Below are 230,686 nucleotides of genomic sequence, written 5' to 3'. Positions count from 1 at the left end.
CTGATAATTTTATCGGTATCTTAGAATCGAGATTAAGTTCTGTTTTATACCACTCTGGTCTTGTTCCAACAATTTACTCAGCAAAGCAGCTCATATCTCATAAGCACGTTACAGTTAATGATAAGGTGGTTAACATATCGAGTTATCGAGTGAAGCCAGGTGATATAATAAAAATAAGAGAAAGGGCAGCAAAAATCCCTGTAGTAGTAGAGGCTGAACAAAAACAAGAGCGCAAGGCTCCGGATTATTTAGAAGCAGATAGTAAAGAGCATTCAGTGAAGTATTTGAGGTCACCTCAATATTCTGAGGTTCCTTATTCAGCAGACATGGAAGTCAATTTAGTAGTAGAGTTTTACTCTAGATAGATAAAAAAAGCCCGTGTGGCGGAATCGGTAGACGCAGCGGACTTAAAATCCGTGGGTTTTGCGACCTTGGGAGTTCAAGTCTCCCCATGGGCACCAATTTAACTTAGCAGATAAATACAAAAAAGTATGAAATGGCTTGATATAGAAGATATTGTGGAAGCTCTGGAGGAAAAATTTCCAAATGAGAATATAATTAGTATCAGATTCACTGAGCTTAAAAAAAAGGTCTTGAGTTTAGAGGAATTTGATGATGATGAAAAACGCTGTAACGAAAAAATACTCGAAGCTATTCAAGCAGCTTGGATTGAGGAAAGATTAACCGCATAGCAATAAACCATACGCAAACGTGATTTCTATTACAATTTGCATATTGATTATGCTATTTTTTGGATCTAGCCTGGCAAGTTAATAATAATTTAACTAATTACAATTAAAACAGCTATAAGGTTAATTATGAGGCAAAGATGACAGCACAAAATTTGGTAAATGGAACGATCTTGGCAAGTGCTACGTTAAGGTAGATTGTTACATAGAAATACTGCTTTTTACGGTGTGAGGCTAGAGGTTTGTAAAGCAGTTAGAAGGTTGTCATCCCAGTGTTAGCTACTTGGATTTGGCACTGAGGAAATCCAATGTAGTAGTAAACCTTACTTATTTAGTTATACTAGAAACAAAACAGAAAAATGCTCAAACACAGCGGTCCAAAAAAATTAAAGTCTATAATTGAAAACTATGCATTAAAATGCATGAAAAATAAGATTAGTAAAAATGAAATACGTCTGATTTTAAACTGGCGAAATATAGTAGGGAAAGAAATAGCAGAGTGTACAAAACCGAAAAAGATCTCATATGCACAGAATATAAATTCGGGTGTGTTGCATCTGGTAGTAACAAATGGCAGTAAAGCATTGGAAATTCAGCATATGATTTCTCTTATAATAGAAAAAATTACGATATTTTTTGGCTACAAAGCAGTATATGGTATAAAAATTAAGCAAGAGAGTATTGACTATTTGACTATATAAGGTAATCTAAGTACATAGAATAATTTGGTATATTGAAGTGAGTAGAGTTTGTGAATTAACAAATAGAAAAAAATCTTTTGGTAATAAGGTATCACATTCGAATCGTAAAACAAAGCGTACCTTTCTTTTAAATTTACATAAGGTTACGTTGACAAGTGATATATTGAATAAAAAGTTTAGATTTCGTGTGGCAACAAGAACTTTGAGAACTATAGATTACAAAGGTGATTTAGATGCTTTTTTGCTCAACACAAGAACGATTAAACTAAGTGAGAAAGCGCAGAAGATAAAAAGAAGGTTGAAAAAAGTTCTAGCAAAGCAAGAGGTAGAGTTAGCCGTTTCAGATGCATAGTAAGCCTCCATGGCTCAGAGCAAAAGCTCCAACTGGTAAAGTATTCAATGAAACCTTAAACATCGTTAAATTGCATAACTTACATACGGTATGTGAAGAAGCTGCATGTCCAAATATTGGTGAATGTTGGAATAAACGTCATGCTACTGTGATGATTCTTGGTTCTGTTTGCACTCGTGCTTGTGCATTTTGCAACGTTGCAACTGGCATTCCTGATAAACTAGACCCTCATGAGCCAGAAAATTTAGCAAAAGCGATAAAAAAGTTAAACTTAAAACATGTTGTCATTACTTCTGTTGATCGTGATGATTTACCAGATGGTGGAGCAAATCAGTTTATACAGTGCATAGAAGAAATTAGAAAAATAACTTCAGAAACAACAATAGAGATTTTAACTCCTGATTTTTTAAATAAGAAAGGAGCATTTGAAGCAATTGCTGTTGCATCACCTGATGTCTATAACCACAATATTGAAACAGTGCCGAGATTGTATGCAAAAATAAGACCACGAGCTCGCTATTTTCATTCACTATATTTGCTGAAGATGGTAAAGCAGATTAATCCTAAAGTTTTCACAAAGTCAGGGCTCATGGTTGGTCTTGGAGAAACAAAAGAGGAAATAATTCAGGTTATGGACGATTTGCGCAGTGCTGAGGTTGATTTTATTACAATTGGTCAATATCTACAACCAACTCCAAAACATGCAAAACTTGATAGGTATGTTACCCCAGAGGAATTTGAGCATTATAAATATATCGCTTACTCCAAAGGTTTCCTAGTGGTTGCATCAAGCCCACTCACTCGGTCATCATACCACGCTGAAGAAGATTTTAACAGGCTCAAGGCCTGTCGTTGACATTTGTGTTAATTCAAATTAATTTTTACTAATTATAAAGGAGTTTTTACGTAATGTCTACTATAAAAATCAAGAAGAAATCGCAATTAGTTAAAGAGGTATTCGATTCCGTGGCAAGTCGCTACGACACCATGAATGATATAATGAGCCTCGGAATGCACAGATTATGGAAAGATAAGATGGTAAATAGCATACATTTTACAAAAAACTCTAAGGTTTTAGATGTTGCTGGAGGAACTGGAGATATAGCAATAAGAATAGTAAGAAAAGAGCCAAGTGCTAAGGTTACAGTATGTGACATAAATCAAAATATGCTAAGCAGAGGACGTGATAAAGCTATAAATTCAAACCAAATTAATTTTGATTGGGTATGTGCGAATGCAGAAAGTTTACCATTTGAAGGCTTCGAATTTGATTATTGCACAATAGCTTTTGGCATTCGAAATGTTTCTGACCGCAAGAAGGCTTTAAATGAGGCGTACAGAGTGTTAAAACCACATGGGAAATTTATCTGCTTAGAATTTGCCCCTATGCACTATCAAAATGAGATATTTACCAAACTTTATGACTTATATTCATTTAAAGTAATTCCTAAAATTGGCAGCATAGTTGCTAAAGACAAGAGTTCTTATGAATATTTAGTGAAGAGCATCAGAGAATTTCCAACTCAGGCTGATTTTAAAATGGAAATTGAAGAGGTAGGCTTTAAGAATGTTGAGTTTCATAATATGAGCTATGGAATAGTGGCATTACACATTGGAACAAAATGAATATTAAACTCTGGTATAGAACGCTGGATTATTATCTCATCTTTCCAGTGTTTTTTTTGCTCACTATAAGTTTCATTCTTGTTTATTCAGCAAGCCCTGTAATTGCGCAGCGTCTTTCTTTACCACAAGATTATTTTATACGGCGCCATACAATTTATATAGTCCTGTCACTAATTACCTTGGTGACATTTTCTTTTCTCAACACAAAAACCATACTTAACCTCTCATTCGCAGGTTTCATTTTATTTACTATTCTAGTAGCAATTGCGATAATACTTGGTATAGAGGTAAAAGGTGCGAAACGATGGTTACATATTGTCAAAATTTCAGTTCAACCATCTGAGTTCGTAAGGCCATTTTTTTCTGTTGTTATAGCTAGTATCTTGGCCAGCGAAATGAAGTTTAAAATGCACATATCAATCATAATATTTCTGTTAGTTTTTGTGTTGTTACTTTTGCAACCTGATTTCAGTATGTCCATGCTTTTAACATATTCTTTTATTGGTCAAATGTTTATTGCATGTATACCATTTTTATACTTTCTATGTATAGTAGGAATGGCCACAACTGGAACTACAATAGCTTACTTATGTCTCCCACATATAAAGCAAAGGATTTACAATTTTGTCTTTTTTACGCAGCGCGATAACTTTCAAGTCACAAAATCATTAGAAGCATTCAAAAGAGGTCAATTAACTGGAGTTGGACCTGGTGAAGGTAGCGTAAAAGCCTCTCTTCCTGATTGTCATACAGATTTTGTGTTTTCTGTTTTAGCAGAAGAATTTGGTTTGATTACGTGCTTAGCCACATTGATGTTATTTGGCATCATTTCCGCCCGCTTGCTTTACGTTGCATATAGAGAAAATGAATTATTCAATCTATTGGTGATTCTTGGTATCTCAATTCAATTCATCACACAATTCATAATAAACATAGGGGTAACATTGAGTGTTTTTCCTACCACCGGCATAACCCTGCCACTACTTAGCTATGGTGGTTCTTCTCTTTTATCTTCGAGCATCGCACTTGGCATAATGCTCTCTTTCAGTAGAAATCAAGCTATGGCATTAAATCTTCGTGAGCGTTGGAAGGTATATCAATGATGTATACTAACCAATGATAAGGGGGCTCTTGTAAAGTATTTCTATGGCCAACATCACTTAAAATCTACACAAAAAAGTTTACAACCAACGTTCAACATGGTACATTGAAAGTAACTTATTCCTCGGTAGCTCAGTGGTAGAGCAATTGGCTGTTAACCAATTGGTCGCTGGTTCGAATCCGGCCCGGGGAGCATCTATAGTAACTTCATACAACCCTTCACAATTTAGTCTGTATCCGTTCAGGGGAGTGGTAGAATAAGGTAGACAAAGCAAAATAGGGCTTGAGATTCAATTTAATAGCAGACTTTGAGCTGTCTATATGAGTTTCGAAAGAGGTCTAATAAGTTGCTTTCTTTATCGTATTGGAAATTAAAACTTATTTTTTTCTAAAACAGACCTGATGCACCGCTTCAACTATATCTTCCACTTGTGGTAATGCTTTTTTTTCTAGATTTGCAGCGTAAGGTAAGGGGATGTCCTTGCCAGTTACGCGCATAACTGGAGCATCAAGGTAGTCAAATCCTTGTTCCATAACAACAGCCGAAAGCTCTGCTCCCATTCCTGCAAATGGCCATCCTTCTTCTACACTAACTAACCTATTAGTCTTCTGAATAGAGTTAATAACGGTTTGAGTGTCAAGTGGTCTTAAGGTTCTGAGGTCAATAACTTCAGCTTCTATACCTCCACCTGAAAGTAAATCTGCTGCATCTAAAGCGTCCATTAATTTTAATGAGAAAGCAGTGATAGTTACATCCTTTCCTTCCCGTATAACAGCAGCCTTGCCTATCTCAAGTAGATAATCTTTATTTGACAGCTCAGAGTCAGAAACTTCATGCTCATGTCCATAAGCTATCTCGTTTTCTAGAAATATTACCGGATTAGGGTCACGAATTGCAGCTTTAAGCAGACCTCTGCAATCGGAGGCAAAGTAAGGTGCTATCACTTTTAATCCCGGTATATGCGAATACCAAGATGCAAAGCATTGAGAGTGTTGTGCAGCAACTCTTGCTGCAGCGCCATTTGGTCCACGAAATACTATAGGACATCCAAGTTGTCCGCCTGACATATAATTTGTTTTTGCTGCGGAATTCACAATTTGGTCAATAGCCTGCATAGAAAAATTAAAAGTCATAAACTCAACGATTGGCTTTAACCCAGCAAATGCCGCTCCAACAGCAAGGCCAGCAAATCCATGTTCGGTAATAGGTGTATCAACTACCCTATTTTCTCCAAATTCTTTCAGTAATCCTTTCGTTACTTTATAAGCACCATCATACTCTGCAACTTCTTCACCCATGATAAGCACATCAGGGTCGTTTCGCATTTCTTCTCTGATTGCTGTGCATAAAGCTTCTCTTACACTTAAGGTTGCCATTTGTAAACTTTTATAGACTTTAACTAAAGTAACTATATCAGAATTACTAGGAAGCGTACAAATTAAGTTTTACAAACACCATTTTAGCGTAATAACAAATTCATTTATTTACTTTTCTCAAAACTATAAAAAAACGCCCCTACCCTTTTGAGAAAAATATTAGAAAGTCAACAGATTATGAAAGAAAATATGAATTTTTGGGCAAATAATTAGACAAAAAGGCCATATATATAGGTGGTTATACTAAACTACTATAGAGAAAAGTTTGAACGGGTGGGACTAGTGCGATTCGAACGCACGACCTTCGGATTAGGAGTCCAACGCTCTATCCTGCTGAGCTATAGTCCCGTGTTTCCTACCATTTATGTAAAGTTATAGCAAAAAATCCTTCTCTTTTCTAGATTTCTTGCATAACCAATTTACAGCGACAAAAAAACATTTCTGTACTTCTTGAGTATAATGCTATTATATTTGATAACATGGTTTAAGTAAGATTAATGCTAGTTAACAACATTGGTTATTTCTATAACAATCAAAACGACTTTGCTTTAAGCAATATAAACATTAAAGTAAAGAAAGGAAATGTTGCATGTTTATTGGGGCATTCTGGCTGTGGCAAGTCAACAATTTTGAAATTAATTGCGGGGATAGAAAATCCAAAATCTGGAACTATTTTTATAAATGATAGGTTAGTTGCAAGCAATAAGGCATCAGTCGCTATAGAGCATAGAAATATCGGATTGATTTTTCAGCATTCTGCATTATTTCCTCATAAAACAGTAGTAGAAAATATAACCTTTGCTATCCGCAGCTCTTCCAAGAGAGAAAAGCACCTAATTGCATTGGAAATCTTGAAGTTACTCAATATAGAAAAATACGAAAATATGTACCCTAACGCCTTATCTGGAGGACAGCAACAATTAGTTGCAATAGCAAGAGTGATGGCACAAAACCCTGATGTTGTGTTGTTAGATGAACCATTTTCTAATTTAGATATACTGCTCAAGTGCCGAATAAGACAACATATATTGTCCCTTTTCAGAAGTAAAAATATCCCTGTGCTAATGGTAACTCATGACCCGCAAGAAGCATTGAAAGTTGCAGATTTTATCTACGTAATGAAAAATGGTAAAATTATTCAATCAGGAGTTTCTAGCGATATATACCATAGGCCTAAAGATGATACGCTAGCAAAGTTTTTTAGTGAGCTTTCTTCTACTCCACAGTTAGGTGAAGCTTGACCGCTACAAGAAAATAATCTAGTCTGGCAAGAAAAACCTTGATTTATAATTAAATAAAGGTGATATAATTTATACGTTACTTGACTTCAGTCAGGTTTTAATATCTAAAAGTTAATATTTTAAATGGAGGTGGAAATGAGTTTAGGACCATGGCAATTGTTTCTAGTCTTAATAATAATTTTAGTTCTGTTTGGTGCAGGTAGATTACCGCAAGTTATGGGTGATCTAGGAAAAGGCATCAAAAACCTTAAACAGGAGCTTAAGGACTCAGAAAAATTATCGCCTAACGAACCAGATCGTTAGCGTCTTCATACTTCGTGACATGCACTAAGGTGCATGTCATCTGTTTAAAAACTTAAGTCAGATTAAAGAATAAAAGTATCTGTTCAGCAGAGTGGCAAAATAAGGTAGACGAGAAAAGACAACTATAGGAACAAATGGGTGTCATGCAAGTAGCTGACACTGGCATCCAGTTCTTTCGCGCAGTTCAATCAAAAACGTTGTAAAGCGCTTTCGTGTTTACCAACTTAGTGCCCAATCTGGATCCCAGACTGGGATGACAAGAAAGGGAGCACTGGAATTTTTGTTTCAATATTTGTATCCGTTCAGGATAGCGGCAAGACCATAGAGTAAAAGTGAGTTTACAACAAATGGTGTCATCCCAGTCTGGGATCCAGGTTACTATATATGAAAAGTTATTATGTTTATATACTTGCAAGTGAACAAAATGGGACCCTGTATATAGGTATAACGTCAAATTTAATTAAACGAATTTGGAAGCATAAAAGCAAAGCCATTTCCAGTTTCACGTCAAAGTACAATGTTAGTAAATTAGTCTACTTTGAGGAGTTTCAAGACATAAATTTAGCAATTAGTAAAGAAAAGCTTCTAAAAAGCTGGCAGAGAAAATGGAAAATAAACTTAATTGAAAAAACAAATCAAGAATGGAAAGATTTATATGATGAAATCGTATCTGGATTCCAGACTGGAATGACACCATTTGTTGTGCAAATTACCTTTGCAAACAAATGTGTATCCGTTCAGGATAGCGGCAAGACCATAGAGTAAAAGTGAGTTTACAACAAAGTGAGTTTACAACAAATGGTGTCATCCCAGTGCTTGACACTGGGATGGCTTTGTTGCATAGCAACCGAAAAAATCTGGCAGTTACTGACAAAATTGTATCCGTTCAGCAGAGTGGTTTAAGAAACAATAGATAGGAGATTTTGGAAAGCCCTTTTGTTTCCATGTTAAGTATAATGAAATTATCCGTTCGAGGAATGTGTTTCCTCGCTGTGATTGTGTAAAATATGAGTTTTTACGGTAAACGACATAATGCCGTATCTGCTGTTCAGCATGTCAATGGAATGTTTTCTGAATCATTCAAAAAATTCCACATCATTCTTTCAGATTTCAAAATATTTTTTGCAACTCGAGAAGCTCCTATTGCTTCAGGTAGGTAAAATATCTCCTTCAAGTAATACCTTGTACGTTTTCGCAATTTTCTGGCACGTCTGGCAAATCTAAAAACATCTATCTCATTTTTTAACAGAGCTTTTTTCAGTGCAAACAACTCAGCAGCAACATTTCTTAACCAGAACTTTGACTTCAACTATGTTTCAAAATCTCTTGATCCAACAGATTTGCCTGTTTTTATCAGCAAAGTAATTGTATGCTGCATACCTGTCAGTTACTATCAAACTATTACGATTGCAAAACGCACTATTTTTTAAAACTTTCATTCCTCTTGAATTTTATAAAACTAGCTTCATTGCTAGCAAACATCCAACACCAACCGAGTTTACCTTTATTATAGTGACTGGTTTCGTCAATATGTAGAACCTTACTCCTACTTATCTCTTGTTCGATCTGCTCATACATTTTTTTGCATTTTGAAGCAACTCTATGTTCACTATTTGATATGCTACCGACGCTTATGTTCAAATTGAAGATATCATTTACGACACTCGCTATTTCGCGTTTTGAATTTTTGTAAAACCCGCTGAACGCTGCAATTATTGACTTAACCCTTGGTCCAAATGTATCTGATGTAACACCTTCTGGTAACTTACTGCTTCTTCTTTTCCCGCATCTCCGGCAACGACCATTGATATTCCACTACATAAGCCTAATTTCCGGAAGATCAACTTTTTGATGAATGTACGGTCCCTTGCATATTGCAATCTCTCCTCCGCATTCACAAGTAGATGACAACTTTACTTTTATCACCTCATCTGCATCCATTTTGGCGCGAAAACTTCCTTTATGACCAACCTGACCACCGACGTTTCTGTCGCTCTTTGGCTTGTCCTTTTTTATTTTGTACAACTCTCTAGAGCTTGGTAGAGATGAATTTTTCGAGTTTAAACCGAGCCTCTCCTTTAATTCAGCGTTCTCTATCTTTAAAGCCTTGTTCTCTGCTTTTAAACTTTCATTCTCTCTTTCCAGCCTTTCTATTTTTGCTTCTAACTTTTCTATTTTTTGCTGTAAATTTTTGCAGAGCTCTTCTAGATCAATCATATTACCTCACGTTTACCCTATGATTATCTTTTTGGTTTATCTTGTCTACCTATTTTGCCACTCTGCTGAACGGATACACAAAATTCATTATAAAATAGCCATTTAACCTTTGAAGAAAAAATATGCCACAAAAAATGAGAGTCAGTAACCAAAACGAATATAACAAATTTCTCCAGGAAAGAGGAAATATTTTTCGTTACATCGATGAAGCTATCGAAAATTGGTATGAAAATAGTCCAAAAATGCAAGGCGGCAACTATATTTACAGTGATAAAGTCGTAATTTTGGTGCATATAATCGTCAATCTTTTTAGAGTTGGTTTAAGACAAACGGTAGGGTTTATAAAAGGATATTTGCAACAAATAGGAAGAAATTTGCAGCTATTCACAAGCATCAAAAGAAACTTAATATTAAGATAAATGATTGCAGAAAATAACATGGAAGATATCGAAATTGCTATAGACAGTACAGATATACAACAATACTCCTGAAGGAAAATAGCAAAGATAGAAAGTATTGCAGCTATAGAAAATTGCATGTAATGTTGAATATATAGCTGTAAAATACAGTAATGGTCTGATCACTATGGAGCTTGTGATTTGCTAAAAGAAGTCGATTTTCAGTATGTCATAAAAGCACTATATGCAGATAGGGCATATGATAGGCACAAGTTTTATAAATTGTGTAACGAATATGATATAAAGGCAAAAATTCCACCAATAAACAATGCGGCAGAACATCCAGAAATAGATTATATGTCTAACAGAAATGCTGCTATTAGATTAATAAAATTATACGGTGAAGATGGCGTGAAAGAATGGAAAAAGAAAGTAAATTATGGGAAAAGATCTTATGTAGAAGGTTTTTTCTCGCGACTGAAACAAACATACTGCAGACTACTTTCTAGAACAAAAACATCACATCACATCATAAACTTTTGCTGAAGCTTTCTTTATATCTTCACTTGAAAGTAGGATTAGACCAAGCCTAGATAGATACCCATCTTCAATGCTGATCGAATCTATAATTTCTTTTATGAATTCTCTTAATCCATCAACAGTATCCAGGTGTTCCCTCTTTATGTAAAGGTATAGAGGTCTTGCTAATATATATTTTCCCGATGATATATTTTCGTAAGTTGGCTCAATTCCTGCAATTGTGCTTCCTTGTATTTTATCTTGGTTCCTCATTAAAAAGCTGAAACTAAATATCCCTAAGGCGTTCTTGTTACTTTTCAATTTTTGTATTATTACGTTTTCATTAATTCCAACTTCTATATACCTTCCATCATCCCTTATACTACTACATGCTTTCTTTCTTTCTTCCTGGTCTTTATAATTCTGCTTGAAAATGCTTGAGTTCATGCATGAGTATTGATCAAGCATAATAGAATTAACCAAAGTTTCGTATGTACCTGTATTTTGATGTGGACCATAAATTTCAATTTCTGTTTTTGGTAAGGCTTGATTTACATTAGACCAAAACTTCTTATTATTTTTTACTAATTTATCATTTTCTTGAGAATATGCAGATAAAGTTTCAAATAAGTCCTTCTTTGTGAAATCAAATCTATGGCTTTGATTTGAATTTGCAATGACAATTCCATCATAGCCAATGATGATCTCTATCACTTCATTAATTTTATTCCTTTTACATAGTTCTCTTTCTACTTCCTTCATAGGGCGAGATGAAGTGGTGATGTCTGGCGTTTCTTCCCCTATTCCTGAGCAAAACATTTTGAACCCTGATCCACTTCCTATTGATTCTACAACTGGAGTCTTAAAGGAGAATACACGATTGAACTCCTCGGCTATAAATGAAATAAAAGGAAAAACAGTTGAAGACCCAACAATTCTGATGTATTTCCTGGCATCAGCATTTGACAGCGGCGTGAATAATACGAATACAAAAATCAGGAGAAAGTTTCTAAGCATTATTTTTAGTTAAGAACATAAATCTAATTATTGTAATAAAAAATCAAACTGAAAAGCTTTAATTTTCTCTTGTGATTGACCTATAGCTAATCTAATTGACCGCTATTTCAATTGCATGAACATTGTAACAATGGTGTCTGCAAGCAGCTTACTGTACGAACATTGTGATTTGAGAGCAATTTTCACTAGGAGGATGTCATCTCAGTGCCCCTATAATGTCATCCCAGTCTGGGATGGCTTTGTTGCATAGCAACCGAAAAAATCTGGCAGTTACTGACAAAATTCATTATAAAATAGCCATTTAACCTTTGAAGAAAAAATATGCCACAAAAAATGAGAGTCAGTAACTGCCATGAATATAACAAATTTCTCCAAGAAAGAGGAAGCATTTTTTGTTATATCAATGAAGCTATCGAAAATTGGTATGAAAATAGTCCAAAAATGCAAGGCGGCAACTATATTTACAGTGATAAAGTCGTAATTTTGGTGCATATAATCGTCAATCTTTTTAGAATTGGTTTAAGACAAACGGTAGGGTTTATAAAAGGATATTTGCAACAAATAGGAAGAAATTTGCAGCTATTCACAAGCATCAAAAGAAACTTAATATTAAGATAAATGATTGCAGAAAATAATATGGAAGATATCGAAATTGCTATAGACAGTACAGATATACAACAATACTCCTGAAGGAAAATAGCAAAGATAGAAAGTATTGCAGCTATAGAAAATTGCATGTAATGTTGAATATATAGCTGTAAAATACAGTAACGGTCTGATCACTATGGAGCTTGTGATTTGCTTAAAGAAGTTCATGCCATAAAAGCACTATATGTAGATAGGGCATATGATAGGCACAAGTTTTATAAATTGTGTAACGAATATGATATAAAGGCAAAAATTCCACCAATAAACAATGCGGCAGAACATCCAGAAATAGATTATATGTCTGACAGAAATGCTGCTATTAGATTAATAAAATTATACGGTGAAGATGGCGTGAAAGAATGGAAAAAGAAAGTAAATTATGGGAAAAGATCTTATGTAGAAGGTTTTTTCTCGCGACTGAAACAAACATTCTGGTTTAGTTTTCGGAACAAATCTGAGGTTAATCGTGAGAAGGAACTGCGACTCAAGTGTTATTTGCTCAATAAATTCACTGACATTGGTATGCGAAATGGCTACATGAATTTATCGTAAATTACTACCAGTATAAGGTGCGATGCAACAAAGCCATGCCAGACTGGGATGACAAGAAAGGGAGCACTGGAATTTTTGTTTCAGCATTAGCCATGCATCTGAACAGACAATGGCGTCAACTTAAGGAAAAATATCGGTGATAGTGTATAAAAATTCTCTCTAAAATTTTTACCATTAAATTACCCAAAAGCTGCAATAAATAGCACTTTTGTTGCTGTTTTATTTCAACAAAGAAGTCTAAAATGTGTCCTTTTTAGGTAAAACATGCAAAAAGGAAAAAATTTTATTCTACAAATTAAAAATATAATATACTCGAAAGCTTTTCAGAGAATCCATTGTGTTGGAAAGAACAGTTTCACGCGAACAAGAAAACTCCCTTTTACGACAGTATTTTCTATGATTTTAAAGTTAGTTAAAAAAAGTTTGGGAATAGAATGTGAACTTATGGAGCCATTGACATGTACCCTCAAAGCAAGCTTTTTCTAAAGCAAGGTATAAATACAGGTTTTAAAGAATTTAAGCATCCAAACAGCCTATCAAGATGAATCTGAGCTGGAGAGGCTATAGACTTATTGCAGCAGATGGTTCTGGTATGAGATTACCCAGCTCTGAGGAAATTGTATCCGAGTTTGGCCGCTTTAAACCAAATGGAACAACAGGCACAATGCCACCATTGGCAAGAGTTTCTTTGTTTGTTGATTTATGTACTTCACTGATTTGCAGTGCTCGCCTTGCGGCTTGGGAACAAACGTTGGCGGAAGAGCAATTACCCGAAGTTATCACTCAAATGCGTTCATTAAATCAAAAGAAATTATTATTTATCTATGATCGTGGTTATCCTTCAGTAAAATTCATTCAGCAGCATGATGATTTGGAAGTAGATTTTATTTTTCGCTTGCAAAAAAGAAATTATAGCAAGCTATGGGAACGAATTGCATCTGGCGAATCAGATTTTGATTTTATATTAGAAAATGAAAAGCTAAAAAATAAAATGAAAGGACAGAAAGTAAGAGCTGACATTAGCTAACGGAGAAACAGAGGTATTAGTTACTTCACTTTTTGATCGAGAAAAATTTACTTTGGAAGATATCAGTAAAGCTTATGTATTAAGGTGGCACATAGAAGAGTGCTACAAACGACTCAAAGTAGGAGCAGAGTTAGAGAATTTTTCTGGGGTAAATTTAGAGGCTGTATTACAAGAATTTTGGGCAAACTTGGTCATGTGCAATATATTATCGCTTCATATGTGTGATGCACAAGGGCCTTGGAACCCAGATCAAATTGCCGAGTACCGTTTAAATTTTTCAGTTTTATTTGGTGTGATGAGACAGAAACTTTATCAAGTGCTCGTTGCGCCAAAAGATTTTCAAGCCCTTTTTAAGTATACGCGCCAAAGTTAAGATCCGACCGGGAAGATTGTATAGCCGCAATAAAGTAGATAAGCCCAAACGCCATCATGTCTTTAGGAGAGTTTGCTAATGTATGCTCTTAGAACCTGTTCATAATCTCAAAAAAGTGATAAACTATGAGATGATGTATATGAATAAGGATATATGAGAAATTTATACCCAAGTGACATAAGTCGAGAACAATTTGAAAAAATCAGATCAATTCTGGAGAGTAGTAGGAAGAAAACAAAACCAAGAAAACTTGATTTGTATGATGTATTTTGTGCAGTGCTGTACGTCCTAAAAAGTGCCTGTCAGTGGAGAATGCTGCCAAAAGATTTTCCAAAATGGCGAAGTTGTTACGAATATTTTAAAAAATGGAGTGAAAAACCAAGCGAAGATACAGAAAGTACTTTGGAGCGTGTATTAAAAAAAATTAGTTGGAGAGACACGTATCAGCAATGGTCGGAAAGAAAGAACTAGTTTTTGTATAATTGATGCTCAGAGCGTAAAAAATGCAGATACTGCTGAAAATAAGGGCTACGATGCAGGTAAAAAAATTTCAGGAATAAAGCGCCATATTGCAGTAGATACACAAGGTTTACCACACGCGATTTATGTAACAACGGCAGAAGCAACCGACCGCAGCAGTGCCATGAAAATGGTCGAAAATGCTAAAGAAAAACTCTCTGAAGTTAAAAATATACTTGTTGATGCAGGCTACACTGGAGAAAATTTTGCAACACAAATAAAAGCAACTATTGGTTCGACGGTCGAAGTAATAAAGCGAAGTGAATTACACACCTTTGTTGTACTGCCAAAGAGATGGGTTGTTGAGCGTTCTTTTGCTTGGTTGGAAAAATGTAGGCGTTTGTGGAAAAATTGCGAGCGGAAACTCAACACTAGCTTACAGATGGTTGTTCTCTCCTTCATTTCTCTCTTATTACGAAGATTTTAAACAGGTTCTTAAGTTGACGCCATTGTCTGAACAGATACATTGCTTCAGGTAGGTAAAATATCTCCTTCAAGTAATACCTTGTACGTTTTCGCAATTTTCTGGCACGTCTGGCAAATCTAAAAACATCTATCTCATTTTTTAACAGAGCTTTTTTCAGTGCAAACAACTCAGCAGCAACATTTCTTAACCAGAACTTTGACTTCAACTATGCGCTTCTAAGAAACTCCCTCAACTAGTTCATCTTTTTGAACTAAGATGTAGCCAAATTCCTGTGCTTTTTTGATCAAGTTTTTTTTAACTCTCTCTTTGTAACGTGTTTCATAATAGTTCATTCCTTTTTCAATATATTCTTGCCCATACTTTAGCTGTAATAGTTTAGACTTGATCTGACAGGCGTGAATTAACTGACAGAAGAATTGACAAAGTCAAAACCAAAATCAGCATCCTGTTTAATGCTATCAATATTTTTCTGATAAGCAATATGCATACTATCAAAAAAGGTTTGCATAGGATAGCAATATTTACCTGAATGCGGTCTAGATCTATTGTAATACCAATTCTCATTATTAGGAGGACAAATAGGAGACATTGCAGAGTTGTTTAATTATGGAGTGGGTAAGAGAGGTAACAAATTTACACAAAGTGCGCTCAAGCAGGGTAATTGTATCGTATATTTTATTGCACAAAATGTTCTGTTTTATATATAACCAAAACCTCTCAACAGGATTGAGCTCAGGTGAGTATGGAGGTAGGTATATAATATCGATATTTTTAGGTACCTTTAAATTTTTTGACCTATGCCAACTAGCACAGTCCATAACGAGAAAAGTCTCTCGTATTCCTAGATATTGCGACATCTGCTCAAGAAATATATTCATGCAATCAGTGTTGACATTTGGTGCAAACAAGCTAGAACTCTCTCCATTTCTAGGATTAACCGCACTATAGAGATAGAAATTTTGCCTACCTAATTTTATTTTAACCTGTGTCCTAATGCCTTTTTTAAACCACCCATGTCCAATTTTTGAATGTGTGCCAAACCGAGACTCATCAAAGAAAAATAGCTCTTTTTCTGGATATTTGCCAATAGTTTCGTTGAGATTTTTTTTTAAACTCCTCTTGTTTGCTTTTATCTTGACCATTATGAACTGGTCTTGGAGTAATATATGAGAATTTCATTCTTTGCATATTACGGTGTACTGTGGACTTACTGATATCCAAACCAAATCTTTCCTGGATTTTTATTCTCATTTCTTTAATGGTGATATTAGGATTGTCTTGTATCCATGCTTCAACTTGTTCACGCTGACTTTGATCCAATCTAGTTTTTCTACGACGTTGAGGTGGAGCAAACAATTTTTCCTCTCTGTTAAATTTTAGGTGCTTTATCCACTCAGTCAGTGCAGTTCTTGAAATGCAACATATCTTTGCTACCGCTGTTATGCTGTGCTTTTTTGCTGCAATTACAGCATTTAGTTTTTTTGTAACGTATGCGTTATTTCTTACTTTCTTCAGCATTGCTTTTGCCGATTCCACTACTTTTTCATCCAATAATTTTGATCTTAATGCCATTTATACCTCGCTATTACACTTAGTTTAGTATGGCTTTTTTTCCATTGTTGTCTATCTGTTTGTTCTGCAGTGAGAATTGGTATAAGAATGCACCCAATGGTCTACATCTAACTGAAGTTCTGCCAAAGAGGTGTAAATTTTCTTTCTAAAGATAATATTGATCTTGCATAGTTCTGTGGAACCTTTCACATATGCCATGCTTCGGAGTTGTTGGTAAGTGCACTTACAGTTTTACTTGTAATCATCTGCTTTCCTACCTTAAGTGGTTGACAAAGTTTCTTGTCACGAAGGACCAAATGGAAGTCTGCTCGTTTTCACGCGAATTAATGTCTATCCATTTCATTACAAACTGGCATTCGCTTTCTCCATTATCCTTTACCTGCACCTTCATCAGCATTCCTTGCGGTTTGCTTGCCATATAGGCGAAATACAGGCTTACCCTGTTCCTTCTATCATACAACAGTGGGTTAGGTGGCTTCTCTATACCGGTGATTTGCGTACATCCAGAAATGAAAAATGTCACATTACCTTTTGGTCAGAGCTTGTCAGCATCTTTAGCTCTTTCGTAATTACGATACTTATGAAACTTCACTTGCGTTCACCATACCACTAAGCCTAGCCCTCCAACCACATGATGCTTGTAGTTTATGCTTTCTCTCACGATTGAGCATCTTCTTTTTCAAGAGGAGGTTCATTGTCCGCATCGCTCGGCACCAACTGGTTGCCCGATTCGCACTGATGCATAGACTCAGATGGCAAAACATCTGGTTTAATAAGTTTTAGAATCCTTTCAGTTTCTTTCTGAATGAATTCCTCTCCTTTTAAACAATATGACCGAAGACTTTCAGGTCGCACCATTTCAATTATTAGCTGAGTTCCAGTGGAATCAGTACAGAGAACATCAACAATACTTTGTTTATCAGAGGCAACTTCGGGATCCATAATAGTGCTAAGAAACTCAACTTCTTGTATTGGATTTATCTCAGTAAACCCTAAAATATCGTTCAAAAAATGTATGAGAATATTCTTATTTTTTTCCGTTCCAAATATTTTTTTGAAGGTCAAATCCAGCTTAGGGTCGAGAAACTTAGATAAAGCCATAGCCAAAATGCTTAAAAATATTAATAATTATACACACAATTATTCAACCATATTTTTGAAGATAGCTAGTTTCTGTATTTATTTTAAATTGAAGAAAGCTCAAATGTGTTTTTCACAGAATGCAGTCTGGTTACACCTTATCTTTGTTAGCTATAGCAAGTAATTGTATTTGTAATATGACAAATCACCTGCTGAAAAATCATTTTATGATCTAAATCAGTTTTTTTACAGGTAACTTCTAAGCTTATCAATTTTTCCAAGATCTTCTTAAGTTCTGAAAGTTGCAAACTTTTCAAATGAGATTTAAAGCTCTGCAATTGTTTAAAAAACAATGGAGGGCTTAGCTGATCAATCGCAGCCTGCTCACTCATTCCACCTTGCACTGACAGCAAAACGGTTTCAAGGCGTAGGAAATAATTTGATATAATGCGAATTAGCGCTATCGGTGAAAAATTTTCTTGCGATATCAATGCATCAGAAATTCTAATGAAGCGCGACATATCTTTACTTGCTATGGCAGAGCATAGATCATCAAGTGTAGCATAGTCGTTGCCGGAAGTTGAAAAGCATAATTCTATATCAGTAAGTTTTAGGTCTTTTCTCTCCCCTAAGTACAAAACTAACTTCTCAAGTTCTGAACATATAGGCAGCTTGCTATGATTAAAGTAAGATTGCAAATGGTAGATTATCTCATTTGTGCATTTTATATCATTTTGTTTCAAGTAACTTGATATAATGTCATAAAGATTGCTGTTGCTGTCCTTATAGCAAGCAATTACACCAAAAATTTTTGAACTCTCCATATAACTTTTAGTCGCAGAATTATATGGAAGATCACTTGCTACCATCATTACATAGTGACCACTTGCGTTATAATCCAATACGTTTTTTAACTCTTTGGATATACCTCCACTCACATTTATCAGCTTAATTAATTTTTTGCTGGTAAACATCGAAATGTTTGCCAATTCAGAAAACAGTAAACCGGGTGACTTATTCACTATTGCAAAATCCATCACCTGAACTGAATACTCATCCAAATTAGCAATTATTTCTTGTACATAAAAACCAACCCTACTGTTATCACTTCCATGAATTAACACACCACTTAAAGCATCAGGTTTCTCTAGGAATCTTTTAACTTTGGATGGTGTAACCCTCATGCTATCTATATGATATCATTCTCATTTGACTGTACATGAGTATCCAAAGACTCTGAGTCTCCTTGTGCAATATTATGCACATCACCTGCTACATCATCTGACTCTTCTGTTTTTCCTGTAATATAATTATAAAATTTTTTCACAGGTTGAGATATATATTTGGAAAAAAATCCTTCTTCGCTCATATTGCTTACTCCATAAAATTAACAACTTATCATTAGCATATAAATAATAGTATAGCAAAAACTATTTTGTGCTAAGATAGTGATGTTTTATAATGAGTATATTACAAAATTATTAATACTAGAGACTAAAATTAAGCCAACCTACTTAATACTAGCCTTATAAAATAAGCGACAATTAAATACACGGCTGCAACAAGTATAATTGCAGGTCCAGTTAACAAATCAAAACTTGCAGATAACATCAGACCTGATATCCCAGAAATCACAGAAAAAACTGTTGCAACAATAATCATCTGCATTGGAGTTTTCGAAATGAGCCTTGCAGATGCTGCTGGTATTAGCAAAAATGCAGCAATGAGTAATATTCCTATTAATTGGGCAGCAATTGCTATAAATATAGCAAGAGTGATTAAAAATTCTAGTCTAACAAAATTAACATTAATCTTCTCAACTACTGCTAAATCTTGATTAATTGAAATCATTAACCAATAACGCCATCTAAATATTAATATCAAAGTAACTATTAGAGAGGTTAAAAAAATCGATATTATATCACTTTGATCGAGCGTTAATATATCACCAAACAGTGAGCTAATAATACTATTATTGCCAGATGGAAGAAAAGACATAAGTATTAAACTCGATGATAAAACTACATTGGTAACAATGTTCAATATCGTATCAGCAGAATATAATCTGTTAAAATTAAGAGAAAGTAGTATAGCAAATGTAATTGCAATGAGCATTATGCTAAGCGATGGGCTAATCTTAAAGATTAAAGCAAGTGCAATACCAAGCAATGAAGAATGGGACAAACTATCACCAAGATAAGATAACCTTTGCCATATCATAAACGATCCTAAAGCGCCTGTTACTAGGCTAATTACGACTACTGCAACTAGACTGTTGATGAAAAAATCCTGGGTAAACATTTCAAGCATGCTATATGGCTATGAGATAACTGACAACAAATCTATCTTCGGATATTAAAACGTTATGGGTTCTGCATGCTGCACCGGTTGTCATAAATTCAAAATTTAAACCTTTTTGTTCCATAAGATAGGACTTCACTGAAGAACTTAGTATATTGCGTATTTTACCAGTACCTATTATCAAAATTTCTATTTCCTCTGTTAAAAAAGATTCAAAATGTTCCTTGCTATTTATATCACTTTCTTTCAATTTAATTACCTTTTCAGGAAAAACTATAATTGAGCCGCAATATTCTCTATTATTCACCAAAAATTTTCCTTCCCTGTAACCATTTATAAGATTTTTATTCTCGGAAATTAAGGGCATAAGTCAAACTATTAATTGAGTGTCACATACCCACCACTCTGGTTGCTTTTTTCTGATATTAACTGCAGCAGCTTTTGCATTTTCCTCACTATCGAATATTCCAAAGCATGATACACCACTGCCTGACATGCGAGAAAGTATAGAGCCTTCTTGTGACTCAAGTGTTGATATCACATCCTTAATTTCAGGAACAAGGCTTATTGCTATTTCTTGAAGATCGTTTCTCGTCTCTTTAAGAAGCTTCAACAAATCCTTTTCAGCGTCATCGCACCAGTTAATTGGCTCAGAAAAATTTCCTTCATGTTTGGAAAATACCTCTGGTGTAATCAAAAACTTTTTTTTCGGTTTCACAAGCACCACATTCGTAGGTAAAGAGAATTTTTTAATGTGGCATAATTCTTCGCCAATACCTCTAACAAAAACAGGCTTGCTATCTACGCTTGCTGGAACATCAGCACCGACGTTTAAGGCTATTTCATTTAAAATCGTCCTATCAACCTCCCACAGCTTTCCTAGCGTGCGTATCACAGCTCCAGCATCTGAGGATCCGCTACCTAGTCCTGCAGCAATTGGTATGTTTTTTACAACCCTTACAGTGACTTTAGTGCGTACAGGAGCATGTCTAAGCAGCAGATTAACCGCTTTCGTTACAGTGTTATACTGGTTATTTATTCTAGACTCGGAGTTTATAAATTCAACTGTAGAGTTATCATATCTAGAATCCTTCTCACCTACTTTTATCTCCAAAAAATTAGAGAGATTAGCAAAGACAAACAAACCTTCAATCAAGTGATATCCTGTTTCCTTCTTATTTACAACATGCAAAAAAAGATTGATTTTTGCAGGCGCCTTTACACAAAAACTTTTCATTATATATCTTCACTAAGACTATTTTTACATTATATGTATAATGCTATTCTAGTCAACTTTTATAAGGTTTTCGCACTTCTGATGAGATCAAATGCCATAAATCCTAATTTCTCTGTGTGGGTAAATGCGTCCGCTGGTACAGGCAAAACAAAAATCTTAATAGACAGAGTATTGAGACTTTTATTAGAAAACAAAAGAAATATTCTTTGCTTAACATTCACCAATGCTGCAGCAAACGAAATGGAGAATCGCATTCACAGCATACTCAGTAAGTGGGCAATATGTTCAGATAGTGTGTTGGCAGCAGATCTAGAACAACTAGATTTCTTTCCAATGTCATCCCAGTGCGTGACACTGGGATCCAGAAAAAATAAAGATTATTTAACAAGAGCAAGAAGGCTTTTCTCTGAACTGGAAAATCTTGGTCTAACTATACAAACCATACACGCTTTCTGTTACAAATTAATCTCCAGCTTTCCTATAGAAGCTGGCATCGCCCCAAATTGTACACTGAGTGAATGTAAAGAATTACATTCACTCATATTCAATAAAGTGCTTCATAACGAAACTGTGCAGGATGATATCAACCTTATTGCAACTGAAATTGATGAAAATAAACTACGTGATTTGCTTTATACTTTATGTGTAAAAAGATCGATGTCAGCAAATGATTCGAAATATATCAAAGATAAACTCAATGCTCCAGATGGAATTCATGACTTACAGAGTGAAACAATTGAGCACGTGGAAAGACTAGCCGAGATATTAAGTGAAGGCAGTAAAAGAGATCAGAGTTATAGTGCAATGCTCTCTGATTGGTTTAATAGCACAAAACCGTCCGTACCAAATGGTGTCATTCCAGTGCTTGACACTGGAATCCAGAAAAAAAGAACCAGTGTCAGCTACTCGGATGACACCGGAATGGAGCGGAAAGACACCAGAATAGAAGATTTAGCCAAGGTATTTCTCAAATTGGAATCAAACGAAAAAAAGAGCATATCATCCATTGCAACAAAAAGTATTTTGGAGAAATTCAAAGATGCAGAGCAAATAATAGAGAGCGTTCAGAATGTAGTATTTACCCATATAAGAGACATGAACTCTTATCAAATATTCAAGAGAACCAGCAGCTTACTTAGTATATTTAAAGTATATGTTGATCTATATAATAGCGAAAAATCAAAAAATGCACTGCTTGACTACAATGATATAATTGATTTAGCAACAAATCTTCTCAGCGACCCAGATCATAAAGATTGGATATTGTTTAACTTGGATCAAAAAATAGATCACATTCTTGTTGATGAGGCGCAAGACAATAGCATCAGTCAATGGAAAATTATAACAAATCTCTGCGATGAATTTTTTGCCGGCAATGATGAAAAGCGAACCTTATTTGTAGTTGGTGACGTAAAACAATCCATATACAGATTTCAAGGAGCAAATTCCCATCTATTCAACTATATGCAACAATACTTTCATACGAAAACTGGTTGGATATCATGCCAACTTGAAAAGTCATTTCGTTCAACTCCAGAAGTTTTGATGCTTGTAGATAGAATATTTAATAACTTCCGCGCAGAAATATCTTTTAATGATAATGAAATAAAACATGTTCCACATAGAGAAAATGATCAAGGGTATATTGAAATTTGGCCAGCGTTACCAAAGTGTAAAGAGAAAGAACAGCGAGCTTTACAAATTCCTCTGACATGCAGGAAAAATCATATAATAGCGGACCGATTACTTGCTCAAACAATAGCCAACAGAATTCACAATTGGTTAAACGAAGGGCGGATTTTAGTCGCTAAAGATCGCCATATAGAACCAAGAGACATTATGGTTCTGGTACGACAACGAAACGTGTTAGTTGATTACATAATAAGCGAACTTAAAAAAGCAAACGTGCCAGTTGTAGGCCGAGATTATTTTAGAATTATGGACTATATAGCTGTGCAGGACTTAATAGCTTTGGCTGAATTTTTACTCCTCCAGACAAATGATCTAGCTCTTGCAAATGCTTTAAAATCACCGTTATTCAATTTTACTGAGGATGATTTATTTAACATTGCATATGATCGTAAAGAGCATTCACTATGGGAAAGAATTCAGGATTATTCTGTGGTTATCTATAGTGAATTAAGCTATCTCATTAACTTATCTCGCATAGAGTCTCCTCTTGCACTATTTACACATATATTGCGTACAGGTAAGAAGAAATTTGCTGCAAGGCTAGGTCTTGAGTGCTTCGAGGTTCTAGACGAATTTATGAACCTCGTGTTGCAATTTGAAAACCCATCTCTTCAAGCGTTTGTTCAGTGGATCAAGGAGAATAATCCGGAGATTAAGAATGATATGCAATCAGAACGCAATGCTGTGCGAATAATGACAATTCACAAATCAAAAGGTCTGCAAGCTCCCATAGTATTTTTGGTTGATACAAACACAGTGCCAAGAAACAGTGAAAGCATTATCTTTGATGGAACGGAAGTGCCATTTTGGTGTGGAAAAAACAACAATGCTTATTGTGATCAAGTAAAAAGAGAGAAAAAACTAGAGGATTATAATGAATATTTGCGTTTATTATACGTAGCACTCACGCGTGCTGAAGATGAGTTATACATCTTAAGTAAAGAGCCAGTGCAAAAGTGCTCTTGGTATGACCTAATCACTCAGTATGGAGAACCATATAAAAAGAAACAAAGGAGTTTACAGCCAATATTTAAAGAAAAAGTTGAAGTGCTATGTGTGAATGCAAACTACCCTTACATTTATAAAAAACGTGATTATTTTGATATTCCGGTCATTTCCCTTCCACCAGCTTTAGCCCACTCTTCGGTGTCATCCCAGCGTCCTCCCCTGTCATCCCAGTGCTTGACACTGGAAAAAGAAGAAAAGCCAGCATCAGCTACTCACTCTTCGATATCATTTCAGCACGTGACGCTGGAATCCAGTGAAAAAGAAGCCTGGATCCCAGTGTCAAGCACTGGGATGACAGATGGTTATACAAGAGGCTTAATAATCCACAGCATATTGCAGTATATGCCCAAGATAGAAAAAGAAAGGAGAAAAAACTGGGTCAGAAAATATCTTGACAAGATAAACACCAGCGAAGATAAGGATGAAATTTACAGTAAAATATTAGCCTTTAATGAAAAATATAGCTATTTGTTTGACTTAGAGGGCAAATCAGAGATTACACTGAGTGGAACAATTGATGGCGAGTCAGTATTAGTACGACTAGATAGGCTATGCATAACGCAAGATAAAGCAATCATAATTGACTACAAATCACACCGTAACGTTTCTGTTTCCTCATTAAATGAAATAAAAAAACAGATGTTGATCTATAAAACCTTAGTACAAGAGATATATCCAAACAAGCAAATAGAGTGCGTGGTTATTTATATGGAGGATTTAACTCTGCAATCTGACTTTTGATGAAACTTGATTGCAAGAGTGCGGTAAAAAGTATTTCAAAGTCTATAGCTCCTACGTCATACCGCCGCGCCGCTAACAAGTAGCGGGATGACGTAGGGGTTGCCGAGATTCCAGTCTGGAATAACGTCCTCCTTTGTCATCCCAGTACTGGGATGACAGGAACGGAGATGGTTACTGGAATGACGCCTCACCATGTCATTCCAGTGCGTGACACACAACTGTACGAACATTCCCGTATTCATTATGCAATTACTAGGCTACCATAGTTTTCCGGGTCCCAGTGTCCGCTACTTAGATGGCACCCTGCCTACTATCAAAAGCTATAACAACTTACCTATTATGCTGCTCCTGGCACCTTCCCATTCACGTTTTGTTGTTCTTTCGTTTCATCCACTTTAGTACTAGGCTTTGACAGCATGTATGTAACACCACCAACTGCCAGTGTCGCTGTTGCGATTGCAGCAACGGCTATTACCACAGGCATTAGTTCAACCGCAATTGTTCCAGTTGCTAAAAAATGTCACTGCTATTGCAGCGCCTAATACCGCAACTGAACCACCGACAAAAAACCCTTTCATGGCCGCTGATGTAGGTTGTTTTTTCTCTGTTTTTCCTAGAAGACGTGTTGTACCTTTATTATCATCCTTATCTTGTGGTAATTTGTTTTTTTCTTCTACTTTTTTCAGAAACTTCCCTGTGTAGTCACATGGAGGTTTTCCATACTTATCTTTTGCATCAACATCAATTCTCTTTGCTTTGCATAGAAATTTCAATACGTCTTTTTTGTTCTGTGAGCCAGCCATAAATAATAATGTCCGTTTATAACCTCCACATTCAAACCTGTAATTTATATCAAAATCAACTCTTTCCCACTTTTCATACTCATCTTTATCTTTTACTTTTAATCTCTCTTTTATTTTTTCAATTACATTATTTTCATTTAGGTTTCCCCCCTCATTGTTAACTGCACTTAATATTTCTTCCCACTGCTTGTATTTCATTGTCATAACTTTACCTATTGCTTTAAATGATATTTTTAATTACCACATTATAGCAAGAAAGTCAATCTCATTACTTAAGTAATACCTGGTATCAGAAAAAAACAGCATTAATTACTTGCTATTAGACTTCTTACATTACCTCCTGTCATCCAAACTGCCAAAGGTTACTCAAAAGGTGGTTATACAAGAAATCTATTATAAATTATTTAGGCAGAGCCTAGAGTTTTCTACCTATAACTCACTTTCACGCAATATTGATCGTTCTTAAAAAGCAATCTAACATTTTTTATTCCTTGATTGCGAAGCTTCGATGCAGCTGACTTAGCAGCCTGAGCACTTTTAAAAAATGCAACATATCCCTTACTTTCTGCACTGTCTTGTTTTGGGTGACGTTTCTGCATTTCTTTTTCATACTGCTTTCTATAATGAGGAGTATTTTGTATCAATTGTTCTGACATCTTTCTTAGGTATTGGACTTTTACCTTTGCAAGCCCTACTTTATGAAATCCTAAGACTTGAGCTGCTTTTTCTGATAAATCTATTATTCTGCCTTCAATAAAAGGCCCTCTATCATTAACCCTTATAACAAGCTTTCTTCCATTTTCTAAATTAGTGACAAGAACAAAGCAGGGTAGAGGCAGAGTCTTATGCGCTGCAGAGATCAAGTGACGGTTAAACACTTCACCATTTGCTGTAAGCGTGCCATGATCTTCTATTCCATACCACGATGCTATCCCTATCTCTTCATATTGTTTACAGTTTTTTGGATAATAAGTTATACCATTTATTGTGTAGCTGCTGCCAATTTTATAATGACCTGCAGTGCAATTAAACCTGTTGCTAACACTGCAACTACTCATCAAAACGAATATTAGACATAGGAAGGCTAGGTTTTTTATCATTGTATTTAGTGAAAGGGTTCGATACCATGAGGATTTTAAATTATACTATAATAAATTTAGTAATAAGTAAACGTTTACTGCTCAATATGAACAAAGCTCAAATACATATAATTGGTATAGGTGGAATTGGAATGAGTGCCATTGCTGAAATTCTTCACAATTCCAATTACAAAGTTCAAGGTAGTGATGCACAATCAAACAACAATATAGATAGATTACGAGAGCTGGGTATAGAAGTTTACATTGGTCACAATGCTAATAATATAAGCAAAGCTGAAATAGTCGTACATTCTTCTGCAATAGAATCTGATAATGTGGAGTTAGTTGCAGCAAGAAATAACAATAAAACCATTTTGCATAGATCAGACATGCTTGCTGAACTTTTAAGAGATAAATATGTAATAGCAGTTTCAGGTTCGAGCGGTAAGACAACGACAACGGCAATGATTGCTTCCATTTTTGATCATTCTAATATTGATGCAACTGTAATTGTGGGAGGAATACTGAATTCATATCAAAGTAATTCAAGACTTGGAAGGGGTGACATTTTTTTAATCGAAGCTGATGAGTCTGATGGAACCATGCTAAAAATTCCTGCAAATATTGCTGTTATAACGAGTATTAACGACGATCATATGGATCATTACGGTACATTTGACGATATCAAAAATGCATTCTCTCAATTTATAAATAAGTCAGACTGTGCGATTCTACCTGATTCTATAGACATTAATGATGATGCAAGTAACTCTATAACGTTTGGGTTTGAAGATACTGATAAACCTTTTTCTGTCACCCAAATTGGGATCCAGAAAAAAAAATCAGTGTTACACGCTGCTAAAATGAGTAATGTCAGAGCAAGTAACATTAAGCAACACAATAACAGTATAGAATTTGATGTGTTGATTGATATAGTCGAAAGACAAGATTTATAATGGAATTTTCTGCTTATCAGAAAGCAGCAATTTTTTGTCTTTACTTTAAATTGAAGAAAACTCAAATGTGTTTTTCACAGAATGCAGTCTAACAGTATAATTATTTATCACTAGCCCCTACTAAAGTGATCTCCTTTATTCTCTCATCTGCTAATATTTTTAATTTCTCCCCATATCTATAATAATTTCGCTTTATAACGTATAACTCATCAGCAGCATCATCATCTAATTTAGGGTAATATGCGTAATCGCAATTTTCTTCAATGCCCTCAATGCTTATAGATGATGCTAAAAGTGGAAATAGAATTAATAGTAAAGTTAGTAGGATTCTTGTACACCACGTCCTGGGTAGCGCGTGACCAGTTTTTATTACCTGTAAGTTTTCTGGACCCCAGACTGGGATGACAAGAAAGGAGTACTGGGATGACAGAAGATAGTGTAAGAAATTTCGTAAAAAGCTTTTCATACCAACTATTTAAACTCAATTGTGTTATAAATGTATTAATAACGAAAAAAGAAAAACTAGATTTAATTTTTATTTGCGATTTATCTATTAATTAACCGTGAAAGGTTACGTGTAATGCTCCTTCACATAATTATCAATAATTGCCTTAAATTCTTCAGAGACATTATCACCTTGTAAAGTTTTGAAATACTTGCCGTCTTTGTAGACTGCTGAAACAGGTTTTTCTCCATATCCAGGCAAGCTGATTCCCAAATTTGCGTGTTTGCTTTCTCCAGGACCGTTTACTATGCATCCCATAACAGCGATGCTCATATGCTCTACACCTGGATTCTTTTTCTTCCATATCGGCATATGAGTTTTTATATAGCCATTCACCTCTTCAGTTAATATACGAAAACGATCGCTACTTGTGCGCCCACAACCAGGACATGAATTAACTTGAGGGTTAAAGTGTCGCAAGCCTATAGACTGCAATATTTCCTGACACACTATCACTTCATTAGTACGCGATTCACCAGGGCGTTGAGTTAAAGAAGCACGTATTGTGTCTCCAATACCATTTTGCAATAAATAAGTAAGCCCTGCTGTGGTATTTATCACGCCTTTATTGCCCATACCAGCTTCAGTTAAGCCCAAGTGCAAAGCATAATTAGAAAATTTTACAAGCGCTGTGTAGACCGAAATTAAATCTTGTACTCTACTGACTTTACACGAAATGATTATTTTATCTGCACTGAGGCCAATTTCTTCAGCTTTCCGTGCGCTATTAAGAGAAGACATTACAAGTGCCTTGCGTAATACAACGTCAGAAGGTTTTGGATCACTGAACAAGGAGTTTTCATCCATTAGTTTTTGTGAAAGGTACTTATCAAGACTACCCCAATTTACTCCAATTCTGACAGGAAGATCATGTGTTATTGCATACTCTATAACTCTTTCAAATTTTTCATCACGTTTGTCGCCAAAGCCTACATTGCCTGGATTCATCCTAATTTTACCCAGCATTTTGATGTTGTCTGGATAATCTTGAACTAATTTATCTAGCTCATATTGACCGCAGCCTACCAATATTTTACCGTCAAAACCTTCTTTATTTATCTCTTCTACTATATAAGGTATTGCCCTTGCTACTTCCTCTGAATTCAAAGCAATCCGTACTAACTCTGAACCTGCGCGCGCTAGTTCTGTTATTTCTTTTGCATAATGTTTTGCGCTACTTTTTATATTATCAGAATCTATATGCACACCAAGCGCCATAGATTGTACAACTACAGGATTATTTCCGCCTATCTTTACTTTTCCAACTTCTACAACATGAGTTTTGTGCCTGGAAATTGGCGATAATTCATATGCATCGTCATTCAATATCAGATCTTTATCTAGCATACTTATTAATTGTGATACTATTTTACTGTGTCAGCTACGCTGCCAAATGAACTCGAACCATTCAAACTATAAGCATCTACGTTATCCAAATTAGCAATAGAATCATGTGAGCACGTTCTTCTTGAAGGAGTTTCTTTTATAGTGATATTTATAGGAGAAACTTTCTTTTCTCGTGTTGAAGTAACTTTCTTCTCTTCTTGTTCATGCTGCTCGCTTTCATACTGGGAAACTGGCTCTTGATCTATAAATACAGCACCCTTTAAACGTGCGATATTAATACCATGCTGATTTATCATAGCGCTCTCTTCATCGTCAACTATGCACGCTTCCATGTCATTTGGCTCATTATCAAGACTAGCAATTTTTTTCTCTTTTAATTTTTTGATTAGATCTTCTTTATTTATAGCTCGATCTTGTGACTTTTTTTTCTTGAGCAATTCCCTACGCTTCTCATACAGTTTATATGACTCAGCAAAATCCTCATCTGTATGAAAGTTTGCACCACCAGGGTTACCAGGAGGTATGTATTTCTTACTGAGCTTAGATTTAGCTCCAGCACTATGCACAGTAAAAAAGCTAGAAACCAAAAATATTAATATAAACAAAACTTTAGAAAAAATCCTAAGCATATGGTGCTATAGTAAATATCGTGTTTTAAAAGATAGCAATTAACAAACTTTAAGTAAACCAGAATCTTTACTAACTTTACAATACAAATATTTTTCTAAAAAGTGATATGTTTGCTATCAAAAAACCTACATAGGCTAAGAGAAGAGTAAGGTGTTACAAGCTATGTAACACCTTCTTAAGAAGAGTGTTATGCAGCTAAGTTAACTTTTATAGTTATTCGGCTTTTCAGAAATATCTACACCTGCATTAAGTTCTGTGTTTGGTGTATCTTGATCAAGCGAGTTCTTTTCTTTCTCCCTCTCAAGCTTAACTCCCTGATAGATACAGAATGCAACAAAAGAAGCGACCGCTATTGCGGCAACAGCAGTGGCTATGGTACAAATTAGTAGTGTTTTTTCTTGTTCTCCTACTGCCTCTGTAAGTGTTTCCACTTTTTCTTCCACGTCTGCAAGTCTTTCCTGCAAACCGTCTAAATACTTTTGTATACTTTCGAACCGTTCAGCATCGATCTTTTGAGTTGCCTGCAATTCCTCTAACCTGCTAAATGCAATTTGAAGTTGATCAGCGTTGATCTGTTGACCTTTTTGCAATTTTTCTAATGCACTGAATGCCTTTTGAAACTGCTCAGCATCCATCTGTTGAAGTTTTTCTAGTGCTTTTATTGTCGATTCATTAGAACCGAAAAAAAAATCATGAAGCCAATTTGTTGACATTTTTACCCCCTAGTTAATTAATATATTATAATTATACGTTCTCAGTACTTAAATTAGTATTAAATCAATTGTCATTATGTATTGACTTTTTAATAATTTTGTTTAACTTGCTTTTTGAAAGTGCGGAAACTTAAATTAAGGTATTACAAGATTGTTATTCAACCAATATCTCTCTCTTCCCTGAGTAACTTGGTGCGCTGACAATACCTTCCTTTTCCATTCTTTCAACAATATTTGCAGCTCTGTTATAGCCTATTCTAAGCTGCCTTTGAATGTAACTGGTTGAAACTTTTTGATCCCTTTGAATAATGGCCACTGCTTGATTGTAGAGGTCATTTTCTTCATCCTCTGCTTCACCTTCTGATTCCACAGAAGAATTTTCATCTTCTTTGGTAATTTCCTCCATGTAATTTGGCTCACCTTGCATTTTCAAATGATCAACTATATCTTGCACCTCATCATCACTCACAAATGGACCGTGAACTCGAATAATCTTACCACCAGAAGCCATGTAAAGCATATCACCCATACCGAGTAATTGTTCAGCCCCTTGTTCGCCAAGTATTGTGCGGCTATCTATCTTAGAAGTAACAGCAAAACTGATTCTTGTTGGAAAGTTTGCTTTTATCACACCTGTTATCACATCCACAGATGGGCGTTGTGTTGCCATTATGATATGTATTCCTGCAGCTCTGGCCATTTGCGCCAAACGCTGAATGGAGCACTCTATTTCTTTGCCGGCAACAAGCATCAAATCTGCCATTTCATCCACGATCACTACAATATACGGAAATGTTTCCATTTTGATTGGCATTTTTTCAAACAGAGGTTTGCCTGTTGTTGAGTTAAAGCCAATCTGTACAACACGTTCTAATTCTATCCCACTATTCATCGCTTCTGTGATTTTTTGGTTATAGTTTATTACGTTGCGCACATTCAAATACGACATCATGCGATAGCGATTTTCCATCTCTTTTACTATCCACTTAAGAGCGACTACAGCCTTTTTTGGCTCTGTTACCACTGGCGTTATTAGATGTGGTATTGCATCATATATTGAAAGCTCAAGCATTTTTGGGTCGATCATTATCATCTTGCATTCATCAGGATTTAATCGATAAACGAGTGAAAGAATCATAGTGTTAATTGCAACTGATTTACCAGACCCTGTGGTTCCAGCAACGAGCAAGTGGGGCATTTTAGTTAGATCTGCAATCACTGGTTTTCCACTTATTTCTTTGCCAAGTGCAATTGGAAGATTTAAGTTCGCATTTTGGTATTCTGGTGATTCAAGCAAATCACGCAGCATTACAATTTCCCGTTCCTTGCTCGGCAACTCTATTCCCATAGCATTTTGCCCACGAATTATTGAAATACGTGCAGAGAGTGCACTCATCGAACGTGCAATGTCATCTGCAAGGCCAATTACTCTTGCAGATTTTGTACCAGCTTGTGGTTCAAGTTTGTATAAAGTCACAACCGGCCCATAGCATACACTGATAATTTTTCCTTGCACGCCAAAATCACTCAGGACTTGTTCCAGCAGAGATAAATTTTTATTGCTCTCCATTTCATTCAGCTGCTTTCTCTGCAAAGACTCCTCTGCTTTAGAAAGTAAATGAATGCTTGGAAACTCGAACTCACTGAAAATTTCTTTGGTAGCTTTTTTCTGTCTTTCTTTTGGTTGTTGTTTAGTAGTGATTTTAGTTCTATGTTTTTCTTCTACTACTAATGGTGCAATTGAATACTCAGTAGTTTTATGTGATCTGAAGAATGGAACATTTACAAATAAGCAAACTATTTTTTTACATAAGAAGAATAGAAAGTAAGTTATTTTCTTCCAACCAACCAATCCTACAAGACCTATTGATGTTACTATCACAAATATATAAAACGGACAGTTATTAATTAGTGTATTCCCTATTATTCCACTGTGTCTGTACCTTGCAGTGATGCCTAGCGAAAGTTGTGGTAGTATAGCACATATCCCTAAATTGATTAATATTAAATAGAGAATTTTCAGCGACCTTTTTGATATCAACAAGTAAACTATGGTTGTAGCTATTGTAACACTAGTTAATCCAAGAAATTGAACCAATATATCAGCTAAATATGAACCTACTATTCCACCTAAATTTGTCACTTCCTTATTTGTAGCCGTGTTTAAGGAAGGATCTTTATAGTTGTAGCTAAAAACTGATATATATACATATATTAAAAGGGATAGATATATTGCTGATTTTAGATATTTTTTTAACATCTACCTAAAATAGTAAGCTACTGTATATTTTACAAAGTGAATTGTTATTAGCAATATCATTATAGATAAATCTAATCCATTGAACGGTGGTATATATCTTCTAATAATCTTTAGTGGTGGATATGTCAATTGGTTCAAGATGTGCATTATGCTACTGACAATTTCATTATATATGTTCACCATATTAAGCTTAACCAGCCAGTTTAAGACAACCCAACATATTAGAATGAAGCTATAAAGATCAAGTAACGTGTTGAGTAGATATATGATTGGATGCATACATATCTATTACACGAAAGATATATAAAAGACAAGTATTTAGACTTTTTAAACTCAAAATGTTATTTTTGCTGAACCAAAAAAAACTTCATTTTTTGAGCTGCACCTAAGGTAGGAGGAAGGAGTGCTGTATAAAAATATATATTGTTTATAGCAGTAAGTCTAAAGGCATTTTATTATAGACGTCTTTTCTGTGTCCTGCTGTGGCAACAAACACCTTATGTTTTGCAATATTTACAGTATAAATAACTCGGTAATCACTAACTCTTATTCTTCTATATCCTTTTAGTCTGCCACGTAATGGTTTACCAAATTTAATTGGATCAGTTGCAAGCCGCTCATTTATCGTTTTTGGAAGATTTGGAAAATCTCTTTCAGTAAAGTTTTTTGAGTAGACAATATCGTATTCCAGTTTATGTCCTCGCCCTTTCAGATAGCACTGTGCTCCAGTCTACATCCTCACATTCCTTAACAGTTTTATATAACGCAATATCTTCTACTTCGCACTCAATTCCTTCTATGACTAACCTTTTTGCTAGTTCTTGAACGGATTCCTTGGTGATTTCAGCTAACTTAGCAAGGTTATGTGAAGTTTTTGGATCGAAGGTTATACTAATTCCTGAATCTGCCATATGTTTTACCAAAGTCTACTAACAATTATACAACATTTTTCTGAATTTTTCAATAAAGAAAGTTGATGATATGTAAGAAAAATTTTGCCATCTGCGTTAATAAACAATTAAAGATTTAGCATATTTGTCTACGATAGTATTCCTCTATTCTATTACTTAAGTTAGACCACTTTTTTCTATTAATATTTTTTGTTTACAAAAATTACTCATCACGTAGTTGATCTATGGATATAATACTGCCGTTTGATAATTTTTCAGCACATTTTTCACTTTTGTATTCTTTATCAGAATCGATACTAAATATTAAAACATCTCCTGAAATTTTATCACGAAACTCACTAATAGCAAAAAACGGTATAGTAATTCGCTCTTGTTTTCCTTGAAAACTCAAACTGACGCTAAATTTATCCTCAGAAACTTTTAAATCATAGAATTGATGCTGTAATATAACAAGCATTTGAGTAGGGTATGACTTTTTCAAATGACCTGGTATGGTCACACCATTAAAATATGTGAAAAATAATATTTCTAAGTGAGGAGTAAAAACATTGCCTGATATAACATCTAAAGTCTTTTTGATAACTTGAAACTTGGCAGAATTAAGCAGTTTTTTGTAATCTGTTTGTTCCATATAACTTTCACATACGTAAATTTTGAGGGAACTTCTGTTACCCGGCGTTCCCTGAACCGTGCTTATAGCAATGAAGTTATAGTGCTTAAATTAAGCAGCTATTGCAACATCGCCTTTCAGCAGCAAATTATTATCGTTTGCATTTAAATTATGAACTCTTAGCGGTGGTGTCTAACCGAGCAAAGCTACCATCTTTACTATGCATGTCGATCCTTATTCGCCCCCATATAAATTAAAAAACATGGTGGAGGCGCCGAGTACTGCCCTCGGGTCCAATACACCTATTACAAGGTAATTTTATTGCTATAGTACACAAAATGTACATAGCTATTATATAGCAACATTAAATAAATGTCAAGATATTTAACTCCAAGTTGATTGGTAGCTAAAATAAAATTAAGATTTCCAGTATTTGGTAGAAACTTATAACTTTGGCATTAACATCCTGAAATTAATTGTATTACTGAATTATTAATAATCTAGTAATAGTGCCTGCTATGTAGCTAAATTTTCCTTTAACTTAAGCTATATGTAGCTAAAATAACTTGGGTTTGCCGACAACCGTCATCCCGCTGCTTGTTAGCTGGATCTAGAGATACCGGGGCGGTATGACCCTGACTTGCATTAGCTATGTATAATAAAGGGAATCTATGACGAAAGAATCATTGATAAAAACTGATGTAGTGAAAGTTGAAGACAAAAAAGCGGTAAGGAGCTTTTTTAAAATACTAGGTGGAGTGGCAGATGCTGTAAGATCGTGGATTGGTAACATCAGTCCTGATTTAAGCAACAGTCGCGATATCGATAGTTTAGTCTTGAAGATGAACGAGTGCTTAAACCCAAAGGGAGGGGAGGTTTCAGCACGTAAGAACGCTGTATCTCTTGGTAATTTGTACTTAAGCTTGTCAGAGAAAGGTAAAATAAAATTTCTACAAACCCTGGCAGAAAAATTTAATCCGAATAAAGCGGAAATAGATGAGAAAATAAAGGAGTACAAGGAAAATCCCGAGTTAAACTATAAATTTGAACAGGATTTAATAAAAATTCTTGAATCACCACGTTCTAAAATATTAAAGCAATTTATTTCTTTACCAGAGGGCCTGAAGTTTATTGTTGACATGCGTTCTGATGTGCTTAAGCTAAAGAACCAATATAGAAGCTTGAATCCACTAGAGAGCGAATTAAAAAATATACTCTATACTTGGGTTGATGTTGATCTACTCGATCTTCGCCAAATTACTTGGGATTCACCTGCATCATTGTTAGAAAAACTTATAAAATATGAAGCTGTGCATAAAATTTCCTCTTGGGGCGACCTAAAAAACAGACTAGACTCTGATCGTCTCTGTTTTGCTTTTTTTCATTACAAGATACCGAACGAACCTCTAATTTTTGTAGAGGTTGCATTGGTGGATAAGATTGCAGATAGCATTCAACATCTTTTAGATGAGTCGGTACCTTCAAATGATCCAAGTAGTGCAAGCACTGCTATATTCTACTCAATATCAAATACTCAAGCAGGATTGTCTGGAATTAGTCTTGGTAATTTCTTAATCAAAAGGGTTGTAGAAAAGCTATCACAGGAGTTTAAAAGTATAAAAACATACGCAACTCTTTCTCCAATACCTGGCTTTACGAAATGGCTAAAAAACCAAGATGTCACTTTATTACCCCAGTTATGGATTAACCAACGAAGTAAAGCTGAGAAATACAGGGCTTTTTCGATTGCATTGAATAAGAAATGAGGGTAGAAAAAATATGTACCAAGAAATTTACTGTGGATCTATGCCGAGTGTGCTCAAGTTCAAATTTGTTTTTTAGGCAGCCAAAAACCGTTTCAACAATCGATCTTTTCCCTAGTAAAATCTTCTCTTTCAGCGAAATCAGTGCATTTTTCATACCTTTTTTCACTTTAGTGACGAGTTTTAGACCTCTATCGAATAGTTTCTCAAAGAGCTCTTTCTTTATATAGCCCTTATCTCCAAACAAAAGTCCAGTTAGTTTTTTGGTTAGAGTTGGTACAGGTTTTCTGTCATCGACGTTACCTCTGGTTAGCGTAACACCTTGAATTTCACCTATTTCATTGATTACTACATGTAATTTAAAACCAAAAAACCAGCCGTAAGTATTCTTTCCTAACTCTGCTAATCCTTTGAAAACCTTATTTCTTGAGATTCTTTTTCGATGGCATACTGCTATTGAAGTAGAATCTATGTAGGAAATCCCGGTCATTTTTGCTTGTTCACAAAACCATTGCAAAAGTAATGCTAAATACCACAAAACTCGCGGCTTTAAGGCAATAAATCTGTGATATGAAGGCAGCTTTGAAAACTCTGATCTATAGAATAACTGAAGATAACAAAGATAAAAAGCCTTGAAGTTTTTACATGGTGATTTATGGTATAATAGGATTATGGTTAGAATTTCTGAGTGCGCTATTTCTGGTACTCTGGTTGGTTTTTTGCCGTTTGATAAGAACCTATTTGCAAAATTATCATCTACCGCACGACAAAAATCCTCGACGCAACAGTACAGTTCTGTAATATCTTTCTTCATGGGTAACCTCTTATTATTACTAAAATACTCGAGTTTACCCTGTTTCCCTCTTCTTAGTTATACTTTTATCTATTTTCTAATCCATAACTGAGGTTTATTGGGCAAACTAAATATAAAACAATCTAGTGCAGAAATTTTAGAAAGTGCAGAGCAATTAAAAACTAATGTTGAATGTACAAATGAAACTAAACAATGCATGCTTAAACTTTGTGCACATTATTTGCTAAAAGTTAAGAACAATAGTGGCGGTGCTTATGATCCGGTGGCGCATTTTCATTTAAGCAATGGTGCATCGATAAAACAATTAAACTGGATGGCGGATACTTCTAAAAATGGTATTAGTCAGTCGGCTGGAATGATGGTAAATTATCTGTATGAGTTGCCTAAAATAGATAATAATCATGAAAACTACATGGTTAATAAAGTGATTTCCTGCTCGAAAAAAGTGTCGTCTATGTTGAAGGAGTGATAGATAATATTCAAGTTTATATTATAGTTCTACATGCAAACGTGTTAAAATAAGTGTAGCGAAAAATTAGACAAATCGATACAGGATAAGTCAGTAATAAAATCGCCTATGTATGATAACCTGGTTGAAGATATTAAAGAAAGTCTGGAGCTAATTAAAAAAGATTATGTCAAAAAGAAGAAATAATAAAAGAGCTTGAAAATATCTACAAAAGGCTTATAGGAGCATATGGAATTATTCAAACAAATTGTTGCTATAAACATTCTTCAGGTAACAGTGAACCTTTGAGTGACAAGTATAATATTGAAGTAGCTTATAAAAACTTAAACACAGTGGTAGAAGCTTTAAAGCTACTTGATAATGGTAACGATGGTAGAAGAGACACACTTAATCGAGTTATATCACTTCAGAAAAAAATGAAAGAAGCGCTAGAAAAAATGCAACAGCAGCAACCGCCACAAAGTGCAACGAATCAAGGTAATGATGTAAACGAATATCCTGACGATGCTAATGAAAACGAATACTGTGAATTAGAGAAAAAAGCCAATGCAGAATTCGGTAAATATATAGAAAATGGCGCTATTGATTCAGTATCAATAGAGAAAACTTCCAGTGGTAATCTTTGTGCAACAGTAAAACTACAAGATAATAAGAATGAAAACACAGACATTAAAATAAGTGAGTTTTTAAATAGTAAATTCTGTATAGACAACAAAATTGTTGGTTTCTCAATATTAAATAGTAGTCAGGAAGAAGTTATAAAAGGCTACAGAGATGATAAAAGAGAGTAAGGTACTATGATTTAGGTACCACAGCTCAATATGGAATGAAGTTTAATTGGTATGTAGGTGAAAGAGAATGTAGCATTACATTAAGTGCTAATAGCAATGGCAGTATTAAAATAGTGGGTGATAAACCAGCCGATGAAGATTTGGAAAAAAATAAAGATGTAAGGATTAAAGTTGGTGATCGTGATCTAAGCCTTGTTAACCCCAGTTATGGATTAACCAACGAAGTAAAGCTGAGAAATACAGGGCTTTTTCGATTGCATTGAATAAGAAATGAGGGGAATGTTCAAAAAAGTGTGTCAAACCGCATTTTTAATTCAACTCAATTTTCAATCTACCAGGAAAGAAAATATCAAGTTGAGATATAGTTAAAGCCCAATTAGGTATAGCCATAATCCAATTTTGCTCTGCCTTTTTTATAGCACAATATACCTGTTTGTACAAGGCATTTGTACTAGTAAATGAGCCCTTAGTTTTAGTGAATTTTCTAATCTGTCTATGCAACCCCTCAATAGGATTGGTGGTATAAATCAGCTTTCTAACTGGCCCAGAATACTTAAAATAACCAGATAAATTTTCCCAATTATTTTGCCACGATTTTATAACCAAAGGATATTTTTCACCCCATTTTTCTTCCAGCTCAAGCAAATAATTCTCAGCGATTTCTTTACTTGAAGCACGATATATTTTCTTCAAATCGTTCATGAAAACTTTCACATCTTTGCTGGATACATATTTCAATGAATTCCTTATCTGATGCACTATACATAGCTGTACTTCTGCTTTAGGAAACACACTATTTATTGCTGCAGGAAAACTTTTTAGACCATCGACGCAGGCAATCAGAATATCCTCTACTCCTCTCTCTTTTAGGTCATTTAATACCCCTAACCAGAAGTTGGCTCCCTCACTTTCGGCTAAATAAAAGCCTAGTACCTCTTTTCTGCCATTTTGATCTACGCCTAATATATTATACATGCATTTACTTACGCAATGCCCGTCCTCCTTAACTTTGAAAAACATGCCATCCATGAACACTATTGGGTACACAGACTGCAATGGGCGACTACGCCATTCGTTGATTACCGGTAGCAATTTGTCGGTAATACTTGATATCTCTGCCGCCGATATTTTGTGATCATAAATTTCCTCAACGTGTGACGCTATATCTCTATAACTCATACCACTGGCAAATGTGCTCAAGATCTTCGTTTCAAGCTCTGGATGTAAGTTTGTTTGCCTTTTTTTGACTATTTGCGGCTCAAAACTTCCTTCTCTATCCCTTGGCGTCAAAAGTTCAAATGAACCGGCACTTGTCCTTAAAGTCTTTCCATTTCTCCCATTTCTTCGATTATTTTCTTCGCTTTCAGCCAACAAGTGATTTTCTATTTCACCTTCCAAACTTGCCTCCAGCAGCTTTTTTATCAATGGTGTTAATACTCCGTCCCTTCCCGTCAGCGGCCTTCCTTCTCGTATAGACGACAGGATATTTGTTTCTAATTCTTTATAATCTACCAATCCAGTAGTTTTATTTGCTATTCTTTGATTCATATGTGAAACCTCCATTTTTTTTATATCAATTTATTACTTTTTTTTCGGTTTGACACACTTTTTTGAACATTCCCGAAATGAGGGTAGAAAAAATATGTACCAAGAAATTTACTGTGGATCTATGCCGAGTGTGCTCAAGTTCAAATTTGTTTTTTAGGCAGCCAAAAACCGTTTCAACAATCGATCTTTTCCCTAGTAAAATCTTCTCTTTCAGCGAAATCAGTGCATTTTTCATACCTTTTTTCACTTTAGTGACGAGTTTTAGACCTCTATCGAATAGTTTCTCAAAGAGCTCTTTCTTTATATAGCCCTTATCTCCAAACAAAAGTCCAGTTAGTTTTTTGGTTAGAGTTGGTACAGGTTTTCTGTCATCGACGTTACCTCTGGTTAGCGTAACACCTTGAATTTCACCTATTTCATTGATTACTACATGTAATTTAAAACCAAAAAACCAGCCGTAAGTATTCTTTCCTAACTCTGCTAATCCTTTGAAAACCTTATTTCTTGAGATTCTTTTTCGATGGCATACTGCTATTGAAGTAGAATCTATGTAGGAAATCCCGGTCATTTTTGCTTGTTCACAAAACCATTGCAAAAGTAATGCTAAATACCACAAAACTCGCGGCTTTAAGGCAATAAATCTGTGATATGAAGGCAGCTTTGAAAACTCTGATCTATAGAATAACTGAAGATAACAAAGATAAAAAGCCTTGAAGTTTTTACATGGTGATTTATGGTATAATAGGATTATGGTTAGAATTTCTGAGTGCGCTATTTCTGGTACTCTGGTTGGTTTTTTGCCGTTTGATAAGAACCTATTTGCAAAATTATCATCTACCGCACGACAAAAATCCTCGACGCAACAGTACAGTTCTGTAATATCTTTCTTCATGGGTAACCTCTTATTATTACTAAAATACTCGAGTTTACCCTGTTTCCCTCTTCTTAGTTATACTTTTATCTATTTTCTAATCCATAACTGAGGTTGTTAGTGCAGTAAAAACATGCAAACAGAATAATGATCGGCAAAAGCATGAAGATTCGAGTAAAGTGAGTAGCAAACTTGATCAGTCATTAGTTAGTCAGGGTGGGGAACGCATCAGTAGGTGTGGGTAAAAAACCTAATGCGCTATTTTCGTATCCGTTCAGGCAATGGCGTCAACTTAAGAACCTGTTTAAAATCTTCGTAATAAGAGAGAAATGAAGGAGAGAACAACCATCTGTAAGCTAGTGTTGAGTTTCCGCTCGCAATTTTTCCACAAACGCCTACATTTTTCCAACCAAGCAAAAGAACGCTCAACAACCCATCTCTTTGGCAATACAACGAAAGAGTGTAATTCACTTCGCTTTATTACCTCAACAGTTGCACCAATAGTAGCTTTTATTTGAGTTGCAAAATTTTCTCCTGTATAGCCAGCATCAACCAGTATATTTTTAACTTCAGAGAGGTTTTCTTCAGCCTTTTCCACCATTTCCACAGCACTGCTACGATCAGTTACTTCTGCCGTTGTTATATGAATTGCATGTGGCAAGCCTTGCGTATCAACTGCAATATGACGCTTTATGCCTGAAATCTTTTTACCTGCATCATAGCCCTTTTTTTCAGCAGTATCTGTGTTTTTAACACTTTGTGCATCAATTATACAGAAACTGGTTTTCTCTTTCCGACCATTGCTGATACGAACCTCTCCAACTAATTTTTTTTAAGACTACTTCCAGCAAGCTTGGTTCTGCTCCATTCTTTTTATTCCACATTTGAAAATAGTAATACACGTTCTCCCACCTTGGAAAATCTTTTGGCAGCATTCTCCACTGGCAGGCGCTTTTTAGGATATATAGCACTGCACAAAATACATCATACAAATCAAGTTTCCTTGGTTTTGTTTTCTTTCTGCTACTCTCCAGTATTGGTCTGATTTTTTCAAATTGTTCTTGACTTATATCGCTTGGATAGCTTTTTTGCATAGATATACCTCTTTCTTAACTATGCCTACTTTACCTCATATTTTCGAGATCCTTAACAGGTTCTAAGAGCATACATTAGCAAACTCTCCTAAAGACATGATGGCGTTTGGGCTTATCTACTTTATTGCGGCTATACAATCTTCCCGGTCGGATCTTAACTTTGGCGCGTATACTTAAAAAGGGCTTGAAAATCTTTTGGCGCAACGAGCACTTGATAAAGTTTCTGTCTCATCACACCAAATAAAACTGAAAAATTTAAACGGTACTCGGCAATTTGATCTGGGTTCCAAGGCCCTTGTGCATCACACATATGAAGCGATAATATATTGCACATGACCAAGTTTGCCCAAAATTCTTGTAATACAGCCTCTAAATTTACCCCAGAAAAATTCTCTAACTCTGCTCCTACTTTGAGTCGTTTGTAGCACTCTTCTATGTGCCACCTTAATACATAAGCTTTACTGATATCTTCCAAAGTAAATTTTTCTCGATCAAAAAGTGAAGTAACTAATACCTCTGTTTCTCCGTTAGCTAATGTCAGCTCTTACTTTCTGTCCTTTCATTTTATTTTTTAGCTTTTCATTTTCTAATATAAAATCAAAATCTGATTCGCCAGATGCAATTCGTTCCCATAGCTTGCTATAATTTCTTTTTTGCAAGCGAAAAATAAAATCTACTTCCAAATCATCATGCTGCTGAATGAATTTTACTGAAGGATAACCACGATCATAGATAAATAATAATTTCTTTTGATTTAATGAACGCATTTGAGTGATAACTTCGGGTAATTGCTCTTCCGCCAACGTTTGTTCCCAAGCCGCAAGGCGAGCACTGCAAATCAGTGAAGTACATAAATCAACAAACAAAGAAACTCTTGCCAATGGTGGCATTGTGCCTGTTGTTCCATTTGGTTTAAAGCGGCCAAACTCGGATACAATTTCCTCAGAGCTGGGTAATCTCATACCAGAACCATCTGCTGCAATAAGTCTATAGCCTCTCCAGCTCAGATTCATCTTGATAGGCTGTTTGGATGCTTAAATTCTTTAAAACCTGTATTTATACCTTGCTTTAGAAAAAGCTTGCTTTGAGGGTACATGTCAATGGCTCCATAAGTTCACATTCTATTCCCAAACTTTTTTTAACTAACTTTAAAATCATAGAAAATACTGTCGTAAAAGGGAGTTTTCTTGTTCGCGTGAAACTGTTCTTTCCAACACAATGGATTCTCTGAAAAGCTTTCGAGTATATTATATTTTTAATTTGTAGAATAAAATTTTTTCCTTTTTGCATGTTTTACCTAAAAAGGACACATTTTAGACTTCTTTGTTGAAATAAAACAGCAACAAAAGTGCTATTTATTGCAGCTTTTGGGTAATTTAATGGTAAAAATTTTAGAGAGAATTTTTATACACTATCACCGATATTTTTCCTTAAGTTGACGCCATTGTCCGTTCAGGATAGCGGCAAGACCATAGAGTAAAAGTGAGTTTACAACAAATGGTGTCATCCCAGTGCTTGACACTGGGATCCAGCTTTCTTTACAAATTCACCAAAAGTGCTTCATTTTATAACGCAAAACCCATATTCACCAAACCCAATGCATTACTTGCAATTAAGTTTCCTGGATCCCAGTGGGCTTTGTTGCATCGCACCTTATACTGGTAATAATTTACGATAAATTCATGTAGCCATTTCGCATACCAATGTCAGTGAATTTATTGAGCAAAAAATATGAAGAGGCGCTACTAAAGGGAATAATAAAGTGCAAGAGCTGTAATGCAAATATGACGCTGACGTACGCAAAAAAAGAGAATAAAAGGTATCGATACTACGTATGCAATAATCATTTAAGAGGAAAAGGTTGCGAATCAATAAACCGAACAATAGTCGCCGGAGAAGTGGAAAAAGAAGTAATGAAGAAAGCTAAACAGTTGTATGAAAATTGGGAAGAAAAAGAGGCAAAAAAAGAAAAATGGGAAAATTTAAGCCCTGGAAAACAGAAAGAAGTAGTGAAAAAATTAATAAAGGGAGTAATGGTAAAAGAAAATGGAATAGAGGTACATTCTGAGTCAGAGAAGACATTTGTAGCAATGAATTTAAAGAAGAAAGGAAATAAATGCACAGTAGTAGAACCAGAAGGTAAAACAAACAATGCGCTACTGAAAGCAGTGGTGAGAGCCCATCTGTGGAAACGGCAGCTAGAAGAAGGAAAATATAGAAATGTGAAAGAGCTGAGCGTTAAAATTAATATAGGTACAAGACGTATACAACAAATTTTAAGATTTAGCTCCAAAAATTAAGGAAGACATAGTAAATGGGAGACAACCAAGTAATTTGCGGTTAGTTGATTTAAGGGAAATACCGATGCTGTGGAGTGAGCAATTTGAAAAGTTTTACAAGTTAGCGTCTTAAATTACACACATTAAATACAACAAATTTTAATAGAGAAAAACATTATGAAAAAGATAGGGAAAGCTATTACTAAAAAATTCAAAAATTGGAAGACCACTATTTCCAAAGAAACTGCGACACAAGAACCAAAAATTTCTAGCAGAGAAGAAGCCAACAAACCTTTAGAAATAACTATAGAGCAGCAGCCCACTGTTGTAACAGCAAAAACTACTATAGCTAAAGATGAAAATAGTAAGGAAATATGTAAATATAGTGTAACAAATAAAGGTACTACTCACGCAATTGATAAAGCTACAGAAACTGACACCAAATTATGTAATATAAATAGTGAAGATCTTCAACCGTTGATAGAGCTGACAGCCCATCTTCCGCTGAACCATGTTTTGATGCTACAGACAAAAAAGACAAACCGTTAACGCAACAAAGGCAAGCAATTCTGGCTGGTGTTGTTGGTGCAGTGTTGTTGGTAAATTGTGTTGCATATGAAAATGCCTGTAGTAGCAGCGGTTGTGGGAATAGTTGGATTAATGTGTATAGGTTTTGCGCTGTATAATATCATAAATCCCAACACAAAGCTCGAAAAAGTAGAAAGTGTCGAGCAACCTATTCAGTCTTCTTTGAATCTAACATAAAAGACTATGTCCAAAAAACCATAAGCATCAAGAAAGTTTTTAAATAAGATAACTTTTTAGAAGAATCTCTAAATTATTAACACAACATTTATCTTGTACCCCTGCTGCTCCTCCTTACCTTGAGCTTATGGTTCTAAGTCCTTAAATGCACTTATCAGCTACAGTTTTGGCACTGATATTTTCAAGTGAATTTGAAGGACCACTACAACAGTATATGATTGCAGCAGCAACAAGACAACAAGCTCCAACTGCTATCCCCACTGCTAGCATTTCCAAGTAAACTGCAATAGCTACTCCTGAAACAATTCCAGCTATTGCTAGTGTAAAAGCAGCTATAACAGGCAGCTTATTCTTTTGCGAGCTCTTTGGAGTAATACTAGACTGCTGACTATTGTCCTGAATATCACCATATTCTGGTTGGCTGCTAAATCCAGAGCTACCCAAACCATTTGTTGTATCTACTGAAGGCTTTATTTGCTGTTGCTTAACATTATTAGGCACTGTTTCTGATTTGCCAGTGGTGTCTTTTTTAATAGTTGGCACTTTAATGTCTGAATCCACTACTTTATTTGGCCAAAGTAGTTTATTAACTTCTCGATTAAATAACTTCACATTATCTGGATTGTCAATGAAAAACGACCTTATTTTTTCTACCTTTTGTTTTTCTGCCTGAGGGATTTCTTTAACAATAGGACCTTCCCACGTGAAAAGCATGGGTGACATAAGCACATAAAAATAAGATTCATTCGCAGTTAAGTTACACATGAGATGAGCTGTCCTATAATCAGCCCCTTTCAACTTCACCTGACTTTTACTATAGTCTATGGTTATTTCTTCTGAAAAAGACTTACGTAATTGATTAAGCTCTTCTCTAGGCAAAAAACCATCAAGGCTAACTGGATCACAATTTGAAACTGGATTAGATAGATAATTTTCAACTACTTCATGGTTAGAGTATAACATTCTAGCTATTTCAGATGCTATAGGCCCGCATGAATAGCCATCTTTTTGAATTTCGGTATTCGAAACGCGTAAGGTGTAACCTTCATTTTTTAGATCAGGTTTTCCTGTTGCACCCATAGGATTTATGAATAATATTTTCTTCTCCTTCTGGAAAAGATAGAGAACAGTAAAATGGCATCCACTGTTACGAATGTAGATTATACTTTTATCACAGCAACCATAACTTTTCATCTTTTCATTCATCTTTTTAAGTTCATCGGACAAGTCTGGAGTATCTGAAATAAGCATTATTGGCTTATTAGGTGACTTTTCTCCTAATAGAGGATACAAAGATCCATAAAATTGGGTCTGATCATACCAATGACTCTCAAGGCCAGAGTAAAACGTACGACAAGTTTTCCTAATTGAGTCCTCTGAGGCAGACTGTAGTAAATTGAGTATTTCGTTTTTTTTCTCATTTGAGCTTTCTGGCATATTTGCTTTTTAATTCGTTAAGATAAGAAATTAATTATTACATATATTTATAAATAAATCAAGCATATCATAATTAACCTTACCCAGTAGCAGCATAATGTAAAGGTGTCTCTCCTCTATCGCTATATTAAGTGTGCAAGCAATCCATGTACATACTACGCCATGAAATGACAGCTTACTATCCATCAAAAGACAAGAATCAAGTGAAAAAAGATGTTTTTTTATAAGCTCATACTGATCATCCCTCTCCTCTTTCTCTAGCTTTTTTGGTAATCCTTCCAATGTTTCATTTATTTCTGGATTTATTTTCGTATTAGAAACCTACTCAGATTCAAAAATATTTCCAACCACCATACTTCCCCCCAATCTATAAAGATATTATGTATAATACATAGCACGAATAAAAACTAATGCAAGAATAAATTTTCTAACTTTAGTGTTTTTTTAGAGAGCTGTGTTTTCTCTCCTTCTATACCCACCTTTCCTCAAATAGTTCACATGTTTACACAATGCTGTTTACTTCGTCCTTAAGAATGTTTCCACCTTTACGGATTCCATTCAAATTCTTGAGCAGCAAACCTTTTCCTTATACAAAGCCTCAAGCAGAGTGGAGCCAAAACCCACCATAATACTTGATACTTTCTATTTTTCTTCAACTTTACAGCACTTTTCCTTGCATATGGGTTTTTCCACCATACTGGCTGCTATCGGATAATTCATACCTGCTAGATTAAGTCTAGATTACTACATTTAATATTTAAAATAGCCCTTCTTCCTAATGCTACTTCTCCTTAACTTGACTGCGTATGGAACAGTTAGGTACGAAAAGAAACACAGAAAATATGTTATTTACAAAAATTAACTATCAATTTTATCGGGTAAGTTAATATCGATACTGCTAATAAACCGCCAACCCATAAAACAATAAACCAGAACAACTGCTTGATTTGAGGGTAACGTTTTAACCATAAGATCACTAACTCCTTAATATGTGTCATAATTTGATTTTCCACGAAAGACATAATAGCAATAACCAGTATAAGTTAAAATGATTGGTAAAAGCGGTATTATAACAATGAGCATTAAAGATAAACTTGGTCCAGAAGCAGCTGCATCCAGAATGGTATATTGAAAAGGTATAATCCATGGGTAGATACTAATTCCTAAACCTAAATATCCCATAAAAAAAATAGCAATACTGAGAAAGAATGGACGGTACTCCCGTTTAGCATTCTGGAGATCAAACCACAGCATGAAAAATAGCCAAGATGTGAGTAATGGAATAGAAAATAGATAATAAAAATTTGGCATACTAAACCAAAAGTTTTTAATACGTTCATTTAAAAATGGTGTTATTATACTCACTAGTCCCATGAAAATACCTACAAAACCAAGCGTATAAGAAGCAACCTTACGTGCCCACTCTTGTGTTATATTTTCTGTCTTCATTATGAGCCATGTAGAACCTAAAAGTGCATATCCAAATATTACAGCAATGCCTGTCATTACACTAAAAGCACTTGCCCAATCAAATTGGCCACCAGAAAAGTTGCGTCCGTTTACTTCTACACCATGTATAAATGCACCTAAAATCATGCCTTGGCAAAATGCAGCACCAAGTGACCCAAAATGAAAGGCATAATCCCATAATTGCTTGTATTTTCCTTCTGCCTTAAAACGAAACTCAAAGGATACTCCGCGCACTATAAGGCCAAGCAGCATAATAATGATTGGAATATAAAAAGCAGGCATTAATATTGAATATGCAAGAGGAAAAGCAGCAAACAACCCTCCACCACCTAGTACCAACCATGTTTCGTTTCCATCCCAAAATGGTGCAATTGAATTTATCATGTGATCACGACATTTATCTGAAGGTGCAAAAGGAAGTAAAATACCAACACCTAAATCAAATCCATCCATTAAAACATACAGTAAAACAGCTATGGCAATTAGTAATCCCCAGATTAGGGGTAAATTAATTAAGGAAGAAAAATCAAACATGATCGTTGCCCTTTCCAGATTCAATCACTGAAGCTCCAATACCGTGTTTATAAAATTGCTCTTCTTCTTTAATGACAGGAATTCCTTTGTATATAAGTTTCAGGATATAGTAACTGCCTGCTCCAAATATAAGGGTGTACATAACGATAAATGCAATCAAAGACCATGCAACCTGAGGACCGGTAATCGCAGGTGAAAATGATTCAATTGTGCGGATAATTCCATATACAGTGTAAGGTTGACGGCCAATTTCAGTAGTAAACCAACCTGCAAGTAATGCTATGAACCCAGACGGCATCATTAACATCCACCATCCATGCAAGAAACAACTTTGGAATAACTTGCCACGAAAGTATTGTATAACACTAACTAATCCAATTATAATCATTAAAATTCCGATTCCAACCATTACACGGAAGGACCAAAATACCCATACTACAGGCGGTCTATCTTCTTTTTTCCATTCCTTTAATCCTTTTACTTCTCCTAAAAAATCATGTGTTAAGATCAAGCTGGCAAGATTAGGAATTTTTATTTCGTAATGATTAATTTCATTTTGCTGATCCGGATAAGCAAACAAAAGTAAGCTAGCCCCTTTTTCGGTTTCCCATATACCTTCCATTGCAGCAATCTTAGCAGGTTGATGCTTTAGAGTATTTAATCCATGCTTATCCCCCACAAACAACTGAAATGGTGCAGCTAAAGCTACCATAATGGTTGCCATACCAAGCATAATTCTTGCTTGAGGAGCATGTCGCGTTTTCCAAAGATAAAACGCCCCTACACCGCCCACCACGAACGCTGTTGTAAGATAGGCTGCTGTTACCATATGAATAAAGCGATAAGGGAAAGAAGGATTAAAAATAATCTCTAACCAATTGGTTGGATATAAGAGACCGTTCTCACCAATTGAGAATCCAGCGGGTGTTTGCATCCAACTGTTGGCTGCAATAATCCAAAAAGCTGAAATAAGCGTTCCTACTGCAACAATACAAGTAGAAGCAAAGTGCATACGAGGACTTACTCTATTCCATCCAAATAGCATAATACTCAAAAAAGATGCCTCCAGAAAAAAGGCTGTTAAAACCTCAAAGGAAAATAGAGGGCCGAGAACATTGGCTATGCGGTCAGAAAAAATCGACCAATTGGTACCAAGTTGATATGACATTACAACTCCAGATACCACTCCCATGCCAAAAGCAACGGCAAAAATCTTGATCCAGAATTTATAAACATCAAGGAAACGTGTATCACCAGTCTTAAGCCAACACCATTCCAAAAAGGCTAAAAAACTTGCAAGCCCGATCGTGAAAGCGGGAAATATAATGTGAAAGCCTATTGTGAAGGCAAACTGAATTCGAGCTAGCAACAGAGGATCAAACTCAAACATTTTACTTATACCCGTTTATATTATAAAAGTAGCCAAATTTATCTATAGGTCAAGCTATTTATTTTTCATAAAGCATTTTAGCAAAAACTCCATACCAATTAGTGACCTTGCCCAGAAAAAGTAGAGAGAAAGTTAAGACGTTTTTGTCATGAAAATGATGCATCAAATTGTTCAGGGATGCAATAGTTAATAGTAGAATGACGTCGTTGTTTATTATAAAAAATTTCAATGTATTCAAATATGACAGTTCTAGCTTGTTGAGCAGAGTGTTGTGAAGGATCAATAAGTAGCTCTCTTTTGAGTGAGCTGAAAAAGCTTTCTGCAGGTGAGTTATCATAACAACAACCCTTATGACTCATGCTAGAGATAATATTTTTTTTATTTAATAAGAATTGGTAATTTTTAGAAGTATATTGTGACCCTTGATCACTATGAAACAGTAGATCTTTGGAGGGTTTGCGTTTATTAACAGCCATAAATAAAGCATCTATAATTAATTGTTTATCCATTGAACTACTCATTAACTACCATACGTGAATATAAGTCAATTATTGCTGCCAAATATAGCCAGCCTTCTTTGGTTTTTATATAAGTAATATCAGTTACCCATACCTTATTGGGCTGGTCCGTAGTAAAATTTTGATCCAGGATATTTGGAGCTATAATCCTACTGTCTGTTTGCTGTTTTTTAGTTTTGAATCTTCTTCTAAGCTTAGCTTGAATGCCATTTTTTTGCATTACATCTTGCACTGTTTTGATGTTATAATTTTTGCCTAAAGCTTTTAGTTCAGCATGGATTTTAGGAGCTCCGTACCTGCATTGTGATGCTTGATATATTTTTTGAATATCTGCTAGAAGCTCCTCTCTTGCTAATTCTTTATTACTTTTCTCCTGAGCAACCCATTTATAATAACCACAAGCAGATACATTTAAAAACCTACATAACTCCTGTATTTTATAGCTGCTTCTATGCTCTTTTATAAAAGAATATTTTACTCTTTTTGGCTGGCAAAATATCCCAGGGCTTTTTTTAAAATGTCTCTTTCCCTAGTTATTCTTGCTAACTCTTTCTTCAAGTCAAACCTTTCTTTGTCATAAGGAGCTAACTTTCCTTTGCCTGGAAATGCATCTACTCCGGACATTTTTTCATTATATTTTCTTACCCATCTGCTTAATAAATCTCCACTCATACCTAAATCTCTTGCTATTTTTGCTGACGGTTGACCTGTTTCTCTTACTAGTTTTATTGCTTCCAATTTAAACTCTATTGTATATTCCCTTCTGTTTCCCATATTACACCTCTTTGAAAAAACGTTCTATTTTACTTCAAAAACGTCTTAACTTCCTCTCTACTTTTTCTGGGTAAGGTCAATACTCTATTTGCATATAATGGCTTGCTTTTCGCTCTTCTCCTCCTGTTTCATACAGTTCTTTGAAGCGGTAAAATGTATCCCTTGAATATCCCATTACCTTACACGCCTGTGATACATTTCCTAATTGCTTTGCAAGTTCTAGCAATCCCAACTTTGGTTTTAGTATTTTTTCTTGTGTTGCCTGACACTCCTTTAAAATTTGTTCATATTTTTATCTTACTTTGTTTGCCTGTCAGATCAAGTCTAAACTATTACACAATTATAGGGGCTACTTGCATGACACCCTGACAATCGTCATCCCGCTACATGTTAGCGGCTGAGATACCGCGGCGGTATGACGGTTAAGTAGGCCAGTGTCCCTATGATGTCATCCCAGTGCCCAGACACTGGGATCCAGGATTTTGATTAGCACTAAGTTGGTGAGCATATAAAGTGTTATGTTAAAATATAACGTTTTTACGGAAAGTCTAGATCCCAGTGTCAAGCACTGGGATGACACCATTCTTTTTTCTGGATCCCAGTGTCTGGGCACTGGAATGACACCCCCCTGATAGGCTCAAATCATAATGTTTGTACAGTTGTGGGTTTAGGCTACCTATAAATTCTAAACTGTTGTTACGCACCAAATACATCCCCAGGAGTAGGTGTTAGTTTAGCTATATCAGAAAACAGGTTATGTGGAAATCTTAAAATATTTCTTGCTTGTCAAGCAAAATAAATACACCCCTACAAACAAGCAGATGCTCAATACTGATGCATAAGAAAACTTAAAAATTAAGTCTCTAGTATATATTGATAGGCATTTATCTGCAGAAAATTTGTATAGTAATCCAACACATACAACGGCACTATCAATCACTGATGCCATAATTAAAGTAATGAAATTTGCCATATGAAAATTCAACTTGGACCTTGATTTTTCAAAAATAATTATGCTTGAGAGAAGAGACACTAAAATTGCAGTATATGAAATCAATATCATCAAACTAAAACTTTGCAATTTAAAAACACAACATAGCGCTGTACACACTATTAAGCTGTACGTAGCTTTGCTTTTGCCATAAAATTCAACCATTGAATTTACAACTAAAGCAGCTCCTATAAATAAAGCAGCACATATCATCAATTTATTTGAAGTGTTGAGTAAAGAAAGACTGATAAACAGGAGTATCGATAAAATAGACATAACTACCTACCAAAATTTAATAACATACATTTATTTTAAGTAAACATTATATATAGTGAAAGAGTATAATCAAAAAAAATATTTATAACTATTTCTCAAATCTTTCAGATCTACTTTTAAAACATCCTTTATATTTAGCACCTTTTTCTCTGTTACTTCACCAATATATGAATAAACTACGCCTTTAAACAATTCTTCAAACCTCTTCTGATTTTGCGGTGCAATAGTAATCAAAATTCTACTTTGTGATTCGGAAAACATTATTATCTTGTTCATTGTATCTGTATTTTGTATTTTTCCTATTGGTACTAGTGAAAGATCGATTTCAGCACCAAGGTCTCCTGCAATTAGCGATTTTGCCAGAGCAATAATTAAGCCGCCTAAGTTTGGTGCAATTGCAGAGGCAATTATGCCATCTTTTATTGCCTGGTTGTAACGCTCATACAACTTCCTAGCGCTCTTTGCATCAACTTTTGGTACGTTGTTATTATCTATTCCACTGTATAATTGATATTCAGATCTACCAAGTTCATCAAGTGTTTCTCCAAGTACATATATCAAGTCTCCTGGCATTTTTACATCAAGCGATACCGTATTTTCAATATTTTCTATAACTCCAATTGCTGAAATGAGTAATGAAGGTGGTGCAGATATCATCACTTTCTCGCCATTTTCGTCATATCCCTTAAAGTCGTTAAACATACTATCTTTTCCGGATATGAATGGTGTTTTAAATGCAGTTGCAAAGTCGTAACAAGCCTCTGCGGCTCTCTTTAGCTGCCATAGCCTTTCTGGATTATAAGCATCGCACCAGCAAAAATTGTCGAGCAACGCTAAGTGATTTATATTTCCTCCTGCAGCTACGTAGTTGCGTATTGCAGTGTCAATCGCACATGCTGCCATGTGATAAGTGTCAATTTCTCCATAACTTGAGCCAAATCCCTGCGATTTTACAACACCTTTGTTTGAGGAAAGAACAGGCCTTGAGACAATGACTTCACTGCACACTCTTCCCCTGCCCTGCAATGGTTTTAGCACTGATGATCCTTGAACTTCATGATCGTATTGCACCACTATGAACTCTTTGCTGCATATGTTTGGTCTGCTCAGCATTTCTTTTAGATAATGTTTCTCAAAAATAGGTAAAGCCTGTTCAAGCAACTCTTTTGCTTTCTGAGGATTATCTAAGGCATAATAAGTGTTACCGAGATTTGTCAGCGTTCTAGCAACTTCGAAATGGTCAGAGCCATAGTACTTCTTTTGAATTGCTAAAGCCCGTTTGAGCAACTCCTTATATTTCTTATGGTCACCTAGAACACCATAGGCATCGCCTAGGTTTACTAGTAGTTTAGCAACTTCAGGATGATCAGAGCCGTAATGTTTCTCTTGAATTGCTAAAGCTATCTCAGTGTCAGCTACTTGGGTGACAGGAGAGGGTTCCGGAATGACAGCAGATCGATTAGGTTCTCCAGACCACGGCTTTGTCTGTAAATGCATTTTAGGATTACCGTCATGCAGAAACTCGGTTTCCATATCCATTATTACTGCCCCTTCAGGACATTTAACAACGGCTTTACCACTCTCATTAAACTCTCCAATTACACAAACCTCCACATCATGTTTTTTCATGATTTGCTTAAACATAGGAAGATTTTCTTCTGGCACTGCTAAGGTCATTCTCTCTTGTGATTCTGATATCCATATTTCCCACGGAGCCATACCATCGTTTTTAAGGAGAACCTTGCTCAAATCAACTTCAAATCCGTCTTTTCCCATTTCACCAATAGACGACGACAGCCCACCTGCTCCGTTATCCGTTATTGCATTATAAAGACCAAGATCTCTTGCTTCCAAGACGGCGTTGGATAATTTTTTTTGTGTTATAGGGTCACCAATTTGCACAATTGTTGAAGGGCTGTTTCCCGACAAAGCCTCTGAGGAAAACGTTGCACCGTGAATTCCGTCCCTTCCAACTCTTCCGCCAATAATTACAATCTTATCACCATTCTTGGGCCCTTTGATGTGTGAAGGTACATTATTTATACTGCGCGGAATAATTCCGACACTTCCAACAAAGACCAGCGGCTTGCCACAAAATCTATCGTCAAAATATACCGATCCAAGTTGCGTTGGAATGCCAGAACAATTGCCAGCAACATTAACACCATGAATCACTTCTTTCATTATATATTTTGGCGGTAAGATCTCATCAGTACGCTCTTTATCCCTATAGAATTTGCCTTTTGCTTCTTTGGCAAAGCAAAAGTAATAGGTATTCATTATAGGCTCTGCACCTTTGCCGAAACCCACTATATCACGATTAACTCCAAGCACTCCGGTCATTGCTCCACCAAACGGATCAAGAGCTGAAGGGCTATTGTGAGTTTCAACTTTATCTACAATTAAGTAATCGTCATCAAAAATTATTCCTCCGGCATTATCGGAGAAAACTGACACACATATGTCAGAATTTATCTCACGCGTTGCACGCTTTATATAATGCGCATATAGACCGTCTTTTATTTCATCAATAGGAGAGGAGAAAATGTTGTGCTTACAATGTTCAGACCAAGTTTGTGCTAGGGATTCAAGTTCAATATCATATGGATTTCTACCAAGTTTTTTGAAGTAATCCTTTATAGCTTTCATTGCTGCCAGCGAGAGCCCTAAAGTGCCGTTACCATCGATTCCATCTCTGCTGATTTTCTCAAGTTCTTGGTCACTTACATTGAGGTCAACAGACTTAGCCCCATTACTACTTGATGTCATCCCAGTGCTCTCTTTTGTCATCCCAGTGCTTGACACTGGGATGACACCTTTTAATTTACCGTAATGCCTCCAATAGCAATTGCCGTTTTCTTTATAAACAAGCGTGCAATACTCAGTGATAGGGTTGAATTCTTGTTTTATATCATCTTCAGTTGCTTGCCCTAGAATCAATTTTGAACTTCTTGCTTTTATACAAACATTTTCATCAATGTAGTTCTTGTTTATTAAATACTCTCTAACAATTTGTTTCGCTGTGTTGCCTACATTATCGGTCATGCCAGGTAAGAAGCTTATTTCCAAGCCCCACTTTGCTTGTGGTTCTATAAAGTTATATTGAACTTCTTCAAGGTTTTTATTGTAGGAATAATAACGGCAGTCTTGTATGACTTTATTATAAAATAGCCCACAAATTTCTTCATGTAATTTTGATGGTAATTCTTTGCTTATGTAAATCAAGTAAACATTAACTACCCTTCTGCGGCCAACTTGCTCACATTTATTTAAAACTTCTATTCTGATGTTTGTCATACGAAAGATTTTAATATATAATAACATACAAGCACATTTATATTTTAAATAATTTCTATACAATAAAAGCATTGTATTAATTGTTACTGTTAGTGGGAAGAGTTTTTACCGTTAATGTGGATGAATCCCTTTTTGATGTGCTGGTTCAGCACATATTTTCTGAATATGAAAGAGAAAAAATTCCTGAAATAAAGATCATACTTCCTTGCAAGAGAGATGTGATAGCGCTGCTGAGTGCATTCAAGAATTATAACGCTAAAAAATGCATAATTTTGCCAGAGATAGTTTCGCTAGAGAACATCGATGAGGAGGATTTAATATTAAATCTTGATAGAGTCAAAGTTATCAAGCCAACAAAAAGGACGCTGCTACTCATTCAATTCATATTAGAGTGGAATAGAAAAAATAATGATAATTTTCCCATTGATTTAGCTTATAGCCTGCCATCATTACTTGATAAAATTCAATCTACCCAAACAACGGATTATGATCAATTTGATGATCATTCAAAAAAAATAGAGAATTTCATAAGCTTACTCACTGAGACTTGGAGTCAAACTTTAAAAGATTTAGGAGTAGTAGATATATTAGAACATAAGAGTGATTACATAAACAATATGATAACCTCTTTACAAAAAGACCAATATATAATCTTTGTTGGAATTGGAAAGGATAAGTCGTTAATTAAGGCTATATATGATCTGCCATTTGGAAAAATAATTTTGCCTAACCTGAATTTGAAAATTAAAGAGAAAGACTGGAAATTGCTTGATAAAAAACACTATCAATATTGTCTGAAAGATCTGCTCGATTATTTAAATGTAGATAGAAGAGATGTTAGTTTTCTGCCAGAAGCGTGTTCTGGTGTCATTCCAGCGCGTGACCAGGAAAAAAAAGAATGGATCCCAGTGTCAAGCACTGGGATGACAAGAGAGGGCACTGGGATGACAAGAGAGGGCACTGGGATGACAGAAGAAAGGGCTGGGATAACAGGAAGTCCTGAACTAGATTGCGTCTTTGATACAACTGCTGATCTAAGCAAAGTTAGTAATGGACATATTGGCAATATTGAAGTCGTCACTTGTGATTCGAGGGAGGAAGAAGCACAAGTGACATCATTAATTATAGAAAATGAAGGTTATGAAAACGTTTCTTTGGTTGTCTTTGATAAATTACTTGCAGCTCGTATAGCATGTTTATCAAGGCAACACAGTGCCATATCGGAAAATTATCCTTATATAACGCTTCTACTTTACAGTATCGAAGTTTTGACCTCAAATTGGAGCAGTGTGGCATTACTTTCGCTCCTTAAACATAGGCTAGTTACTTTTGGTTACGCACAAGAGGAGTACAGTAAAATTCTATCTGAATTTGAAATAGAGGTATTGCGTAGCTTTAGTACAAACGGTTTTGATGACATTATAAAAGCTATTAATACTCATAAAAAGCTAAAGCATGAAGAGGATATATTGCTTATTATCAGTAAGTTAGAGGTCGTATTTAATCTTTTACTTGATTCTATAAATTACCCTATTTCTGATGTGGTGGCAACTCATTTGCAGTGTATTAATATGCTATCTGGTATAAATTTTTCAGAGCTAAATAATGAAATGGGTAATTTTACCTGTAATTTCTTGAATGCATGTGAGGGTGTAGAAATTAAGTGCTCCTTAGAGTTATATAGCCAAATTCTAACGTTATTTTTAAAGAGAAAGTTTTTTCCTGTAGCAAGTGACTTAAGTAGATTCAGTTTATATCACAATAAAGTTGTAATACTTGCTGGATTTAACGAAACGCCAAGTTTTCAAGGGTCATTTTTGAATGCGCTTACGAGAAACCTTCCTTCTGTGCAAGAAGAGCAGGGGTATTTTTTGTATATTCTGCGCAATTTGTTTTGTGCAAGTAAGGTTTATATTACAAGATCGCTAAGCCATAGAAAGCCAATTCTATTGCAGCGTTTGGAAATTCTGTTGCAGGGGTCAAAATATCCTTATCGCGATTGGCTGAGAATATTAAATACACCTGAATGCATTGTTCCATGTACTCAGCCTATGCCAAAACCTCAAACCGAAGTTAGAAAAGAAAAAATGCAGGTGATGTCTTGCAGTGCAATAGAAAAGCTAATTCGTAATCCTTATTCATTTTACGTTGAATATATACTGGGCCTTAAACAATTAAGAGACTTGAATTTTAAGCCATCGATATTGGAATTTGGCACTATGGTACACAACATTCTTGCAAGATATTTACGCAACAAAAAGTCGCTGATGAGCATCACGCGGGAAGCATTCTCGACTAGTCAGTTTAATTTTTCAAATATGTGGTGGGTAAGACTGCAAAGGATTTTTGTCGAACTTGATGAAACTCGAAGCAACCATATTGAGCTAGAAAAGAGCTTTTCCTGTCCGATATTCCATATTCCAGCGCGTGACGCTGGTTCTTGTGATCAGTATGAAACTGCTTGGATGACAAATAGAGATCTTATCCCTCAAGAAATCTTACTGACAGCAAGGTGTGATAGAGTTGAGTATCTACCAAGTGGGCAAGTAGCAATTATAGACTATAAGCTTGGTTCACCACCTTCCAATGAAGAAGTGATGTCGGGATTTTTTCCACAGTTAATTTTGCAAGCCTTAGCGGTAGAACATATAACAAAAAGAGAAGTTTCAGAACTTGCTTATTGGAAACTTGACTATGATAAAATAAAGGTTATTGCTTTGAAGGATTATAGACAAAAAATGCAGGAATTTCAGAATGATCTACCAGATTTTTTATCTAATTATTTAAGAGATACCACACCCTTTATTGCCTCTCCATATTTTGATAAATTCTTGAGATTTAACAGCTATAAACAGCTAGAAAGGGTAGGAGAGTGGTTGTAAAAGTCCCATTGTTTTACCTAGTTAAATTGAGTTTTAACGCTCCACCAAACAATTGTTCAACGCTATCAATTTTAATTTGTAAAGTGTCCTTTATAAACTTATCAGCCTGGTCTGTACTCATAAAAACTGTATGTTTATTGGGCATTAATTTTTCTATAGTGGCTCTATCTTTTTCGTCATATGTATATTTAAGAAGCTCATCAATTTCTTTGTCCTTCAGATGAGATATGCAATTATAGCTATGCTTTTTGAGATCCTGCAATTTAGCAAAGCTATTACAATCGTTCTCATGGTGAAAGGTTACATTTATACCTACTATTTCGTCCGTTTCTTGCAACTTTCCATCTTTAGCTATCTGTGCCTTAGCAAGCGCAACTGTAGGTTTATGGCCATAATTTGCTCCAATAATCCTTCTTATTGAGTGTTCTATTGCCATTGTTTGCACTTTGGGATTTTCATCGAACTCTTTCAAAAAATTAAGGTGTAAGTTAATATATTCAGAGTATTTCAACCTGTGTTTTTTATGTATAGTTGGTTTGCAGGGCAGTTCATTTGTAGGTGATTTATAGCTTGCAAGAAGCAACTTTTGTTCATACTGTTCATTACATTCTTTTACCCCTTTAAAATGTCTTTCATATTGAGTCAATCCATCTTTTCCTTTTTTCTCCATCCTTTGCAAAAATTTCTCTACTGGCTCTTGTTTAGCTGGAATAATTTTGCGTATAAAAGGAATTTGTTTTTGCAAGCTAACCCAATATGGTAAGCAGACAACTTTTGCATCTTTCGAAAATAGACCTTCTAATTTTTTCACTGCATTGTATAAATTTGCTGATTCTGGTTTATAATGCCCACTATTATTGTCTATATAAGTTATTTTACCATTTACCACTTTTATTAAACCAGAACATAAAACTGGCCTACCACCTGCAAGAGTTGAATGACGATAAGCCCATTCGCTTTTATTAACATTAATATGTTCATGAGTGACTAGCTTTCCATCAAGCGTGATCACATAAGCTACACAACCTTTTTCTCCCTTACTAATTTTATCAGTTGTATCATATAGTTTGCCTTTAAAGCCTTTTAACTTATTACCTTCTATTTCTGGCATTAAGTCTACGCATAATTTTCCTTTATAAGTAATTTTAGTATGTTCTACTTGATCATCTGGAGTAAAATACTTAACCCTTGTATTAGTTCTAGGGATTTTTCTTCCTTCGACTCCAACTTCTGGAAATAAATTATAGCGTGGAAAAAAATATGTAAATTTACTTTCTATCCAGTATAAAATTCTGTTTATAATACCAAAAACTTTTTTGTTACCTAAATCAATAGAGAGTTGCTGTTCTTTTGGTACTGTTTTATGATCGGACTTTGTACTAGATTTGCCAAATTCTTTGGCAGCATATTTAAACTTTTCTAGTAAATATTCCTTACGCTCTTTTGATACTAACACTTTTACCTCACCAACTATTATTTTATTTTATATTATTTTAGACAAAAAGTCAACTTTTTCCTTAATATATTAATAAATAGCTATTTCATTTGCAGCATTGAGCACAATACTATTTGTTTGTGGAGCAGAAGAACTTCCATGTTAGCGCACTATGGTCTGATGTAAGAAGTCTAATCTACTTTCAGTTCTTCAGTATGTAAGCTGCGTGGTAAAGACTCTAATTCCTTTGCAGCACTTAAGTTTTTATTTTTTGCATGTATACCAAGCTTATTGAATTCTCGAGCAGCAGGAAACACCCTTGCTTCAAGCGAACCAGCAGTTTTATTATAATGATCGACAGCACTTTTCAAGCTCCTGCGCAAATTATCAAAGTTTTCGCCCATTGTGCAAATGCGCTCATACAAAATATGACCTAGTTCGCTGATCTTTTTTGCGCTTTCAGCTATCATCTCTTGCTTCCATCCATACGCTATTGCTCTTAGCAACGCAATGAGAGTGATCGGTGTTGCAATGATCACTTTTTTTTCTACTCCAATTTCTATCAAAGCAGGCTCATATTCTAGTGCTGCGCTAAAAACCCCCTCCCCTGTTAAGAAAAGCACCACAAGTTCTGGCGTATTTTCAAATTGATTCCAATACTCTTTTTTACCCAAGTCATTTATGTGTTTTTTTATTGCCAGGGAATGATTCTTTAATTTCTCCTTTTGTATTTGCAAATCATTTTGTGATATAGCATCCATGTAAGAATCAAGCGGCACTTTAGCATCTATTATTATTTGCTTTCCAGATGGCATTTTAATTATTAAATCAGGACGCAATAAATTATCCTCGTTTTTATCAACCACTGACGGCTGAGTAAAAAAATCGCAATATTCAATCATTCCCGCCATTTCTACCACTCTCTTTAACTGCATTTCACCCCACTTTCCTCTGATGTGGGGCTTTCTCAGGGCATTAGCAAGGTTGGAAGTTTGGTTCATCAGTGCTCCAATTTGCTCCTTTAAACCTTCATAGGCCCCTACCCTCTCCTTTTCTAGCTCACGTATTTCGTTATCGAATTTTTCTAATTTTTCTTTTATTGGCGTTACAACTTCGTTAATCGTTGCTTGTCTTTTTTTAAAATCGCTTTCCGTTTCTTTTAATTTACTATCGATTACTTCCTTCGCTAAGTTCAGAAAATTATTGTTATTTGTCTGCAAAGCATCAAGAGAGAGCGCTTTAAAAGTGTTTGTTAATCTCTCCTCTGCTTTTGTTAGTAATTCTATTTCCTTTTTCTTTTCCTCACGTTCTTTTTGCAGAGTTACTTCAAGTTCTGCTCTTTTGATCTTTAAATCAACTATTTCTTCATTCTTCGTAAGCAAACTTTGCTTTGTTTCTTGCTCTAATTTACATAAATTAACTTCAAGGTTTGCTTTCTCTTTACTCAGTTTTCTATTCTTTTTTATGATAATACAGAGAAATAATAGTAAAGAGAGGCTAAGAACTATAGAATTGAAAAGCATCAGAATAAAAAAGCTGCATTTACAATTCTATATGATTTCTGTGTGTATAAGAAAGAAAAGCGGCTGGTGGTGGTGTTGCAGAACTAGCAATTTCTGAACTTGGTACATTTGTGGGCACTTTAAGTTTAAGGCTTTCAACAGATTGATATTTACATATAAAATCTATTTCAACAGATGTCACCTGTTTCTTCAAGCCTAAGGACTTTTTAATTTTACTTGTATCACTAAGTAGTTGGTTATTACCTATTTTTTGCAACGTGTTAATAGTTAAAGAACCATCCGCATTATCCATCTTAAAAAAGTTAATGTTAAACTTACCTTCCTTGCAGTGTATTTCCATACGATATTTACCATTATTTCTTGGGTGTTTATAATCTTCTAGCTTTTGTTGAATATCATCTGCAAGGAGTAGTTCTAAGTTTCCGTTAAAAACGTTGATAGTAGAAGATTCTCTCTTAGATTTCTCAGAGTTTGGTATTTCTTCAACTTTAAGGTAGTTTTCATTTGATGCTCCTTTTAGTACATTACTATCAGCATTTTTGGGATTAGATGTCGGAAAATTTTCTGGTAGCTCCTTAGCATCTGTTTCAGATGTATTAATTACAGGTCTTTGAGGTTCATCTGGCGCTGCTGGTGGTATTGATTGATCAGAAGTATCTATTTTAACAGGCTCATTATTAGGAGTTGATAATTCTTGAGTTGAATTAACTTCAGGTAATTGTTCTGTTAGACCAGTAGTTGTTGAACTTGATGCATGTTCTTCAGCAGCAATCTCCTTGTTGCTGTCATTGTTAACCACTTGTTGTGTCGTAGTAGTATTGAGCTTAGGTTGTTCCAACGTTGGAGCTTCGAATGCCCTGTTAGATATACTATCTACTTTTTTAACCATTGCATTACCTAGAATTTCTTTTGCGCTGATTTTTTTAAATTGACCATTTTCATTTTTCTTCTGTATTGATTCTATCGATATAATTTTCTCATCAACACTATTGCCAGTAATGCGATATTCATTTGCATCACATTTTATATATATAAGCAGTGCATTTAATCTTGTAGCTTCACTATTCTCCTTACATTTTGCTAACTGTTCTGGAGTTAGAGTTAATAACAACTTTCCACCATCTCCAACTTTGAGATTAGGTGTCGGAAAATTTTCTGGTAGCTCCTTAGCATCTGTTTCAGATGTATTAATTACAGGTCCTTGAGGTTTATCTGGCGCTGCTGGTTTATCAGGATTAACTTCATCATCTAGAGTTTTTGGTGTTGTGTGATCTTTTGATTGATCATTTGCTTGAGCAGGTTCCTGTTTCTCATTATCTGAACGCTCCTCATGCTGTGATGTATTTTGTTGAGTAGTATTTGCTTTACCACCAAATAACCACTTCCAGCCTGATGAAATTTTTCTTGCAATCCATGAAATTCCTGTGTGATCAGCAATCCATTTAAAAAAGTTTTTTATTTTTTCCCACATATTTTACTCCTATAATTAATAGTAAATTAACTCAATTATTTCATAAACAGTATAACATGTCAACTATTTTTTACTTTAAAGAGGAAATAGACTTCTCACATTATAAAAAACCATTAGCCCACTCTTTGATGTCATTCCAGCGCGTGACGCTGGAATCCAAATTTTTTAGACTGGATCTTATGGTCAAGCCCACAGCTGTATGAACATTGTCTACCAGGAGAGTGTCATCCCAGTGCTTGACACTGGGATGACAAGAAGAGAGCATGGGATGACAGGAGTGGAGCTATACAAAAAGAAGTAAAAAGGTTTTGAAGGCGGTGCTGCGGAAGTTTTTAGTACTTGCTCGCAACTTTCAACAATTTAATAGCACTGGTGTTTACAACCTCTCCGCCAACACGCTTAGTGACAAAAAACCTCACATAAGGTTTATTCGTATAAGGGTCTCTTAATATTCTCATTCCTCTGTTATCTACAATCTTATAAGCTTGTTTGAAATCTGCCATCGCAATTACTGGTAGCTGATTGTTTGGCGCTGGTGGCATATCGGCAGATTGATATACTGGTATTCCCATTAAGGTATCTGGAGCTTCAAGCGACAAACTTGGTTGCCAGAGATATTGGCCTGTTTGAGCTTTTAGTAGCCTAACATTCTTCAACGTACTCCTGTTCATCAAAAATGATGCATTTTTGGAATAATATTCGTCCAGAGAGTAATACAACATCATTATTGAATCACTATCTAATTTTTCAGTTTTAACTTGCTCTATTTTATTATAACTGTTTCCATTTTCATAAGTTAAAATTCCTTTGGGTTGAAAAGTACCCTCACCCTTAATGAAGGCTTCGCTTTCTTCCTTGCTAAAAGTCTCGGCAATCTTTTCCACCAGCCAACTCTCAACATCGACAAACGCATCATCGAGTAACTTTTGTGATATCTGTGGTTGAGCATATAACTCGTAAGTTGTTATGGAAATTTTTTGGATTTTAGGTGTGTCCGTATCTTTTGCAAAATCATACTTAGATTTATTGCCACCGTCATCATCATCTACTGTTTCACTGCTCCAACCTGCACCGGCACGGTCAAAATCTTCTATAATGTAATCCAATGTTTCAGTAGAGATTCTTTGATTGGAGCATATTTGTCGCATTGGGGACGAATCAGTTACGCGCTTGTTTATGCGTTTTATAATATGCGGAGTAACTAGATACCCTCCGATATCATTATCATCTCCACTGAGGGTTTTGTGTGATAAACCGCTTTCCATTCCCTTGCGGATATAATCAGAAAAATATTTATCGCTTGTGCTAAAATCTGTATTTACTTCTGGACGTTGAGCTGCAGTTTCGATCAAGTCTAAACGCCCTTTGCAACTATCAATGGCATTATTTACCTTGCATAGCTGCTCAATTGTTGCAGAATCAGCACGCCCTTTGCTTTCAATTTCTTTTAGTTTGCGATCATTTATTAATTTAAATTGCTCCCATGATGAAGCAAGTTCATTGATACGGTGAGCGATATCGGTAAGTGACATAATAGCCTCCTTTGAAAATGAAATGAAAAATTAGTTAGCATTAGACTTCTTTTGAATTTTGCAGGCAACTGTGTTGTAATTTGAAGACAGCAAATGGTATAACTGTACGAACATTGTAGTTTGGGCCACCAGTGGGCAGTGCCCAGACACTGGTTCTATGCAACTTAATTAAAAACGTTTGTTTTAGCGTAAGACAACTACCTTTAGCTCATCAGCTCAGTTATAAGCAAAATTTCTGGATTCCAGACTGGAATGACATCATCTGTTGTGCAATTTACCTTTAAAAATGAATATTCGTACAGTTATGTGCTTGGCACTGAAATGGCATCATTTGTTTATCTGTTGAAAATGTAAATCGGAAGATAGCGTGGCACTTTGTTCCACGCCTAGTACTGTAGACTTAATTCAGTAATTGAATTAAGCGAGACAAAATAAAGAGTAACAATACTATATAATGTTTGTTTTTTTATGTCAAGCACTTTTTTTATCTGCTTCAATTAGATAAGGGATTTCAATATTAATTCTGCGCTACTTGCAGTTTTTGTAATGGGTCTGCCAATAACGATATAATCGGCTCCTGAATTTATTGCTTCTCTTGGTGTTACTGTCCTTTTTTGGTCGTCATGACCTGGATCTATACGAATTCCTGGAGTAATAATTTTCAAGTCTTCACCGCATTCTCGGCGCACTTCTTGAGCTTCTAGTGCAGAACAGACTATTCCATGGAGTCCAATCTTTTTTGCAAGCTTTGCAAGCAAAATTACCTGTGATTTTACTTCTCTTGCTACTCCAAGCTCGTTTAAATCCTCATTGCTCATACTAGTTAGCACTGTCACTCCAATCAGCTTTATTTTTGTGCCTTGCACTACACTTAGTGCTTCTTCAAGCATTTTTGTCCCACCGCTGATGTGCAGAGTTAACATTTCAACGTTCAGAACTTTTATTACTTCAACTGTTTTAGCTACAGTGTTTGGAATGTCATGCAATTTCAGATCTAAAAAAATTGGTACATTGCATTTTGCAACTTCTTGCACTCCAGAAAGACCATGAGCAGCAAAAAATTCTAATCCCAGCTTTACCATGCCAACTTTACCACGCAGAGCATTAGCCAAAGATAAGGCCTTATTTAAGTCTTGTGTATCCAGTGCACATATTATTGGGTTCATTATCTTGCATAATTTTTTTTATAATAAGACTAATTATCGCACTTTACAAGTCCTACATTCTGGGATTGACTGTGTTTACAACGTTCTGTCCACGGTAAATCTGGCAATTTGATCGGAGTGGATGAGCGACTGTTATATCCAGAATCTTCCTCGGGTCCATATCCACGATCTCCTGCATGTAAAGGAATGGATGTTTCGTCTGGCGATGATGCATATACAAGATCTTCCAGCGAAGAAGCAGGCGTTTTGTTTCGCAAATCTTGTATAACTTCTTCTAACATAAACCTTATTACTGGAATCTCCTGTAATATTACTGCCTTATCATCATCTTTGATCACTTTACTTCTTTTTATTGATCCTTCTAACTTGCGTATCATATATTCTTTCATATTTTCTATATAAGACACTTTTTCTTTTCTCTCTCTCAACAAATCTTCTTCAAGTTGTTCTATTTGAGTGTCTTGCTTCAAAAGTAAATTTTTTACCTCATTGTTACAATCTTTTCTTATTCCCTCTAACTCAAAAGACTGACTTTCAATGAAATCATTTGCTTTATCTAACTCTTCAGATTTCTCTTTTAATTCTTGAGATAAGTTTTTATTTTTCTGATTAATTTCTTTAAATCTACATTGTAACTCATCTAATTCTACATAAAGTTCTTCTTGTCTTTGATACAATTCTTCTTTTTTATTATATAATATATTTTTTTCTTTACATAATTTTTCTATTTCCTTACATAATTCCTCTTTTTCTTTAGATAATTTTTCTATTTCTTTATGGAATTCTTCATTTTTTAATTCTGCATGTTTATTATTATCTATTTTCCTTTTCAATTCCGTTATACGTTCTTCTTTTTTAGCTATATCATTTTCTTTTTTTTGTAACTGTTCACATAAACACGAGATTTTACAAAGTAATTCTTCTGCTTGCTCACCAAGCTCATCTTTTTCCTTCATTATTTTTTTTAATTTGCCTGTTATTTCAAATACACGGTTTATTTTAGCTTCTAATTTTTGCTCTAAAGATTTTTTTTCTTCAAGAAGAGATTCTCTCTCAACTTCTGACTCATTTACTTTCTGAGCCAATTTTTTTGCTCTCTTGTCTAAATTTTGCTTTTCTCGAGTTAATTCACGCGATTGATTCTTTAATTTTTCCACTTCTTTGTTTGCAGCTTCTTCAGCTTCTTTGCCTAGAGTTATTTTATTTTCTAACTCTTGCTCTTTCTGAGCGAATTTACTTCTCTCAATCTCTATTTTTTTATTATTACTAATTATTTTATACGAAAGTGCAAGCACCAAAACAGATAATGCAGCTAAAGCGAGAGTTAGAGGAAGAGGTACATTAGAAGTTACAATAAGCGCTAAAGATGTAAGTAACGTTAAGGAACTAGCTATAAAATAAAATGCATTAGCTTTTTTAAACAAATTACTCATTACTCCCCTCCCCCATGAACAAAACTTTAGCAGTCTTGTACTGTATTTATTAAAATTCTCTTATCTGTGGGAGAATACGCACTTACATCTTAAGATGCGCAGGAATTATTTATTGAATTTCTCAAAGGCGATGAATTAGGGATGACGAGACTTGAATTAGGACTGTTTTGATTTTGTGGCCCTGAGTTTTCTTTATTCTCATCGTTCTCTTCCTTTTCAGGAGATTTTCTTGGAGGATTTTTTTTACCTTGTAGATTATTAGGTGAATTATTGTCCACAATTGGAAATTTAGACAAATTGGGAAATGTTTCGTTGGTAGAAGTTTCTCTTGTTGTTGGTGTGGACATATAATTTGAGGAAGGTAGCTCATTAACGAACTTACCTTTATTTATTTTTTCCAATTCTGGTGAATGTTCACTGCTTAGATCCTTTATCATTTTCAGTGAATTAACTGTTTCTTGTAATGAACTTTGTTCCAGCTTGTTTAGCTTTTTCTCTTTAGTAAGCTGCTTATTCAACACATTATCTATACCATGAGTCTCCTTAAAATGTTGACAGAATTCCCCAAGCCTAGACGTGCTAGTGAATCTTTTTTCTTCCAATTCACGTAATAAAATAATTAGATTTGCGTGTGAAAAACCTTTAGTCTCGTCTAAAACTCTTTTAAGCAAGTTAGGTATTGTTCCTTTCAGATGCTCATTTATTATTTTGTTACGTGTGTTTGTGTCTAATGTAGAAATCTTAATGTGTGTAGACAAACGACCACCCCTAGTAAGTGCTTCATCTAAATCACTTATACGATTAGTTGCAGCAATCACCGTCACACCTTTTATAGAGTCAAAGCCATCAATTTTAGTTAAGAAATGATTTAAATGTTCTACATTATTACCATTAAGATCACGTATTTTGCCAAAGCCTTCAATTTCATCTATAAAAACTATACAAGAAGCGTTTTCTTCTGCTTTTTTAAAAAGATCATTTATATTTTTTATATTAAACAAACTAGAAACAGAAACACTTATAAATGCAGATGTATCTTTAGTTTCACTCGCAATTGCCTTAGCAATCATAGTCTTACCAGTTCCTGGTGGACCATGCAAAATGTATCCTTCTTCTTTTTTTAGAGCCGCACCTGATTCTTTTTGTGGTTCACAAATCTTTTTCAGCTCTTGTTTCTTATCATGTGGAAGTATAATATCCTCAAATGTTATCTTTTCTCTTTCTTTACCTTTTTCATAAAACTTCATCTGCAGCTCTTCTTTTACTTCAACTTCCTTTATGAGACTACCAAGCCTTTCTTCTAATTCCTCTTTTGTTGCAGCACCATTAAGCCCTGCCTTTAGCTCTCCAATTTTTGTTGCAGCACCATTAGTCTGCTTTGAAATTTCATCCAATTTTGTTTCGAGATCACTAACTTTCTTATTTAGCCCTTCTTTTGTTGCAGCGCTTGTCCCTAGCTTTTTTATTTCATCGCTAAGCTTATTTAGCTCTTCTTTTTTTGCAGTACCATTAAGCCCTGCCTTTAGCTCTTCTTTTGTTGCAGCACTAGCAATATTTGTCACTAGCTCTTCCATTTCACCTTTTGTTGTAGCACCATTAGCTTGCTTTGAAATTTCATCTAATTTTGTTTCGAGATCACTAACTTTCTTATTTAGCCCTTCTTTTGTTGCAGCGCTTGTCCCTAGCTCTTTCACTTCATTGTTAAGCTTATTTAGCTCCTCTTTTGTTGCAACACTAGCAATCTTTACCTTTAGCTCTTCCACTTCATCTTTTGTTGCAGCACTAGCAATCTTTGCCTTTAGCTCTTCCACTTCATCTTTTGTTGCAGCACCATTAGCTTGCCTTGAAATTTCATCTAATTTTGTTTCGAGATCACTAACTTTCTTATTTAGCCCTTCTTTTGTTGCAGCGCTTGTCCCTAGCTCTTTCACTTCATTACTAAGCTTATTTATCTCTTCTTGTGTTGCAGCACTAGCAATCTTTGCCTTTAGCTCTTCCACTTCATCTTTTGTTGCAGCACCATTAAGCCCTGCCTTTAGCTCTCCAATTTTTGTTGCAGCACCATTAGTCTGCTTTGAAATTTCATCCAATTTTGTTTCGAGATCACTAACTTTCTTATTTAGCCCTTCTTTTGTTGCAGCGCTTGTCCCTAGCTTTTTTATTTCATCGCTAAGCTTATTTAGCTCTTCTTTTTTTGCAGTACCATTAAGCCCTGCCTTTAGCTCTTCTTTTGTTGCAGCACTAGCAATATTTGTCACTAGCTCTTCCATTTCACCTTTTGTTGTAGCACCATTAGCTTGCTTTGAAATTTCATCTAATTTTGTTTCGAGATCACTAACTTTCTTATTTAGCCCTTCTTTTGTTGCAGCGCTTGTCCCTAGCTCTTTCACTTCATTGTTAAGCTTATTTAGCTCCTCTTTTGTTGCAACACTAGCAATCTTTACCTTTAGCTCTTCCACTTCATCTTTTGTTGCAGCACTAGCAATCTTTGCCTTTAGCTCTTCCACTTCATCTTTTGTTGCAGCACCATTAGCTTGCCTTGAAATTTCATCTAATTTTGTTTCGAGATCACTAACTTTCTTATTTAGCCCTTTGATTTGAGGCTCTAAGCTTTGTATTGTATTTTCTTGCTCTTTAGCTAATCCATTTTTTTCATTAAGTTCTGCTTCTTTTTCATCAAGCTTTTTATTCTGGCTAATCATTCTACATGAAATTGCAATTACTACTGCAGAAAGCACAAATAAAGTCAAAATAACAGGAAGAGCTACATTAAAGGCTGCAATTGGAGATAAGAATGCAACATAAGGGGCAACAGCAAGTGTCCCAGATGCAAGCAATACCAAAGTAGCAAGAGTACCAGCTATAAGATATGGCGCATTAGTTTTATTATATAGATTTCCCACTATCGTTCCCTCATAAGTAAAGCTATCGTTATGGTAACGCTCACATTAAAGGAAGTCAAGCTAATTTAACATATAAAATCAATATAAATCTATATTCACTATGTATTTCTCGTCTTCAGTTTCAAGCTCAAACTGCATCCACTCTATCGTTTCCGCATTGCAAACTGCCTGCAAATCATCCTGTGCGGATTGATTCAATTTGTCCTCTCGTAGATCTGCTTTTATCACTAATTTCTTTATCAAATGCTTAACTGAAACATTATTATCTGCTTTTATCTTTCTGATAATGTTTAATATCTGCACGCAATTGTCTCCCATTTCCTCTGAATATTTATCGTAGATAAGCTCTTCTTTGCTCGGCCAATTACTTTGATTGTGCACAGAATTATAACTATAAAACTGGTGGTATATCTCTTCCGTAATGTAAGGCAAAAAGGGTGCAAATAACCGCAAAATAATATTCAGTACATATGCCAAACTTTGCTTTGCACTTAAGTTTGCTCCGCTGTCTACTTTATCTCCATATGCGCGCTTTTTTGCTAGTTCCAAGTAGTTATCACAAAAATCCTTCCAAAAAAATTCCTCTATTACGCCCAAAGCTTCGCAGTATTCAAACTGTAATAGGTTGTTTGTTGCTCTATCTATTACTTTGTACAGCTTAGACAATATCCACTTATCTATTGTCTCGTGAGCAGAATTTATGCTTACTGTTTGATGCTTTTCCATGAACATGGAAACAAACTTGCTAGCGTTCCAAAGTTTTGTAACTAGGCGCTTGCCAATTTTGAATATATTTTCAGAGTAGACTGTATCAACTCCAAGCCTTGAGTTTGCTGCCCAATAGCGCACTACATCAGCTCCATAAGTTTCAAGTATTACATGAGGAGTGATGATGTTACCTTTTGATTTACTCATCTTTTTCTTATCATCGGCTAAACACCAACCGCTGATCATAATGTTTTTCCAAGGTAAAGAATTTGCATGATAATGCGCTTTCAAAATCGTATAAAAAGCCCAAGTTCTTATTATCTCATGGCTCTGGCTGCGCAGATCTGCAGGAAATATTGTATCATAGCGATGATTTGGCAAGCTAAACTCACTATTTACTGCAAGTGCACTTAGTTGAGGAGTAATTGAACTTGTGGCCCAGGTATCCATTACATCTTGATCTGGGATAACCTCTTCTTTGCTATACCCTTTTGGCAAATCTTTGAGTGGATCTATAGGTAGGTCCTTTACTTCAGCTAGAATAATTTTACCTTCTTCTCCCTTACGGTTGGAATACCACGTTGGAAATGGCACACCAAAATAGCGCTGCCTTGAAATGCACCAGTCCCAATTTAGCCCTTCTATCCACACTTCCATACGTTTACGCATAGTAGCTGGATGCCAATTGCATCCTTTTACTTTATCTAATACTTGAGCTTTTTGCTCTAAGGTCTTGATAAACCATTGATAAGTAGGCAATATCTCAAGTGGTGCACCAGATCTTTCTGCACACTTAACAGAATGAGAAATGTTAGTGCTTTCTATCAAAAGTCCTTTTTTAGTTAGGATTTCGATCATCCTCTTTCTTGCCTCTTTAACCTTTAGTCCATTTATTTCGTTTAGTATATCGTCTGTCATCCGAGTAGCTGATACTGGTTCTTTTTTCTGACCATACGCTGACATGATATCTTCCTCTGTCATCGCTGGCATTGGCTCTTTTTCCTGGATTCCAATGTCAGCTACTTGAATGACATCATTCAGGTTCATCCTCCCATCCTGATCGATGATAATTTTCATCGGTAGATTATGCTTTTGCTGCCAATATATGTCGAGCTCATCACCGAATGTACAACACATAACAAGCCCCGTGCCTTTATCTATTTTAACCTTATCATCTGCTATTATTGGAACTTTCTCCTCTGTTATTGGCACTACCGCTGTTTTTCCGATCAGATGAGTGTAGCGCGTATCCTCTGGATGACAAAAAACTGCAACGCATGCTGGAAGTAGTTCAGGTCGCGTAGTTGCAATATTGATCTGCTCATTTTCTTGAGTAGAGAAAACTATCGTGTTTAAGGATGACTCAAAAACTTTATCTTCTATTTCTGCTTGCGCAATTGCTGTTTTATCAACCGGGTCCCAAAGGATAGGTTGCATTTTTCTATATGCATATCCCTTATTATATAGATCGATGAATGACATTTGTGAAAGCGTCACATTTTCCTTGCTGATCGTGTGATATTCCAAACCCCAGTCATAACTAATGCCGACCGATTTAAATAGTTCCTTGAATTCTTGCTTTGATTTCTCAATAACTTCATGGCACATCTCTATAAATTTTTCTCTGCCAACTTCTTTTGCACGGGTTTTATAGGTTTGCTCAACCAATCTTTCAGTGGGAAGCCCGTTATCATCAAACCCAATTGGGTAAAACACATCTTTGCCCAGCATGCGTTGAAACCTTGCAATAAAGTCCGTGTGGCAATAGCTAAATATATGGCCAATATGGAGTTTTCCCGATATTGTCGGCGGAGGTGTGTCTATAGTGAAAGTGTTATCCTTTTCACCATTCCACTTATAAACTTTACTGCCTTCCCACAATATGTTGCATTTGTCTTCAATTTCTTTAAAGCCGTATTTTTCTTTTAACATAAATATTTCTTAAGTTTTAAGCTCTAAGTTAGCACAATTAAGCAAATACGGCTACGCCAAAATTTTACGAGCATAACACACTATGGAAAATATTACTTTACGTTAAGTTTTAAAAGCATTATACTGTTAAATAATATTTATATGAGATTTAATATGCTTACAGAGATTAATGGTACAATAAAGTTAGTTGGTGAAGAAAATGATCAAGAAATACAGCTTACCATTCCAGGAAGCGATTATGAAAAATTTAAAGAGTATAAAAATATAAATCAGAATGGCGAAGTAATTGAGGGAGAGTTTTATGCGGAATTTATGCTAGGTGGTGAAAAACTATATATTACTGGTCATTATGGAGAAGAAGATGCTGTTACTTTTTCTATAAATTCAGTTAACGGCGAAAATGACACAACGAAAGATCCGTTAAAGCTTAACGGAAAGGACGAGGTTGCGGTAGAAGGACTGCTTAAACATCCCAGAAAGCAAGTAGAAGAATTAAGTGCTGAAATAACAGCATTAAAAGCTCAAAACAATACAAAAGAAGTTGCGGACTTAAAGCAACTGTTAACAGATAAAGAGACTGAAATAACAGCATTAAAAGCTAAACAGGCAGAACTAGAAGCTAAACAGAATGAAGTTCAGCAGTTAACGCAGAAAAATAAAGAACTAGAAACTGAAAAGAATGAAGCTGAGCGGGAAAAACAAAACTTAGAAGATGCAAAGAAAGAAGCTGAGGAGAAACAGCAAGAATTACAAACTCAATTGACTGAAGCTAACACGGAAAAAACAGCATTACAAACTAAATTGACTCAAGCTGAAAAGGAAAAAACAACATTAGAAGAGCAGTTAAAGAAGAAAGGCGAAGAATTAGAAACTGCAAATGAACAAGCTGAGAAGAAAATAAATGAACTAAATGCTGAAGTTGCGCAGTTAAGGGCAGTACCAAATGATACTGCTGCTCAGTTAAAAGATAAAGAGGATAAGATAAAAGAATTAGAAGCTAAAATAAACCAACCAAATGCTGAAGTTGAAAGCCTAAAGAAAGACTTACAAGCTCGAAATGCTCGAGTTCATCAGTTAGAGAAGGAAAATAAAGAACTAGAAGCTAAAAACGAAACAACTGAGCAACCAAAACAAAGCAATGGAGCGAAGTACACCGCTACCGTTGGTATGGGTCTTGCTGCTGGGTTGGTAGCATTTACTGCACTTGAACGTACAGTTAGATTAGAGATGTTAGTAATGATTGGTATAGCAGTAGCATCTGCACTCGTAGTTGGTGGTATTACATATGCAGCATTACCTAGTACTCAAGTAAATGGAGCGGAAGCACAAGAAGTAAATGAGAATGGGCCAAAGAAGTAAGTAAATAAAGGTGGCTTGACACACATAAACTGTGTCAAGCCAAATGGTTATGTATTAATCTTTTTTCGGCATTTTTACTATCTAAATTTCAAAAAAAAATATTGAGAAAAGTAACTCATCCACTTTTTAAATTATATCTCAGAGTTTACAGTGAGAAATGTTTCTCGCTTAATGTTTCAAACGTGATATTTTTATTCATTAATTAAAAATCTCAAATGTTACTACCATTTCTGTTAATCCTGTCTCTAATTGCCAAGTTCATTGAAATTGATATTTCCGTACCTAGTTTTCCTGATATGGTGCGCTATTTTAACGTATCAGAAGGCACAATTCAATTAACTATCGCTTATAATTTCCTAGGCTTGTGCATGGGAGGGTTGTTTTTTGGTCCATTGTCTGAATGCTATGGCAGAAGAAGGATGATGATCATAGGTAACACTTTGTTATTAATTGGCGCTGTTGGTTGTGTTTTTGCACCGTCGATTTTTTGGCTTTTAATTTCTCGCTTTGTTCAGGGCATTGGTGTCAGCACGTCTGTAGTTGTGTTTGCAATCGTTGCAGACAGCTATAAAGGCGACGAAGCGGTGAAATTTATTGGAATCATGAATTCTGTTCTTACAGTTGTCATGGCAATTGCACCTGTTTTAGGAAGTTTTATCAATGGTGCTGTAGGGTGGCGTGGTAATTATGCAAGTGTTGCAACAATTTGTTTGATCTCTTGGATTTTGCTGCTCTTATGGATTTTGCTGCTCTTAGCGTTACCAGAAACAAAAAAGGACCGCGATATTTTTAGTTTGAAAAAGATGATGAAAGACTATGGAAAGCTATTATTGAGTTCAAGGTTTATGGCGCCATCTTTGGTAATAAGCCTCTTTTCTGCTGCTTATATGTCATTTATCACTTGTGGACCTTTCTTGTATATGGAAACTTTTGGTTTATCTAGCACTATTTATGCACTACATCAAGGTGCAATAGTTGGATCCTTCTCACTCATCAGTCTATTCACTGGTAAAATTTTACAGAAACTTGGGGCAATAAGGTGTGTAGCTTATGGCGCGGGTGTGATCATGATTGGATCTATATTGCTTTTGATATTCAGTATGGTTACACCCTATTCTTTCTACTTAGTGACACTATCTATGGTCATTTTCGCTATTGGTTGTGCAATGTGCCAGGCAGTGCTTTTTAACGCATCACTGAATGTTTTTCCTGAAATTAAGGGCACAGCTTCTTCTGCAGTTGCATTCATCAGGTCTTTTATCATGGCTGTCTTTATCGGCTTAACAAGCTACGTTTACAATGGTCAAACAATCAGTGCAGCTATTCTTGTTTTTTCTGCAGTGGTACTAGAACTTATTTTTACTGCATATTTATTGCGTTTAAAAGATGCAGTATAGTTGATGCAAATGATTAGTTTTCTCCCGCTAACCTTTCTGCTTCATTACGTGAGATTAATGCCTCAATAAATTCATCTAGTTCACCTTCTTTTATAATCTGCTCTAGCCGATGTGAAGTTAGATTAATTCTATGATCTGTGATTCTTGATTGTGGGAAATTATATGTTCTTATGCGCTCGGAACGATCACCAGAGCCTATCTGACTTTTTCTCATTGTTGACCTTTCCATTTCTTTTTTGTGTCTTTCAATTTCGTATAGCCTTGCCCTCAATACTTTGAGCGCTTTAGCTTTATTTTTGTGTTGCGATTTTTCATCTTGCTGTATTACAACTATCCCTGTTGGCAAGTGGGTGACCCTTACTGCGCTGTCAGTTGTATTCACTGACTGCCCTCCAGGACCACTGGATCTATAAACATCTATGCGTAAGTCTTTTTCTTCTATTTTAAAGTCAACTTCTTCTACTTCAGGTAATATCGCAACAGTAGCGGCAGAGGTATGCAACCTTCCTGAGGATTCAGTTTCTGGCACTCTCTGTACTCTGTGTACCCCTGATTCAAATTTCAACCTTGCAAAAACTTCTGTTCCATTAATGAGTGCAGAAGCTTCCTTATAGCCACCTATACCTGTGTTAGAAATGCTTATTGGCTCGAACTTCCAATTTCTTCTTTCTGCATATTTTTGATACATACGAAATAACATCGCTGCAAATAATGCTGCTTCTTCTCCGCCTGTGCCCGCTCTGATTTCTAATATTGCATTTCTTGAGTCATCTTCATCTTTGGGCAATAATGCTAACTTTAGTTTTGCTTTTACTTTTGGTAATAATACCTTGTGCTTTTCGAAAAATTCTTCTTTTGCTAACTCTTTTATATCACCTTCACTGTTTTCATCCTTCATTATTTCTTCTAAATCTGAAATTTCCTCTTTCAGCGTGTTGTATTCATCAATTATCTTGATTATTGGCCTGAGCTCAGAGTATTCCTTTGAAAGGGTAATGAATTCTTTTTGACTTAAATTGGCAGGGTTTTCCAAGTTCCTCTCTATATCATTAAATTTTTTCTTCAAGTCTTGTAAATTATTCTCTATATTCATATAGCACAGATCTAGTATTTTAACTGTTTAAGTAATATATACTGAAATAAAAAATTTTTTACATCAAGCAATAACATTATAATATACCTTCTACTTGAATATAATGGCAAAACAGATAACATCAAGCTGCAATTTCATATTTGGAGCTTTAGACATAAAATCATTACCAGATGAGTCAGCTCCAGAGATTGCGTTTGCTGGTAGATCAAATGTAGGAAAATCCAGTCTGATCAACTTACTGATAAACAGCAAAAAAGCTGCTAGAGTTTCCTCTAAACCTGGATGCACTAGACAAATAAATTTTTATTCTATGTACAATGATAAGTTCAGGCTTGTTGACCTACCAGGGTATGGCTACTCTCATGCAGGCAAGGAGGAAATTATACAATATTTAAACTTAATTGAGTATTATCTAATTCAAAGAAGAAATCTAAGAAGAGTGTTTGTGTTGATAGATAGCAAGGTAGGATTAAAAGAAATGGACAAAGACTTCATTTATTGGTTAATATATAATAATATTAACTTTAACGTTGTGCTAACAAAAATAGATAAAGTAAGTCAAAAAAGCTTAGTTGCTGTTATAGAAGATATTCAAAAATGGATTAATAATGAGAATGTGTCAATTCATCAAATAAGCACCCGTGTCAAGTGTAAAATAACCAAGGTAAGAGATGAGTTTTTCAAGTTTACAAGATAAAAGAATGAAGAGTAGTGAATTTTTAAGGGATGAGGTATTATTTAAACAAAAAGCAGAAATATTAATTGAAGTGTTATCTAATATACCTAGCTTTGTGGGCGAAACTTTTATTATCAAATGTGGCGGCATAACGATCTCAGATGAAACACTATTTAATACTTTTGTGCATAATGTTGTCTTATTGAAACAGCTTGGTATAAATCCGGTGATAGTTCATGACGGAGAATATGAAATTAACTCGGTGTTAAAAATGCTGGGTATGGACAGTAAGTTTGTGAATGATACCAGGCTCACGGACAAAGATACTATGAAAATCATTGAAATGGCGCTATGTGGTTCAGTTAATAAAAAAATTGTTCAGCATATAAATTCTGTTGGTGGTTTAGCTATTGGATTATGTGGAAAAGATGGTAACTTAATTAAAGCCGAAAAAATAACCGCTACGCTTAGAGAAGATAGATCAAATAATATTGAAAAGATATTAGACATGGGATTCATCGGTAGACCAACTGAAATCAATCCTGATATATTATTTTTTATTGAAGAATCAGATTTTATACCAGTTATTGCACCCATTGGTCATGGAAAAAATGGGGAAACATATCATATTGATGCCGATAGCACTGCAAGCGCAATTGCAATTGCAGTTTCTGCATCTAAAATGATAACCTTTAGCGATACAGGTGAAGAAATAGATAAAATTGGTGGCAGGAAGATATCTGTTAAAAATTTAAATGCATCGATTGATTGTGGCAAAATTCAAGGAGAAAAATTTATTCAAAGGCTTATGGCATATACTAAAATGGTAGAGGAATGTGCTGGAGTTGTTCACATATTTGATGGTAGAATACCTAACATTATGCTTGATTTATTTACTGAAAATAATTCGAGCATATCAATTGTGGGTGATTTATAACTACACGAATACCAAGAGGGTGTCATCCGAGTGCCCAGACACTGGGATCTCATTTTACTTTATGATAATGTCATGAAGGTAGCCTCCTTCTCCTGTCATCCTAGTGCTCCTTTTTTGTCATCCCAGTGCGTGACACTGGGATCCATTTTCTTTTTTCTAGATTCCAGCGTCACGCGCTACCTTCCATATAAATATTAAGAAATTTACCAAACGAAAAAAAAAAGGCAAAAGAAGCCCTGGTCATTGTTTATTTTCAGTATTTGGCGTTTTTTAAGTCTTAAACACTGCAATTTAGCTGCTTTTAAGTGCAACTCACCTTAGCTAAAATGTTTAAGAAATTTACTAAGCAGAAAAAAAGGCAAAAGAAACCCCGTAGTAATTAGTGTTCACTCTCTAATCCTGCAAATTGGCGTACTATACTGTCTTAAACAGCGCGTTTCAGCTTATGTAGGTAAAAACCCAGAATGTTATGAAGACATAAGGTGCACATAGTGCAAAAAATTAAAAATAAGACGCCAACTACGTTGTTTTCTTGCTGTTTAATCTGCACAGATGAAGATAACTGAATACCTTCAGTTTTATGACGTGTATAACAATGTGGCAAAAAATATTATAGAATTCAATAGGATAATCCCTAGAGAATTACTCATCTACAAAAAGCCAAATCGTGTTAATGCTGTTTAGATGTAAAAGATAAGCTAAATTTTTACGAGGAAAAAATAGCAAGACACCTTTGATTGAACCAAGTTTATGTGGTAGGCAACTGAGCCAGGTTGTTATTTTAACTACCACAATTAAGTCAGCAAATTTTAACAGTAAGGAGAAACATCGTGAAAACACCGAAAAAAATATGGAAAAGTATTGCTAAAAAATTCAAAAATAGCACTGCCGCAAAAGCAAAAGTTTCTAGCAGAGAAGAAGCCAACAAACCTTTAGAAACCTCAGTTATGGATTAGAAAATAGATAAAAGTATAACTAAGAAGAGGGAAACAGGGTAAACTCGAGTATTTTAGTAATAATAAGAGGTTACCCATGAAGAAAGATATTACAGAACTGTACTGTTGCGTCGAGGATTTTTGTCGTGCGGTAGATGATAATTTTGCAAATAGGTTCTTATCAAACGGCAAAAAACCAACCAGAGTACCAGAAATAGCGCACTCAGAAATTCTAACCATAATCCTATTATACCATAAATCACCATGTAAAAACTTCAAGGCTTTTTATCTTTGTTATCTTCAGTTATTCTATAGATCAGAGTTTTCAAAGCTGCCTTCATATCACAGATTTATTGCCTTAAAGCCGCGAGTTTTGTGGTATTTAGCATTACTTTTGCAATGGTTTTGTGAACAAGCAAAAATGACCGGGATTTCCTACATAGATTCTACTTCAATAGCAGTATGCCATCGAAAAAGAATCTCAAGAAATAAGGTTTTCAAAGGATTAGCAGAGTTAGGAAAGAATACTTACGGCTGGTTTTTTGGTTTTAAATTACATGTAGTAATCAATGAAATAGGTGAAATTCAAGGTGTTACGCTAACCAGAGGTAACGTCGATGACAGAAAACCTGTACCAACTCTAACCAAAAAACTAACTGGACTTTTGTTTGGAGATAAGGGCTATATAAAGAAAGAGCTCTTTGAGAAACTATTCGATAGAGGTCTAAAACTCGTCACTAAAGTGAAAAAAGGTATGAAAAATGCACTGATTTCGCTGAAAGAGAAGATTTTACTAGGGAAAAGATCGATTGTTGAAACGGTTTTTGGCTGCCTAAAAAACAAATTTGAACTTGAGCACACTCGGCATAGATCCACAGTAAATTTCTTGGTACATATTTTTTCTACCCTCATTTCTTATTCAATGCAATCGAAAAAGCCCTGTATTTCTCAGCTTTACTTCGTTGGTTAATCCATAACTGGGGTTTAGAAATAACTATAGAGCAGCAGCCCACTGTTGTAACAGCAAAAACTACTACAGCTAAAGATGAAAATAGTAAGGAAATATGTAAATATAGTGTAATAAATATAAAGCATAAAGATGCTACCCACGCAATTAATAAAGCTACAGAAACTGACACCAAATTATGTGAAAGTGAAGACCTTCAACCTATATGGCTACCACATCAAATAGTAAAACCGTCCTTTGGACCATCAGAGACTGTTATCAAATCTTTTGAAGATGTAAAAGGATATTTACATACCCTAGCTAAAAATGTTGACAATCATGGGATATATGAAGGTAGCAAAGAATATTTACAGAGAGTAGTAAATCACCTAGATGGCTTTTGTATTATGGAGAGCGATAAATTACAGAAGCTAGAAACAAATCTCGATAAGTCAGATTTAACGAAAAAGGAGTTTATTCAAATAACTACATCCTTAGTAAGTGCAATAGATAGCTCAAACATTGGTAAATTTAACAAAAGAGAGCAAAAAATTGTAGGTGATCATACTCAGAAGCTTATAGAAGAAAGAGAGAACAATGAAGGAAAGAAACAAATTGATCTATAGACCACAAGATTCCAAGGAAAACTAATTCTCAACGTGGCTCATTAATTTAGCAAAATTGGCCGTATTCTTTACGTTTTTTATAATATTTATTTACATAAAAATATATAATTAAGGAAGTAGGTATAAGAAATTAAAATCTACGAGCAAACACTAGTGTCCTGATAAAGCTGTTGCATTTTTGTTAAATACTTGTATGGTCTAGACGTGTGTCTTTAATTTTGAGGTGTGGGTATGATAGACTTTATAGACAATCAATCTGAAATAATATTGCAGAGGATAGAGGAAAATCCAAGTATACACAGCAGTAACATTGCTACAAGAATAGCGAATGAATTGCAAGAATATAATTCAAGAAGGTCAAGCGAAATTAATGAATCTATTCACCACAAAATGCAGTTATTGGATGAAAACTATAACATGGAGCAGGGTATGGAATTAGCAGTAGGAAATAGTGCAGCCGATTTTAGCTTGCCAGCAGATTCTGGTGAAAATTTGTCACTGAGTGGATTTTTTGGTAAAAAAAATGTAGTTCTTTATTTTTATCCTAAAGATGGTACTCCTATTTGTACGATGGAAGCAAAAGGCTTTAGAGATAAAATAGATGATTTTTCTTCCCTTGACACAGTGATAATTGGTGTATCAAAAGATAGTGTTGAGCGCCATGCTAACTTCAAAGCAAAATATTCTCTGCCATTTTATTTGGTTTCTGATGAGAATGGTGAAATGTTGGAAAAATACGGTGTTTGGGTAGAAAAAAGCATGTTTTTTAAAAAGTATATAGGAATAGAGCGCACTACTTTTTTAATAGATAAACAAGGTAAAATAATGAAGATCTGGAAAAATGTAAAAATTAGTGGACATGTTGATGAGGTTCTAGAAGAAATAAAGAAGAATATAGATTAAAGAATGGAAACGAAAGGAAAAGATGGTTTAACGATGCCAGAGAGATATTTTGGAGCATTACGTAATTACAATGCAGCATATAAGGAAAAGTTAGATAAATCAAGCCATGCCGAAAAAATTATCAATGAAAGAAAAAATAGTAATGAAAGAATAAACTCACTATAGATGCACAATTAACTTTACCTAGAAAAAGTGGAAAGAAAGTTAAGTCTAAACATACCATAGTTGTGATTGAACGATGGAGAACTAATCGATTCTAAGATAATATCTCTACTTTTGAGAATTTTGCTATGTTAATGGCTCTATAACTCCCATAATCCCAGTTTTAATGATCTTCTTCTACCACAATTTATAGATGCGATAGAACCGTTAAGGGTAGCTCAATTTTGAGTAAAAATCTCATCTTTTTTCTTTTCAAAAGGACGAGCATCGTAGAACAATTCTATGCGAGAAATGAGACCATCACTAAATGATAAAAATGAAGCACCTCGAAGAGTACCGACAGGATCAGAACAATCAAAATCCAACACTAGCATAACCTTATTGCCAGAAATAAATCTTTCTCGGATTGTAAGCCTCCTGAAAAACATCGAAAAATTTTTGGCAGCTTCAACTACTGATTCTTTACCATTAAAATTTGCAAGAGGACCTATAAAACAGACATGGGGATGAATATATGAAGCCATCTCATCAAAACTTTTTGTATACATAGCCATGTAATAAGACTCTGCTTTATTTAGATTTTGATTCACCATATTACAACTTCACGTACGTTCACATGTGCTTAAATTATACATAGATGTTAAGGCTTTGCAAATAAAAAGAGCTACTCAAAGCTTTCACAAATTGATGTTATTTATTGACAATGCATCTCATGAAGGTACTATGCTTTGAATAATGTATTTAATGATCTTTTGTGATCCTTATGTCTTATGAGTGAGTCTGGGGTATTGGTATGACTATTAAGGTATACCCAGATCCAAATGCATTATACCCTATTGAAGGTGTTACAAGAACATGCTTTCTCAAAAACATTATCACCAATACGCAAATTATTGTTGGTGACTATACATATTATGATGATCCAGAAGACATATATAATTTTGAGAAGAACGTACTGTATCTATTTGATTTCATTAAAGATAAACTTATTATCGGTAAATTCTGTCAAATAGCAACAGGTGTTCGATTTATAATGAATGGCTCGAATCATGCAATGGATAGTATTTCAACTTACCCTTTTAAGATATTTGGAAAGTCTTGGAATTTTGCTTCAATGAACGTAGCAAGTAAAGGTGATACAATAATAGAGAATGATGTCTGGATTGGAAACTCTGTCACAATTATGCCTGGTGTTAAGATTAGTAATGGTACCATTATTGGTACGAGCGCTCTTGTTACAAAAGACGTTGAACCCTATGCGATTGTTGGTGGTAACCCTGCGAAGTGTATTCGGAAAAGATTTGATGATAAAACCATTGATTTTCTATTGCAGCTAGAATGGTGGAATTGGCCAATCGAAAAAATTACAGAGAATTTAGGAGCCATTACAACAGGAGATTTAGAAACTTTGAAAAAAATTTATGAGGAGGAAAAATTAGACTAAAATTTGCGTATGTTTTCCTGGTACTTTCAATCTTAAAAAGAACATTTGTCAACTCAAAAGTTATCCAAGTCAAATGTTAATAATGTATCATTTCACGGCCTTTCACATAGGTAAGGGGATTTAGAGATTTGAAACCAAGGTTAAACGTTAATTTCTTAACTTTTGAATTTCATCAAGGGAAAGACCTGTGATTTGAGCTATAACATCAATAGAGACACCGGCCTTAAGTGAGTTTTTAGCCACTGCTATTTTAGCCTGTTTTTCGCCCTCTTCTCTGCCTTTCTCCGCGCCAATTTGAATACCTTCCGCTCTGCCTTTTTCATGTCCGATTTGGATGCCTTCTTCTCTGCCTTCTTCTCTACCTTCTTCTCTACCTTTTTCAGTAGCATCATCAAGTTTTTGAGCGAGGATGCCTTCTTCTTTGCGGAGATCCATTATCCTTTCTTCGTACGCTATCAGATCTTTCTCATTCCAGCGAAACTTGTCTAACTCATCGTAGGCTAACTTTATTATTGGTGCTTTTTCTGCTATTCTCATTAAATCTTCATCTGTCGTTTCTTCAGCATATTTAAAGAAAAATAGCCAACGATCTACTATGCTTTCTAGCTGTTCTACTCTGCTTTTTGTAAATTTAGGTAATTCAATAAAGACGAATTGAAAATCTTTTAAGTAATGTCCATTGGTTTTTACATCACGTATATTATGAGTAGAAAGATAATCAACTTCGTTAGGAAGTAAGTTACAATTGGAAATAGCAATAAAGAAAACTTTCTGTAGATCAATGTAATTACCAGATTTATCTAATTGCCTTGAGTAAGCTTTAGCGGCATATAATTGGGCACGTTTTTCAAAGCCTTTATCACGAGCGAGCTGCATTTCGATGACAAATCTATGACCAATAGAGTCTTTGCAAAGAACATCAACAATACTTTGTTTATCAGAGGCAATTTCAGGATCCATGATAGTACTGAGAAATTCTATTTCTTTTATCTCATTATCACCAGAAAAGCCTAAGATATCGTTTAAAAAGTGTATAAGAATATTTTTGTTCTTCTCAGAGCCAAAGATTTTCTTAAAACTTAGATCATTTTTTGGATCGAGAAACTTTGAAAGAGCCATGAGAAAAAAACCTAGAAAACATTAATAATTATACACAATTCTGAAGAAATATTCAACTAAAATTCAAACATGTTAGTCAGAAAATGATCTACTCAGAAGGACTAGCATTTTAGGCTTTCTATACATCTTTATTACAATTATTTCTGTTTTGAAATTAGTGAAGATGCCTAATAGAGATTGATTTTTATTAACATCAAAGCTATATCTTCATCAGACTGAGAGTTGGAAATATGGCAATAATTCTTTTAGACACAAAAACTATAAACCGTATAGCAGCGGGGGAGGTAATAGAGAGGCCAGCAAGTGTAGTAAAGGAATTAGTGGAAAACGCAATAGATGCTGGAAGTTTAGAAATAGAGATCAAAATAGAAAGTGGTGGGCGTAATCTTATTACTGTGATAGATAATGGTAACGGAGTAGAAAAAAACGATTTAGAACTTGCGTTTATGCGCCATGCTACTTCAAAATTGAGCGATAGTGAGTTGATAGAAATCAAGCATCTTGGCTTTAGAGGAGAAGCTCTGCCTTCAATTGCAGCAGTAAGTAGGATAAAATTATTGTCTAAGGCAAGAGAAGCAAGTGAAGCATGGTCTATAAGTTATGAGGGTGGAGAGAAAATAGGTGAGCTAACTCCTTATCCTTTATCACAAGGGACACATATTGAAGTACGAGACTTGTTTTTTGCTACCCCAAATAGACTAAAATTTCTAAAAACCGAAAGAGCAGAAACTCAAAGCATTGTTGATATTGTAAATAACCTAGCAATGATAAATTATAGAATAGGGTTTACTTTCAATTCAGGTAATAAAAAGCTCTTAAAATACGCTAAGCAAACTTCGTTATTTAGCAGATTATGTGAAATAGAAGAGGAATTTCAGGGTAATGCGCTGGAAGTTAATGAAGAAGAAGACGGCATTAAACTTACGGGACACATCTGTAAACCGACCGTCAACCGTGGTAAGTCAACTCAGATCTATACGTTTGTTAATGGGAGGCCAATCAAGGATAATCTACTCGTTGGCGCGATTCGTTATGCGTACCATGATTTTATTCCAAGTGACAGATATCCGTTTGCGGCATTGCACTTAGAAATACCATACGATCAAGTAGATGTAAACGTGCATCCAAATAAATCAGAAGTAAGATTTCAGAATAAAAGGCTAATATATGAAATAGTGAGAAGAGAAAGCATTATCGACGAGGTTCGCAGCAAGTGATCAAAGTATTGAAGAGTTTGATGCTAGTAAAAGTCAAGAGCAAGTCAATAGTAAAGAGAAAAAAAATCAAAAAGAGTTTTACGAGAAGAGACCAAGTCTTTTAGAAAATCGTCTAATGAAAGAATTCAATGCACCAGATGAAAAAGCAAAAGGCTTATCAGAACAGTCAAAATCGTTTACCGGCATAGAGAAATTTCCATCACAAGCGGAGACTATGGTCCTGGAAAAAAAGGTGTTAGAGCAAGTTGATTTGATAGAGAGCCACCCGCTCGGATTTGCACGCTGTCAGGTCTACAATACTTATATTATTGCCGAGGCTAAAGACAAATTAATTATAGTTGATCAACATGCAGCCCATGAGAGGTTAGTGTATGAATGTTTAAAACAAAAATCAAATATAAAAAGACAAAAATTGCTTATGCCTGAGACGGTTGAAATCAAAAACCAAGCTGGGATAGAGATGGTTGAAATGTATAAAGATAAGCTTTTCGAAATGGGTTTTGAGATTGAAATTAAATCAGAAAATAAGGTTATAGTGAGGGAAATCCCTGCAATTTTGGGAGCAATAAATGTTAAAGAGATGCTAATTGATATAGTTGATAGATTAACGGAAATAGAAGATACATTGCCAGTAGAAGATAAAGTGTTGGCCACTATCGCTTGTCATGGATCAATTAGAGCAGGTAGAAAAATGAGGTTAGAGGAAATGAACGAGCTGCTAAGGCAAATGGAAAAAACACCATATTCCGGGCAATGCAACCACGGAAGGCCAACTTATATAGAAATGAAACTGAGTGATGTAGAGAAATTGTTTGAAAAGGAGCTAGATTAAGCTGTTGAAGTGATCTTTATTGAGATAGTTCTTCTAGTTATTAAGGAGTCAGTATAGAATGTAAATATTTGTTTTGTAGATAAAGAGTGGCTGCTAATAACCCTAATTTTTTAGACTACAAAGTAGGACAGAAAGTAAGAAGTTGTAGGCTAGCGAAGAGATATACTCAAAAGGATTTAGCAAGTAAAATCGGTACAAAATATCAGGTCATACTACAGTATGAAAAAGGAAAGCGTAAAATTTCAATCAGAAGGTTATATAGCATCGCAGAAGCACTATCAGTTAGCATTATAGATCTTATTCCTGAACACACAATATCAAATGAAAACAGTTATCTCGAGAGTGAGGGGAAAGAGATATTAGATCTAGTAGAAAAGTATGAGAAAATTGAGAATCAAGAATTACGTAATGTAGTTTATTCATTAATTACATCTGCACAGGCTAGCAAGGAAAATAGTAGAAAAGTGGCAAGAATAGAGGTGGCAAAGAATCTAGTTAAAGCAGGAGTTTCTGTTGAAATAATTTTCCAAGCAACGGGCTTATCAACTGAAGAATATAGTAATGCAGAGGAAAAAACTACTTCTGTAGACTACAGGATGGGACAAAGGATAAAAAAGCTAAGGATAATGCGAAAGTACACTCAGGAAGACTTGGCAAAAAAAATTAGTATAACGCATCAAAAAATAAGCGACTATGAACAAGGAAATATTGCTGTTCCACTTGAAAAGTTATATGAAATAGCAAAGGCGTTATCAGTCAGCATTAAAGATCTACTTACAAGGCGACATAGTGAAGCAAGCAGTGGTTTAATAGAGAAATACAGGGAAATTGAGGATCAAGAGTTACGCAACGGATTTTATGTACTGATCAAATCTTTATCTGAAGGTATGGAGATTATTGCAGGAAAGGTCAAGAAAGCGGAAAAAGCCGAAATTGCAAAGAATCTACGTAGATTAGGAATTTCTATCGATATTGTTTCACGAACAACTGGGGCAACTGAGCTACTTTTTTAAAAACACGACTTAAGAAATATCTTCTGCATTTTGCATAAAAAATAAACAAAAAAAATTGAAAAATTGATTTGACTTCGCCCGAAACCTATGGCTTTATGCCAATACTACCAAGAAAACAGTAGTAAATAATTAAAAAAAATTAGTAGCTAATAGGAGGCATATCTTATGAATAATAATAATAAAAGTAAAGATAAAAATGAATTTATAGAAGAAATAGAGAGAATACGACAAAGCGGGGGAGGAAAGGCCTTACTTAATCATGAAATAGTAGCAATATTTCTAAGTGTAGTGCATGGTAAGACCCAAGCCCAAGCTATTGCTAGAAGGTTAACAGACAAGTATTCTGGAATAAGTAAGATCTTCAGCCAAGAGATGGATGATCTGAAAATGGTAGAAGGGGTGACTGATGATACAACAGCGATAATTTCGTGTGTTAAGGAAACTTTAGAGAGGGCACCAACCGAAGAGTTCAAGGAAGAACCGGTAATAGACGATTGGGAAAAGGTCGCAAAATATTTAAGTACGAGTATTGGTTACTCAGAAAGAGAAAATCTCAAAGTAATGTATTTGAATAAAGGGTATCGTTTAGTAGGAAAAGAGACTTATACTGGTACAGTTGATCATATACCTTTTTATATAACAGAAATAACAAGAAAAGCAGTACTTGCAAGAGCAACATCAATTATAATATCTCATAACCAGCCTGGAGGAACTGTAAAGCCATCAGAACGTGATAAAGCTATGACTAAAAACTTAGCTTCAGCTTGTGCAACCATAGGTATAAAGTTAGCAGATCACATTATTGTTGCAGGCAACAACTATTTTAGTTTCAAGGAAAAAGGATTGTTATGACTGTGCTCGAACTTTTCTTTTCAAGTTTTAAGCAGTAATTTGAACCTAAAAAGCTTTTCTGATCCAAAATTGTATTTATGTTTTTTATTTTCGTTGAAATATAAATATATAAAAGTATTTGCAAATTACAGATTTATGTTTTATAATTCCTGGAAAAGAGCATATTGGGTTAATAATAAAGTAACAAATTGCGCTGTAGACTTAGATAATATGTTTAATATAGGAGGCTATATGACTAATAAAAAAATCACAGTAGTTGGTAATACTCGTAAGTTCAACATTGATCTTAGCAAATTACCGGACGAAATATTAAGTGATCTTGAAGGCATAAGTTGTACTGATATACAACAGTCTAACTTTGTGAGCAAAATTAATAAGGCTAAGAAGCCTGGAGGAGAGATGCCTTCCCCTAGTAGAGATGCTCGTGAAAAGTCAATCAACTTTGGGAAAGGACTTGATCACATTTATGACACAAAACCAGCAAGTAATCAAGCAGATTATCCAGAGGGGTTAAATCCATTTGCCTCAGGCTTGAAAAAAATAAGGCTAAGTGCAAGGGAAGGTGAATGGTTGAGTTGGTTAAAAAGTGCAATTGTAACAGCAAAAAATCCAAGTGAGCTGAACAAAGTTGTAGATGAGGCAATAGCTGCTGGAATGAGGATGAATGGGTGTCATGAGGGAGGCAGGAGCTTTGCTGAGTATGTGATATTGGGTATGCATTCTCACAAGTTCAAAAAAGGTGATCAGAAAAAGATAATACGTAAATTAATGCTGAGTGGCGCAGAGTTTGACACTTTATTAAAAAATAAACTCGTAGGTGAAATTTATAAAGAATTGCAACCAGAGGTTCAGCCACAGATAGATAAGCAACTTGGAGAACGGAGAAAAGCTGGTGAAAATGCTGTTGAAGGGGGAAGCATAGTAGATATGGAAATGGATAACGACACATTTCTTTGGGAATTTTCTGAGGGGAGCACAGTAGAAGTTGCAAAAGCGCTGGAAGGTACAGGACCCAATAGAGGACTTGGAAGCAATATAATAAAAATAGGTGATGGTGAAATAGAGATTAGAAATGAAGAAGGAGGTAAGAGAAACTACATTGATATATCAGGTAGATTCGAGATAGGATTTCCTACAAGCATCGGTAAGCTAAGAATTGCAGTGTACAATGATGAAAAACAAGTACAAGTAAGAGTAGTGGATAAGGAGATGTGGCTTAAACTACAAACAAAAGGTGAGGAAGTAGCAAAAGATTGTCTCTTTGGGGGAATGAAAATCGAAGAAGCAGTAAAAAGAGGAAGTTTCACGAGAAGTTGCTTTTTGGGTGAAAGTAAGGCTCCAGAGGCGGTTAGTGAAACACTATCCTCGTCTTTGTGGGCAAATAGGGTACAAGGAGGTAGTCAGGAAACCTTTAGGGCACGTTAGGAGAGGAGTTTTTTTCCATCCATTTGTAAAAGGATCTAAAGCAACTTCCAATTTCACAGTAAAGTTGAGCTATAGCAAAAAATCCTGTAATAGTATATTTTTTTGTGAAGGAAAGTGACCACCCCCTTAGATTACGAAGTAGGAGAAAAAGTAAAAAGTTGTAGGTTAGCCAAGGAGTATACTCAGAGAGATTTAGCGGAGAAAATCGGTGTAAAATACTGGGTAATACTCCATTATGAAAAAGGAAAGCGTAAAATTTCAATCAAAAGGTTATATAGCATCGCAGAGGCATTATCAGTTAGTATTATGGATCTTATTCCTGAACACACAATATCAAATGAAGAAAGTTATCTCGAGAGTGAGAGGAAAGAGATATTAGATCTAGTAGAAAAGTATGAGAAAATTAAGAATCAAGAATTACGTAATGTAGTTTATTCATTAATTACATCTGCACAAGCTAGCAAGGAAAATAGTAGAAAAGTGGCAAGAATAGAAGTGGCAAAGAATCTAGTTGAAGTAGGAGTTTCTGTTGATACAATTTTCCAAGCAACGGGCTTATCAACTGAAGAATATAGTAATACAGAAGAAAAAACTGATTCTGCAGACTACAGGGTAGGACAAAGGATAAAAAAGCTAAGGCTGATGAGAAAATATACCCAAGAGGGCTTAGCAAATAAAATTGGTGTAACACCCCAGAAAATATATGACTATGAACAAGGACATATAACCGTTCCACTTGAAAGATTATACAAAATAGCAGAGGCATTATCAGTTAACATTGCGGTTTTACTGTTAGGGCAAATAGAAGAAGTTGTGGCAAGAGATGAACTGAGCGGTTTAATAAAGGAATATAAGGAAATTGAGGATCAAGATTTACGCAACGGATTTTATGTACTGATCAAATCTTTATCTGAAGGTATACAGATTATCGAAGAAAAAGTTAAAAAGGCAGAAAAAATAGAAATTGCAAAGAATCTACTTAGATTAGGCATTTCTATTGATATTGTCTCGCAAGCTACTATATGAGAGATTTATGGTGAAAAAAGTAGGAGGTATGTTTGTTTCTATAAGAAAACCGGCTATTAAAGGTTACTATAACCCAGAGTATATAGACTCTATTGATTATAAAGTAGGGCAAGAAGTGGAAATTTGTAGGTTAATACAAAGATATACTCAGATAGACTTAGCAGATGAAATCGGCGTAACATATCAGGAAATACACAAATATGAACAAGGGTACAATCCTATCTCAATTGAAACATTATATAAAATAGCGAAAGCATTATCAGTTAATACTGCAGATCTACTTCCTGAACCAAAAGTACTAAATGAAGATTGTTATTTTGAAGGTGAGGCAGAAAAAATATTAAGCCTGGTGAGAATGTATGAAAAAATTGAGAATCAGGAATTACGCAAGGCAATCTACTCATTGGTTGAATTTGCCAAGGGCTACAAAGAAAGCAGCAGAAAAGAAGCAAGAGAAGAAGTGTCAAATAATTTAGTTAAAGAGAACATCTCTGTTAGTATTATCTTACAGGCAACAGGCTTATCTACTTGCAAATATACAGAAAAGAAAGTACGTACTGATTCTATAGATTACAAAATAGGGCAAAGGATAGAAATCATACAGTTAATACGTGGGTATACACAAGAAGATTTAGCAAATAAAATAGGTGTAACACCTAAGGAGATAAACGACTATGAGCAAGGGTACATTGCAATTCCACTTGACACATTATATGAAATAGCAAAAGCATTATCAGTGAAAGTAAGGGTTTTACTGCCTGAAACAATAAAAAAAGATGAGAGTAGTGAAGTAGAAGGTGAGTTATCAAGTTTAATAAGTGAACACAACAAAACTGAGGATCAAGAATTATGGAGTAGATTGAGTGCATTAGTTGAAACTCTGTCTAAAAGTATGAAGGTTGTTAAGGAAAAAGTTAAAAAAGCAGAAAAAATCAAGGTAGCAAAGGATCTAGTTAAGGCGGGTATTGCTGTTGATATTATCTTGCGAGCATCTGGCCTAACTGCTGATGAGTTGGGTGAGTGTCCAAAAATGAATTGACTTGAATTCTGGATTAAAAACAGGGTACTCAGAAATAATATATTAAGATATAAGCAAAAGTAATTGTTTATTTAATAAATCTATTTACCACCTCTGAAAATTTGCTTAGATTTCGGTTGTTCAACAGATACCTCTTCTAGTTTTTCTGGCTCAGCTTCGGATCTTACTGCTAATTTGCGTTGTTTGATAAATTTCTTTAACGTTTTCACAGCTATAAAATTAATACTGAAAACACATGCAGAAGTTATGGCTAATGCTGGAAGAGGAGCTAGACTGAATGTTGGTAAAATTGCTATAATCGTGCCAGATGTCAATAAAAATGCTAACTTTTTGCTCCCGATTATTTTATTCTTCTTAACCTTTATTGGGTTTAATTTTTTTATTTTCCCTTTTAGCTTTTTGAAGCCTTTTTTGAATATGCTACCCTTTTTCAGCTCTTTTTCTACGGGTTTTGCTTTCTTTGTTTTAAAGCTTTTTATTTTTTCTTTTATTCCTTTTTTATCTTTTTTTACTTTAGAGGTTTTCTCCATCATCTTTAGAGGTTGCTCATGTAGCGGTTTTGGCTTATCGTTTGAAGTTTTAGCTTCTTGCCCCTTAGTCACAGTTTTATGCTTTTTGGGCGAAACTATGTTTTTTAAACCTTTCTTTGCTTTGTGGTATAATTTCTTTAGTTTGCTTGGCATTTTTATGTAAATTAAGATACGATATCGCAAAATTTATCGATTACTTTTTGATTACCTTCTATCATTGCATTTGCCTCCTGCTGCAGACATTTAATATTTTTAGGTGTTACATTATCCATCTCAGCCGACGCTATTGTCAGTTGTGATTGAATTCTGATGTATCTGTCGTCCATTACATTACTCATCTGATAATTTACTACATCAAGGCTCGATGCAAACATCATATTTAGTAAAGGCTTTATCCATGCTATTTTCCCTAATTTCCTATACTTTATTGGGTTAGATAGTCGACCAGTGCCAATTGACACCAGCACTATTTCTTCATTAGGGAAAAGTTTTTTGCTATTTGCATATGCACATGCCGCTGGGTTATTGGCAAAAACACCTCCATCCACTAACACTCTTTTTTCTTGCTTAACTTCTAAATACTTAGGTGCAAAGTATGTTGGTGCTGCTGTTGTTGCTCTTAGTGCATCCTTCAATCTAATGAAATTCCTATCCTCTTTCCAACTTTTGAAGAAAAACGGATAATTGTTATGAATATCATAACTTGTGATTAGCAAATTACTTAAAGTGTTTTGTAGAATATCATCACCAAAATATTCTTCCAATATCGATTCGATGTTTTTGTGTGGGTATTGTGCACAGTTAAACCACGATAGTATTGATTGCCTAAAAAATGAAGACTTGAAAATATATGCTCCATACTCTTGGTAAAGCTCAACTAAATCATTTGCAGAGTACTGAGGTTTTCCCTGATCATCTTTCTTGCACAACCCAGCAACAACAATTCCGCCTGTTGAAGTACCAGCCATTAGATCAAAGATTTGAGAAATAGGCTTCCTTGCTCTTTTTTCTATTTCTGCTAGTATTATCGCTGGTGTGATGCCTCTTATGCCTCCACCGTCTACTGAAAGGATGTATTTTGCCATGTTTAGATATTTATTGATTTTATTAACTTGCTCGCTTTTATCAGGTTGTGTTACTTGCCCAAAAACTACAGTCTGTTTTACACCTAGGGAAAATTGCACTAATCAAATAATCTATGCTATAGATGGTGCCAAAAAATCTGTGTTGGTTCAGGCGTATACATTTACCTCTAAACCTATTGCACAATCTTTAATTAGAGCAAAAAAACGTGGTGTTGATATTAAGGTTATCCTAGATGAATCACAGGTCAGATCAAAATACAGTGTCATCAATGAATTATTTGGGCAAAAAATACCGATATACATAGACTATAAACCTGCAATTTCACACAGCAAAATTATGATCATTGATAATCAAAAAATCATCACGGGTTCGTTCAATTTCTCTAACGCTGCCCAGAAAAAGAATGCTGAGAATCTACTGGTTATAACAGGAAGCCCTTCATTAGTTGAACAATACGTTGAAAATTGGAAAGATCGTCAATTGCAGTCTAAGCCTTATACGCCAGAATAACTACTTTGAGTTGGCTTTGAATTCATCCAATTCCTCAGAAAGATTTTTTACCCGCTCTTCCAGACGATATACCGTAACGGTCAATCCGTTGTTCTGCTCTATAAATTTATCATGCATGTGAACCCGTAAATCTAGCTTGGCAAGCCACCATATCGCCGCTACCGTCTGTATTAACATCGTTAGTATTACTGCTATTGGAATCTTTTGATTTTGCATAATTTAATAATTTATTGTAGATAATTGTTGAAACTGTTTGTTGTACGTACGGTTTATTGTTCTGGCTTATATTGTTTTTCTGCCTCATCAAGTAGATCTACGATCTCTCTATAAGACTTCTTATTTCCACTATAAGATGACATTTTCATTGCTATAGTTTTTGGAGTTTTTCCTTTCCATCCTCTAACATGAGGATTAGCTCCTCTCTTTAGCAAAAGTTTTACGACCTCTAATTGACCACCAGCAGCAGCATCAAGCAGTGCTAAACTCATAGTGTTTATGTCTACTCCTTCATCTAACAGAAATGTCTAAGCATCCTTTCTTTGCAGCATGATATAATGCTTTTTTACTAATACTTGAAGCATCTTTACTCTTTTTTACTAATGATTTCACAGCTTCCAAGTCACAGTTTTTAGTTGCAGTTTGTAACGTGGTCATCATTAATATCCTTTTTATCAAATAAGAAGGAATATATAGCAACAACACACACTATCAATATTATCAGAAAAATTAATCCATCTGTTGAGCTTGCTCGAAGAGCTTTTCTCAAATTTTGGGAATGTTCAAAAAAGTGTGTCAAACCGAAAAAAAAGTAATAAATTGATATAAAAAAAATGGAGGTTTCACATATGAATCAAAGAATAGCAAATAAAACTACTGGATTGGTAGATTATAAAGAATTAGAAACAAATATCCTGTCGTCTATACGAGAAGGAAGGCCGCTGACGGGAAGGGACGGAGTATTAACACCATTGATAAAAAAGCTGCTGGAGGCAAGTTTGGAAGGTGAAATAGAAAATCACTTGTTGGCTGAAAGCGAAGAAAATAATCGAAGAAATGGGAGAAATGGAAAGACTTTAAGGACAAGTGCCGGTTCATTTGAACTTTTGACGCCAAGGGATAGAGAAGGAAGTTTTGAGCCGCAAATAGTCAAAAAAAGGCAAACAAACTTACATCCAGAGCTTGAAACGAAGATCTTGAGCACATTTGCCAGTGGTATGAGTTATAGAGATATAGCGTCACACGTTGAGGAAATTTATGATCACAAAATATCGGCGGCAGAGATATCAAGTATTACCGACAAATTGCTACCGGTAATCAACGAATGGCGTAGTCGCCCATTGCAGTCTGTGTACCCAATAGTGTTCATGGATGGCATGTTTTTCAAAGTTAAGGAGGACGGGCATTGCGTAAGTAAATGCATGTATAATATATTAGGCGTAGATCAAAATGGCAGAAAAGAGGTACTAGGCTTTTATTTAGCCGAAAGTGAGGGAGCCAACTTCTGGTTAGGGGTATTAAATGACCTAAAAGAGAGAGGAGTAGAGGATATTCTGATTGCCTGCGTCGATGGTCTAAAAAGTTTTCCTGCAGCAATAAATAGTGTGTTTCCTAAAGCAGAAGTACAGCTATGTATAGTGCATCAGATAAGGAATTCATTGAAATATGTATCCAGCAAAGATGTGAAAGTTTTCATGAACGATTTGAAGAAAATATATCGTGCTTCAAGTAAAGAAATCGCTGAGAATTATTTGCTTGAGCTGGAAGAAAAATGGGGTGAAAAATATCCTTTGGTTATAAAATCGTGGCAAAATAATTGGGAAAATTTATCTGGTTATTTTAAGTATTCTGGGCCAGTTAGAAAGCTGATTTATACCACCAATCCTATTGAGGGGTTGCATAGACAGATTAGAAAATTCACTAAAACTAAGGGCTCATTTACTAGTACAAATGCCTTGTACAAACAGGTATATTGTGCTATAAAAAAGGCAGAGCAAAATTGGATTATGGCTATACCTAATTGGGCTTTAACTATATCTCAACTTGATATTTTCTTTCCTGGTAGATTGAAAATTGAGTTGAATTAAAAATGCGGTTTGACACACTTTTTTGAACATTCCCTGATAAATTCCTCCGTATCTGTTCAGCAGAGTGGCAAAATAAGGTAGACGAGAAAAGACAACTATAGGAATAAATGGGTGTCATTTCAGTGCGTGACACTGGTTTCCATCCAAAAGGGTGTCATCCCAGTGCCCAGACACTGGGGATCCAGAAAATTTGATTGTGTACTATACAACATAAAAGCTGGATTCCAGTGTCAAGCACTGGAATGACATCACAGGAGCACTGGAATTTTTGTTTCAATATTTGTACATTAGCCATGCATCCGAACAGATACATTCCTCCTATATTGCACAAGCATACATCAAACCGCCAGAAAATAGTTAAAGTAGGCTCTTAGCATAAAGTACCAGCTCCTCTTTTGTTAAAGTGTAGGAGCTGTCTTCCCAATGCTGCCTGAGCAACTCTAAGTTTTTACCTAAACTTTTTCCTGGCTGGTGACCTATACTTATTAAATCATCGCCAGATAAAGGAAATTTTGGAATATTGAATGTATCAGCAAATGAAATGTATTTGTCAATATTTTCTCCAGACTCAACACCACAAATTTTCACTAAATTACAATATAGTTCCCTACCAAATAAAGATATGTATTTTTTTTGCTCTTTTTCCGAAAGCTCTGTTTTGATATCGTTGGATAGTAAAAATAGCAGCTTTTTCTTTTGCTTGTTTGAAAGACGTAAAAATTTGCTTACATATTCTCCAAGACTTAGCCTGTCATTTTTGGTGGTCCTAAGGAGTAACGCTAATTTTACTAGTGCATCAGTGCCGAAAAGAAGTGACGAAGACAGAATTTCGCATTTTACTTCTTTTGGGATAATCTTTTGCAAAACATCAGATTCTTGCATGCTCTTAAGTGTTGGAAAAGGATCATTGCACTCCAGCAATTTAAGTATTTCATCTCTTATTCTCTCTCCAGAGAGGTTTTGGATCATATGCGAATGCTTTTTGCATACGCTTAGTATTTCATCACTCAAATCTCCGACACATATTTTTGCATGAAAACGAAATGCTCTTAAAATACGTAGATAGTCTTCTTTAATTCTATCTTCAGCGTTGCCTATAAAGTTTAACCTTCGCGCTTTTAAGTCCTCTATACCACCAAAGTAGTCATATATATGGCCATGCTTATCTGCATACAGAGCATTAAATGTAAAGTCGCGCCTTGAAGCATCCGCTTGCCAATTATTGGTAAATTCTACTTTTGCATGCCTACCATCACACTTTACATCATGTCTTAGTGTTGTAATCTCAAAGGATCTTTTGTTTAAAATTGCAGTGATAGTTCCATGTTTTAAGCCAGTTGGAATAGTTTTTATATTACGGAGTTTTAACGCTTTAATTGCTTGATCAGGCAGAAGATTGGTAGCGAGGTCAATGTCGTGAACGTCACGCTGCAAAATTGAGTCTCTCACACACCCGCCGACAAGCCTAGCCTCACCACCAAATTCCTCTATGGCATCGATAATTAAACTAGTCTCATGGTCAACTTGCATTTAGTTAGTATATGCTGCAGTTCATATTATATGAAATGCAAGCAAAAAGCCCTATATAAAAATATACAGGGCTATGAAGTTTATTTTACGGATATTTGTTGCTGCTGATCTTCTATTTTTACTTCTTCCATACTACATCTTGGGTTAAGAGACTGTGCGAGAGGTTGCTCTTGAAGTTGTCTTGCAAACTTTTCCTCCTGCCCTTGAAGCTGCTTTGCATAGAGAAGATCTTCTTGCTCTTGAACTTCTTTTGCAAGCAAAGAATCCTGTTGCTCTTGAAATCTCATTGCTAGTGAATAATCTTCTCTTTCTTGAAGCTGCTGTGCATATTCTTGCTCTTGAAGTTGTTTTGCAAGCAAGAAATCCTGGTGCTCTTGCGTTTGTTTTGCTAATCTATTAAGCAGTGGTTCGAAATGTGCATGGCTCCTATTTATTATATGCAAAACACTACTATTGTCATAATCAACTTTATTATACTCACCTACATTTTTCGATCCTGAACTATCTATCAATTGATGCAAAAATGGATCTTGTCGGTTATCATGAGCATGCAATGGATTACTCTCTAAAACATGTAATTTTACACCATACTTTCCGCAAAGTATTCTACCTTCGATATCGGAACGTCCCCAAAATTCATTCTTTTCAATGCTATTGACATACTGGTCACAAGTAATTCCACGATTTACGAACTTACCTTTAACCTCATCAAAGTCATTACCAATTTTACTTATAAACCACTCTGTAGGATTGTTCTGCGCAAATCTCTTACAGTCATTCCTTAACTGCTCTATAGTAACTTGCACTCCTGCTTGCTGCTCTAGACTCTGCCTAAACGAATCGAAAAAACAACTTCCATTACTGATTGCCTTTCCTACATAGAAGTTATCAGGTTTGTTTAATTTTTGCTCTTTATCACTTTGTTTTTCTGCCTTTTCAGTAACTCCTTTCTCTAAATCAAAAATCTCACTCCAGTTATATCTACCTTCTAATCCTAACCTTTTACTTTCCTTTTCTGATGCATTAGCTAAGTCTTCTTTAGAAATGTTCTGCTTTCCTCTCAGCAATGCATATAAAGACTTGAAGAGTTGTATCAAAGCAGTTCTGAAATCAAAGTTTTTTTCTTTTTTAATTGTATTGACTTCAATTTCATGTAAGTCTATTATTAGTTGTTGATTTGAGTTCATGATTTTTCCTCCTAACATAAGCTATATATTATTATACTAGTAAAAGTAATAATGAATCATTAATTAAGCATAACCACACTCTTATGATTTATTCAGTATAAATTGAAAAATTTTTTACAGAATGCCCCATGTAGAAATATATGGGGCTATGAAAATTTACTATGCAAGTATTTGTTGCTGTTGATGAGGTGTTACTCTTGGTTCTTCCATGCTACATGATGGACTCAAAGACTTCTGCTGCTCAGAACGCTCTATGTGCTGCTTTATATCACTAACGCACTGCCCTACAACATCACCAATTTTTCCATCAGCACTTTCTGTCAATAACTCATCAAATCTCTTCTCAACCTCTGCTCTCTCAGAGATATCCTTTGAAAGGTTACAATATTTTAAGATCTCGTCTACCTGAAGTTCTTTTGCTAATTGAAAGTCTTCTTGCTCTTGAATTTCCTTGGTCTTAGCCCTAGAGTAATGATCCCTTTCAAGATATATTGTTTCTCGCTCCTTACTGCCCCATAACTCGTCATTTATTTTATAACCATCACGACCCAAGAACTTATTCATTTCATCATCATTTATCATTTCAGGATTTGGTTCAAACTTTTGTTGCTCTTCGCTATTGTTATCTTTATAATGGACATTAATTTCAATATTAGCTAAAGAAGCTAATATCTGAACTTCTTCAATGAAAGGAAAATAACTTTGACTTTTTATTGCTTCTAGATAGGCTTGGTAGAGTTCAGAGTTATTAAGGAATGAATGTGTAATAAATCCACTGTTATATTGTGCATTGTACTTATTTCCACCAAGGCCATGAAGAGCCTCTGCATACTCTCCTAAATCACTTATAGCTTGATCATGTGATATATTAAGTTTGCTAACAGCTTTACTTACTAACTTCTTCACATTACCTTCAGCATTTTCAATTTTTTTATTTGTTTGTTCAGCTAATCCTTTTATTTTCTCGGACTTACCAGTTAAATCTCCTGGCTTGTCTAAAAACATATTAAAAACCTTTTCTAGCTGACCTCTTAAAGGAGCTGGCATACTTACATCATCTCCATTCTCATATCTTGTGCTCTATCAGCTCTATATACACCGGAACTGTTATCACCAAACGTAGCATGAAAAAAGCAATTCCCATCACCTTTAGTATTATATTTAACTACTTGGCTATTAGTTGGTAATTTCCGTTACCTAGATTGAAGCATAATTTTTACCTTAATTTAAGCTATATATTACTATACCAATAAAATTGTAACTAATTAAGTATAGCAGAAATTTTTAAATTGTGCAATAATTATGGCTTTAAATAGCAAATATGAGCTTTAACTGCGGTATAGTTGGGTTACCAAACATAGGAAAATCAACTTTATTTAATGCACTTACAGAGTCAAGTGCAGCCGAAGCTGCAAATTATCCTTTCTGCACAATCGAGCCAAATATAGGCAAGATTTCGATAAAAGATCAACGTTTGAAACAAATCGCAGCAATTGCAGGCTCAGAGAAGGTAATCTACAATCAATTAGAAGTTGTAGATATTGCAGGTCTTGTAAAGGGCGCAAGCAAGGGTGAAGGGCTCGGCAATAAATTTTTAAGCCATATCAGAGAAGTTGATGCCATCGTTCATCTGCTCAGGTGCTTTACGGATGACGATATCAGCCATGTACACAGTAAAATAGATCCAATATCAGATGCTGAAGTGGTAGAAATGGAGCTAATTCTAGCTGATATTGATAGCATAGAAAAAAGGCTTCCTCAGTTGGAAAAAAAAGCAAAACAAGGTGATAAAGAGCTAAAGAGACAACTTGAATTAATGCAAGAGGTTTTAGCTACTTTGAAACTCGGTAAACCTGCAAGAAGTTTGGGAACTATGGACGAAGCCGAAATGAAGTCGCTTCAATTGCTAACAACAAAGCCGGTTATGTACGTCTGTAATGTTGAAGATACGCATATCATAACTGGTAATGAACTATCTAAAAGGGTGGAAAAAATGGCAGAAGAAAATAAAAGTAAATTTTATTGTATTTCAGCAAAACTTGAAGCAGATATTGCAAATCTTGATAGCGAAGAGGAAAAACAGAATTTTTTATCAGAGTTTGGCTTACAAGAATCAGGACTTGATGGAGTAGCGCGTATTATGTATGAAGTGCTGAGTATGATAACTTTCTTTACTGTAGGGCCCAAAGAAGCACGGGCATGGCCAGTAAAGATAGGATCAACAGCCGATAAAGCAGCAGGTGTAATCCACACTGATTTTGAGAAAGGCTTTATAAAAGCAGAAACGATAAGCTTTGCAGACTATATAAAATATGGAAGCGAATTAGCTTGCAAAGACGCAGGCAAAATCCGCTTCGAAGGCAGAGATTATATCGTGCAAGATGGCGATATAATGCACTTTAGGTTTAATGTGTAACTCTAACAGTTCCTTTCTGAGGAAAAGAAATCCCTTCTTCTACAGTTGTTCCCCCATCAAGAGAAGAGCCAGGTATGATAATACTCTCGTGCCTCTTCTTTTCCTCACAAGGTGTTCGCTTAATGAAATGTTCTGCTAAAACTTCATATAAAGCTCTACCTTTTATAAGCATAGCCTCGTTTTGCTTAACTAACTCTAAAATTTCCTTTGATTCAACATCTTTACCGTTAATAGTTGATTTTCCAATACTAATTTTACCAGAATTTATATTTAGAACAACAGTACAGTTAAGGTCTTTTCCAGATTCATCTTTTGCACCCCAACTAATTTCGATGTCACATATTGCAAACTTTGTAAAGGAGTAGTTCCTCTGTTGTTTCTCATTCTTCTCAATCGTTACTATTCTTTTACCTTTTTCGTTGTATATTTTTTCTCTTTCTAATTCACTTTTTTTGTTGAATAAGCTACTAATTTCTAAAGTTTGCCCAGGTTTAATTTGAATATTAAGATTCTGATGAATATTACGATTTTCTCCAGTATGAGGTCCATTAAAAAAAGCACCTGGGAAATCGCCATTTAATAATTCTTTTGCATCGTGCTCCCCCTTGCTAATTCTATCCAAATATATGTTTATCCTCTCTACAAACTTCTCTTTATCTTGAGCATTACATTTCTTACCTATTATATTGATTATCTTTTCTAACTGTTCACTGTTCTGCAGCATGGAGATAAAAAGAAAAACATTTTTCTTTCTTCCATAATATTTTGCTATTTTATCGAATGGATTTGCCTCTTTACCTTTATTATAATTTATATCATACGAAGAATAGTTAAATGGACCACTTGAGAAATCTAAATTATCAAAGTCTGACAATATGCTTTGCATTTCAGGATCGTTATCAAATTTATGCTTATCTTGAGAAACTTATTGTACAATTAATTTCTCTTGCGAAATACCCTCTGTAGCATTTTTATCACGTGGGTAAATTAGAGATTGAAACTTATTTTTTAATTGAGAAAATAAACCTAACATTCCAGGATCCCCTTTTTCTTAAGATAGAAATAACATAAATAATATATTTTAATATCAGTATATTGTAAAGCTAAAATTTAGGTGTATTAAAAAATAATTAACCTAACTTATAACTTGCAGCTTTATCAGCTTGTTAGGTAGAATTATTAAAGAACTAGTTGAACAGACGTTATCAACTCCATCCACAAGTTCTCCGCTTGTTACTCCAGTTGCAATAAACACTGATTCACCTCTTGCCATATCTTTTATGGTGTAGATTTTTTCTGGGTCATCAATATTCAAAATTTTTGCTCTTTCTCTTAACTGATCTGTGTCAAATATTAATCTTCCCTCCATCTGTCCACCGATTGAACTCAGCGCTGCAGCCGCAAGCACCCCTTCTGGTGCTCCTCCTATGCCGATATACATATCATGATTGCCATTTACTAGTGAAACTACAGCCGCAACATCACCATCATCTATTAGCTTAACTTTTGCTCCTAACTTCCTGATTTTCAATATTAACTCATCATGCCTTTCACGATTAAGTATAGTTACTGTGAGATCATTTACTTTACATCCTTTTGCCTTGGCTAAATTGTCTAGATTCTTCTCAATGCTATTTTTTAGTGAGACTACACCCTCTGGAAGATTTTTTCCCACTGCTATTTTTTCCATATAAACATCAGGTGCGTGTAAAAAATTACCTTTTTTCGTTGCAGCAAGAACAGACATTGCCCCTGATTTGTAATGAGCACAAATCGTAGTGCCCTCAAGTGGGTCAACAGCGATATCAATCTCAGGACCATTTCCTGTACCAACCTTTTCCCCAATATATAGCATAGGAGCTTCGTCTCTCTCCCCTTCCCCAATTACAATTGTACCATTTATTTCCATTGAATTTAATACTGTACGCATTGCATCAACTGCAACTTGATCAGCCCTTTTTTCATCACCAAAGCCTGCTAGTTTATATGCAGCAAGTGCTGCAGCTTCGGTCACTTTAACTAATTTATAGGCTAAATCTTCCATCATTTACTTTAAGAACTATATTCAATATATATCATGCTGCTTGAAACTGCAATATGTCTTGACTGGTTATGGGAAAGTTGCTATAATAAATTAGATAGTAATAGTGGTAAAATTTGACATGACTTATGAAAAGATAAAGGAAATTGTAACTCAAAATCCTGATATAACTGCTGAGGAGTTTGATAAGGAACTCAAAAAGGAGAAAATAGATAAAGAAATAATAGATCAAAATGGTTGGACTTTGCTTTATTATGCTGTCCGTTCAGAAGGGCCTAGTATTATCGGCGATCGCAGTATATTTCTAAAGATTGTTGAGTTGTTCACAAATTTAAACATTGGAATCGATTTTAAAGATACTGCTTCCAGAACTGTGTTGGGTACAGCTGCAATAAATAAACAAGCTGACGTTGTAAGGATACTTTTGAATAGTGGTAAGTTTGAAGAAGAAGAAAAAATTAGTGCTTTAAATAGTGCTATTATTCAAGGCAATGTTCAAGAGTTTGAGCCGTTTTTAGATTACATAGATCATGCGAAAATACTGGAGGCTCTCAACACAGCTTCTTGTAATGAGAACACTGACATTATGAAGGTGCTTTTAGATAATAAGAGATTTACTGGAGAAGAAAAAGTTCAGGTTCTGATTGGTGCCGCTATAGATGATGATCTACCAAAAGTTAGGTTACTTTTAAAGCATATGACAGGTATACCAGAAGATGGTATAAGAAATCTTCTAAAAATAATTGAAGAGAGGAAATTATCACTTGGAGAAGAACTTAAAATAGATTCTGAGTTTAAATTAGACTTCAACAACCCTAATCACCATACGTACCTCTCAAACTGTGTAATAATTGCACTGCTTAGATCGGCAATAAACAAGAAGCAAAATACACCTAATGTGAAAGAGAATGGAGCGGGACTCAGTGGCAGTAATATAACCACGCTAAATGATGGTGACATTAGGAATCTGTGTCTGGATATAGAGAGAATTACAAAATGGGATAACACAGTTACTAGTCTTGAAGATTTACAAAAAAGGTTAAAAAGGAACAAAACTAATTTTCAAGGTAAACGTGAACAAAATGCTGTACTGGAGTACGCAATTAAAGATCAAAATTTGAACGTTATAAAATTTCTCTTACAAAATGGAATGACCATCATCAATGCAATCGGTCAAGAAGGAAGGCATTACATTAGCAAAATTGAAGAAGACAAATCTATATTATGCTCTGTTGTTTCCTATACTAATAATAGTAATGCTGAGATTCTAAACACGCTACTGCAAAATATTAACACAGAACAACTAAAGCTAAACCCTGAAAGTGAATTGTACAGATTATACCAACAATTAAAAGATGATGCATTCTACACTGCTTTTGCAAAAACTAATTCTGTAGCAGCGACAGTGCTAATACAGAACGATCAAGAAACACGCGCATCAGCAGTAAACAAGGATGAAACACCTGTAGTAACAGGGACTGACCAGGTTATTACTACGCCAAGCGTAGAAGAAAGTAAAACAGAACCCAGCAGCAGTAATGAAAGCATTGGTAATATAAGAACTCACGGCGACGGTCTATCAAATCATACTATTACACCAAATAGTGGTAACGGTCAGCATCATAATAACAAAAATGAAACGCCTGTAGTAACAATGCCTTCTATATTAACAAAGAAAACAAATCCAACTACTGTACCAAATAGTGGTAACGGTGGGAGTAAACCAATATCTCCTGTAGTATCAACAAACGCCGGCACACCCGCTATGTCAAGCGGTAATGATAAGTCTAGTAACCTCACAAATGCTCAATTTTCTATGCCAAATGAAAAAGAAACTAAATATAAGGAAAATTTTCACAACTCATTAACGAAAGATGCTGTTGGAGTTGTTATTACAGGATTAGACTTCTTTCAAAATTGGAAAAGAGCAAAAAATTAGTATAAAATCATACATTTAAAAGTATGAGATATGAAGAAACTAAGGAGTTAGATGAAGAGAAGTTTCGTCGTCTGACAGGAGTAAAGAAGGCAACTTTCAACAGGATGGTAGAAATTTTAGATGAAGAAGATAGAAGGAAAAAAGCAAAAAGTGGGCGTAAAAGCAAGCTCTGTATAGAAGACAGGCTACTTATGGCATTGGAATATCTTCGTGAATATCGGACATATTTCCACATTGGTCGAAGTTATGGTATGAGCGAAAGTACGACCTATAAAATCATAAAGTGGATTGAAAATACATTGGTAAAACATCCGGATTTTGCATTGCCAGGGCGAAAAGAGGTTCTAAAAAGTGATATAGAATATGAGGTTTTAGTGATAGATGCAACAGAAACTCCTGTGGAAAGACCCAAAAAAAGCAAAAAAGATTTTATTCAGGAAAAAAGAAAAAGCACAGTATAAAAACACAGATTATTTCGGAAAAAGAAAGCAAAAAGATCATTTGCACGTCTTTTTCAAATGGTAGGAAACATGATTTTCGGCTTTTTAAGGAGTCAAAAGTGCACATACTACCAAGTATCAAAGTCCTAGCAGATAGCGGTTACAGAGGTCTACAAAAAATTCACGCAAATGTTGAATTGCCACATAGAAAAACGAAAAAGCACCCATTGACTAAGAAACAAAAGCAAGAAAATCAAGAGCTTGCAAGCAAAAGAGTTGTGGTTGAGAATGTAATCGGTTTGCTTAAAAGATTTAAAATTATTGCAGATAAATATCGCAATCGGCGAAAACGTTTTGGATTGAGATTCAATTTGATAGCTGGAATTTACAATAGACTTCTTTCAAAATTGGAAAAGAGCAAAAAATTAGTATAAAATCATACATTTAAAAGTATGAGATATGAAGAAACTAAGGAGTTAGATGAAGAGAAGTTTCGTCGTCTGACAGGAGTAAAGAAGGCAACTTTCAACAGGATGGTAGAAATTTTAGATGAAGAAGATAGAAGGAAAAAAGCAAAAAGTGGGCGTAAAAGCAAGCTCTGTATAGAAGACAGGCTACTTATGGCATTGGAATATCTTCGTGAATATCGGACATATTTCCACATTGGTCGAAGTTATGGTATGAGCGAAAGTACGACCTATAAAATCATAAAGTGGATTGAAAATACATTGGTAAAACATCCGGATTTTGCATTGCCAGGGCGAAAAGAGGTTCTAAAAAGTGATATAGAATATGAGGTTTTAGTGATAGATGCAACAGAAACTCCTGTGGAAAGACCCAAAAAAAGCAAAAAAGATTTTATTCAGGAAAAAAGAAAAAGCACAGTATAAAAACACAGATTATTTCGGAAAAAGAAAGCAAAAAGATCATTTGCACGTCTTTTTCAAATGGTAGGAAACATGATTTTCGGCTTTTTAAGGAGTCAAAAGTGCACATACTACCAAGTATCAAAGTCCTAGCAGATAGCGGTTACAGAGGTCTACAAAAAATTCACGCAAATGTTGAATTGCCACATAGAAAAACGAAAAAGCACCCATTGACTAAGAAACAAAAGCAAGAAAATCAAGAGCTTGCAAGCAAAAGAGTTGTGGTTGAGAATGTAATCGGTTTGCTTAAAAGATTTAAAATTATTGCAGATAAATATCGCAATCGGCGAAAACGTTTTGGATTGAGATTCAATTTGATAGCTGGAATTTACAATCTAGAGTTGATGATGTGAATTTTGAAAGAGGTCTAATCTAGAGTTGATGATGTGAATTTTGAAAGAGGTCTATTATTTATTGCTGCTGCTGTGATGGTTCCATCTGTGGCTGGTGCAGTGGTTTGCGGTATTGTAGCTGCTTTAGTTGCAATAGTTACCGGGTGGCATATAAAAAGTTCTACGTTACCAAGTTATAGAGAAATGGAAGAAAATAAAGTTGAACACGTGAGTTCACAAGTTGTAAAATATAGGATGTCATGCAAGTAGCTGACACTGGGATCTATAGCTAGCACAGCCCTACGTCATACCGCGATTCATTCGCGGTATCTCTAGATCCCGCTAACAAGCAGCGGGATGACGAGTTTCACACTTATCAAATTGTAGGTAAACCTAAATTACTTTAGCTATCAACAAACTTAAATTTTATGCTAAACTGTGCTGCCACTAACTTTGCAACCGGTACTCTATAGGGTGAGCATGAAACATAATCCACCCCTGATTCGATGAGAAACTCTATAGATTTTGGGTCTGCACCATGTTCTCCACATATACCCAGTTTTATTTCTTTTCGGGTTTTTTTGCCTCTTTCAATGGCTATCTTGATTAACTCCCCTACCCCTTCGATGTCCAGCACTTCAAATGGGTCGTTTCCGAATATGTTGCTTTCCTTATAAGAATCGAGGAAATTAACTGAATCATCTCTTGAAAGTCCCATAGTCGTTTGTGTTAAATCATTAGTGCCAAAACTAAAAAATTCTGCGTGTTTTGCTAACTTATCAGCAATCAGTGCCGCTCGTGGCAGTTCTATCATCGTTCCAATTGAATAAGCCTTGTCTGATGTCATTCCAGCGCGTGACGCTGGAATCTGCGTCTGTGAGATGACAGAGGATTCTTTCTTTGCTAGCTCGCATATCAGAATAAATTCTTTCTCATTCATTATAAAAGGGATCATGATTTCAGGTTCCACTTCTATCTTCTTTTCTTTCCTTAATTCACTTGCAGCATTAAGTATTGCCCTAATCTGCATGCTATATATTTCAGGATGAGAAATGGCAAGTCTACAACCTCGATGGCCAAGCATTGGGTTCTTTTCTGATAACTGTGCTATTTTATTTTTTACTGATTCAACTGACTTATTGAACGATTTAGCAATTTTTTCTATAGTAGACTGATTATTGGGTAAAAATTCATGCAAAGGTGGATCAAGCAACCGTATAGTGACTTCCCTGCCCTCCATAATAGAAAATATTTCTTTGAAATCAGACTTTTGCATTTCTTCTAGTTTAATGAGCGCATTTGCCCTTTCATTTTCATCGTCAGCTATTATCAATTTTTGAATGAATTCGATTCTATCACTAGCGAAAAACATATGTTCTGTGCGACATAAGCCTATACCTTCTGCACCGAATTCTTTTGCAATTTTTGCATCTTTTGGGGTGTCAGCGTTAGCTCTCACTTTGATCGTTTTAATTTCATCTATCCAGTTAATTATCGTTTTGAATTCTTGCGATAATTCAGACGAAATTGTAGGGAGAATGCCAAGCATCACCTCCCCTGTTCCTCCATTGATGGTAATTGGTTCACCTTTATTTACTTTTGTATCCCCCACAGAAAAGAAAGTTCCATCTTTATCGATATAAAGTCCACTTACACTGCAAATGCATGGCTTACCCATTCCACGGGTTACAACAGCAGCATGCGAGGTCATCCCTCCCCGTGCTGTTACTATGCCACTTGCAGCATTCATTCCATTAATATCTTCAGGACTCGTTTCTGACCTTACTAAAATCACTTTTTTACCCTGCTCTGCGGTTTTTTCAGCATCACTTGCACTAAACACTACATATCCGGAAGCAACCCCTGGAGAAGCCGGCAGTCCCTTCCCTATTACTTTTTGGTCACTCTTAACGTCAAGAACTGGATGCAATAAATTGTCAAAAGTTTTTGGATCAATTCTCAATATTCCTTCTTCTTTTGTAATCGTTCCTTCGTTTACCATATCAACTATTATGCAAATAGCAGCTTCAGCCGTGCGCTTGCCAGACCTAGTCTGCAAAATCCATAACTTACCGTCCTGCACAGTAAATTCGATATCCTGCATATCTTTATAATGCCTTTCAAGTTTTTCACATACCACGCATAATTCTCGGTAGACACTTGGCAGCAACTTCTCCATGGTGTTTTTTTGCTCTCCGTCAATTGGCATAGGAGTATAAACACCAGAAACCACATCCTCACCCTGAGCATTAACCAAAAACTCACCAAAAAGCTTTTTTTCTCCAGTTGAAGGATTTCGTGTAAATATCACACCAGTTGCAGAATTATCATTTAAATTACCAAAAACCATTGCTTGCACGTTGACCGCTGTTCCAAGGTTTTCAGGAATATTATGTATTCTTCTATAGGAAACAGCCCTATCATTTTTCCAAGAGGCAAATACTGCATTAACTGAGTTTAACAATTGCTCTTCAACGTTCTGCGGAAAATGTTTCTCAGTTTTTTCATATACTATCTTTTTAAAATCGTTAACAATTCTCTTTAAAACATCAACATCAAGATCAGCTAAGCTTTTTGCTCCACTCTTTTGCTGCTCATTATCAATAACATCTTGAAATAGGTGATGATCAAGCTGTAGTACAACATTGGAGTACATCATGATGAAACGGCAGTAGCTATCGTAAGCAAAACGTTCGCCACTTTTTTTTGCAAGCCCAACAACGGTTTCATCATTTAGACCAACATTTAAAATAGTATCAAGCATGCCCGGCATTGAACTAACACTACCAGAGCGTATGGAAACTAATAAAGGATTATTTGAATCTCCGAATTTACAACCGATGTCATTTTCGAGCATCGCCATGTAATTTTTGATTTCACTACATATGTCATTCCAGTGCGTGACCACATTTTTTTCTGGATCCGAGTAGTCAGCTACTTGGATAACAGAAGATCTATTGTCTTGATAATAGACTTTGCAAGCAGAGGTAGAAATTGTGAAACCAGGTGGAACAGGAATGCCAACATTGCACATTTCTGCTAAATTTGCCCCCTTTCCTCCCAGCAGATTTTTCATTTCTGCATTGCCTTCGCATTTACCCTGGCTAAAGTAATGTATTAACTTTTCCCCCATCATTTTCTCCGGATTTTCACTGATAAACACATTGTACATATAGTTCCAATAAACCTGTGAAGACTTGAAACCTTAGGATAATAAATTTTACAAAATTTTGCAACAACGTTCCTTACAACAACATCAGTAAAGTTAACAAAAAAAGACGACAAATTATTGAATTATTATCAATAAGAATATACAATATAAAGATATATTTAAAAATTTTTTTATGGCTTTTTCGAAATTTCTAGATCCTAAATATGATTGTGTGCTGCAGCAACAAACAGGGTAATGTTTGTGAGAAGCTTTATTGAAGATGAAGGAAGGTCCTTCGAAATCGGTTTTCAGGAGCAGGTTTCAAACCACCTTAAGTGGCTCTATTTAAGAGATAGGGTCATAAGCGTTAAGGAAAAATCAGCGTAAGAGCTGGAAGGTGTGGATCAGAAAGGCGAACGTAAGTGAACCACTGATGAACGTGTCGAAAAGGGAAGTGAACATCGAAAGGAGGAGTGAGTTGTTCTCCTCTTAAAAGCGTACAGGGAACCTGATTACTGTGTAGCGGCATAAAGGTGGCGTGAGTCTGATCTGGGCTTTAATAAGGAACTGCAGGAACCAGTCGATTTGATGCAAAGCGAGACAGGCAAGAGGCAAATCCTCAAGCTTTAGAGTAGCGATACAAATCACTGGGGCAGATCAACTCGTAGTAGTGAAGAAGTGGTTGTAATGACCATGGAGCGAAGGGGTTGAACTAGTCGACTTTAGTAAATCATTCAACTTGAAGGAGGATGAAAATGATTAGACCTCTTTCGAAACTAGCATAAAGCCAAAGAAGATATACAATGGTAATTTAGTGTGAAGGAGATAGATGAAATACAAAACAGCAAAAGAGTTAGAAGATGAGAAATTTCGCAGATTAACAGGGCTAAAAAGAGCAACGTTTGATAAGATAGTGGAAATTCTAAGGAAAGCAAATAAAAAGAAGAAAGCTAGAGGAGGAAGAGCTAAGTGAGGAAAACATGCTCCTAATGGTATTAGAGTATCTCCGCGAATATCGGACATATTTTCATATTGCGCAAAGCTATGGAATCAGTGAAAGTGGAGCATATAAGACAGTAAAGTGGGTAGAAGACAAGTTAGTAAAACATCCAGATTTTGCATTACCAGGACGAAAAGAGCTCTTAAAAAGTGATATGGAATATGAAGTTTTAGTGATTGACGCAACCGAAACTCCTGTTGAGAGGCAAAAAAAAAGCAAAAAAGATTTTATTCAGGAAAAAAGAAAAAGCACGGTATAAAAACACAAATTATTACCGAAAAAGATAGTAAAAAAATTATTTGTACGTCTTTTTCAAATGCTAGGAAGCACGATTTTCGGCTTTTTAAGGAGTCAAGAATGCACATACTCTCGGACATAAAAGTCTTAGCTGATTCTGGCTACAGAGGAATGCAAAAGATACACAAAAATGTTGAATTACCGCACAGGAAGACGAAAAAGAAGCAGTTGAACAAGGTAGAAAAGAAAGAAAATCAAGAGCTTGCAAGTCAAAGAGTGATTGTAGAAAATGTAATTGGTCTGTTAAAAAGATTCAAAATAATTTCAGATAGATATAGAAATCGAAGAAAACGTTTTGGCTTGAGATTTAACCTTATTGACCCCAGTTATGGATTAACCAACGAAGTAAAGCTGAGAAATACAGGGCTTTTTCGATTGCATTGAATAAGAAATGAGGGTAGAAAAAATATGTACCAAGAAATTTACTGTGGATCTATGCCGAGTGTGCTCAAGTTCAAATTTGTTTTTTAGGCAGCCAAAAACCGTTTCAACAATCGATCTTTTCCCTAGTAAAATCTTCTCTTTCAGCGAAATCAGTGCATTTTTCATACCTTTTTTCACTTTAGTGACGAGTTTTAGACCTCTATCGAATAGTTTCTCAAAGAGCTCTTTCTTTATATAGCCCTTATCTCCAAACAAAAGTCCAGTTAGTTTTTTGGTTAGAGTTGGTACAGGTTTTCTGTCATCGACGTTACCTCTGGTTAGCGTAACACCTTGAATTTCACCTATTTCATTGATTACTACATGTAATTTAAAACCAAAAAACCAGCCGTAAGTATTCTTTCCTAACTCTGCTAATCCTTTGAAAACCTTATTTCTTGAGATTCTTTTTCGATGGCATACTGCTATTGAAGTAGAATCTATGTAGGAAATCCCGGTCATTTTTGCTTGTTCACAAAACCATTGCAAAAGTAATGCTAAATACCACAAAACTCGCGGCTTTAAGGCAATAAATCTGTGATATGAAGGCAGCTTTGAAAACTCTGATCTATAGAATAACTGAAGATAACAAAGATAAAAAGCCTTGAAGTTTTTACATGGTGATTTATGGTATAATAGGATTATGGTTAGAATTTCTGAGTGCGCTATTTCTGGTACTCTGGTTGGTTTTTTGCCGTTTGATAAGAACCTATTTGCAAAATTATCATCTACCGCACGACAAAAATCCTCGACGCAACAGTACAGTTCTGTAATATCTTTCTTCATGGGTAACCTCTTATTATTACTAAAATACTCGAGTTTACCCTGTTTCCCTCTTCTTAGTTATACTTTTATCTATTTTCTAATCCATAACTGAGGTTATTGCAGGAATTTATAATTGGGAGTTGTAGATGTGAAGTTTCGAAAGAGGTCTAATGTAAGTAACTAGCCAACCACGGGGCTTCTTTTGCCTTTTTTTTCGTTTGGTGAATTTCTTAAATATTTATGGCTAAAAGAGCCCAAGAGAGGTGTCATTCCAGCGCTCCTTTTTTTGTCATCCCAGTGCCCAGACACTGGGATCCAGCTTTCTTTACAAATTCACCAAAAGTGCTTCATTTTATAACGCAAAACCCATATTCACCAAACCCAATGCATTACTTGCAATTAAGTTTCCTGGATTCCAGCGGGCTTTGTTGCATCGCACCTTATACTGGTAGTAATTTACGATAAATTCATGTAGCCATTTCGCATACCAATGTCAGTGAATTTATTGAGCAAATAACACTTGAGTCGCAGTTCCTTCTCACGATTAACCTCAGATTTGTTCCGAAAACTAAACCAGAATGTTTGTTTCAGTCGCGAGAAAAAACCTTCTACATAAGATCTTTTCCCATAATTTACTTTCTTTTTCCATTCTTTCACGCCATCTTCACCGTATAATTTTATTAATCTAATAGCAGCATTTCTGTCAGACATATAATCTATTTCTGGATGTTCTGCCGCATTGTTTATTGGTGGAATTTTTGCCTTTATATCATATTCGTTACACAATTTATAAAACTTGTGCCTATCATATGCCCTATCTACATATAGTGCTTTTATGGCATGAACTTCTTTAAGCAAATCACAAGCTCCATAGTGATCAGACCGTTACTGTATTTTACAGCTATATATTCAACATTACATGCAATTTTCTATAGCTGCAATACTTTCTATCTTTGCTATTTTCCTTCAGGAGTATTGTTGTATATCTGTACTGTCTATAGCAATTTCGATATCTTCCATATTATTTTCTGCAATCATTTATCTTAATATTAAGTTTCTTTTGATGCTTGTGAATAGCTGCAAATTTCTTCCTATTTGTTGCAAATATCCTTTTATAAACCCTACCGTTTGTCTTAAACCAATTCTAAAAAGATTGACGATTATATGCACCAAAATTACGACTTTATCACTGTAAATATAGTTGCCGCCTTGCATTTTTGGACTATTTTCATACCAATTTTCGATAGCTTCATTGATATAACAAAAAATGCTTCCTCTTTCTTGGAGAAATTTGTTATATTCATGGCAGTTACTGACTCTCATTTTTTGTGGCATATTTTTTCTTCAAAGGTTAAATGGCTATTTTATAATGAATTTTGTCAGTAACTGCCAGATTTTTTCGGTTGCTATGCAACAAAGCCCACTGGGATCCAGGAAAGTTTGCTTGTAAACTAGCACAGAAAAACGTTTTCAATGAGATTATATGGAAAACTGGATTCCAGCGTCACGCGCTGACCTCTCTTGGGCTCTTTTAGTCATAAATATTAAGAAATTTACCAAACGAAAAAAAAGGCAAAAGAAGCCCCGTGGTTAACTAGTTATTTATATGTACTTCAAAATATTGGCGTTTTTTATTCTAAACGCTACGATTCAGCCGCTTTTAAATACAACTAACCTAAATTATAAACGTTAAGAAATTTACTAAGCAGAAAAAAAGGCAAAGAAAACCTAGGGTAGCTAGTATTCAAATTCTCCCTTGTTCTATTTGACGTCTTTTGATGTCTTAAACGCTTTATAAGCGCGTTTCGGCTTGTATAGGTAGAAACCCAGAAGTTTTATAAAGACATGAGGTGCACATAGTGCAAAAAATTAAGCATGATTTACGCCAAATACAAAGTTCCCTTTGTCGTTTTAATCTGCAGATTGCGAAGGTAAATAAATAGCTTCAGTTTCATGATAAGGGGGTTGAAGGAGTTTGTCAAGTACTTATGGGTAAAAAAAAAGAGAAACTCTAAGTTGCAGCCGCATAACGTTTCTCTTTTCTGCTGTTGATGATTATTTCGCCTATTGTAACTGCTGCTAGAATAAAGCAGTAATATACCTGTGTTAATAAAGAAATAGGTGATACAGAAGCTATACTCCCTGCTAGCAATAATTGAGAACCATAAGGTAAGATGCCTTTTGTAGCACAAGCAAAAACATCTAATAAGTATGCGCTGCGATGTGGCGCAATACTGTGTTTTTGTGCAAGCCTTTTTGCAATACCACCACTTAGTAAAATAGCAATGGTATTATTGGCAACTAAGGTAGTAAACATAGACGCTATCCCTGCTATCACAAATTCAGCTTTAGTTTTTGTGATATTGCTTTCATCGATGAGTTTATGCAACGCTTTTTGACCTTGTTTGTACATTATATGGCTTAACCCACCGATAAATAGAGCAAATATCATTATCTCGTTTACTTTTTTGAAACCGTCATACACGTCATGAGGAAATTGAATGATAGCATAGTCAAAAAAAGTTATTCCTAGCACACCAGCAATAATGATGTTTACAGTTATTGTTACTAAAGTGGTGACTTCAAGCAGCCCCATGATTATTAAAGAAATGTAAGGAATAATTTTTATTATAGAATAATAATCTAAATTTGATATAGAAATAATTTTTGTACTATTTGAGGCAACTGCTAGGTAGATGAGTGTTATAATGCTGGCAATAAGTGCAACTTTAGAGTTCATTTTAAGTTTATCTTTTGCTGAAGCTCCTTGTGAAGAAACAGATGCAATGGTGGTATCAGATATCATTGAAAGGTTATCGCCAAATACAGCACCACCTACCACAGTTGCAGTTCCTATTTCAAGACCAAAAGCTCCACTTTTTGCCAGATTAACAGCTATAGGTACCATCAGCGCAACAACTCCCATAGATGTACCAATTGCAGTTGAAATAAAAGCAGAAGCCAAAAATACTCCAGGCAGCATTAATCTTGCTGGAAGGAAATTAAGAATTAAATTAGCAACAGTGTCTGCGCTACCAATTGATTGAGTAACCGCAGAAAATGCCCCGGAAAACAGAAAAATTAAACACATAGTAAGGGTATTTTTGTCACCCATGCCCTCGATAACAGTATCGATGTTATGCTGAATTTTATTTGTACCACGTGAGACAGCAAAAAATAGTGCTGGTAATAAGCAGATTACTGGTGAAACCTGATGAAGTGGATTATCAGTTCCGATAAAAGAAAAATAAGCACCACTTCCAAGGTACAAGATTAAAAAAATAATCAAAGGGACAAAAGCTATCATTTTACTGTACTTCAAACTTATAACTATAACTAATTAAGTGGTTTTAAGCAAGTTTGGTTTTCACTAGTTCTACAGGAAGTTAATAGCAGAGTTTTAAACTTCATATTTAATCTACTAAATAAATAGCACATGTAGCCTATTGCTTGACAATAGGATCTAGTTGTTATCTAGATTCCAGTGTCAGCTACTTGAATGACACCAATAATTGACATTTCACTAGATATTCATTATAAATAATGGAATGCTACAAAGTATAAAAACCATATCAGTAGAAGACGATAACGTTAGGCTGGATAGGTACATCAGAAGAATTTTTCCTGATCTAAAGCAATCTGTAATTGAAAAATCTTTAAGGAAAGGATTAATCAAAGTTGATGATTGCAAAGCAAAGTCCAGTGATAGAGTAAATCCTGGGCAAACTATAACGCTGAAGCACTTGAATTATATTGAGAACGCTAATTCTGACCGCAAATATAATGAAAAGTTAGTGAATCTACTAAGAGAGAACATATTATATGAAGACGAATATATGCTAGCTATAAACAAACCCGCAGGGGTCATTGTTCAAGGTGGCGTAAAAGTAAAGATTAGCATTAGTGATTTGCTTGACCAAATAAGAGAGGGAGAAATATTTAAAATTGTCCATAGACTAGATAGAGATACGAGTGGAGTGATAATATTCGCACGCAATGCCAATGTTGCCAGATACCTTATGGAAGAATTTAAAGGACGAAGGGTAAAAAAAACTTACTTGGCATTAACTTCTGGCATACCGAGCAAGGATAGTGGAATAATAGATTATCCATTGGTGAAAAAATATGTTTCAGGTCAAGAAAAAGTGGTCGTTGATGAAAATTCACCTCAAAACGCTACTACGCATTTTTCAATTATAGCAAAACTCAAACACAATGTTGCTTACATAAAATTACAACCAATTACTGGTAGAACTCATCAGTTACGTGCACATTTAACTCATATAAATTGCCCTATTCTTGGTGATGGTAAATATGGTGGTAAAAAAGCTTTTATTGATGAAGTAGCAAATCAGATTCACCTTCATTCGCATTCTTTATCTTTAAAATTGCCAAACAATAAAGAAATCACTATTACCGCTCCTATCCCTAAGCACATCGAAAAATCTATTGAAGTGCTATTTTTTGACTGAAGCGATTTCACCAATCAACTTTTCTGTCTTTGGCTTTGATTTGAAGCACAGATATTAGACTGATCAATGCACAGGCAGTAAGATAAATGCCTGCTGCAAGTTTTGTTTCGGTTTTTTCTATAAGCCACATGCATATGGATGGAGAAAGGCCACCAAAAATACCTGCAGATATATTATGTGCTAGGCTAAAGCCAGTGCATCTCACTTTTGTTGGAAATAACTCGCAGGCGAGAGAATTATATATTCCAAAAGATGCACCTATCGGCACACTTATCAACAGAAAAGTGAGCGTTACAATATAGTGATTATCATACGATAATAGCGAAAGTGCCGGCAAACCGGCGCAAGCTAAAGCTACTAATGTAGGAATCATTACATTTTTTCTTCCAACTTTATCAGAAAGTATTGCAAACAGCACTGCAGACGCTCCAAATGTAATCTCAACTATAATCCTTACTACATTTTTAATATCAATGCCTGAGAAAGTAAGTTCTTTGACAGATATGTTGTAAAACATGATTGCTGAATAAACGATTGCATTTTGGGCTATACCAAGTCCAATTGCTATCACAAATGCCCTTTTATAGTCCCTGATTAATTCTAAAAATGGGGAATTGGATAAACTTTTATTTTTATCGTGCACTTTATATGCTAAGCTCTCTTCCATTATGTATCTTATTAAAAAACCTATTACGCCCATAATAGAGCAGAAATAGAAAGGCAATCTCCAGCCCCAAATTTCATAATTTTCACCTGTAAACTTTTTGCAAATAGCTATCATTACAAAGCATGTAAGAGAACCAAGAGCGCCGCTAAAAGCTTTCATGCTACCTAAAAAACCTAGATTTTTTTTATCGCTTGAATGTTCTATTAAAAAAGCTGAGTTGATACTCGTTTCTCCACCTGCTGCAATTCCTTGTGTTATCCTACAAAGCAGAAGCAGTATAGGAGAAAATATTCCTATTTCTCTAAAACTTGGTATAATCGCAATTGCAGTAGATGATATCGAAGCTAATATTACGGAGGTCAGCAAAATTTTCCTTCTGCCGTATTTATCTCCAATGTAACCAAAAATAAATGCACCAAGTGGTCTAAATCCAAAGCCAACTGCAAAAGTACCAAGAAATTTGATTGTGCTTAAATAATCACTTTCTGAAGGAAAGAAAACATTGCTTATTATGTGCGTCAAAACTCCAAACAGAGTTAACTCATACCATATAATCATGTTGCAGATTATGCCTGATAGTATTGCCTTTTGAATATTGTTCATGACTTCCGGTTTACCATACTCCACTATAAAATTTTTTATTCAATGACCTGCAAAGACAGTTCACGTAAATGTTTATTATCCACTTTGGAAGGGGCACCCATTAGAACATCTTCACCTTGCTGGTTCATAGGAAAACAGATTACTTCACGAATATTTGGCTCATCGGCAAGTAGCATAACCATTCTATCAACTCCTGGTGCTATACCGCCGTGAGGAGGAACACCAAATCTGAATGCACGTACAAGTGCGCCGAATTTTGTATCAACTTCTCCCCGACTATAACCTGCAATGGCAAAGGCCTTATACATGATATCCAGCTTATTATTACGAATCGCCCCGCTTGAGAGTTCTATTCCATTACAAACGAGATCATATTGGTAAGCAAGGATATCCAGTGGGTCTTTTTCCTCTAAATCTTTCAAGCCGCCATGTGGCATGGAGAATGGGTTATGAAAGAAATCGATTTTTTTACTTTTATCGTCATATACAAAATAGGGAAAATCAATGATCCAACAAAACTTGAAGGTATTGTCATCTATAAAACTGAGTTCTGACCCTAAAAGAATGCGTACTTTCCCTGCAATTGTTGCTGCCTCATTCTCTTTGTCAGAAGCAAAAAACACACTATCTCCAGGCCCTACATTCGTTACTTCTCTTATGTGGTTTAGCCTATTGTCATCGAGAAATTTAGCAATCGGGCCTTTCGCAGTACCATCTTTATCAAACGTTATATATCCAAGACCCTTAGCACCGAATTCTCTTTGCGCATGTTCTATCTTTTTATCAAAGAAGCTGCGTGGTTCCTCTGCTGTTTTAGGTGCAGGAATAGCTCTCACTACCATACCACGCTCAATATTGCTTTTGAAAATATTGAACTCTGAACCACGGAAAATTTCTGTAACATCGCTGATTAATAATGGATTACGCAGATCTGGCTTATCAGAACCATATTTGAGCATTGCTTCTTTGTATGTAATACGTGGAAAATCTTTATCGACAGACTTACGAGAAAATTTAGCAAACACTTTATATAAGGTAGACTCAATAATCTGAAAGATGTCTTCTTGAGTTATAAAAGACATTTCAAGATCTAGCTGATAAAACTCTCCCGGAGAACGGTCAGCCCTTGCGTCTTCGTCACGGAAACACGGTGCAATTTGAAAATATTTATCAAACCCTGAAACCATGAGCAATTGCTTAAAAATCTGTGGAGCTTGCGGCAATGCATAGAATTTACCAGGATTTAGTCTGCTTGGCACCAAATAATCACGTGCACCTTCAGGGGACGAAGCAGTAAGTATTGGAGTTTGAATTTCCAAAAACCCTTGCTCTATCATGAGCTTGCGGAGTTCTGCAATAATTTGTGAGCGCAGAATAATATTGTTGCGGGTGTTTTCTCGCCTTAAATCAAGAAACCGATATTTAAATCTCATATTTTCTGGGTATTCCTGCTCCCCAGTAATACTTGCTAATATACTTCTTTCTTCTTTTGCTATTTCTTCATCACAGTGGAACTCGACTTCCGATTCAACGTGCAAATTGCCCACTACAACCTCAATTTCTCCGGTTGCGATAGAGCTATTTACCGTATCTCCAGTTCTAGCTTTAACTACTCCTGTAACAGTAATCACACTTTCTGATTTTAAATTTGAAATCTCATCAAAAAAGTCTTTATCATTATTGAACACTAGCTGAGTAATCCCATGAAAATCTCTTAAATCAACAAAGATTAGATTGCCATGGTCACGCTTGCGATATAACCATCCAGAGAGGGTAACTTCTTTTCCTACATCACTCTTCCTTAATTCATTACACGTGTGAGTTTTATAGCAGTTCATATTTGTTTCACTTCTAAATTCTTTAAGAAGTATAGAAATAAACCTTACTACATACAAGCCCATTCGTCGGATATTTGTACAATTTACGAAATAGAGCAGTGTTGCTTTTTACTGTCTTTACCCGCAAAAAAATTGCACAATTTCTATAATTATGGTATAATAATAAGGGTATTTTTAATGAATTAGATACAGGAAATGCCACTTACACAGATCATAACATATAGCGTAACATTACTTGCTGTAGCTGCAGTATTTCTCTTTTTGAGAAAAATATACAAAAATCGCATTAGAAAAATCATATTTCCTAGAAAAGTTTTTAAAGAAGAGTGGGAAGAAGACAGAAAATTCAATGAATTATATCAAAAAAATAAGCAAAAAGAGTTGATGAAACAACAAGAAACGCTACGCGAGAAACAAAAAGATGTGCAAGTTTATAAAGAAGATCCAGAAATAGTTGACATAGCAAAACCGGTAGGTAAATGGACAAAGATGGTTATGATGGGTAATGGTTTAATGCAGCGTTTTGCACAATTGATACATAGAGAAGGCGGACAGAAAGGATTTTGGGAGCTGTTTGTAAAAGCTCAGGCTTCAACTCAAGGTAAACATAAGGGGAAGGGCAGATAATTCATGCTCGAATGTGAAAATTTATCCTGCGCTCGTAATAACAAAGTATTATTTAAACATCTCAGTTTTAAAGCTGAGCCAAAATCAAAGATTCTAATCACTGGTCCAAATGGTAGTGGTAAAACCAGCTTAATTAGAAGTTTATCTGGACTTTTACCGCCGGTATCAGGCAATATAAGGCACTGCGGAAAAGACATATATGATGATCCAAAATCCTATATACCTTCTATGGTCTATATAGGCCATAAGAATGCCTGTAAAGATAGCTTAACTGTTACTCAAAACATAGAATTCTGGGCAGGAATACGAAATACTAGGGAATTGATTGTGGCAGCTATTTGTTGCTTGCAGCTACAGCCTGTACTTAATATTAGATATGGCGAACTTTCTGCAGGCTGGAAAAGAAGAGTTACGCTTGCTCGCCTCTTGATTTCTAATGCAAACGTTTGGCTGATAGATGAACCATTTTGTAATCTTGATAGTGCAACGTGTGAATTAGTGCTGAACCTAATCTCAATACGCTCTGAGCAAAATGGTATAGTAATTATTACAGGGCATAGCTCTACAGAGCAATTGTGTGATTTTACAACGATTGATATACGCGATTTCAATAGACTTCTTGCATAGTTTTTGCAACAACCGTCAGAAACGAAAAACTTCCTTGACAAACCCCGCCAGCTCCCTTATCATGGTACTGAAGGTATTCAGTTATCTTCATCTGTGCAGATTAAACAGCAAGAAAACAACGTAGTTGGCGTCTTGTTTTTAATTTTTTGCACTATGTGCACCTTATGTCTTCACAGTATTGCTAGCTATATAAGCTGAAACGCGCTGTTTAAGACAGTATAGTACGCCGATTTGCAGGATTAGAGAGTGACAACTAGCTAACACGGGATATCTTTTGCCTTTTTTTCTGCTTAGTAAATTTCTTAAACATTTTAGCTAAGGTTAGTTGCATTTAAAAGCAGCTAAATTGCAGTGTTTAAGACTTAAAAAAACGCCAATACTGAAAATAGACGATGACCAGGGCTTCTTTTGCCTTTTTTTTCATTTGGTGAATTTCTTAATGTTTATACGGAAGGTAGCGCGTGACGCTGGAATCCAGTTTTTGGCAGTTTCATTGAAAATGTTGTATAGTATGCTTGTTTACAGTCAAAATCCTGGATCCCAGTGTCTGGGCACTGGGATGACAGGAGAAGGGGCTACTCGGATGACAGGAGAAGGAAGCACTGCCGTCTTGCCAGTGTCTGCTACTTGGATGACACCTTGACGATTCGTCATCCCGCTACGTGTTAGCAGCTAAGAGATACCGCGGCGGTATGACGGTTAAGTAGGGTATCATCCCAGTACTGGGATGATACCCTCATAAGGTGAACCAGTGTCACGCTACTTGGATGACAAGAAGAGGGACTACCGTGTTGCAATAACAAATTCCAGTGCTGGAATCCAGCAGATCAAGCTTTCCGCTCATTCCCAGTTATGCCTTGTTCTTTTTCCACTTCATCCATTTCAGTACTAGGTTTTAACATCATATATGTGATACCACCAACTGCTAGTGCTGCTGTTGCAACTGCAACCACTGCTATCACTATAGGTATTAACTCAACTGCAACTGTTCCGGTTACAAAAAGTGCCACTGCTGCTGCAGTGCCTAATAATGCGGTTGCACCACCGGCAGAAATACTTTTATTAAGTGCTTGCTGCTTCAGTTGTTTTTCTTCTGCTTTTTCCAGAAGCTTCTTTATAAAGTCACGTTCAGCTAAATCTCTCGGAGTTTTACCATCTTTATCCTTTAATAAAGGATCTGCACCATTTGCTATGAGAATTTTTACTACTTCTGTATAGCACTTTTTAGCAGCGCAATGTAAAGGAGTAATACCTTTTGCTTCTCCTGCATCAATCTTTGCGTTAACATTTGCCCCATTTGCTATGAGAATTTTTACTACTTCTGTATGGCCCTTTTCAGCAGCTAAATGTAAAGGAGTAATACCTTTTGCTTTTTCTAGATGATCAGCCTTTGCATTAACATTTGCCCTATTTGCTATGAGAAATTTTGCTATCTTTGTATGACCTCCTTCACCAGCGCAATGTAGAGGAGTATATCCTTTAAATTTTTCTACATTAGTCTTTGCATCAACCTTCGCCCCGTTTTTTACTAGAATTTCTACTATATCTGTATGACCTCCTCCAACAGCGCGATGTAAAGGAGTCACCCCTTTGTATTCTACATCAACACTTGCATCATTTTCTATTAGAAGGTTTACTATTTTTGCATAGCCACATGAAGCAGCTAAATGTAATAATGTAAGTTGATTATCTTCATCTTCAAACAGGTGATTTACACCAAAACCAGCTTCTTCCCATTTCTTATATTCTTCTGGATATTTCTTTAATTCCTCTTTTATTTTGTCAATTACGTTGTCTTTACTTAAATCTTCTTTCTCATTAACTGCGCTTAACATTCTTTTCCACTGCTCATAGTTCATTGTCATAACTTTACTCCTACTTTAACAATATTTTAATTATCACATATTATGGCAAAAAAAATCAACTCATTTCTTCCAAAGGCTCTATATTAAAGATGGAAAGTCCAGAAGCGATTACGTGCGCTAAGGCTTGAACGAGAAACATTCTTGCAGCGGTGAGGTTTAAGTTGTCTTCCAGTATGAACCGCATGTTTAAATCACTCTTGCCATACCCCCATAAAACGTGAAACGCTTCTGCAACTTCAAGTAAGTAGAAAGTAATTCTGTGTGGCTCATAAAGCCTTGCCGCTGTTTCTACTACATCTGGCCACTTTGCTAAGGTTTTTATGAGGAAGAGCTCTCCACCTGTCTTTAAAAGTGAAGGATCTGCTGTTGGGAGCTCTTTTGGAGCATTACGCATTAATGAATGAGCACGAGCATGCGCATATTGCACGTAAAAAATAGGATTATCTTTTGACTGTTCTTTAACTTTAGCAAAATCAAAGTCCAAGACCATATCATTCTTGCGTGTTAACATTATAAAACGAGTTATGTCCCTGCCAACTTCTTCCACTACATCTCTTGCTGTTAGGAAATTTCCTGATCTTTTGGACATTTTAACTGGTTTACCATTCTCGAAAAAATTCACAATATTATGCAGTTTTACCTCTATTTTTGCTTCTAGCGCAGAGACAACTGCTTTGAGCCTTTTTACATAACCACCGTGGTCACTACCAAGCTCTACGATCATATTGTTAAAACCACGTGATATCTTATCAAAATGGTAAGCGATATCTGAGGCAAAATAAGTCCAACTGCCGTCCTCTTTCTTCAATGCGCGGTCAACATCATCGCCAAATTTTGTAGAGCGAAATAACATTTCTTTTCTGGAAGTCCAATTTTCACTTTCTTTGCCTTTTGGTTTCTCCAAGTACCCTTCATACACTAGACCCTTGTCAGACAATATCTTTATACTCTCTTCAATTTTGCCACTTTTTTGTAGCTCATACTCTGAAGTAAAAACATCATGACTTACCCCAAGTAAGTTCATGTCTTCCTTTATGATTTCTAAGATAGAACTTAAAGTATATTCTCTAATTGTTTGATTATCTTGCTTTTTTAGAAGCTCTGTGCCATATTTTTTAGCCAACTTCTCCCCTATTGGCTTTAAATATTCACCTGGGTATAAACCTTTTTCGATGCTGATTTTTTCTCCCAGAGCTTCCTTATACCGCAAATATACTGACTTTATTAGTGTATCTATCTGCGCTCCAGCATCATTAATATAGTATTCCTTAGTAACTTTATAACCGACTTTTTTTAGTAAATTTACCAGAACATCACCAAATACTGCCCCTCTTGCATGACCAATATGCAGTGGACCAGTTGGATTTGCAGATACAAATTCAACATTGATGGCCTGATTGTTCCCTATATCTAGGGTGCCAAACTCTGTTTTTAGCTCATTTATTTGTTTTAAAATCCCATGCCACACTTCTATTTTTAAGTGCATGTTGATGAACCCAGGGACCGCTATTTCCACTTTTGCAACTTCATCAAAAAGCTCAAACTCTTTGGCTAAAACCTCTGCGATTTCAATGGGATTTTTCTTTTCATGCTTTGCGAGCACCATAGCAACGTTTGTGTAAATATCTCCATGTGCTCTATTGCTTGGAGGTTCCACAATAAAATTTTCCGCACTTGTGCTTATAACACCCGTTTGCTTTAATTCACCTAATTTGCCAGAAATTAGAGAAAAAATCCGCTTAAAAATGCTCATTCACTATACTGCTATAAAATCTATAGCAGTATAGCGAATAAGTGGGGCTAGTTGAAGACTTATCTCATGTCATATAAGTTTCTATTGGCAAATGTAGCTCAATTGGCAGAGCGTCAGTCTATGGCGCTAAATGCTGCCAGCTGTTCATTCATTTTATTTTTCTACAAAAATGCTTTCTAAGCTGAAAAGCCTAGAAAGCATTCAGTCTTATACAAAATTAGTATCAACGGAAACAGAATTATCCTCATTGTCATAATAGTAAGGATTTGCTTTTTGCAAATCACCAGAAACAGTTAATAGTACTTCCTTATCACTATCCCATGCAACTTTCTTCATAATTTCAGCAAAATTTTTACACTTTGCGTCACCTGCACAATCTTTTATATGGCCATTAGCATTAAGATAAGGCGATAAGCTGGAATAGTATATTTTAGTGTTATTGCCGTCTTTATCTATCATTTGTCCTGAGGAATCAACAAGTATTAGCGGCGCAACTTGTTTTGCTTTAATAGTATCTGCACCTGATACTTTAACAAGATTAGGGCACGCTTTTTCAGCAAAGAAGCTCTTGTTACAGTCTTGATTCGCATAGTAACCTGCAGGGTAGCAGAAACTTTTAATTTCATCATCTTGACAGGCAATCTCGCTTGAATTATCCGAACATTTCTTACACCACATATTGCTAGCATTTGCCCATGAGTAATCAAAAGGTTCTGAAAAAGCAAATTTGTAATTTACTGCACCATAGAAGACCTTTGATCCCATTTCCAAATGTTCCGCAATTTTAGGGTTACTATACATCTCAGGGTAAAATTCCTTTAGTAAATCAGATGTACTAAAACCTTGGCGACCTACCTGATTATAGCTCTTATAGTAACCAGCAGCACTTCCACACTTTGCAATATCAGCATGATCCTGGGTTATTTCTTGAGATACAATGAAAGCTGTTTGTTCGACTTCATTTTCATCACCTTTTTTCTTGCCATCCTTATCAAAGCCTGTTCTATCGTAGCCATCTTTGTCATAGCCATCCTTATCAAAGCCATTTTTATCATAGCCGTCTTTGTCGTAGCCATCCTTATTAAAGCCATTTTTATCACACTTACAATCTATCTCATCCTTTATTTCTTTTTTTATTTTGTCTTTCAGTTCATTCTTAGTTTTATCATCAAGCTCAAACTTAAGATCTTTCTCTAGTTCATTTTTAATCTTTTCTTTCAGTTCATTCTTAGTCTTATCGCCAATCTCAAACTTAAGATCTTTCTCTAGTTCACTCTTAATATTTTTCTTCAATTCATTTTTAGTCTTATCATCAATTTCACATTTAAGATCTTTCTTCAGTTCATCCTTAGTTTTATCATCAATCTTGGACTTAGGGTCTTTACCATCATCTAGTTTTGTATGTAAATTAATTTTCAATATATGTGGCAGTTGACGTATATGACTTACATGCCTATTATTTGAACAAGGAAAAGTGTTTTTTAACATAAAATAGCTCCATTAATAAATAAAAATTAACATAAAATGGGGGTGTGTACTAACAATGTACACACCTTGATTGCCTTTATATAATATGAACAATATCTTCTGGTACTGACATTTGTTCAGGAGAAAATGCTGATCCTGTGCGCGCATCTATTATAGAAGCATTTATCGCATCCACACAAGCTTTGCATTCAGGATTACTATCACATTGTCCTTTGATACGATTGTCTGGACCAATTTCAAGATTGTTGTCAGTTTTATCTATAATTTCTTTACATTTTGCAAACATTAAGCCACTAGATTCCTTAGTCTTGGCATCTTTAATCTCTCCAGAAACTGCATCAACTACTATTAGACTTCTTTCAAAATTGGAAAAGAGCAAAAAATTAGTATAAAATCATACATTTAAAAGTATGAGATATGAAGAAACTAAGGAGTTAGATGAAGAGAAGTTTCGTCGTCTGACAGGAGTAAAGAAGGCAACTTTCAACAGGATGGTAGAAATTTTAGATGAAGAAGATAGAAGGAAAAAAGCAAAAAGTGGGCGTAAAAGCAAGCTCTGTATAGAAGACAGGCTACTTATGGCATTGGAATATCTTCGTGAATATCGGACATATTTCCACATTGGTCGAAGTTATGGTATGAGCGAAAGTACGACCTATAAAATCATAAAGTGGATTGAAAATACATTGGTAAAACATCCGGATTTTGCATTGCCAGGGCGAAAAGAGGTTCTAAAAAGTGATATAGAATATGAGGTTTTAGTGATAGATGCAACAGAAACTCCTGTGGAAAGACCCAAAAAAAGCAAAAAAGATTTTATTCAGGAAAAAAGAAAAAGCACAGTATAAAAACACAGATTATTTCGGAAAAAGAAAGCAAAAAGATCATTTGCACGTCTTTTTCAAATGGTAGGAAACATGATTTTCGGCTTTTTAAGGAGTCAAAAGTGCACATACTACCAAGTATCAAAGTCCTAGCAGATAGCGGTTACAGAGGTCTACAAAAAATTCACGCAAATGTTGAATTGCCACATAGAAAAACGAAAAAGCACCCATTGACTAAGAAACAAAAGCAAGAAAATCAAGAGCTTGCAAGCAAAAGAGTTGTGGTTGAGAATGTAATCGGTTTGCTTAAAAGATTTAAAATTATTGCAGATAAATATCGCAATCGGCGAAAACGTTTTGGATTGAGATTCAATTTGATAGCTGGAATTTACAATCTAGAGTTGATGATGTGAATTTTGAAAGAGGTCTATTGAAAGCTTTGAAAAGTCAATTGGTTTTTTAGGTTCTGGACAAGGAGGACATTCAGGACAAGGAGGTATTTTTATATCAGGAAGCTGTATATTTAATTCGAGTCTATCACAACACGGATCAAAGTGGTCATGGCAATGTGGGTTAAAGTGGTTATGACAATGTGGATCAAAATTATGATGGTACCGTGGGTCAGTTGTGCAAGCTGTGCGCGTAGGAATACATGAACCAACACGTGGAGATGAGGAAATATAATTCATAAGAATCCTTTAAAAAATAACTATTAGATTATTATAGGATAAAAAAGTTAATGATTTAATAATTTTGAGGCTAAAATTAGCATATACAAACTTACAGTACATTTCAAAATACGATTTTAATGTAGCAGATATTAGAGTTCAGAAGTTTTACTACGACAGAATAATGATAAGATTTTAAGAAGAAGTTGTAAAAATTAGTTGTGTTGCTGAAATAAGTTGTAGTAGAACTGCTATGTGAATAACAATTGCTTATCTTTTCAAGTAAAATGTGAAATACATGAGTGTTATATTTGAATAACACTCATGTACTCTTAGAAGAACATAAAGCACATACACTAATACGTGCGTATATGAAAATTATTTGAAATAGCCTTCTAACAAAAAAAACCAAATCCATCACAAGGATTGTGGCATGGATTATAATTATTATAACATTGGTCAAAATAATTGTAACATGGATCATAATTATTTTGACATGGATTAACAGTGTAAGGTGTTGTACATGAAGATGTATAAGGTACTTTTATCAACGTTTGTGTTGGTAAAGCTGGCATTGATATATGAGAAGGTATATGTTGTTGTGGTAAAAAAGTGTAAACCATAATAATCCTTAAAAAATACTATTAAGTTATTATAAATTATAATAATTAAAAATTTAATAACTTTAATTATAAATCTAGCATATCAACTAACAGTATGATTTAAATTTTCTTTCAATTCCACTGTATCTTCGCCAGTTTTGCATATAGCCCCTCTTTACTCATTAGAAAATCATGAGTTCCGACTTCTTCTACTTTTCCATGATTAATTACTATAATCTTGTCAGTTTTAAGTGCGGTTGATAGTCTGTGTGTAATTACGATCGTTGTTCTGTTTTGCATTAACTTGCTTAATGCTTTTTGCACGAGGTTCTCACTTTTATAATCAAGGGCAGAGGTTGCTTCATCCAGTATTAAAACCTGAGGGTTTTTGAGTATGGCTCTTGCTATTATAATACGTTGTTTTTGCCCTTCAGAAAGTTTTAATCCTCTTTTTCCTACAAATGTATCAAATTTATCAGGCAGCTTATCAATAAATTCCATCGCATAAGCGCTGATAGCTGCTTGCTTCACTTCCTCATATTCAGCACCCGGTTTGCCGTATAGTATATTTTCTATTATTGAGCAAGAGAATATCATGTGATCTTGTGGCACTAAGCCAAACAACGATCTTAGGTCATTTAGCGCAATTGTCTTAATATTCTGTCCATCGATAGTAATGCTTCCTTTGTCTGGATCGTGAAAACGGAGCAAAAGCTTTAAAATGGTGCTCTTGCCACTGCCAGATGGTCCAACAATTGATACTACTTGACCTGCCTTTATAGAAAATGATACGTTATTTAACGCTGGCTTATCAGACTGAGATTCATAAAAAAATTTCACGCCATTAAACGAAATTCCTTTTTGAACACTACAAATTTTTATAGGATCATCGGCATCTGCTATAGAGCTTTTCATATTTTTAAATTCAAATAAACGCTCTACTATTCCAAGACCTCGTTGTAAATCACTGATATTATCGCTAAAATTATTTATAGCTCCTGCTGCGAGCGCTGAATAAAACACGAATGAAGATAGTTCTCCAATAGTTATATTGTTGTTTAAGACTTCTTTAATACCAAAAAAGAGCAAAACAACTAGTGAACCTATCACACACGTGATAACTAGAGTTACTAGAATAGCACGCAAAAATACTAATTTTACGTATGATTTTGATACTGAGTTTAAATACTCCTTAAAACGGGTTTTTTCATTTTCTTCGAGTACAAACGATTTGATAGTTACAATAGACCGAAAATTTTCCTCACTAAGTGATGCAAGCTCACTTAATTTATCCTGGGCAAAGCGCGCATAGCTACGCACTTTTTTTCCAAGTGGGATCATGATAATGAATAGTATAGGTATTATTGCGGCTGCATATGCGGTTAGGTGTAGATTTGTATATAATAACATGGCAACACTACCAATCAGAATCACAAAATTTCGTAATATGGTTAGTAAGCTGCTGTTTATTATTGATTGCAGCACAGAGGTATCAGTAATGAGTGCTGAGATAACATCTTGTACGCCTGTGTTCTCAAAAAAACTTGGTTGCAAGTCAGTGATACTGCTATATAAGTCATATCTGATTCTTGCGATAACTTTCTCGCTGCCAATGCCAATGAAATATAACCTAGTAAATGCAGTGAGAGAAATGGCTAAAACTATAAGTATTGCAACTAATAGTTTGGTAGTAAAATCGTGCTCTGTGCCAGAATCAATTATATTGCTTAAGCCCCTGCCAAAGAGGAGGATCGTTAAGGCTGAAAATAAAACTGCAATAAAAGCTATGATGAAATAAGATAGATTAGGCTTTATATAGTAAAATAACTCTCTAATATTAGATAGCATCGTATTTTGAAGTTCCTAAAGTTAAGTATATAGATTTTAGTTTCAGGGGAAAGGGGAAAGGTGTAGTATGAAGCAGTTAATGCTAGAACTTACATTTCAATTATTTCATAATTTCTGTATAATCTTACAAGCTCAATTGGTACGTTATGAAGATAATAATAGGTAATGCTAGTAAGGAATTAGGGAAATCAGTAGTTAAACGGCTAGATGTTCAACCATCCTCTGCTTGGATATCAAAGTTTACCGATGGCGAGGTAAATGTAGAAGTAGCAAATGATCTATATAATCAAGAAGTATACATAGTACAATCTCTTTCTCCCCCTGTGAATGATAACCTTATGGAGCTTCTGCTTATAATTGATGCAGTAAATAGATTAGGAGCCAAAAGGATAGTAGTAATTATTCCTTATTATGGATATAGCAGACAAGATAGAATTATCAAAAACAATAATATGCAATCTGCTTTAAGTGCTAAATTAGTTGCAAATCTTATTCAAACTGCAGGTGCAAGTAGTGTCGCAGTTATTGATTTGCACTCAAGTCAAATTGAAGGATTCTTTGATGTACCGGTAACTAATTTGAACTGTTTTGAAGCATTTGTTGACTCTATACACACGGAAAATTTGGCAATTGTTGCACCTGATGTTGGAGCAATTGGCAGAGCACGTGCTTTTGCAAAGACTTTAGAGAAAAAGTATAAGATAGAGTTAAGTAATAAGATTATTGTAGTAGATAAATATAGAGAGAAAGCAGGCACATCTCAAGTAATGAACATAATAGGAGAAGTTGCAAACAAAAATTGTGTCATTGTTGACGATATAGTTGACTCTGGTGGAACGTTGTGTAATGCAGCTCTTACTCTAAAAAATTGCGGAGCAAAATCCGTAATTTCATGCATCACACATGGTGTGCTTTCAGGAAGTGCAGTTGAGAAAATCTCTTCCTCTTCTTTAGATAAATTAGTGATTACGGATACCATACTTCACAAACTTGAAAAAACTGGTAAAATAGAAGTTGTTTCGGTCGTAGATATTTTAACTCACTTTATCCAAGGAGGTAAAGATGCCAGCTAAGTCAACAGAAGACGTTATTACTTCACTAATAGAATTTGCAAATAAGAGAAAAATAACAATTACCAAGGAAGAAATGCTTAAAATTGCACAGCTTGTAAGGATTAAGTTATCAAATGACGAGATTGATCACTACTCAAAAGAACTGACAATGCTGGATTGGATACATGATACTTTATTGCAAGTTAATACTGAAGGTGTTTCTCCTATGCGTTATGGCAGTATAGACAAAGACATTCATGTACGCGATGATGTTATAAATTCTCAAAACATTAAAGAAGAGATATTGTCCAATACAAAACCTGAGCATGGGTATTTCGTAGTGCCAAAGGTTATAAACGATTAAGGTAAAATAAGCTTATATCAAATCTACATCAGGAAAGCGGCAAAATAAGATAGACAAAGTTACTTGGATGACATCATAGGGCTTGCATGATATCCTTCTTGGTAAAGTAAGAAATCTGTCTCTAGTTTTACCTGGCTTTCTTGAGTGGACTTGCTAAACTAGTAATACATTATGTTAATTTAATTTTACCAAGGGGGTGAGTATGATTCCAAAAACACGTAAAGAGGCATTTAAAGTTCTAAGATTATCAGAAGGCGCAAGTATAGAAGAGATTAAGAAGGCATATCGCAAGCTTGCACTCGAATGGCATCCCGATAAATGGTCAGATAAAACACCAAGAAGAGCAAAAACAGCAACAGAAAAGTTTAAAGAAATATCAGTAGCATATGGAATATTAACAGACAAGATCAGCGAAGAATTCATCAGCAACCAACCTAATGATGACTGGGCTGATGAATTCTCAGAAAACCATCGTAAAGAATTTCGCAAAGGTTGCTACGGTTCGCATTTGAGTGAAGAGGAAAAAGATTTATTTTATGCTCTTGAAACACAAGATCTAGCCCAAACAAAAACTTTGTTAAAAAAAGTTCAGAACATCAATGCACAAACCAAACCTTTTTATACAGATAATGGCAGTTCAATATTGGGCTACATTGTAGAAAATGCTTGCAATGATCCTAAATCCGGTTGGATAGAGTTTCTTGAAGAAGTTTTATTAAAACACAGGGCTAATAACTCAACACCAGTTCATAACAGCATTGCCGATCCATGCTCGATAATTAACATAATAGATGTTAATATTAAGGGGCGGTGTGGTACCCCTTTGCGTGATGCGTGCATACTAGGCAACCTTGATGTTGTAAATGTGCTTTTAAGGCATGGGGCAGACCCTAACGTATACAAACAAGACGATTTCGCACCACTTTGTGAGGCTTTAGAATATGCTTTAAAAACAGGCGAAAATGATATTGCTAAAGCGCTTTTTGCACATGGTGCTAAAGTTGATTATTCAACAGGCATGATAATTACCACTCATATTACAGAATATAGTCAGAGTACAATAGAAACATTCTTACCATATACATGTAATTTTTTCAAAAATAAGATGTTAAAATCCATTGTTGAAAGCAATTGTGCAGAAACCGATCATGATATTAAAATTGCAGAATTACTATTAAAGCCAGGCGCTGACCCTGAAACTGTACAGAGCACTCAAGCATTCTCCGTTACATTAAGGTTGGCCCAATCCAAAGGGAAAAGTAAGCTTGAAAAACTATTCACTGAACACAAAGAAAATGTAATTAATAACAATTCACATCCAAAACAAGGGCCTACTCTAGGAATTTCTCCGAGAAGACGGACAATTATCCGTTCAGCACTACTGCTTGGTGTTATAGGAGCCACACTGGCTGCAATGGGAATTATACCTGAAATTGCTGTTATTGGAGTAATTGCAACTGTTGTGTTGTCAGGAATCGCTGGTGCTATAGTAGGTGGTGTAGCAGGATATCTTGTTGATGTGGCGATAAATCAATGCTGTGGTAATACAGTTAATCAGCAGTGTGCAGCTCAGTAGTTTAAAAATAAGACCAATCCGGTAAAGAAGCATTTGTGGGAGTGGAAACCATTTTTTGATTTTTCTTTACTAAGTCTACTAAATATAGTTTAGAGTTGCTTGGTGATTCTGTTCTTGTAAAAATGATTTCTCTGCCATTTGGTAGCCATGCCGGAGATTCAATTTTATGCCCCTCTGAAAGCAGACGTTCTTCTTTGCCATCTGGCTTCATAACTCCTATGTAAAATTTTCCTGACTGAATCTTTGTAAAAGCTATCAGATCTCCTTTTGGCGACCAAACAGGCGTAGCATATCTTCCACTTCCAAAACTAATTCTTTTAGGTTTTTTACTTGTGTTAGTAAAATCGATAACGTACAGTTGCTGACTCCCACTTATATCAGAACTAAAAGCCATATACTTTTGATCTGGAGAAAAAGAGGGAGAAGTGCTTATAGCTGAACCTTTAGTAATTTTTTTTGTCCGTTTACTACTTAAATCCAAAGATAATATATTTGTCTCACCACCCAATGAGTGGGAAATTAAAAGAGATTTACCATCAGGAGAAAATCTTGGTGCAGAAACAACTCCTTCAAATGCGCTGATTATTGATTCAGTGTTATCTTTTAAATTTTTTAATATTATATAACTTTTACCATTTGCGTATGAGATATAAACAATACCCTTTCCATTTGGTGAAAATCTTGGTGTTGACACAAATCTATCGCCATTTGTTAAGTATTTTATATTACTTCCATCTTGATTCATCACAGCAATTTTACGTACGGATTTATAATTGCTATCTTTTTCTTCAGCGATATACGTGATTTTTGTGTTGAAGTGCCCTTTCTCACCAATCAATCTATCATGTATCACATCCGAAACGAGGTGACCAATTTTTCTCCAGTCTTTTGCTGGAAAAACAACTGACTGAGTAAGTAATTCTCTTTTTGTAAAAGTGTCAAACAAACGAAATGATAGCTCTAATGCACTACCAGATACTTCGCTTAAACTTACTGTGACTACAGTATCGCTTTTCCAAGATTTAGATTCAGCTTCCGCGCCACGTTTTACATTAAATAAGCCACAATTAGATAAATTTGTTCCTATTACCTTTGCAATATTTTCGCTTAATTCGCTTTCCAGCGCTGTTTTACATGTACATTTAGATACAACAAGATCAATGTTACCAACACTGCTTTTTTTTATATCAACATATAAAGCAGCTTTTGTAAAATAAGGAATAAATAACGAAATAAATAACACCAGCTGAACGAATAACTTCATTCATTTCATACCTGTTCTATCTGGACTTCAATTATAGGTCTTTTTAGTAAATATTCCTTTAAGATACTAAATATTGAACTCTCAATCTTATTTCTTATTTTTTTTGTCGGCTGTAAACTAAACGCTGACTCAACCTTCTCTATGATCCTTTGCACAATGACTGCATCTTCTTGCGCTTCGAAAACACCTGGTGCAAATACTTTTGGCTTAGCAAGCAATTTATTTTTCTTGTTTACAACCGCTGTCACTACAATAGCTCCAGCATCTCTCATTTTCTTACGCATTTTTATAACACTGCACTCCGGATGACGTAGCAACATACCATCAATACCAAAGTAGTCAACATCGATTGAATTAACTTTTTCTCCATTCTCCAAATTAACGATATCACCTGGTGCAATCATTATTGCTTTTGCCACACCGCACTCTTTAGCAAATTTTACATGTGCATGCGTGTGAATATATTCGCCGTGAACTGGAATAGACATCTTCGGTTTTATTAAAGAATACATTTCCTTTAGCTCTTCTCTTGTTGGATGCCCAGAAGCATGAACATGCTCTGTTTTTTCAGTAACAACTTCTACCCCCATCTCAATAAAGGCATTGAGCATGTTGTGCGCACGAGTTTCATTTCCAGGAATGATTTTTGACGAAAAGATCATGGTATCACCTTGCTGCATTTTAAATGCTTGATGACTCTTAGCAGCAAGTCTTGCGGTAGCTGCCAGTGGCTCACCTTGACAACCTGTGCAAAGTAGCACCAGTTTTTCCCTTGGAAAATTTACTGCTTCCTTTGCTTCAAGAAACTCAGGAGAATCAGTTAAATAACCACTATCTTGAGCAACTTTCACTATTCTCCATAAAGATCTACCAAGTAAAACTACTTTTCTATTTAGTGCTTTTGCAGCTTGGCTTATCGTTTCAATTCGTGCCACATTTGAAGCAAATAGCGAAACAGCAACTAATTTTTTAGACCGCTTTATTATGTTATAAATATTATTATAAATTTCACCTTCTGACTCAGGGTGATGCTTGCTTAATATATTGGTTGAATCGCAAATTGCTGCAAGCAGGTCACCTTTATCGCCAATTTCTTTTAAACGCTCTATATTAGAAGTTAATCCAACAACAGGTTTTGGATCAAATTTCCAGTCTCCGGTATGGAGTGCACTACCCATTTCAGTGCTAATTAATATTGAATTTGCCTCAGGAATTGAATGAGTTACATTTATAAACTCGACGGTAAAAGGACCCAAATTTGTGCTGCCATTTATGTCCACCTCTTTCACAGGCACTATACCTTCCAATCGAAATTCTTTTAGTTTTTCCTTAAGAAAATTAACCGTAAACTTTGTTGTATATATGGAGCACTGCAACTCTTCCCACAAGTGAGGCACTGCACCGCAGTGGTCCTCATGTGCATGTGTAATTATTATTCCAAGCAAATCTTTTTTTCTTTGAACAATAAAATCTACATCAGCAATGAGCAGCTCAACACCTGGCATAGTTTCATCTGCAAAACCAACACCAAGGTCGATCATAATCCACTTACCTTGGTAATGATATAGGCTAACATTCATCCCGATTCTTCCTACTCCCCCAAGCGGAAGAAATAAAAACTCATTTTTGTTTATATTCATTAAATTTAAATTATTAAAATCTGAGAATAGCAAAACTTCGGTCTTAAATAAAGAAATTTATTGCTTTTACATAATTTTAAGGAACTGAGAAGTTTCTGTTGGCTAATAATAACACTATTGTTAAGTTTTCCATTAATAAGATCAAAGAATTGCAGGGTTAAGTGAAAACCCGTAAATAGTTACCCCTTCATGTCATTTAGCAGATTTCTTATTTTTTTTTTACTTTACTAAAAAACCCTTCAGATTGCTGTTGTATACTTGCATTTTCCTCTTCTTCAAGTGCTTTTAATAGTTCAATTTGCTTTTTAGTTAAATTTTTTGGATTTAAAGTCTCAACTATTACCTGTACATATAAATCACCACGAACATGTGAGTTCATATATGGCATACCCTTTTCCCTATAACGTAGTTTGGTACCAGTTTGAGTGCTCTCTGGAACCTTTACTTTTGTTTTAGCTCCATCAATTGACTGGACATCAATTTCACCACCAAGCACAGCTAGTGTCATTCTTATAGGTATTTTACAGTGTAAATCTGCCTTATTTCGAGTAAAGATTTTATGGGGAGCTATTTTCACGTATACGTATAAATCTCCACTTTTTCCACCTCTTGCTCCAGCTTCTCCTTTATCACTTATCCTTACCTTAGCTCCTTCTTCTATGCCTTTTGGAATTGAAACGGATATATTTACTTCACCTCTTCTACGTCCACTTCCACCGCATTTTTTACATTTATTTTGTATTATTTCTCCTTCTCCATAGCATGTAGTACACGTTCTTTCGATGGTAAAAAAGCCTTGCTGAGTTCTAATCCTACCACTTCCTTGGCATGTGTGGCACTGAACTGGTTTAATTGCTCCTTCGCCACCTGTGCCTTGGCATGTATCACATTTTACATTTGTCACATAATGTATAGGCGCTTGTATTCCTTTAAATGCATCTTCCAAAGTAATTTCAAGATCATAACGTAGGTCTGCTCCAGACACTCCTGTTGTTGTGCTCCTCTTTGCTCTTGATCTACTTGCACCACCACCGAATCCTCCACCAAAGAAGTCATTGAATATGTCGCTAAAATCTCCTGCAGAACTGAAGCCTTGAAACCCACCAGAAGCACCTTCGTGGCCATAACGGTCATAGCCTGCCCTTTTCTCAGAGTCAGACAGAACTTCATATGCAGCTGTTACTTCTTTAAATTTTTCCTCTGCTTCTTTATTGCCAGGATTTCTATCAGGATGATATTTTAATGCTAATTTTTTATACGCTTTTTTTATCTCATCAATACTGGCATTTCTTCCTACTTCCAGCAGATCATAGTAGTCTTTTTTGCTCATATATAATAGTTTAGTGTTTAACCTTTAAAGATAGGTATTGCATATATTAATTTCAAGTGTGACTTCTGTTTCCTATAAAATGTGGTGCACCCTGAGCGACTTGAACGCCCGACCTTTTGATCCGTAGTCAAATGCTCTAATCCAACTGAGCTAAGGGTGCTTTCACAAAGTTAACTTTAGCAGATTTTGTAGCTTGATTCAATTAATTTGGCTAAAAATAAAACTGCTAATTTTTATCATGTGTGAAACCTGCAAAAAATTGCATTTGCTTTCTTAAGAAAGGAATGCACAGCAAAAGAGTCCAACGTCACGCGCTGGAATGAAAAAAAAGAGTGAGCTGCTGATTTTTTATGTAAATAACTATTATGCAAGAAATTTAGTGACTTATAGTTGATAATTAAAGTGCTTAATTAGAAATTTAGCTTTAACTTTAAATGGACTACTCAACCGTGACAGACTTAGCTAAATTTCTTGGACAATCAGCATCTAACCCTTTTTTTGCTGCAGTATAGTAAGCAAGGAATTGCATAGCAACACTGTAGATGATTGGAGAGATAAAATTATCAGTGTCTGGAAGTTGCACCACATCTGCGCAAATTCCCCTGAGGAACGGTGCTCCTTGCTTATCACTGAAGGCAATTACTTTGCCTTTTCTTGCAATAATCTCTTGTATATTAGATAGCGTTTTAAAGAATAAATCATCATAAGGGATAATTGCTATAACAAGCACAGTATGGTCTATCAAAGCGATAGACCCGTGCTTCATTTCCCCCGCTGCAATACCAATTGTGTTAATGTATGAAAGTTCTTTTATTTTTAATGCGCCTTCCATTGCAACTCCGTATGAACTTCCTCTGCCGATTAAAATAACGTTATTGTGTTCTAATATACTGCCCGATATATGTTGTATTTTCATCATATTCAAAACGTGCTCAACATACTCAGGAATAGAATTGATAGCACTGCTTAGCTGCTTTATTCTCTCTCCACCCAGTATACCTTTTATTTTTCCAAGCTCCACGGCAAAGCATGCTAAAGTTGCAAGTTGCGCAGAAAAGGTTTTTGTTGAAGCAACACCAATTTCTTGCCCAGCAAGAGTATGTAACACAATATCTGAGATCTTTTCAATGCTGCTGTTAAATGTGTTAGTTATACTAATGATTGTTTGCTTATGTGATTTCGCATAACGCAGCGCTTCTATGGTATCTGCAGTTTCGCCAGATTGAGAGATGAATAACCCAATACTGCCTTTTTCCAACTTAATGTTGCTATATCTAAATTCTGATGAGATTTCTAGATATACTCGAACTTGAGCAACACTTTCCAGCCAATACTTTGCTATTAGCCCAGCAAAATAAGATGACCCGCATCCAACTATAGTAATGTAACTCAGCTCAGAAAACAATTTTTTGTTGACCTCTTTATATTGCTTGTAAAATTGATTTATTGTTTCGTTTAATGCATGCGGTTGCTCAAAAATCTCTTTTAACATGAAGCTAGGGTAACCATTTTTGCTAATTAGAAAATTACTTGGACTACTATTTTCTATACTGCGTTTAACTTGTGTACCATTGTTGTATATACTAACTCCACTAGATTTTATTACTGCAATGTCATCATCTTCCAAATGCGATATTCTTTCCACAAATGCACTTAAAGCATTAGAGTCAGATGCAGCAAACACTGTGTTACAGTTATAGCCTATTGCTAAAGGCAAATTTCTCTTCGCAACAAATAAGGCATCTGGATATTCTGCAAATAATAAGACCAAGGCAAATGAGCCATGTAAGTTGTTTAAACACTTAAATAGAGAATCAACTGGCGACAATCCTTCATCAAGATATAAGGTTAGCATATTTGGTATGATCTCTGTGTCAGTGTCAGTATGGAATGACATTCCCCTTTCTTCTAGACCCTTTTTTAGCAGATTGTAATTCTCAATTATGCCGTTATGAGCAACAACAACATTATTTGTACGAATGGGGTGAGCATTTTTAAGGCCTGGAACTCCGTGTGTAGCCCAGCGAGTATGTGCTATACCAACTGTACTGTGAGACATCTTGCTTTCATCAACAACTTTATACAACCTTTGAACTTTACCTTCTGATTTTTTGACTTCTATCTCGCCTTCGTTATTTATGATTGCTATACCTGAGGAATCATATCCCCTATATTCCAATTTTTGCAACCCGGTTAACAAGGTTGGTATTACTGAATCACCGTTACTTACTACACCAAATATTCCACACACAATTAAGTGAACCTTCTTCTTAAGTTATGCAGCATTTTTGCCTTTATCATCTTTTCCCTTTTTACTTTCCTCTGGTTGATTTTTATTCTTTTTATCATTCTTTTCAATTTTGCCTTTTTCAATTGGTTTAGCTGCTACTTTCTGAGCTTCTTTGTTTAAAACTTCAGATATAGCGGACCTTAGGACTTTTATCTCAACTTTTGGTGCTATTTCTATTATAAATTGTGCATTTACTTCATCAACTTTATTAACTTCACCTATTATTCCACCAGAAGTAATGACTGTATCACCACGTTTTATTTGATCTATCATCTTTCTATGTTCTTTTAGTTTTTTATGGTTTGGGCGAATAATGAGAAAATAAAATACCACAAATATTAAAATCAATGGAATAAAACTAGCAAAAGATGCGCCGATACTTGATGCATTGCTAATTGCATCTGCTGCAAAAACTTCAGAAATGAACATATTTAATCCTAATTATTAATGATAAAAATAAACCTATTTAAGTATTAATTACAATACCATACCATGTCAAGTTTGGTGAAAGCGTTTCTAAATACCGGCAAGAATATTGCGGATTTTAGGTCATGCTAAAACTAATATGGCGGGAGTGATGAGACTTGAACTCACGACCTCATGCGTGACAGGCATGCGCTCTAACCAACTGAGCTACACCCCCCTAATTTCTTTTTAGCGTTTTCAGCTTTAAAGCTAATAAACATACCGCCCTTTGTCAATATTTTTTGTTTGCACTTTGCTGTCTTTTCTATTACTATGTAAATAATTTAATTTTACACATGGCTTATACAAGTAGTCCCGTTAGGGTTATGCCATGGAAGATAAACTATTTGGAGGAATGATATATGACAAATTTGCCTGAAGTTACTGTGCGTGATTTAGCCGAATCTGGTGTACATTTTGGTCACAAAATTAGTCGCTGGAACGCAAAAATGGCTCCATACATATATGGAGTGCATCAAGAAAATCGTATACATATAATTGACTTGCGGAAAACACTACCATTGCTACAGGTGGCCATGAAGGCTTTATATGATGTTGCATCTCAAGGTGGTCGCATTCTATTTGTTGGTACAAAGTTTCAAGCTTTTGATATTATTGCAAGTGAAGCGATTCGTTGTGGTCAATATTATGTAAATCATCGATGGCTTGGTGGTATGCTTACTAATTGGGGCACTGTTTCTTCTTCGATAAAAACCTTGATGCAATATGAGAAAATATTAGATGACGAGGATAGCATTTTAACAAAGAAAGAATTGGGAAATATTGAAAAGAAAAAGCAAAAGCTTGATAAGGTGTTAGGCGGTATTAGAGAAATGGGAGCAATTCCTGATATCTTATTCATCATTGATACTAATAAAGAGCATATAGCGGTTAAGGAGGCTAAAAAGTTAGGAATTCCAATAGTTGCAATACTTGATACTAATTCTGATCCAGATGATATTACTTATCTAATACCTGGAAATGATGACTCAAGAAAATCAATAGAGCTCTATTGTAAATTAGCTACCGACTCTATATTAGCTGGAATAGAGTCTAGTCTAGCAAGATCTGGAGTTAAGATTGATAATATAAAAGGTGATGAGTTTATTCAAGAAAAAGAAGATGGTATTGTGCAAACTAAAAGGAGACGTAGTAAAGTTTACAAAGAAGAAGAAAGGGAGGTAGTAACAAATGAAGATGAATCCAGATAGTATAAGAGAATTACGTGATAGAACAGGGCTTGGCTTAAGTGACTGTAAAAAAGCATTAGAAGAATGTGATGGTGACATCAAGAAAGCCGTTGATAAGTTACGTACAATAGGTCTTGCTAAAGCTGATAAAAAATCTGATAGAGTAGCTTCAGATGGGCTCGTTGCTATGTGTTTGACTGAAAATTATGGTGTATTGGTTGAACTCAATTGCGAAACAGATTTTGTTGCAAGGAATGAGAAATTTATAGAGTTAGTTTCAAATTTAGCATCAATTGCTCATCAAGAACACTGTACTAGCGTTGATGAGTTAAAAAATGCCAAGTATGAAAGCATTGGCACAGTGCAGGAAGCTATAATGGATGGTACATCAGTTCTTGGTGAGAAGCTAGAGTTAAGTAAGCTTTGTTACCTAGAAGCTAAGGATGGAATTATTGCTGGCTACGTACATGGTGATGTGTGTGGCTTAGGTAAAATTGGCGCTTTAATTGCATTGCAATCATCTGGTGATAAGACGAAGTTACAAGAGATTGGAAAACAAATAGCTATGCATGTAGTTGCCATGAAGCCTGAAGCTTTGTCTATAGATGATTTAGATCAAATGAAGTTGAAAAATGAACGTTCTATAATTGAAGAGCAAGTAAGGAGCTTAAATAAACCTGAAGAAGTAGCAAAAAAAATAGTAGATGGACGAATGGCTAAGTACTGTGAAGAAGTTGTTTTACTAGAACAAAAGTTCATAAAAGATGATAAAATAAAGGTTTCTGACTTTATAAAATCAAGCGAGTTGAGTGCTGTTAGATTATCTGATTACAAGTTACTTGTTTTGGGCAGTGCAAACTAAATGGCAAGAAATGTCTTCCTTAGCAGATAAAGTAAAATACTCTAGAGTGTTATTGAAGATCTCTGGTGAAGCTTTGATGGGATCAAAGCAATTTGGCCACGATATGGAGACTATAGGTGAGTTATCTAAAGGCATAGTTGAAGTTTGTAATCTTGGAGTTCAGGTTTGTATTGTTGTTGGTGGTGGGAATATCTTTCGTGGCACATCTGCATCTTTAAGTGGCTGTGAAAGAGCAAGCAGTGATTATATTGGAATGCTTGCAACTATAATCAATGCTTTAATTTTACAAAATTTTTTAGAAAAAAATTTAGTAGCTTCTAGGGTATTATCTGCAATACCCATGGCCACTGTATGTGAACCTTACATAAGAAGGAAAGCTATTCGTCATTTAGAAAAAGGCAGAGTGGTAGTTTTTGCAGCAGGCACAGGCAACCCATTTTTTACTACAGATACAGCTGCAGCTTTACGTGCTGTTGAAATGAGTTGTGATGTTATTCTAAAGGGTACGCAAGTAAATGGTGTATACTCCGCTGATCCGAAAAAAAATGAGGATGCTGTAATGTATGATAGGCTTTCTTACACGGATTTGTTGACTCGTGATTTAAAAGTTATGGATGCATCAGCAATTTCACTTGCTCGTGAGAATTCTATTCCAATTATAGTTTTTTCTTTGAAGGAGGAAAGAATAGTCAATATTATTAAGGGTCAAGGTACTTATACTATAGTTTCAGATTGTAAACAGTAGGTAATTTATGTTAAATGAAATAAAAGCTAAAACAAAAGAAAGAATGCTAAAAACTATTCAGTCTTTTCATGATGATATTAAGGGTGTACGCACTGGTAGAGCTAGTGCATCTTTGTTTGATGGTATAGTTGTAAACATCTATGGTGGGCATCAAAAGTTAAATCAAGTTGCAGGCGTTTCGGTTATAGATAACAAAACCCTATCAATTAAAGTTTGGGATATCGGTGTTGTAGGTGAAGTAAAAAATGCTATATCAAATGCTAATCTGAATTTAAATCCTGTTGTTGAGGGTAGCACCATACGTATAGCTCTTCCAGACTTAACACAAGAAACCCGTGAAAAATTAGTGAAATTATTGCATCAGTTTGCTGAAAATGCACGGATTGCCATTAGAAATATACGTAGAGATATTATGGAAGAAATAGAGAAAATGAAGGAAAATAAGGAGATCTCAGAAGATGATTTTCACGGCGCTAAGAAGGAAATACAAAATATTACTGATGATAATATAAAAAAGATTGATGGTGAATTGTCCATCAAAGAAAAGGACATATTGCATCACTAAGCTAATATGAAAGAAACCTTCAGTAGTGAAAAAGAAAAAATTACATGCAAGGGTGCCATGGAGGTAGCAGGCACACAACTGTATGAACATTTGTCCGCGGAGGCAGTGTGTTAGCAGTTTTTGCCTCAAACACAAAGGTGTCATCCCAGTACTCTCTCTTGTCATCCCAATACCCCCTCTTGTCATCCCAGTACTCTCTCTTGTCATCCCAGTGCTTGACACTGGGATCCAGCTTTTCATACAATCTCGTCAAAGACGTTTGTTTTAGCATAAGACAGCTATTTTTATGCTTATCAGCTCAGTGTGCTCACTTGCAATCAAATTTCTGGATTCCAGTGTCGAGGCACTGGAATGACACCCTCCTGGTAGCACAATGTTCGTATAGCTGTGCGTCAGTTACTTTTATGACATCAGGTGAACTTTAAATGTTGAATCAAGAATCTTTACCGAAACATTTAGCAATTATTATGGATGGTAATGGTAGATGGGCGAACAATCAAGGAAGGGTAAAAATTGATGGTTATAAAAAGGGCAGTGAAGTTGCATACGATATTGCCAAGTATTGTACGGACCTAACCATACCCTACTTAACTTTGTATGCATTCTCTATGGAGAATTGGCTTAGACCCAAAAACGAAACTGACTGTCTATTTGATTTATTTTACTCCGTTTTAACTAATGAAGATAAAGTCAATTTCATTTGCAACTGTAACATTAAGTTGAATTTTATTGGCAATTTAAGTCTATTACCCAGTAAAATATTGGATCAAATTAAAAAAGCAGAAGAAATGACATGTAAGAACGATGGTTTATTACTCACTATTGCAGTTAGTTACGGAGCAAAACAAGAAATTACACAAGCTATAAGCAATATTATAAAAGAAAATATTGATTGTGTATCAGAAGACGAATTTGAAAAATTTCTATATACTAAAGATTTGCCAAAATTGGATTTATTAATTCGCACTGGCGGCGAAAAAAGGTTAAGCAACTTTTTATTATGGCAAGCAGCTTATGCTGAATTGTATTTTTGTGATACTTTATGGCCTGATTTTTCTTGTCAAGATTTGAGCAAAGCATTAGAAGATTATACAAAAAGAGAGAAAAAATATGGTAGATAATAATTTTATAATTAGAATGTTGTCCTCAATAGTAATATTATTCATATTTTCCTTTGCTACATATTTCAGTGATTTATCGTTTTATCTATTGATTTTTTCGATAGCAGTTTTATCTTCTTTTGAATGGTATAATCTAACCCAAGGAAACAAAATTTTATACGTTTTTGCATTATTATTGATTGCACTACCAAGCGCCTCATTAATATATTTATATAATCTACCACAGGGAAAATATGCATTAGTATGGTTCGTCTTAACCATTTGGGGAATTGATATTACTGCCTACCTGTTTGGCAAGAATTTTGGTGGAGCCAAAATTTGCCCAATTCTTAGCCCTGGAAAAACTTGGACAGGACTTCTTGGTGCGATTTTAGCTGGAGTAGTGTGCACAATTTTTGGATCAATATTTTTTGGTCTATTTTCAATTTTTTATTCTCCAATCATTGGCCTTGCAATTGCTATTCTAGCGCAGCTTGGCGATTTCACTGAGTCGCTTGTTAAAAGAGCTTACGGTGTTAAAGATAGTGGAAGTATGATACCTGGCCATGGAGGAGTGCTCGACCGTATGGACAGCTTCATTTTTACTGCCCCCCTTATTGCTATTTACATAAACTAAGTCTGCAGAAGTGCCATTAGAGATCATCCCTAGTCAGCTCCCCAACCGCTTCTACAGTACAGTCATGGACAAATGTCTTTTCACAATAAGGGCAGGCTATTTCCTCTTCTTCTCCCATATCTAAATATATTAATGGATGGCCGGAACCCTCATCATTCTCATCACCATGACAACAAACTTTTCTTTTATTAACCCTCACTTTTGACATGCTACTCCTTTAGCTTATAACATTTTATATATTAAATATACCTATCCAGAAATAAAAAACAACAAACACTATTCTCCATTTTTTATCCTATTCAGGTTAATCAATTCGTTTTGAACGCCTTTTGATACAAATTTGCTAACATCTTCTCCTAATCTTGCTATTTCCTTTACAAAACTTGATGAGATAAATTGAGTATCTTCAGAAGCGGGAAGAAATATGGTTTCGATTTCAGGAAGAAGTTTATAATTTACCCAACTCATTTGAAACTCGTAATCAAAATCCGACACTGCTCTTAATCCTCTAATAATAACAGAAGCATTTTGCTCTTTGGCAAACTTCACTAGCAACCCATTAAAAGATATAACATCTGCATCAATTCCTAGCCCTTTGATTTCATTTTCAGCCATGCTTGTGCGTAGCTTTGTGTCAAAGACAGTATGCTTATTAACGTTTTCTGCAACTCCTATTATTAATTTATCGACTAGTTTACACGCTCTTTTGATTATGTCAATATGCCCAAAAGTTATAGGGTCAAATGTACCAGGGTAGATTCCTATTTTGTTATTGATGTCCATTCTTTATTTTTATATAAACTACTTTAAAAACTTTTGATAGACATGATAACAATTTTTATCTAAAAATGAAAGTATACAGTTGGCCTGATAGCTCAGTTGGTAGAGCAAAGGACTGAAAATCCTTGTGTCGCTGGTTCGATTCCTGCTCAGGCCACTTTCCTTTCCTTACTAAACTCAGTTTTTTATTGCAAAGTGTTCTAATAATGTGTTACAGTATTAATGCAAGTGTTAAGAAGAAGTGCTATTAAAATGTTTAGTATTTTATTAATCAAAGTTTTATTATTAAGTAGCTTTGCTTATATTAGTGTAAGTATGTATACAAGCAACCTTCATTATATAGCTGATTCAACTTCTACTCAAACCACTTTTCCTTTCTTACTAAAATTACCTCTTTGTTGTAAAACACTCTGTAACACACTGTAGTACTAATATAACATTAAAGAGGTAAATCATGACATATGAATATTATAATAAATTATTTAATATATTATTAATTAGAGTTCTATTATTAAGCAGCTTTGCTTATGCTGATGTTAGTAAGGACCTTTATACAAGCAGCCTTTTGAGTAACCATCATGCAAACATAAAACCAGTACATGCGGCCAGAAAAGAAGAATATGGCTGGATAACAGAAAAGGAGAGAAGTAGTAATATATAGTACTTTTCATAATAGTCCAAATAAGGTAAAATAAGGATTTGTAGTAGTGAAGGTAGGTATGCCAGCAGCATATAGTTATGACTTAAGGAAAAAAGCAATGGAAGCTCTAGACGAGGGAGAAAGCAGAGAAACAGTGGCAGCAAGATTTAAAATTGGACGAACTACTTTGTGGGAGTGGCAGCAAAGAAGAAAAGAAACAGGTGACTTTCAATCAAAAAAACTTGGAAATGGAGGTTACAATCACAAAATTACCGACTGGGATGCCTTTGCTAAATTTGCCAGAGAAAACGGAGGAAAGACTCTATTGGAAATGGCTAAACTTTGGAGCAACGTTAGTATCCAAACTATCCACCGAGCCCTGAAAAAAATTGGATTTACACGCAAAAAAAGACCTATGGGTACAAGGAAAGAAGCGAAGAAAAACGTGCTAAATTCTTGAAAATTATAGCAACAAAAGAACCTAAAAACTTAGTGTATATAGATGAGTCTGGCATTGACAACACTGAAGACTACCCCTATGGATATTGTCAGAAGGGACAGCGGTTTTATGCCCTAAAATCTGGGAAGAAAACTCAACGAATCAGTATGATTGCAGCTTTAAGTGAAAGAAAAATAGTTGCTCCATTAACCTTTGAAGGCCACTGTAATATGGATATTTTTAATGGATGGTTTGAGCAATTTTTGATACCGACCTTGGAACCTGGACAAACTGTCATTCTTGACAATGCTACTTTTCATAAGTCTGATAAGATCATTAAGCTTGCTAAAGGGATTGGTGCAGAAATTTTGTATCTGCCACCGTATTCTCCAGATTTTAACAAAATTGAACATCATTGGTTTGCTATAAAAAACAGAGTCAGGAAAAACATTCCTCTATTCAAGTCTTTTCGTCATGCTGTTGATTCTGCCTTTCTATGATCTGTTCGGATTATTATGAGAAGTGCTATAGTAGTTGGTTTATTGAAAACAGAGAAAGAAACATACCCACACGAAATTGGACTATCCCAGACTATATATGAGATGTTCAACAACTTTGGAGTTAAAACCGTACTTATTGACTACAACAAAATAATTAATCTAAAAGAAATCCAGGAAGAGTCGCTTATCTTGTCAGAACAAGATAAGCTATTGGCAAGAAAATTAGTACTAGATCGAATAAAAATTGCAGTTGCAAAATTTATTAAAGAGCACAAGATAAATAGAATAGACCTCTTTCAAAATTCACATCATCAACTCTAGATTGTAAATTCCAGCTATCAAATTGAATCTCAATCCAAAACGTTTTCGCCGATTGCGATATTTATCTGCAATAATTTTAAATCTTTTAAGCAAACCGATTACATTCTCAACCACAACTCTTTTGCTTGCAAGCTCTTGATTTTCTTGCTTTTGTTTCTTAGTCAATGGGTGCTTTTTCGTTTTTCTATGTGGCAATTCAACATTTGCGTGAATTTTTTGTAGACCTCTGTAACCGCTATCTGCTAGGACTTTGATACTTGGTAGTATGTGCACTTTTGACTCCTTAAAAAGCCGAAAATCATGTTTCCTACCATTTGAAAAAGACGTGCAAATGATCTTTTTGCTTTCTTTTTCCGAAATAATCTGTGTTTTTATACTGTGCTTTTTCTTTTTTCCTGAATAAAATCTTTTTTGCTTTTTTTGGGTCTTTCCACAGGAGTTTCTGTTGCATCTATCACTAAAACCTCATATTCTATATCACTTTTTAGAACCTCTTTTCGCCCTGGCAATGCAAAATCCGGATGTTTTACCAATGTATTTTCAATCCACTTTATGATTTTATAGGTCGTACTTTCGCTCATACCATAACTTCGACCAATGTGGAAATATGTCCGATATTCACGAAGATATTCCAATGCCATAAGTAGCCTGTCTTCTATACAGAGCTTGCTTTTACGCCCACTTTTTGCTTTTTTCCTTCTATCTTCTTCATCTAAAATTTCTACCATCCTGTTGAAAGTTGCCTTCTTTACTCCTGTCAGACGACGAAACTTCTCTTCATCTAACTCCTTAGTTTCTTCATATCTCATACTTTTAAATGTATGATTTTATACTAATTTTTTGCTCTTTTCCAATTTTGAAAGAAGTCTAATATTTATTCCAGGAAATCATTATAACTTTCACTTAGAACCGTTTCCTCCTACCCCTTACCGCCAGCTTGTGACTGAAGCAATTGTAAAAATAGTTGATGATAATCCTGCCATTCATTTGCTTGGAATATGCGGTGGTTTGCAAGGCATTATGCATGCAAAAGGAATTGAAATAACGAGTGTTGTGAGTGATGAGGAGAATCATTTAAAATCAGCGCCCAATCCACAAAAAGAGGATGTACCTCTTCAGCAGATAAAGGTAATTCCAAGCAGCCGTTTAGCAGAGGTAATAGCTAAATTTTTACTACCCAATGAAAACGGCTGGTTTTCAGTGTACTTTCCGGATGCTCATTCAGGAGCAGTAAGTAATACACCAGAAAATAGAAGAAAATTGGAGTTACTTGGATATAAAGTTGCAGCATTTTCCAGTGATGGGGTAATAGAGGCTATTGAAGATAAGCATGGTAATGTTCACTTTCAAAGTCATCCAGAAGCCCTTGTTGTGAAGTCAGATAAAAACCTCTATTTATCAAATCACAAGGAACGTCAAGTGTCTACACTAGTTGCTATAGCGATTATAAATGATTTTCTTTATCGTGCTTAATAGATAAAATAGTAGTTTATATAAATCCCATAGCATGTCGAATGAAGCTTTTTTTGAGAAAATTTGAATTTTCAACTGCAATCAAGCCAAGATTTCTTAGTGCTTTAGCGCAGAATATTCTGTTGGAAAACATCCTATTTAATCCATCAGTTGCAAGCGCCATTGTAAAATTATCAAAGTATCTGTTACGTGAAATTTTCTTTAATAAATAACTACTGCCAACATCAGTACCAGCCGCTTTTGCAGCAACTATGTGCTTTATAACACTTTCTACATCTCTAATTCCAAGATTAAGCCCTTGACCTGCAACTGGATGAATTGAATGTGCTGCATCGCCGATAAGCAAAACTCTACCCTTATATAACTTTTTTGCGAAAGCAAAACTTAAAGGATAAAGTTTTCTTTCACCCTCTAATTTTATCTCTCCTAAATAAGAACCAAATCTTTTTTTAAGCTCTATAATAAATTCTTCTTCAGACAGATCCATTAGCATTTTTGAAATTTCAGATTTTTCTGTCCAAACTATCGAAGAAGTATAGCCACCCTTCATCGGTAGAATTGCAAATGGACCGCCAGGGAAAAAACCCTCCACAGCTAAGTTTTGGTGATGCAGTTCATGCTTTACATTAAATACTATGCTACTTTGTTTATAGTCAAATTTCACTGTCGGTATAGAAAATAACTCTGGTAATTTAGAGTTTTTGCCTTCAGCGCAAATAAGTAGCGATGATATTAATTCCTGGTTATTATCAAGAATCACTTCCACATATCCTGAATCACAAGCAATTGTTTTATAGGAATGTGGAGAGTATATATTCAGTTTATTTAGAAAATTATTGTTGATTGCATTCCATATAGTAGCATTGTTGATAACATAACCCATTGGCTCTTCGCTAACCATTTTATGATTGTAATGCACAGTAACCGCATCTAATATGCATATATCAAGTATTGGCTCAGCTTCACTTTCCACAAACTGCCAAATCCCTAACTTTTCCAATATTTTTTTCGAGCCTTGAGAAATAGCAAATGCTCGATTATCATCTACTACACGTGGTAGACTATTTTTTTCAATCACAGCTACAGACACAGAGTCACAACTGAGGCCAATTGCAGTAATAAGACCAAGTAACCCACCACCTGAAATGATTACATCATAATTCATTTTATTTACGCTAATTGTAAAATTATATTTTATCTGTTTTGAAAATAGTTTAAACAAACTTTATAGACTATGAGTAAAAGACTTTAAGGTTTTCCTATATACAAATTAAGTCTCTTAGAACCTGTCTTGAAAATGGCTAAGCATAGAAGTAATCATATTAAATAAGAGCTATTTCAGCAAAATTTTAAACAAATAAAGTTCATTAGCTTCACAATAGCACTTTATGAAAAAAGTATACTTGATACATAAATTTAAAATACAAGTTAACGAATTATTATAACTTCTACCAAGATAATAATATAGTAAGGTTTGGTAGTGAGGTATCAAAATGGGAAAATACACTAACGCATGGTTTTATAAGAAGACTGACCAAAATCATCACGATTGTGCAAATGATGGCACTTGCGGGCAATCTATACAAAATTGTGAAATTGGTAATACAGACATTTCTTTTTTTGATAGTAACAAAAACTTAATTGCCAAAGTACCTAAACTACCAAAGTATTCTAGTGATAAATATGGGCATCAATTGTATAAGGAAGCTGAGTCAAAGCAGTTCAATTATTTTTCCACAAATATACATGATGTTTTGTCTAACAGCTTTACCGTTAAATACGGGTATATAAATTGTACTATAAAATACGATAACTTATCTGAGCAGGAACAAAACCAAATAGAAACAGACATTAAAACTGCCTATGAAGCATTTAAAGAAAAGTTTTGCTTGAAAAATAGTAATGCAAGTTACAATATAACGGTTCACATTTTTAATAATAGAAGCGATTATACAAAGTATAATGATCTTCTTGGCATAGATGAAGATGGTGGTCCAGGATATATTACACGAGGAGTAACAGATTTTCAGAATATTCTGACATATAAGCAAAGTGCCATGGATTTTGTTCTAGGTCATGAGCTAGGCCACATATTTCAATTGCGTTTTTCACCATCGGCAACAGTCAAAGCTTTGAGTACTCAGGATACTGAATTCATAGCAAATGTTGTTGGACGAGAAGTAGAAGAAAAAAATTATAAAGCTATTTGCAAGCAGATGGGTGTAGATGAATATGAAGACCATGGATGGATGTTTCAATTTAAATATAAAGGTACACTTTATAAATATCACAAGAACCTTTCAGAAGAAGAAAAATTTAAAGCTATACAAAATGTCAAGAATATTCGTGAACTAGTAGATGAATATGAAGATCATGGATCGATGTTTAGTTTTAAATACAAAGGTACAACTTGTAGTATATACCGCAAGGATCTTTCAGAAGAAGAAAAATTTCAAGTTATACAAAATGCCAGGAAGCTTTGCGAACTAGTGGATGAGTATACAGATTTTGGATGGATGTTTAAATTTAAATATAAAGATACAACTTGTAGTATATACCGCAAGGATCTTTCAGAAGAAGAAAAATTTCAAATTATACAACGTGTCAAGAATTCTGGACTAGATGAATATGAAGATCGTGGATGGATGTTTAGTTTTAAATACGAAGGTACAACTTATAGAGCAGAACACAAAGGTTATCTTTCAGCAGAAAAAGAAAAACTTCAATTTATCAAAGACATTAAGAACTCTCATGAATCGCTCGTTAGTGAATAGACCTCTTTCAAAATTCACATCATCAACTCTAGATTGTAAATTCCAGCTATCAAATTGAATCTCAATCCAAAACGTTTTCGCCGATTGCGATATTTATCTGCAATAATTTTAAATCTTTTAAGCAAACCGATTACATTCTCAACCACAACTCTTTTGCTTGCAAGCTCTTGATTTTCTTGCTTTTGTTTCTTAGTCAATGGGTGCTTTTTCGTTTTTCTATGTGGCAATTCAACATTTGCGTGAATTTTTTGTAGACCTCTGTAACCGCTATCTGCTAGGACTTTGATACTTGGTAGTATGTGCACTTTTGACTCCTTAAAAAGCCGAAAATCATGTTTCCTACCATTTGAAAAAGACGTGCAAATGATCTTTTTGCTTTCTTTTTCCGAAATAATCTGTGTTTTTATACTGTGCTTTTTCTTTTTTCCTGAATAAAATCTTTTTTGCTTTTTTTGGGTCTTTCCACAGGAGTTTCTGTTGCATCTATCACTAAAACCTCATATTCTATATCACTTTTTAGAACCTCTTTTCGCCCTGGCAATGCAAAATCCGGATGTTTTACCAATGTATTTTCAATCCACTTTATGATTTTATAGGTCGTACTTTCGCTCATACCATAACTTCGACCAATGTGGAAATATGTCCGATATTCACGAAGATATTCCAATGCCATAAGTAGCCTGTCTTCTATACAGAGCTTGCTTTTACGCCCACTTTTTGCTTTTTTCCTTCTATCTTCTTCATCTAAAATTTCTACCATCCTGTTGAAAGTTGCCTTCTTTACTCCTGTCAGACGACGAAACTTCTCTTCATCTAACTCCTTAGTTTCTTCATATCTCATACTTTTAAATGTATGATTTTATACTAATTTTTTGCTCTTTTCCAATTTTGAAAGAAGTCTAATGTGATGGATTAAATGAGGGGCCATTAAGTCAGAATACAACTGTAGTAATTTTTGTTGATGAAAATAAGGACATAGAGAAAATGTATTTTCATAATCCAGACAAGAATATATCTGAATGGTTAGATAAGACACTTATAAGCAGAAGTAAACCTGAAGTGGATGTGGATGAAATAGAGCAACCCAGTAATTTCTTATCCAATATTTTTTCAGCAATTAAATCCGTTATTGATTCTATCTCATCATTCTTTTCATGGTTATTTGGGTCTAAAGAGGAAGAACAATCTGATAACAACCTTTCTTTGCTTAACTTATCAGAAGAACAATCCGATGACAATCTTTCTTTGCTTAAACCTGATGTTAATCAAGATGCTGACGAAAACTACGTAGGCAATTACTCACTATGTAATCATGATTATCACCAACATGATGACCTAATATAGTGAAATAACGAACTTTTATCCGTTAACCTGATTAGTCCTTAGAAGCTGTTATTTTGCTATAAATGGCTGTAATGGCATCATCTATTTTATTGCCATCACAGCCTGTTTGTGCAAGTTCAGGATTTCCACCACAGTTCTTTTCAACTGCTATTGATATCAGTTCTTTTGCGCTGATCCTATTAGTTAAGTCTTTACTTACCTTGACAATCAAAACTGTTTTATCTTTTTCTGTTGCCGTAAAAGCTATTACCGTTTTTGGTTTTTGTTGCTGTAAAATAAACTCTCTTATTATATTCGCTGGAATATTGGTAAAAGCATGACTTACAAAATTTATTCCATTTATTTCAGTACTTTTTATATTCTCTGCACTCACAAGCTTTTTATATAGGTTTTTTATTTTAGCTTCGGATTCCTTGCGCTCTTGATTTAAAATATTTAATCGGTTTATTATTTCACTTGCTGGCACTTTTATGAATTCTGCAACTTTTTTTAAGCTAATTTCATTATCACGTACATAATTAATAGCTTCTTGACCAGTTAAAGCTTCAATTCTTCTCACTCCAAAAGCAACAGAACTTTCTGTTACTATCTTAAATAAACCGATTTCTCCAGTATGCTCAACGTGCGTGCCACCACATAGCTCTTTCGAATCTCCAATATTTACAACTCTAACCTGATCACCATATTTTTCACCAAATAACGCCATAGCTCCTTCGTCTATTGCCTGATTCATGCTTTGAATTTTTGTAGATGCAGAAAGATTTTCTCTGATTAGAGAGTTTACCATATCCTCTACCCAAAACAACTGATCCTGAGCAACTTGAGTGTTATGACTAAAGTCGAATCTCAGTCTATCTGGTGCAACTAGGGAACCTTTTTGAGTGACATGATCACCCAAGATTTTCCTCAATGCAAAGTGCAGAAGATGCGTAGCTGAATGATTTCTTCTTAAGGTTTGCCTTCTTTCCTTGTCGATGCTTGCTGTAACTACATCACCTTTACAAATTGAGCCAGATTTAACTATGCATCTGTGCAAATATAGGTCATTAACCTTATTGGTATTCTCGACTATAATAATACTTCTATCAGATTTGATCAGACTGCCAGTATCCCCCACCTGTCCACCTGACTCGCCATAAAAAGGTGTTTTATCAAGTATAATGGTTATCTTCTCTCCCTCCTTTGCAGAATCAATTATTTCATTTTTAGAGGAAACTATAGCTAGTATTTTCGCATCACTTACTTCATTGAACTCATAACCAACAAATTTTGTTTTGCCAAATTTATCGATCAAATCAAACCATACTTGCTCAACAGATTTTTCACCAGATCCAGCCCATTTAGTACGTGCTCTCTCTTTTTGTTCTCCCATTGCATCATCAAAACCCTTCTGGTCAAAATTTATTTTTTTCTCTTTTAAAATATCGAGTGTAATATCCAAAGGAAATCCATAGGTGTCATATAGCTTAAACGCTGATTCTCCAGGCAAAGTATCGCCCGATTTTAAATCTGTAGTGAATTTCTCCAGAAGATTGATACCTTTCATCAAAGTGTCTTTAAAGTTTTCTTCCTCTGATTTTAATGTCGTTTCTATTAAGCTTTTAGCTCTGATCAATTCAGGATAAATATCCCCCATATAAGCCGAACTCGCGCTATCTATCAGCGCCGGAAAAATGCGATGGAGTAGAGAATCATTATACCCAAGCAGGTGGATATAACGTGCGGCTCTCCTAATTAATCTGCGTAATACGTAATTCCTGCCCTCATTTCCAGGAAGCACTCCTTCTGCGATGAGAAATGTAGCTGCACGAAGATGATCTGCTATGATCTTATGTGCTACATTATTTTCCGTTCTTCCACAGTACTCTTGAGATTTATCTATTAAAGCAGAAAATAGGTCGATATCATAGTTATCATGGGCGTTCTGCATAACAGCTGCTATTCTTTCAAGGCCCATTCCAGTATCGATGCATTTTTTTGGCAATTTGTGTAAATTACCTTCTTCATCTTTGTTAAACTCCATGAATACCAGATTCCAGATTTCAACAATCCTGTCGTCATCTTGTAGGTTAGGATTTACGTGATCATAAAAAATTTCAGAGCATGGACCGCATGGACCAGTGCTTCCCATACTCCAAAAGTTGTCATCCGTTGCAATTCTTATGATTTTATCACTTGAAAAGCCACTTATCTTACGCCAAATCTCGTACGCCTCATCATCAGTATGGTAGACGGTTATGGATAGTCTATTTTTATCAAGAGATAACTCCTTAGTAATAAATTTCCACGCGAATTCTATCGCGGTTTCCTTAAAGTAATCACCGAAGCTAAAATTTCCGAGCATTTCAAAAAATGTGTGATGCCGAGTTGTATAGCCAACATTTTCCAGATCATTGTGTTTACCGCCTGCTCTTAGGCACTTTTGACTTGAGACAGCACGTTTCATTTCAGTTTTTTGAGCACCAGTAAAAATATTTTTAAACTGCACCATACCAGCATTTGTGAACATGAGCGTTGGGTCATGTTCTGGAATCAAAGGAGAAGAAGAAACCTGCTCGTGGTCATTATTTACAAAAAATTTTATAAATCTTTCTCTGATTTCACTTAACTTCATTATTTTTATTGAGGTTATCTATAAATAATAAGTTGTAATGGAAATAAAATCAATACCTCTCTCAGATCTCAGAACTTCTAGTGACATGCACCTTGTGGTAAGAAAAAATCAATATATTCACGATAAATTTACCTCATATCTGTGTTTTATATGTGGAAATTGGAATGGAAATTTATGTAGGCAAAGAAAAAAGAATAGCAAATGTGGTGACTCAACACTGGAGTGATATAAAAGGATCAGACAGAGATTGGCCAGAAAGACACGAAATAGACACTGCAGAAATAATGGAGTCATGGCAGCATTGTTTTATCATTGAAGTCAAGGATCAAGGTTATATTTGTGAAAATGCAGGAGAAAAGGCTGTTGAATTCTATGGTTTTGAGAAAAAGACGCGCATTGATAATAAATATGCAATTGATGCACCATTTTTGCGACTATATAAAATAGATGCAGTTATTGATAAACTTGATACTGTAATAGATAGTAAGTGCCCAATCAACGAAGAGGAAGAAAGTGAAAGTGTTAAAATGAGACAAGTATTGTTGCCACTTGGGGATAAAGAAGGTATAACACATATATTGGGCGTAATTACATTTAAGCTCCTTTAATATACAATTTTAATTTGATTCTTTAATAAAATTATTTATACTAATGCTTAATTACTATTAAAGAACTCAATAGTAGTGCTTGTAAATTTATTTGGAATATGAAGAAAATAAAATTAAAAACCAAATCTTCTGTTAAAAAGCGCTTTCACCTTACAGCTAAGGGTAAAGTCATTTCTACTCAGTCAGGCAAAAGGCATGGCATGGTAAAGAGAAGTAAATCTAATATTCGTAATCAGCGCGGTACAACGATTCTTGGTAAATCTGACTCGCGTATAGTTAAGCTTTATATGCCTTATGGTATTTAACAAAATGGAGGTAAAATAAAATGGCTCGGGTAAAACGTGGAGTCACTACTCACGCTCGTCATAAAAAAATATTGAAACTGGCAAAGGGTTATAGAGGACGCGCAAAAAGCTGTTATAGAATTGCATTACAAAGAGTTGAAAAAGCACTGCAATATGCTTACAGAGACAGAAGAACCCGTAAACGTGATTTCCGTAGCTTATGGATAATACGTATTAATGCAGCAGCAAGAGAGCATGGGCTTACTTATGGTAGGTTTATGCATGGTCTTACACTTGCCGGCATTGATTTAAATAGAAAAATTCTTGCTGAGATGGCCGTTAATTATAAGGATGATTTTGCCAAATTAGTAGAAGCTGTAAGTGGTAAATTAGCGGAGAATTCTTAAAGCAAAAACACCATGAGAATTATTTTCATGGGGTCACCAGAATTTGCTGTTAATTCTCTGAGCTTGTTACTGAAATCAAAGAGAAAAGTGGTAGCAGTATACACCAAGGCTCCAAAACCCTCAGGACGTGGACAAAAGCCAACGAAATCTCCAGTACATGTTATCGCTGAAGAAAGTAACATAGAGGTATGTACTCCTATCTCTCTAAAGTTTTCGGCAGAGCAAGAAAAATTTAGAAATTTCAAACCAGACGTTGCAGTTGTTGCCGCGTATGGGTTGATACTCCCAAGAGAAATTTTGAATATTCCAAAATATGGTTGTATTAATATTCATCCTTCATTATTACCAAGGTGGCGTGGTGCAGCTCCCATACAGCACACAATTTTAGCCGGAGATCAAGAAACCGGGGTTAGCATTATGCAATTGGATGAAGGATTAGATTCCGGCCCTATTTTAAAACAGAAAAAACTTCTGATTGAAAAGAACGATAATTACAAGACATTGCATGATAAATTGTCTGAACTAGGCAGTGATTTACTGCTGGAAGTGCTAAACGAAATTGAAAAACAGGTTCCCTTAAAACAGAACGATAATGATGCATGTTACGCTGACAAAGTGGAAGACTATAAAATTTATGCAAGTGATGCTTGTGAAGTTGCTTATAGAAAGGTTAAAGCGTTTTACCCAAAAGCGTTCATCAAGATAGAGAATAAACGTGTCAGGATACTTGATGCTGACTTTGAAGCTTTCGCTTCAGAACAAGGTAAGATCGTTAATGATAACATGCACATAAGTTTAAAAGGTGGCACTTTAATTCCTAAAATTGTACAAATGGAAGGGAGAAATCCTTGCAGTATTGAAGACTTTATTCGTGGCTTGAAATCAAGCATGGTAAAAAAATTTATAGAATAGACTGCTTTGAAGGGAAGGTTAGGAGGGCTAAAGCAACTTCTACAATTTGGCTGCTTGTTACACAACTGTACGGACATTCGTTTGTGAAAGCAGTGTGTTAAATGTTATAGCAGGTTTTGCCTCAAACACAAAGGCAGTGCCCAGACTACTTGGATCCAGAAAAAAGGATGATGTCATACCAGTGCCCTCTTCTTATTATCCCAGTGCTCCTTTCTCGTCATCCCAGTGCCCTGACTACTTGGATCCAGAAAACTTAACTTTAAATAAGTGGCTGCATAATAAAGACTAGATTCCAGTGCCAAACACTGGAATGACACCATTTGCTGTGCAATTTACCTTCAAAAATGAATGTTCGTACAGCTATAGCGGAATCTACAACGAGATACCGCGGCGGTATGACGTAGTAGCTATATATAGACAAATTCCTTTTTCTTAGATATAATCTTAAAAAACTTTCCATATAAAAATGAAAATAAAAAGAGCTTTAATATCAGTATACGATAAAACGAATATAATTGATCTTGCATCGTTTTTAATGCAGCAACAAATAGAAATTCTTTCAACAGGAAATACTTATAAAGCACTATCTGATGCCGGAATAAAAACGCAAGAAGTCTCAGATTATACGCAATTTCCAGAGATACTGGGTGGTAGAGTGAAAACTTTACACCCTAAAATTCATGGAGGAATACTTTGCAATAGAGAAAAACACAAAACGGAAATACAAAATCTAGGTATTGAGCCAATAGACCTGCTTATAACTAACCTATACCCATTTTGGGAGACAGTAAATAGCGGCTCAAATGAAGAGCAAATTATAGAACAAATAGATATCGGTGGAGTGGCGTTAATTAGAGCTGCAGCAAAAAATTTTCATTTTACTTCAGTCATTTCTAGCATTCAAGACTATGAAGCACTAAAAGCTGAGATGATAAAAAATAACAATGAAACAACATTGGAATATAGAAAACATTTAGCAATCAAAGCATTTGCTCTCACTGCACACTACGATTCTAATATTCACAGTTGGTTTTTATCCCAGAGTAAAAATAATGAGTTGCCAGAGTTTTTTGCACTATATGGACATAAAGTACAAGAACTCAGGTATGGTGAAAATCCCCATCAAAAAGCTGCATTTTATAGCAATCAATTTACCAAATATCCGCTAGAAAAAATACATGGGAAAGAGTTGAGTTATAATAATATAGTAGATATAGAGTCCGCACTTAACATAATTTCTGAATTTGAAGAACCTGCAGCAGTGATAATAAAGCACAATAACCCATGTGGCGCTGCTGTTGGTGATAATGCTTTAGAGGCATATGAAAAGGCCCTATCGTGTGATGAAGTAAGCAGTTTTGGTGGTATAGTAGCTTTAAATCGGGAGATAGATTTAAAGCTAGCAGAAAAATTAAACGAGATATTTTTAGAAGTTCTGATAGCACCATCAGTAAACAATGAGGCACTAAACATTTTGCAAAGAAAGAAAAACTTAAGAGTGATTATTCATAAATCTTTCCAACAAAATGTGAAATACCAAACTAAAAATGTTGTTGGTGGGTTTTTGGTGCAAGAAAATAATGACCACACAATAAAAGCAGAACAAGTAACAGAATGTACTACAACAGAAAAAGAAAAGGAAGATCTTATTTTTGCCTGGAAAATATGTAAACATGTGAAATCCAACGCAATAGTTATAGCAAAAGATGGTTGTGCTATTGGCATCGGTGCAGGGCAAACAAGCAGAATAGATAGTGTGAACATTGCAGTAAAAAAAGCAGGTGAAAAATGTAAAGGTGCAGTGCTTGCTTCAGATGCATTTTTTCCATTCCCAGATAGCATAGTAGAAAGTGCAAAACATGGGATTACAGCTATAATTCAGCCAGGCGGCTCGCTGAAAGATCAAGATGTGATAGCAGCTGCAAATGAAAATAAAATTGCTATGCTTTTCACTGGTATTCGCAGTTTTTTCCATTAGCAAACATTGTAATTTAGCTACCAGCTTCCTTTTCATCCAGCTCTCTATTCCAGTGCGTAACCTAAGTCATAAAAACCTACTTGACAAACTCCGCCAGCCCCCTTATCATGATACTGAAGGTATTCATTTATCTTCAATCTGTGCAGATTAAACGACAACAGTATTACGTGATTGGCGTCTTATTTTTAATTTTTTGCACTATGTGCACCTTATGTCTTCACAGTATTTCTAGGTTTTCAAGCTGAAACGCGCTGTTTAAGACAGTATAGTACGCCGATTTGCAGGATTAGAGAGTGAACACTAATTACCACGGGATTTCTTTGTCTTTTTTTTCTGCCTGGTAAATTTCTTAATATTTATGGCTAAAAGAGCCCAAGAGAGGTCAGCGCGTGACGCTGGAATCCAGTTTTTGGCAGTTTCATTGAAAATGTTGTATAGTATGCTTGTTTACAGTCAAAATCCTGGATCCCAGTGTCTGGGCACTGGGATGACAGGAGAAGGGGCTACTCGGATGACATCTTTATATTTGAGGTAAAATTAGTATAAGATTTCTTCGAAAATAAACGTTCGCACGTCACGTGCTGGCATGTTTAGGTTGCAAAATCCTAAAAAGTAGCCACAATAAAATAAGCAAACATTTACGAATTGAATTTAGTGCAAACAAGGGTGTTGATATCAACCATACTCTGCAGAATCGCAATATGGTATGACTACATGCTTTTTATTGATTTGATTAACATAATCAGCAGAGAGTTTTGTTTTGCAAAAGATGTCTACAGTAACATACTGCAATTATTTGGAATTGTAGGGCTAGGCGCAATTGTAAGGCCACTTGGTGCATTCATATTTGGTCACGTTGGTGACAGGTATGGAAGGAGGATAGCATTAATAATTACTATCTTGCTAATATCGATACCATCAAGTCTCATTGCATTTATTCCAAGTCACAATCAAGTAGCTACTATATTGCTTCTTGCAATCCATATAACACAAGGAATTGCACTTGGTGGTGAACAAGGAAGTTCTGTTTATCTTATAGAGCATTTATCCAGTAGGAAAGAGAACTTAGGGATGTATTTTGGAATAATGGGTTTTGGCCGCTCCATTGGCGTCTTGCTTTCTGCGGTGATAGTAATTATCTGCAAAAAAACTACTGATTTTTGTATCTGGGGTTGGAGATTGCCATTTGTTTTCTCAGCTATTTTAGGATTAATTAGCGCGTATAGCATATACACATTGGGAGAAACTCCAGCATATGAAAAAAATCGAAAACAAAGAAATTTACCTGATTTGCCAATAATAGAGCTTATAAAGTGCCACAAGAGAGCTCTTATACTTGCTATTTTAATATCTGTACCTGTTAATGTTGCTGTTGGATTTACCATATTTCTTCGAACACTCGCAAAGGAAATAGCATCAGTGGATGTTTATGTAACGACATATATCAACGAAATTGTATTGATTATAACCAGTATATTAATGCCGATATCTTCAATAGCGTTTGGAATGTTGGCTGATAAAGTTGGAAAAGAGCGCACTGCAATCTTATTTATAGCAATTACAATGGCACTGTGTTGTCCTGCGTTATCTATTGCATATTACTACAAAAATTATCTTGTGATTGCGTTGAGCGTAATGGTTCTCTCTATAATAGAAAGGGGTATAGTTCCCATAGGAATAGTTGCATCTGAACTCTTTCCCACCAATGTCAGATTTAGTGGCGTAAGCTTATCACGTAACATCTCTTATGCATTACATGGAGGATTTACCCCTATGGTTTGTATTTGGTTGACTGTAACATTTCCTCAAACAAACCTTGCTGCTGGGCTTTATATAGTCTTCTGCTTATTGATCAGTGTGGTAGCAATATTGCAAATAAAGCTGCAAGATAAAAAATTTGGTTGGTCTTAATTTTCTCTTATGTAGATCGGGAAAACAAGAGCCCTTTTTTTTGTCATTTAGCTATAGCACAATTAAGCAAATACGGCCATTTTACGCCAAATTTTTTTTGTTTACGAACATAAATTTTCTGTGCTATGATGAAAATATTACTTGACCTTAGGTTTTATAAAGGTATTATGTAATATCATTATATATATTGAGGTTTAATATGTTCACTTTTGATAATTTAAAAAGTATCGCTAACATCTTAGATATTAATGGTTTGAGTCTAAAGAAAGAAGAAAAACAATTCCTAGCAAATCTCCTTAAAAAAGTGTTGGAAGTTGAAGATGAACAATCCATAGGAAACGTAGTAACTGCATTAGAAAAAGAAATAAAAAACACTCTAAAAACTGAATTAACAGAGGAAGTGAAAACTCAACTCAAAGCTGATCAAGTAATAATAACGGCTGCAATAAATGCACTAAAAGCTGAAGAGGCAACAAAAACTGCTGCAAAAGTTGGACTATCAGATGAAATACTAGAAAAAGCAAATAAATTTGAGCAGATAGAGAAGGAAAATAAAGAATTAGAAGCTAAAGTCAATGCAGTTGAGCAGGAAAAAACAGACTTACAAAAGCAACTAGAAGATTTAACAAATGAACAGGAGAAAGTTAATACTACAATTGAGAATTTATTTGAAGACGGTTCAATAGAGACAGAGATAGAAGGTCTAATTAAACTCACAGGTCAAGAGCAAGAGTTAGAAGACGCACTTAAGGTCTTATATGATGAAAAATTAGAGAGCGTAATAGAAGATGTCATAAGCAAAATAGAAATAGAAGATGAAGATAAGGAGCAATTTCGTGAATTGTGGTCACAGAAAGGAATAATGCATCTAATAACGGAAGGTAATCAAGGTGCAAATGAAGTTGTGAAGGCAATTGAGAAAGAGTTAAAGTTGATAAGTACGCTCAATAAGGAAAGTCTAGTGTTATATATACAGGTGAAAGCTAAAAAACAGGAAGCTGAGGAGTTAAAGGATGAAAATGAAAACTTAAAAGGTCAATTTACTCGAGTTAGCAATGAATTAGAAGCTGTAAGAGAGCAAGCTAAGCAAGCTGACACGGAAAAAACAGTCTTACAAAAGCAACTAGAAGATTTAAAAGATGAACAGAAGAAAGTTAATGGTGCAATTGAGAAGTTATTTGTAGATAATTCAATAAAGACAGAGATGGGAGGTCTAATTAAACTCACAGGTCAAGATTTAACAGACAAAGTTAAGAGCTTATATGAAGAAAAATTAAAGAACACAATAGAAAATATAATAGGCAATGATTTATCAGAAATGAAAGATGAAGATAAGGAGGAATTGCATAAAGGGTTACAAAGCAAAATAAAATCTATAATAGAGACTGATCAAAGTAAAAATGTAGATGAAATTGTGAAGTTGATTAAGCCAAAGTTAACGGACGATATAATAAGTGCAGGGAAGTTCAATAAGGAAGTTGCGAACTTAGAAGGTAAACTTGTTCAAGTTAACGATCAATTAAGGGAAAGTACAAAACTTGGGGAAGAATTAGAAACTCAACTAAATGGATCATTAAAAAAAATAGATGAACTAAATGATGAAGTTCAGAAGTTAAAGGCAGCACAAAATCCTGCTCTGTTAAAAACCAAAGACAATCAAATAAAAACACTAAAGGATGAAGTTCAGCAGTTACAGAATGCACCATTAAAAGACAGTCAACAAACTACAGAGCAAATAGAAGCACTAACTGCTCAAGTTGAGCAATTAGAGAAGAAAAATAAAGAATTAGAAGCTGAAAACAAAAAAATTCAACAACTAAAACAAGGCAATGGAGCACGGTACACCGCTACTGTTGGTATGGTTCTTGCTGCTGGGTTGGTAGCATTTACTGCACTTGAACGTACAGTTAGATTAGAGATGTTAGTAATGATTGGTATAGCAGTAGCATCTGCACTCGTAGTTGGTGGTATTACATATGCAGCATTACCTAGTACTCAGGTGGATGGAGCGGAATCACAAGGAGTAAGTGGGAATAATAAAGGGAAGTAACAAGGGTTGAGCTGAGATGTTCGTGTCAAGTAAAACACTTGACGCGAACTTCAGTTTTTATATTCTTTCATTAGCATAATATAGTTTTGTGCTGATTGTGTAATATGTTTAATTTCTTCATTCGACATTTTTTTGAAGAACTTTGCTGGCCTGCCAGCCCATATTTCTCCACTTTTTATCACTTTTCCATGTGTCACCAGTGAGCCAGCAGCTACCATAGCTTCAGGCTCCACAACTGCATAGTCCATCACGGTAGAGCTCATACCAATAAACGCTTTATCATGCACTGTGCATGCGTGCAACATACAAAAATGTCCCACTGTTACCATACTGCCAATAATTGTGTCACCACCTGGGTTTCTATCCACATGAATTACCGTTCCATCTTGAATATTTGTTCCATTACCTATTTTTATTGATCCAACATCTCCTCTGACCACACAATTAAACCAGATGCTTGCATCTCTTCCTATTTCAACCTTGCCTATGATATGCGAACCACATGCGATGAAAGCACTTTCGTCTATTTTTGGTTCATAATTTTTGTATTTTAAAATGTGATACATATTAAGCCCAAAGTCTTATGCATATGTTAATCAAAATAAGGTAAGCAGTCTTAGATTTCAAGTTATTTGGGTGACAGATGTTCTTGACTTACGTGCTTTGTACTGCTAAGATTTTTATTTTCAGCCCTATCTATAATGTCAGTAGCGGTATTAAGTATATTTCAAATAATATTGGTTGTTGTGTTAGTAATTTTAGTGCTCTTGCAGCCACCTGGGAGTAGTTCGTTAAGTGGTTTTAGTAATACACAACAGGGGGTCAATTCGATGATTCCGGTAAAATCTTCTGAAAACCCGCTCAGCAGAATAACAGCTATTGTTGCTGGATTGTTTATTATAAACACATTGCTATTGTCAGGATTATATTCAAAAGACGTACATAAAAAATCGATCGCAGAAAAAATTATATTAGAAAAAAAGCAAGAAAGTGAATCTACTTCTGTTCCATTTGAAAATTAATGAAGGAAGCTAAATTTATCTTTGTCACAGGTGGAGTTGTGTCATCGCTTGGTAAAGGCTTAGTTGCTTCAAGCGTTGGTGCGCTTCTTCAAGCTCACGGTTTTAAGATCCGTATCAGAAAACTTGACCCGTATCTCAACATTGATCCTGGAACAATGAACCCAACTCAGCACGGAGAGGTATTTGTTACCGAGGATGGTGCTGAAACTGATTTGGATCTTGGGCATTATGAGCGTTTTACTGGAATTAAAGCAACAAAAGATGACAATATAACAACTGGTAAGATATATCATGAGTTATTGAAGAAAGAGAGGCGTGGTGATTATCTGGGCAAAACTGTGCAAGTCATTCCTCATGTAACAGATTTAATCAAATCGTTTATTTTTAATGGTACGGAAGGTTTAGATTTTGTAATATGTGAAATAGGCGGAACTGTAGGTGACATTGAAAGCCAACCATTTTTGGAGGCTATACGCCAAGTTAACTACACATTAGGAAAACAAAGAGTTATCCTTATTCACTTAACTTTAATACCATATCTTACCGCAGCGCAAGAATTAAAGACAAAACCAACGCAGCATTCAGTTCGAGAGTTAAATTCCGCGGGGTTACAACCAGATATTATATTATGCCGCAGTGAGAAAGAAATTTTCGATAATCAAAGAGAGAAAATAGCTAAGCTTTGCAATGTTTCTTTGTCCAATGTGATACCTGCTCCTGATGTGAGTCATATATATGAGTTACCGGTGTTGTATAGCCAATGTGGGCTTGATACGCAAATTTTGGAGCACTTTCATTTAAGTGAGCCAAAACCAAGCTTGATTGAATGGGATCAAATAGTGCACTCTATAAGGCACCCAACACAGGAAGTTACTGTGTCTATAGTGGGAAAATACACCGAATGCCCTGATGCGTATAAATCACTGGTTGAAGCATTAAATCATGGTGCGATTAGTAATAAAGTCAAAGTAAAGATAAATTGGGTTAACTCAAGAGAGAAGGAAGAAAAACCTATAAATGAAAAGCTTATGGAAGAAAAATTACAAAATTCTCATGCAATCCTTGTCCCAGGGGGGTTTGGTGATGATGGAGTAGAGGGTAAAATATTAGCAATAAATTATGCCCGTACAAATAATATCCCATTTTTTGGAATTTGCCTTGGTATGCAGCTTGCAATTATTGAGTTTGCTCGTAATGTTGTTAAGCTTGAAGATGCACACTCTGAAGAATTTCATAACTGTAAACATCCAATCGTTAAGTTAGCTGGCGATCAAGATGACGATCTTGGTGGAACCATGAGACTCGGGGCATACAAATGTAATATAAATGCAAACTCTAAAATGATGGATGCATACAGTAACACTACTATTTCAGAAAGACACAGGCATAGATACATAATCAATTCAGATTATAAAGATGATTTGGAAAAAAATGGGTTGCTATGCAGTGGCATATCAGAAGATGGAACATGTATAGAGGCAGTGGAGTTAGAGAGTCATCCGTGGTTTATTGGTGTGCAGTTTCATCCAGAGTTTCAATCAAAGCCGTTTTCTCCTCATCCTCTTTTTATATCGTTTATTAAGGCAGCAGTTAATAAAATTTAAAAAAAGAAGATTAGCAAAGGAAAGTGTTCAAGTATCAATATATGGAGCTTGCCATAGAGCAAGCCAAACTTGCCCAGAAAAATGGTGAGGTGCCAATAGGCGCTGTAATAGTTAGTGGAGACAATATCATCTCTTCTGCACACAACATATCCAATGATCCAACTGCACATGCAGAGATGTTAGCGATCAGACAAGCATTTTCAACTTCCACGCTTTGTGATGCTGATATGTACGTAACATTAGAACCATGTCCGATGTGTGCTCAAGCTATTTCCTTCGCCAGAATTAAACGATTGTACTTTGGAGCTTACAATCCCAAAGGTGGAGGTATTGAAAATGGTGCTAAGATATTTCAATTTTGCAGCCATATACCTGAAGTTTATGGTGGAATATTGGAAACAGAATGCTCTTTCTTGTTAAAGGATTTTTTTGAGAGGCTGAGAACCTAATTAGATTTAAATTAGATTTCTCTTTTTTAAGTATTACAATTTTTGAAGCTAATGAATTGTATCCGTTCAGCAGAGTGGTTTAAGAAACAATAGATAGAAGGTTTTGGAAAGCCCCTTTGTTTCCATGTTAAGTATAATGAAATTATCCGCTCAAGGAATGTGTTTCCTCGCTCCGATTGGGTAAAATATGAGTTTTTACGGTAAACGACATAGTGTCGTATCTGTTGTTCAGCGTGATTGTTTGTCAATGGAATGTTTTCTGAATCATTCAAAGGAGAGTAGACCAGCGGACCTTCCCCGCCAGCCTCTCGCAGAACCTTACTATTACCCACAAGTATAGAATTCATGAGCAAGTCTCCATCCTTCTGCTAAATCAAAGAGACGTTTCCATCCCTTCCACAAAGCTATAGGGCCTGGTTCTAAGTCATTTTTGCGAGCTAAAAACCCTCCTAACTTGCCCACCCACCTCACAATTTCTCTTATAGGTGGTGGAGTCTCAGGATAGTTTTTTGTCTTAAGCATTTTGGTATATAAAACCTTCCATTCGTCATCAGTCAGTATGACAGTGCAAGAAAGATTCGGATTTGTTCTAGCTACCAATGTGATAAAAAATATTCTCCATGCAATTATACTCATAATTGTAAGAAAGCGGATTAATCTATCTGCTGTTTGGAGCCTACATTCTTCAACTTTAAGACCGGATTTCAAAATTTTATGAAAAACCTCTATTCTCCATCTTAAGCAATACCATTGTATTTTTTCTACTGCTTCTTCAAAATTATTAATATTTATATTTGTCAACAAAACCCAGTTCATAGGCTCTTCGCCAAATGGGGGGTGTTTTTCTATAACATAGACAGCATTTAAACTTAAATTAGGAAGTTTTTGGGTTTTACGTCTAGCATTATTTTTTGATGCATTCATCACAAAGTTACTAAACTTTACTTCTAAAACTGTTGTTCTTTGAGGTTTATCATTGCGAGCAGACTTGTATTTCTCCTTGACAAGACATGCAAATCCCACAACCTTTCACCACCTTTTTCAGAATAAGTCGACTTCTTATTTACTGTTCTGTTTTGATTTCCTCTTACTACAAAAAGAGATTGATTAGTGGAAGCGACTTCAAATAAATCATAAATATCTGCTTCTCTATCGCAAACGGTAACTACCTTAACGTTCTTTAATCCAGGATGGTGAGTAGAATCTTTAAGTGCACCGTATGCTTTCTTCCTCTTCTATGGGAAGAGCAGTATTATGGCTTCTTCTTTTCAACTCCTTTAGGTCTTCAGCTAAGGAAGGTCTAGTACTAATTTTTTGATCTAATAATCCTATAGGTAGCCCTTCTGTTGTAACTGCAAACGTTGTATGCATCACTAATCCATGGGTTTTAAAATTAGTTGTTTTAGATGTTAATCTTGCTGCTATAATCCCTAATCCTTCGGTCTTTTTATGATTTTTATATGAAATATAACTCGTGTCTTGGATAGCTAAGATGGTTGAGTGTTCCTTAGCTCTTTCAACAGTTTTAATTATATGACTGTCTAATATCTTTCTTTCAGAAATGGCATCGTTTTGGAAAAATCTATAAGCTGCTTTACTTTGATGCCAATCTTCACAAGCTTGATTTATTGAACGCTCAGGTGATTCAGCAAAACTATTAACTATTTTTAAAAGCCTCTTACTTAATCTTATATCACCAAAATTAACAATTCCAAATTCACTTTCTGCCCATTCGCCAGTTGAGGTATTTATATTTCTTTCCATCATATATTCCATTTTTAGACCATAGATCTATTTATAATAGAAAGTTGCATTAGTAAAATAGCAGCTTTTTCACCATTTATAGATTTATGGGTAATAGTAAGTCGCAGAACTGTGCATGAGGTAGAGTAGGCAGCCAGCGAGTTACTATTAAGCACTTTTCCAACAGCCTCTCTCCGAACCACGCATGACCGTTTCCGTATCACGTGGCTCTCCAATAATCTAACGTTTTAAGGAATCACCATCATATTTCCCATATTGGATTTTCTTATGGCATTCATGACAAACAACAAGAGTTTTTCTCTGTCGTTCAATCATTCTTTTCTTCCATTCAGGTAGTTCAACATTACTCTTACTTCGTAGATCAGCAAGTTTACGTACATGGTGTACCTCAATCTGCTCTTGTGATTTACATAATTCACAAGTTTGTGCCAATAGTCTTTGCTCTATTTCACTACGCTTATTCCATATTGGTATAAGGTTATCACTTATGCTTACCCATTTATTCCATTTTAGCGACACAGCACCAAAGTGTGTAATTAATGGTATCTTTGATGGTAAACGATCTACTCTGATTTGGATGACTTTTCGTTTTTCACCTTCATCGTTTTCAATCATCGCACCAAATTTTCTATAAATTTTCCTGCAAGTTGTTTTGTATTTAGATGCTAAAGTCTTTACTAATGATACTTCCATCACATACTTCAGATAACTTAGTGTGTGAAGGTTGTAGGCCATTTTGTAGTATTGTACAATTCCTCGATATTCAGTTTGATACTGAGCAACAATACTGTAAGCTGTATCAATTGTACGTTGAGGTAAATGTATAGGCTTTCCACAACGCATATATTCAGAACACTTTTTCTGCTTTATATGGTGTGGTACACGTAAGCCAACACTACCGTTAATACACCGCTGTGTCCGATGATCATGTTTATCATCTGCATGCAAGACGTGTATTTCATAACCCAAAAAATTGGCTTTGCTATCACATGCGTGTGTAATAAGCGTTTTATCTTCATTAAGCATAAGTTTGAGCTCCTCATTGAGGAATCTAGCAATCTCATTTTTAATTTGTTCAGCTTCATTTTTTGGTCCTGCAAACCCTACCAGAACATCATCAGCATACCTAACATACCAAAGACGTCGATAATTTTGATCACAAGAGTCCTTAGATGGCATACTCTGCACTAATTGGCGCAGTTGCCTTACTTGCTCCCAATTCCCTTGTTTTCTCATCATCGATACTTGCTTGGTTAACCTTAAATATTTTGGGTTTGTCCTTCTTCGCTTACCTCGGTTATTTGCTGGTATTAATGTATGTTCCACATGTTTATCTAACCGATCGAGTAATATGTTACTCAGAATTGGACCAATAATAGAGCCCTGTGGTACTCCACTGTGACTCTTATTGTACTTCCAATTTTCCATATATCCTGCTTTTAGCAGTCGATTGATTAGTTGGATAAAACGGTTGTCTTGAAAGCTTTCACTCAGTATTTTTAACAATATGGTATGATCAATTGAGTCATAACATGCTCTGAGATCCCCTTCTATAAACCATTTTGTACCTCTGCCTTTTTGCGTTACTGCTTTTAATGCAGTATGGCATCCACGCTTTGGCCGGAATCCATGTGAACACTCACTAAATTTAGACTCATAATAGGCTTCCAATATTAATCGGATTACTTCTTGAAGTAACTTGTTTGACCATGTTGGCAATCCTAACGGCCTTCGTTTACCGCTCTTCTTTAAAATGTAGATACGTTTTACTGGTATCCATCGATATCGTTCATAGCGTAAATCCTCTATGATTTTATCAATTTTCTCCAAAGACATACCATTAACTGTTTCAGCAGTTACACCTTCTGTCATAGCACCTTTATTACGACAAAGTTTACCATACGCTTGAAGGTAAAGATCACGCTGATAAAGTAGGCGATATACGTTTTTAACCGGCAGATTTCTTTGTCCGCGTTCACGTATAATGTTAAGTATTGTTTCAGCTTTCCGCATCTTGCGTACCTCCCAATTTCAACATTCAATTATCTGTCACCCTTTGCCCTGTATGTGGCTCTCCCACATTCCCCGGTGGTTCGTTACTTCCACGACTACTACGATGACTCCGTAACCATAGAACTCGCGTTCCTTAGGTCATCCCATGTTCCGTCACTAAGAACTGTTCTAGATCAACTTAGGTTTTCCATTCATCCTCTTAAATAAGTTCACTACTTATCGTTCTACAGCCAGAATGTCGCACAAACGAAAGTTTAATCTGTGCTTACTGTAGACATGGGGTTTTAAATGTGATACCCATGGATGTGAAGTCCCACCCCTGAAGATTAGAATTCAAGCAGTTTAGCTTTAACCATATTGATCAGGTGTTGCAAGCCGTTATCTTACACATCTTCAGACAACTCTCGCTTTACATACATGCTCTTGTCCTCCTCCCCTTTCGGGTTAAAGTTAGTTGTTCACCTCGAGGCCATTTATTCTGAACCCCGCTTAGCTCTGCTAAGTATTTCTTAATGCGTGCCACGGCGCACCCTCTCGACTCACACAGCTCCCATTATTCAGCCATCAGTCATATATTTGATGGCCTCGTTTTATTTGTCAGTTCCTCCCATTTCTGGTTGCCCAACTAATAAAACTGAATCCCTTCGCTCCATTTCCATTACAGAAATTTCTTCACTACTACGAGCTCTGTTTTTCGCATCGGTACTCTCATCCTTGAAGTTTATCTTCTTGGATTTCTCCCTTGTCATCGAAACGACAGGTTCCCGTAGTTCCACACAATAGCCCAAAATAGATTCACGCCACCTTTATGCCGCTACCCAGTAAACAAGTTTCCGATAGGTTTATCCCAAGTTAGAATTTACCCCCTGGTTTTGACGTCACCTTTGATGTTTCGACACTTCATCAGTGGTTCACTTGCGTTCGTCTCTCTATTCAACACATGACACATAATTGTGCCTTTTCCGTAACGCTCACTACCTTGACTCTTTATCAAAGCAGCTTACGGTTGTTTAAAGCCTGCTCTTGTAAACCGGCTTTGAGGGGCCCACCCTCATCTATTATGTAGCTTTTGCACTTAGTTTGCTCTTTGTCTGAGCATCCTTTATGCTTCTACGGCACACAAATTCCACATCATTCTTTCAGATTTCAAAATATTCTTTGCAACTCGAGAAGCTCCTATTGCTTCGTATCTGTTCAGCCAATGGCGTCAACTTAAGGAAAAATATCAGCGATAGTGTATAAAATTTCTCTCTAAAACTTTTACCATTAAATTATCCAGAAGCCGCAGGAAACAGCACTTTTGTTTCTATTTTATTTCAACAAAGAAGTTTAAAATGTGTCCTTTTTAGGTGAAGCATGCAAAAAGGAAAAAATTTTATTCTACAAATTAAAAATATAATAGACCTCTTTCGAAACTTCACATCTACAACTCCCAATTATAAATTCCTGCAATAAGGTTAAATCTCAAGCCAAAACGTTTTCTTCGATTTCTATATCTATCTGAAATTATTTTGAATCTTTTTAACAGACCAATTACATTTTCTACAATCACTCTTTGACTTGCAAGCTCTTGATTTTCTTTCTTTTCTACCTTGTTCAACTGCTTCTTTTTCGTCTTCCTGTGCGGTAATTCAACATTTTTGTGTATCTTTTGCATTCCTCTGTAGCCAGAATCAGCTAAGACTTTTATGTCCGAGAGTATGTGCATTCTTGACTCCTTAAAAAGCCGAAAATCGTGCTTCCTAGCATTTGAAAAAGACGTACAAATAATTTTTTTACTATCTTTTTCGGTAATAATTTGTGTTTTTATACCGTGCTTTTTCTTTTTTCCTGAATAAAATCTTTTTTGCTTTTTTTTTGCCTCTCAACAGGAGTTTCGGTTGCGTCAATCACTAAAACTTCATATTCCATATCACTTTTTAAGAGCTCTTTTCGTCCTGGTAATGCAAAATCTGGATGTTTTACTAACTTGTCTTCTACCCACTTTACTGTCTTATATGCTCCACTTTCACTGATTCCATAGCTTTGCGCAATATGAAAATATGTCCGATATTCGCGGAGATACTCTAATACCATTAGGAGCATGTTTTCCTCACTTAGCTCTTCCTCCTCTAGCTTTCTTCTTTTTATTTGCTTTCCTTAGAATTTCCACTATCTTATCAAACGTTGCTCTTTTTAGCCCTGTTAATCTGCGAAATTTCTCATCTTCTAACTCTTTTGCTGTTTTGTATTTCATCTATCTCCTTCACACTAAATTACCATTGTATATCTTCTTTGGCTTTATGCTAGTTTCGAAAGAGGTCTAATATACTCGAAAGCTTTTCAGAGAATCCATTGTGTTGAGTTTCACGCGAACAAGCTTTTACGACAGTATTTTCTATGATTTTAAAGTTAGTTAAAAAAAGTTTGGGAATAGAATGTGAACTTATGGAGCCATTGACATGTACCCTCAAAGCAAGCTTTTTCTAAAGCAAGGTATAAATACAGGTTTTAAAGAATTTAAGCATCCAAACAGCCTATCAAGATGAATCTGAGCTGGAGAGGCTATAGACTTATTGCAGCAGATGGTTCTGGTATGAGATTACCCAGCTCTGAGGAAATTGTATCCGAGTTTGAACCAAATGGAACAACAGGCACCGCTGGCAATTTGTTTGTTGATTTATGTACTTCACTGATTTGCAGTGCTCGCCTTGCGGCTTGGGAACAAACGTTGGCGGAAGAGCAATTACCCGAAGTTATCACTCAAATGCGTTCATTAAATCAAAAGAAATTATTATTTATCTATGATCGTCTTCAGATTCAGCAGCATGATGATTTGGAAGTAGATTTTATTTTTCGCTTGCAAAAAAGAAATTATAGCAAGCTATGGGAACGCTGGCGAATCAGATTTTGATTTTATATTAGAAAATGAAAAGCTAAAAAATAAAATGAAAGGACAGAAAGTAAGAGCTGACATTAGCCAACGGAGAAACAGAGTTTTTGACCGAGACTTTGGAGCAAAGCTTATGTATTAAGGTGGCACATAGAGGAAACGACTCAAAGTAGGAGCAGAGTTAGAAAATTTTTCTGGAGAGGCTGTATTACAAGAATTTTGGGCAAACTTGGTCATGTGCAATATATTATCGCTTCATATGTGTGATGCACAAGGGCCTTGGAACCCAGATCAAATTGCCGAGTACCGTTTAAATTTTTCAGTTTTATTTGGTGTGATGAGACAGAAACTTTATCAAGTGCTCGTTGCGCCAAAAGATTTTCAAGCCCTTTTTAAGTATACGCGCCAAAGTTAAGATCCGACCGGGAAGATTGTATAGCCGCAATAAAGTAGATAAGCCCAAACGCCATCATGTCTTTAGGAGAGTTTGCTAATGTATGCTCTTAAGTTGACGCCATTGTCTGAACAGATACGTAAGTAGCAGCGTTCACTGTTAGACTGCATTCTGTGGTTTTTACTTACTTATTTCATCCCATTTGTTTCTGATATCGCTCGTGCATGATATAGTATTCACAGCATGTCGCAAGCGTATCGGGAAACATAAATTATTTTAGCTATAAAAGCTTTCACAGTAACCTATTTTCCTTGAAACTAAAATAGCTACTGAATGTAATAATAATGTGGTCTATTAATTCTATTCCTATACTTTGGCAAGCTTCTGCTAGTTGCCTAGTGAGAGATATATCGCTATTTGAAGGTTGTGTATCTCCACTTGGATGATTGTGAGATATTACAATGGATGTTGAACCAATCAAAAGTGCGCGCTTGATGATCTCTCTGACATAAAGAGGAGTTTGATCTACTGTACCAACGTTTTGCAGGTCTTCCGCTATTAGACGATACTTTTTATTCATATAGATGACGCGAAAATTTTCCTTATTGAGGCTTCCTATGCTTATTCTTAAATAATCAAGCAATTTTTCCCAGTTATCGATTATAGGCAGGTCTTTTATTTCTTCTCTTGCAGAACGAATAAAGGCTTGTTTTACACAAAAGATGGCAGATATTGCTGCATTGCTGACACCATCAACATTTTGCAGTGCTTCCAGGTCAGCATTAAAAATTTTATTCAAACTGCCAAAATTTTCTATCAAACTCTTTGCTATCGGTTTTACATCAATTCTACTGTATGCTGAATATAAAATGTGCTCTAAAATTTCATAATCAAGTAATGATTGCCCATTATCTAAAATAATTTTCTCTCTTAGAACCTGTTCATAATCTCAAAAAAGTGATAAACTATGAGATGATGTATATGAATAAGGATATATGAGAAATTTATACCCAAGTGACATAAGTCGAGAACAATTTGAAAAAATCAGATCAATTCTGGAGAGTAGTAGGAAGAAAACAAAACCAAGAAAACTTGATTTGTATGATGTATTTTGTGCAGTGCTGTACGTCCTAAAAAGTGCCTGTCAGTGGAGAATGCTGCCAAAAGATTTTCCAAAATGGCGAAGTTGTTACGAATATTTTAAAAAATGGAGTGAAAAACCAAGCGAAGATACAGAAAGTACTTTGGAGCGTGTATTAAAAAAAATTAGTTGGAGAGACACGTATCAGCAATGGTCGGAAAGAAAGAACTAGTTTTTGTATAATTGATGCTCAGAGCGTAAAAAATGCAGATACTGCTGAAAATAAGGGCTACGATGCAGGTAAAAAAATTTCAGGAATAAAGCTCCATATTGCAGTAGATACACAAGGTTTACCACACGCGATTTATGTAACAACGGCAGAAGCAACCGACCGCAGCAGTGCCATGAAAATGGTCGAAAATGCTAAAGAAAAACTCTCTGAAGTTAAAAATATACTTGTTGATGCAGGCTACACTGGAGAAAATTTTGCAACACAAATAAAAGCAACTATTGGTTCGACGGTCGAAGTAATAAAGCGAAGTGAATTACACACCTTTGTTGTACTGCCAAAGAGATGGGTTGTTGAGCGCTCTTTTGCTTGGTTGGAAAAATGTAGGCGTTTGTGGAAAAATTGCGAGCGGAAACTCAACACTAGCTTACAAATGGTCGTTCTTGCTTTCACTTCTTTACTCCTTAAAAGATTATGAACAGGTTCTGACAGAAATGCTGCAATTAGACTAATAAAGTCATATGATTGCATAAAAAAGTGGAAAGAAAAAGTAAATTATGGGAAAAGATCTTATGTAGAAGGTTTTTTCTCGCGACTGAAACAAACATTCGGGTTTAATTTTCGGAACAAATCTGAGATAAATCGAGAAAAAGAACTGCTAATCAAATGCTATTTGCTCAATAAATTCACTGATATTGGTATGCGAAATGGCTACATGAATTTATCGTAAATTACTACCAGTATAAGGTGCGATGCAACAAAGCCATTCCAGCGTCACGCGCTGGAATGACAACTTAAATTGTTCAATACAATCATAAAATTTGTTTCAGTAAACCTAATTTGAGTTAGCTATATCTCTACAAAAACTATATTTTTCTTCAGAAGAGAGTTATATTGTAACTATGGACAAAATAATCATAAAAAAATTTGGTGGGACTTCGCTAACTGATTTAAACCGAGTTGCAAATTTGATAAAAAACGATATTGAGAAAGGTTGTAATGTAATCGTTGTTGTATCTGCTGTTGCAGGATTTACTGACCAAATGGCTTTTCAGGCTAGGCAAATCTCAAATTTAAGTTGCAGACAAGAGTTATCAGAGTATGACGTTATGCTTTCAGCAGGAGAACAAATTTCTTGCGGTCTATTAGCTATCACTCTCCAATCGATCGGAGTTAATGCTAAATCGTGGCTTGCCTGGCAGTTACCAATTATAACTGATGATTTTTATTCTGAGTCTAAAATAAAAACAATAAAGATTGACCGTGTGAAAAGATCTTTTGCTGAGGGTTATACTGCTGCGATCATCGCTGGTTTTCAGGGTATAAATGATGATAGAATCACTACTTTTGGAAGAGGAGGCTCTGATATATCAGCAGTTGCCTTCACGGTAGCCTTTGGTGTTAGAATTTGCGAAATTTTTACTGATATTGATGGAATATATACAGCAGACCCGAGAATTGTTCTAAAGGCACGCAAGCTCAAATTTATCTCTTACGATGAAATGTTGGAAATGTCGTCATCTGGTGCTAAAATACTGCATAATCGTTCAGTACAACTTGCAATGAAGCATAACATTAAAGTGCAAGTGCTATCCACTTTTAAAGAAGTAGAAGGCACCACAGTACTACACAAAAGGGATGTACTAGAGAGATACTTAATTACTGGAATAGCTTATAGCACTAATGAAGCTCTTGTAACTTTCACTAACCTTGCAAATAACTTGCGTACTTTAAGAGATATAGTAGGGGCAAACGTTAAAATTGATATGATACATGGGTCAAGTTTTGTTATCTCCAAATTTGATATTGATTTAATGGAAAAGTTACTGAATAAGAATGAAAATTATGCTATAAACAATAATGTAGCTAAAATTTCAATAATTGGTATTGGTGTTATGTCTAACACTGAAGTGATGCACCGCACACTCAAGGTTTTAAGCGAAAAAAAGATAGAAATACTTGCTATCACAACATCCGAAATCAAAATCAGTATAATTGTTCAAAAAGAATGCGCTGTAGCTTTAGTCAAAGATTTACATACTGAGTTGATATGCAACGCTAGAATAGTTAGCTATACGAGCAACGCTGAAATGACAATTTAAATTGTTCAATATAACCATAAATTTGTTTCGTTTCCTGCATTAGCTATATTTTTTGGGTTAGTTATAGAATATCTTAAATCACAGATTTGGTTTGAAAAATACTATGCTTCTCCTTAATTCCCCTAAAGAATTCCTTAAAACTTACATTAATGCCTATTTTGCCTAAACTGAAGCGTCTTTTCCAATTTTTTCTAACATCAACTCAGCAGCTTTTTGTTCAGCAATCTTTTTACTAGAAGCGCATGCAGAAACTTTACCGTAATCTTCTATGCAAACTGATATAGTAAATTCAGGATTGTGCGCTGGTCCAGTTTGTTTTACAAGCTCATACTCTGGTAAAGGCAATTTGTTTTTCTGAGTCCATTCTTGCAGTGAGGTTTTAGGATCTTGAGGGGGATCAAGCATGCTTTTAGCTAGCTTTTCCCAATATTGGATAATAAATTTTTCAACATTTTCAAGTCCGCCATCAACATAAATTGCACCTATTAGTGCTTCAAGCGAGTTTTCTAAATTTTTTAAGTTACATCTCCCTCCATTGCAGCGTTCGCTATTATTCATGATGATAAAGCTGCCTAATTTTATTTCTTTAGCAACATTAGCAATGGTGTTGCCACAAACTAAATCCGTCTTTCTTTTTGCCAATGCCCCTTCTTTTTCTTCAGGAAATAGTTTAAACAGTATGGCAGATACGACCATATTCAAAACACTATCGCCTAAAAACTCTAGTCTTTCGTAGCTTACAATCTGGTTTTTGCTATTCCTTTTATTTACGCTTGGGTGGGTTAGTGCCTCTTCTAATATTGCATAATTTGTAAATTTATAATCAGTGATCTTAGATATTGCATCATTCAAACTCTCCATACCCATTATTTAAAAGAAAAACACTTCCTACCACACCTTTATACCAAAGAATTAGTTTTATTTTATTAAAATAATACCAACAACTTCCAAAATGTACAGTTTAATAGAGCTCTTGCATAGCCATTATTTGAGTAATGATTCATCAATGTCATTCCAGCGCGGACGCTAGGCCATAAAAATTACTTTACAAACTCCGCCAGCTCCCTTATCATGAAACTGAAGGTATTCATTTATCTTCATTTGTGCAGATTAAACAGCAAGAAAACAACGTGGTTGGCGTCTTATTTTTAATTTTTTGCACTATGTGCACCTTATGTCTTCACAGTATTTCTAGCTATATAAGTTGAAACGCGCTGTTTAAGACAGTATAGTACGCCAATTTGCAGGATTAGGAAGTGAACACTAATTACCACGGGGTTTCTTTTGCCTTTTTTTCTGCTTAGTAAATTTCTTAAACATTCAAGCTAAGGTTAGTTGCACTTAAAAGCAGCTAAATTGTAGCGTTTAAGACTTAAAAAACGCCAAATACTGAAAATAGACAATGACCATGGCTTCTTTTGCCTTTTTTTTGTTTGGTAAATTTCTTAAATATTTATGGCTAACATGAAGCTAAGTACGAACTTTGTTAAACACAACAAATGGTGTCATCCCAGTGCTTCCTTCTCCTGTCATCCCAGTGCCCAGACACTGGGATCCAGCTTTCTTTACAAATTCACCAAAAGTGCTTCATTTTATAACGCAAAACCCATATTCACCAAACCCAATGCATTACTTGCAATTAAGTTTCCTGGATCCCAGTGTCTGGGCACTGGGATGACAGGAGAAGGAAGCACTGGGATAACAGGAGAAGGAGGCTACTCGGATGACAGGCTAGCCTGTCATCCCGCTACTTGTTAGCGGCTAAGAGATACCGCGGCGGTATGACGGTTAAGTAGGGTGTCATTCCAGTGCCCCCTATGGTGTCTGACCTTACCCAGAAAAAGTAGAGAGGAAGTTAAGCCATTTTTGAGGTAAAATAAAACATGATCATGAGGGCTTATTATGGTAAAGAACAGAAAGAATTACACAGTGGAATTTAAATTAGAGGCAATAAAGTTGGTAAAGGAAACGGGGCAGTCAGCAAGCAAAATAGCTAAAGATTTAGGAATAGATAACAGTACACTAAGTGACTGGATAAAAAAATATAACGAAAAAGGATCAATAGAAGAAGCATTTCCTGGTAAGGGAAAGTTGGCACCATGTGATAAAGAAAAGTTTGAATTAAAGAAAGAACTAACAAGAGTTACTAGAGAAAGAGACATTTTAAAAAAAGCCCTGGGCAAGTCACAAAGAGTAAAATATTTATTTATCAAAAAGCATAGAAACTACTATAAAGTACAGGAGTTATGCAGGATTTTCTGCTAGCGGCTACTACAAATGGACTAGTAAGAAGAAAAGCAGCAAAGAATCAACAAGGGAGCAGTTTCTAGCAGATATTCAAAAAATATACCAAGCATCTAATTGTAGATATGGTGCACCTAAAATTCATGCTGAACTAAAGGCTTTAGGTAAAAATTGCAACATCAAAACAGTGCAGGATGTCATGCAAAAAAATGGCATTCAAGCTAGACTGAGGCGAAGATTCAAAAGCAAAAAACAGCAGACTGACAATAGCTCCCAATATATTGGACCAAAACTTTACTACTAGTCAGCCAAACAAAGTATGGGTAACTGATATTATAGTACTTTTCATAATAGTCCAAATAAGGTAAAATAAGGATTTGTAGTAGTGAAGGTAGGTATGCCAGCAGCATATAGTTATGACTTAAGGAAAAAAGCAATGGAAGCTCTAGACGAGGGAGAAAGCAGAGAAACAGTGGCAGCAAGATTTAAAATTGGACGAACTACTTTGTGGGAGTGGCAGCAAAGAAGAAAAGAAACAGGTGACTTTCAATCAAAAAAACTTGGAAATGGAGGTTACAATCACAAAATTACCGACTGGGATGCCTTTGCTAAATTTGCCAGAGAAAACGGAGGAAAGACTCTATTGGAAATGGCTAAACTTTGGAGCAACGTTAGTATCCAAACTATCCACCGAGCCCTGAAAAAAATTGGATTTACACGCAAAAAAAGACCTATGGGTACAAGGAAAGAAGCGAAGAAAAACGTGCTAAATTCTTGAAAATTATAGCAACAAAAGAACCTAAAAACTTAGTGTATATAGATGAGTCTGGCATTGACAACACTGAAGACTACCCCTATGGATATTGTCAGAAGGGACAGCGGTTTTATGCCCTAAAATCTGGGAAGAAAACTCAACGAATCAGTATGATTGCAGCTTTAAGTGAAAGAAAAATAGTTGCTCCATTAACCTTTGAAGGCCACTGTAATATGGATATTTTTAATGGATGGTTTGAGCAATTTTTGATACCGACCTTGGAACCTGGACAAACTGTCATTCTTGACAATGCTACTTTTCATAAGTCTGATAAGATCATTAAGCTTGCTAAAGGGATTGGTGCAGAAATTTTGTATCTGCCACCGTATTCTCCAGATTTTAACAAAATTGAACATCATTGGTTTGCTATAAAAAACAGAGTCAGGAAAAACATTCCTCTATTCAAGTCTTTTCGTCATGCTGTTGATTCTGCCTTTCTATGATCTGTTCGGATTATTATGAGAAGTGCTATACATACATAAAAACTAAGGATGGTTGGCTATATTTGGCAGCAATAATTGATCTATATTCACGTATGGTAGTTAATGAGTAGTACAATAACTAAGCATAGATGCTTTATTGATGGCTGTTGATAAGCGCAAACCAGCCAAAGATCTGCTATTTCATAGTGATCAAGGTTCACAATATACCTCTAAAAATTATCAATTTTTACTGAATACAAAAAGTATTATTTCTAGCATGAGTCACAAAGGTTGTTGTTACGATAATGCTGTTTCGGAGAGCTTTTTTAGTTCACTAAAGAGGGAATTACTCATTGATACCTCACAACACTCCGCACAACAAGCTAGAACCGCAATATTTGAATACATAGAAATTTTTTATAACAAACAACGTAGACATTCTACTATTAACTATTGCATTCCTGAAAAATTTGATTCATCATTTTCATAATGAAAATGGCTTAACTTCCTCTCTACTTTTTCTGGGTAAGGTCAGCTTCTCCGTATTCCACTTATTCCATGCATGCTGCTTACTTGAACCTTTCTTACATTTTTTGCTTCGCTTTGAACGACGAAGTTCACCCGTATTATCTTCGCTTAAACTTATAATATCATTTATTAATCTGCTTATTTCTTCATGACTAATTTTATCATTAAGATTTCTTTGCTTTAAAACACTAGGCTGTAATAGCTGAATAACATTATCTCTTATAGCTCCATCATTAGTTGGTTGTTGTTTCATTTCACCCTCCTCAAAGTGTAACTAAAAAATTACCTTCACTATAAAACTAAATAGTCGTAAACAATTTATGTAAATACTAACTATAGCCTTGCTTGTAACACGGATATTTTTAGTGTCAACAATTTTTTTCCATGTTGATTAGAAAATTGATTTTATTGCAAGAAATCACGTAGTTTATTTGAAACTAGTATTAAAAGAATCACATCAACCACAGTAGGCATGTAACGTACAGCAAGGAGAGAAATTATCTTGAAGATTTGTGGTATATTGCCACTGTCTTTGCAATTTTATCATGAAGAAATTGCTTGCGTTTGTCAAATATTGCAAATATAAAAATTAGTATTATAGCTGTAAAGGTTAAGTCTGTTAAGGGATCAAACCACCATTTAGAAGTATACTTATCAAGCGAATCAAAAAATATATTCATCGTGAATATATAATCCAATATCAAAGTAGTAACTTCAAACAAAACACATCTGATTGCTGCTTGCATTAGGGTAATATTTCCAAGTGTATTTGCATCTTTTATGTGAATACTGCATAATAGTTGTCCTGGAGTACCGCTAAATCTTCTTATCATGTATACTCCAAATACTATTGGTAGCAAAAAAGATAAGTACGTGGCTAATAGTTCAGCCCTGGTAGGGTTAAAAGTCATTTCTGCAAAATAGAAAAAGACTAAAGAAATACCCGTAATAATAAAACGGTCAATAATGTATGCTACCACGCGCCTAGTTATTCCTACATAGTTTAAATTTAAGTGATGTTTTTCAGGTTTGTAATCAATTACCACTGTTTTTACAATTTTGTCGTAGAAAAACTGCTTGCGTTGGTCAAATATTGCAAGTAATAGGGCCAATATTGGTAAAACTAAAAACCATTCAGAAATATAGCTGGGTACCCACAAAAATACCTTAAAACTACTCCTTACTGCTGCTTGCGTTAGAGTAGCGTTTTTAATTTTGTTTGCATCTTTTATACATATACCACATAAAAATTTCCCTGGAGTCCAGCCAAATTTTGTTATCATTAATGCTTCTAATACTACAAACATTAGTGCTCCTAACACTGTATCTTGTACTGACATAAAGGTTGTATAGGAAAGAACAGCATCAAATAGGTCAGCATTGGACAAATCAGCGTAGGGTGATCTGTGTAATGTGAATAAAAGTAATAAACCAAAAATTAGATAAAATATCATTTGGTCAACTACATACGCTGCAACACGTTTAGTAATTCCCGCATAGTTATCCATTTCTGTACCAAACACGATTGCCTAACATACCAGACTAGCAATTAAATAATAGTAAAATTGTTTGTATTGCTATTTGGATTGGTTTATTTTTATAACTCGATAGTTCAAAATAGAGACAAAGATCAAAATTTACTTATTTACGTCTCCAATTTCATTGTGTATAATGGAGACAAAGATTTATATTTCATGTTTTATGTCTCCATTATTTATTGGTAGGCAAGCTGAGTTAAAGCAACTACTGGAACTTACAGAAAAAAATACTGCTTCTTTTGTAGTAGTCAAAGGAAGGCGTCGTATAGGAAAAAGTCGTTTAATTCAAGAGTTTGGTAAGTATTTTGAGCAATATTACTCATTTATAGGTTTGCCACCAGAAAAGCATACTACAATATCCCACCAACTTAATGAATTTTCTAGACAAGTTGCTAGACAATTTAATACGTCTTTTGCTAGATATGATGATTGGAGTATGGTCAGTTGGTGAACGTCTACTATCAGGGAAAATATTATTGCTATTTGATGAAATTTCTTGGATGGGCTCAAAAGATCCAACTTTTTTAGGCAAAATAAAGAATTTTTGGGATACACAGCTAAAAAATAATAACAAGCTAATTTTTGTTGTTTGTGGATCAGCTTCATCCTGGATCGAAAAAAATATACTTAGTAGTACTGGTTTTGTGGGAAGAATATCGTTGACTTTAACACTCGGGGAGTTATCACTTTCTGATTGCAATGAATTTTGGCCAAAAAATATTTCAGCATACGAAAAGTTTAAGGTGCTTGCAGTAACTGGTGGAATTCCAAAGTATTTAGAAGAGGTAAACTTTAAACATGGTGCTGAAGAAAATATTAAAAAGCTTTGTTTTACAAAAGGTGGATTTTTAGTTGAGGAGTTTGACCAAATATTTTCAGATCTATTCATGCGAAAAACAGCTTTTTATAAGCAAATAGTGAGAGCTCTTTCTACTGGAGCTAAAGAACAGGAAGAAATTTGTACTGCTTTAAACATTGCAAGACACGGACGCATTTCTGAGTATCTACATGAGCTCGAGCTTGCTGGTTTTATTGCAAGGGATCACACTTGGAATATAAAAACGGGTACTGATTCACGACTCAGAAGGTACAGACTTAAAGATAATTATTTAAGGTTTTATCTAAAATATATTGAAAAAGATCTAGGGAAAATTAATCGTGACACCTACTCTATGAGATCTCCAGGAGAGTGGCATACAATTATTGGACTTCAGTTTGAAAATTTGGTGCTTAACAATAGAAAGAGCATACATAATATCTTGAGAATTGATGGAATAGTAAGCGAAAATCCATTTTTTCAGAGGAAGACAGGTGCTGGTTGTCAAATTGATTACATGATTCAAACAAGGTTTAACACTCTCTACATTTGCGAAATCAAATTTTCAAAAAATAAAATCGGTCATTCAATAGTACAAGAAGTACAAAAGAAAATAGATACACTAAAGCGTCCAAAAGGCTTTTCATGTCGTCCAGTCCTTATTCACGTTAATGGTGTGAGTGACGACGTTATAGACAGCGATTACTTTTCAAACATAATTGATTTTGGAGAATTATTGAATTGTAAGTAATGTTTTTATTCTGATATTTGATCTATTTCATTTATCGGCACAAGTTTAACTTTTGCGTGTGAACCATTCTGCTGACCTGTGTAGATTAAATACCCCTTAGCTGTTTGAGAGAGTTCACAGAAATACTGTACATTTTTAATAAAATCACTCTGAAACGTGGAACCAGCCTTAATTTCAATAGCATGAATGTTACCACCCCATTCTGCTAGTAGATCTACCTCATGTCCTGTTCGGTCACGCCAAAAGTATAGATTGGCAGGTAATCCCTGATTGAGGCGCTTCTTGAAAATCTCCAAAACAATCAAATTTTCAAACAGAGCTCCTTTAAGGTAGTGTGTTTCTAGTTGACTTTCCTTTTCAAGGCCAAGGAGCGTACAAGCAAGACCAGTGTCATAGAAGTATAACTTTGGCATCTTGATTAAACGCTTGTTGAAACTTTGGTGAAATGGTTGAAGAAAAAATATTAGGTAACTAGCTTCCAAAATATTCAGCCACTGCCGCATAGTTGTATGAGAAATGCCACAATCTTGAGCAAAAGATGATAAATTAAGAATCTGACCTACTCGACCTGCACACAGTTTGAGGAAGGTTTGGAATCTACCAATATTTTCAATATTTTTAAGTTGTCGAACGTCTCGCTCAATGTAGGTTTGGATATAACTAGGATAGAAATCCAGTGGATGCATGTTAATGTTATGTAACCCAGGATACCCTCCCTTAAAAATAGCTGAATTAATGTTTATAGGCATACCAAGCTCAGATAAACTGAGGGGCAATAGTGTTGTCATGCCTATGCGCCCTGAAAGAGATTGAGAAACATGATGACTAAGAGCAAAATTTTGAGACCCTGTTAGTACATATCGACCCTTTACAGGAGATTCATCAGCTATTTCTTGAAGATATGACAACAACTCAGGTACGTGCTGTACTTCATCAAAAATAGCGCCCTGCTGATAATTAGCTAGAAATGCCCTAGGATCATTTTGCGCTTGAAAACGAGTGTCAATATTTTCTAAAGATACGTATGGCAAATGCTTAAACAACGTTTTTGCAATAGTTGTTTTACCAGACTGTCTAGGTCCTGTAATGCCCAAAGCAGGATAAAGCTTAGAAAATCTTTCTAAAACTTGGGTTATAGAGCGTAAGTACATAAATTGAATTTTATAGTTTCAATATGCAAGAATACTATAAAAAGTTAAAAATGACAACACTTACACGAACATTATGGTTTGAAAACAGGGTTTCGCACAAGGCTTGCTGAACTTTCTACAAAAACATAGTTGATCTCTCTGGAATTAAGTTGATGTAATCATTAAACAACTCAACGTCCATCGACCCTGAGCCCTCCTTCCTGATCCATTCTCTACCTTGAACCGGAGGCTCCTCAAACTCTAAGTCTTGTTTTCGTCGCCTCTCCCTTAATTATATACTATATTATATATAAAATATAATATAGTATATAATTTATAGGGGGATGTACCAAAAAAATGAGTTTTTTTTGAGCTGAGCAAAGCCACCTAAGGTAGAGAATGGATCAGGAAGGAGGGCTGTATAATAATATATTTAATGTTTATAGAATATCTTCTAATTGACACAGGAAAGGACAGATATATAGAATATATTTAATGTTTTAGTAGGTCTAATATTGCCTGATTATAAATGTTGTCCCTATGTCCTATTGAAACAATAGTTACTGTACGTTTTGCAGTATTTACACGGTAGACAATACGGTAATCATCAGCAACTTTTATTCTTCTATGTCCCTTTAATCTATTGCGTAACAATACACCGTTACCAATAGGATCAGTCTCAAGATACTCTTTTATTGCGTCTTTAATACTTGGCTTTACATCCTCTGGTAAGGAAGGCAAATTTCTCTTAGAACCTGTTCATAATCTCAAAAAAGTGATAAACTATGAGATGATGTATATGAATAAGGATATATGAGAAATTTATACCCAAGTGACATAAGTCGAGAACAATTTGAAAAAATCAGATCAATTCTGGAGAGTAGTAGGAAGAAAACAAAACCAAGAAAACTTGATTTGTATGATGTATTTTGTGCAGTGCTGTACGTCCTAAAAAGTGCCTGTCAGTGGAGAATGCTGCCAAAAGATTTTCCAAAATGGCGAAGTTGTTACGAATATTTTAAAAAATGGAGTGAAAAACCAAGCGAAGATACAGAAAGTACTTTGGAGCGTGTATTAAAAAAAATTAGTTGGAGAGACACGTATCAGCAATGGTCGGAAAGAAAGAACTAGTTTTTGTATAATTGATGCTCAGAGCGTAAAAAATGCAGATACTGCTGAAAATAAGGGCTACGATGCAGGTAAAAAAATTTCAGGAATAAAGCGCCATATTGCAGTAGATACACAAGGTTTACCACACGCGATTTATGTAACAACGGCAGAAGCAACCGACCGCAGCAGTGCCATGAAAATGGTCGAAAATGCTAAAGAAAAACTCTCTGAAGTTAAAAATATACTTGTTGATGCAGGCTACACTGGAGAAAATTTTGCAACACAAATAAAAGCAACTATTGGTTCGACGGTCGAAGTAATAAAGCGAAGTGAATTACACACCTTTGTTGTACTGCCAAAGAGATGGGTTGTTGAGCGCTCTTTTGCTTGGTTGGAAAAATGTAGGCGTTTGTGGAAAAATTGCGAGCGGAAACTCAACACTAGCTTACAAATGGTCGTTCTTGCTTTCACTTCTTTACTCCTTAAAAGATTATGAACAGGTTCTAAGACAAAAAACTATCCTGAGACTCCACCACCTATAAGAGAAATTGTGAGGTGGGTGGGCAAGTTAGGAGGGTTTTTAGCTCGCAAAAATGACTTAGAACCAGGCCCTATAGCTTTGTGGAAGGGATGGAAACGTCTCTTTGATTTAGCAGAAGGATGGAGACTTGCTCATGAATTCTATACTTGTGGGTAATAGTAAGGTTCTGCGAGAGGCTGGTGGGGAAGTTCCGCTGGTCTACTCTCCTCGTTCCATAATTTTTGCACGTTCATATTCTGCTATCATACCTTGCATTTGTAACAGCAATTGGGATTCTGGGTTATCGTTAATCTCATAATTTAAAAAAACCGCTTCTGCTCCTGCTTTCTGAAATTCTTCAAGCAATACCATTTGATATGCATATTTTCTAGATAAACGATCAGGAGAATGAATGTAAATCCTGTCAATTTTGCCTTCTATTACTTTATCACGTAATTTTTCTAGACCAGGACGGACTAACACTGTAGCCGTATCAATAAATTTATACTCACATCTGTACCAATCCATACTAATTTGCTTCTCTAAAGCTGCAACTTGGCTTGCTATTGTATTTTCTTGCGCTTGTTTCCCCGAAGAAACTCTTGCATATAAACTCACTGTTACCATTTGATCCTCCTTGAATCCCATTTTTATGTTTTAAGTTTTTTTGACTTACTTGCTTTGACGCTGCTCTTTCATAAGCATCTAACAAATACTTTCCTGCCAACCGGTTAGGTTCATAGCTACAGCTAATTCGTATAGCTAATCTCTTATTTCCCATGATCTTTCCTTGAAATAATATGTTCATATCATTCATTGAAGCTGATGGTTAATCGATTATTAGCGCTATAAATAAATGGCACTTTTGTTTTTGGACACAGAAGTTTTCGAGAAATGCTTTTCTCTAATTTTATGTTTTTTGCAACATTGTTGGCGGAGTAAATGCGTTTAAAATACAACCAGGACGTGGAGTAAAGCCGAAGTTGAGCTACAAGCAGCAAGAAGAAATTAAAAATGTCATAGCAGAAGAAGGAGCCAACCTAACGGCTAAGAAATTAAAAGTATAGCACTTCTCATAATAATCCGAACAGATCATAGAAAGGCAGAATCAACAGCATGACGAAAAGACTTGAATAGAGGAATGTTTTTCCTGACTCTGTTTTTTATAGCAAACCAATGATGTTCAATTTTGTTAAAATCTGGAGAATACGGTGGCAGATACAAAATTTCTGCACCAATCCCTTTAGCAAGCTTAATGATCTTATCAGACTTATGAAAAGTAGCATTGTCAAGAATGACAGTTTGTCCAGGTTCCAAGGTCGGTATCAAAAATTGCTCAAACCATCCATTAAAAATATCCATATTACAGTGGCCTTCAAAGGTTAATGGAGCAACTATTTTTCTTTCACTTAAAGCTGCAATCATACTGATTCGTTGAGTTTTCTTCCCAGATTTTAGGGCATAAAACCGCTGTCCCTTCTGACAATATCCATAGGGGTAGTCTTCAGTGTTGTCAATGCCAGACTCATCTATATACACTAAGTTTTTAGGTTCTTTTGTTGCTATAATTTTCAAGAATTTAGCACGTTTTTCTTCGCTTCTTTCCTTGTACCCATAGGTCTTTTTTTGCGTGTAAATCCAATTTTTTTCAGGGCTCGGTGGATAGTTTGGATACTAACGTTGCTCCAAAGTTTAGCCATTTCCAATAGAGTCTTTCCTCCGTTTTCTCTGGCAAATTTAGCAAAGGCATCCCAGTCGGTAATTTTGTGATTGTAACCTCCATTTCCAAGTTTTTTTGATTGAAAGTCACCTGTTTCTTTTCTTCTTTGCTGCCACTCCCACAAAGTAGTTCGTCCAATTTTAAATCTTGCTGCCACTGTTTCTCTGCTTTCTCCCTCGTCTAGAGCTTCCATTGCTTTTTTCCTTAAGTCATAACTATATGCTGCTGGCATACCTACCTTCACTACTACAAATCCTTATTTTACCTTATTTGGACTATTATGAAAAGTACTATATCTGTTCAGGGGAGTGGCTAATGTGCAAATATTGAAGCAAAGTGCGTGACACACAGCTGTACGAACATTTGTTTGCAAAGGTAATTTGCACAACAAATGGTGTCATTCCAGTCTGGAATCCAGATACGATTTCATCATATAAATCTTTCCATTCTTGATTTGTTTTTTCAATTAAGTTTATTTTCCATTTTCTCTGCCAGCTTTTTAGAAGCTTTTCTTTACTAATTGCTAAATTTATGTCTTGAAACTCCTCAAAGTAGACTAATTTACTAATACCAACTCCCCTTACTAAGTGAACAAATAAGAGACATTGCAAACTTGTTTAATTGTAGCAGGGGAAAGATCGACAATAAATTTGCACAAAACATCCTCAAGTAGGCCGATAGTATCGTAGATTTTATTGCGCAAAATATTGTGTTTTATGTATAACCAAAACCTCTCAACGGGATTGAGCTCTGGTGAGTATGGTGGCAAATAAATTATGGTGATATTTTGTGGTACTTTTAAGCTTTTTCCAACTAGCACAATCCATAATTAAAAAGGCCTCTTGAGACTCCAAATCTTTCGACATTTGCTCCAAAAATATGTTCATACAATCAGTGTTTACGTTTGGTGCAAATAGGCTGAAATCTTCTCCACTTCTGGGTTTACAGCACTATAAAGATAGAAATTTTCTCTACCTATTTTCACCTTTACCTGCGTTCTCATACCTTTTTTAAACCATCCATGTCCAACTTTTGAATGCGTTCCAAATCGAGATTCATCGAAGAAAAATACCTCTTTTTGAGGATATGAATTTACTTTCTCATTGAGATTTTTTTTTGAATTCTTCCTGTTTTTTTGGATCTTGTTTATGGTGCATTGGTCGTGGTGTTATGTAGATCTTTTGCATCTCGCTGTGAACTGTAGATTTGCTGATATTTAAGCCAAATTCTTCTAATATCTTCACTTTTACTTCTTTAATAGTAATGTTCGGATTTTCTTCTATCCACATCTCAATTTGCCCGCGTTGACTCTGATTTAGTATACTTTTTCTACGGCGCTCAGGCGGCGCAAACAGTTTTTCTATCCTTCCAAATTTTAGGTCATTCAGTCAATGCGGTTCTCGAGATTTTACACACTCTTGCTACCTCCGATATACTGTGCTTTTTGGCTGCTATTACGGCTTGTAATTTCTTTGAAACATATGCATTATTCCTTACTTTTTTCAACATTTCCTTTGCTAAATCCACAACTTTTTCGTCTAATAATTTTGATACCAATGCCATTCCAAAACTCCATCATTATACTGCCTTAGTATAACCTTCTCACTTCTATTGTCTATTTGTTTGTTATGTAATAGGAATTGGTATAACATTGTACTTTGACGTGAAACTGGAAATGGCTTTGCTTTTATGCTCCCAAATTCGTTTAATTAAATTTGACGTTATACCTATATACAGGGTCCCATTTTGTTCACTTGCAAGTATATAAACATAATAACTTTTCATATATAGTAACCTGGATCCCAGACTGGGATGACACCATTTGTTGTAAACTCACTTTTACTCTATGGTCTTGCCGCTATCCTGAACGGATACAATTAAAAATCATAATTGAGAAAATGTTTTCTATTGAGGTAAGTAAGTCTACAGCACATAGACTGATGCAAAAGTTAGGTTTTTCGTATATTACTCCAAGGCCTGTGCACAATAAACAGGATAAAAATAAACAAGAAGAGTTTAAAAAAAAATCTTAATGAAACTATTGTCACGTATCACGAAAAAGAGCTATTTTTCTTCGATGAGTCGCGGTTTGGCACACATTCAAAGATTGGACACGGATGGTTTAAAAAAGGCATTAGGACACAGGTTAAGGTAAAATTAGGTAGGCAAAACTTTTATCTCTATAGTGCAGTTAATCCTAGAAATGGAGAGAGTTCTAGCTTATTCGCACCAAACGTCAATACTGATTGTATGAATATATTCCTTGAGCAGATGTCACAATATTTAGGAACAAGGGAGGCATTTCTTGTTGTGGATTGTGCAGGATGGCATAGATCCAAAGGTTTAAAAATACCACAAAATATTACCTTAATCTATTTACCTCCATATTCACCAGAGTTAAATCCAGTAGAGCGTTTATGGCAATATTTGAAAGACAATCTCATTAAAAATAGAATATATGACTCTGTTAGTTTATTGGAGGATACTGTATATGCATTCATTCGTAATATTACGGAAAGTTCAATCAAAACCATTTGTTCTGTGAGTTATTTGCCTACTTATTTATGAGATTTGGTATAAGATGTACAGTCCCACAGTGTGATGGTATGATAAAATATGAGAAAACAATACCATCAAAGGAGGAATTATGGTTACATGGGTGCGCCAGAACAACAGAGGCAATTCGTAGAGCAATACAAAATAGTAAAGAGAGCATAGCAAAGAACTACAACCTTAATCCAAAAACTATTGTTAAATGGAGAAAACGCTCATTTACCAAAGATGCTCCAAAGCATCCAAATCGACTGTTTTAACTCTGGAAGAGAGGAAGTTGTAATTGTTGCATTTCGCAAACATACGCTGCTACCATTAGACGACTGCCTTTATGCTCTGCAGTCTACAATTCCGCACTTCTAGTCTACATCGTTGTTTACAAAGGCACAAATTCGAGACCAGCTTTATCCAAGTAAGTTTCTGTGATAGTGGTTGATTTTACGTTAAGTATTTGTACAGGTATTGGTATTATCAAGATACTCCCTAATCTTCTTTAAATCCTCCCAGGCTAAACGTTTTTGCATTGGCTGACGCAGTAGGTAAGCTGGGTGAAATATAGCAGCTGTAGTGATTGAATTGGACAAATATTGGTTAGTATACGTATGAAATCTGCTACGCAAGGTTGATATAGTTTTTGTGTTATCAAGAAGGCTATAACACGCAATTCCCCCGACTAAAACCAAAATCTGTGGTGAAACTAGTGCAATATGCTTCTCAACAAATGGTCTGCACATATCAAGCTCTAGGTCGGTTGGCTTTCTATTGCCAGGTGGGCGCCAAAATACGGTATTGCTTATGTATACCTTAGTGCGATCAAGATTTATTGCGCTGAGCATCTTATCAAGCAACATTCCACTTGCACCACAAAATGGTATGCCTTGAAGGTCTTCATTTGCTCCTGGAGCTTCACCAACAAGCATAATTTTCGCGTTTGAATTGCCATCAGAAAAAACAGTATTGGTTGCAGTTTTTTTTATCTCACAACCTTCAAATGATTCAACTGCACTTCTTAGTTCATCCACACTACTACATTTACTTGCAAGTTTCCTTGCTTCGATTATCCAATCACTTGGAAAGAAGTTTTGAGGCTCTTTTCCATCTTTAGTGTCATTCCAGCACGTATCTGCATCTTTCTTCTGGGTCCCAGTTTGAATAACAGAAGGTTCTTTGCTCTCCAGCTCTTTTTCCTCTTCATCCTCTGTTAGTGTGCAATCAACGCCCACTTCATGGTAAAACTTTAGTAATTCTAGATCTTCCTTACTCATGTTGCTTTTTAATCTTCTGTGCTTTTGTCATTGCCATATCATACTTCAACTTAGATAAATGTCTAATATATAATATGCCGTTTAAGTGATCTAATTCATGCTGAATACACCTTGCAAGCCAGCCGCAAGCTTTTAGCGTCTGTTCCTCATTATTTAAATCCTTATATTTCACAGTCAAATATTTTGGACGCTTAATTTCATAGCTTTGCTCTGGAATAGAAAGACATCCTTCCTTGAGAGTCACTTCTTCATCAGATAATTCCGTAATTTCTGGATTAATCATGCAAAATTTGCCAATCGACTCATACCCTACTGGCTCATTTTCAATTGTTTCTAGCTGAACATCCATAACAAAAATTCTCTTCAACACTCCAACTTGCACTGCAGCAAGGCCAAGACCTTCTGCATCATACATAGTTTCGAACATGTCGTTTACTAATTCTTTAATTTTATCGTTTATATCTGTTACTTCACTGGCACGTGTGATTAATCTTTCATCAGGAGCAATTACAATTGGTAATATGGACATAAAAATTATAATTCTATGTTTTATTTTTCCTTTTGTCCAGAATTTAGGGTATATTAAAATGTTGCTATATCTATAATAGAAATATAAATTATTAAAGAAAGCTATAATTTAAATGAAATTGCGTAATAAGGTTAACTAATGTACTCTGCAGTAATAGCAAAACCAAAGAGAAACGTTTTTGCTGTTTTAGACATAGGTACAACAAAGATTATTTGTCTAATCGTTAAGATAAATGGCAACTTCAGCTATAAAGTAACAGGAACGGGTTATAAGATTGCAGAAGGTGTAAACGGTGGGTCGATAACTAATGTAAAACACGCAAATTACTCCATCTCATCAACTATAGGTTTAGCTGAGCAAGTGTCAGAGGAAACTATAGACCAGATATATGTGAATATTGCTGGATGTGGCATCTCATCTTTCAATGTACATAATGAAATTATTGCAGCTAATCATGAGATTTCTGAGCGTGATATAAGACGTGTAGTTTTTCAGACGTTTGAGAAATATATTGAAGAAAATGTTATCATTCACAATATACCACTGAAATATCACTTGGATGACATGACTGATATAAAAGAGGTTGGTGGATTGTACGGAAAAAGACTATCTGCTGATGTTAATGTTGTCACTGCTTCGCGTCCAGCGCTTACCAATATTGAAAACTGTATTACCAATAATGGTGGATTAAATATGGCAGGTTGTATTGCTTCTGCATATTCTGCAGGTCTTGCGTGTCTCAGTGAAGATGAAAAAGAGCTCGGAACTGCTATTGTTGATATAGGAGGCGGATGCACTGCAATTGGAATTTTCAAAAGAGGGAAACTTGTGTGTGCAAGCAGCGTTCCAATTGGTGGCGTTCATATCACTCGAGATATTGCTTACGGGCTATGCACAAGCATAGAACGTGCAGAGTATATAAAAATACTGTATGGTAGCACTATCGTAACCTCAATAGATGAGAACGAATATATTACAGTGCAAAATAGTGAAAATGATGAACCTACTCAAGTATTCAAATCTGAGCTTATTAACATCATAAGACCAAGAGTTGAAGAAATACTTGAAATGGTAAGAGAGCAATTTCAAGAGCAGAAAGATCCAATTAATAAAGTAGTGATCACAGGTGGAACTAGTCAACTCACAAGCATGAAAGAGATTGCAGGCTATATATTCAATAAACAAGTTCGAATTGGGTGCCCTGAATCCCTCAGTGGCCTTGATGGCGAATATGATAAAAATCCTGTATTTTCTGCTGCCATAGGCTCTATAAAGCTAATAGTTGACACTTTTTATAAAAATAACTCTGGAATGCTCGGTCAAGATGGTAAAATGAGTAAGTTGTATAATTGGGTTAAGTCGAAAGTCACAGTGTAACTTTACCCATTACAAAACAAGTCTTTAATTTGGATTGCTAATTCAAGAACGTATAAAATATGGTACTTGATTTTTGTTCATTAAACATGATATGCTAAAATTAGCGTTAAATTTCTACATTATTTTTAACATTATACGGAGAAAACTGCCATCACAGCTGCAGATCTTCTCAATGATAGAGTTATACCATTTTTTGATGAACAGAAAGTTCCTTTGCTACGCATTTTGAGGTACAGAGTATTGTGGCAAACCAGGGAATCATGCGTACCAGCTATATTTGGGAGTAGAAAATATTGATCATTCTAGAACCAAAGCTTATTCTCCACAGATTAATGGTATATGTGAAAGGCTTCATAGAACTATGCAAGATCAATATTATCTTTAGAAAAAAGATTTATAGTACTTTGGAAGAGCTTCAGTTAGATGTAGATCATTGGTTGCATTTTTACAATAGAACTAGACCTCATTCGGGTAAGTATTGCTATGCAGACCTTTTTTGACAGTATGCATATTGCTTACCAAAAAAATATTGATGACATTAAAATAGATTCTGATATTGGTTTTGACTTCGTTCTGTCAGATAAGTCATGCCTGTCAGATCAAGTCTAAACTATTACAGTTTATTTAACACTTCCGAGGAGATTTTTCCGGACCCTCAGCAGGGACTGCGTTTGGATTTGAGAATTCTGTTTTAACATATTCACCTTTTTCATTATATAAATCATGGAAATCATTCATTTGCACGTCAGTTTGAACTTCCACTTCCTTAGTCTCTCTTTGGTCTGTTGAAGATACTCCTGCATTTTGAGTAGCTTTTTGTTTTAGTTGTTTATTTTCTTCTTGTAATTGCTTTAAATTTTTCTTTAATTCGTCAATCTCTCTTATTTTTTGTTTTAATTGTTCAGATATAGTTAGTTTGTCTCTAGTCAAATTTTTGTTTTCTTGTCTTAACCCACTAGCTATTCTGCTTGAGTTGTTGTTTACAGCTTGTATACCTTGGTCTTGCTGCTGCATGCTTGTTCCTCTACTTTCATATTCAACTTCAGTTTGAGTTGCCTGACCTTTTTCCTGCTGTAATATGTTCTGCAGTTGCTCTAGACTCTCTTTGACAGATGCCAGCTCTTCCTGTGTACACGTTAACATCCCTTCCTTTTCCTTAAGCTGTTGTTTAAGCTTATCTATTTCTGATTGTTGCTTTCTGAACGATGTTGAATCTGTACTTTTTGCTTTTAATTGTCTAAATAAATTTTCCTTTTCTTCTGCCAATTTTTCTATTTGCTCAGTCAGCTTATCTTTATTATCGATAAATCCAATCTCAGCTTGTTTTAGTTTACGGGTTAAATTTTCAATATACTCACTATCTTCGTTTTTTACTTCCGAATACTTTGCCCTTAAATCTTGAAGCTTTCCTTCTAATTTCTGGCTCTCTCTTACTATCTGCTGTATCTTTTCATCCTTCTGCTTAATTTCTTTTCTCAAACTCTCTATTTTCTCATTTTTCTCCACTTCTTCTATCTCATCTGCAAGAGACTTTTTACCTATACCAGATTGCTGAATTGCCATTTCTAAATCTTCTTTTTCTTTGTAACCCCAGTTATGGATTAACCAACGAAGTAAAGCTGAGAAATACAGGGCTTTTTCGATTGCATTGAATAAGAAATGAGGGTAGAAAAAATATGTACCAAGAAATTTACTGTGGATCTATGCCGAGTGTGCTCAAGTTCAAATTTGTTTTTTAGGCAGCCAAAAACCGTTTCAACAATCGATCTTTTCCCTAGTAAAATCTTCTCTTTCAGCGAAATCAGTGCATTTTTCATACCTTTTTTCACTTTAGTGACGAGTTTTAGACCTCTATCGAATAGTTTCTCAAAGAGCTCTTTCTTTATATAGCCCTTATCTCCAAACAAAAGTCCAGTTAGTTTTTTGGTTAGAGTTGGTACAGGTTTTCTGTCATCGACGTTACCTCTGGTTAGCGTAACACCTTGAATTTCACCTATTTCATTGATTACTACATGTAATTTAAAACCAAAAAACCAGCCGTAAGTATTCTTTCCTAACTCTGCTAATCCTTTGAAAACCTTATTTCTTGAGATTCTTTTTCGATGGCATACTGCTATTGAAGTAGAATCTATGTAGGAAATCCCGGTCATTTTTGCTTGTTCACAAAACCATTGCAAAAGTAATGCTAAATACCACAAAACTCGCGGCTTTAAGGCAATAAATCTGTGATATGAAGGCAGCTTTGAAAACTCTGATCTATAGAATAACTGAAGATAACAAAGATAAAAAGCCTTGAAGTTTTTACATGGTGATTTATGGTATAATAGGATTATGGTTAGAATTTCTGAGTGCGCTATTTCTGGTACTCTGGTTGGTTTTTTGCCGTTTGATAAGAACCTATTTGCAAAATTATCATCTACCGCACGACAAAAATCCTCGACGCAACAGTACAGTTCTGTAATATCTTTCTTCATGGGTAACCTCTTATTATTACTAAAATACTCGAGTTTACCCTGTTTCCCTCTTCTTAGTTATACTTTTATCTATTTTCTAATCCATAACTGAGGTTTGTACAGTTGATTTAATTCCTTAACTAACCCCAGTTATGGATTAACCAACGAAGTAAAGCTGAGAAATACAGGGCTTTTTCGATTGCATTGAATAAGAAATGAGGGTAGAAAAAATATGTACCAAGAAATTTACTGTGGATCTATGCCGAGTGTGCTCAAGTTCAAATTTGTTTTTTAGGCAGCCAAAAACCGTTTCAACAATCGATCTTTTCCCTAGTAAAATCTTCTCTTTCAGCGAAATCAGTGCATTTTTCATACCTTTTTTCACTTTAGTGACGAGTTTTAGACCTCTATCGAATAGTTTCTCAAAGAGCTCTTTCTTTATATAGCCCTTATCTCCAAACAAAAGTCCAGTTAGTTTTTTGGTTAGAGTTGGTACAGGTTTTCTGTCATCGACGTTACCTCTGGTTAGCGTAACACCTTGAATTTCACCTATTTCATTGATTACTACATGTAATTTAAAACCAAAAAACCAGCCGTAAGTATTCTTTCCTAACTCTGCTAATCCTTTGAAAACCTTATTTCTTGAGATTCTTTTTCGATGGCATACTGCTATTGAAGTAGAATCTATGTAGGAAATCCCGGTCATTTTTGCTTGTTCACAAAACCATTGCAAAAGTAATGCTAAATACCACAAAACTCGCGGCTTTAAGGCAATAAATCTGTGATATGAAGGCAGCTTTGAAAACTCTGATCTATAGAATAACTGAAGATAACAAAGATAAAAAGCCTTGAAGTTTTTACATGGTGATTTATGGTATAATAGGATTATGGTTAGAATTTCTGAGTGCGCTATTTCTGGTACTCTGGTTGGTTTTTTGCCGTTTGATAAGAACCTATTTGCAAAATTATCATCTACCGCACGACAAAAATCCTCGACGCAACAGTACAGTTCTGTAATATCTTTCTTCATGGGTAACCTCTTATTATTACTAAAATACTCGAGTTTACCCTGTTTCCCTCTTCTTAGTTATACTTTTATCTATTTTCTAATCCATAACTGAGGTAACTAACTCTTGATTCTTTAATTGCTCTTTACTCATAAGCGACTCAATTAAAGTACCTTGTTCCTTTATTCTTTGATTTTTTTCAGATATAACTTGCCGTTGTTCATTAACTTCATCTCTCAAGAAGTCACGCTGCTCTGCAAGTTTGTTAATTTCATTTATAGTCTCATCTACTCCTTTTAATCCTTCTTGTTCATACTTTCTCTCATAATCTTTGTGCATTTTTTGTTTATCATAGTCGTCGTCAATGTATCCATTAGTGATTTCAAACTCTTCATCACCAACCTCGCTCTCAACAGAAAGAGAACTTCTACGCGAACCAGGAGAGGAATACCCACTGCTGCTTGGTGTAGGTGACTGTGGTGATATATGTGGATCTTTTGTAAATATTTCCTCTGCTGGTACTTGCTGATCGTCTACACTCCTAGTAAAAGCTTGATATAAAGTTTTTCCGTTGATAAAAACTTCTTTATTTTGTCCAACTAACTTTAATACTTCTTCTGAACTCGTTATTCCTCCAAACTTTGGCTTACCAATAACACTCTGTATACCACCAAAATCCAATTTTACGATCATGCTACAGTCTATGCTGTTGCCTTCAGAATCTTTAGCCTGCCAGTTAATGGTCATTTCACATGAGCTTGAACCAGTAAAATCATAGTGCCTCTCAGTGCCATTTTTCTTGCTTGCGGTTATTTGACTATCTTTCCCTAAAGATATGTTATAAACCTTACCTTCACTGCTGGCCTTTAGAATATTACTAATTTCTATTGGTTTTTCTTCATTTTCAAATCTGATATTGAAGCCATTATCCTTTGTTGAATACACTAAGAAATTTTGATTTGGTAAAGATGCTTCAAACTCTCTATGTGTTTCATTTATTGATTGCTCGAACTGTTGGAAATCTATTTCCCATTTTGAGCTTATCTGTTTCCTAACCTCTTCATCTTTGTATAAAGGACCAATAAAATACCAGATTAAATTTTTTTCCTCCAATTGTTTTATAGTCTCTTGAAAGCTGCTACAAGATTCAATCGCATCTAAAATATCCTTTTTCTGCTGTTCATCTACATTTAAACTTTGACTTTCAGCTATAAATACATTTTCGTTTTCCTGTGGCATAATTTTACATTTTAAAAAATATACTATAATATTAACAGATTTCTTTAAAAAGTCAACTAATTGTTGGATAAATAAACTTGAGCATTTGGCTAAAATGTTATATAGTAGTCACTTCAAGAAGTACAGTATGGACAATACCATTATAAGAAAATACGATATTAGAGGTATAATAGGCAAAGATTTGCAGATTAATGATGGGTACGAAATAGGCAGAAAGTTTGGCCAAACCGTAGCTAATGTTTGTGTCGGCTACGACAGCAGAATAGATTCACCGGGTATAGAAAGAGAATTAATTAGGGGCTTAACTTTATCTGGAGCAAATGTTATACGCGTTGGACTATGCTCTTCACCTATGCTCTACGCTGCAACGCAAATCACGCAGGCGGATCTTGGTATTGTAATAACCGCTTCTCATAACCCCAGTGAATACAATGGCTTTAAATTTTTTAGTAATAAAAAAGTCTTCTCAGATCAAGAAATGAAGGAAATTATAAACAGTCTAATTAAAAACAGTACAAGAATTGGAAGCTTAATTAACATAAATATATATAATGAGTACATTCGCATATTAAAAAGTGCGGTAAAGAACAATACTACACAGAAATTAAAAATAGCCTGGGATTGTGGAAATAGTCCAGCAAGTGGCATCATAAGGTATATTGAAAAGATCTTACCTGGTCATACGCACATCGTAACCAATAACTCTATAGATGGGGCATTTCCACTACATGATCCAGATCCCATAGAGGAAAAAAACCTCGCTCAATTAATTGACATTGTGAAGAAATATGAATGTGATCTTGGCATTGCGCTAGATGGCGATAGCGATAGGGTGCGCTTAATTGATAATAAAGGCAACGTTGTTTCCAATGACCATTTGTTTATAATTTTTGCACGTGAAGTGTTGGAGGAATATCCAGAAAGCAAAGTTATTGCTAACGTAAAAATGAGTATGAAAGTGCATGATTTTGTTAGCAAGTTAGGAGGGCAAGTTATTACCTGCGCTACTGGACATTCACTAATTAAGAAGAAGATGGTAGAGGAAGAGGCAAAGTTTGCTGGTGAATTAAGCGGGCACTTCTTCTTTTCTGAGCTAGGTTTTGATGATGGGCTATATTCTGCTGTTAAAGCAGTTGACATTTTGCTTAAGAAAAACCAAAGCCTATCTCAGGTGATTGAGGATTTACCGAAGTTATATATCACTCATGAAGTAAAGATTATAGTGAAAGATGAGAAAAAATTTCAAATAATTGAATCAATAAAGAAAACACTGGAGCAGCAAAATATTGTATTTTCAGATCTTGATGGTGTTAAGGTAACCGATAATAAAGGTTGGTGGCTCCTTAGGGTATCAAATACGCAAAACTGCATTACAGCAAGATGCGAAGGAGAGACTTTAGAAGGTTTTGAACTTACTAAAAAGGTTTTGTTCCATTACATTGATGAAGCAAGGTCTTTAAATTGTAGCTACTTACAGAAATAAACTTGATTTATAAAATTGGCATGTATCCGTTCGGGCAATGGTGTCAACTTAAGGAAAAATATCAGCGATAGTAGGCTTCTTTCAAAATTCACATAAGGAGCTCAAAATTGTGGATAGCAGCAATCAAATTAAATCTTAAACCAAAACGTTTTCGTCGGTTTCTATATCTATCGGAAATGATTTTAAACCTTTTCATTAGACCTCTTTCGAAACTAGAATAAAATCATTAAAGTAGTGGTTTTGAGGTAAGGAGAAATGAAGTATGAAATAGTGAAAGAGCTGAATGAAGAGGAATTTCGTCGGCTAACAGGAGTAAAAAAATCAACATTTAATAAAATGGCAGGGATTTTATGTAAAGAAAATAAAAAAAAGAAAGCCAAGGGAGGAAGAGCTAAGCGAAGAGAACATGCTGCTTATGGTATTAGAATACTTACGAGAATACCGGACATATTTTCACATACTATGGAGTAAGCGAAAGTACGGCATATAAAACTGTAAAATGGGTAGAGGATACTCTAATACAACACCCAGATTTTGCATTGCCAGGGCGAAAAGAACTCCTAAGAAGCGACGTGAAATATGAGGTTTTGGTGATTGATGCAACGGAAACACCTGTAGAGAGGCCAAAAAAAAGCAGAAAAGATTTTATTCAGGAAAGAAGAAAAAACATACGCTAAAAACACAAATAATTGCAGAAAAGAAGAGCAAGAAAATTATTTGTACGTCATTGCTTTTCAATGAGTCAAAAGTGCATGTATTAGAAGGTATAAAAGTTTTAGCCGATGCTGGGTTTTCAAAAAATTCACAAAAATGTCGAGTTGCCACACAGAAGGATGAAAAAGAGTCCCTTACATTAAGGAAAAAAAGATAAGACCTGCTGCGAATCAAGAAGTAAGAAAAAGGGGAGTAGGAAGGCTAAAATCAAGGTTAACTAAAAGGCATGCTTAAGATTTATAATGCCAGCAATAATATTAAATCTCAAGTTGTATTTCTTCTGAAAATTACGGTAAACATGTGACATAATCTTAAATATTTTTATTTCGCGAATCTTATTTTCTACTCTCATTCTAAATGATGCTAACCTTCTGTTATGTTCCTTCTGCTCTGGAGTCAATGACTTTTTACGGTACTTTTTATACGGAATTACAACATTGCTCTGCAATTTTTGCCAGCCTTGATACCCAGAATCAGCGTATTTTATACTATTTCTTGGCAAAAATTTTCCTGTTTTCTTATCCGAAAGTCATGAATTTTGCCGCGATGTGACCTTGACACTGACAAAATTTTTCCATTCTCCTCAACAACAATTTCAGTTTTCATAGTGTTGGTTCTTTTTTTTCCTGAATATGATTTCTTCCGTTTTTTACTATCTTCTGGCCTCTGTGTTTGCTGTTCTGTAACATCAGCCAGAATCTTTAGTATTTTTTCTGGTGTCATACTTCTATCTTTTGTTATAGTAACTTTTTTGGCAAGTAATGGCTCTATTTTCTTCAGTAACCTACATACATTTGCGTTGTGCACATTGAACAGGCACCCTAAAAATCTATGTGTTATGTAAGTGCGATAGTACAAAATTACGCAAAATAACTTGTCTTCCAGAGTTGGTAGTTGTGATCTTCTACCATGGCACTTTTTCTGTTTTTCAAGTTTTTCCCACTCAGACTTCACTTTTTCTACCACCTTTTCGAACTCCTCTATAGTTAAACCTGTTATATTACGAAAGTTTCTTGGGTGTTTCTTCATGTTATAGTAACTAAAGCTCATTTTTTTACCTTACTCAATCTGCTTATTCTTCTTTTACCTCTCTCACATCATTTTTTCAATCATCTTTTGCAGCAGGTCTATAGTTAAAGCCCAATTAGGCAGAGCCATAGTCGATTTTTGCTCTACCTTCTTTATAGCACAATATACCTGTTTATACAAGCTGGTAAATGAGCCCTTGGTTTTAGTGAATTTTCTAATCTGTCTATGCAGTCCCTCAATAGGATTGGTAGTATAAATTAGCCTCCTAACTGGGCTAGAATACTTGAAATAACCAGATCCAATTGTTCTGCCACGATTTTATAACTAAAGGATACTTTTCTCCCCATTTTTCTTCCAGCTCAAGTAAGAGCAATTTCTTTACTTGTAGCACGATATATTTTTTTCAAATCATTCATGAAAACTTTCACGTCTTTGCTGGATACATATTTTAGTGAATTTCTTATCTGATGCACTATACATAGCTGTACTTCTGCTTTAGGAAACGCACTATTTATAGCTGCAGGAAAGCTTTTTAGCCCATCTACACATGCAATCTTCTACTCCTCTTTCTTTGAGGTCATTTAGCACTCCCAATCAAAAGTTAGCTCCTTCACTTTCAGCCAACCAAGACTTCTTTTCTGCCTTTTTGGTCTATGCCCAATATATTGTACATACATTTACTTACGATCCTCTTTGACCTTAAACATCCATAAATACTATCGGGTATACTGATTGCAGTGGCCATTCATTGATTATAGGCAGTAATTTGTCGGTAATACTTGATATCTCTGCCGCCGATATTTTGTGATCGTAAATTTCTTCTACATGTGATGCTATATCTCTATAGCTCATGCCACTGGCAAATGTCTTCGTTTCAAGCTCTGGATGTAAGCTTGTTTGCCTTTTTTTGACTATTTGTGGTTCCTTCTCTATCCCTTGGTGTCAAAAGTTCAAATGAACCGGCACTTGTCCGTAGAGTCTTTCCATTTCTCCCATTTCTTCTCTTCACTTTCAGCTAACAAGTGGTTTTCTATTTCATCTTCTAGACTTGCCTCCAGCAGCTTTTTTATAAATGGTGTTAATCCTTCCTGTCAACGGTCTTCCTTCTCGTATAGACGACAGGTTTCCAACTCTTTATAATCTACCAATCCGGTAGTTCTGTTTACTACTTTCTGACTCATTGTCAAACCTCCATTTTTTTATATCAATTTATTACTTTTTTTTCGGTTTGACACACTTTTTTGAACATTCCCATTTTCTCAATTATGATCTTTAATTTCTTAGCCGTTAGGTTGGCTCCTTCTTCTGCTATGACATTTTTAATTTCTTCTTGCTGCTTGTAGCTTAACTTCGGCTTTACTCCACGTCCTGGTTGTATTTTAAACGCATCGACTCCTCCTTCCTTAAATCTTGTAATCCACTTCATCAATGTAGTTCTAGTAATTCGATATATTTGAGCAACTTTTGTTATTCCATATTCTTTTGCAGATATTATTGCCTGTAATCTTCTTCCTATCTCTCCTCTTATGCCGTAATTCCAGCTTACTCTTATTATATAATTCTTCTCCTATTGCTTGCTGCCATAACTTCTCATTAATTCTTAAATTATTCTATTTTAGAAATTTTTCTTTATTCGTCTATTTATTTTTAGGAATTGGTATAACTTCTCTATTTTTTGCTGTAAATTTTTGCAAAGTTCTAAAAGGTTTACCACATTACCTCACTTTTGCTCTATGATTATCTTTTTAGATCACCTTGTCTACCTTATTCTGTCACTCCGCTGAACGGATACCTTCCTTAATAATTACAGGAAATACACTATATCCGTATGTAAGCACATTAATAAATAGTTCTACAATATCCGCACGTAATTGTAGCAACGTATAAGGCTTATCTTCTAAAATTGAATCTTGGTTCATTATTACTAAATTGGCTTTATGCTCAAAGTAAACCAAGACTGGCAGTAAAAAGGGCGTTAAAATAAATAAAATATTAACTAGCGTTATCATAAAAAGCTTTAGTACAATCCGCCATTATTTTTGAAGCGCGACTTATTGAATCCGTCATATAAAAATTACACTCCTTTAAAGTAAAAGGTGTATTACTTAAATTTATTTTACCATTGCTGATTGGTACCAATGTGTTTTTTACCACTTGATCAGCATTTCTAAACTGTGGACCGATAGTATCTAATTTTTTTCTCACATCAAATAAACTATCATATGGTAAAGAGAGATCCAAATATTGCGAGAGATTTTTAATAATCAACCAATCCTCCTTTGCTTCACCTGGAGGAAATACAGCTAAATTTGTTCTTTGCACTCGACCTTCAGTGTTTACATAAGTTGCATATTTTTCTGTGTATGCAGCACCAGGCAAGATAACATCTGCCACATGTGCACCCTTATCACCGTGATGACCTTGATAAATTACAAATGTATTTTCTAATTTTGATGTATCAATTTCATCTGCACCAAGAAGATAAACAACTTCTATTTCACCACTTTCTGCATATTGCAATATTTGATTAATATCCCTTTCGCCTTTTTTAGGAACAAACCCAATATCTAGCCCACCAACTCTTGCTGCAGCTTTATGCAGCACATTAAAGCCATTCCAGTCATCTCTGACCATGTTAAATTTTTCTGCAATTTTGCCAGCTAGAACTAGAACTGATTCAGAATCATCTCTTACTAATGCATCTTGACCGATAATCAGCACAGGGTTTTGAGCATCCACCAGCAGCTCACAGAACTTATGATTTCCATTTGCTATTTCACTCAAAATATCAGGATTATCGCCCAGTTTCTCAACATGATATAAATATTCAATGTTAGGACCAACACTTGCAATAGGAAAGTTGCCCTGTAAATATCTCTTCCTCAATCTTGCGTTAATGATCGGTGCTTCTATCCTTGGATTTGTATTTATAAGCAGACACAAATCTGCATTCTCTATACCTTCAATAGTGGTATTGAACACATAAGATCCGCGATTACTTGGTATAAGCTTTGCACCATCTTGCCTGCAGTCTATATTCCCCGAGCCGAGCTTCTGCATCACTTCTTTGAGTAGAAGCATAGACTCACAATCTGCTAAATCCCCTGCAAGCGCAGCTATTTTATTTGATTTTGTATTCTTTAATTTTTTTGCAGCAACAGTTAATGCTTCATTCCAATCAACTGGGGCTAATTTACCATCTTTTTTTACATAAGGTCGATCAAGACGCTGAACTTTCAGCCCATCATAAGCAAAGCGAGTTTTATCTGATATCCATTCCTCATTAATTTCTTCATTTAGTCTTGGTAATATTCGCATAACTTCCAGGCCACGATAATCAACTCTAATGCTACTTCCAACAGCATCCAGCACATCTATAGTCTCACAATGTGATAGCTCCCATGGACGCGCTGTAAAGGAGTAAGGCTTTGAAGTTAAAGCCCCTACCGGGCAAAGATCTATGATATTTCCAGATAATTCAGAACTAATATGCCTTTTTATGTAAGTGCTAATCTCTACATTTTCTCCTCTTCCGATTCCTCCAAGTTCATTTGTACCTGCAACATCGGACAAAAACCTAACACACCGAGTGCAATGAATGCATCGATTCATCGCAGTCTCAACCAGTGGTCCGAAGTGTTTTTTTGGCACAGCCCTCTTATGCTCATCAAGTCTGCTGTTTCCTTTCCCATAAGCCATCGTGATATCTTGCAAATCGCATTCACCACCTTGATCGCAAATTGGGCAATCAAGCGGGTGGTTAATTAGCAAAAACTCAAGCACACCTTCACGTGCTTTTTTAACCTTAGGGGTATCAGTGTGAATAACCATCCCTTCTGCAACTGGCATTGCACAAGAGGCTACTGGTTTTGGAGGTCCACCCTCCACTTCAACCAAACACATTCTGCAGTTGCCAGCAATTGCTAAACGCTCATGATAACAAAAACGTGGAACTTCAACGCCCACAACTTCACAAGCTTGAATTATAGTGAGCCCATGCTCTACTTCACATTCCTTAGAATTAATAGTAACTTTAACCACAACTATTATACAGCTTCCCACTTTATAGGATTGCCGCTTATCTCATTTTCAACCAGATTGCCGTTGTCATATTGAGCAGACATATAATTCATGCGCGAGTCACGATCTATATATCTAACAGGTTTCACCGGTTTATCTTTATACATTTTTTGCTCAGCTTTCTTACGCTGAGTAGGGTTATTTTTACTAGCTGTCTTTGCTTTCCCACCTGCTGCCATATAAACTCCTAAAAACTTCTCATTCTATTTTAACACTTAAGTATATAGCGTCAATATTTAATAACTTTAAAATTTCAATAGACCTCTTAGTTATAATTATTATTTGAATAAAAAGTCACTTCTTCCAGTACTTGACCAGAAAAAAAATATGTATCAGCTACTTTCATTTCTCAAAAACAAACGTTCATGTAGCCATGAATAAACCGGTATAAAGACCTTTAATCATTGACTTCGTAGTACTTCTCAACCAACTTATTAAGTAACCTTACACCAAAACCTACTGCTCCTCTTGGACAAATGTCAGTACCTTTTTCGTGCCAAGCAGTGCCTGCTATATCTAAATGTGCCCAGCAAATTTCATTCACAAAACGCTGTAAAAACTGTGCAGCCATTATGCTATCCCCACCAGAGCCTGCAGGAGCGATGTTTTGAACATCAGCAATCGGTGAATCAATGATTTTGTCATAAGTTTCATTCATAGGAAAACGCCATAACTTCTCATTTACTTCATTTCCGGCATCAATCAGACGATCCGCTAATTCATTATTGTTGGAAAAAAGACCAGCATATTCGTTATTTCCAAGCGCAACCACTATAGCTCCAGTTAAGGTTGCAAGATCAATCATAAATTGTGGTGAAAATCTCTCTTGCGTATACCACAAAGCATCTGCAAGTATGAGTCTTCCCTCCGCATCAGTGTTTAACACTTCTATTGTCTGTCCAGACATTGAAGTTACTACATCACTTGGTCTTTGAGCATTACCACCCACTGCATTTTCTGCAAGTGCAACCACACCGATCGCATTTACTTTTGCTTTTCGTCCTGCTAAAGCATGCATCACTCCAACCACAGCAGCAGAACCTGCCATGTCATATTTCATCGACTCCATACCACGTGAAGGTTTGAGTGATACTCCACCAGTGTCAAACGTTATACCTTTACCAACAAAAGCTATTGGTTTTTGTTCTTTGGAAGCCCCATTCCATTTTATCACTACTAATTTTGGTTCTTTGCTACTTCCTTGTGCGACTCCAAGCAAGGCTCCCATTTTTTTCTCTTCTATCTGCTTTTTGTCAAGCACTTCAATTTCAAGGCCAAGCTTAGTAAGTTCTTTTTTTATATGATCAGCATAGGATTCTGGATATAGAATGTTAGGAGGCTCTGTTATAAAAGAGCGCGCGAGAAATATACTCTCACCTTCTTGTCTTAAGTGCTCAAATGATCTTTCAGCATTACTTAATTGCTCATCTTTGACTAATACGGTAATCTCCTCTACCTCTGTAATTTTCTCATCCTTTTTAGTTTTATACTTATCAAACTTAAAACTACGCAGAAACGCACCATATGCAACATTTGCTGCACTACCTTCGATAAAAACCGCTGCTTTCTTAATTTTTAATCTGCTTAGCTCACAATATATTTTACCACCAATATTTAATTCTTTATTTTCATTCCATTCATCCTTCTTACCAAGTCCAACAACTATGACATTTTTTTCTTCTGGCAAAGCAGTAGAGAAAAATTCACCAAAACTTCCATTGAAATCGCTAAATTGCTTTATATTATCTATGATCTGTTTTCCTTGCAAAACTCCGCCATCATTTACGGTTTCGTTGTCCTCAAATAAACCCATTACTATTGTTTTAAAATTGGGCGAAATTTTAGAAATTGTTATTTTCATTGCTGGCATCTCCGTTGCAAATAATTGTAAACTGTACATAAAACATAGTAAAAACATCAGTAAGATATTTTTCATATACATCCTAAGTGCAATAATATTCAAGTTTACTATGGACTCCCTTACATGCAAGGGTTTTTAATCTTTTATTAGAGAACTTATTATATCCGCCCAAGGTAATGTTAAACGTATAGGTTTTTATGACCTGATCACTGTAAGTAAATGGTGTTATGAGAAGGCTTGCAAGCCCATTACTAACAAAATCTCCAAGAACAGGATCAGCACAATTATCGCAATTATGGTCAGCAAAAAACATTTGCGTTGTGAATTCTGGAAAATCTGGATGTTGAACTAGAAAGTTGATATGTGGAGCTCTATCACCAATTTTACCAGGTGCTATCGTAATAAAATTATAATAGCCAAGATTATTCACTACAAACCTTCCTGATCCAGCAAAATTCGGATCATCCTCTATATTCTCATCGTAATGGTTCACGCCGCGTGAATTCGCGTGCCATATAGAAACTACGGCATTTTGTATTGGTAAACAGTTTATATCAGTAATTCTACCCACTATGTGTATTAATTCTCCCGTTGCACTATTTGGAGAACCAGGTTTTCTTCTTAAATTGTTTGAAGAGTTAAAATTTTTTGGCCTTGCATCAAGGTCATAAATTTCTGGAGTTTCAATGCAGTTGAGCAAAACAGGATCAGCTGCAAATAGCGGCAAACTGAATACCGTTTGTACTAAAAACACTAATAAGATATTTTTCACATTCATTTCGTTTATAATAGACTTCTTGCATAACCATATAACAAACTTTTATTGGGAATAGAAACGAAAAAATCACTTTACAAACTTCGCCAGCTCCTTTATCATGATACTGAAGGTATTCAGTTATCTTCATCTGTGCAGATTAAACAGCAAGAAAACAACGTAGTTGGCGTCTTATTTTTAATTTTTTGCACTATGTGCACCTTATGTCTTCACAGTATTGCTAGCTATATAAGCTGAAACGCGCTGTTTAAGACAGTATAGTACGCCGATTTGCAGGATTAGAGAGTGAACACTAATTACCACGGGATTTCTTTGTCTTTTTTTTCTGCCTGGTAAATTTCTTAACGTTTACAATTTAGGTTAACTGCACTTAAAAGCAGCTAAATTGCAGCGTTTAAGACTTAAAAAACGCCAATACTGAAAATAAACAATGACCAGGGCTTCTTTTGCCTTTTTTTTATTTGGTAAATTTCTTAATATTTATAGCAACATGAACAAACATTTGAGAGTAACTTCTGCTAGTAGGGTGTCATCCCAGTGCCCCCTATGGTGTCATCCCAGTCTGGGATCTAGTCTTTATTATGCAGCCACTTATTTAAAGTTAAGTTTCCTGGATCCAAGTAGTCAAGGCACTGGGATGACAGGAGAAGGAAGCACTGGAATGACATCATAGGGGCTACTTTCATGACATCATTCTTTTTCCTGGATTCCAGACTGGAATGACACCATTTGCTGTGCAATTTACCTTCAAAAATGAATGTTCGTACAGTTGTGCGCGTGATGCTGGAATCTAGTTCTTATTGTACATTTACTTGGTGTAGAGTTAAGTTTCCTGGATCCAAGTAGTCTGGGCACTGGGATGACATTATAAGGGCACTGGGATGACGAGAAAGGAGCACTGGAATGACATCATAGGGGCTACTTTCATGACATCATTTCTTTTTCCTGGATCCCAGTGTCTGGGCACTGGGATGACATCATAGAGGCACTGGGATGACATTATAAGGGCACTGTGATGACACCGTCATAAAGTAAAATGAGATCCCAGTGTCAGCTACTTGGATGACAAGAAGAGGGCTACTCGGATGACAGGGGAGGGAGGCTACCACTGCCATTAAGTTAAGGAAGGAATGGTCAAAAACTGAACTAAAAAGTTAGAAATAACTAAGGATTTATGGCAAATACCAAAACAAAATAGAGTAGACTTTAAAGCAGATAAACTCTGAAGTGTAAATCACTTAAGAAATAGTTGATTTAGGAGTCATTTTACAGGAACTATGGCAATAAGCTATCCAGTTATTATCAGAAGATATGAGTTGGTCAAAACACATGCTTCCTAGCTCTTTTTTGGTAGTTCAGTGAACGAGTATCAGTTACTTTATTACGGTCAACTTTTCTTCCTTTTCTCACCACTAGAGTGTTCATCAAAAATAACTTTGATAATCGATCCATGATGCAGTCTGTGTCTGACTCTGTAGAAAAAATATCGAAAGCCAAGTTTTTTATTGCATTAAATGAGACAGATTTATTGATGCTTTTCTCAGACTTGCCATTGGCTAGGCCTGCGTTCAATGTCTCTTCTATATCTTCTGTCATAATACTTTCTAAGTTGCTAATAAAGATAGTTGACCAAAAATCCTGCTTTATGGTTTCAACACTTTTACCTGTAAAATTTTCTAAACCTAACCTTCCTTTGAGCTTGGAAAAAAATGTTTCTACTCCCCAACGTAAATAGCCCAAATTCTTCAGCTTTAAACTGCTGTTCGTCTAATAACGATGTAGCTAACACTTCAATCTCACCAGAGTGAAGAACTATTTTGACTAATCGAAACTTTATTTTATCAGGTAATCCTAACTTTCTTAGCTGTCTCGCTATTTTGACAGATGCAGTTGACACTACTATCGTATCAGATGGACTTTCTGGCTTAAACATAGCATTAATTTCATTAAATGACGAATATGGACAGCGAATTATGTAATTAATGCCTCTTTGTGCAAGCTCAGCAAAAAACCGATAAGAAACATATCCCCTATCACAGATCAGCAAATCATTAGATTTCACGCTGCCAAGCATATTAATAGCTAAGATAACTGTCACTTCTGCCAAGTACTGATTTTATTGCGACATTGTTTGTAACATACTTCAAAGGTTGTACTTGTGTAATCTCCGAGCTCTTTTTTGGTATAATTTCTTTGAGCCAAATTCATTTATCACCTCGCTACTTTTTGGCAGGATGAGTATAGAAGCATCAAATGCAAGCATTCTGAAACCATGGTAGGTTTTAAATTCCTTATCTTGGTAGTATAGAGAAACTATATCATCGTTTAGCTCTGAAAACGCAGTATGCTTTAGCTTTTTCCTTGCTTGAGTAAATGCACTCGCCGTAATTGTATAATCCTTTCTTGTATGTAGAATAAACTCATTAAGCATTACTTGTAATGATTTTACACTCTTTCTAAAGATCAGAAGAAATACATTAACGAAAGGCAACTTTCTTTTTCGTGAGAAATCTTTCGAGGATGCTTTGTGAGTGTTTATAAAATTTAAACTCATCAATTTATTTTTTATAAATGTGATTATTCTTTTTTTTACTCATATTATTACTTCTTTTGACTCACGGATCTTGTATCTTGAAAAAAGCATCTGATGTTTTAAGCTTAAGCATTAGATGGAGAAGGGAAACACTCTGTCGCGCACCTTAGATATAAAATCTGTAAGTAAGATAAGAGTTCCCTCCTCAAAAGTACAGGCTGAACGGTATCTTAGAAAGACCTAAATGGTTCTAATTCTGTATTCACAAGGTTAGCCTTACTTTTCATTTAAAATGGTAACGTATGGGGTTATATATGATCAACAACTTTCTGGGCATAGATGTATCAAAAGATCGCTTTGATGTTTTTCTCTCATTTATAAGTAAAAAAGGAAAACGTGAAACTAGGAAAAGGAGCTTTAAAAACGATGATAATGGGTTTCAAGGTCTGCGGAGCTTTCTACAAAAACATAATGTAGAACAAGTAAAAGCCTGCATGGAAGCTACCGGTTGTTATAGTGAAGCTTTGGCTGAATTTCTACACAATACTGGACATTTTGTTAGTGTTGTTAATCCAGCTTGCATAAGATTTTATGCAAAAAGTAAGCTTATACGACAAAAGAATGATCAGACTGATGCAGAAATAATTGCTGATTATTGCCAAAAACAAGAACCTGCTCGCTGGACACCACCCTCTCCTGAACTGAAAAAATTAAGACATCTTTATCGTTGTTCGGCTGCGTTAAAAGATGAATTGACATTAGTAAATAACCACCTAGAAAAAAAAGAGAGACTGCCTAAAGAAGTTGCAAATGCTTGGGAAGACCTTGCAATGAATATAGCTCAAAAAATAGAAACAATAAAAAACTCCATACGTGAACTATTAAAGCAACACAAAAAGTTGTTAGAAAACTTTCAACTTCTATTGACTATTCCATGCATAGGAGAGGAATCAGCAATAGCTATTTTAGCTGAAGTTCCTGACATAAAAACTTTTAGAGATGCCAGGCAATTGGCAGCATATGCTGGAACTATACCACGAAATATAACATCAGGTTCATCTGTATATGCCAAACCCAGATTAAGTAAATCCGGTTCACAAACATTACGTAAGGCACTTTTCTTTCCTGCCATAGTAGCTAAGAATCACAATCCTATCATTATGAGTTTTTGCCAAAGATTAAAGGAAAAGGGTAAGCATAATATGGCCATCGTTGGTGCTGCAATGCGTAAGCTACTCCACATCATTTTCGGTATTCTGACATCCAAAAGTGCTTTTGATCCAAATCATATCAAGAACTACAGAGCTAGGAGGTTGACTGAAGGCTTAGTGATTTAAAATCAAAAAATGCTACCATACGATCTTATGTAAAATAGTATTTTATACAAATTTATTTAATATAGTTGGTTAGTGTATATGTTAATTAGTTTTGTATATACAAGACAGCAGAAATTAACATATACATTAACTATAATCTGTATATCGCTACAGTTGGCAGTATTTTTTGATTTCACAATACAGCTTAGGCAATGAGACAATTTTTATAATTTTTTTGTTGACTGGCGAGACGGTATCTTACTTGATTTTATAATACAGTCCATCTCTTTTTCCTTAACTTAATGGCAGTGGGGAGGCTACTGGGATGACACCTTTATAAGGTGAAATGAGATCCCAGTGTCAGCTACTTGGATGACAGAAGAGGGTACTGGGATGACACCATCCTTTTTTCTGAATTCCAGACTGGAATGACACCCTCCTTGTAGACAATGTTTGTACAGTTGTGCAATAGGTCCAGCCTAGCATAAAAAATTTTGCTTTTTGAAATTTTGGGTTATACTTATACTTAAGATATTTCAGTAGGAGATTTATTGTGAATAGAAAGGAAGCTTTAAAAATATTAGGCTTTCATGAGGGTGATAATCCTAGTAAAAGGAAAGTATCAATAAAATGTGCAGAACGACGCTGTGAGCTTATTAAGCTTAGTACGGATGCGGATCCAGATCAAGACATAATAAAAGAAAGATTTTATCAGATAATCGCTGCATATCAATACTTTATTCCACGAGATTCAGAAATGACCCCTGAAGTTCAATACGAGATAAGCAGGAAGGATTTAGATGAAATTAATACTGTTGATGATTTGAAATCATCTTTATGTAGTGCTATCCAGAACAAAGATGTAGAATATCTCAAGGAGGTATTTTCTAAAGTCAAAAGCAGCAAGGATGGACAGTTTGGTGATTATATAAACACATGTAATCTATTATCTAAGGCTGTACATTTTCGAAATATCGAAATTGTAGAGCTTCTCTTAAAAAATGGTGCAGATCCTAATACAAAAATTGTTGTACAGGACAATGAAATTGAAAAGTTATTGGTCGAGTATGGAAGAGTTGATACATATAGTGCATGTGATCAATTAATATCTGGTTTGAGAGTAGGTGTCATTGCTTTATCAGTCTATATTGTATGTAATGCATCTCCTTGGTGTTATGTGCGCCAATAGCAGCACTTGCCCTTGTTGCAGTTTTTATGGCTGTAGGCGCTATACATGATATGTTTTATGCACAAACAAAATGGCCTTCTCCTGATTTTGATGAAGTTAATGCTGAACAAGTAATAAATAGCCAAGAACAAGGGGTAGTCCTCAACAACTCATGATATAAATATATCTTGAGGAAAAAAAAGCTAGTATAAGGTAAAAAATATTATACTAGAATGGAATGTATTAAGTGCAGTGGCAGGTGCGTTAAGAACGGTAAGTTGAAAAGTGGAAAACAACAATATAAATGCAAAGAATGTGGCAAGCAATTCGTGGAAAATGCAAAGAAAAAGTATATTACACAGGAAGAATGGAATTTAGTGGATAGTTGAAAGAATTCCTATAGCGGAAGAGTTACAGCAATCTCATAAACCCATTTACAAAATTATGTAAATAAAAAATACAACAACGTAAAAAAAAAATTGAAGAGTCATATAGAGTCAATATCAACAAACGTAAAATAGTAGTAGAATGCGACGAAATGTGGAGTTTTGTTGGTAAGAAGACAAAAAAAGTGTGGTTGGCAATGAATCAGACAGATAATTGGGTTACATGTTGAGGCAGTGAAGATGCAGCTAAACTATTACAAGATCTTTTATCTGAACTTCTCCACACCATCACACTCTGGGACCATACATCTAAGATCAACGGAGAATCCTCTAATAGTAGTACAATTAATAAGGTTGAAATTGCTACATCTATTAAATGTGCACAAAAGCGCCTTTTTATACTGGCAATCTCTGTGACAGCGGTCATTACCTATCTTCTAAATACTTTATTATAAAATCTGTAAGTTTATCAAAATGTTGAAAACATAACAAACCGCTTATTGATTGACCGTATATAATAGGTAAACAATTGGCATTTTGTGCACACAGAACATCTGTGATGCTATCACCAACGAAAAACACATTTTCTCTATTTATAGGCAACGTACTCTCTTCTAGTGCAAATAGCAGCGGGGTTGCAGATGGTTTATCTTCTGTGGTATCGCATGACCCAACCACTCTTTCAAAGTAAGAATCCAGTTTAAAATAGGTAACTTCTTCACGTAAATTAGTATTTTTCTTATTACTTACTATTGCTAGATAAACATTGTGGCTTTTCAGTGTCTGCAACATTTTCTCTACTCCTTGATTCAGAGCGATGTTTTGCAATAGTGCATCGTCTAAATATTGTTGATATATCTGATTTGCTTTTTTCCACTGATCGCCAAATAAATTGACCATATAGCTCTTTCTCGACTCATGGGAATTTCTATCAGCAGCTTTATTACTATACCCCATTGAGTTTATGGTATGCTTAATAGCATTAAAAATGTTATCTTGAGTGTCAACTAAGGTATTATCCCAATCGAATACTACTGCTAATGGGCTATCTTTCATCTCTTATATAATTATACATTTTAACTTAAGTAAGTAAATAGCATTTTAATAAAAAAAATATAAATAGGACGCTCTACCACAGGTTATGTTAACTGTTTTTTATATAATTAGCTAATATACTGGTTATATGATATGTTTTAATAGGTAACAGGTATGGCCCAGGATGTTGAAAAAAAGTTTAAAGATGTTTTTGAACGTTCTCCAGGTGCTTTTCCAGAAGGCACCTCATTAGAAGAGAAGGTTAATTATATTGCAAAAGGAACGGAGGCTCTAAAGGCTATGAAAAGTAAAGAGCTTGAGAACAAAATGAAAAACGTTGCAGAATTGAATCAGAAATTTGAAAGTCAAAAAGGACGTGCAGATGAAAAAGTACGTCAAGATTTTGAAAGAATTGCTGAGCTTGACCAACAATATAAAGGGAAGGGCATCTTTACAAGTGAAAAAGTTGCAGAATCAAAAAATGACAAAAAATTTCAAGAAACAGCTAACACTCTTAGAGAAACTACAACAGCAGTTAAAGACCTTGAACATAATACACAAAAAAAGACTGCTGAAACTTCTGTACAAACAGATACACAGCCATCAGAGCACATCGTTAGTCCCTCAGTGAGCAAGAGTTCTGTAAAAGAGAAGCTCAACACTGAGCCAGGCAAAAAAGATAACACACCTCAACCACAAGAAAATCAAAAAGAAGAAGGGTTTTTGAGTCTTCTGAAGCGCTTTGTTAAGAAAATATTAGAAAAACTTTTAGGTGAGGATGAAAAGAGTGTGGAAAATGCTCGTGGCATAAAAGAAGATGCTCAAAGAGATACATCAAATAATGAAAAGCAACAGAAAAGTATGGATCAGAGTTCTTTTATAAATATAAACGGAAAGAGATTTGACCTAGAACCAGAAAAGGCTTTTAATTATCAGGATAAAGCTCTCAACATTAGTATTACATACAATAGTCCTGAAAATCTGCAGCAAGATACAATTTCTCCCCATACTGCTAATACAATTGACTTAAACGTTACTGGCAGGGAATATAATGTCCAAAATCAATTAAGACCTGAAACAGAACAACATTTACAACGAGACACAGCTTCTCCCAATATTGCTAATGCGATTAACTTAAATATTAATGGTAAGGAATATAGTGTCCAACCTGGTGAGTCTTTCAATTATAAAAGTCCCGGCTTAGAAATCAGCGTGGTGAATGGTCATCAACAAAGTAAGAACTTTGATAAAATTTTAAATCAGGACAAAAGTATAAGCGAGGGTTTGAAGCAGGAAACAAAGCTTGAGAACCCAGCAATAACGCCTGTTAATACTCCTAAAGTGAATGAAGTAAACACGGGTCGTGAAAGGTGATCCGCTTTCAAGCAGTAGGATGATGAGGTTATCGTCATGCCGCTACGGACCGTCATACCGCCGCGGTATCTCTTAGCCGCTAACAAGCAGCGGGATGACGGTTGTCAGAGCCAGCGCCCCTATGATGTCATTCAAGTAGCTGACACTGGTTCCTTTATGATGCCAGTGCCTTGACTACTTGGATCCAGAAGACTTAATTTCAACCAAGTGGCTGCATAATAAAGGCTGGATTCCAGTGCCAAGCACTGGAATGACATCACAGGGGCACTGGAATGACACCTCTCTTGGGCTCTTTTAGCTATAAACATTAAGAAATTTACCAAATAAAAAAAAGGCAAAAGAAGCCCCGGTTACTATCTATTTTCAGTATTGGCGTTTTTTAAGTCTTAAACACTGCAATTTAGCTGCTTTTAAATGCAACTAACCTTAGCTTTAATATTTAAGAAATTTACCAGGCAGAAAAAAAAGGCATAGAAAACCCGTGGTAGCTAGTTATTACACTCTCTATTTTAAAATTTGACGTTGGGTGTCGTAATAACTACACCCACATTAATTTTGGTGTACGTGACCTTGAAAGATCGTGATTTAATACTTAAATTATTAGGGTAGTAGGCAAATAATGGAGCTTAAAATGCATAACGTACAAGAAACTGAAAATTTAAAATTTGACGCTGAAGTAGGGAAAGTACTGAATATAGTGATTCATTCACTTTATACCAACAAAGACATTTTTCTGCGTGAATTAATATCAAATGCATCGGATGCATGTGATAAGTTGCGTTATGAATCTCAACTAAATCCTAATTTGCTAGATTTAAGTGATGAGTTAAAAATCACTATTAGCTCCAATAAAGATAAGAACGAGCTATATATCATTGATAATGGCATCGGAATGAACAGACAAGATTTAATAGATAACCTTGGTACAATTGCAAGCTCTGGTACGCAAAAGTTCTTAGATGCGATTAAAAATAGCAAGGATTCAAGCCAAGCTGTGGAGCTGATTGGGAAGTTTGGTGTTGGTTTTTACTCAAGCTTTATGGTTGCATCAGAAGTAATAGTAGAATCAAGAAAAGCTGGAGAGGAGGAGTCTTGGGTCTGGCAATCCAAAGGAGATGGAGAGTATTCGATAAGTAAATCAGATAATCAAGTTCCTCGCGGAACCAAAATTACGCTCATTATGCGCCTTGAAGAGAATGAGTTTTTAGATAAATTTCGTGTTGAAAACATTGTCACTACTTATTCAGATCACATAAACTTTCCTGTTGAATTTATAGACGAAGAAGGAAAAAGTGAAAAATTAAACAGTAAGGCTGCAATTTGGACTAAGCCAAAAAATGACGTTACTCAAGAGGAACACAACGATTTTTTCCGCAGTGTTGCTCATGTTGGCGGGGAGCCTTGGATGATATTGCATAACAAAAATGAAGGTGCAATAGAATATACGAATTTGCTTTATGTTCCTTCCATTAAACCTTTTGATTTATTTCATCCAGATAGACGTTGCTCTGTGAAGTTATATGTAAACAAGGTATTTATTACTGAAGATAACGTACAGATCATACCACAATACTTGCGTTTTCTGAAAGGTATCGTTGATTCACCGGACTTGCCTCTTAATATCAGCAGAGAAACGCTGCAGAATAATCGCGTTGTTGAGCAGATCAGAAAATCTCTCACTAAACGTGTAATATCAGAGCTCGGTAAAAAGGCAAAAGAGAATTTAGAGGAATATACAAAATTCTGGACCAATTTTGGTGCAGTATTAAAAGAGGGTCTTTGTGAAGCTATGCCAACTGATGAGAGAGAAGCGCTACTCTCAATTTGCAGATTTCATAGTACTGGTGATGAGAAATTAGTCAGCATTGATGACTACATAAGCAGAATGAAGCCTGAGCAGGAGCATATCTATTATCTCACCGGAAATAGCTTGGATTCAGTGAAAAACAGTCCACAACTTGAGGGATTTGTCAGTAAAGGACTAGAAGTGCTCCTATTTGTTGATCCAGTTGATGATTTCTGGACTAGTGTAATTCATGAATACAAAGATCAGAAAATCAAGTCTGTAACCCGCGCAGATGTTGATTTGGAAAAATTCTCTTCAGAAGAAGATAAGAAAGATGAAGAAAATAAATCGAATGGAGAAAAAACTGAGGAAACTATACTGCAATATTTTACCACAGTGCTCGGAGATTCAGTAAAAAGCGTAAAAATTTCCAAAAAATTGACTGATAGTCCCGTATGCCTAGCGGTTGATGAAGGTGCTATGGATCTTCGCATGGAGCGTTTTTTGCGTGAACAAAAGCAGCTAAACTACCGCACGCCAAAGGTGCTGGAAATCAACACTAAGCATCCTGTAATAAAAAGCATAATGAAATCCCATGCTGAAAGTGGTGAAAACCCAACATTGGAGGACATGATCCATTTATTATTTTACCAAGCTTGCATCGTGGAAGGTGAAGAGATGGATGATGCAAGCCTGTTTGCTAAGAGACTGAATAATTTACTTGGCAAAATTGTTGTCTAATACTATACTAGATTAGTTATTTATGTGAGGTAATATATAATTAATCTACTTAGAAAACCTATTCCACAAACAGCAGGTGTTACAGGAAAAGGTAAAGTTAAAAGCAGAAACAATTCTAGGGATCTAACTAAAATTGCAGGATTTAGCCAAAAGAAGTTATTAGAGATGATCAACTTCGCTATGGTAGGCTATTATGTTAGCGATTGTGGTTGTAAAAACAATGAGTTTGTTAAGCTAAAGAAAGGAGGATATAAAACTCCTGCTCAACTTGAGAAAGAGGGTTACAAAGTTGTTCAATTTCATGGCATTATTCCCGGTCGAGAAGTTCAACATACTGGTTATGTTTTCATAAGGGGTAAGGAAGTAACTATAGCATACCGCGGTACTTGTAATTCTTATGACTTCAAGAAAGATGTTGAAATACCTTTAATTCGTCAATATGAACTTCTGCCCAAAGGTGGTAAAATTCACCTAGGCTTCTACTCCGTATTTGAAAATTCCTGGGAGAGTCTTTACGGGATATTAAAAGGGTATGCTAACGATCAAGGATTAGAAATCAGAGATTTAAAAATTAATCTTACAGGTCACAGCATGGGAGGTGCTGTCGCTAACATAGCTGCTCTATGTTTAAGTGTAACAGAGAATGTAAAAAATTTACATGTTGCAACTTTTGGTGCACCAAGGGTTTTTGACTGTGATGCTGCTAAAGTCTGTAATGAGCTCTTCGGAAGAAAGACTATTAGAGTAGTTGATCGATCAGATTTCATACCTTCATTACCACCTAATTTTATGGGCTATAAACATATAGGCAAGCAATTAAAAATAGGAAGACATTCCGTGCCGGCGTTGCATGACCACAAATTGGAAGTTTATCATAATCTTATTTTAAAAATAAAGCCAAAAAATTTTAAGTCGGATAATAATACATCTGCAACATGCTACATCCTTTCCCGGGCTGCTAGGGAAGTGTATGATGTACTAACTGTACCCAGTTGCCTTATTCCAAGCACCCATTCAAGTAGCGATAAACAATATTTTGAACGAGTGAAAGATCAACATAAGAATGCTTCATTTTCTGAAATAATTAATAGATATTCTGAGCTCAGCAATAGAAATGATAAATTTCTTGACAAAGATAGAAGAAATAGTATTATGGGTGACATAAGGGCTTCAATAAAGAAGTCCAGAGGCAATTATAATAATAAGGAGGGTGTAATGACCAAATTTAAAGAACAAAGTGAAAAGTCAGTCAGTTGGGAGGGAGGACTTTCTAATATTGACAATCTGACCAACTCGAAAGAAAGATCAGCTGGTAAAATGACCGATTTTGAAAAGCAAAATAGAGGGAATATGACTGGTGTGGCAGAATCGTTTGAAAATTGCGAGAATTCGGGGGAAATTCCTGGTATTGACAGTCCGAATAATCTTGAAGAAGGTAAAAAGACTGTGGCTGAACTTGCAGGATATTTTAACGAGCGTTTGGGTAACCCTAAAGAGCTTCCTAGTAAGCTCACCCGTATAGGAGTACCTACTATGGGTGTCAATCAGGTCTATTTAAAACAAAGTAAAAATAAGTCAGTCAGTTGGGCAGAAGGATTATCCAATGTTAACAGTTTGACCGATTTTAAACAAAGTAAAAAGAAGTCAGTTAGTTTTGCAGAAGGACTTTCCGATGTTAATAATTTGACCGATTCGGGAATAGAAACTCCTGATGCTGACAAGTCGATCAATTTAAAAGGAAAGTCCATAAAGACCATAGAAGAATTGGCTGATGCCATCGCGGAGCTCAAATTTAAAAAAGCAAAAAAGTGTATAAAGGAACAAGAAAGCATTACTGTAACTGCATCCGATAAATCTATTTTAAAAGAAGCAATAAAGAAAGCTGGGACAAAAATTGATGGTTTGCAAGGGAAGAAGCGAAATGAACAAGAAAGCAAACTCCAAAAGATCAAAGATTTGATTAATGAAAAGCTTTATGTAATTCAAAATGATCATGCACCATCAGTAAATGGTTTAGACAGAGCTGAGCTAGAGAAAGCTGATGAATGGGAGAAAGCTGTAAAAAAAATTGCAGCAGCAAAAGCTGAATTAAAAAAAGCTAAATTAGACAGAGCTGAATTAGAGAAAGCTGCATTAGCAAAACCTGCATTAGTACAAGATCCGTATTTTGCTATCAAGCATTTCGATTTTAAAGAAGCGAAGCGTATAATAGCAAGTCGTATACTGGCGAGGCAAGAAGTTGTTGTAGATAGATCTCTTCTAAATGCGGCACTGCATGAAGCTGAGCAGACAATTCGTTTACTTCTTAGTGGCAATGAACAAAAAAAGAGGGATGTCCGACTCTTTAGATTTAAACAGTTTCTTGAAAGGTATTCTTCTAGCATTCTAGGTGATCATGCACAACCAGTAAATGCCAACAGTAGTGCAGAAGATGCTAATGCTGAGCATCATCAACTTACGAACAAAATGACTGAACCTGAAGCTTTGCATAAGAAACAAGCTCTTACTCAATTTGCTGAATTACAAACGGATGACGAGCTAGATTCTTCAAGTGAAGATACTACAGGTACTCTTGCTGATCAGTTTACTGAATATACAACACCGCAAACAAGTGATACGCTAGATTCTTCATCAAAAGCTGAATCCGAAAAAATTGTAGCAGAATCAACTGAACTAGAGAAAGCTGAATCAGAAGCTGAATTCGAAAGACTTGCAGCAGCATCAACTGAACTAGAGAAAGCTGAATCAGAAGCTGAATTCGAAAAAATTGTAGCAGAATCAACTGAACTAGAGAAAGCTGAATCAGAAGCTGAATTCGAAAAAATTGTAGCAGCATCGGCTGAATTAGAGAAAGCTGCATCAGTACAAGATCTGTATCTTGATCATGCACAACCAGTAAATGCTAACAGTAGTGCAGAAGATGTTAGTGCTGAGAAACAAGCTCTTACTCAATTTGCTGAATTACAAACGGATGACGAGCTAGACTCTTCAAGTGGTGAACCTTTGTATAGCACAATAGGTAGTGATCCTCAGTCTGCAAATGGAGATGATTCGCAAAATCTACAACTAAAAGTTTCAGCTAACGATACAAGCACTGTGGATGATGATATTAGCTCTTTAAGCAGTGATGGGCACAGTAGCGCCTCTTCAAATGTTAGCGATATGTCTACAACTGAAGGCATTACTGACAACGAAGAAGAGCCTGTGGTAGCTACAACAGATAGCAAGGATGGTAATGATCAACTTACAGGTAAAGGTGATTCACAAGGTCCGCAGATTGTTGTCATCGGTAATTCTAATAACGTAGTTGTTGAAGATAACGATGTTCCACAAAACACAAAACTGCCTATTATAGCTGCTTCTGCGCTAACAATAGCTGGGGTTGTTTCGGGAGCTGCTATTACAGTTTGCCTAGAGATGTTAGCAGTGGGAATAGCAGTTGGAGCTTGTTGTCTGGTTGCTGCTGCAGTTATATACTGCTGCACACCTAAAAGCTCAGTTGAAAACAGCAATGTTGAAACTGTTAAAACAGCTGAACTAACAGCACAATAAGGAATAAATATTGTAGTTTACCATTTAATAATTTATTATAATTATGTTAATTATCGGTAAATAAGGACTTGGTAAACTACGAAGAAATATTCTTGAATAAAATAAAAGATATAAAAGATGAGGGGCGCTACCGTGAATTTACGCACTTTGCGTCATTGCCAGGTAGGCTTCCCCACATTATGGACTATGAAAGAAATAGGGAAGTAATAGTCTGGTGCAGTAATAATTACCTGGGAATGTCGCAGAATGAGAGCGTCATTGCTGCTATTCAAAATTCATCAATTGGTGCGGGGGGAACAAGAAATATATCTGGTACAACAAAAGAGGTTGTCGAACTTGAAAAATCTTTAGCTTGTTTGCATAAAAAAGAGGCTGCTTTAACTTTTGCTTGTGGCTACCTCGCTAACCAGACAACACTTAGCACTTTATCGTCTGTTATTCCTGACGTAGTAATTTTCTCAGATGAGAAAAACCATTCTTCGATGATAGAAGGCATAAAATCAGGAAAAAGACCAAAACATATATTTAAACACAATGATGTTGATCACTTAGAGCAGTTGTTAAACTCCGTAGACACAAAAACACCAAAGATAATAGCACTTGAATCCGTATATTCAATGGATGGCGATATAGCGCCGCTTGAAGCGATATGCGATCTTGCAGATCAACATAATGCAATCACCTATTTGGACGAGGTGCACGCAGTTGGCATGTATGGTTCACATGGTGGCGGAATTGCAGAAAGAGAACGCCTGATGGATAGAATAACCGTTATTCAAGGTACACTATCGAAGGCTTTTGGAGTTATGGGTGGGTATATCGCGTCTTCAAAGAGCTTGGTAGATGTAATAAGAAGTTCCGCTCCAGGATTTATTTTCACCACTGCTATGTCGCCTGTTTTAGCAGCGGCAGCAAAGGCAAGCGTTGAGCACCTAAAATCGAGCAACATTGAAAGGGAAAAGCAAAAGCAAGTCGTTGAAAAAGTAAAAAACTCACTGAGAAATGCAGGAATTAACTTCATTCCAACAGAAACTCATATAATTCCAATAATAATTGGCGATCCCGAGTTGTCCAAAAAAGCGTCAAAATTGTTATTTGATGAGTATGGAATATATGTTCAACATATAAATTACCCAACAGTTCCAAGAGGAACTGAGCGTTTCCGTATTACCCCTACACCTTATCATACTGATGAAATGATAGAACATTTAACAGAATCTCTTGTAAAAGTTTTTGAGAAGATCAATATCTCCTTGGAGATATTTGACCACTATATGTAACTGAGGGACCATGGACTATACTTCCGGGACTTTCCTCCATAGCATCATTCAAATCATTAGACCTCTTTCGAAACTAGCATAAAGCCAAAGAAGATATACAATGGTAATTTAGTGTGAAGGAGATAGATGAAATACAAAACAGCAAAAGAGTTAGAAGATGAGAAATTTCGCAGATTAACAGGGCTAAAAAGAGCAACGTTTGATAAGATAGTGGAAATTCTAAGGAAAGCAAATAAAAAGAAGAAAGCTAGAGGAGGAAGAGCTAAGTGAGGAAAACATGCTCCTAATGGTATTAGAGTATCTCCGCGAATATCGGACATATTTTCATATCGGACAAAGTTATGGCATGAGTGAAAGTAACTGTTTTAAAATAATAATACCAATTCTCACTGCAGAACAAACAGATAGACAACAATGGAAAAAAAGCCATACTAAACTAAGTGTAATAGCGAGGTATAAATGGCATTAAGATCAAAATTATTGGATGAAAAAGTAGTGGAATCGGCAAAAGCAATGCTGAAGAAAGTAAGAAATAACGCATACGTTACAAAAAAACTAAATGCTGTAATTGCAGCAAAAAAGCACAGCATAACAGCGGTAGCAAAGATATGTTGCATTTCAAGAACTGCACTGACTGAGTGGATAAAGCACCTAAAATTTAACAGAGAGGAAAAATTGTTTGCTCCACCTCAACGTCGTAGAAAAACTAGATTGGATCAAAGTCAGCGTGAACAAGTTGAAGCATGGATACAAGACAATCCTAATATCACCATTAAAGAAATGAGAATAAAAATCCAGGAAAGATTTGGTTTGGATATCAGTAAGTCCACAGTACACCGTAATATGCAAAGAATGAAATTCTCATATATTACTCCAAGACCAGTTCATAATGGTCAAGATAAAAGCAAACAAGAGGAGTTTAAAAAAAAATCTCAACGAAACTATTGGCAAATATCCAGAAAAAGAGCTATTTTTCTTTGATGAGTCTCGGTTTGGCACACATTCAAAAATTGGACATGGGTGGTTTAAAAAAGGCATTAGGACACAGGTTAAAATAAAATTAGGTAGGCAAAATTTCTATCTCTATAGTGCGGTTAATCCTAGAAATGGAGAGAGTTCTAGCTTGTTTGCACCAAATGTCAACACTGATTGCATGAATATATTTCTTGAGCAGATGTCGCAATATCTAGGAATACGAGAGACTTTTCTCGTTATGGACTGTGCTAGTTGGCATAGGTCAAAAAATTTAAAGGTACCTAAAAATATCGATATTATATACCTACCTCCATACTCACCTGAGCTCAATCCTGTTGAGAGGTTTTGGTTATATATAAAACAGAACATTTTGTGCAATAAAATATACGATACAATTACCCTGCTTGAGCGCACTTTGTGTAAATTTGTTACCTCTCTTACCCACTCCATAATTAAACAACTCTGCAATGTCTCCTATTTGTCCTCCTAATAATGAGAATTGGTATAAGATGGGTAGAAGGCACATTAATCAGATTTTGCATTACCAGGAAAAAAAGAGCTATTAAATGGTAATAGACCTCTTTCAAAATTCACATCATCAACTCTAGATTGTAAATTCCAGCTATCAAATTGAATCTCAATCCAAAACGTTTTCGCCGATTGCGATATTTATCTGCAATAATTTTAAATCTTTTAAGCAAACCGATTACATTCTCAACCACAACTCTTTTGCTTGCAAGCTCTTGATTTTCTTGCTTTTGTTTCTTAGTCAATGGGTGCTTTTTCGTTTTTCTATGTGGCAATTCAACATTTGCGTGAATTTTTTGTAGACCTCTGTAACCGCTATCTGCTAGGACTTTGATACTTGGTAGTATGTGCACTTTTGACTCCTTAAAAAGCCGAAAATCATGTTTCCTACCATTTGAAAAAGACGTGCAAATGATCTTTTTGCTTTCTTTTTCCGAAATAATCTGTGTTTTTATACTGTGCTTTTTCTTTTTTCCTGAATAAAATCTTTTTTGCTTTTTTTGGGTCTTTCCACAGGAGTTTCTGTTGCATCTATCACTAAAACCTCATATTCTATATCACTTTTTAGAACCTCTTTTCGCCCTGGCAATGCAAAATCCGGATGTTTTACCAATGTATTTTCAATCCACTTTATGATTTTATAGGTCGTACTTTCGCTCATACCATAACTTCGACCAATGTGGAAATATGTCCGATATTCACGAAGATATTCCAATGCCATAAGTAGCCTGTCTTCTATACAGAGCTTGCTTTTACGCCCACTTTTTGCTTTTTTCCTTCTATCTTCTTCATCTAAAATTTCTACCATCCTGTTGAAAGTTGCCTTCTTTACTCCTGTCAGACGACGAAACTTCTCTTCATCTAACTCCTTAGTTTCTTCATATCTCATACTTTTAAATGTATGATTTTATACTAATTTTTTGCTCTTTTCCAATTTTGAAAGAAGTCTAATGTAGAATATGAAATTTTGGTAATAGATGGACCAGTAGAAAGGCCAAAAAAAAGCAGAAAAGATTTTATTCAGGAAAGAAAAAGAAGCATACGGTAAAGACACAAGTCGTTATAGCAAAAAAAAGCAAAAAAGTTATATGTACTTCCTTTGCTAACGGTAAACAACACGACTTTAGAGTTTTTAAAGAGTCAAAAGTTCGCATGTTATCGACCACTAAAGTTTTAGCAGATGCTAGTTATAGGGGTATGCACAAATTTCATAAAAATGTTCAACTTCCCCATAGAAGATCAAAAAAGTTTCCTTTACCAAAAGACAAAAAATCGGAGAATAGGACTCTTTCTAGCCAAAGGGTGATAGTTGAAAACGTAATTGAAGAGGTTTAAAATCATCTCGGATAGGTATCGAAACAGACGAAAACGTTTTGCTTTAAGATTTAATTTAATTGCTGCTATTCATAACTTTGAGCTCCTTATATGAATTTTGAAAGAAGTCTAATGTAAGGTTTTCCACATATTGCAATCTCTCCTCCGCACTCGCAAGTAGATGACAACTTTACTTTTATCACCTCATCTGCATCCATTTTGGCGCGAAAACTTCCTTCATGCCCAATCTGTGCCCCTATTTTCCTGTCACTTTTTTTCTTTTTCTTCTTTAGCTTGTATAACTCTTTTGAGCTCGGTATCGATGAATTTTGTGAATTCAGACCTAGTCTTTCTTTCAATTCAGCATTTTCAATTCTTAGCGCCTTATTCTCAGATCTAAAATTTTCGTTTTCTATCTCTAACCTCTTTATCTCTGCTTTTAGTTGCTCTATCTCTATTTTAAAGCTTTCACAGAGCTTGAGAAGACTAGCTAGTAGATCAGACCACACATACTACTTGCGATATTATGTTTTTAGCACTCCTTGTCTACTTTTTATTTTACCGCTCCGCTGAACGGATACAATGAATTTAATTGCAAAGCCATAGGGTATTTAATGATCCAGGATATACTCCTTCGTTAAGGGAGATTGAGCATTTTCGAATATTTCTTGAGTGCTTCCAGATTCAACGATCTTGCCATTATGAAAGAAAATTACACTATCAGATAACTTTTTAGCTTGCTTCATTGAATGAGTTACCATAATTATGGTAAATCTTAATTTCAGCTCTTGTATAAGATTTTCAATTGCATTAGTTGCCATTGGATCAAGAGCAGAACACGGTTCATCCATCAACAAAATAGTTGGCTTCACTGCAATTGCGCGAGCGATGCATAGCCTCTGTTGTTGGCCACCGGATAAATCGAGTGCACTATCTTGCAATCTGTCTTTTAATTCTTCCCATAAGCCAACTTTGGTTAAACTACTTTCTACCACTTCATTCAATTTTTGCTTATTCTTTACCATACCATGCAGTTTTGGCCCATAAGCAACATTGTCATATATTGATTTTGGAAAAGGATTTGGCTTTTGAAATACCATGCCAACTTTTGCTCTGAGTAGCACAACATCCATATCGCGTGAATATATATCACCCAGCCCATCAATATTTAATTCACCAACAGTTTTGCATCCAGGTACATAATCATTCATACGATTAAAACAACGCAAAAATGTCGATTTACCGCACCCGGATGGTCCGATAAAAGTAGTAACTTTTCTTTTATAAATATTCAAATTTATATCGAATAAAACTTGCTTAGAGCCGTACCAGAGATTTAAATCTTTAACAGAGGCACGTGTATTGCTCATATTACATCCTGCATTGAATAGAGCCCCGGAGTTTCTCTTTTATTTTCGTATAGCCATACTGCTGCTTGAACAGCTCCTCTAGCAAATGTTGTGCGATCAATTGCTTTGTGGTTTAGTTCTATCCGCTCATCAGAATTAACAAACATCACGCTGTGATCTCCTATTACTCCACCTCCACGAGATACCGCAAAACCTATTCCCCCCTTTTTCCTTATGTTTGAACCACTATGTAAATATTGATTGGACTGAAAATCCACTTTTGAAGCGTTAGCAATTGTTTTGCCAAGTTCTATAGCTGTTCCAGATGGTGAATCCTTTTTTAAGTTATGATGCATTTCCCAAATCTCAACGTCATATTCATTACCTAAAAGCTCAGCAGCTTTTTTTACCAATTTCAGCAACACATTAACCCCAACACTCATATTTGCTGACCATAATATTGGAACTTCAGCAGCATATTCTTTCAAATCGACACCTTCTATTCCAGTTGTGCCACTAACCAGGGGTGTTTTAAATTTTACAGCTGCTTTAAGGCAGTCTAACATACATTCTTTAGTTGTAAAATCTATTACAACGTCAGATGACTCAAATACGTCACTGATAGAACTTGTAACCTTGATTCCTAGATTGGCTATAATTGGTCCAATATCTGAATCTATGTACTTACTGCCTGAACGGGCAACAGCACCTGCTATTTCCACTTTGGTATTTGTAATTAATTCATTGAGTATTTTCTTGCCCATTCTGCCTAAGCAGCCTATTACTCCAACTCTGATTTTCATAAAGCTTATATTAGGCTTTTTTTTAGGCTTTGTCACTTCTGATCTATATTCTATAGCTAACACGTCATGCCGTCATGGATAGATTCCGCTAACAAGTAGCGGAATGACCTTACCCAGAAAAAGTAGAGAGGAAGTTAAGCCATTTTCATTATGAAAATGATGAATCAAATTTTTCAGGAATGCAATAGTTAATAGTAGAATGTCTACGTTGTTTGTTATAAAAAATTTCTATGTATTCAAATATTGCGGTTCTAGCTTGTTGTGCGGAGTGTTGTGAGGTATCAATGAGTAATTCCCTCTTTAGTGAACTAAAAAAGCTCTCCGAAACAGCATTATCGTAACAACAACCTTTGTGACTCATGCTAGAAATAATACTTTTTGTATTCAGTAAAAATTGATAATTTTTAGAGGTATATTGTGAACCTTGATCACTATGAAATAGCAGATCTTTGGCTGGTTTGCGCTTATCAACAGCCATCAATAAAGCATCTATGCTTAGTTATTGTACTACTCATTAACTACCATACGTGAATATAGATCAATTATTGCTGCCAAATATAGCCAACCATCCTTAGTTTTTATGTATGTAATATCAGTTACCCATACTTTGTTTGGCTGACTAGTAGTAAAGTTTTGGTCCAATATATTGGGAGCTATTGTCAGTCTGCTGTTTTTTGCTTTTGAATCTTCGCCTCAGTCTAGCTTGAATGCCATTTTTTTGCATGACATCCTGCACTGTTTTGATGTTGCAATTTTTACCTAAAGCCTTTAGTTCAGCATGAATTTTAGGTGCACCATATCTACAAT

Annotated in this window: 184 protein-coding genes, 6 tRNA genes, 1 other RNA gene and 43 pseudogenes (2 of these 234 only partly in view); 109 read left to right on the top strand and 125 right to left on the bottom strand. The window is 35.3% G+C overall.

Annotation, left to right across the window (positions count from 1 at the left end):
* The 9 genes from rpsD to NBW39_RS04315 all read left to right on the top strand — a co-directional run.
* Positions 1–365, top strand: the 3' portion of a protein-coding gene (gene rpsD, locus NBW39_RS04355; RefSeq protein WP_010962555.1) for a 30S ribosomal protein S4. 250 nt of this gene lie to the left of the window's left edge; 365 of the gene's 615 nt are visible here — the last part of the coding sequence; its start codon lies off the left edge, out of view; the stop codon is at positions 363–365.
* Between the two features lie 9 nt (positions 366–374).
* Positions 375–461: transfer RNA gene (locus NBW39_RS04350), tRNA-Leu, on the top strand.
* A gap of 30 nt (positions 462–491) precedes the next feature.
* The gene (gene iscX / locus NBW39_RS04345) at positions 492–692 is read left to right on the top strand and encodes a Fe-S cluster assembly protein IscX (protein WP_007552114.1); all 201 of its coding nucleotides are present in this window, start codon (positions 492–494) and stop codon (positions 690–692) included.
* 356 nt (positions 693–1,048) lie between these two features.
* Positions 1,049–1,390: a DUF721 domain-containing protein gene (locus tag NBW39_RS04340; protein ID WP_064125521.1), complete on the top strand. Its 342-nt coding sequence runs from the start codon at positions 1,049–1,051 to the stop codon at positions 1,388–1,390.
* A gap of 37 nt (positions 1,391–1,427) precedes the next feature.
* Positions 1,428–1,742 carry a 50S ribosomal protein L28 gene (gene rpmB / locus NBW39_RS04335; RefSeq protein ID WP_250294622.1) on the top strand — a complete coding sequence of 105 codons (315 nt, stop codon included), beginning with the start codon at positions 1,428–1,430 and terminating at the stop codon, positions 1,740–1,742.
* Positions 1,735–2,598, top strand: a complete 864-nt coding sequence (gene lipA, locus NBW39_RS04330) for a lipoyl synthase (RefSeq protein WP_250294621.1) — start codon at positions 1,735–1,737, stop codon at positions 2,596–2,598. Before rpmB ends, lipA begins: the two co-directional genes overlap by 8 nt.
* 53 nt (positions 2,599–2,651) lie before the next feature.
* Positions 2,652–3,368, top strand: coding sequence for a bifunctional demethylmenaquinone methyltransferase/2-methoxy-6-polyprenyl-1,4-benzoquinol methylase UbiE (gene ubiE / locus NBW39_RS04325; protein ID WP_250294620.1), 717 nt, complete (start codon positions 2,652–2,654; stop codon positions 3,366–3,368).
* Positions 3,365–4,471: an FtsW/RodA/SpoVE family cell cycle protein gene (locus tag NBW39_RS04320; RefSeq protein ID WP_250294619.1), complete on the top strand. Its 1,107-nt coding sequence runs from the start codon at positions 3,365–3,367 to the stop codon at positions 4,469–4,471. Before ubiE ends, NBW39_RS04320 begins: the two co-directional genes overlap by 4 nt.
* Before the next feature lie 119 nt (positions 4,472–4,590).
* A tRNA-Asn gene (locus NBW39_RS04315) sits at positions 4,591–4,662 on the top strand.
* 185 nt (positions 4,663–4,847) lie between these two features.
* Here NBW39_RS04315 and NBW39_RS04310 read toward each other — a convergent pair.
* Positions 4,848–5,882, bottom strand: coding sequence for a pyruvate dehydrogenase complex E1 component subunit beta (locus NBW39_RS04310; protein ID WP_256466322.1), 1,035 nt, complete (start codon positions 5,880–5,882; stop codon positions 4,848–4,850).
* Between the two features lie 238 nt (positions 5,883–6,120).
* A tRNA-Arg gene (locus NBW39_RS04305) sits at positions 6,121–6,194 on the bottom strand.
* A 149-nt stretch (positions 6,195–6,343) separates the two neighbouring features.
* Here NBW39_RS04305 and NBW39_RS04300 point away from each other — a divergent pair.
* The 4 genes and pseudogenes from NBW39_RS04300 (at position 6,344) to NBW39_RS04285 (ending at position 8,307) form a co-directional block, all read left to right on the top strand.
* Positions 6,344–7,087: an ABC transporter ATP-binding protein gene (locus NBW39_RS04300; protein ID WP_250294617.1), complete on the top strand. Its 744-nt coding sequence runs from the start codon at positions 6,344–6,346 to the stop codon at positions 7,085–7,087.
* 135 nt (positions 7,088–7,222) lie between these two features.
* Positions 7,223–7,390, top strand: a complete 168-nt coding sequence (tatA, locus tag NBW39_RS04295) for a twin-arginine translocase TatA (RefSeq protein ID WP_214249347.1) — start codon at positions 7,223–7,225, stop codon at positions 7,388–7,390.
* Between the two features lie 384 nt (positions 7,391–7,774).
* A pseudogene (locus NBW39_RS04290) lies at positions 7,775–8,050 on the top strand (GIY-YIG nuclease family protein); the annotation flags it as partial.
* A 107-nt stretch (positions 8,051–8,157) separates the two neighbouring features.
* Positions 8,158–8,307, top strand: coding sequence for a hypothetical protein (locus NBW39_RS04285; RefSeq protein ID WP_250294616.1), 150 nt, complete (start codon positions 8,158–8,160; stop codon positions 8,305–8,307).
* On the opposite strand, the pseudogene tnpC reads toward NBW39_RS04285, so the two are convergent.
* Positions 8,290–9,607, bottom strand: a pseudogene (tnpC, locus tag NBW39_RS04280) (IS66 family transposase). The gene NBW39_RS04285 and the pseudogene tnpC overlap by 18 nt on opposite strands.
* 122 nt (positions 9,608–9,729) lie before the next feature.
* On the opposite strand from tnpC, the pseudogene NBW39_RS09235 reads away from it, so the two are divergent.
* Positions 9,730–10,497 (top strand): annotated as a pseudogene (locus tag NBW39_RS09235) (transposase); the annotation flags it as partial.
* A 27-nt stretch (positions 10,498–10,524) separates the two neighbouring features.
* Here the strand turns inward: NBW39_RS09235 and NBW39_RS04265 are convergent.
* Positions 10,525–11,541 (bottom strand): substrate-binding domain-containing protein, encoded by a 1,017-nt coding sequence (locus tag NBW39_RS04265; protein WP_250294613.1) that lies wholly within the window; start codon positions 11,539–11,541, stop codon positions 10,525–10,527.
* Between the two features lie 321 nt (positions 11,542–11,862).
* Here NBW39_RS04265 and NBW39_RS09230 point away from each other — a divergent pair.
* The 3 genes and pseudogenes from NBW39_RS09230 (at position 11,863) to NBW39_RS04245 (ending at position 15,087) form a co-directional block, all read left to right on the top strand.
* Positions 11,863–12,741, top strand: a pseudogene (locus tag NBW39_RS09230) (transposase).
* A gap of 264 nt (positions 12,742–13,005) precedes the next feature.
* Positions 13,006–14,220 (top strand): annotated as a pseudogene (locus NBW39_RS04250) (IS4 family transposase).
* Between the two features lie 74 nt (positions 14,221–14,294).
* Positions 14,295–15,087 (top strand): IS5 family transposase gene (locus tag NBW39_RS04245; RefSeq protein WP_250294610.1). Its coding sequence is split into 2 segments (ribosomal slippage): positions 14,295–14,558 and positions 14,560–15,087, totalling 792 coding nucleotides; the frame shifts between segments, so codons are not numbered across the junction.
* Positions 15,088–15,124: 37 nt separating this feature from the next.
* On the opposite strand, the pseudogene NBW39_RS04240 reads toward NBW39_RS04245, so the two are convergent.
* From NBW39_RS04240 to NBW39_RS04190, 11 genes and pseudogenes are all read right to left on the bottom strand, one after another.
* A pseudogene (locus NBW39_RS04240) lies at positions 15,125–15,277 on the bottom strand (IS66 family transposase); the annotation flags it as partial.
* A gap of 25 nt (positions 15,278–15,302) precedes the next feature.
* Positions 15,303–15,452 (bottom strand): annotated as a pseudogene (locus NBW39_RS04235) (IS110 family transposase); the annotation flags it as partial.
* A 35-nt stretch (positions 15,453–15,487) separates the two neighbouring features.
* Positions 15,488–15,640: pseudogene (locus NBW39_RS04230) on the bottom strand (IS481 family transposase); the annotation flags it as partial.
* A gap of 13 nt (positions 15,641–15,653) precedes the next feature.
* Positions 15,654–16,659 (bottom strand): IS630 family transposase gene (locus tag NBW39_RS04225; protein WP_250294609.1). Its coding sequence is split into 2 segments (ribosomal slippage): positions 15,654–16,196 and positions 16,198–16,659, totalling 1,005 coding nucleotides; the frame shifts between segments, so codons are not numbered across the junction.
* Positions 16,660–16,731: 72 nt separating this feature from the next.
* Positions 16,732–16,858, bottom strand: a pseudogene (locus NBW39_RS04220) (IS481 family transposase); the annotation flags it as partial.
* Positions 16,859–17,514: 656 nt separating this feature from the next.
* Positions 17,515–17,760, bottom strand: a pseudogene (locus NBW39_RS08985) (PD-(D/E)XK nuclease family transposase); the annotation flags it as partial.
* 146 nt (positions 17,761–17,906) lie between these two features.
* Positions 17,907–18,923: a DNA polymerase III subunit delta gene (gene holA / locus NBW39_RS04210; RefSeq protein WP_250294608.1), complete on the bottom strand. Its 1,017-nt coding sequence runs from the start codon at positions 18,921–18,923 to the stop codon at positions 17,907–17,909.
* A 5-nt stretch (positions 18,924–18,928) separates the two neighbouring features.
* Complete coding sequence (locus tag NBW39_RS04205) at positions 18,929–19,108, bottom strand: hypothetical protein (protein ID WP_010082539.1); 180 nt, start codon at positions 19,106–19,108, stop codon at positions 18,929–18,931.
* A gap of 131 nt (positions 19,109–19,239) precedes the next feature.
* Positions 19,240–20,049: a metal ABC transporter permease gene (locus tag NBW39_RS04200; RefSeq protein WP_250294607.1), complete on the bottom strand. Its 810-nt coding sequence runs from the start codon at positions 20,047–20,049 to the stop codon at positions 19,240–19,242.
* 1 nt (position 20,050) lies between these two features.
* On the bottom strand, positions 20,051–20,407 hold the full coding sequence (locus NBW39_RS04195; RefSeq protein WP_256466287.1) for an Mth938-like domain-containing protein: 357 nt from the start codon (positions 20,405–20,407) through the stop codon (positions 20,051–20,053).
* A 3-nt stretch (positions 20,408–20,410) separates the two neighbouring features.
* Positions 20,411–21,277, bottom strand: a complete 867-nt coding sequence (locus NBW39_RS04190; RefSeq protein WP_250294605.1) for a 4-(cytidine 5'-diphospho)-2-C-methyl-D-erythritol kinase — start codon at positions 21,275–21,277, stop codon at positions 20,411–20,413.
* An 81-nt stretch (positions 21,278–21,358) separates the two neighbouring features.
* Here NBW39_RS04190 and NBW39_RS04185 point away from each other — a divergent pair, with 81 nt between their 5' ends.
* The gene (locus tag NBW39_RS04185; RefSeq protein ID WP_250295714.1) at positions 21,359–24,718 is read left to right on the top strand and encodes a UvrD-helicase domain-containing protein; all 3,360 of its coding nucleotides are present in this window, start codon (positions 21,359–21,361) and stop codon (positions 24,716–24,718) included.
* A gap of 337 nt (positions 24,719–25,055) precedes the next feature.
* Here the strand turns inward: NBW39_RS04185 and NBW39_RS04180 are convergent, their stop codons facing one another.
* The 3 genes from NBW39_RS04180 to NBW39_RS04170 all read right to left on the bottom strand — a co-directional run bounded on the left by NBW39_RS04180 (position 25,056) and on the right by NBW39_RS04170 (position 26,621).
* On the bottom strand, positions 25,056–25,202 hold the full coding sequence (locus NBW39_RS04180) for a hypothetical protein (RefSeq protein WP_250295713.1): 147 nt from the start codon (positions 25,200–25,202) through the stop codon (positions 25,056–25,058).
* A 4-nt stretch (positions 25,203–25,206) separates the two neighbouring features.
* Entirely contained in the window at positions 25,207–25,719 is a 513-nt protein-coding gene (locus NBW39_RS04175; RefSeq protein WP_250295712.1) for an ankyrin repeat domain-containing protein, read from the bottom strand.
* A gap of 227 nt (positions 25,720–25,946) precedes the next feature.
* Positions 25,947–26,621 (bottom strand): septal ring lytic transglycosylase RlpA family protein, encoded by a 675-nt coding sequence (locus tag NBW39_RS04170; RefSeq protein ID WP_370273735.1) that lies wholly within the window; start codon positions 26,619–26,621, stop codon positions 25,947–25,949.
* Between the two features lie 26 nt (positions 26,622–26,647).
* On the opposite strand from NBW39_RS04170, the gene NBW39_RS04165 reads away from it, so the two are divergent.
* Complete coding sequence (locus tag NBW39_RS04165) at positions 26,648–27,556, top strand: Mur ligase domain-containing protein (protein ID WP_370273733.1); 909 nt, start codon at positions 26,648–26,650, stop codon at positions 27,554–27,556.
* A gap of 100 nt (positions 27,557–27,656) precedes the next feature.
* Here NBW39_RS04165 and NBW39_RS04160 read toward each other — a convergent pair whose 3' ends face one another.
* The 10 genes from NBW39_RS04160 to ssrA all read right to left on the bottom strand — a co-directional run bounded on the left by NBW39_RS04160 (position 27,657) and on the right by ssrA (position 34,915).
* On the bottom strand, positions 27,657–28,022 hold the full coding sequence (locus NBW39_RS04160) for a hypothetical protein (protein ID WP_250295710.1): 366 nt from the start codon (positions 28,020–28,022) through the stop codon (positions 27,657–27,659).
* 105 nt (positions 28,023–28,127) lie between these two features.
* On the bottom strand, positions 28,128–29,408 hold the full coding sequence (ispG, locus tag NBW39_RS04155; RefSeq protein WP_250295709.1) for a flavodoxin-dependent (E)-4-hydroxy-3-methylbut-2-enyl-diphosphate synthase: 1,281 nt from the start codon (positions 29,406–29,408) through the stop codon (positions 28,128–28,130).
* Positions 29,409–29,425: 17 nt separating this feature from the next.
* Positions 29,426–30,037 carry a TRP75-related protein gene (locus NBW39_RS04150; RefSeq protein ID WP_250295708.1) on the bottom strand — a complete coding sequence of 204 codons (612 nt, stop codon included), beginning with the start codon at positions 30,035–30,037 and terminating at the stop codon, positions 29,426–29,428.
* Positions 30,038–30,238: 201 nt separating this feature from the next.
* Positions 30,239–30,751, bottom strand: coding sequence for an HlyD family secretion protein (locus NBW39_RS04145; protein WP_250295707.1), 513 nt, complete (start codon positions 30,749–30,751; stop codon positions 30,239–30,241).
* 154 nt (positions 30,752–30,905) lie between these two features.
* Complete coding sequence (locus tag NBW39_RS04140) at positions 30,906–33,011, bottom strand: FtsK/SpoIIIE family DNA translocase (RefSeq protein WP_250295706.1); 2,106 nt, start codon at positions 33,009–33,011, stop codon at positions 30,906–30,908.
* Positions 33,012–33,290 carry a YggT family protein gene (locus NBW39_RS04135; RefSeq protein ID WP_250295705.1) on the bottom strand — a complete coding sequence of 93 codons (279 nt, stop codon included), beginning with the start codon at positions 33,288–33,290 and terminating at the stop codon, positions 33,012–33,014.
* 148 nt (positions 33,291–33,438) lie between these two features.
* A complete protein-coding gene (locus tag NBW39_RS04130) occupies positions 33,439–33,609 on the bottom strand; it encodes a type II toxin-antitoxin system RelE family toxin (protein WP_250295759.1) in 171 nt (56 codons plus the stop codon).
* Positions 33,610–33,703: 94 nt separating this feature from the next.
* Positions 33,704–33,922 (bottom strand): hypothetical protein, encoded by a 219-nt coding sequence (locus tag NBW39_RS04125; RefSeq protein WP_182183293.1) that lies wholly within the window; start codon positions 33,920–33,922, stop codon positions 33,704–33,706.
* Between the two features lie 202 nt (positions 33,923–34,124).
* Positions 34,125–34,553: a ClpXP protease specificity-enhancing factor SspB gene (locus NBW39_RS04120; protein ID WP_250295704.1), complete on the bottom strand. Its 429-nt coding sequence runs from the start codon at positions 34,551–34,553 to the stop codon at positions 34,125–34,127.
* A gap of 23 nt (positions 34,554–34,576) precedes the next feature.
* Positions 34,577–34,915, bottom strand: a transfer-messenger RNA (tmRNA) gene (gene ssrA / locus NBW39_RS04115).
* A gap of 288 nt (positions 34,916–35,203) precedes the next feature.
* Here ssrA and NBW39_RS04110 point away from each other — a divergent pair.
* Positions 35,204–36,244, top strand: a pseudogene (locus NBW39_RS04110) (malonyl-CoA decarboxylase domain-containing protein); the annotation flags it as partial.
* Here the strand turns inward: NBW39_RS04110 and NBW39_RS04105 are convergent.
* Positions 36,237–37,109 carry an IS982 family transposase gene (locus NBW39_RS04105; protein ID WP_250294632.1) on the bottom strand — a complete coding sequence of 291 codons (873 nt, stop codon included), beginning with the start codon at positions 37,107–37,109 and terminating at the stop codon, positions 36,237–36,239. The pseudogene NBW39_RS04110 and the gene NBW39_RS04105 overlap by 8 nt on opposite strands.
* A 94-nt stretch (positions 37,110–37,203) precedes the next feature.
* Here NBW39_RS04105 and NBW39_RS04100 point away from each other — a divergent pair.
* The 3 genes and pseudogenes from NBW39_RS04100 to NBW39_RS04090 all read left to right on the top strand — a co-directional run.
* Positions 37,204–37,578 (top strand): annotated as a pseudogene (locus tag NBW39_RS04100) (malonyl-CoA decarboxylase domain-containing protein); the annotation flags it as partial.
* 284 nt (positions 37,579–37,862) lie between these two features.
* Positions 37,863–38,369: a hypothetical protein gene (locus tag NBW39_RS04095; protein ID WP_250295703.1), complete on the top strand. Its 507-nt coding sequence runs from the start codon at positions 37,863–37,865 to the stop codon at positions 38,367–38,369.
* A 35-nt stretch (positions 38,370–38,404) separates the two neighbouring features.
* Positions 38,405–38,632, top strand: coding sequence for a hypothetical protein (locus NBW39_RS04090; protein WP_250295702.1), 228 nt, complete (start codon positions 38,405–38,407; stop codon positions 38,630–38,632).
* A gap of 46 nt (positions 38,633–38,678) precedes the next feature.
* Here the strand turns inward: NBW39_RS04090 and NBW39_RS04085 are convergent, their stop codons facing one another.
* From NBW39_RS04085 to NBW39_RS04070, 4 genes and pseudogenes are all read right to left on the bottom strand, one after another.
* A complete protein-coding gene (locus NBW39_RS04085) occupies positions 38,679–39,917 on the bottom strand; it encodes an IS256 family transposase (RefSeq protein WP_250295731.1) in 1,239 nt (412 codons plus the stop codon).
* A gap of 25 nt (positions 39,918–39,942) precedes the next feature.
* Positions 39,943–40,809, bottom strand: a complete 867-nt coding sequence (locus tag NBW39_RS04080) for an IS982 family transposase (protein WP_250295701.1) — start codon at positions 40,807–40,809, stop codon at positions 39,943–39,945.
* Between the two features lie 283 nt (positions 40,810–41,092).
* A protein-coding gene (locus NBW39_RS04075; RefSeq protein WP_250294658.1) for an IS5 family transposase occupies positions 41,093–41,882 on the bottom strand; the annotation gives its coding sequence in 2 pieces (ribosomal slippage) (positions 41,093–41,620 and positions 41,622–41,882; 789 coding nt in all).
* A 75-nt stretch (positions 41,883–41,957) separates the two neighbouring features.
* Positions 41,958–43,172 (bottom strand): annotated as a pseudogene (locus NBW39_RS04070) (IS4 family transposase).
* A 437-nt stretch (positions 43,173–43,609) separates the two neighbouring features.
* Here NBW39_RS04070 and NBW39_RS04065 point away from each other — a divergent pair.
* Together NBW39_RS04065 and NBW39_RS04060 are read left to right on the top strand one after the other, a co-directional pair.
* A pseudogene (locus NBW39_RS04065) lies at positions 43,610–44,294 on the top strand (recombinase zinc ribbon domain-containing protein); the annotation flags it as partial.
* Between the two features lie 44 nt (positions 44,295–44,338).
* Positions 44,339–44,710 (top strand): hypothetical protein, encoded by a 372-nt coding sequence (locus NBW39_RS04060; RefSeq protein ID WP_250295700.1) that lies wholly within the window; start codon positions 44,339–44,341, stop codon positions 44,708–44,710.
* Positions 44,711–45,067: 357 nt separating this feature from the next.
* On the opposite strand, the gene NBW39_RS04055 is transcribed toward NBW39_RS04060, so the two are convergent.
* From NBW39_RS04055 to NBW39_RS04010, 8 genes and pseudogenes are all read right to left on the bottom strand, one after another.
* A complete protein-coding gene (locus tag NBW39_RS04055; RefSeq protein WP_250295699.1) occupies positions 45,068–46,363 on the bottom strand; it encodes a TomO hydrophobic C-terminal domain-containing protein in 1,296 nt (431 codons plus the stop codon).
* Between the two features lie 30 nt (positions 46,364–46,393).
* Positions 46,394–46,645 carry a hypothetical protein gene (locus tag NBW39_RS04050; RefSeq protein WP_250295698.1) on the bottom strand — a complete coding sequence of 84 codons (252 nt, stop codon included), beginning with the start codon at positions 46,643–46,645 and terminating at the stop codon, positions 46,394–46,396.
* A gap of 702 nt (positions 46,646–47,347) precedes the next feature.
* Positions 47,348–48,367 carry a cytochrome d ubiquinol oxidase subunit II gene (cydB, locus tag NBW39_RS04045; RefSeq protein WP_250295758.1) on the bottom strand — a complete coding sequence of 340 codons (1,020 nt, stop codon included), beginning with the start codon at positions 48,365–48,367 and terminating at the stop codon, positions 47,348–47,350.
* Positions 48,360–49,757 carry a cytochrome ubiquinol oxidase subunit I gene (locus NBW39_RS04040; protein WP_250295697.1) on the bottom strand — a complete coding sequence of 466 codons (1,398 nt, stop codon included), beginning with the start codon at positions 49,755–49,757 and terminating at the stop codon, positions 48,360–48,362. Before NBW39_RS04040 ends, cydB begins: the two co-directional genes overlap by 8 nt.
* A gap of 146 nt (positions 49,758–49,903) precedes the next feature.
* Positions 49,904–51,049, bottom strand: a pseudogene (locus NBW39_RS09225) (IS3 family transposase).
* Positions 51,050–51,164: 115 nt separating this feature from the next.
* A pseudogene (locus NBW39_RS04020) lies at positions 51,165–51,329 on the bottom strand (helix-turn-helix domain-containing protein); the annotation flags it as partial.
* 474 nt (positions 51,330–51,803) lie between these two features.
* The gene (locus tag NBW39_RS04015; RefSeq protein ID WP_250295695.1) at positions 51,804–52,316 is read right to left on the bottom strand and encodes a hypothetical protein; all 513 of its coding nucleotides are present in this window, start codon (positions 52,314–52,316) and stop codon (positions 51,804–51,806) included.
* Between the two features lie 69 nt (positions 52,317–52,385).
* The gene (locus NBW39_RS04010; protein WP_250295756.1) at positions 52,386–55,613 is read right to left on the bottom strand and encodes an AIR synthase-related protein; all 3,228 of its coding nucleotides are present in this window, start codon (positions 55,611–55,613) and stop codon (positions 52,386–52,388) included.
* A 92-nt stretch (positions 55,614–55,705) separates the two neighbouring features.
* Between NBW39_RS04010 and NBW39_RS04005 the strand changes: the two genes are divergently transcribed.
* Positions 55,706–58,495, top strand: coding sequence for a PD-(D/E)XK nuclease family protein (locus NBW39_RS04005; RefSeq protein WP_250295755.1), 2,790 nt, complete (start codon positions 55,706–55,708; stop codon positions 58,493–58,495).
* 13 nt (positions 58,496–58,508) lie between these two features.
* Here NBW39_RS04005 and NBW39_RS04000 read toward each other — a convergent pair whose 3' ends face one another.
* From NBW39_RS04000 to NBW39_RS03965, 8 genes are all read right to left on the bottom strand, one after another.
* Entirely contained in the window at positions 58,509–59,951 is a 1,443-nt protein-coding gene (locus tag NBW39_RS04000) for a hypothetical protein (protein ID WP_250295694.1), read from the bottom strand.
* A gap of 170 nt (positions 59,952–60,121) precedes the next feature.
* The gene (locus NBW39_RS03995) at positions 60,122–61,453 is read right to left on the bottom strand and encodes a DNA recombination protein RmuC (protein WP_250295693.1); all 1,332 of its coding nucleotides are present in this window, start codon (positions 61,451–61,453) and stop codon (positions 60,122–60,124) included.
* 19 nt (positions 61,454–61,472) lie between these two features.
* Positions 61,473–62,924, bottom strand: a complete 1,452-nt coding sequence (locus NBW39_RS03990; RefSeq protein ID WP_250295692.1) for a hypothetical protein — start codon at positions 62,922–62,924, stop codon at positions 61,473–61,475.
* A gap of 332 nt (positions 62,925–63,256) precedes the next feature.
* Complete coding sequence (locus NBW39_RS03985) at positions 63,257–64,456, bottom strand: phage major capsid protein (RefSeq protein ID WP_250295691.1); 1,200 nt, start codon at positions 64,454–64,456, stop codon at positions 63,257–63,259.
* Positions 64,457–64,953: 497 nt separating this feature from the next.
* Positions 64,954–65,622, bottom strand: coding sequence for an orotidine-5'-phosphate decarboxylase (pyrF, locus tag NBW39_RS03980; RefSeq protein ID WP_250295690.1), 669 nt, complete (start codon positions 65,620–65,622; stop codon positions 64,954–64,956).
* A gap of 29 nt (positions 65,623–65,651) precedes the next feature.
* The gene (locus NBW39_RS03975; RefSeq protein WP_250295689.1) at positions 65,652–67,055 is read right to left on the bottom strand and encodes a coiled-coil domain-containing protein; all 1,404 of its coding nucleotides are present in this window, start codon (positions 67,053–67,055) and stop codon (positions 65,652–65,654) included.
* Positions 67,056–67,144: 89 nt separating this feature from the next.
* A complete protein-coding gene (locus NBW39_RS03970; RefSeq protein ID WP_250295688.1) occupies positions 67,145–69,958 on the bottom strand; it encodes an AAA family ATPase in 2,814 nt (937 codons plus the stop codon).
* Positions 69,959–70,036: 78 nt separating this feature from the next.
* The gene (locus NBW39_RS03965) at positions 70,037–72,598 is read right to left on the bottom strand and encodes a valine--tRNA ligase (protein ID WP_250295687.1); all 2,562 of its coding nucleotides are present in this window, start codon (positions 72,596–72,598) and stop codon (positions 70,037–70,039) included.
* Positions 72,599–72,751: 153 nt separating this feature from the next.
* Here NBW39_RS03965 and NBW39_RS03960 point away from each other — a divergent pair, with 153 nt between their 5' ends.
* Entirely contained in the window at positions 72,752–73,957 is a 1,206-nt protein-coding gene (locus NBW39_RS03960) for a hypothetical protein (RefSeq protein ID WP_250295686.1), read from the top strand.
* Between the two features lie 215 nt (positions 73,958–74,172).
* Positions 74,173–75,354: an MFS transporter gene (locus NBW39_RS03955; protein ID WP_250295685.1), complete on the top strand. Its 1,182-nt coding sequence runs from the start codon at positions 74,173–74,175 to the stop codon at positions 75,352–75,354.
* Positions 75,355–75,367: 13 nt separating this feature from the next.
* On the opposite strand, the gene prfA is transcribed toward NBW39_RS03955, so the two are convergent.
* Positions 75,368–76,447 (bottom strand): peptide chain release factor 1, encoded by a 1,080-nt coding sequence (gene prfA, locus NBW39_RS03950; RefSeq protein ID WP_250295684.1) that lies wholly within the window; start codon positions 76,445–76,447, stop codon positions 75,368–75,370.
* Positions 76,448–76,547: 100 nt separating this feature from the next.
* On the opposite strand from prfA, the gene yihA reads away from it, so the two are divergent.
* The 7 genes from yihA to NBW39_RS08710 all read left to right on the top strand — a co-directional run bounded on the left by yihA (position 76,548) and on the right by NBW39_RS08710 (position 81,635).
* The gene (gene yihA / locus NBW39_RS03945) at positions 76,548–77,144 is read left to right on the top strand and encodes a ribosome biogenesis GTP-binding protein YihA/YsxC (protein WP_250295754.1); all 597 of its coding nucleotides are present in this window, start codon (positions 76,548–76,550) and stop codon (positions 77,142–77,144) included.
* 4 nt (positions 77,145–77,148) lie between these two features.
* Entirely contained in the window at positions 77,149–78,060 is a 912-nt protein-coding gene (argB, locus tag NBW39_RS03940) for an acetylglutamate kinase (protein WP_370273767.1), read from the top strand.
* Between the two features lie 830 nt (positions 78,061–78,890).
* Positions 78,891–79,016, top strand: a complete 126-nt coding sequence (locus NBW39_RS08715; RefSeq protein WP_256466312.1) for a hypothetical protein — start codon at positions 78,891–78,893, stop codon at positions 79,014–79,016.
* A 76-nt stretch (positions 79,017–79,092) separates the two neighbouring features.
* Positions 79,093–79,965 (top strand): IS982 family transposase, encoded by an 873-nt coding sequence (locus tag NBW39_RS03935; protein ID WP_250294632.1) that lies wholly within the window; start codon positions 79,093–79,095, stop codon positions 79,963–79,965.
* A 383-nt stretch (positions 79,966–80,348) separates the two neighbouring features.
* The gene (locus NBW39_RS03930; protein ID WP_250295682.1) at positions 80,349–80,567 is read left to right on the top strand and encodes a hypothetical protein; all 219 of its coding nucleotides are present in this window, start codon (positions 80,349–80,351) and stop codon (positions 80,565–80,567) included.
* 429 nt (positions 80,568–80,996) lie between these two features.
* The gene (gene bcp / locus NBW39_RS03925) at positions 80,997–81,470 is read left to right on the top strand and encodes a thioredoxin-dependent thiol peroxidase (protein WP_250295753.1); all 474 of its coding nucleotides are present in this window, start codon (positions 80,997–80,999) and stop codon (positions 81,468–81,470) included.
* Positions 81,471–81,503: 33 nt separating this feature from the next.
* Positions 81,504–81,635, top strand: coding sequence for a hypothetical protein (locus NBW39_RS08710; RefSeq protein WP_256466311.1), 132 nt, complete (start codon positions 81,504–81,506; stop codon positions 81,633–81,635).
* Between the two features lie 215 nt (positions 81,636–81,850).
* Here NBW39_RS08710 and NBW39_RS03920 read toward each other — a convergent pair whose 3' ends face one another.
* Positions 81,851–82,225, bottom strand: coding sequence for a nuclear transport factor 2 family protein (locus tag NBW39_RS03920; RefSeq protein ID WP_250295681.1), 375 nt, complete (start codon positions 82,223–82,225; stop codon positions 81,851–81,853).
* Positions 82,226–82,425: 200 nt separating this feature from the next.
* On the opposite strand from NBW39_RS03920, the gene NBW39_RS03915 reads away from it, so the two are divergent.
* Entirely contained in the window at positions 82,426–83,076 is a 651-nt protein-coding gene (locus NBW39_RS03915; protein WP_250295680.1) for a CatB-related O-acetyltransferase, read from the top strand.
* Positions 83,077–83,223: 147 nt separating this feature from the next.
* Here NBW39_RS03915 and NBW39_RS03910 read toward each other — a convergent pair whose 3' ends face one another.
* Positions 83,224–84,195 carry an Rpn family recombination-promoting nuclease/putative transposase gene (locus tag NBW39_RS03910; RefSeq protein ID WP_250295679.1) on the bottom strand — a complete coding sequence of 324 codons (972 nt, stop codon included), beginning with the start codon at positions 84,193–84,195 and terminating at the stop codon, positions 83,224–83,226.
* A 230-nt stretch (positions 84,196–84,425) separates the two neighbouring features.
* On the opposite strand from NBW39_RS03910, the pseudogene mutL reads away from it, so the two are divergent.
* The 6 genes and pseudogenes from mutL (at position 84,426) to wmk (NBW39_RS03880) (ending at position 91,599) form a co-directional block, all read left to right on the top strand.
* A pseudogene (gene mutL / locus NBW39_RS03905) lies at positions 84,426–86,244 on the top strand (DNA mismatch repair endonuclease MutL).
* 86 nt (positions 86,245–86,330) lie between these two features.
* Positions 86,331–87,257, top strand: a complete 927-nt coding sequence (wmk, locus tag NBW39_RS03900) for a WO male-killing family protein Wmk (protein WP_250295678.1) — start codon at positions 86,331–86,333, stop codon at positions 87,255–87,257.
* Between the two features lie 165 nt (positions 87,258–87,422).
* Entirely contained in the window at positions 87,423–88,109 is a 687-nt protein-coding gene (locus NBW39_RS03895; RefSeq protein ID WP_250295677.1) for a JAB domain-containing protein, read from the top strand.
* A 231-nt stretch (positions 88,110–88,340) separates the two neighbouring features.
* Complete coding sequence (locus NBW39_RS03890) at positions 88,341–89,534, top strand: hypothetical protein (RefSeq protein ID WP_250295676.1); 1,194 nt, start codon at positions 88,341–88,343, stop codon at positions 89,532–89,534.
* Positions 89,535–89,648: 114 nt separating this feature from the next.
* Complete coding sequence (gene wmk / locus NBW39_RS03885) at positions 89,649–90,560, top strand: WO male-killing family protein Wmk (protein ID WP_250295675.1); 912 nt, start codon at positions 89,649–89,651, stop codon at positions 90,558–90,560.
* A gap of 28 nt (positions 90,561–90,588) precedes the next feature.
* Positions 90,589–91,599, top strand: a complete 1,011-nt coding sequence (wmk, locus tag NBW39_RS03880) for a WO male-killing family protein Wmk (protein ID WP_250295674.1) — start codon at positions 90,589–90,591, stop codon at positions 91,597–91,599.
* Positions 91,600–91,679: 80 nt separating this feature from the next.
* Here the strand turns inward: wmk (NBW39_RS03880) and NBW39_RS03875 are convergent, their stop codons facing one another.
* Together NBW39_RS03875 and NBW39_RS03870 are read right to left on the bottom strand one after the other, a co-directional pair.
* Entirely contained in the window at positions 91,680–92,282 is a 603-nt protein-coding gene (locus NBW39_RS03875; RefSeq protein WP_250295673.1) for a hypothetical protein, read from the bottom strand.
* 11 nt (positions 92,283–92,293) lie between these two features.
* Positions 92,294–93,214 carry a patatin-like phospholipase family protein gene (locus NBW39_RS03870; RefSeq protein WP_250295672.1) on the bottom strand — a complete coding sequence of 307 codons (921 nt, stop codon included), beginning with the start codon at positions 93,212–93,214 and terminating at the stop codon, positions 92,294–92,296.
* Here NBW39_RS03870 and NBW39_RS03865 point away from each other — a divergent pair.
* On the top strand, positions 93,213–93,725 hold the full coding sequence (locus NBW39_RS03865) for a phospholipase D family nuclease (RefSeq protein ID WP_250295671.1): 513 nt from the start codon (positions 93,213–93,215) through the stop codon (positions 93,723–93,725). The genes NBW39_RS03870 and NBW39_RS03865 overlap by 2 nt on opposite strands.
* Here NBW39_RS03865 and NBW39_RS03860 read toward each other — a convergent pair whose 3' ends face one another.
* Genes NBW39_RS03860 through NBW39_RS03850 form a run of 3 tightly spaced genes read right to left on the bottom strand, consistent with a single transcriptional unit; the run spans position 93,726 to position 94,427 of the window.
* Positions 93,726–93,941, bottom strand: a complete 216-nt coding sequence (locus tag NBW39_RS03860; RefSeq protein ID WP_250295670.1) for a hypothetical protein — start codon at positions 93,939–93,941, stop codon at positions 93,726–93,728.
* A gap of 53 nt (positions 93,942–93,994) precedes the next feature.
* Positions 93,995–94,213 carry an ankyrin repeat domain-containing protein gene (locus tag NBW39_RS03855; RefSeq protein ID WP_250295669.1) on the bottom strand — a complete coding sequence of 73 codons (219 nt, stop codon included), beginning with the start codon at positions 94,211–94,213 and terminating at the stop codon, positions 93,995–93,997.
* Positions 94,214–94,232: 19 nt separating this feature from the next.
* Positions 94,233–94,427, bottom strand: a complete 195-nt coding sequence (locus tag NBW39_RS03850; RefSeq protein WP_250295668.1) for an ankyrin repeat domain-containing protein — start codon at positions 94,425–94,427, stop codon at positions 94,233–94,235.
* 143 nt (positions 94,428–94,570) lie between these two features.
* Here NBW39_RS03850 and NBW39_RS03845 point away from each other — a divergent pair, with 143 nt between their 5' ends.
* Complete coding sequence (locus tag NBW39_RS03845) at positions 94,571–95,809, top strand: IS256 family transposase (RefSeq protein WP_250295731.1); 1,239 nt, start codon at positions 94,571–94,573, stop codon at positions 95,807–95,809.
* A gap of 357 nt (positions 95,810–96,166) precedes the next feature.
* On the opposite strand, the gene NBW39_RS03840 is transcribed toward NBW39_RS03845, so the two are convergent.
* From NBW39_RS03840 to NBW39_RS03830, 3 genes and pseudogenes are all read right to left on the bottom strand, one after another.
* Positions 96,167–97,339, bottom strand: a complete 1,173-nt coding sequence (locus tag NBW39_RS03840; protein WP_250295667.1) for a CCA tRNA nucleotidyltransferase — start codon at positions 97,337–97,339, stop codon at positions 96,167–96,169.
* Between the two features lie 80 nt (positions 97,340–97,419).
* Positions 97,420–98,526, bottom strand: a complete 1,107-nt coding sequence (locus NBW39_RS03835) for an OTU domain-containing protein (RefSeq protein WP_250295666.1) — start codon at positions 98,524–98,526, stop codon at positions 97,420–97,422.
* 159 nt (positions 98,527–98,685) lie between these two features.
* Positions 98,686–99,590 (bottom strand): annotated as a pseudogene (locus NBW39_RS03830) (hypothetical protein).
* A 257-nt stretch (positions 99,591–99,847) separates the two neighbouring features.
* Between NBW39_RS03830 and ychF the strand changes: the two are divergent.
* Positions 99,848–100,942, top strand: coding sequence for a redox-regulated ATPase YchF (ychF, locus tag NBW39_RS03825; protein ID WP_250295664.1), 1,095 nt, complete (start codon positions 99,848–99,850; stop codon positions 100,940–100,942).
* On the opposite strand, the gene NBW39_RS03820 is transcribed toward ychF, so the two are convergent.
* Complete coding sequence (locus NBW39_RS03820) at positions 100,932–101,816, bottom strand: hypothetical protein (RefSeq protein ID WP_250295663.1); 885 nt, start codon at positions 101,814–101,816, stop codon at positions 100,932–100,934. The genes ychF and NBW39_RS03820 overlap by 11 nt on opposite strands.
* Positions 101,817–102,077: 261 nt before the next feature.
* Positions 102,078–102,986, bottom strand: a complete 909-nt coding sequence (gene glpX, locus NBW39_RS03815; protein WP_250295752.1) for a class II fructose-bisphosphatase — start codon at positions 102,984–102,986, stop codon at positions 102,078–102,080.
* Between the two features lie 118 nt (positions 102,987–103,104).
* Between glpX and NBW39_RS03810 the strand changes: the two genes are divergently transcribed.
* From NBW39_RS03810 to NBW39_RS03795, 4 genes are all read left to right on the top strand, one after another.
* Positions 103,105–104,922 (top strand): ankyrin repeat domain-containing protein, encoded by a 1,818-nt coding sequence (locus NBW39_RS03810; RefSeq protein ID WP_250295662.1) that lies wholly within the window; start codon positions 103,105–103,107, stop codon positions 104,920–104,922.
* A 23-nt stretch (positions 104,923–104,945) separates the two neighbouring features.
* Positions 104,946–105,796, top strand: a protein-coding gene (locus NBW39_RS03805) for an IS5 family transposase (protein WP_250295661.1) whose coding sequence is annotated in 2 segments (ribosomal slippage) — positions 104,946–105,333 and positions 105,333–105,796 — 852 coding nt in all. Because the reading frame shifts where the segments join, the coding sequence is not laid out codon by codon here.
* 18 nt (positions 105,797–105,814) lie between these two features.
* Positions 105,815–106,641, top strand: a protein-coding gene (locus tag NBW39_RS03800) for an IS5 family transposase (RefSeq protein ID WP_250294694.1) whose coding sequence is annotated in 2 segments (ribosomal slippage) — positions 105,815–106,202 and positions 106,202–106,641 — 828 coding nt in all. Because the reading frame shifts where the segments join, the coding sequence is not laid out codon by codon here.
* A 33-nt stretch (positions 106,642–106,674) separates the two neighbouring features.
* Positions 106,675–106,890, top strand: a complete 216-nt coding sequence (locus NBW39_RS03795) for a hypothetical protein (RefSeq protein WP_250295660.1) — start codon at positions 106,675–106,677, stop codon at positions 106,888–106,890.
* Positions 106,891–107,023: 133 nt separating this feature from the next.
* Here the strand turns inward: NBW39_RS03795 and ppdK are convergent, their stop codons facing one another.
* On the bottom strand, positions 107,024–109,753 hold the full coding sequence (ppdK, locus tag NBW39_RS03790) for a pyruvate, phosphate dikinase (protein WP_250295751.1): 2,730 nt from the start codon (positions 109,751–109,753) through the stop codon (positions 107,024–107,026).
* A gap of 847 nt (positions 109,754–110,600) precedes the next feature.
* Here ppdK and NBW39_RS03785 point away from each other — a divergent pair.
* A pseudogene (locus tag NBW39_RS03785) lies at positions 110,601–111,452 on the top strand (IS5 family transposase).
* Here NBW39_RS03785 and NBW39_RS03780 read toward each other — a convergent pair.
* The 3 genes and pseudogenes from NBW39_RS03780 to NBW39_RS03765 all read right to left on the bottom strand — a co-directional run bounded on the left by NBW39_RS03780 (position 111,402) and on the right by NBW39_RS03765 (position 115,560).
* Positions 111,402–112,274, bottom strand: coding sequence for an IS982 family transposase (locus tag NBW39_RS03780; protein ID WP_250294632.1), 873 nt, complete (start codon positions 112,272–112,274; stop codon positions 111,402–111,404). The pseudogene NBW39_RS03785 and the gene NBW39_RS03780 overlap by 51 nt on opposite strands.
* 435 nt (positions 112,275–112,709) lie before the next feature.
* A pseudogene (locus NBW39_RS09220) lies at positions 112,710–113,588 on the bottom strand (transposase).
* A gap of 676 nt (positions 113,589–114,264) precedes the next feature.
* A complete protein-coding gene (locus NBW39_RS03765; RefSeq protein ID WP_250295659.1) occupies positions 114,265–115,560 on the bottom strand; it encodes a Na+/H+ antiporter NhaC family protein in 1,296 nt (431 codons plus the stop codon).
* Positions 115,561–115,801: 241 nt separating this feature from the next.
* Here NBW39_RS03765 and NBW39_RS03760 point away from each other — a divergent pair, with 241 nt between their 5' ends.
* Positions 115,802–116,725, top strand: a complete 924-nt coding sequence (locus NBW39_RS03760) for an RluA family pseudouridine synthase (protein ID WP_250295658.1) — start codon at positions 115,802–115,804, stop codon at positions 116,723–116,725.
* A 7-nt stretch (positions 116,726–116,732) separates the two neighbouring features.
* Here the strand turns inward: NBW39_RS03760 and NBW39_RS03755 are convergent, their stop codons facing one another.
* Complete coding sequence (locus NBW39_RS03755) at positions 116,733–117,995, bottom strand: MFS transporter (RefSeq protein WP_250295657.1); 1,263 nt, start codon at positions 117,993–117,995, stop codon at positions 116,733–116,735.
* 35 nt (positions 117,996–118,030) lie between these two features.
* The gene (gene aspS, locus NBW39_RS03750; protein ID WP_250295656.1) at positions 118,031–119,833 is read right to left on the bottom strand and encodes an aspartate--tRNA ligase; all 1,803 of its coding nucleotides are present in this window, start codon (positions 119,831–119,833) and stop codon (positions 118,031–118,033) included.
* Positions 119,834–120,028: 195 nt separating this feature from the next.
* Between aspS and NBW39_RS03745 the strand changes: the two genes are divergently transcribed.
* The 3 genes from NBW39_RS03745 (at position 120,029) to NBW39_RS08705 (ending at position 121,730) form a co-directional block, all read left to right on the top strand.
* Positions 120,029–120,460, top strand: coding sequence for a hypothetical protein (locus tag NBW39_RS03745; protein WP_065094728.1), 432 nt, complete (start codon positions 120,029–120,031; stop codon positions 120,458–120,460).
* Positions 120,461–120,463: 3 nt separating this feature from the next.
* Complete coding sequence (ccmA, locus tag NBW39_RS03740) at positions 120,464–121,087, top strand: heme ABC exporter ATP-binding protein CcmA (protein WP_250295655.1); 624 nt, start codon at positions 120,464–120,466, stop codon at positions 121,085–121,087.
* A gap of 511 nt (positions 121,088–121,598) precedes the next feature.
* Positions 121,599–121,730 (top strand): hypothetical protein, encoded by a 132-nt coding sequence (locus NBW39_RS08705; protein WP_256466310.1) that lies wholly within the window; start codon positions 121,599–121,601, stop codon positions 121,728–121,730.
* Positions 121,731–121,914: 184 nt separating this feature from the next.
* Here NBW39_RS08705 and NBW39_RS03735 read toward each other — a convergent pair whose 3' ends face one another.
* The 4 genes from NBW39_RS03735 to NBW39_RS03720 form a co-directional block, all read right to left on the bottom strand.
* The gene (locus tag NBW39_RS03735; RefSeq protein WP_250295654.1) at positions 121,915–122,952 is read right to left on the bottom strand and encodes an ankyrin repeat domain-containing protein; all 1,038 of its coding nucleotides are present in this window, start codon (positions 122,950–122,952) and stop codon (positions 121,915–121,917) included.
* Positions 122,953–123,007: 55 nt separating this feature from the next.
* The gene (gene argS / locus NBW39_RS03730) at positions 123,008–124,705 is read right to left on the bottom strand and encodes an arginine--tRNA ligase (protein ID WP_250295653.1); all 1,698 of its coding nucleotides are present in this window, start codon (positions 124,703–124,705) and stop codon (positions 123,008–123,010) included.
* Positions 124,706–124,912: 207 nt separating this feature from the next.
* Positions 124,913–126,193, bottom strand: a complete 1,281-nt coding sequence (locus tag NBW39_RS03725; RefSeq protein ID WP_250295652.1) for a hypothetical protein — start codon at positions 126,191–126,193, stop codon at positions 124,913–124,915.
* Positions 126,194–126,269: 76 nt separating this feature from the next.
* Positions 126,270–126,572: a hypothetical protein gene (locus NBW39_RS03720; protein ID WP_250295651.1), complete on the bottom strand. Its 303-nt coding sequence runs from the start codon at positions 126,570–126,572 to the stop codon at positions 126,270–126,272.
* A 31-nt stretch (positions 126,573–126,603) separates the two neighbouring features.
* Here NBW39_RS03720 and NBW39_RS03715 point away from each other — a divergent pair.
* A protein-coding gene (locus NBW39_RS03715) for an IS5 family transposase (protein ID WP_250294694.1) occupies positions 126,604–127,430 on the top strand; the annotation gives its coding sequence in 2 pieces (ribosomal slippage) (positions 126,604–126,991 and positions 126,991–127,430; 828 coding nt in all).
* Between the two features lie 989 nt (positions 127,431–128,419).
* Here NBW39_RS03715 and NBW39_RS03710 read toward each other — a convergent pair.
* Complete coding sequence (locus NBW39_RS03710) at positions 128,420–130,135, bottom strand: ABC transporter ATP-binding protein (protein WP_250295650.1); 1,716 nt, start codon at positions 130,133–130,135, stop codon at positions 128,420–128,422.
* 146 nt (positions 130,136–130,281) lie between these two features.
* Here NBW39_RS03710 and NBW39_RS03705 point away from each other — a divergent pair, with 146 nt between their 5' ends.
* From NBW39_RS03705 to NBW39_RS03695, 3 genes are all read left to right on the top strand, one after another.
* Complete coding sequence (locus NBW39_RS03705; protein ID WP_250295649.1) at positions 130,282–131,208, top strand: ribose-phosphate diphosphokinase; 927 nt, start codon at positions 130,282–130,284, stop codon at positions 131,206–131,208.
* The gene (gatC, locus tag NBW39_RS03700) at positions 131,198–131,551 is read left to right on the top strand and encodes an Asp-tRNA(Asn)/Glu-tRNA(Gln) amidotransferase subunit GatC (protein ID WP_065094978.1); all 354 of its coding nucleotides are present in this window, start codon (positions 131,198–131,200) and stop codon (positions 131,549–131,551) included. Before NBW39_RS03705 ends, gatC begins: the two co-directional genes overlap by 11 nt.
* A gap of 202 nt (positions 131,552–131,753) precedes the next feature.
* Positions 131,754–133,127, top strand: a complete 1,374-nt coding sequence (locus NBW39_RS03695; RefSeq protein ID WP_250295648.1) for a DnaJ domain-containing protein — start codon at positions 131,754–131,756, stop codon at positions 133,125–133,127.
* Between the two features lies 1 nt (position 133,128).
* Here NBW39_RS03695 and NBW39_RS03690 read toward each other — a convergent pair whose 3' ends face one another.
* From NBW39_RS03690 to NBW39_RS03660, 7 genes are all read right to left on the bottom strand, one after another.
* Positions 133,129–134,391, bottom strand: a complete 1,263-nt coding sequence (locus tag NBW39_RS03690; protein ID WP_250295647.1) for a Tol-Pal system protein TolB — start codon at positions 134,389–134,391, stop codon at positions 133,129–133,131.
* Positions 134,392–134,396: 5 nt separating this feature from the next.
* On the bottom strand, positions 134,397–136,031 hold the full coding sequence (locus NBW39_RS03685) for a ribonuclease J (RefSeq protein WP_250295646.1): 1,635 nt from the start codon (positions 136,029–136,031) through the stop codon (positions 134,397–134,399).
* Positions 136,032–136,239: 208 nt separating this feature from the next.
* Positions 136,240–137,361 carry a molecular chaperone DnaJ gene (gene dnaJ, locus NBW39_RS03680; protein ID WP_250295645.1) on the bottom strand — a complete coding sequence of 374 codons (1,122 nt, stop codon included), beginning with the start codon at positions 137,359–137,361 and terminating at the stop codon, positions 136,240–136,242.
* A gap of 82 nt (positions 137,362–137,443) precedes the next feature.
* Positions 137,444–137,521, bottom strand: a tRNA-Arg gene (locus NBW39_RS03675).
* Between the two features lie 279 nt (positions 137,522–137,800).
* Positions 137,801–139,612 (bottom strand): glutamine--fructose-6-phosphate transaminase (isomerizing), encoded by a 1,812-nt coding sequence (gene glmS, locus NBW39_RS03670; protein WP_250295644.1) that lies wholly within the window; start codon positions 139,610–139,612, stop codon positions 137,801–137,803.
* A 24-nt stretch (positions 139,613–139,636) separates the two neighbouring features.
* Positions 139,637–140,080, bottom strand: a complete 444-nt coding sequence (gene yajC / locus NBW39_RS03665) for a preprotein translocase subunit YajC (RefSeq protein WP_250295643.1) — start codon at positions 140,078–140,080, stop codon at positions 139,637–139,639.
* 137 nt (positions 140,081–140,217) lie between these two features.
* Positions 140,218–140,294: transfer RNA gene (locus NBW39_RS03660), tRNA-Asp, on the bottom strand.
* Between the two features lie 184 nt (positions 140,295–140,478).
* Between NBW39_RS03660 and rpsB the strand changes: the two genes are divergently transcribed.
* The 6 genes from rpsB to NBW39_RS03630 all read left to right on the top strand — a co-directional run bounded on the left by rpsB (position 140,479) and on the right by NBW39_RS03630 (position 145,215).
* Positions 140,479–141,327, top strand: a complete 849-nt coding sequence (gene rpsB / locus NBW39_RS03655; RefSeq protein WP_250295642.1) for a 30S ribosomal protein S2 — start codon at positions 140,479–140,481, stop codon at positions 141,325–141,327.
* Positions 141,308–142,168, top strand: a complete 861-nt coding sequence (gene tsf, locus NBW39_RS03650; protein ID WP_250295641.1) for a translation elongation factor Ts — start codon at positions 141,308–141,310, stop codon at positions 142,166–142,168. Before rpsB ends, tsf begins: the two co-directional genes overlap by 20 nt.
* A 10-nt stretch (positions 142,169–142,178) precedes the next feature.
* A complete protein-coding gene (pyrH, locus tag NBW39_RS03645) occupies positions 142,179–142,913 on the top strand; it encodes a UMP kinase (protein ID WP_250295640.1) in 735 nt (244 codons plus the stop codon).
* A gap of 7 nt (positions 142,914–142,920) precedes the next feature.
* Positions 142,921–143,478, top strand: a complete 558-nt coding sequence (gene frr, locus NBW39_RS03640) for a ribosome recycling factor (protein ID WP_250295639.1) — start codon at positions 142,921–142,923, stop codon at positions 143,476–143,478.
* A 425-nt stretch (positions 143,479–143,903) separates the two neighbouring features.
* The gene (uppS, locus tag NBW39_RS03635) at positions 143,904–144,599 is read left to right on the top strand and encodes a polyprenyl diphosphate synthase (RefSeq protein WP_250295638.1); all 696 of its coding nucleotides are present in this window, start codon (positions 143,904–143,906) and stop codon (positions 144,597–144,599) included.
* Positions 144,589–145,215: a phosphatidate cytidylyltransferase gene (locus NBW39_RS03630; RefSeq protein WP_250295637.1), complete on the top strand. Its 627-nt coding sequence runs from the start codon at positions 144,589–144,591 to the stop codon at positions 145,213–145,215. The genes uppS and NBW39_RS03630 overlap by 11 nt, the downstream gene beginning before the upstream one ends.
* Positions 145,216–145,231: 16 nt before the next feature.
* On the opposite strand, the gene NBW39_RS03625 is transcribed toward NBW39_RS03630, so the two are convergent.
* Both NBW39_RS03625 and coaD read right to left on the bottom strand, forming a co-directional pair.
* Complete coding sequence (locus NBW39_RS03625; protein WP_065094665.1) at positions 145,232–145,423, bottom strand: zinc-finger domain-containing protein; 192 nt, start codon at positions 145,421–145,423, stop codon at positions 145,232–145,234.
* Positions 145,424–145,491: 68 nt separating this feature from the next.
* Positions 145,492–145,998 carry a pantetheine-phosphate adenylyltransferase gene (gene coaD, locus NBW39_RS03620; RefSeq protein ID WP_250295636.1) on the bottom strand — a complete coding sequence of 169 codons (507 nt, stop codon included), beginning with the start codon at positions 145,996–145,998 and terminating at the stop codon, positions 145,492–145,494.
* 81 nt (positions 145,999–146,079) lie between these two features.
* Between coaD and NBW39_RS03615 the strand changes: the two genes are divergently transcribed.
* The 4 genes and pseudogenes from NBW39_RS03615 to NBW39_RS03600 form a co-directional block, all read left to right on the top strand.
* Positions 146,080–146,152 (top strand) — tRNA-Phe (locus NBW39_RS03615).
* Positions 146,153–146,449: 297 nt separating this feature from the next.
* Complete coding sequence (locus NBW39_RS03610) at positions 146,450–146,656, top strand: hypothetical protein (protein ID WP_250295635.1); 207 nt, start codon at positions 146,450–146,452, stop codon at positions 146,654–146,656.
* Positions 146,657–146,714: 58 nt separating this feature from the next.
* A protein-coding gene (locus NBW39_RS03605) for an IS630 family transposase (protein WP_250294642.1) occupies positions 146,715–147,574 on the top strand; the annotation gives its coding sequence in 2 pieces (ribosomal slippage) (positions 146,715–147,039 and positions 147,039–147,574; 861 coding nt in all).
* 15 nt (positions 147,575–147,589) lie between these two features.
* Positions 147,590–147,892, top strand: a pseudogene (locus NBW39_RS03600) (glutamine amidotransferase); the annotation flags it as partial.
* Here the strand turns inward: NBW39_RS03600 and NBW39_RS03595 are convergent.
* Positions 147,878–148,704, bottom strand: a protein-coding gene (locus NBW39_RS03595; RefSeq protein ID WP_250294694.1) for an IS5 family transposase whose coding sequence is annotated in 2 segments (ribosomal slippage) — positions 147,878–148,317 and positions 148,317–148,704 — 828 coding nt in all. Because the reading frame shifts where the segments join, the coding sequence is not laid out codon by codon here. The pseudogene NBW39_RS03600 and the gene NBW39_RS03595 overlap by 15 nt on opposite strands.
* 61 nt (positions 148,705–148,765) lie before the next feature.
* On the opposite strand from NBW39_RS03595, the pseudogene NBW39_RS03590 reads away from it, so the two are divergent.
* A pseudogene (locus tag NBW39_RS03590) lies at positions 148,766–149,368 on the top strand (gamma-glutamyl-gamma-aminobutyrate hydrolase family protein); the annotation flags it as partial.
* Between the two features lie 16 nt (positions 149,369–149,384).
* On the opposite strand, the gene ubiH reads toward NBW39_RS03590, so the two are convergent.
* Entirely contained in the window at positions 149,385–150,533 is a 1,149-nt protein-coding gene (gene ubiH / locus NBW39_RS03585) for a 2-octaprenyl-6-methoxyphenyl hydroxylase (protein ID WP_370273766.1), read from the bottom strand.
* A 328-nt stretch (positions 150,534–150,861) separates the two neighbouring features.
* Here ubiH and NBW39_RS03580 point away from each other — a divergent pair, with 328 nt between their 5' ends.
* The gene (locus NBW39_RS03580; RefSeq protein WP_250295633.1) at positions 150,862–152,142 is read left to right on the top strand and encodes a hypothetical protein; all 1,281 of its coding nucleotides are present in this window, start codon (positions 150,862–150,864) and stop codon (positions 152,140–152,142) included.
* A 14-nt stretch (positions 152,143–152,156) separates the two neighbouring features.
* Here the strand turns inward: NBW39_RS03580 and NBW39_RS03575 are convergent.
* Positions 152,157–152,983 (bottom strand): IS5 family transposase gene (locus tag NBW39_RS03575; RefSeq protein WP_250294694.1). Its coding sequence is split into 2 segments (ribosomal slippage): positions 152,157–152,596 and positions 152,596–152,983, totalling 828 coding nucleotides; the frame shifts between segments, so codons are not numbered across the junction.
* Positions 152,984–153,207: 224 nt separating this feature from the next.
* On the opposite strand from NBW39_RS03575, the gene NBW39_RS03570 reads away from it, so the two are divergent.
* Positions 153,208–153,486 (top strand): hypothetical protein, encoded by a 279-nt coding sequence (locus NBW39_RS03570; protein WP_250295632.1) that lies wholly within the window; start codon positions 153,208–153,210, stop codon positions 153,484–153,486.
* A gap of 31 nt (positions 153,487–153,517) precedes the next feature.
* On the opposite strand, the gene alaS is transcribed toward NBW39_RS03570, so the two are convergent.
* A complete protein-coding gene (alaS, locus tag NBW39_RS03565) occupies positions 153,518–156,100 on the bottom strand; it encodes an alanine--tRNA ligase (RefSeq protein ID WP_250295631.1) in 2,583 nt (860 codons plus the stop codon).
* A 164-nt stretch (positions 156,101–156,264) separates the two neighbouring features.
* Between alaS and NBW39_RS03560 the strand changes: the two genes are divergently transcribed.
* From NBW39_RS03560 to NBW39_RS03530, 7 genes are all read left to right on the top strand, one after another.
* On the top strand, positions 156,265–156,708 hold the full coding sequence (locus NBW39_RS03560; protein WP_250295630.1) for a PAS domain-containing protein: 444 nt from the start codon (positions 156,265–156,267) through the stop codon (positions 156,706–156,708).
* Positions 156,709–156,806: 98 nt separating this feature from the next.
* Positions 156,807–157,013: a 50S ribosomal protein L35 gene (gene rpmI / locus NBW39_RS03555; protein WP_015589253.1), complete on the top strand. Its 207-nt coding sequence runs from the start codon at positions 156,807–156,809 to the stop codon at positions 157,011–157,013.
* 20 nt (positions 157,014–157,033) lie between these two features.
* Positions 157,034–157,399 carry a 50S ribosomal protein L20 gene (rplT, locus tag NBW39_RS03550; protein WP_064125369.1) on the top strand — a complete coding sequence of 122 codons (366 nt, stop codon included), beginning with the start codon at positions 157,034–157,036 and terminating at the stop codon, positions 157,397–157,399.
* Between the two features lie 12 nt (positions 157,400–157,411).
* Positions 157,412–158,311, top strand: coding sequence for a methionyl-tRNA formyltransferase (fmt, locus tag NBW39_RS03545; RefSeq protein ID WP_250295629.1), 900 nt, complete (start codon positions 157,412–157,414; stop codon positions 158,309–158,311).
* A gap of 466 nt (positions 158,312–158,777) precedes the next feature.
* Positions 158,778–160,289, top strand: a complete 1,512-nt coding sequence (purH, locus tag NBW39_RS03540) for a bifunctional phosphoribosylaminoimidazolecarboxamide formyltransferase/IMP cyclohydrolase (RefSeq protein WP_250295628.1) — start codon at positions 158,778–158,780, stop codon at positions 160,287–160,289.
* Between the two features lie 654 nt (positions 160,290–160,943).
* A complete protein-coding gene (locus tag NBW39_RS03535) occupies positions 160,944–162,200 on the top strand; it encodes an MFS transporter (protein ID WP_256466320.1) in 1,257 nt (418 codons plus the stop codon).
* A 199-nt stretch (positions 162,201–162,399) separates the two neighbouring features.
* Positions 162,400–164,250, top strand: coding sequence for a hypothetical protein (locus NBW39_RS03530; protein WP_250295627.1), 1,851 nt, complete (start codon positions 162,400–162,402; stop codon positions 164,248–164,250).
* 50 nt (positions 164,251–164,300) lie between these two features.
* Here NBW39_RS03530 and NBW39_RS03525 read toward each other — a convergent pair whose 3' ends face one another.
* Positions 164,301–164,816, bottom strand: coding sequence for a gamma carbonic anhydrase family protein (locus tag NBW39_RS03525; RefSeq protein ID WP_250295626.1), 516 nt, complete (start codon positions 164,814–164,816; stop codon positions 164,301–164,303).
* A 135-nt stretch (positions 164,817–164,951) separates the two neighbouring features.
* Between NBW39_RS03525 and secG the strand changes: the two genes are divergently transcribed.
* Genes secG through NBW39_RS03510 form a run of 3 tightly spaced genes read left to right on the top strand, consistent with a single transcriptional unit; the run spans position 164,952 to position 167,325 of the window.
* Positions 164,952–165,272, top strand: coding sequence for a preprotein translocase subunit SecG (gene secG, locus NBW39_RS03520; protein ID WP_250295625.1), 321 nt, complete (start codon positions 164,952–164,954; stop codon positions 165,270–165,272).
* Positions 165,272–166,876, top strand: coding sequence for a CTP synthase (locus NBW39_RS03515; protein WP_250295624.1), 1,605 nt, complete (start codon positions 165,272–165,274; stop codon positions 166,874–166,876). Before secG ends, NBW39_RS03515 begins: the two co-directional genes overlap by 1 nt.
* 41 nt (positions 166,877–166,917) lie before the next feature.
* Complete coding sequence (locus NBW39_RS03510; protein WP_250295623.1) at positions 166,918–167,325, top strand: nucleoside deaminase; 408 nt, start codon at positions 166,918–166,920, stop codon at positions 167,323–167,325.
* A gap of 79 nt (positions 167,326–167,404) precedes the next feature.
* Here NBW39_RS03510 and NBW39_RS03505 read toward each other — a convergent pair.
* The 5 genes and pseudogenes from NBW39_RS03505 to NBW39_RS03485 form a co-directional block, all read right to left on the bottom strand.
* A pseudogene (locus NBW39_RS03505) lies at positions 167,405–167,597 on the bottom strand (IS66 family transposase); the annotation flags it as partial.
* 52 nt (positions 167,598–167,649) lie between these two features.
* A pseudogene (locus tag NBW39_RS03500) lies at positions 167,650–169,092 on the bottom strand (IS4 family transposase).
* A 216-nt stretch (positions 169,093–169,308) separates the two neighbouring features.
* Complete coding sequence (locus NBW39_RS03495; protein ID WP_250294750.1) at positions 169,309–171,102, bottom strand: reverse transcriptase/maturase family protein; 1,794 nt, start codon at positions 171,100–171,102, stop codon at positions 169,309–169,311.
* Positions 171,103–171,692: 590 nt separating this feature from the next.
* Positions 171,693–171,851 (bottom strand): hypothetical protein, encoded by a 159-nt coding sequence (locus tag NBW39_RS03490; RefSeq protein ID WP_250295411.1) that lies wholly within the window; start codon positions 171,849–171,851, stop codon positions 171,693–171,695.
* A gap of 674 nt (positions 171,852–172,525) precedes the next feature.
* Positions 172,526–173,338 (bottom strand): annotated as a pseudogene (locus tag NBW39_RS03485) (IS5 family transposase).
* Positions 173,339–173,362: 24 nt separating this feature from the next.
* On the opposite strand from NBW39_RS03485, the pseudogene NBW39_RS03480 reads away from it, so the two are divergent.
* A pseudogene (locus NBW39_RS03480) lies at positions 173,363–174,468 on the top strand (transposase).
* A gap of 192 nt (positions 174,469–174,660) precedes the next feature.
* Here the strand turns inward: NBW39_RS03480 and radC are convergent.
* Positions 174,661–175,290: a RadC family protein gene (radC, locus tag NBW39_RS03475; protein ID WP_250295749.1), complete on the bottom strand. Its 630-nt coding sequence runs from the start codon at positions 175,288–175,290 to the stop codon at positions 174,661–174,663.
* 73 nt (positions 175,291–175,363) lie between these two features.
* On the opposite strand from radC, the gene NBW39_RS03470 reads away from it, so the two are divergent.
* From NBW39_RS03470 to NBW39_RS03465, 3 genes and pseudogenes are all read left to right on the top strand, one after another.
* A protein-coding gene (locus NBW39_RS03470; protein ID WP_250294889.1) for an IS5 family transposase occupies positions 175,364–176,156 on the top strand; the annotation gives its coding sequence in 2 pieces (ribosomal slippage) (positions 175,364–175,627 and positions 175,629–176,156; 792 coding nt in all).
* Between the two features lie 6 nt (positions 176,157–176,162).
* Positions 176,163–176,408 (top strand): annotated as a pseudogene (locus NBW39_RS09215) (IS5 family transposase); the annotation flags it as partial.
* 172 nt (positions 176,409–176,580) lie between these two features.
* Entirely contained in the window at positions 176,581–177,780 is a 1,200-nt protein-coding gene (locus NBW39_RS03465) for an aspartate kinase (RefSeq protein ID WP_250295622.1), read from the top strand.
* A 162-nt stretch (positions 177,781–177,942) separates the two neighbouring features.
* Here NBW39_RS03465 and rnc read toward each other — a convergent pair whose 3' ends face one another.
* A complete protein-coding gene (gene rnc, locus NBW39_RS03460; protein WP_250295748.1) occupies positions 177,943–178,641 on the bottom strand; it encodes a ribonuclease III in 699 nt (232 codons plus the stop codon).
* Positions 178,642–179,235: 594 nt separating this feature from the next.
* Between rnc and NBW39_RS09080 the strand changes: the two genes are divergently transcribed.
* From NBW39_RS09080 to NBW39_RS03440, 4 genes and pseudogenes are all read left to right on the top strand, one after another.
* Complete coding sequence (locus NBW39_RS09080) at positions 179,236–179,538, top strand: hypothetical protein (RefSeq protein ID WP_250295621.1); 303 nt, start codon at positions 179,236–179,238, stop codon at positions 179,536–179,538.
* Between the two features lie 144 nt (positions 179,539–179,682).
* Positions 179,683–180,359 (top strand): annotated as a pseudogene (locus tag NBW39_RS09210) (IS3 family transposase); the annotation flags it as partial.
* Between the two features lie 62 nt (positions 180,360–180,421).
* A protein-coding gene (locus NBW39_RS03445) for an IS630 family transposase (protein WP_250294642.1) occupies positions 180,422–181,281 on the top strand; the annotation gives its coding sequence in 2 pieces (ribosomal slippage) (positions 180,422–180,746 and positions 180,746–181,281; 861 coding nt in all).
* A 29-nt stretch (positions 181,282–181,310) separates the two neighbouring features.
* A pseudogene (locus NBW39_RS03440) lies at positions 181,311–181,750 on the top strand (IS3 family transposase); the annotation flags it as partial.
* Here the strand turns inward: NBW39_RS03440 and NBW39_RS03435 are convergent.
* Positions 181,745–182,041: a hypothetical protein gene (locus NBW39_RS03435; protein WP_250295620.1), complete on the bottom strand. Its 297-nt coding sequence runs from the start codon at positions 182,039–182,041 to the stop codon at positions 181,745–181,747. The pseudogene NBW39_RS03440 and the gene NBW39_RS03435 sit on opposite strands and share 6 nt — an antisense overlap.
* Positions 182,042–182,285: 244 nt before the next feature.
* Positions 182,286–183,311 (bottom strand): RDD family protein, encoded by a 1,026-nt coding sequence (locus NBW39_RS03430; RefSeq protein ID WP_250295619.1) that lies wholly within the window; start codon positions 183,309–183,311, stop codon positions 182,286–182,288.
* 178 nt (positions 183,312–183,489) lie between these two features.
* Here NBW39_RS03430 and NBW39_RS03425 point away from each other — a divergent pair, with 178 nt between their 5' ends.
* Both NBW39_RS03425 and NBW39_RS03420 read left to right on the top strand, forming a co-directional pair.
* The gene (locus tag NBW39_RS03425; RefSeq protein ID WP_250295618.1) at positions 183,490–183,777 is read left to right on the top strand and encodes an ATP-binding protein; all 288 of its coding nucleotides are present in this window, start codon (positions 183,490–183,492) and stop codon (positions 183,775–183,777) included.
* Positions 183,740–184,894: an AAA family ATPase gene (locus NBW39_RS03420; RefSeq protein ID WP_250295617.1), complete on the top strand. Its 1,155-nt coding sequence runs from the start codon at positions 183,740–183,742 to the stop codon at positions 184,892–184,894. Before NBW39_RS03425 ends, NBW39_RS03420 begins: the two co-directional genes overlap by 38 nt.
* Positions 184,895–184,899: 5 nt before the next feature.
* Here the strand turns inward: NBW39_RS03420 and NBW39_RS03415 are convergent, their stop codons facing one another.
* Positions 184,900–186,045, bottom strand: coding sequence for an ATP-binding protein (locus NBW39_RS03415; protein WP_250295616.1), 1,146 nt, complete (start codon positions 186,043–186,045; stop codon positions 184,900–184,902).
* Between the two features lie 471 nt (positions 186,046–186,516).
* The gene (locus NBW39_RS03410; protein WP_250295615.1) at positions 186,517–186,765 is read right to left on the bottom strand and encodes a type II toxin-antitoxin system RelE family toxin; all 249 of its coding nucleotides are present in this window, start codon (positions 186,763–186,765) and stop codon (positions 186,517–186,519) included.
* Between the two features lie 72 nt (positions 186,766–186,837).
* On the opposite strand from NBW39_RS03410, the gene NBW39_RS03405 reads away from it, so the two are divergent.
* Positions 186,838–187,630, top strand: a protein-coding gene (locus NBW39_RS03405) for an IS5 family transposase (protein ID WP_250294670.1) whose coding sequence is annotated in 2 segments (ribosomal slippage) — positions 186,838–187,101 and positions 187,103–187,630 — 792 coding nt in all. Because the reading frame shifts where the segments join, the coding sequence is not laid out codon by codon here.
* 12 nt (positions 187,631–187,642) lie between these two features.
* Positions 187,643–187,831: pseudogene (locus tag NBW39_RS03400) on the top strand (IS4 family transposase); the annotation flags it as partial.
* Positions 187,832–187,873: 42 nt separating this feature from the next.
* On the opposite strand, the gene NBW39_RS03395 reads toward NBW39_RS03400, so the two are convergent.
* The 5 genes and pseudogenes from NBW39_RS03395 to NBW39_RS03375 all read right to left on the bottom strand — a co-directional run bounded on the left by NBW39_RS03395 (position 187,874) and on the right by NBW39_RS03375 (position 191,159).
* Complete coding sequence (locus NBW39_RS03395) at positions 187,874–188,281, bottom strand: recombinase family protein (RefSeq protein ID WP_250295614.1); 408 nt, start codon at positions 188,279–188,281, stop codon at positions 187,874–187,876.
* A gap of 465 nt (positions 188,282–188,746) precedes the next feature.
* A protein-coding gene (locus tag NBW39_RS03390; RefSeq protein WP_250294642.1) for an IS630 family transposase occupies positions 188,747–189,606 on the bottom strand; the annotation gives its coding sequence in 2 pieces (ribosomal slippage) (positions 188,747–189,282 and positions 189,282–189,606; 861 coding nt in all).
* 58 nt (positions 189,607–189,664) lie between these two features.
* Positions 189,665–189,985 (bottom strand): GIY-YIG nuclease family protein, encoded by a 321-nt coding sequence (locus NBW39_RS08970; protein WP_370273711.1) that lies wholly within the window; start codon positions 189,983–189,985, stop codon positions 189,665–189,667.
* A pseudogene (locus NBW39_RS03380) lies at positions 189,958–190,937 on the bottom strand (IS630 family transposase). Before NBW39_RS03380 ends, NBW39_RS08970 begins: the two are co-directional and overlap by 28 nt.
* 63 nt (positions 190,938–191,000) lie before the next feature.
* A complete protein-coding gene (locus NBW39_RS03375) occupies positions 191,001–191,159 on the bottom strand; it encodes a GIY-YIG nuclease family protein (RefSeq protein WP_250295613.1) in 159 nt (52 codons plus the stop codon).
* Between the two features lie 59 nt (positions 191,160–191,218).
* Between NBW39_RS03375 and NBW39_RS03370 the strand changes: the two are divergent.
* Together NBW39_RS03370 and NBW39_RS03365 are read left to right on the top strand one after the other, a co-directional pair.
* Positions 191,219–191,942 (top strand): annotated as a pseudogene (locus NBW39_RS03370) (IS630 family transposase); the annotation flags it as partial.
* Positions 191,943–191,980: 38 nt separating this feature from the next.
* Positions 191,981–192,315: pseudogene (locus tag NBW39_RS03365) on the top strand (hypothetical protein); the annotation flags it as partial.
* A gap of 55 nt (positions 192,316–192,370) precedes the next feature.
* Here NBW39_RS03365 and NBW39_RS03360 read toward each other — a convergent pair.
* Together NBW39_RS03360 and def are read right to left on the bottom strand one after the other, a co-directional pair.
* A complete protein-coding gene (locus tag NBW39_RS03360) occupies positions 192,371–193,192 on the bottom strand; it encodes a uracil-DNA glycosylase (protein WP_250295612.1) in 822 nt (273 codons plus the stop codon).
* Positions 193,185–193,721: a peptide deformylase gene (gene def / locus NBW39_RS03355; RefSeq protein WP_250295611.1), complete on the bottom strand. Its 537-nt coding sequence runs from the start codon at positions 193,719–193,721 to the stop codon at positions 193,185–193,187. Before def ends, NBW39_RS03360 begins: the two co-directional genes overlap by 8 nt.
* A gap of 138 nt (positions 193,722–193,859) precedes the next feature.
* On the opposite strand from def, the gene ftsA reads away from it, so the two are divergent.
* Positions 193,860–195,098, top strand: coding sequence for a cell division protein FtsA (gene ftsA, locus NBW39_RS03350; protein WP_250295610.1), 1,239 nt, complete (start codon positions 193,860–193,862; stop codon positions 195,096–195,098).
* Positions 195,099–195,230: 132 nt separating this feature from the next.
* Positions 195,231–195,707, top strand: a pseudogene (locus tag NBW39_RS03345) (integrase core domain-containing protein); the annotation flags it as partial.
* Between the two features lie 15 nt (positions 195,708–195,722).
* Here NBW39_RS03345 and NBW39_RS03340 read toward each other — a convergent pair.
* From NBW39_RS03340 to NBW39_RS03325, 4 genes are all read right to left on the bottom strand, one after another.
* Positions 195,723–196,661, bottom strand: coding sequence for a hypothetical protein (locus NBW39_RS03340; RefSeq protein ID WP_250295609.1), 939 nt, complete (start codon positions 196,659–196,661; stop codon positions 195,723–195,725).
* Between the two features lie 38 nt (positions 196,662–196,699).
* Positions 196,700–197,572 (bottom strand): IS982 family transposase, encoded by an 873-nt coding sequence (locus tag NBW39_RS03335; protein ID WP_250294632.1) that lies wholly within the window; start codon positions 197,570–197,572, stop codon positions 196,700–196,702.
* Between the two features lie 136 nt (positions 197,573–197,708).
* Positions 197,709–198,581 carry an IS982 family transposase gene (locus NBW39_RS03330; protein WP_250294632.1) on the bottom strand — a complete coding sequence of 291 codons (873 nt, stop codon included), beginning with the start codon at positions 198,579–198,581 and terminating at the stop codon, positions 197,709–197,711.
* Positions 198,582–198,657: 76 nt separating this feature from the next.
* Complete coding sequence (locus NBW39_RS03325; protein WP_250295608.1) at positions 198,658–199,797, bottom strand: hypothetical protein; 1,140 nt, start codon at positions 199,795–199,797, stop codon at positions 198,658–198,660.
* Positions 199,798–199,924: 127 nt separating this feature from the next.
* Here NBW39_RS03325 and NBW39_RS03320 point away from each other — a divergent pair, with 127 nt between their 5' ends.
* Positions 199,925–201,280 carry a phosphomannomutase/phosphoglucomutase gene (locus NBW39_RS03320; RefSeq protein WP_250295607.1) on the top strand — a complete coding sequence of 452 codons (1,356 nt, stop codon included), beginning with the start codon at positions 199,925–199,927 and terminating at the stop codon, positions 201,278–201,280.
* Positions 201,281–201,368: 88 nt separating this feature from the next.
* Here NBW39_RS03320 and NBW39_RS03315 read toward each other — a convergent pair.
* Positions 201,369–201,479 (bottom strand): annotated as a pseudogene (locus tag NBW39_RS03315) (IS5/IS1182 family transposase); the annotation flags it as partial.
* Positions 201,480–201,535: 56 nt separating this feature from the next.
* On the opposite strand from NBW39_RS03315, the pseudogene NBW39_RS08965 reads away from it, so the two are divergent.
* Positions 201,536–202,131 (top strand): annotated as a pseudogene (locus tag NBW39_RS08965) (transposase family protein); the annotation flags it as partial.
* 80 nt (positions 202,132–202,211) lie between these two features.
* Here the strand turns inward: NBW39_RS08965 and NBW39_RS03305 are convergent.
* The 9 genes and pseudogenes from NBW39_RS03305 to NBW39_RS03265 form a co-directional block, all read right to left on the bottom strand.
* Positions 202,212–203,044 (bottom strand): annotated as a pseudogene (locus NBW39_RS03305) (transposase family protein).
* Between the two features lie 42 nt (positions 203,045–203,086).
* Positions 203,087–204,204 (bottom strand): annotated as a pseudogene (locus NBW39_RS03300) (IS256 family transposase).
* A gap of 23 nt (positions 204,205–204,227) precedes the next feature.
* Positions 204,228–204,539 carry a helix-turn-helix domain-containing protein gene (locus NBW39_RS03295; protein ID WP_256466319.1) on the bottom strand — a complete coding sequence of 104 codons (312 nt, stop codon included), beginning with the start codon at positions 204,537–204,539 and terminating at the stop codon, positions 204,228–204,230.
* 256 nt (positions 204,540–204,795) lie between these two features.
* On the bottom strand, positions 204,796–205,032 hold the full coding sequence (locus NBW39_RS03290) for a hypothetical protein (protein WP_250295605.1): 237 nt from the start codon (positions 205,030–205,032) through the stop codon (positions 204,796–204,798).
* Positions 205,016–207,064, bottom strand: a complete 2,049-nt coding sequence (gene nuoG / locus NBW39_RS03285) for an NADH-quinone oxidoreductase subunit NuoG (protein ID WP_250295604.1) — start codon at positions 207,062–207,064, stop codon at positions 205,016–205,018. Before nuoG ends, NBW39_RS03290 begins: the two co-directional genes overlap by 17 nt.
* A gap of 5 nt (positions 207,065–207,069) precedes the next feature.
* On the bottom strand, positions 207,070–207,282 hold the full coding sequence (locus NBW39_RS03280) for a hypothetical protein (RefSeq protein ID WP_250295603.1): 213 nt from the start codon (positions 207,280–207,282) through the stop codon (positions 207,070–207,072).
* A 218-nt stretch (positions 207,283–207,500) separates the two neighbouring features.
* A complete protein-coding gene (locus tag NBW39_RS03275; RefSeq protein ID WP_256466308.1) occupies positions 207,501–209,003 on the bottom strand; it encodes a leucyl aminopeptidase in 1,503 nt (500 codons plus the stop codon).
* Positions 209,004–209,046: 43 nt separating this feature from the next.
* The gene (locus NBW39_RS03270) at positions 209,047–209,742 is read right to left on the bottom strand and encodes a protocatechuate 3,4-dioxygenase (protein WP_370273709.1); all 696 of its coding nucleotides are present in this window, start codon (positions 209,740–209,742) and stop codon (positions 209,047–209,049) included.
* A gap of 1,317 nt (positions 209,743–211,059) precedes the next feature.
* Positions 211,060–212,293, bottom strand: a pseudogene (locus tag NBW39_RS03265) (IS4 family transposase).
* A 293-nt stretch (positions 212,294–212,586) separates the two neighbouring features.
* Between NBW39_RS03265 and NBW39_RS03260 the strand changes: the two are divergent.
* The 3 genes from NBW39_RS03260 (at position 212,587) to NBW39_RS09205 (ending at position 215,145) form a co-directional block, all read left to right on the top strand.
* Positions 212,587–213,609: an IS110 family RNA-guided transposase gene (locus NBW39_RS03260; RefSeq protein ID WP_250295600.1), complete on the top strand. Its 1,023-nt coding sequence runs from the start codon at positions 212,587–212,589 to the stop codon at positions 213,607–213,609.
* A gap of 532 nt (positions 213,610–214,141) precedes the next feature.
* Positions 214,142–214,777, top strand: coding sequence for an ankyrin repeat domain-containing protein (locus NBW39_RS03255; protein ID WP_250295599.1), 636 nt, complete (start codon positions 214,142–214,144; stop codon positions 214,775–214,777).
* Positions 214,778–214,989: 212 nt separating this feature from the next.
* On the top strand, positions 214,990–215,145 hold the full coding sequence (locus NBW39_RS09205; protein WP_375603647.1) for an IS1/IS1595 family N-terminal zinc-binding domain-containing protein: 156 nt from the start codon (positions 214,990–214,992) through the stop codon (positions 215,143–215,145).
* A gap of 423 nt (positions 215,146–215,568) precedes the next feature.
* Here the strand turns inward: NBW39_RS09205 and NBW39_RS03250 are convergent, their stop codons facing one another.
* The gene (locus NBW39_RS03250) at positions 215,569–216,198 is read right to left on the bottom strand and encodes an HAD family hydrolase (RefSeq protein ID WP_250295598.1); all 630 of its coding nucleotides are present in this window, start codon (positions 216,196–216,198) and stop codon (positions 215,569–215,571) included.
* A 153-nt stretch (positions 216,199–216,351) separates the two neighbouring features.
* Here NBW39_RS03250 and NBW39_RS03245 point away from each other — a divergent pair, with 153 nt between their 5' ends.
* The 6 genes and pseudogenes from NBW39_RS03245 (at position 216,352) to NBW39_RS03220 (ending at position 226,375) form a co-directional block, all read left to right on the top strand.
* The gene (locus tag NBW39_RS03245; RefSeq protein ID WP_250295597.1) at positions 216,352–217,551 is read left to right on the top strand and encodes a hypothetical protein; all 1,200 of its coding nucleotides are present in this window, start codon (positions 216,352–216,354) and stop codon (positions 217,549–217,551) included.
* A 631-nt stretch (positions 217,552–218,182) separates the two neighbouring features.
* A complete protein-coding gene (gene htpG, locus NBW39_RS03240; RefSeq protein ID WP_250295596.1) occupies positions 218,183–220,078 on the top strand; it encodes a molecular chaperone HtpG in 1,896 nt (631 codons plus the stop codon).
* A gap of 165 nt (positions 220,079–220,243) precedes the next feature.
* On the top strand, positions 220,244–223,630 hold the full coding sequence (locus NBW39_RS03235; RefSeq protein ID WP_250295595.1) for a TomO hydrophobic C-terminal domain-containing protein: 3,387 nt from the start codon (positions 220,244–220,246) through the stop codon (positions 223,628–223,630).
* Between the two features lie 68 nt (positions 223,631–223,698).
* The gene (gene hemA / locus NBW39_RS03230; protein WP_250295594.1) at positions 223,699–224,910 is read left to right on the top strand and encodes a 5-aminolevulinate synthase; all 1,212 of its coding nucleotides are present in this window, start codon (positions 223,699–223,701) and stop codon (positions 224,908–224,910) included.
* A 126-nt stretch (positions 224,911–225,036) separates the two neighbouring features.
* Positions 225,037–225,286, top strand: a pseudogene (locus tag NBW39_RS03225) (helix-turn-helix domain-containing protein); the annotation flags it as partial.
* Positions 225,287–225,369: 83 nt separating this feature from the next.
* Positions 225,370–226,375 (top strand): IS630 family transposase gene (locus NBW39_RS03220; protein WP_250294609.1). Its coding sequence is split into 2 segments (ribosomal slippage): positions 225,370–225,831 and positions 225,833–226,375, totalling 1,005 coding nucleotides; the frame shifts between segments, so codons are not numbered across the junction.
* A 100-nt stretch (positions 226,376–226,475) separates the two neighbouring features.
* Here the strand turns inward: NBW39_RS03220 and NBW39_RS03215 are convergent.
* A protein-coding gene (locus NBW39_RS03215) for an IS5 family transposase (protein WP_250294694.1) occupies positions 226,476–227,302 on the bottom strand; the annotation gives its coding sequence in 2 pieces (ribosomal slippage) (positions 226,476–226,915 and positions 226,915–227,302; 828 coding nt in all).
* Between the two features lie 51 nt (positions 227,303–227,353).
* On the opposite strand from NBW39_RS03215, the pseudogene NBW39_RS03210 reads away from it, so the two are divergent.
* A pseudogene (locus tag NBW39_RS03210) lies at positions 227,354–227,842 on the top strand (transposase family protein); the annotation flags it as partial.
* A 16-nt stretch (positions 227,843–227,858) separates the two neighbouring features.
* Here the strand turns inward: NBW39_RS03210 and NBW39_RS03205 are convergent.
* The 4 genes and pseudogenes from NBW39_RS03205 to NBW39_RS09200 form a co-directional block, all read right to left on the bottom strand.
* Positions 227,859–228,236: pseudogene (locus NBW39_RS03205) on the bottom strand (DUF6444 domain-containing protein); the annotation flags it as partial.
* A 102-nt stretch (positions 228,237–228,338) separates the two neighbouring features.
* On the bottom strand, positions 228,339–229,097 hold the full coding sequence (gene pstB / locus NBW39_RS03200; protein ID WP_250295593.1) for a phosphate ABC transporter ATP-binding protein PstB: 759 nt from the start codon (positions 229,095–229,097) through the stop codon (positions 228,339–228,341).
* Positions 229,094–229,879, bottom strand: a complete 786-nt coding sequence (gene dapB, locus NBW39_RS03195) for a 4-hydroxy-tetrahydrodipicolinate reductase (protein ID WP_250295746.1) — start codon at positions 229,877–229,879, stop codon at positions 229,094–229,096. Before dapB ends, pstB begins: the two co-directional genes overlap by 4 nt.
* A 148-nt stretch (positions 229,880–230,027) precedes the next feature.
* Positions 230,028–230,686, bottom strand: a pseudogene (locus NBW39_RS09200) (IS3 family transposase); it runs 458 nt beyond the window's last position.

This window comes from Wolbachia endosymbiont of Oedothorax gibbosus (assembly GCF_936270435.1).
Lineage (GTDB): Bacteria > Pseudomonadota > Alphaproteobacteria > Rickettsiales > Anaplasmataceae > Wolbachia.
The sequence above is the reverse complement of the archived record's forward strand: the minus strand, read 5'-3'. Positions and strand labels throughout refer to the sequence as shown.

Excerpts from the sequence above, each read along its gene's own strand:
- NBW39_RS04340 (WP_064125521.1), top strand. The coding sequence starts at position 1,049 with ATGCTCAAACACAGCGGTCCAAAAAAATTAAAGTCTATAATTGAAAAC.
- ispG (WP_250295709.1), bottom strand. The coding sequence starts at position 29,408 with ATGCTAGATAAAGATCTGATATTGAATGACGATGCATATGAATTATCG.
- NBW39_RS03235 (WP_250295595.1), top strand. The coding sequence starts at position 220,244 with ATGATCAACTTCGCTATGGTAGGCTATTATGTTAGCGATTGTGGTTGT.
- NBW39_RS04105 (WP_250294632.1), bottom strand. The coding sequence starts at position 37,109 with ATGAAGAAAGATATTACAGAACTGTACTGTTGCGTCGAGGATTTTTGT.
- ppdK (WP_250295751.1), bottom strand. The coding sequence starts at position 109,753 with ATGGGGGAAAAGTTAATACATTACTTTAGCCAGGGTAAATGCGAAGGC.
- NBW39_RS03395 (WP_250295614.1), bottom strand. The coding sequence starts at position 188,281 with ATGGTAACAGTGAGTTTATATGCAAGAGTTTCTTCGGGGAAACAAGCG.
- NBW39_RS03985 (WP_250295691.1), bottom strand. The coding sequence starts at position 64,456 with ATGTCACTTACCGATATCGCTCACCGTATCAATGAACTTGCTTCATCA.
- ychF (WP_250295664.1), top strand. The coding sequence starts at position 99,848 with ATGAGCTTTAACTGCGGTATAGTTGGGTTACCAAACATAGGAAAATCA.
- rpmI (WP_015589253.1), top strand. The coding sequence starts at position 156,807 with ATGAAGAAAATAAAATTAAAAACCAAATCTTCTGTTAAAAAGCGCTTT.
- NBW39_RS04120 (WP_250295704.1), bottom strand. The coding sequence starts at position 34,553 with ATGGAACAAACAGATTACAAAAAACTGCTTAATTCTGCCAAGTTTCAA.
- NBW39_RS03935 (WP_250294632.1), top strand. The coding sequence starts at position 79,093 with ATGAAGAAAGATATTACAGAACTGTACTGTTGCGTCGAGGATTTTTGT.
- NBW39_RS04140 (WP_250295706.1), bottom strand. The coding sequence starts at position 33,011 with ATGTTAAAAAAATATCTAAAATCAGCAATATATCTATCCCTTTTAATA.
- ubiE (WP_250294620.1), top strand. The coding sequence starts at position 2,652 with ATGTCTACTATAAAAATCAAGAAGAAATCGCAATTAGTTAAAGAGGTA.
- rnc (WP_250295748.1), bottom strand. The coding sequence starts at position 178,641 with ATGGAGAGTTTGAATGATGCAATATCTAAGATCACTGATTATAAATTT.
- argS (WP_250295653.1), bottom strand. The coding sequence starts at position 124,705 with ATGAGCATTTTTAAGCGGATTTTTTCTCTAATTTCTGGCAAATTAGGT.
- tsf (WP_250295641.1), top strand. The coding sequence starts at position 141,308 with ATGAAGATGAATCCAGATAGTATAAGAGAATTACGTGATAGAACAGGG.
- NBW39_RS04170 (WP_370273735.1), bottom strand. The coding sequence starts at position 26,621 with ATGATAAAAAACCTAGCCTTCCTATGTCTAATATTCGTTTTGATGAGT.
- NBW39_RS03340 (WP_250295609.1), bottom strand. The coding sequence starts at position 196,661 with ATGGCAATTCAGCAATCTGGTATAGGTAAAAAGTCTCTTGCAGATGAG.
- NBW39_RS04300 (WP_250294617.1), top strand. The coding sequence starts at position 6,344 with ATGCTAGTTAACAACATTGGTTATTTCTATAACAATCAAAACGACTTT.
- glpX (WP_250295752.1), bottom strand. The coding sequence starts at position 102,986 with ATGGAAGATTTAGCCTATAAATTAGTTAAAGTGACCGAAGCTGCAGCA.
- NBW39_RS04160 (WP_250295710.1), bottom strand. The coding sequence starts at position 28,022 with ATGAAAAGCTTTTTACGAAATTTCTTACACTATCTTCTGTCATCCCAG.
- NBW39_RS03245 (WP_250295597.1), top strand. The coding sequence starts at position 216,352 with ATGGCCCAGGATGTTGAAAAAAAGTTTAAAGATGTTTTTGAACGTTCT.
- iscX (WP_007552114.1), top strand. The coding sequence starts at position 492 with ATGAAATGGCTTGATATAGAAGATATTGTGGAAGCTCTGGAGGAAAAA.
- NBW39_RS03270 (WP_370273709.1), bottom strand. The coding sequence starts at position 209,742 with ATGAATGTGAAAAATATCTTATTAGTGTTTTTAGTACAAACGGTATTC.
- NBW39_RS03960 (WP_250295686.1), top strand. The coding sequence starts at position 72,752 with ATGCTTACAGAGATTAATGGTACAATAAAGTTAGTTGGTGAAGAAAAT.
- NBW39_RS03765 (WP_250295659.1), bottom strand. The coding sequence starts at position 115,560 with ATGATAGCTTTTGTCCCTTTGATTATTTTTTTAATCTTGTACCTTGGA.
- bcp (WP_250295753.1), top strand. The coding sequence starts at position 80,997 with ATGGAATTAGCAGTAGGAAATAGTGCAGCCGATTTTAGCTTGCCAGCA.
- NBW39_RS03855 (WP_250295669.1), bottom strand. The coding sequence starts at position 94,213 with ATGAGTTTAGCACTGCTTGATGCTGCTGCTGGTGGTCAATTAGAGGTC.
- pyrH (WP_250295640.1), top strand. The coding sequence starts at position 142,179 with ATGTCTTCCTTAGCAGATAAAGTAAAATACTCTAGAGTGTTATTGAAG.
- NBW39_RS03865 (WP_250295671.1), top strand. The coding sequence starts at position 93,213 with ATGTTTAGATATTTATTGATTTTATTAACTTGCTCGCTTTTATCAGGT.
- NBW39_RS03250 (WP_250295598.1), bottom strand. The coding sequence starts at position 216,198 with ATGAAAGATAGCCCATTAGCAGTAGTATTCGATTGGGATAATACCTTA.
- NBW39_RS03915 (WP_250295680.1), top strand. The coding sequence starts at position 82,426 with ATGACTATTAAGGTATACCCAGATCCAAATGCATTATACCCTATTGAA.
- NBW39_RS03745 (WP_065094728.1), top strand. The coding sequence starts at position 120,029 with ATGCCACTTACACAGATCATAACATATAGCGTAACATTACTTGCTGTA.
- NBW39_RS03290 (WP_250295605.1), bottom strand. The coding sequence starts at position 205,032 with ATGATAACGCTAGTTAATATTTTATTTATTTTAACGCCCTTTTTACTG.
- NBW39_RS03845 (WP_250295731.1), top strand. The coding sequence starts at position 94,571 with ATGAATCAAAGAATAGCAAATAAAACTACTGGATTGGTAGATTATAAA.
- rplT (WP_064125369.1), top strand. The coding sequence starts at position 157,034 with ATGGCTCGGGTAAAACGTGGAGTCACTACTCACGCTCGTCATAAAAAA.
- holA (WP_250294608.1), bottom strand. The coding sequence starts at position 18,923 with ATGAGGGTTACACCATCCAAAGTTAAAAGATTCCTAGAGAAACCTGAT.
- NBW39_RS03710 (WP_250295650.1), bottom strand. The coding sequence starts at position 130,135 with ATGCTATCTAATATTAGAGAGTTATTTTACTATATAAAGCCTAATCTA.
- NBW39_RS03835 (WP_250295666.1), bottom strand. The coding sequence starts at position 98,526 with ATGAACTCAAATCAACAACTAATAATAGACTTACATGAAATTGAAGTC.
- NBW39_RS03560 (WP_250295630.1), top strand. The coding sequence starts at position 156,265 with ATGGAAATTTATGTAGGCAAAGAAAAAAGAATAGCAAATGTGGTGACT.
- NBW39_RS04175 (WP_250295712.1), bottom strand. The coding sequence starts at position 25,719 with ATGAAATACAAGCAGTGGGAAGAAATATTAAGTGCAGTTAACAATGAG.
- NBW39_RS03335 (WP_250294632.1), bottom strand. The coding sequence starts at position 197,572 with ATGAAGAAAGATATTACAGAACTGTACTGTTGCGTCGAGGATTTTTGT.
- NBW39_RS03435 (WP_250295620.1), bottom strand. The coding sequence starts at position 182,041 with ATGAAACAACAACCAACTAATGATGGAGCTATAAGAGATAATGTTATT.
- NBW39_RS04190 (WP_250294605.1), bottom strand. The coding sequence starts at position 21,277 with ATGAAAAGTTTTTGTGTAAAGGCGCCTGCAAAAATCAATCTTTTTTTG.
- cydB (WP_250295758.1), bottom strand. The coding sequence starts at position 48,367 with ATGTTTGATTTTTCTTCCTTAATTAATTTACCCCTAATCTGGGGATTA.
- coaD (WP_250295636.1), bottom strand. The coding sequence starts at position 145,998 with ATGGACATCAATAACAAAATAGGAATCTACCCTGGTACATTTGACCCT.
- gatC (WP_065094978.1), top strand. The coding sequence starts at position 131,198 with ATGCCAGCTAAGTCAACAGAAGACGTTATTACTTCACTAATAGAATTT.
- NBW39_RS03510 (WP_250295623.1), top strand. The coding sequence starts at position 166,918 with ATGGAGCTTGCCATAGAGCAAGCCAAACTTGCCCAGAAAAATGGTGAG.
- NBW39_RS03375 (WP_250295613.1), bottom strand. The coding sequence starts at position 191,159 with ATGAAAAGTTATTATGTTTATATACTTGCAAGTGAACAAAATGGGACC.
- NBW39_RS03780 (WP_250294632.1), bottom strand. The coding sequence starts at position 112,274 with ATGAAGAAAGATATTACAGAACTGTACTGTTGCGTCGAGGATTTTTGT.
- NBW39_RS03330 (WP_250294632.1), bottom strand. The coding sequence starts at position 198,581 with ATGAAGAAAGATATTACAGAACTGTACTGTTGCGTCGAGGATTTTTGT.
- NBW39_RS03525 (WP_250295626.1), bottom strand. The coding sequence starts at position 164,816 with ATGTATCACATTTTAAAATACAAAAATTATGAACCAAAAATAGACGAA.
- dapB (WP_250295746.1), bottom strand. The coding sequence starts at position 229,879 with ATGAAAATCAGAGTTGGAGTAATAGGCTGCTTAGGCAGAATGGGCAAG.
- NBW39_RS03490 (WP_250295411.1), bottom strand. The coding sequence starts at position 171,851 with ATGACAAGGGAGAAATCCAAGAAGATAAACTTCAAGGATGAGAGTACC.
- NBW39_RS03755 (WP_250295657.1), bottom strand. The coding sequence starts at position 117,995 with ATGAACAATATTCAAAAGGCAATACTATCAGGCATAATCTGCAACATG.
- NBW39_RS04085 (WP_250295731.1), bottom strand. The coding sequence starts at position 39,917 with ATGAATCAAAGAATAGCAAATAAAACTACTGGATTGGTAGATTATAAA.
- NBW39_RS03990 (WP_250295692.1), bottom strand. The coding sequence starts at position 62,924 with ATGTGGGAAAAAATAAAAAACTTTTTTAAATGGATTGCTGATCACACA.
- NBW39_RS03705 (WP_250295649.1), top strand. The coding sequence starts at position 130,282 with ATGAAGATAATAATAGGTAATGCTAGTAAGGAATTAGGGAAATCAGTA.
- wmk (WP_250295674.1), top strand. The coding sequence starts at position 90,589 with ATGTTTGTTTCTATAAGAAAACCGGCTATTAAAGGTTACTATAACCCA.
- NBW39_RS04165 (WP_370273733.1), top strand. The coding sequence starts at position 26,648 with ATGAGGATTTTAAATTATACTATAATAAATTTAGTAATAAGTAAACGT.
- NBW39_RS03530 (WP_250295627.1), top strand. The coding sequence starts at position 162,400 with ATGTTCACTTTTGATAATTTAAAAAGTATCGCTAACATCTTAGATATT.
- tatA (WP_214249347.1), top strand. The coding sequence starts at position 7,223 with ATGAGTTTAGGACCATGGCAATTGTTTCTAGTCTTAATAATAATTTTA.
- NBW39_RS03860 (WP_250295670.1), bottom strand. The coding sequence starts at position 93,941 with ATGCAAAATCAAAAGATTCCAATAGCAGTAATACTAACGATGTTAATA.
- secG (WP_250295625.1), top strand. The coding sequence starts at position 164,952 with ATGTCAGTAGCGGTATTAAGTATATTTCAAATAATATTGGTTGTTGTG.
- NBW39_RS03955 (WP_250295685.1), top strand. The coding sequence starts at position 74,173 with ATGTTACTACCATTTCTGTTAATCCTGTCTCTAATTGCCAAGTTCATT.
- NBW39_RS03515 (WP_250295624.1), top strand. The coding sequence starts at position 165,272 with ATGAAGGAAGCTAAATTTATCTTTGTCACAGGTGGAGTTGTGTCATCG.
- NBW39_RS03910 (WP_250295679.1), bottom strand. The coding sequence starts at position 84,195 with ATGGCTCTTTCAAAGTTTCTCGATCCAAAAAATGATCTAAGTTTTAAG.
- NBW39_RS04265 (WP_250294613.1), bottom strand. The coding sequence starts at position 11,541 with ATGCTTAGAAACTTTCTCCTGATTTTTGTATTCGTATTATTCACGCCG.
- NBW39_RS03495 (WP_250294750.1), bottom strand. The coding sequence starts at position 171,102 with ATGCGGAAAGCTGAAACAATACTTAACATTATACGTGAACGCGGACAA.
- NBW39_RS04185 (WP_250295714.1), top strand. The coding sequence starts at position 21,359 with ATGAGATCAAATGCCATAAATCCTAATTTCTCTGTGTGGGTAAATGCG.
- NBW39_RS03760 (WP_250295658.1), top strand. The coding sequence starts at position 115,802 with ATGCTACAAAGTATAAAAACCATATCAGTAGAAGACGATAACGTTAGG.
- NBW39_RS04205 (WP_010082539.1), bottom strand. The coding sequence starts at position 19,108 with ATGAGCGAAGAAGGATTTTTTTCCAAATATATATCTCAACCTGTGAAA.
- NBW39_RS04015 (WP_250295695.1), bottom strand. The coding sequence starts at position 52,316 with ATGTCTATTTTATCGATACTCCTGTTTATCAGTCTTTCTTTACTCAAC.
- dnaJ (WP_250295645.1), bottom strand. The coding sequence starts at position 137,361 with ATGAGCAAAAAAGACTACTATGATCTGCTGGAAGTAGGAAGAAATGCC.
- NBW39_RS03995 (WP_250295693.1), bottom strand. The coding sequence starts at position 61,453 with ATGCTTTTCAATTCTATAGTTCTTAGCCTCTCTTTACTATTATTTCTC.
- NBW39_RS03810 (WP_250295662.1), top strand. The coding sequence starts at position 103,105 with ATGACTTATGAAAAGATAAAGGAAATTGTAACTCAAAATCCTGATATA.
- rpsB (WP_250295642.1), top strand. The coding sequence starts at position 140,479 with ATGACAAATTTGCCTGAAGTTACTGTGCGTGATTTAGCCGAATCTGGT.
- NBW39_RS04200 (WP_250294607.1), bottom strand. The coding sequence starts at position 20,049 with ATGCTTGAAATGTTTACCCAGGATTTTTTCATCAACAGTCTAGTTGCA.
- NBW39_RS04150 (WP_250295708.1), bottom strand. The coding sequence starts at position 30,037 with ATGCTTAGGATTTTTTCTAAAGTTTTGTTTATATTAATATTTTTGGTT.
- pyrF (WP_250295690.1), bottom strand. The coding sequence starts at position 65,622 with ATGAACCCAATAATATGTGCACTGGATACACAAGACTTAAATAAGGCC.
- prfA (WP_250295684.1), bottom strand. The coding sequence starts at position 76,447 with ATGAATATAGAGAATAATTTACAAGACTTGAAGAAAAAATTTAATGAT.
- NBW39_RS03685 (WP_250295646.1), bottom strand. The coding sequence starts at position 136,031 with ATGAATATAAACAAAAATGAGTTTTTATTTCTTCCGCTTGGGGGAGTA.
- NBW39_RS03735 (WP_250295654.1), bottom strand. The coding sequence starts at position 122,952 with ATGACAATGAACTATGAGCAGTGGAAAAGAATGTTAAGCGCAGTTAAT.
- NBW39_RS03870 (WP_250295672.1), bottom strand. The coding sequence starts at position 93,214 with ATGGCAAAATACATCCTTTCAGTAGACGGTGGAGGCATAAGAGGCATC.
- NBW39_RS08705 (WP_256466310.1), top strand. The coding sequence starts at position 121,599 with ATGCTTGTTTACAGTCAAAATCCTGGATCCCAGTGTCTGGGCACTGGG.
- NBW39_RS09205 (WP_375603647.1), top strand. The coding sequence starts at position 214,990 with ATGGAATGTATTAAGTGCAGTGGCAGGTGCGTTAAGAACGGTAAGTTG.
- NBW39_RS04145 (WP_250295707.1), bottom strand. The coding sequence starts at position 30,751 with ATGTCAACAAATTGGCTTCATGATTTTTTTTTCGGTTCTAATGAATCG.
- alaS (WP_250295631.1), bottom strand. The coding sequence starts at position 156,100 with ATGAAGTTAAGTGAAATCAGAGAAAGATTTATAAAATTTTTTGTAAAT.
- purH (WP_250295628.1), top strand. The coding sequence starts at position 158,778 with ATGAAAATAAAAAGAGCTTTAATATCAGTATACGATAAAACGAATATA.
- NBW39_RS03320 (WP_250295607.1), top strand. The coding sequence starts at position 199,925 with ATGGACAATACCATTATAAGAAAATACGATATTAGAGGTATAATAGGC.
- NBW39_RS03630 (WP_250295637.1), top strand. The coding sequence starts at position 144,589 with ATGGTAGATAATAATTTTATAATTAGAATGTTGTCCTCAATAGTAATA.
- NBW39_RS08710 (WP_256466311.1), top strand. The coding sequence starts at position 81,504 with ATGCCAGAGAGATATTTTGGAGCATTACGTAATTACAATGCAGCATAT.
- NBW39_RS04195 (WP_256466287.1), bottom strand. The coding sequence starts at position 20,407 with ATGCCCTTAATTTCCGAGAATAAAAATCTTATAAATGGTTACAGGGAA.
- fmt (WP_250295629.1), top strand. The coding sequence starts at position 157,412 with ATGAGAATTATTTTCATGGGGTCACCAGAATTTGCTGTTAATTCTCTG.
- NBW39_RS04135 (WP_250295705.1), bottom strand. The coding sequence starts at position 33,290 with ATGCATCCAATCATATATCTACTCAACACGTTACTTGATCTTTATAGC.
- NBW39_RS04080 (WP_250295701.1), bottom strand. The coding sequence starts at position 40,809 with ATGAAGAAAGATATTACAGAACTGTACTGTTGCGTCGAGGATTTTTGT.
- NBW39_RS03415 (WP_250295616.1), bottom strand. The coding sequence starts at position 186,045 with ATGTACTTACGCTCTATAACCCAAGTTTTAGAAAGATTTTCTAAGCTT.
- NBW39_RS03610 (WP_250295635.1), top strand. The coding sequence starts at position 146,450 with ATGACATATGAATATTATAATAAATTATTTAATATATTATTAATTAGA.
- aspS (WP_250295656.1), bottom strand. The coding sequence starts at position 119,833 with ATGAACTGCTATAAAACTCACACGTGTAATGAATTAAGGAAGAGTGAT.
- NBW39_RS04060 (WP_250295700.1), top strand. The coding sequence starts at position 44,339 with ATGAAAAAGATAGGGAAAGCTATTACTAAAAAATTCAAAAATTGGAAG.
- NBW39_RS04320 (WP_250294619.1), top strand. The coding sequence starts at position 3,365 with ATGAATATTAAACTCTGGTATAGAACGCTGGATTATTATCTCATCTTT.
- htpG (WP_250295596.1), top strand. The coding sequence starts at position 218,183 with ATGCATAACGTACAAGAAACTGAAAATTTAAAATTTGACGCTGAAGTA.
- pstB (WP_250295593.1), bottom strand. The coding sequence starts at position 229,097 with ATGAGCAATACACGTGCCTCTGTTAAAGATTTAAATCTCTGGTACGGC.
- ubiH (WP_370273766.1), bottom strand. The coding sequence starts at position 150,533 with ATGAATTATGATGTAATCATTTCAGGTGGTGGGTTACTTGGTCTTATT.
- lipA (WP_250294621.1), top strand. The coding sequence starts at position 1,735 with ATGCATAGTAAGCCTCCATGGCTCAGAGCAAAAGCTCCAACTGGTAAA.
- NBW39_RS03965 (WP_250295687.1), bottom strand. The coding sequence starts at position 72,598 with ATGTTAAAAGAAAAATACGGCTTTAAAGAAATTGAAGACAAATGCAAC.
- NBW39_RS03840 (WP_250295667.1), bottom strand. The coding sequence starts at position 97,339 with ATGCAAGTTGACCATGAGACTAGTTTAATTATCGATGCCATAGAGGAA.
- NBW39_RS03890 (WP_250295676.1), top strand. The coding sequence starts at position 88,341 with ATGACTAATAAAAAAATCACAGTAGTTGGTAATACTCGTAAGTTCAAC.
- NBW39_RS03360 (WP_250295612.1), bottom strand. The coding sequence starts at position 193,192 with ATGAGTAAGGAAGATCTAGAATTACTAAAGTTTTACCATGAAGTGGGC.
- ftsA (WP_250295610.1), top strand. The coding sequence starts at position 193,860 with ATGTACTCTGCAGTAATAGCAAAACCAAAGAGAAACGTTTTTGCTGTT.
- NBW39_RS03260 (WP_250295600.1), top strand. The coding sequence starts at position 212,587 with ATGATCAACAACTTTCTGGGCATAGATGTATCAAAAGATCGCTTTGAT.
- NBW39_RS03580 (WP_250295633.1), top strand. The coding sequence starts at position 150,862 with ATGGGAAAATACACTAACGCATGGTTTTATAAGAAGACTGACCAAAAT.
- NBW39_RS03920 (WP_250295681.1), bottom strand. The coding sequence starts at position 82,225 with ATGGTGAATCAAAATCTAAATAAAGCAGAGTCTTATTACATGGCTATG.
- NBW39_RS03275 (WP_256466308.1), bottom strand. The coding sequence starts at position 209,003 with ATGTACAGTTTACAATTATTTGCAACGGAGATGCCAGCAATGAAAATA.
- yajC (WP_250295643.1), bottom strand. The coding sequence starts at position 140,080 with ATGTTCATTTCTGAAGTTTTTGCAGCAGATGCAATTAGCAATGCATCA.
- NBW39_RS04055 (WP_250295699.1), bottom strand. The coding sequence starts at position 46,363 with ATGCCAGAAAGCTCAAATGAGAAAAAAAACGAAATACTCAATTTACTA.
- argB (WP_370273767.1), top strand. The coding sequence starts at position 77,149 with ATGAAGAGTAGTGAATTTTTAAGGGATGAGGTATTATTTAAACAAAAA.
- NBW39_RS03425 (WP_250295618.1), top strand. The coding sequence starts at position 183,490 with ATGTCTCCATTATTTATTGGTAGGCAAGCTGAGTTAAAGCAACTACTG.
- NBW39_RS03280 (WP_250295603.1), bottom strand. The coding sequence starts at position 207,282 with ATGGCAGCAGGTGGGAAAGCAAAGACAGCTAGTAAAAATAACCCTACT.
- frr (WP_250295639.1), top strand. The coding sequence starts at position 142,921 with ATGTTAAATGAAATAAAAGCTAAAACAAAAGAAAGAATGCTAAAAACT.
- NBW39_RS03625 (WP_065094665.1), bottom strand. The coding sequence starts at position 145,423 with ATGTCAAAAGTGAGGGTTAATAAAAGAAAAGTTTGTTGTCATGGTGAT.
- NBW39_RS03325 (WP_250295608.1), bottom strand. The coding sequence starts at position 199,797 with ATGCCACAGGAAAACGAAAATGTATTTATAGCTGAAAGTCAAAGTTTA.
- NBW39_RS03725 (WP_250295652.1), bottom strand. The coding sequence starts at position 126,193 with ATGTTAAAAAACACTTTTCCTTGTTCAAATAATAGGCATGTAAGTCAT.
- NBW39_RS03465 (WP_250295622.1), top strand. The coding sequence starts at position 176,581 with ATGGACAAAATAATCATAAAAAAATTTGGTGGGACTTCGCTAACTGAT.
- NBW39_RS03895 (WP_250295677.1), top strand. The coding sequence starts at position 87,423 with ATGAATAATAATAATAAAAGTAAAGATAAAAATGAATTTATAGAAGAA.
- NBW39_RS04040 (WP_250295697.1), bottom strand. The coding sequence starts at position 49,757 with ATGTTTGAGTTTGATCCTCTGTTGCTAGCTCGAATTCAGTTTGCCTTC.
- ccmA (WP_250295655.1), top strand. The coding sequence starts at position 120,464 with ATGCTCGAATGTGAAAATTTATCCTGCGCTCGTAATAACAAAGTATTA.
- def (WP_250295611.1), bottom strand. The coding sequence starts at position 193,721 with ATGTCCATATTACCAATTGTAATTGCTCCTGATGAAAGATTAATCACA.
- NBW39_RS03695 (WP_250295648.1), top strand. The coding sequence starts at position 131,754 with ATGATTCCAAAAACACGTAAAGAGGCATTTAAAGTTCTAAGATTATCA.
- NBW39_RS04125 (WP_182183293.1), bottom strand. The coding sequence starts at position 33,922 with ATGGCAGATTCAGGAATTAGTATAACCTTCGATCCAAAAACTTCACAT.
- NBW39_RS03875 (WP_250295673.1), bottom strand. The coding sequence starts at position 92,282 with ATGCCAAGCAAACTAAAGAAATTATACCACAAAGCAAAGAAAGGTTTA.
- NBW39_RS04180 (WP_250295713.1), bottom strand. The coding sequence starts at position 25,202 with ATGCCTGTGGTAATAGCCGTTGCTGCAATCGCAACAGCGACACTGGCA.
- NBW39_RS09080 (WP_250295621.1), top strand. The coding sequence starts at position 179,236 with ATGGCTAACATGAAGCTAAGTACGAACTTTGTTAAACACAACAAATGG.
- NBW39_RS04010 (WP_250295756.1), bottom strand. The coding sequence starts at position 55,613 with ATGACAAACATCAGAATAGAAGTTTTAAATAAATGTGAGCAAGTTGGC.
- uppS (WP_250295638.1), top strand. The coding sequence starts at position 143,904 with ATGTTGAATCAAGAATCTTTACCGAAACATTTAGCAATTATTATGGAT.
- NBW39_RS03975 (WP_250295689.1), bottom strand. The coding sequence starts at position 67,055 with ATGAGTAATTTGTTTAAAAAAGCTAATGCATTTTATTTTATAGCTAGT.
- NBW39_RS03690 (WP_250295647.1), bottom strand. The coding sequence starts at position 134,391 with ATGAAGTTATTCGTTCAGCTGGTGTTATTTATTTCGTTATTTATTCCT.
- NBW39_RS03930 (WP_250295682.1), top strand. The coding sequence starts at position 80,349 with ATGGAGAGCGATAAATTACAGAAGCTAGAAACAAATCTCGATAAGTCA.
- NBW39_RS04090 (WP_250295702.1), top strand. The coding sequence starts at position 38,405 with ATGAAGTTTAATTGGTATGTAGGTGAAAGAGAATGTAGCATTACATTA.